At 67.2% G+C, this 220,716-nt stretch carries 214 protein-coding genes and 1 pseudogene (2 of these 215 running past the window's edge); 74 read left to right on the forward strand and 141 right to left on the reverse strand.

What is annotated here, in order from left to right:
* The 4 genes in view from ACSQ86_RS27860 to def are tightly spaced (at most 7 nt apart) and all read right to left on the reverse strand, a layout consistent with a single transcriptional unit that may run on beyond the window.
* A protein-coding gene (locus ACSQ86_RS27860; RefSeq protein WP_436310043.1) for an AzlC family ABC transporter permease crosses the window boundary here: on the reverse strand, positions 1 to 215 show its start. Its footprint begins 526 nt before the window's first position; 215 of the gene's 741 nt are visible here — the first part of the coding sequence; it begins with the start codon at positions 213 to 215; its stop codon lies beyond the left edge, outside the window.
* Positions 215 to 1,165, reverse strand: coding sequence for a methionyl-tRNA formyltransferase (gene fmt, locus ACSQ86_RS27865; protein WP_436310044.1), 951 nt, complete (start codon positions 1,163 to 1,165; stop codon positions 215 to 217). Before fmt ends, ACSQ86_RS27860 begins: the two co-directional genes overlap by 1 nt.
* Positions 1,166 to 1,172: 7 nt before the next feature.
* Complete coding sequence (locus tag ACSQ86_RS27870) at positions 1,173 to 1,682, reverse strand: hypothetical protein (RefSeq protein ID WP_436310045.1); 510 nt, start codon at positions 1,680 to 1,682, stop codon at positions 1,173 to 1,175.
* A complete protein-coding gene (gene def, locus ACSQ86_RS27875; RefSeq protein ID WP_436305954.1) occupies positions 1,679 to 2,212 on the reverse strand; it encodes a peptide deformylase in 534 nt (177 codons plus the stop codon). The genes ACSQ86_RS27870 and def overlap by 4 nt, the downstream gene beginning before the upstream one ends.
* 162 nt (positions 2,213 to 2,374) lie before the next feature.
* Here def and ACSQ86_RS27880 point away from each other — a divergent pair, with 162 nt between their 5' ends.
* The 3 genes and pseudogenes from ACSQ86_RS27880 (at position 2,375) to ACSQ86_RS27890 (ending at position 5,332) form a co-directional block, all read left to right on the forward strand.
* Entirely contained in the window at positions 2,375 to 3,592 is a 1,218-nt protein-coding gene (locus ACSQ86_RS27880; RefSeq protein WP_436305955.1) for a LysM peptidoglycan-binding domain-containing protein, read from the forward strand.
* A gap of 21 nt (positions 3,593 to 3,613) precedes the next feature.
* Positions 3,614 to 4,757, forward strand: a pseudogene (dprA, locus tag ACSQ86_RS27885) (DNA-processing protein DprA).
* A gap of 59 nt (positions 4,758 to 4,816) precedes the next feature.
* Positions 4,817 to 5,332, forward strand: coding sequence for a DUF494 family protein (locus tag ACSQ86_RS27890; RefSeq protein WP_436305956.1), 516 nt, complete (start codon positions 4,817 to 4,819; stop codon positions 5,330 to 5,332).
* Positions 5,333 to 5,338: 6 nt separating this feature from the next.
* Here the strand turns inward: ACSQ86_RS27890 and ACSQ86_RS27895 are convergent, their stop codons facing one another.
* The 5 genes from ACSQ86_RS27895 to ACSQ86_RS27915 form a co-directional block, all read right to left on the reverse strand.
* The gene (locus ACSQ86_RS27895) at positions 5,339 to 7,753 is read right to left on the reverse strand and encodes a DUF1631 family protein (RefSeq protein ID WP_436310046.1); all 2,415 of its coding nucleotides are present in this window, start codon (positions 7,751 to 7,753) and stop codon (positions 5,339 to 5,341) included.
* 128 nt (positions 7,754 to 7,881) lie between these two features.
* Entirely contained in the window at positions 7,882 to 8,835 is a 954-nt protein-coding gene (secF, locus tag ACSQ86_RS27900) for a protein translocase subunit SecF (RefSeq protein ID WP_214695092.1), read from the reverse strand.
* Positions 8,836 to 8,847: 12 nt separating this feature from the next.
* Positions 8,848 to 10,728 carry a protein translocase subunit SecD gene (secD, locus tag ACSQ86_RS27905; RefSeq protein WP_436305958.1) on the reverse strand — a complete coding sequence of 627 codons (1,881 nt, stop codon included), beginning with the start codon at positions 10,726 to 10,728 and terminating at the stop codon, positions 8,848 to 8,850.
* Between the two features lie 92 nt (positions 10,729 to 10,820).
* Positions 10,821 to 11,156 carry a preprotein translocase subunit YajC gene (yajC, locus tag ACSQ86_RS27910; RefSeq protein WP_436310047.1) on the reverse strand — a complete coding sequence of 112 codons (336 nt, stop codon included), beginning with the start codon at positions 11,154 to 11,156 and terminating at the stop codon, positions 10,821 to 10,823.
* A gap of 207 nt (positions 11,157 to 11,363) precedes the next feature.
* On the reverse strand, positions 11,364 to 14,969 hold the full coding sequence (locus ACSQ86_RS27915; RefSeq protein WP_436310048.1) for an indolepyruvate ferredoxin oxidoreductase family protein: 3,606 nt from the start codon (positions 14,967 to 14,969) through the stop codon (positions 11,364 to 11,366).
* A gap of 178 nt (positions 14,970 to 15,147) precedes the next feature.
* Here ACSQ86_RS27915 and ACSQ86_RS27920 point away from each other — a divergent pair, with 178 nt between their 5' ends.
* Both ACSQ86_RS27920 and ACSQ86_RS27925 read left to right on the forward strand, forming a co-directional pair.
* The gene (locus tag ACSQ86_RS27920; protein ID WP_093108646.1) at positions 15,148 to 15,660 is read left to right on the forward strand and encodes an Lrp/AsnC family transcriptional regulator; all 513 of its coding nucleotides are present in this window, start codon (positions 15,148 to 15,150) and stop codon (positions 15,658 to 15,660) included.
* A gap of 6 nt (positions 15,661 to 15,666) precedes the next feature.
* Entirely contained in the window at positions 15,667 to 17,298 is a 1,632-nt protein-coding gene (locus ACSQ86_RS27925; protein WP_436310049.1) for an MFS transporter, read from the forward strand.
* 10 nt (positions 17,299 to 17,308) lie between these two features.
* Here ACSQ86_RS27925 and ACSQ86_RS27930 read toward each other — a convergent pair whose 3' ends face one another.
* The 7 genes from ACSQ86_RS27930 to ACSQ86_RS27960 form a co-directional block, all read right to left on the reverse strand.
* The gene (locus ACSQ86_RS27930) at positions 17,309 to 17,623 is read right to left on the reverse strand and encodes a cytochrome C oxidase subunit IV family protein (protein WP_093108644.1); all 315 of its coding nucleotides are present in this window, start codon (positions 17,621 to 17,623) and stop codon (positions 17,309 to 17,311) included.
* Positions 17,624 to 17,634: 11 nt separating this feature from the next.
* On the reverse strand, positions 17,635 to 18,354 hold the full coding sequence (locus ACSQ86_RS27935) for a heme-copper oxidase subunit III family protein (RefSeq protein ID WP_436310050.1): 720 nt from the start codon (positions 18,352 to 18,354) through the stop codon (positions 17,635 to 17,637).
* Between the two features lie 19 nt (positions 18,355 to 18,373).
* Entirely contained in the window at positions 18,374 to 18,988 is a 615-nt protein-coding gene (locus tag ACSQ86_RS27940) for a cytochrome c oxidase subunit 3 (RefSeq protein WP_436310051.1), read from the reverse strand.
* Positions 18,985 to 20,781, reverse strand: a complete 1,797-nt coding sequence (gene ctaD, locus ACSQ86_RS27945; protein ID WP_436305963.1) for a cytochrome c oxidase subunit I — start codon at positions 20,779 to 20,781, stop codon at positions 18,985 to 18,987. Before ctaD ends, ACSQ86_RS27940 begins: the two co-directional genes overlap by 4 nt.
* Complete coding sequence (locus tag ACSQ86_RS27950) at positions 20,778 to 21,932, reverse strand: cytochrome c oxidase subunit II (RefSeq protein WP_436305964.1); 1,155 nt, start codon at positions 21,930 to 21,932, stop codon at positions 20,778 to 20,780. Before ACSQ86_RS27950 ends, ctaD begins: the two co-directional genes overlap by 4 nt.
* 45 nt (positions 21,933 to 21,977) lie before the next feature.
* Entirely contained in the window at positions 21,978 to 22,493 is a 516-nt protein-coding gene (locus ACSQ86_RS27955; RefSeq protein ID WP_436310052.1) for a DUF1269 domain-containing protein, read from the reverse strand.
* A gap of 111 nt (positions 22,494 to 22,604) precedes the next feature.
* Complete coding sequence (locus ACSQ86_RS27960) at positions 22,605 to 23,837, reverse strand: NAD(P)/FAD-dependent oxidoreductase (RefSeq protein WP_436310053.1); 1,233 nt, start codon at positions 23,835 to 23,837, stop codon at positions 22,605 to 22,607.
* Between the two features lie 19 nt (positions 23,838 to 23,856).
* Here ACSQ86_RS27960 and ACSQ86_RS27965 point away from each other — a divergent pair, with 19 nt between their 5' ends.
* Positions 23,857 to 24,402 carry an SRPBCC family protein gene (locus ACSQ86_RS27965; protein WP_436305967.1) on the forward strand — a complete coding sequence of 182 codons (546 nt, stop codon included), beginning with the start codon at positions 23,857 to 23,859 and terminating at the stop codon, positions 24,400 to 24,402.
* Between the two features lie 6 nt (positions 24,403 to 24,408).
* Here the strand turns inward: ACSQ86_RS27965 and ACSQ86_RS27970 are convergent, their stop codons facing one another.
* Positions 24,409 to 25,398, reverse strand: coding sequence for an AraC family transcriptional regulator (locus ACSQ86_RS27970; protein ID WP_436305968.1), 990 nt, complete (start codon positions 25,396 to 25,398; stop codon positions 24,409 to 24,411).
* On the reverse strand, positions 25,398 to 25,931 hold the full coding sequence (locus ACSQ86_RS27975; protein WP_436305969.1) for an OsmC family protein: 534 nt from the start codon (positions 25,929 to 25,931) through the stop codon (positions 25,398 to 25,400). The genes ACSQ86_RS27970 and ACSQ86_RS27975 overlap by 1 nt, the downstream gene beginning before the upstream one ends.
* Before the next feature lie 242 nt (positions 25,932 to 26,173).
* On the opposite strand from ACSQ86_RS27975, the gene ACSQ86_RS27980 reads away from it, so the two are divergent.
* Both ACSQ86_RS27980 and ACSQ86_RS27985 read left to right on the forward strand, forming a co-directional pair.
* Positions 26,174 to 26,986: a class I SAM-dependent methyltransferase gene (locus tag ACSQ86_RS27980; RefSeq protein ID WP_436305970.1), complete on the forward strand. Its 813-nt coding sequence runs from the start codon at positions 26,174 to 26,176 to the stop codon at positions 26,984 to 26,986.
* Positions 26,987 to 26,989: 3 nt separating this feature from the next.
* Positions 26,990 to 27,820: a class I SAM-dependent methyltransferase gene (locus ACSQ86_RS27985; RefSeq protein ID WP_436310054.1), complete on the forward strand. Its 831-nt coding sequence runs from the start codon at positions 26,990 to 26,992 to the stop codon at positions 27,818 to 27,820.
* Between the two features lie 249 nt (positions 27,821 to 28,069).
* Here the strand turns inward: ACSQ86_RS27985 and ACSQ86_RS27990 are convergent, their stop codons facing one another.
* The 9 genes from ACSQ86_RS27990 to ltnD form a co-directional block, all read right to left on the reverse strand.
* Positions 28,070 to 29,275 carry a glycerophosphodiester phosphodiesterase gene (locus ACSQ86_RS27990; protein WP_436310314.1) on the reverse strand — a complete coding sequence of 402 codons (1,206 nt, stop codon included), beginning with the start codon at positions 29,273 to 29,275 and terminating at the stop codon, positions 28,070 to 28,072.
* 101 nt (positions 29,276 to 29,376) lie between these two features.
* Complete coding sequence (locus tag ACSQ86_RS27995; RefSeq protein ID WP_436310055.1) at positions 29,377 to 29,988, reverse strand: HAD family hydrolase; 612 nt, start codon at positions 29,986 to 29,988, stop codon at positions 29,377 to 29,379.
* A gap of 44 nt (positions 29,989 to 30,032) precedes the next feature.
* Positions 30,033 to 30,251, reverse strand: coding sequence for a hypothetical protein (locus ACSQ86_RS28000; protein ID WP_093108629.1), 219 nt, complete (start codon positions 30,249 to 30,251; stop codon positions 30,033 to 30,035).
* 211 nt (positions 30,252 to 30,462) lie between these two features.
* Positions 30,463 to 30,921: a RidA family protein gene (locus tag ACSQ86_RS28005; protein ID WP_093108628.1), complete on the reverse strand. Its 459-nt coding sequence runs from the start codon at positions 30,919 to 30,921 to the stop codon at positions 30,463 to 30,465.
* A complete protein-coding gene (locus ACSQ86_RS28010) occupies positions 30,918 to 32,108 on the reverse strand; it encodes an amidohydrolase family protein (RefSeq protein ID WP_436310056.1) in 1,191 nt (396 codons plus the stop codon). The genes ACSQ86_RS28005 and ACSQ86_RS28010 overlap by 4 nt, the downstream gene beginning before the upstream one ends.
* On the reverse strand, positions 32,105 to 32,929 hold the full coding sequence (gene otnI / locus ACSQ86_RS28015; protein WP_436310057.1) for a 2-oxo-tetronate isomerase: 825 nt from the start codon (positions 32,927 to 32,929) through the stop codon (positions 32,105 to 32,107). The genes ACSQ86_RS28010 and otnI overlap by 4 nt, the downstream gene beginning before the upstream one ends.
* Before the next feature lie 12 nt (positions 32,930 to 32,941).
* A complete protein-coding gene (locus tag ACSQ86_RS28020) occupies positions 32,942 to 33,619 on the reverse strand; it encodes a class II aldolase/adducin family protein (protein ID WP_436310058.1) in 678 nt (225 codons plus the stop codon).
* Positions 33,616 to 34,884, reverse strand: coding sequence for a 3-oxo-tetronate kinase (gene otnK, locus ACSQ86_RS28025; RefSeq protein ID WP_436310059.1), 1,269 nt, complete (start codon positions 34,882 to 34,884; stop codon positions 33,616 to 33,618). Before otnK ends, ACSQ86_RS28020 begins: the two co-directional genes overlap by 4 nt.
* Positions 34,881 to 35,837, reverse strand: a complete 957-nt coding sequence (gene ltnD, locus ACSQ86_RS28030; RefSeq protein WP_093108623.1) for an L-threonate dehydrogenase — start codon at positions 35,835 to 35,837, stop codon at positions 34,881 to 34,883. The genes otnK and ltnD overlap by 4 nt, the downstream gene beginning before the upstream one ends.
* Positions 35,838 to 35,892: 55 nt before the next feature.
* Between ltnD and ACSQ86_RS28035 the strand changes: the two genes are divergently transcribed.
* Positions 35,893 to 36,168, forward strand: a complete 276-nt coding sequence (locus ACSQ86_RS28035; protein ID WP_436310060.1) for a hypothetical protein — start codon at positions 35,893 to 35,895, stop codon at positions 36,166 to 36,168.
* 16 nt (positions 36,169 to 36,184) lie between these two features.
* Here ACSQ86_RS28035 and ACSQ86_RS28040 read toward each other — a convergent pair whose 3' ends face one another.
* Genes ACSQ86_RS28040 through ACSQ86_RS28060 form a run of 5 tightly spaced genes read right to left on the reverse strand, consistent with a single transcriptional unit; the run spans position 36,185 to position 42,255 of the window.
* Positions 36,185 to 36,436, reverse strand: coding sequence for a formate dehydrogenase subunit delta (locus tag ACSQ86_RS28040; RefSeq protein ID WP_436305977.1), 252 nt, complete (start codon positions 36,434 to 36,436; stop codon positions 36,185 to 36,187).
* Between the two features lie 20 nt (positions 36,437 to 36,456).
* Entirely contained in the window at positions 36,457 to 37,308 is an 852-nt protein-coding gene (gene fdhD, locus ACSQ86_RS28045; protein WP_436310061.1) for a formate dehydrogenase accessory sulfurtransferase FdhD, read from the reverse strand.
* Positions 37,305 to 40,169 carry a formate dehydrogenase subunit alpha gene (gene fdhF, locus ACSQ86_RS28050; RefSeq protein WP_436310062.1) on the reverse strand — a complete coding sequence of 955 codons (2,865 nt, stop codon included), beginning with the start codon at positions 40,167 to 40,169 and terminating at the stop codon, positions 37,305 to 37,307. The genes fdhD and fdhF overlap by 4 nt, the downstream gene beginning before the upstream one ends.
* A 20-nt stretch (positions 40,170 to 40,189) precedes the next feature.
* Positions 40,190 to 41,746 carry a formate dehydrogenase beta subunit gene (locus ACSQ86_RS28055; RefSeq protein ID WP_436310063.1) on the reverse strand — a complete coding sequence of 519 codons (1,557 nt, stop codon included), beginning with the start codon at positions 41,744 to 41,746 and terminating at the stop codon, positions 40,190 to 40,192.
* Positions 41,743 to 42,255: a formate dehydrogenase subunit gamma gene (locus tag ACSQ86_RS28060; protein ID WP_436310064.1), complete on the reverse strand. Its 513-nt coding sequence runs from the start codon at positions 42,253 to 42,255 to the stop codon at positions 41,743 to 41,745. Before ACSQ86_RS28060 ends, ACSQ86_RS28055 begins: the two co-directional genes overlap by 4 nt.
* A 142-nt stretch (positions 42,256 to 42,397) precedes the next feature.
* Between ACSQ86_RS28060 and ACSQ86_RS28065 the strand changes: the two genes are divergently transcribed.
* The gene (locus tag ACSQ86_RS28065; protein ID WP_093108702.1) at positions 42,398 to 43,327 is read left to right on the forward strand and encodes a LysR family transcriptional regulator; all 930 of its coding nucleotides are present in this window, start codon (positions 42,398 to 42,400) and stop codon (positions 43,325 to 43,327) included.
* On the opposite strand, the gene ACSQ86_RS28070 is transcribed toward ACSQ86_RS28065, so the two are convergent.
* Positions 43,324 to 43,464: a hypothetical protein gene (locus tag ACSQ86_RS28070; RefSeq protein ID WP_436310065.1), complete on the reverse strand. Its 141-nt coding sequence runs from the start codon at positions 43,462 to 43,464 to the stop codon at positions 43,324 to 43,326. The two genes, ACSQ86_RS28065 and ACSQ86_RS28070, sit on opposite strands and share 4 nt — an antisense overlap.
* Before the next feature lie 175 nt (positions 43,465 to 43,639).
* Between ACSQ86_RS28070 and oxlT the strand changes: the two genes are divergently transcribed.
* On the forward strand, positions 43,640 to 44,965 hold the full coding sequence (gene oxlT, locus ACSQ86_RS28075) for an oxalate/formate MFS antiporter (RefSeq protein WP_436305984.1): 1,326 nt from the start codon (positions 43,640 to 43,642) through the stop codon (positions 44,963 to 44,965).
* A 14-nt stretch (positions 44,966 to 44,979) separates the two neighbouring features.
* Here the strand turns inward: oxlT and ACSQ86_RS28080 are convergent, their stop codons facing one another.
* Positions 44,980 to 45,216: a hypothetical protein gene (locus ACSQ86_RS28080; RefSeq protein WP_093108617.1), complete on the reverse strand. Its 237-nt coding sequence runs from the start codon at positions 45,214 to 45,216 to the stop codon at positions 44,980 to 44,982.
* Positions 45,217 to 45,337: 121 nt separating this feature from the next.
* Here ACSQ86_RS28080 and ACSQ86_RS28085 point away from each other — a divergent pair, with 121 nt between their 5' ends.
* Entirely contained in the window at positions 45,338 to 46,195 is an 858-nt protein-coding gene (locus tag ACSQ86_RS28085; protein WP_436292046.1) for a LysR family transcriptional regulator, read from the forward strand.
* A 5-nt stretch (positions 46,196 to 46,200) separates the two neighbouring features.
* Here ACSQ86_RS28085 and pyk read toward each other — a convergent pair whose 3' ends face one another.
* The 10 genes from pyk to oxc form a co-directional block, all read right to left on the reverse strand.
* Entirely contained in the window at positions 46,201 to 47,619 is a 1,419-nt protein-coding gene (gene pyk, locus ACSQ86_RS28090) for a pyruvate kinase (RefSeq protein ID WP_436310066.1), read from the reverse strand.
* Positions 47,620 to 47,629: 10 nt separating this feature from the next.
* Positions 47,630 to 48,640, reverse strand: a complete 1,011-nt coding sequence (locus tag ACSQ86_RS28095; RefSeq protein ID WP_436310067.1) for a 2-dehydropantoate 2-reductase — start codon at positions 48,638 to 48,640, stop codon at positions 47,630 to 47,632.
* A 39-nt stretch (positions 48,641 to 48,679) separates the two neighbouring features.
* Positions 48,680 to 49,450, reverse strand: a complete 771-nt coding sequence (locus ACSQ86_RS28100; protein WP_436305986.1) for a fumarylacetoacetate hydrolase family protein — start codon at positions 49,448 to 49,450, stop codon at positions 48,680 to 48,682.
* Positions 49,451 to 49,457: 7 nt separating this feature from the next.
* The gene (gene sucD / locus ACSQ86_RS28105) at positions 49,458 to 50,357 is read right to left on the reverse strand and encodes a succinate--CoA ligase subunit alpha (RefSeq protein ID WP_436305987.1); all 900 of its coding nucleotides are present in this window, start codon (positions 50,355 to 50,357) and stop codon (positions 49,458 to 49,460) included.
* Between the two features lie 7 nt (positions 50,358 to 50,364).
* A complete protein-coding gene (sucC, locus tag ACSQ86_RS28110) occupies positions 50,365 to 51,528 on the reverse strand; it encodes an ADP-forming succinate--CoA ligase subunit beta (protein ID WP_436310068.1) in 1,164 nt (387 codons plus the stop codon).
* A gap of 33 nt (positions 51,529 to 51,561) precedes the next feature.
* A complete protein-coding gene (locus ACSQ86_RS28115; RefSeq protein ID WP_436305989.1) occupies positions 51,562 to 51,891 on the reverse strand; it encodes a hypothetical protein in 330 nt (109 codons plus the stop codon).
* 174 nt (positions 51,892 to 52,065) lie between these two features.
* The gene (gene frc, locus ACSQ86_RS28120) at positions 52,066 to 53,313 is read right to left on the reverse strand and encodes a formyl-CoA transferase (RefSeq protein WP_093108609.1); all 1,248 of its coding nucleotides are present in this window, start codon (positions 53,311 to 53,313) and stop codon (positions 52,066 to 52,068) included.
* Entirely contained in the window at positions 53,310 to 53,747 is a 438-nt protein-coding gene (locus ACSQ86_RS28125) for a PAS domain-containing protein (RefSeq protein WP_436310069.1), read from the reverse strand. The genes frc (ACSQ86_RS28120) and ACSQ86_RS28125 overlap by 4 nt, the downstream gene beginning before the upstream one ends.
* 23 nt (positions 53,748 to 53,770) lie before the next feature.
* On the reverse strand, positions 53,771 to 55,033 hold the full coding sequence (gene frc / locus ACSQ86_RS28130) for a formyl-CoA transferase (protein ID WP_093108607.1): 1,263 nt from the start codon (positions 55,031 to 55,033) through the stop codon (positions 53,771 to 53,773).
* Positions 55,034 to 55,058: 25 nt separating this feature from the next.
* A complete protein-coding gene (oxc, locus tag ACSQ86_RS28135; RefSeq protein ID WP_436305991.1) occupies positions 55,059 to 56,846 on the reverse strand; it encodes an oxalyl-CoA decarboxylase in 1,788 nt (595 codons plus the stop codon).
* A 154-nt stretch (positions 56,847 to 57,000) separates the two neighbouring features.
* Here oxc and ACSQ86_RS28140 point away from each other — a divergent pair, with 154 nt between their 5' ends.
* Positions 57,001 to 57,609, forward strand: a complete 609-nt coding sequence (locus ACSQ86_RS28140) for a Crp/Fnr family transcriptional regulator (protein ID WP_436292204.1) — start codon at positions 57,001 to 57,003, stop codon at positions 57,607 to 57,609.
* A gap of 1 nt (position 57,610) precedes the next feature.
* Here the strand turns inward: ACSQ86_RS28140 and ACSQ86_RS28145 are convergent, their stop codons facing one another.
* The 4 genes from ACSQ86_RS28145 to ACSQ86_RS28160 all read right to left on the reverse strand — a co-directional run bounded on the left by ACSQ86_RS28145 (position 57,611) and on the right by ACSQ86_RS28160 (position 61,672).
* Positions 57,611 to 58,447, reverse strand: coding sequence for a cytidylate kinase family protein (locus tag ACSQ86_RS28145; RefSeq protein ID WP_436310070.1), 837 nt, complete (start codon positions 58,445 to 58,447; stop codon positions 57,611 to 57,613).
* An 18-nt stretch (positions 58,448 to 58,465) separates the two neighbouring features.
* Positions 58,466 to 59,995: a tripartite tricarboxylate transporter permease gene (locus ACSQ86_RS28150; RefSeq protein ID WP_436305993.1), complete on the reverse strand. Its 1,530-nt coding sequence runs from the start codon at positions 59,993 to 59,995 to the stop codon at positions 58,466 to 58,468.
* 21 nt (positions 59,996 to 60,016) lie between these two features.
* On the reverse strand, positions 60,017 to 60,541 hold the full coding sequence (locus tag ACSQ86_RS28155) for a tripartite tricarboxylate transporter TctB family protein (protein ID WP_436305994.1): 525 nt from the start codon (positions 60,539 to 60,541) through the stop codon (positions 60,017 to 60,019).
* Between the two features lie 99 nt (positions 60,542 to 60,640).
* The gene (locus ACSQ86_RS28160; RefSeq protein ID WP_436292035.1) at positions 60,641 to 61,672 is read right to left on the reverse strand and encodes a Bug family tripartite tricarboxylate transporter substrate binding protein; all 1,032 of its coding nucleotides are present in this window, start codon (positions 61,670 to 61,672) and stop codon (positions 60,641 to 60,643) included.
* 242 nt (positions 61,673 to 61,914) lie between these two features.
* Between ACSQ86_RS28160 and ACSQ86_RS28165 the strand changes: the two genes are divergently transcribed.
* Positions 61,915 to 62,151, forward strand: a complete 237-nt coding sequence (locus ACSQ86_RS28165; protein WP_093108600.1) for a hypothetical protein — start codon at positions 61,915 to 61,917, stop codon at positions 62,149 to 62,151.
* 32 nt (positions 62,152 to 62,183) lie between these two features.
* Here the strand turns inward: ACSQ86_RS28165 and ACSQ86_RS28170 are convergent, their stop codons facing one another.
* From ACSQ86_RS28170 to mdeB, 3 genes are read right to left on the reverse strand one after another with little or no spacing between them, the layout of a single operon-like run.
* Positions 62,184 to 62,888, reverse strand: a complete 705-nt coding sequence (locus ACSQ86_RS28170; protein ID WP_436305995.1) for a nucleotidyl transferase AbiEii/AbiGii toxin family protein — start codon at positions 62,886 to 62,888, stop codon at positions 62,184 to 62,186.
* Complete coding sequence (locus ACSQ86_RS28175; RefSeq protein ID WP_436310071.1) at positions 62,881 to 63,366, reverse strand: helix-turn-helix domain-containing protein; 486 nt, start codon at positions 63,364 to 63,366, stop codon at positions 62,881 to 62,883. The genes ACSQ86_RS28170 and ACSQ86_RS28175 overlap by 8 nt, the downstream gene beginning before the upstream one ends.
* Positions 63,367 to 63,419: 53 nt before the next feature.
* Positions 63,420 to 66,044: an alpha-ketoglutarate dehydrogenase gene (gene mdeB, locus ACSQ86_RS28180; RefSeq protein ID WP_436310072.1), complete on the reverse strand. Its 2,625-nt coding sequence runs from the start codon at positions 66,042 to 66,044 to the stop codon at positions 63,420 to 63,422.
* A gap of 106 nt (positions 66,045 to 66,150) precedes the next feature.
* On the opposite strand from mdeB, the gene ACSQ86_RS28185 reads away from it, so the two are divergent.
* A complete protein-coding gene (locus tag ACSQ86_RS28185; protein WP_093108597.1) occupies positions 66,151 to 66,624 on the forward strand; it encodes an Lrp/AsnC family transcriptional regulator in 474 nt (157 codons plus the stop codon).
* 12 nt (positions 66,625 to 66,636) lie between these two features.
* Here the strand turns inward: ACSQ86_RS28185 and ACSQ86_RS28190 are convergent, their stop codons facing one another.
* The 5 genes from ACSQ86_RS28190 to mltA form a co-directional block, all read right to left on the reverse strand.
* Positions 66,637 to 68,883: a PhoX family protein gene (locus tag ACSQ86_RS28190; RefSeq protein ID WP_436310073.1), complete on the reverse strand. Its 2,247-nt coding sequence runs from the start codon at positions 68,881 to 68,883 to the stop codon at positions 66,637 to 66,639.
* Between the two features lie 134 nt (positions 68,884 to 69,017).
* Positions 69,018 to 70,241: a hypothetical protein gene (locus tag ACSQ86_RS28195; RefSeq protein ID WP_436310074.1), complete on the reverse strand. Its 1,224-nt coding sequence runs from the start codon at positions 70,239 to 70,241 to the stop codon at positions 69,018 to 69,020.
* Between the two features lie 2 nt (positions 70,242 to 70,243).
* On the reverse strand, positions 70,244 to 71,677 hold the full coding sequence (locus tag ACSQ86_RS28200; protein WP_436306000.1) for a UbiA family prenyltransferase: 1,434 nt from the start codon (positions 71,675 to 71,677) through the stop codon (positions 70,244 to 70,246).
* Between the two features lie 7 nt (positions 71,678 to 71,684).
* The gene (locus tag ACSQ86_RS28205) at positions 71,685 to 72,059 is read right to left on the reverse strand and encodes an SMR family transporter (RefSeq protein ID WP_093108594.1); all 375 of its coding nucleotides are present in this window, start codon (positions 72,057 to 72,059) and stop codon (positions 71,685 to 71,687) included.
* A gap of 45 nt (positions 72,060 to 72,104) precedes the next feature.
* Positions 72,105 to 73,253, reverse strand: a complete 1,149-nt coding sequence (gene mltA / locus ACSQ86_RS28210) for a murein transglycosylase A (RefSeq protein WP_436310075.1) — start codon at positions 73,251 to 73,253, stop codon at positions 72,105 to 72,107.
* Between mltA and ACSQ86_RS28215 the strand changes: the two genes are divergently transcribed.
* Positions 73,252 to 73,413, forward strand: coding sequence for a hypothetical protein (locus ACSQ86_RS28215; protein WP_185878812.1), 162 nt, complete (start codon positions 73,252 to 73,254; stop codon positions 73,411 to 73,413). The genes mltA and ACSQ86_RS28215 overlap by 2 nt on opposite strands.
* 38 nt (positions 73,414 to 73,451) lie before the next feature.
* On the forward strand, positions 73,452 to 74,105 hold the full coding sequence (locus ACSQ86_RS28220; RefSeq protein WP_093108592.1) for an OmpA family protein: 654 nt from the start codon (positions 73,452 to 73,454) through the stop codon (positions 74,103 to 74,105).
* On the opposite strand, the gene ACSQ86_RS28225 is transcribed toward ACSQ86_RS28220, so the two are convergent.
* The 4 genes from ACSQ86_RS28225 to ACSQ86_RS28240 are packed head-to-tail and all read right to left on the reverse strand — an operon-like array spanning position 74,102 to position 81,784.
* Positions 74,102 to 74,725: a response regulator transcription factor gene (locus ACSQ86_RS28225; protein ID WP_436292027.1), complete on the reverse strand. Its 624-nt coding sequence runs from the start codon at positions 74,723 to 74,725 to the stop codon at positions 74,102 to 74,104. The genes ACSQ86_RS28220 and ACSQ86_RS28225 overlap by 4 nt on opposite strands.
* Before the next feature lie 22 nt (positions 74,726 to 74,747).
* A complete protein-coding gene (locus ACSQ86_RS28230) occupies positions 74,748 to 76,799 on the reverse strand; it encodes a two-component system sensor histidine kinase NtrB (protein WP_436292203.1) in 2,052 nt (683 codons plus the stop codon).
* A 26-nt stretch (positions 76,800 to 76,825) separates the two neighbouring features.
* A complete protein-coding gene (locus ACSQ86_RS28235; protein WP_436306002.1) occupies positions 76,826 to 77,641 on the reverse strand; it encodes a carbon-nitrogen hydrolase family protein in 816 nt (271 codons plus the stop codon).
* Between the two features lie 27 nt (positions 77,642 to 77,668).
* On the reverse strand, positions 77,669 to 81,784 hold the full coding sequence (locus ACSQ86_RS28240) for a YhdP family protein (RefSeq protein ID WP_436310076.1): 4,116 nt from the start codon (positions 81,782 to 81,784) through the stop codon (positions 77,669 to 77,671).
* Between the two features lie 25 nt (positions 81,785 to 81,809).
* Between ACSQ86_RS28240 and glnE the strand changes: the two genes are divergently transcribed.
* Both glnE and ACSQ86_RS28250 read left to right on the forward strand, forming a co-directional pair.
* Positions 81,810 to 84,569 (forward strand): bifunctional [glutamate--ammonia ligase]-adenylyl-L-tyrosine phosphorylase/[glutamate--ammonia-ligase] adenylyltransferase, encoded by a 2,760-nt coding sequence (gene glnE / locus ACSQ86_RS28245; RefSeq protein WP_436310077.1) that lies wholly within the window; start codon positions 81,810 to 81,812, stop codon positions 84,567 to 84,569.
* On the forward strand, positions 84,562 to 85,590 hold the full coding sequence (locus tag ACSQ86_RS28250; protein ID WP_436310078.1) for a septal ring lytic transglycosylase RlpA family protein: 1,029 nt from the start codon (positions 84,562 to 84,564) through the stop codon (positions 85,588 to 85,590). The genes glnE and ACSQ86_RS28250 overlap by 8 nt, the downstream gene beginning before the upstream one ends.
* A gap of 4 nt (positions 85,591 to 85,594) precedes the next feature.
* Here the strand turns inward: ACSQ86_RS28250 and ACSQ86_RS28255 are convergent, their stop codons facing one another.
* Together ACSQ86_RS28255 and ACSQ86_RS28260 are read right to left on the reverse strand one after the other, a co-directional pair.
* A complete protein-coding gene (locus ACSQ86_RS28255; RefSeq protein WP_436310079.1) occupies positions 85,595 to 86,521 on the reverse strand; it encodes an RNA polymerase sigma-70 factor in 927 nt (308 codons plus the stop codon).
* A 53-nt stretch (positions 86,522 to 86,574) separates the two neighbouring features.
* Complete coding sequence (locus ACSQ86_RS28260) at positions 86,575 to 87,432, reverse strand: ferritin (protein WP_093108585.1); 858 nt, start codon at positions 87,430 to 87,432, stop codon at positions 86,575 to 86,577.
* 129 nt (positions 87,433 to 87,561) lie between these two features.
* Here ACSQ86_RS28260 and ACSQ86_RS28265 point away from each other — a divergent pair, with 129 nt between their 5' ends.
* Complete coding sequence (locus tag ACSQ86_RS28265; RefSeq protein WP_436310080.1) at positions 87,562 to 88,149, forward strand: glutathione peroxidase; 588 nt, start codon at positions 87,562 to 87,564, stop codon at positions 88,147 to 88,149.
* A 278-nt stretch (positions 88,150 to 88,427) separates the two neighbouring features.
* Here ACSQ86_RS28265 and ACSQ86_RS28270 read toward each other — a convergent pair whose 3' ends face one another.
* The gene (locus tag ACSQ86_RS28270) at positions 88,428 to 89,039 is read right to left on the reverse strand and encodes a glutathione S-transferase N-terminal domain-containing protein (protein WP_436306008.1); all 612 of its coding nucleotides are present in this window, start codon (positions 89,037 to 89,039) and stop codon (positions 88,428 to 88,430) included.
* A gap of 106 nt (positions 89,040 to 89,145) precedes the next feature.
* On the opposite strand from ACSQ86_RS28270, the gene ACSQ86_RS28275 reads away from it, so the two are divergent.
* The 4 genes from ACSQ86_RS28275 to ACSQ86_RS28290 are packed head-to-tail and all read left to right on the forward strand — an operon-like array spanning position 89,146 to position 93,331.
* Positions 89,146 to 90,300 carry a YjgN family protein gene (locus tag ACSQ86_RS28275; RefSeq protein WP_436310081.1) on the forward strand — a complete coding sequence of 385 codons (1,155 nt, stop codon included), beginning with the start codon at positions 89,146 to 89,148 and terminating at the stop codon, positions 90,298 to 90,300.
* Positions 90,297 to 91,355, forward strand: a complete 1,059-nt coding sequence (locus ACSQ86_RS28280) for a M48 family metallopeptidase (RefSeq protein ID WP_436310082.1) — start codon at positions 90,297 to 90,299, stop codon at positions 91,353 to 91,355. The genes ACSQ86_RS28275 and ACSQ86_RS28280 overlap by 4 nt, the downstream gene beginning before the upstream one ends.
* A 36-nt stretch (positions 91,356 to 91,391) precedes the next feature.
* Positions 91,392 to 92,771: an adenylosuccinate lyase gene (purB, locus tag ACSQ86_RS28285; RefSeq protein ID WP_436306011.1), complete on the forward strand. Its 1,380-nt coding sequence runs from the start codon at positions 91,392 to 91,394 to the stop codon at positions 92,769 to 92,771.
* Complete coding sequence (locus ACSQ86_RS28290; RefSeq protein ID WP_436310083.1) at positions 92,771 to 93,331, forward strand: YaeQ family protein; 561 nt, start codon at positions 92,771 to 92,773, stop codon at positions 93,329 to 93,331. Before purB ends, ACSQ86_RS28290 begins: the two co-directional genes overlap by 1 nt.
* A 12-nt stretch (positions 93,332 to 93,343) precedes the next feature.
* Here the strand turns inward: ACSQ86_RS28290 and ACSQ86_RS28295 are convergent, their stop codons facing one another.
* Positions 93,344 to 93,649 carry a DUF2007 domain-containing protein gene (locus ACSQ86_RS28295; RefSeq protein WP_436306013.1) on the reverse strand — a complete coding sequence of 102 codons (306 nt, stop codon included), beginning with the start codon at positions 93,647 to 93,649 and terminating at the stop codon, positions 93,344 to 93,346.
* Positions 93,650 to 93,659: 10 nt separating this feature from the next.
* Positions 93,660 to 94,112: a DUF3717 domain-containing protein gene (locus ACSQ86_RS28300; protein WP_436310084.1), complete on the reverse strand. Its 453-nt coding sequence runs from the start codon at positions 94,110 to 94,112 to the stop codon at positions 93,660 to 93,662.
* 420 nt (positions 94,113 to 94,532) lie between these two features.
* Here ACSQ86_RS28300 and ACSQ86_RS28305 point away from each other — a divergent pair, with 420 nt between their 5' ends.
* From ACSQ86_RS28305 to ACSQ86_RS28315, 3 genes are read left to right on the forward strand one after another with little or no spacing between them, the layout of a single operon-like run.
* The gene (locus tag ACSQ86_RS28305) at positions 94,533 to 95,270 is read left to right on the forward strand and encodes a TerC family protein (protein WP_093108576.1); all 738 of its coding nucleotides are present in this window, start codon (positions 94,533 to 94,535) and stop codon (positions 95,268 to 95,270) included.
* 24 nt (positions 95,271 to 95,294) lie between these two features.
* Entirely contained in the window at positions 95,295 to 95,759 is a 465-nt protein-coding gene (locus ACSQ86_RS28310; RefSeq protein ID WP_093108575.1) for a hypothetical protein, read from the forward strand.
* A 24-nt stretch (positions 95,760 to 95,783) separates the two neighbouring features.
* Complete coding sequence (locus ACSQ86_RS28315; protein ID WP_093108574.1) at positions 95,784 to 96,143, forward strand: phage holin family protein; 360 nt, start codon at positions 95,784 to 95,786, stop codon at positions 96,141 to 96,143.
* Here ACSQ86_RS28315 and ACSQ86_RS28320 read toward each other — a convergent pair.
* On the reverse strand, positions 96,136 to 97,710 hold the full coding sequence (locus tag ACSQ86_RS28320) for a M48 family metalloprotease (RefSeq protein WP_436310085.1): 1,575 nt from the start codon (positions 97,708 to 97,710) through the stop codon (positions 96,136 to 96,138). The two genes, ACSQ86_RS28315 and ACSQ86_RS28320, sit on opposite strands and share 8 nt — an antisense overlap.
* 54 nt (positions 97,711 to 97,764) lie before the next feature.
* Here ACSQ86_RS28320 and moaC point away from each other — a divergent pair, with 54 nt between their 5' ends.
* Complete coding sequence (gene moaC / locus ACSQ86_RS28325; RefSeq protein ID WP_436310086.1) at positions 97,765 to 98,256, forward strand: cyclic pyranopterin monophosphate synthase MoaC; 492 nt, start codon at positions 97,765 to 97,767, stop codon at positions 98,254 to 98,256.
* Positions 98,257 to 98,274: 18 nt separating this feature from the next.
* Positions 98,275 to 98,991: a glycosyltransferase gene (locus ACSQ86_RS28330; RefSeq protein WP_436310087.1), complete on the forward strand. Its 717-nt coding sequence runs from the start codon at positions 98,275 to 98,277 to the stop codon at positions 98,989 to 98,991.
* 34 nt (positions 98,992 to 99,025) lie between these two features.
* Here the strand turns inward: ACSQ86_RS28330 and ACSQ86_RS28335 are convergent, their stop codons facing one another.
* The 25 genes from ACSQ86_RS28335 to sucC (ACSQ86_RS28455) form a co-directional block, all read right to left on the reverse strand.
* Positions 99,026 to 100,723 (reverse strand): PglL family O-oligosaccharyltransferase, encoded by a 1,698-nt coding sequence (locus ACSQ86_RS28335; RefSeq protein ID WP_436310088.1) that lies wholly within the window; start codon positions 100,721 to 100,723, stop codon positions 99,026 to 99,028.
* 48 nt (positions 100,724 to 100,771) lie between these two features.
* Entirely contained in the window at positions 100,772 to 101,209 is a 438-nt protein-coding gene (locus ACSQ86_RS28340; protein WP_436310089.1) for a type IV pilin protein, read from the reverse strand.
* Between the two features lie 19 nt (positions 101,210 to 101,228).
* Positions 101,229 to 105,869: a pilus assembly protein gene (locus tag ACSQ86_RS28345; protein WP_436310090.1), complete on the reverse strand. Its 4,641-nt coding sequence runs from the start codon at positions 105,867 to 105,869 to the stop codon at positions 101,229 to 101,231.
* Positions 105,866 to 106,420 (reverse strand): pilus assembly PilX family protein, encoded by a 555-nt coding sequence (locus ACSQ86_RS28350; protein ID WP_436310091.1) that lies wholly within the window; start codon positions 106,418 to 106,420, stop codon positions 105,866 to 105,868. Before ACSQ86_RS28350 ends, ACSQ86_RS28345 begins: the two co-directional genes overlap by 4 nt.
* Before the next feature lie 2 nt (positions 106,421 to 106,422).
* The gene (locus ACSQ86_RS28355; protein WP_436310092.1) at positions 106,423 to 107,343 is read right to left on the reverse strand and encodes a PilW family protein; all 921 of its coding nucleotides are present in this window, start codon (positions 107,341 to 107,343) and stop codon (positions 106,423 to 106,425) included.
* Positions 107,340 to 107,921: a type IV pilus modification protein PilV gene (gene pilV / locus ACSQ86_RS28360; protein ID WP_436310093.1), complete on the reverse strand. Its 582-nt coding sequence runs from the start codon at positions 107,919 to 107,921 to the stop codon at positions 107,340 to 107,342. The genes ACSQ86_RS28355 and pilV overlap by 4 nt, the downstream gene beginning before the upstream one ends.
* A 10-nt stretch (positions 107,922 to 107,931) precedes the next feature.
* Entirely contained in the window at positions 107,932 to 108,516 is a 585-nt protein-coding gene (locus tag ACSQ86_RS28365) for a GspH/FimT family pseudopilin (RefSeq protein WP_436310094.1), read from the reverse strand.
* A 108-nt stretch (positions 108,517 to 108,624) separates the two neighbouring features.
* Positions 108,625 to 109,230: a sugar transferase gene (locus ACSQ86_RS28370; RefSeq protein WP_436310095.1), complete on the reverse strand. Its 606-nt coding sequence runs from the start codon at positions 109,228 to 109,230 to the stop codon at positions 108,625 to 108,627.
* Entirely contained in the window at positions 109,230 to 110,393 is a 1,164-nt protein-coding gene (locus ACSQ86_RS28375; RefSeq protein ID WP_436310096.1) for a DegT/DnrJ/EryC1/StrS family aminotransferase, read from the reverse strand. Before ACSQ86_RS28375 ends, ACSQ86_RS28370 begins: the two co-directional genes overlap by 1 nt.
* 4 nt (positions 110,394 to 110,397) lie before the next feature.
* Positions 110,398 to 111,108, reverse strand: a complete 711-nt coding sequence (locus ACSQ86_RS28380; RefSeq protein WP_436310097.1) for a class I SAM-dependent methyltransferase — start codon at positions 111,106 to 111,108, stop codon at positions 110,398 to 110,400.
* A 5-nt stretch (positions 111,109 to 111,113) separates the two neighbouring features.
* Positions 111,114 to 112,154: a glycosyltransferase family 2 protein gene (locus ACSQ86_RS28385; protein WP_436310098.1), complete on the reverse strand. Its 1,041-nt coding sequence runs from the start codon at positions 112,152 to 112,154 to the stop codon at positions 111,114 to 111,116.
* A gap of 11 nt (positions 112,155 to 112,165) precedes the next feature.
* The gene (locus tag ACSQ86_RS28390) at positions 112,166 to 112,897 is read right to left on the reverse strand and encodes a methyltransferase domain-containing protein (RefSeq protein ID WP_436310099.1); all 732 of its coding nucleotides are present in this window, start codon (positions 112,895 to 112,897) and stop codon (positions 112,166 to 112,168) included.
* Positions 112,898 to 112,985: 88 nt separating this feature from the next.
* Positions 112,986 to 114,104 (reverse strand): glycosyltransferase, encoded by a 1,119-nt coding sequence (locus ACSQ86_RS28395; protein ID WP_436310100.1) that lies wholly within the window; start codon positions 114,102 to 114,104, stop codon positions 112,986 to 112,988.
* Entirely contained in the window at positions 114,101 to 115,237 is a 1,137-nt protein-coding gene (locus ACSQ86_RS28400; RefSeq protein ID WP_436310101.1) for a hypothetical protein, read from the reverse strand. The genes ACSQ86_RS28395 and ACSQ86_RS28400 overlap by 4 nt, the downstream gene beginning before the upstream one ends.
* A gap of 56 nt (positions 115,238 to 115,293) precedes the next feature.
* Entirely contained in the window at positions 115,294 to 116,100 is an 807-nt protein-coding gene (locus ACSQ86_RS28405; protein WP_436310102.1) for a class I SAM-dependent methyltransferase, read from the reverse strand.
* Between the two features lie 75 nt (positions 116,101 to 116,175).
* Entirely contained in the window at positions 116,176 to 118,089 is a 1,914-nt protein-coding gene (locus ACSQ86_RS28410; protein WP_436310103.1) for a polysaccharide biosynthesis protein, read from the reverse strand.
* Positions 118,090 to 118,099: 10 nt separating this feature from the next.
* Positions 118,100 to 119,827, reverse strand: coding sequence for a Wzy polymerase domain-containing protein (locus ACSQ86_RS28415; RefSeq protein ID WP_436310104.1), 1,728 nt, complete (start codon positions 119,825 to 119,827; stop codon positions 118,100 to 118,102).
* Between the two features lie 50 nt (positions 119,828 to 119,877).
* Positions 119,878 to 121,257: an O-antigen ligase family protein gene (locus ACSQ86_RS28420; RefSeq protein WP_436310105.1), complete on the reverse strand. Its 1,380-nt coding sequence runs from the start codon at positions 121,255 to 121,257 to the stop codon at positions 119,878 to 119,880.
* A 58-nt stretch (positions 121,258 to 121,315) separates the two neighbouring features.
* Positions 121,316 to 121,765 (reverse strand): pilin, encoded by a 450-nt coding sequence (locus ACSQ86_RS28425; RefSeq protein WP_436310315.1) that lies wholly within the window; start codon positions 121,763 to 121,765, stop codon positions 121,316 to 121,318.
* Between the two features lie 202 nt (positions 121,766 to 121,967).
* Positions 121,968 to 122,774, reverse strand: a complete 807-nt coding sequence (locus ACSQ86_RS28430; protein WP_436310106.1) for a 3',5'-cyclic-nucleotide phosphodiesterase — start codon at positions 122,772 to 122,774, stop codon at positions 121,968 to 121,970.
* Between the two features lie 185 nt (positions 122,775 to 122,959).
* Positions 122,960 to 123,610: an FHA domain-containing protein gene (locus ACSQ86_RS28435; RefSeq protein WP_093108549.1), complete on the reverse strand. Its 651-nt coding sequence runs from the start codon at positions 123,608 to 123,610 to the stop codon at positions 122,960 to 122,962.
* 29 nt (positions 123,611 to 123,639) lie between these two features.
* Entirely contained in the window at positions 123,640 to 124,449 is an 810-nt protein-coding gene (locus tag ACSQ86_RS28440; protein WP_436310107.1) for a Stp1/IreP family PP2C-type Ser/Thr phosphatase, read from the reverse strand.
* 29 nt (positions 124,450 to 124,478) lie between these two features.
* Positions 124,479 to 125,162, reverse strand: a complete 684-nt coding sequence (locus ACSQ86_RS28445; RefSeq protein ID WP_436310108.1) for a TerC family protein — start codon at positions 125,160 to 125,162, stop codon at positions 124,479 to 124,481.
* Between the two features lie 90 nt (positions 125,163 to 125,252).
* Positions 125,253 to 126,146: a succinate--CoA ligase subunit alpha gene (gene sucD / locus ACSQ86_RS28450; RefSeq protein ID WP_214694940.1), complete on the reverse strand. Its 894-nt coding sequence runs from the start codon at positions 126,144 to 126,146 to the stop codon at positions 125,253 to 125,255.
* A gap of 9 nt (positions 126,147 to 126,155) precedes the next feature.
* On the reverse strand, positions 126,156 to 127,322 hold the full coding sequence (sucC, locus tag ACSQ86_RS28455) for an ADP-forming succinate--CoA ligase subunit beta (RefSeq protein WP_214694938.1): 1,167 nt from the start codon (positions 127,320 to 127,322) through the stop codon (positions 126,156 to 126,158).
* Positions 127,323 to 127,513: 191 nt separating this feature from the next.
* On the opposite strand from sucC (ACSQ86_RS28455), the gene argC reads away from it, so the two are divergent.
* Positions 127,514 to 128,443, forward strand: a complete 930-nt coding sequence (gene argC, locus ACSQ86_RS28460) for an N-acetyl-gamma-glutamyl-phosphate reductase (protein ID WP_436310109.1) — start codon at positions 127,514 to 127,516, stop codon at positions 128,441 to 128,443.
* A 30-nt stretch (positions 128,444 to 128,473) separates the two neighbouring features.
* Here the strand turns inward: argC and recX are convergent, their stop codons facing one another.
* The gene (gene recX / locus ACSQ86_RS28465) at positions 128,474 to 128,923 is read right to left on the reverse strand and encodes a recombination regulator RecX (RefSeq protein ID WP_436310110.1); all 450 of its coding nucleotides are present in this window, start codon (positions 128,921 to 128,923) and stop codon (positions 128,474 to 128,476) included.
* A gap of 10 nt (positions 128,924 to 128,933) precedes the next feature.
* Positions 128,934 to 130,001: a recombinase RecA gene (gene recA / locus ACSQ86_RS28470; RefSeq protein WP_436306043.1), complete on the reverse strand. Its 1,068-nt coding sequence runs from the start codon at positions 129,999 to 130,001 to the stop codon at positions 128,934 to 128,936.
* A 147-nt stretch (positions 130,002 to 130,148) separates the two neighbouring features.
* On the opposite strand from recA, the gene ACSQ86_RS28475 reads away from it, so the two are divergent.
* Genes ACSQ86_RS28475 through ACSQ86_RS28485 form a run of 3 tightly spaced genes read left to right on the forward strand, consistent with a single transcriptional unit; the run spans position 130,149 to position 132,795 of the window.
* Positions 130,149 to 130,634, forward strand: a complete 486-nt coding sequence (locus ACSQ86_RS28475) for a MarR family winged helix-turn-helix transcriptional regulator (protein ID WP_436306044.1) — start codon at positions 130,149 to 130,151, stop codon at positions 130,632 to 130,634.
* A gap of 24 nt (positions 130,635 to 130,658) precedes the next feature.
* The gene (locus tag ACSQ86_RS28480; protein WP_086920396.1) at positions 130,659 to 131,330 is read left to right on the forward strand and encodes a response regulator; all 672 of its coding nucleotides are present in this window, start codon (positions 130,659 to 130,661) and stop codon (positions 131,328 to 131,330) included.
* Between the two features lie 16 nt (positions 131,331 to 131,346).
* On the forward strand, positions 131,347 to 132,795 hold the full coding sequence (locus ACSQ86_RS28485) for a sensor histidine kinase N-terminal domain-containing protein (RefSeq protein WP_436310111.1): 1,449 nt from the start codon (positions 131,347 to 131,349) through the stop codon (positions 132,793 to 132,795).
* Here ACSQ86_RS28485 and ACSQ86_RS28490 read toward each other — a convergent pair.
* From ACSQ86_RS28490 to ACSQ86_RS28500, 3 genes are read right to left on the reverse strand one after another with little or no spacing between them, the layout of a single operon-like run.
* Complete coding sequence (locus tag ACSQ86_RS28490; RefSeq protein ID WP_093108540.1) at positions 132,792 to 132,989, reverse strand: sporulation protein; 198 nt, start codon at positions 132,987 to 132,989, stop codon at positions 132,792 to 132,794. The genes ACSQ86_RS28485 and ACSQ86_RS28490 overlap by 4 nt on opposite strands.
* A 2-nt stretch (positions 132,990 to 132,991) precedes the next feature.
* Positions 132,992 to 133,780, reverse strand: coding sequence for a biotin--[acetyl-CoA-carboxylase] ligase (locus ACSQ86_RS28495; RefSeq protein ID WP_436310112.1), 789 nt, complete (start codon positions 133,778 to 133,780; stop codon positions 132,992 to 132,994).
* A 2-nt stretch (positions 133,781 to 133,782) separates the two neighbouring features.
* Positions 133,783 to 134,328: an SET domain-containing protein gene (locus ACSQ86_RS28500; RefSeq protein WP_436306047.1), complete on the reverse strand. Its 546-nt coding sequence runs from the start codon at positions 134,326 to 134,328 to the stop codon at positions 133,783 to 133,785.
* 85 nt (positions 134,329 to 134,413) lie between these two features.
* Here ACSQ86_RS28500 and ACSQ86_RS28505 point away from each other — a divergent pair, with 85 nt between their 5' ends.
* The gene (locus tag ACSQ86_RS28505) at positions 134,414 to 137,353 is read left to right on the forward strand and encodes a DNA topoisomerase III (protein ID WP_436310113.1); all 2,940 of its coding nucleotides are present in this window, start codon (positions 134,414 to 134,416) and stop codon (positions 137,351 to 137,353) included.
* 17 nt (positions 137,354 to 137,370) lie between these two features.
* A complete protein-coding gene (locus ACSQ86_RS28510; RefSeq protein ID WP_436310114.1) occupies positions 137,371 to 137,538 on the forward strand; it encodes a hypothetical protein in 168 nt (55 codons plus the stop codon).
* A 7-nt stretch (positions 137,539 to 137,545) separates the two neighbouring features.
* Here ACSQ86_RS28510 and ACSQ86_RS28515 read toward each other — a convergent pair whose 3' ends face one another.
* Positions 137,546 to 138,427, reverse strand: a complete 882-nt coding sequence (locus tag ACSQ86_RS28515) for a gamma-glutamyl-gamma-aminobutyrate hydrolase family protein (protein WP_436306049.1) — start codon at positions 138,425 to 138,427, stop codon at positions 137,546 to 137,548.
* A gap of 164 nt (positions 138,428 to 138,591) precedes the next feature.
* On the opposite strand from ACSQ86_RS28515, the gene ACSQ86_RS28520 reads away from it, so the two are divergent.
* Positions 138,592 to 139,650, forward strand: coding sequence for a sugar phosphate isomerase/epimerase family protein (locus ACSQ86_RS28520; RefSeq protein WP_436306050.1), 1,059 nt, complete (start codon positions 138,592 to 138,594; stop codon positions 139,648 to 139,650).
* A 4-nt stretch (positions 139,651 to 139,654) separates the two neighbouring features.
* Here ACSQ86_RS28520 and ACSQ86_RS28525 read toward each other — a convergent pair whose 3' ends face one another.
* Both ACSQ86_RS28525 and ACSQ86_RS28530 read right to left on the reverse strand, forming a co-directional pair.
* A complete protein-coding gene (locus ACSQ86_RS28525; RefSeq protein ID WP_093108534.1) occupies positions 139,655 to 140,716 on the reverse strand; it encodes a S1C family serine protease in 1,062 nt (353 codons plus the stop codon).
* Positions 140,717 to 140,784: 68 nt separating this feature from the next.
* Positions 140,785 to 142,236: a PLP-dependent aminotransferase family protein gene (locus ACSQ86_RS28530; RefSeq protein ID WP_436310115.1), complete on the reverse strand. Its 1,452-nt coding sequence runs from the start codon at positions 142,234 to 142,236 to the stop codon at positions 140,785 to 140,787.
* A gap of 82 nt (positions 142,237 to 142,318) precedes the next feature.
* Here ACSQ86_RS28530 and ACSQ86_RS28535 point away from each other — a divergent pair, with 82 nt between their 5' ends.
* The 5 genes from ACSQ86_RS28535 to ACSQ86_RS28555 all read left to right on the forward strand — a co-directional run bounded on the left by ACSQ86_RS28535 (position 142,319) and on the right by ACSQ86_RS28555 (position 146,217).
* Positions 142,319 to 143,545, forward strand: coding sequence for an MFS transporter (locus ACSQ86_RS28535; RefSeq protein ID WP_436310116.1), 1,227 nt, complete (start codon positions 142,319 to 142,321; stop codon positions 143,543 to 143,545).
* Between the two features lie 401 nt (positions 143,546 to 143,946).
* Positions 143,947 to 144,216: a translation initiation factor IF-1 gene (gene infA / locus ACSQ86_RS28540; RefSeq protein WP_028249914.1), complete on the forward strand. Its 270-nt coding sequence runs from the start codon at positions 143,947 to 143,949 to the stop codon at positions 144,214 to 144,216.
* A gap of 10 nt (positions 144,217 to 144,226) precedes the next feature.
* Positions 144,227 to 145,624: an ATP-dependent RNA helicase DbpA gene (gene dbpA, locus ACSQ86_RS28545; RefSeq protein ID WP_436310117.1), complete on the forward strand. Its 1,398-nt coding sequence runs from the start codon at positions 144,227 to 144,229 to the stop codon at positions 145,622 to 145,624.
* A 34-nt stretch (positions 145,625 to 145,658) separates the two neighbouring features.
* The gene (locus ACSQ86_RS28550; protein ID WP_170855639.1) at positions 145,659 to 145,829 is read left to right on the forward strand and encodes a hypothetical protein; all 171 of its coding nucleotides are present in this window, start codon (positions 145,659 to 145,661) and stop codon (positions 145,827 to 145,829) included.
* Positions 145,830 to 145,887: 58 nt separating this feature from the next.
* Entirely contained in the window at positions 145,888 to 146,217 is a 330-nt protein-coding gene (locus tag ACSQ86_RS28555; protein WP_436306055.1) for a hypothetical protein, read from the forward strand.
* 49 nt (positions 146,218 to 146,266) lie between these two features.
* Here the strand turns inward: ACSQ86_RS28555 and ACSQ86_RS28560 are convergent, their stop codons facing one another.
* Positions 146,267 to 146,989 (reverse strand): TetR/AcrR family transcriptional regulator, encoded by a 723-nt coding sequence (locus tag ACSQ86_RS28560; protein WP_436310118.1) that lies wholly within the window; start codon positions 146,987 to 146,989, stop codon positions 146,267 to 146,269.
* Positions 146,990 to 147,043: 54 nt separating this feature from the next.
* Between ACSQ86_RS28560 and ACSQ86_RS28565 the strand changes: the two genes are divergently transcribed.
* From ACSQ86_RS28565 to ACSQ86_RS28575, 3 genes are all read left to right on the forward strand, one after another.
* Positions 147,044 to 148,000: a VOC family protein gene (locus ACSQ86_RS28565; protein WP_436310119.1), complete on the forward strand. Its 957-nt coding sequence runs from the start codon at positions 147,044 to 147,046 to the stop codon at positions 147,998 to 148,000.
* Positions 147,997 to 148,905 carry a c-type cytochrome gene (locus tag ACSQ86_RS28570; protein WP_436310120.1) on the forward strand — a complete coding sequence of 303 codons (909 nt, stop codon included), beginning with the start codon at positions 147,997 to 147,999 and terminating at the stop codon, positions 148,903 to 148,905. The genes ACSQ86_RS28565 and ACSQ86_RS28570 overlap by 4 nt, the downstream gene beginning before the upstream one ends.
* Positions 148,906 to 149,109: 204 nt before the next feature.
* Positions 149,110 to 149,427, forward strand: a complete 318-nt coding sequence (locus tag ACSQ86_RS28575) for a hypothetical protein (protein ID WP_436306057.1) — start codon at positions 149,110 to 149,112, stop codon at positions 149,425 to 149,427.
* On the opposite strand, the gene ACSQ86_RS28580 is transcribed toward ACSQ86_RS28575, so the two are convergent.
* A complete protein-coding gene (locus tag ACSQ86_RS28580) occupies positions 149,424 to 150,419 on the reverse strand; it encodes a tripartite tricarboxylate transporter substrate-binding protein (RefSeq protein ID WP_436310121.1) in 996 nt (331 codons plus the stop codon). The genes ACSQ86_RS28575 and ACSQ86_RS28580 overlap by 4 nt on opposite strands.
* 15 nt (positions 150,420 to 150,434) lie before the next feature.
* Entirely contained in the window at positions 150,435 to 151,634 is a 1,200-nt protein-coding gene (locus ACSQ86_RS28585) for a M20 aminoacylase family protein (protein ID WP_436310122.1), read from the reverse strand.
* Between the two features lie 100 nt (positions 151,635 to 151,734).
* Here ACSQ86_RS28585 and ACSQ86_RS28590 point away from each other — a divergent pair, with 100 nt between their 5' ends.
* Positions 151,735 to 151,923 carry a hypothetical protein gene (locus ACSQ86_RS28590; RefSeq protein ID WP_436306060.1) on the forward strand — a complete coding sequence of 63 codons (189 nt, stop codon included), beginning with the start codon at positions 151,735 to 151,737 and terminating at the stop codon, positions 151,921 to 151,923.
* A gap of 9 nt (positions 151,924 to 151,932) precedes the next feature.
* Here the strand turns inward: ACSQ86_RS28590 and ACSQ86_RS28595 are convergent, their stop codons facing one another.
* The 3 genes from ACSQ86_RS28595 to ACSQ86_RS28605 form a co-directional block, all read right to left on the reverse strand.
* The gene (locus ACSQ86_RS28595) at positions 151,933 to 152,241 is read right to left on the reverse strand and encodes a plasmid stabilization protein (protein ID WP_436310123.1); all 309 of its coding nucleotides are present in this window, start codon (positions 152,239 to 152,241) and stop codon (positions 151,933 to 151,935) included.
* A gap of 71 nt (positions 152,242 to 152,312) precedes the next feature.
* Entirely contained in the window at positions 152,313 to 154,637 is a 2,325-nt protein-coding gene (locus ACSQ86_RS28600; RefSeq protein ID WP_436310124.1) for a helicase C-terminal domain-containing protein, read from the reverse strand.
* Between the two features lie 325 nt (positions 154,638 to 154,962).
* Positions 154,963 to 155,358, reverse strand: a complete 396-nt coding sequence (locus tag ACSQ86_RS28605; RefSeq protein ID WP_436310125.1) for a c-type cytochrome — start codon at positions 155,356 to 155,358, stop codon at positions 154,963 to 154,965.
* 217 nt (positions 155,359 to 155,575) lie between these two features.
* On the opposite strand from ACSQ86_RS28605, the gene ACSQ86_RS28610 reads away from it, so the two are divergent.
* Together ACSQ86_RS28610 and ACSQ86_RS28615 are read left to right on the forward strand one after the other, a co-directional pair.
* The gene (locus ACSQ86_RS28610; RefSeq protein ID WP_093108520.1) at positions 155,576 to 155,998 is read left to right on the forward strand and encodes a CopG family transcriptional regulator; all 423 of its coding nucleotides are present in this window, start codon (positions 155,576 to 155,578) and stop codon (positions 155,996 to 155,998) included.
* Positions 155,999 to 156,023: 25 nt separating this feature from the next.
* Complete coding sequence (locus ACSQ86_RS28615) at positions 156,024 to 157,100, forward strand: extracellular catalytic domain type 1 short-chain-length polyhydroxyalkanoate depolymerase (protein ID WP_436310126.1); 1,077 nt, start codon at positions 156,024 to 156,026, stop codon at positions 157,098 to 157,100.
* Between the two features lie 11 nt (positions 157,101 to 157,111).
* On the opposite strand, the gene ACSQ86_RS28620 is transcribed toward ACSQ86_RS28615, so the two are convergent.
* On the reverse strand, positions 157,112 to 157,744 hold the full coding sequence (locus tag ACSQ86_RS28620) for a response regulator (RefSeq protein WP_093108518.1): 633 nt from the start codon (positions 157,742 to 157,744) through the stop codon (positions 157,112 to 157,114).
* A gap of 226 nt (positions 157,745 to 157,970) precedes the next feature.
* On the opposite strand from ACSQ86_RS28620, the gene ACSQ86_RS28625 reads away from it, so the two are divergent.
* From ACSQ86_RS28625 to ACSQ86_RS28635, 3 genes are all read left to right on the forward strand, one after another.
* Positions 157,971 to 158,789, forward strand: a complete 819-nt coding sequence (locus tag ACSQ86_RS28625) for an SDR family NAD(P)-dependent oxidoreductase (RefSeq protein ID WP_436310127.1) — start codon at positions 157,971 to 157,973, stop codon at positions 158,787 to 158,789.
* Positions 158,776 to 159,279: a CinA family protein gene (locus tag ACSQ86_RS28630; protein WP_436310128.1), complete on the forward strand. Its 504-nt coding sequence runs from the start codon at positions 158,776 to 158,778 to the stop codon at positions 159,277 to 159,279. Before ACSQ86_RS28625 ends, ACSQ86_RS28630 begins: the two co-directional genes overlap by 14 nt.
* A gap of 231 nt (positions 159,280 to 159,510) precedes the next feature.
* Positions 159,511 to 160,494, forward strand: a complete 984-nt coding sequence (locus ACSQ86_RS28635; protein WP_436310129.1) for an SDR family oxidoreductase — start codon at positions 159,511 to 159,513, stop codon at positions 160,492 to 160,494.
* Here ACSQ86_RS28635 and ACSQ86_RS28640 read toward each other — a convergent pair.
* The gene (locus ACSQ86_RS28640) at positions 160,469 to 161,611 is read right to left on the reverse strand and encodes a YihY/virulence factor BrkB family protein (protein WP_436310130.1); all 1,143 of its coding nucleotides are present in this window, start codon (positions 161,609 to 161,611) and stop codon (positions 160,469 to 160,471) included. The genes ACSQ86_RS28635 and ACSQ86_RS28640 overlap by 26 nt on opposite strands.
* A 109-nt stretch (positions 161,612 to 161,720) precedes the next feature.
* Complete coding sequence (locus ACSQ86_RS28645; protein ID WP_436310131.1) at positions 161,721 to 162,623, reverse strand: LysR family transcriptional regulator; 903 nt, start codon at positions 162,621 to 162,623, stop codon at positions 161,721 to 161,723.
* 111 nt (positions 162,624 to 162,734) lie between these two features.
* Here ACSQ86_RS28645 and ACSQ86_RS28650 point away from each other — a divergent pair, with 111 nt between their 5' ends.
* The gene (locus tag ACSQ86_RS28650; RefSeq protein ID WP_436310132.1) at positions 162,735 to 163,493 is read left to right on the forward strand and encodes an SDR family oxidoreductase; all 759 of its coding nucleotides are present in this window, start codon (positions 162,735 to 162,737) and stop codon (positions 163,491 to 163,493) included.
* 68 nt (positions 163,494 to 163,561) lie between these two features.
* Here the strand turns inward: ACSQ86_RS28650 and ACSQ86_RS28655 are convergent, their stop codons facing one another.
* Both ACSQ86_RS28655 and ACSQ86_RS28660 read right to left on the reverse strand, forming a co-directional pair.
* Positions 163,562 to 164,920: a hypothetical protein gene (locus ACSQ86_RS28655; RefSeq protein WP_436310133.1), complete on the reverse strand. Its 1,359-nt coding sequence runs from the start codon at positions 164,918 to 164,920 to the stop codon at positions 163,562 to 163,564.
* A 154-nt stretch (positions 164,921 to 165,074) separates the two neighbouring features.
* A complete protein-coding gene (locus ACSQ86_RS28660) occupies positions 165,075 to 165,464 on the reverse strand; it encodes a hypothetical protein (RefSeq protein WP_436310134.1) in 390 nt (129 codons plus the stop codon).
* Positions 165,465 to 165,821: 357 nt separating this feature from the next.
* Here ACSQ86_RS28660 and ACSQ86_RS28665 point away from each other — a divergent pair, with 357 nt between their 5' ends.
* Positions 165,822 to 166,301, forward strand: coding sequence for an FKBP-type peptidyl-prolyl cis-trans isomerase (locus tag ACSQ86_RS28665; protein WP_436306070.1), 480 nt, complete (start codon positions 165,822 to 165,824; stop codon positions 166,299 to 166,301).
* Positions 166,302 to 166,347: 46 nt separating this feature from the next.
* On the opposite strand, the gene ACSQ86_RS28670 is transcribed toward ACSQ86_RS28665, so the two are convergent.
* From ACSQ86_RS28670 to ACSQ86_RS28680, 3 genes are all read right to left on the reverse strand, one after another.
* Positions 166,348 to 166,548 (reverse strand): hypothetical protein, encoded by a 201-nt coding sequence (locus tag ACSQ86_RS28670; protein ID WP_436306071.1) that lies wholly within the window; start codon positions 166,546 to 166,548, stop codon positions 166,348 to 166,350.
* Between the two features lie 162 nt (positions 166,549 to 166,710).
* Entirely contained in the window at positions 166,711 to 168,354 is a 1,644-nt protein-coding gene (locus ACSQ86_RS28675; protein ID WP_436310135.1) for an autotransporter domain-containing protein, read from the reverse strand.
* Positions 168,355 to 168,745: 391 nt separating this feature from the next.
* Positions 168,746 to 169,072 carry a hypothetical protein gene (locus tag ACSQ86_RS28680; RefSeq protein WP_436306072.1) on the reverse strand — a complete coding sequence of 109 codons (327 nt, stop codon included), beginning with the start codon at positions 169,070 to 169,072 and terminating at the stop codon, positions 168,746 to 168,748.
* 230 nt (positions 169,073 to 169,302) lie between these two features.
* Between ACSQ86_RS28680 and ACSQ86_RS28685 the strand changes: the two genes are divergently transcribed.
* Positions 169,303 to 170,376 carry a pirin family protein gene (locus ACSQ86_RS28685; protein WP_436310316.1) on the forward strand — a complete coding sequence of 358 codons (1,074 nt, stop codon included), beginning with the start codon at positions 169,303 to 169,305 and terminating at the stop codon, positions 170,374 to 170,376.
* On the opposite strand, the gene ACSQ86_RS28690 is transcribed toward ACSQ86_RS28685, so the two are convergent.
* From ACSQ86_RS28690 to ACSQ86_RS28715, 6 genes are all read right to left on the reverse strand, one after another.
* Positions 170,373 to 171,629 carry an extracellular catalytic domain type 1 short-chain-length polyhydroxyalkanoate depolymerase gene (locus ACSQ86_RS28690; protein WP_436310136.1) on the reverse strand — a complete coding sequence of 419 codons (1,257 nt, stop codon included), beginning with the start codon at positions 171,627 to 171,629 and terminating at the stop codon, positions 170,373 to 170,375. The genes ACSQ86_RS28685 and ACSQ86_RS28690 overlap by 4 nt on opposite strands.
* A gap of 2 nt (positions 171,630 to 171,631) precedes the next feature.
* A complete protein-coding gene (locus ACSQ86_RS28695) occupies positions 171,632 to 172,069 on the reverse strand; it encodes a CBS domain-containing protein (protein WP_093107334.1) in 438 nt (145 codons plus the stop codon).
* Between the two features lie 45 nt (positions 172,070 to 172,114).
* Positions 172,115 to 173,170, reverse strand: a complete 1,056-nt coding sequence (locus ACSQ86_RS28700; RefSeq protein ID WP_436294239.1) for a 2-oxoacid:ferredoxin oxidoreductase subunit beta — start codon at positions 173,168 to 173,170, stop codon at positions 172,115 to 172,117.
* Positions 173,167 to 174,984, reverse strand: a complete 1,818-nt coding sequence (locus ACSQ86_RS28705) for a 2-oxoacid:acceptor oxidoreductase subunit alpha (RefSeq protein WP_436310317.1) — start codon at positions 174,982 to 174,984, stop codon at positions 173,167 to 173,169. The genes ACSQ86_RS28700 and ACSQ86_RS28705 overlap by 4 nt, the downstream gene beginning before the upstream one ends.
* Before the next feature lie 86 nt (positions 174,985 to 175,070).
* On the reverse strand, positions 175,071 to 176,870 hold the full coding sequence (locus tag ACSQ86_RS28710) for an FAD-dependent oxidoreductase (RefSeq protein ID WP_093107330.1): 1,800 nt from the start codon (positions 176,868 to 176,870) through the stop codon (positions 175,071 to 175,073).
* Between the two features lie 129 nt (positions 176,871 to 176,999).
* Positions 177,000 to 178,583: an FAD-dependent monooxygenase gene (locus tag ACSQ86_RS28715; protein ID WP_436310137.1), complete on the reverse strand. Its 1,584-nt coding sequence runs from the start codon at positions 178,581 to 178,583 to the stop codon at positions 177,000 to 177,002.
* Positions 178,584 to 178,716: 133 nt separating this feature from the next.
* On the opposite strand from ACSQ86_RS28715, the gene ACSQ86_RS28720 reads away from it, so the two are divergent.
* The 3 genes from ACSQ86_RS28720 to ACSQ86_RS28730 all read left to right on the forward strand — a co-directional run bounded on the left by ACSQ86_RS28720 (position 178,717) and on the right by ACSQ86_RS28730 (position 180,316).
* A complete protein-coding gene (locus ACSQ86_RS28720; protein WP_436310138.1) occupies positions 178,717 to 179,166 on the forward strand; it encodes a hypothetical protein in 450 nt (149 codons plus the stop codon).
* A 317-nt stretch (positions 179,167 to 179,483) separates the two neighbouring features.
* Entirely contained in the window at positions 179,484 to 179,882 is a 399-nt protein-coding gene (locus ACSQ86_RS28725; RefSeq protein WP_436310318.1) for a VOC family protein, read from the forward strand.
* Positions 179,883 to 179,896: 14 nt separating this feature from the next.
* Entirely contained in the window at positions 179,897 to 180,316 is a 420-nt protein-coding gene (locus ACSQ86_RS28730; protein WP_436310139.1) for a DUF4189 domain-containing protein, read from the forward strand.
* Between the two features lie 46 nt (positions 180,317 to 180,362).
* On the opposite strand, the gene ACSQ86_RS28735 is transcribed toward ACSQ86_RS28730, so the two are convergent.
* Positions 180,363 to 181,310, reverse strand: a complete 948-nt coding sequence (locus ACSQ86_RS28735; protein WP_436310140.1) for an alpha/beta fold hydrolase — start codon at positions 181,308 to 181,310, stop codon at positions 180,363 to 180,365.
* 65 nt (positions 181,311 to 181,375) lie between these two features.
* Positions 181,376 to 181,762 carry a hypothetical protein gene (locus tag ACSQ86_RS28740; protein WP_436310141.1) on the reverse strand — a complete coding sequence of 129 codons (387 nt, stop codon included), beginning with the start codon at positions 181,760 to 181,762 and terminating at the stop codon, positions 181,376 to 181,378.
* Positions 181,763 to 182,085: 323 nt separating this feature from the next.
* Between ACSQ86_RS28740 and ACSQ86_RS28745 the strand changes: the two genes are divergently transcribed.
* The 3 genes from ACSQ86_RS28745 (at position 182,086) to ACSQ86_RS28755 (ending at position 183,984) form a co-directional block, all read left to right on the forward strand.
* A complete protein-coding gene (locus ACSQ86_RS28745; RefSeq protein WP_139191690.1) occupies positions 182,086 to 182,358 on the forward strand; it encodes a DNA-directed RNA polymerase subunit alpha C-terminal domain-containing protein in 273 nt (90 codons plus the stop codon).
* 156 nt (positions 182,359 to 182,514) lie between these two features.
* Positions 182,515 to 183,003, forward strand: coding sequence for a RidA family protein (locus ACSQ86_RS28750; protein ID WP_436310142.1), 489 nt, complete (start codon positions 182,515 to 182,517; stop codon positions 183,001 to 183,003).
* Positions 183,004 to 183,039: 36 nt separating this feature from the next.
* Positions 183,040 to 183,984, forward strand: coding sequence for a 3-hydroxyacyl-CoA dehydrogenase family protein (locus ACSQ86_RS28755; protein WP_436310143.1), 945 nt, complete (start codon positions 183,040 to 183,042; stop codon positions 183,982 to 183,984).
* Here ACSQ86_RS28755 and ACSQ86_RS28760 read toward each other — a convergent pair.
* Together ACSQ86_RS28760 and ACSQ86_RS28765 are read right to left on the reverse strand one after the other, a co-directional pair.
* Complete coding sequence (locus tag ACSQ86_RS28760; RefSeq protein WP_436310144.1) at positions 183,965 to 184,288, reverse strand: hypothetical protein; 324 nt, start codon at positions 184,286 to 184,288, stop codon at positions 183,965 to 183,967. The genes ACSQ86_RS28755 and ACSQ86_RS28760 overlap by 20 nt on opposite strands.
* Before the next feature lie 112 nt (positions 184,289 to 184,400).
* Positions 184,401 to 185,684: a LysR family transcriptional regulator gene (locus ACSQ86_RS28765; RefSeq protein WP_436310145.1), complete on the reverse strand. Its 1,284-nt coding sequence runs from the start codon at positions 185,682 to 185,684 to the stop codon at positions 184,401 to 184,403.
* A gap of 154 nt (positions 185,685 to 185,838) precedes the next feature.
* On the opposite strand from ACSQ86_RS28765, the gene ACSQ86_RS28770 reads away from it, so the two are divergent.
* From ACSQ86_RS28770 to ACSQ86_RS28790, 5 genes are all read left to right on the forward strand, one after another.
* Positions 185,839 to 186,867 carry an amidohydrolase family protein gene (locus ACSQ86_RS28770; RefSeq protein ID WP_436310146.1) on the forward strand — a complete coding sequence of 343 codons (1,029 nt, stop codon included), beginning with the start codon at positions 185,839 to 185,841 and terminating at the stop codon, positions 186,865 to 186,867.
* 2 nt (positions 186,868 to 186,869) lie between these two features.
* Positions 186,870 to 187,562 carry a 4-carboxy-4-hydroxy-2-oxoadipate aldolase/oxaloacetate decarboxylase gene (ligK, locus tag ACSQ86_RS28775; RefSeq protein ID WP_436310147.1) on the forward strand — a complete coding sequence of 231 codons (693 nt, stop codon included), beginning with the start codon at positions 186,870 to 186,872 and terminating at the stop codon, positions 187,560 to 187,562.
* 10 nt (positions 187,563 to 187,572) lie between these two features.
* Entirely contained in the window at positions 187,573 to 188,859 is a 1,287-nt protein-coding gene (locus ACSQ86_RS28780; protein WP_436310148.1) for a gallate dioxygenase, read from the forward strand.
* Positions 188,856 to 189,836, forward strand: a complete 981-nt coding sequence (locus tag ACSQ86_RS28785) for a Bug family tripartite tricarboxylate transporter substrate binding protein (RefSeq protein ID WP_436310149.1) — start codon at positions 188,856 to 188,858, stop codon at positions 189,834 to 189,836. Before ACSQ86_RS28780 ends, ACSQ86_RS28785 begins: the two co-directional genes overlap by 4 nt.
* Before the next feature lie 69 nt (positions 189,837 to 189,905).
* A complete protein-coding gene (locus tag ACSQ86_RS28790) occupies positions 189,906 to 190,565 on the forward strand; it encodes a substrate-binding domain-containing protein (protein WP_436310150.1) in 660 nt (219 codons plus the stop codon).
* A 6-nt stretch (positions 190,566 to 190,571) separates the two neighbouring features.
* Here the strand turns inward: ACSQ86_RS28790 and ACSQ86_RS28795 are convergent, their stop codons facing one another.
* From ACSQ86_RS28795 to phnC, 6 genes are all read right to left on the reverse strand, one after another.
* The gene (locus ACSQ86_RS28795; protein ID WP_436310151.1) at positions 190,572 to 193,007 is read right to left on the reverse strand and encodes a PepSY domain-containing protein; all 2,436 of its coding nucleotides are present in this window, start codon (positions 193,005 to 193,007) and stop codon (positions 190,572 to 190,574) included.
* Positions 193,008 to 193,027: 20 nt separating this feature from the next.
* Positions 193,028 to 195,142 carry a TonB-dependent siderophore receptor gene (locus ACSQ86_RS28800; protein WP_436310152.1) on the reverse strand — a complete coding sequence of 705 codons (2,115 nt, stop codon included), beginning with the start codon at positions 195,140 to 195,142 and terminating at the stop codon, positions 193,028 to 193,030.
* Positions 195,143 to 195,286: 144 nt separating this feature from the next.
* On the reverse strand, positions 195,287 to 195,877 hold the full coding sequence (locus ACSQ86_RS28805; RefSeq protein WP_436310153.1) for a phosphonate degradation HD-domain oxygenase: 591 nt from the start codon (positions 195,875 to 195,877) through the stop codon (positions 195,287 to 195,289).
* Positions 195,878 to 195,884: 7 nt separating this feature from the next.
* The gene (gene phnE / locus ACSQ86_RS28810; protein WP_436310154.1) at positions 195,885 to 196,691 is read right to left on the reverse strand and encodes a phosphonate ABC transporter, permease protein PhnE; all 807 of its coding nucleotides are present in this window, start codon (positions 196,689 to 196,691) and stop codon (positions 195,885 to 195,887) included.
* Between the two features lie 19 nt (positions 196,692 to 196,710).
* Complete coding sequence (gene phnD / locus ACSQ86_RS28815) at positions 196,711 to 197,658, reverse strand: phosphonate ABC transporter substrate-binding protein (protein ID WP_436310155.1); 948 nt, start codon at positions 197,656 to 197,658, stop codon at positions 196,711 to 196,713.
* 31 nt (positions 197,659 to 197,689) lie between these two features.
* On the reverse strand, positions 197,690 to 198,541 hold the full coding sequence (gene phnC / locus ACSQ86_RS28820; protein ID WP_436310156.1) for a phosphonate ABC transporter ATP-binding protein: 852 nt from the start codon (positions 198,539 to 198,541) through the stop codon (positions 197,690 to 197,692).
* Between the two features lie 155 nt (positions 198,542 to 198,696).
* Here phnC and ACSQ86_RS28825 point away from each other — a divergent pair, with 155 nt between their 5' ends.
* The 3 genes from ACSQ86_RS28825 (at position 198,697) to ACSQ86_RS28835 (ending at position 201,982) form a co-directional block, all read left to right on the forward strand.
* Complete coding sequence (locus ACSQ86_RS28825; protein ID WP_436310157.1) at positions 198,697 to 199,680, forward strand: GNAT family N-acetyltransferase; 984 nt, start codon at positions 198,697 to 198,699, stop codon at positions 199,678 to 199,680.
* Positions 199,681 to 200,521: 841 nt separating this feature from the next.
* Positions 200,522 to 201,154 (forward strand): DUF1326 domain-containing protein, encoded by a 633-nt coding sequence (locus tag ACSQ86_RS28830; RefSeq protein WP_436310158.1) that lies wholly within the window; start codon positions 200,522 to 200,524, stop codon positions 201,152 to 201,154.
* A gap of 48 nt (positions 201,155 to 201,202) precedes the next feature.
* Complete coding sequence (locus ACSQ86_RS28835; RefSeq protein WP_436310159.1) at positions 201,203 to 201,982, forward strand: DUF2182 domain-containing protein; 780 nt, start codon at positions 201,203 to 201,205, stop codon at positions 201,980 to 201,982.
* A gap of 125 nt (positions 201,983 to 202,107) precedes the next feature.
* Here ACSQ86_RS28835 and ACSQ86_RS28840 read toward each other — a convergent pair whose 3' ends face one another.
* On the reverse strand, positions 202,108 to 203,343 hold the full coding sequence (locus ACSQ86_RS28840) for an SMP-30/gluconolactonase/LRE family protein (protein ID WP_436310160.1): 1,236 nt from the start codon (positions 203,341 to 203,343) through the stop codon (positions 202,108 to 202,110).
* 264 nt (positions 203,344 to 203,607) lie between these two features.
* Here ACSQ86_RS28840 and ACSQ86_RS28845 point away from each other — a divergent pair, with 264 nt between their 5' ends.
* Complete coding sequence (locus ACSQ86_RS28845) at positions 203,608 to 203,895, forward strand: hypothetical protein (protein WP_093107283.1); 288 nt, start codon at positions 203,608 to 203,610, stop codon at positions 203,893 to 203,895.
* 93 nt (positions 203,896 to 203,988) lie between these two features.
* Here the strand turns inward: ACSQ86_RS28845 and ACSQ86_RS28850 are convergent, their stop codons facing one another.
* The 5 genes from ACSQ86_RS28850 to paoA are packed head-to-tail and all read right to left on the reverse strand — an operon-like array spanning position 203,989 to position 208,726.
* Positions 203,989 to 204,408: a carboxymuconolactone decarboxylase family protein gene (locus ACSQ86_RS28850; RefSeq protein ID WP_436310161.1), complete on the reverse strand. Its 420-nt coding sequence runs from the start codon at positions 204,406 to 204,408 to the stop codon at positions 203,989 to 203,991.
* A gap of 23 nt (positions 204,409 to 204,431) precedes the next feature.
* Complete coding sequence (locus ACSQ86_RS28855) at positions 204,432 to 204,905, reverse strand: (R)-mandelonitrile lyase (protein ID WP_436310162.1); 474 nt, start codon at positions 204,903 to 204,905, stop codon at positions 204,432 to 204,434.
* 21 nt (positions 204,906 to 204,926) lie between these two features.
* The gene (gene paoC / locus ACSQ86_RS28860) at positions 204,927 to 207,137 is read right to left on the reverse strand and encodes an aldehyde oxidoreductase molybdenum-binding subunit PaoC (RefSeq protein ID WP_436310163.1); all 2,211 of its coding nucleotides are present in this window, start codon (positions 207,135 to 207,137) and stop codon (positions 204,927 to 204,929) included.
* 3 nt (positions 207,138 to 207,140) lie between these two features.
* Positions 207,141 to 208,091, reverse strand: coding sequence for an FAD binding domain-containing protein (locus ACSQ86_RS28865; RefSeq protein WP_436310164.1), 951 nt, complete (start codon positions 208,089 to 208,091; stop codon positions 207,141 to 207,143).
* Positions 208,088 to 208,726, reverse strand: coding sequence for an aldehyde dehydrogenase iron-sulfur subunit PaoA (paoA, locus tag ACSQ86_RS28870; protein WP_436310165.1), 639 nt, complete (start codon positions 208,724 to 208,726; stop codon positions 208,088 to 208,090). Before paoA ends, ACSQ86_RS28865 begins: the two co-directional genes overlap by 4 nt.
* A 117-nt stretch (positions 208,727 to 208,843) precedes the next feature.
* Between paoA and ACSQ86_RS28875 the strand changes: the two genes are divergently transcribed.
* Positions 208,844 to 209,812, forward strand: coding sequence for a LysR family transcriptional regulator (locus tag ACSQ86_RS28875; protein ID WP_436310166.1), 969 nt, complete (start codon positions 208,844 to 208,846; stop codon positions 209,810 to 209,812).
* Between the two features lie 6 nt (positions 209,813 to 209,818).
* Here the strand turns inward: ACSQ86_RS28875 and ACSQ86_RS28880 are convergent, their stop codons facing one another.
* Genes ACSQ86_RS28880 through ACSQ86_RS28900 form a run of 5 tightly spaced genes read right to left on the reverse strand, consistent with a single transcriptional unit; the run spans position 209,819 to position 214,574 of the window.
* Positions 209,819 to 210,496 (reverse strand): GntR family transcriptional regulator, encoded by a 678-nt coding sequence (locus ACSQ86_RS28880; protein ID WP_436294204.1) that lies wholly within the window; start codon positions 210,494 to 210,496, stop codon positions 209,819 to 209,821.
* Between the two features lie 50 nt (positions 210,497 to 210,546).
* Positions 210,547 to 211,518: a Bug family tripartite tricarboxylate transporter substrate binding protein gene (locus tag ACSQ86_RS28885; protein WP_436310167.1), complete on the reverse strand. Its 972-nt coding sequence runs from the start codon at positions 211,516 to 211,518 to the stop codon at positions 210,547 to 210,549.
* A 28-nt stretch (positions 211,519 to 211,546) separates the two neighbouring features.
* Complete coding sequence (locus tag ACSQ86_RS28890; RefSeq protein WP_436306108.1) at positions 211,547 to 212,533, reverse strand: zinc-binding dehydrogenase; 987 nt, start codon at positions 212,531 to 212,533, stop codon at positions 211,547 to 211,549.
* Between the two features lie 41 nt (positions 212,534 to 212,574).
* Positions 212,575 to 213,384, reverse strand: coding sequence for an enoyl-CoA hydratase (locus ACSQ86_RS28895; RefSeq protein ID WP_436310168.1), 810 nt, complete (start codon positions 213,382 to 213,384; stop codon positions 212,575 to 212,577).
* Entirely contained in the window at positions 213,384 to 214,574 is a 1,191-nt protein-coding gene (locus ACSQ86_RS28900; protein WP_436310169.1) for a CaiB/BaiF CoA transferase family protein, read from the reverse strand. Before ACSQ86_RS28900 ends, ACSQ86_RS28895 begins: the two co-directional genes overlap by 1 nt.
* A 133-nt stretch (positions 214,575 to 214,707) precedes the next feature.
* On the opposite strand from ACSQ86_RS28900, the gene ACSQ86_RS28905 reads away from it, so the two are divergent.
* From ACSQ86_RS28905 to ACSQ86_RS28925, 5 genes are read left to right on the forward strand one after another with little or no spacing between them, the layout of a single operon-like run.
* The gene (locus tag ACSQ86_RS28905; protein ID WP_436310170.1) at positions 214,708 to 215,400 is read left to right on the forward strand and encodes a GntR family transcriptional regulator; all 693 of its coding nucleotides are present in this window, start codon (positions 214,708 to 214,710) and stop codon (positions 215,398 to 215,400) included.
* A 42-nt stretch (positions 215,401 to 215,442) separates the two neighbouring features.
* Positions 215,443 to 216,414: a Bug family tripartite tricarboxylate transporter substrate binding protein gene (locus ACSQ86_RS28910; protein ID WP_436306112.1), complete on the forward strand. Its 972-nt coding sequence runs from the start codon at positions 215,443 to 215,445 to the stop codon at positions 216,412 to 216,414.
* 49 nt (positions 216,415 to 216,463) lie between these two features.
* On the forward strand, positions 216,464 to 217,834 hold the full coding sequence (locus ACSQ86_RS28915; RefSeq protein ID WP_436310171.1) for an MmgE/PrpD family protein: 1,371 nt from the start codon (positions 216,464 to 216,466) through the stop codon (positions 217,832 to 217,834).
* Between the two features lie 58 nt (positions 217,835 to 217,892).
* Entirely contained in the window at positions 217,893 to 218,768 is an 876-nt protein-coding gene (locus tag ACSQ86_RS28920; protein ID WP_436306114.1) for a metal-dependent hydrolase, read from the forward strand.
* On the forward strand, positions 218,768 to 219,583 hold the full coding sequence (locus ACSQ86_RS28925) for an ABC transporter substrate-binding protein (protein WP_436310172.1): 816 nt from the start codon (positions 218,768 to 218,770) through the stop codon (positions 219,581 to 219,583). Before ACSQ86_RS28920 ends, ACSQ86_RS28925 begins: the two co-directional genes overlap by 1 nt.
* On the opposite strand, the gene ACSQ86_RS28930 is transcribed toward ACSQ86_RS28925, so the two are convergent.
* Positions 219,580 to 220,716, reverse strand: the 3' portion of a protein-coding gene (locus ACSQ86_RS28930; protein ID WP_436310173.1) for an alpha-D-ribose 1-methylphosphonate 5-triphosphate diphosphatase. It continues 12 nt past the right edge of the window; only the last 1,137 of its 1,149 coding nucleotides appear in the window; the start codon falls outside the window, past its right edge; it ends in the stop codon at positions 219,580 to 219,582. The genes ACSQ86_RS28925 and ACSQ86_RS28930 overlap by 4 nt on opposite strands.

Raw genomic sequence — 220,716 nt, forward strand, 5'->3', positions numbered from 1 at the left:
GCGCCCGCGATCAACAGCGGAATGGCGGCCAGCTGCGAACTGCCGGCATAGACCAGCAAGGTCATCGCGACCGACTCGAAGACACTCATGCCCGACTTGACCATGGCCACACCGGTCATCAGGCCCCAGGCGCCGATGCCGACGGCGACCGAGGACATTTCGGTCGCGCCTTGGCGGAACTCCGGCTGGCTGCGGATGGAAGGAGAAAAAAACATCAGCCGAAGACCTGCCCCGGCTTGATGTCGAAGCCGCGCAGGAAGTCGGCCGCGGCCAGGCGCTTGCCGCCGGGCCGCTGCAGCTCGGTGATCACGACGACGCCATCCCTGGCAGCGACGGCGATGCCCGGCGCGCCGGCTGCCAGCACCGTGCCCGCTGCATCCGCAGGCGTCCCGGGCTGAACCCGCGCCGCCCAGAGCTTGATGGTTTCGCCGTCGAGCGCGCTGCTCGCGCCGGGAAAGGGATCGAAGGCGCGGATGCGGCGCACGATGGTGGCGGCATCCTGCGTCCAGTCCACCTGCGCCTCGTGCTTCTCGACCTTGTGCGCATAGGTCACGCCTTCGCCCGGCTGCGGCTCGGGGTGCAGCGCTCCAGCCTCGGCCTGCTTCAGGGCGTCGACGATCAGCCGGCCGCCGAGCGCGGCGAGCCGGTCGTGCAGTTGCGCGGTGCTGTCCTCGCCGATGGCGAGCGATTCGGCGAGCAGCATGTCGCCGGTGTCGAGCCCGGCATCCATCTGCATGATGGTGACGCCGGTCTCGACATCGCCGGCCTCGATCGCCCGATGGATCGGCGCTGCGCCGCGCCAGCGCGGCAAGAGGCTCGCATGGATGTTGAGGCAGCCGAGCCGCGGCGCATCGAGCACCCACTGCGGCAGGATCAGGCCATACGCGGCGACCACCATCACGTCGGGCTTGGCCTCGAGGATGGCGGCGCGCGCCGCGGCCGCATCCTCGGGGTACTTGCCGTCCAGGCGCAGGCTGCGCGGCTGCGCCACCGGCCAGCCGTGCGCTGTGGCGAACTGCTTGACCGGCGAGGCCTGCAGCTTCATGCCCCGGCCGGCGGGGCGGTCGGGCTGGGTCAGCACCAGCACGATCTCGAAGCCCGCGGCGGCGATCGCCTCCAGCGCGACGCGGGCGAACTCGGGCGTGCCCGCAAACGCAACCCTCATGCGACCCTCACATCCGGTCGAAGAGATCGCGCATCAGGTCGTCGCCCGTGTGGTAGCGCTGCACCACACCGGCAGGGTCGACATAGATGTAGAGCAGGCGGGGCGCGTTCATCATCTTGTAGCGCCAGCTCCAGATCACGCCGTCGAAGGAGCTCACGCGCGTGATCTCGAACGGGCGGCCGTAGATGCGCAGCACGTCGGCCTCGCGCCAGACGCCGACGCCGGGCTGGATGGTGCGGTCGAACAGGCGATCGTCGAGTTCCTGACGGATCGAGACCACGCGGCCGCCGGCGTCGAGATCGACGTTGTTCACCTCGAAGCCTGCCGGCGCACGGGAATACTGCAGCCGCTCGCCGCCCCCCGACAGCGGGTACGCGGCGGTGGGCGCACCGAGCTGCTGCAGCGCGTCGGCCTTGGAGGTGCCCGGCGCGATCCGCGTCGGCTCGCCCGCACAGCCCACCAACCCCAGCACCGCAGCAAGCAGCGCGGCGGGCCAGGCGCGGGCGACGACGCTCACCGCCGTCCTTCCCGTTGTTCGAGCTTCTGGTCTTCGCGCTGCTGCTTGAGCAGCTTGCTCTTGATGCGATTGCGCTTGAGGGGGGAGAGGTACTCGACGAACACCTTGCCGAGCAGGTGGTCGAGCTCGTGCTGGATGCAGACTGCCAGCAGGCCCTCGGCCTCGATGGTCTGGGGCTCGCCGTTGGCGTCGAGGGCGGTCACGCGCACCGCGGTTGCACGCTCGACGCCGTCGTAGATGCCGGGCACCGAGAGGCACCCCTCCTCGTTGAGTACTTTCTCCTCACTCGCCCAGACGATCTCGGGATTGATCAGCACCAGCGGCTCGTTGCGCTCCTCGGAGATGTCGATCACGACCAGCCGTTCGTGCACGTCGACCTGCGTGGCGGCCAGGCCGATGCCGTTCGCCTCGTACATGGTTTCGATCATGTCGGCGACCAGCGTCTTGATGCGCGCGTCGACGCCCTGCACCGGCTTGGCGACCGTGTGCAGGCGCTTGTCGGGATAGCTCAGGATGGTTCTTTTGGCCATGAATGCGAGGAAAAATTGTCGTTATTTTCGCCATTTCCGCGACGGTACGACGCGCTGCGACCTGATAAACGTTGCCCCTTCAAGGGCTTCAGCGCAAAATTCGTTGCAAATTGTGAGGATTCGTACGTCCCCCTGGGCGTAGTGCGTGCACACCATCAAACCATGAAACAACTCCGAATCAACGACTGCCTGCGTCCGAACATCTTCGCCACGCTGGCGATGATCGCCATGGTGGGCAGCGGCACGACGGCCCTCGCGCAGAACTACCCCGTCACGCCGCAGCAGCGCGCCACGGCCCAGCAGACGGCGCAGACCGGCGTGCCGCTCAGCGAGCTGGCGCCGAACGCGCCCGACGAATACACGATCAAGCCCCGCGACACGCTGTGGGCCGTTTCCCGCCTTTACCTGCGCAGCCCCTGGCGCTGGCCCGAGCTCTGGGGCATGAACATGGGCGAGATCCGCAATCCGCACCTCATCTATCCAGGCCAGGTGCTCTATCTCGACAAGACCGGCGGCCGCGCCCGCCTGAGCACCCGCCGCGGCGGCTCGAGCGTGGCCGATGGCGGCACCATCAAGCTGACGCCCCGCACACGTTTCGAATCGCTGTCGGGCATGGCACTGCCGACGCTCAACCCCAGCCTGATCGAACCCTTCCTGAGCGAGCCGATCGTGGTCGACCAGGAGACCCTGCTCACGGCGCCGCGCATCGTGGCGGGCAACGACAGCCGCGTGCTGCTCGCGCGCGGCGACCGCGCCTATGCGCGGGGCGAGGTCAACTCGCCGCTGGTGGAAACCGCCGGCCCGATCAAGACCTTCCGCATCTTCCGCAACGCGACGCCGCTGAAGGACCCCGGCACCGGCGAGATCCTCGGCTACGAGGCGCAGTACCTCGGCAAGGCCCAGCTGCAGCGCGGCGAGTCGAGCGTCACCGAGATGGTGGAAGGCAAGGAGCTCAAGAGCGTGGTGCCCGCGACCGTCGACATCGTGGCGGCGCGCGAGGAAATGCGCGCCGGCGACCGCCTGCTGCCCGAACCGCCCCGCCAGCTGCTGAGCTACGTGCCGCGCGCGCCCCAGCAGCCCATCGAGGAAGGCCGCATCGTCTCGGTCTACGGCAACGCGGTGCAGTTCGCGGCCCAGAACCAGGTGGTCGCGATCAACAAGGGCACCCTCGACGGCATCGAGAACGGCCACGTGCTGGCCATCCTCAAGAACGGCGAAACCATCATCGACAAGACCGGATCGGGCAAGGAGACGCTGAAGCTGCCCAACGAGCGCATCGGCCTGCTGATGGTGTTCCGTCCGTTCGAGCGGGTCTCGTACGCGCTGGTGCTCGAAATCAACGACGCCCCGCGCATCGGCGATCTGCTGGTCAATCCCTGACGCCTCCTCTTCCTCCTTCGCATGGAACGTGAAGAAGTCGCGGGCTGGCTGCGGCTCACGCTGACGCCGGGCATCGGCAACACGGCAGCGCGCAAGCTGCTCGCGGCCTTCGGGCTGCCTGCGGGCGTTTTCGTGCAGTCGCCGGCGGCGCTGCAGCAGCTCGTGACGGACTCGCAGGCGCAGGCCCTGCTTCGCGCACCGGACGAACTCCCGGCACTGCTTGACCAGACCCTCGAATGGCTGCAAGGCACCGAAGAAGGCGCCACGCGGCGCATCCTGACCTTGGGCGATCCCGGCTACCCGGTCTCGCTGCTCGAGATGGCGGACCCGCCGCTGATGCTCTACCTGCTGGGCGCGCCGGCGCTGGATCTCACGCAGCTCGGGCACAACATCGCCATGGTGGGCAGCCGCAATCCGGCGCCGCAGGGTGCGTCGAATGCGCGCGCCTTCGCCCGGGCCTTCGGCGAGGCCGGCATTCCGGTGGTGTCGGGGCTTGCTTGCCCTCGGCGTCGACGGCGCGGCCCACGAGGGCGCGCTCGATGCACCCGATGACCCGGGCCGCCCGGCGACGGTGGCCGTGGTCGGCACGGGACTGGACCGCGTCTACCCGGCCAGGCACCGAGAGCTGGCGCACCGCATCGCAGCCCGCGGCCTGATCTTGAGCGAGTTCCCGCTCGGCACGCCGCCGCTCAACCAGAATTTCCCCAAGCGCAACCGCATTATTGCCGGCCTCTCGCGCGGCACGCTGGTGGTGGAGGCCGCGCTGCAGTCGGGCTCGCTGATCACCGCCAGGCTCGCGACCGAGCAGGGCAAGGAGGTGTTCGCCATTCCCGGCTCGATCCACTCGCCGCAGTCGCGCGGCTGCCATGCCTTGATCCGCCAAGGTGCGAAGCTGGTCGAGACGGTGGGCGACGTGCTCGAAGAGCTGCGCCTGGACGGCGCCACGGCTTCTGCTGCTGCGAATCCGACGGCGCAGGACGCCGATGCCGACGCGGCACACGGGCTCTTGCACGACATGGGCTACGACCCGGTGAACCTCGATGCGCTGTGCGCACGCACCGGCTTCAGCGCCGCCGAGCTGCAGGCGCAACTGCTCGAGCTCGAACTCGCCGGTAGCGTCGCCCGCCTGCCCGGCGGCCTGTTCCAGCGCGTTGCGCAGGGCTGACGGCGTCGCGTTCGAACAACGCAGCGGGCCAGGCGCGCCGAGTGGGCTATATTGGCCCCATGTTCGAAGTGCTCGTGTATGTCTACGAAAACTACTGGCGCGGCGATGCGTGTCCCGAGCCCGAGCAACTGGGCCGCAAGCTCAGCGCGCAGGGCTTCGATGCGGAAGAGATCCGCGACGCACTGCGCTGGCTCGACGGCCTGAGCCTCGCCACCCAGGGCGTGCAACTGACCCGGCACGCCGACGGGAGCAGCGCCACGGTGAGCGCGCGCAGCCCGAACGATGCCGCCTTGCCCGAATCGCCGGGTTCGATGCGCGTCTATTCGACCGCCGAGCAGGAACACCTGGGCGCCGAATGCCTGGGCTTCATCAGCTTCCTCGAGTCCGCGCGCGTGCTGCCCCCCGGCATGCGCGAGATCGTGATCGATCGCGCCATGGCCACATCGGGCGACCCGCTGGCGCTTGACGAGCTCAAGATCATCGTGCTGATGGTGCACTGGAGCACCGGCGTCGAGCCCGATGCGCTGGTGCTCGACGAGCTTTGCGACGACACGACAGGCCGCGTCGCGCACTGAAGCCGGCTAGTTCAGCAGCCGCTCCGGATTGGCATCCAGCTTGGCCAGCGCCTCGCGCGTGGCCCGCACCGTGAGCGTTTCCTCCTCGGCCGGCACCAGAAGACCCGCCTGCAGATAGGACGCCAAGCGCCCGACCTGGACCAGAAAGCTGCGCCCGTCGCTCGACGCGAACAGGTGCAATTGCTTGCGCTCGCTGCGCCAGACGAACTGGACCTGGCTCACGCGGTCGTTGTGGTCGAGCATGAACCAGGTGCCGACCTGGAGTTCGCGCGCCCACGCGAGCATGTCCTCGCCGACCTTGGTGCCTGTGTCGGGCACGATCTCGAGCGAAGCCGCGTCGACCCCGAGCAGCAGCTCGATGCTCGCGGCGTCCAGCGGCAGGTCGGTTGCACCGTCGTCGTCGGAAACGAAATCCTCGAGGTTGGCCAGGCGCTTGGCCATGGCCTCGATCTTGGCCGGCGGAATGGCCTCGGTCTTCGACAGGAAGGCATCGGACAAGGTGGCGCCGATGGTCTTGATGTGCGCCTCCTGCGGATCGCCGACGATGCCCAGCAGGCTCATGCCCTGGCGCAGGCGCTGCAGCAGCTGGGGCAGGTCCTGGATCACGCGGGCGCGGTCGTTGCGGTTGGGCTTGGCGCTCGCAGCCCACACCAGGTCGGAAGCGGCGCGCTTGAGCGTCACCGTCTGCTCGTCCTGGGCGCCGTGGCGCAGCGCCGCGATCGCGAGCACCTCGGCCCAGACCTTGAACAGGAACTCGCGGATCTCCTCGCGCACCGGCATGTCGTTGAGCATCTTGCGCAACTCGATGGTGTACTGGATCGCCATCGTCTCCTTCTGCTCGACCTGCTGCGCCACGCTCATCAGGCGCTGGGTGGCGTCGCTCTGCGTCAGGTACTTGTTGAGGAAGGCGACGAATTCGTCGAACACCAGCTTGAACACGCGCTGGCCGGTTTCGGGGTACTGCTCGATCACCTGGACCACGCGCCGGATCTCGCCCTCCAGTGCGCTGCCCGAAATGGCGGCGGCGTCGAAGCCCATCACGCAGGAACCCATGCGGTCGATCAGCATGCGCGCGGGGTGCTGCAGCGTGCCGAAGAATTCCGGCTCGGCGATCGCGACGCGCAGCACCGGCATCTGCAGCCGCGCGAACCACACGCGCGCCGAGAACGGGATGCGCTCCTCGGCAAGAATGGCCTGGAACATCAGCGCCACGATCTCGACCGTGGCCTTGTCGGCGGTGGTCGGCGCCTTTTTCTTGAGTTCGCTGGTGCGCCGGCGCATTTCGGCCGCGGTCTGGTGAATCGCCGTGGCCTCGTTGCCGACCACGTACTGCGAGGACATCATCTGGTAGGCCGCTTCCGCATCGGCGATCGCGGCGGCGAAGGCTGGTGCGCCGAGGCCCACACCGCCACCACCGCCACCACCGCCACCACCGTGACCCCCGTGACCACCGTGACCGCCGCCTGCAGCCATGCTGCCCGCCGCCGCTGCGCGCTGCTGGGAGAGATCGCCGCCGATGCGCGCGGTCACGAAGCGCTTGAGATTGAGCAGCACGCCCTGCGCCCGCTGGCGTGCAAGGACCAGCGGCGAACCGCCGGTCGCGACCAGCGTGTCGCCGCCGGCAGTGCCCGGTCCGCGGCCGACGCCGATCGCCGCCGGCGCGAAGCTGCCCGGGGGCGCCCCGAAGGCAACGGGCGGGCCGCCCACGCCCATCGGCGCGCTGCCGGCATGGGCAAAACTGGTCCCGAGCGTCGCCGTGCCGGAATTGACGCTGCCCGTGCGCTTGACGAAGCTCTTGAGATCGATCTCGGGCATCACGCCCTTCTCGATCAGGAAGGCATTGGATTCCTTGTAGGCCTTGAAGATCACGTCGACCAGCTGGTGCTGCACCACGTCCTGCACCTTGGTCCAGAGGCTGCGGCTCAGGCCGGCGGCCAGCCACTGGTCGACCAGCACTTTGGCCAGCGCTTCGGGCTTGAGGATGTCCTTGGCGTTGAGCTCGGCCGTGCCTTCGAGATGCTGGATGCGCAGCCGCAGGTCGTTGAGCTCGAAGCTGGCCTTGTCCTGGATCGCCTGGGCCAGGCGGGAGTACAGGATGCCGGTCTCCACCACCTCGTCGCCGATCAGTTCGAGGCGCGACAGCGAGTTGACCGAAGGCCCGCTGCCGGTACTGCCGATCAACGCCTTGCGCCATGCAGTCTGCGACAGCGGCACCCAGCTCGACCCCTGGGCCTGGAAAGCGATGTAGTCGTCGCGGTTCTCCTGCATCTGGCGCACGTTGCCGGTCATTCCGGCGAGGGCGGCCAGCCGCTCGCGGATCGCGTGGGCGACCGGCGGGATCGCACCTTCGGTGGCGGCGACGAAGCGTTCGCGCGTCTCGCGAGCGAGTTGCTGGGAGGAAGCTGGAGACCGCGAGATCATGGACAGTAGCGACGGCTAATTAAAAACGTTTCAGGCGCGAGCTTGCCTCGGGAAGCGTAACCGCACAAGAGCAGGCCCCGCTCGGCAGCAACCCCAACAGACGAAAGTCGGGGCCGAGGGCGCGCCGTTCACACGGTGGCGCCTGCGTTCGGATCGTCCGGATCGCCCTCGCGCTTGACCGGCCCCTTGACCAGGTCCTCCCGCTTGACGCCCAGCCACATCGCGATCGCCGCCGCCACGAAAGCCGACGAGTAGATGCCGAACAGGATGCCGATGGTCAGCGCCAGCGCGAAATAGTGCAGCGTCGGGCCGCCGAAGAAGAACATCGAAAGCACCACCAGCTGGGTGCAACCGTGCGTGATGATGGTGCGGCTGATGGTCGAGGTGATCGCGTTGTCGATGACTTCGCGCGTCGTCATCTTGCGGTAGCGCCGGAAGTTCTCGCGCACCCGGTCGAAGATGACCACCGACTCGTTGACCGAATATCCCAGCACCGCCAGCACCGCCGCCAGCACCGCCAGCGAGAACTCCCACTGGAAGAAGGCGAAGAAGCCCAGGATGATCACCACGTCGTGCAGGTTGGCCAGCACGGTGGCGAGCGCGAACTTCCATTCGAAGCGGAAGGCCAGGTAGATCATGATGCCGACCACCACCATGCCCAGCGCCTTGAGGCCGTTGGTGGTGAGCTCCTCGCCCACCTGCGGGCCGACGAATTCGTTGCCGCGCAGGGTGGCCGATGGGTCGACCGCCTTGAGCGCGGCCATCACCTGCTCGCTCTGCTGGGCCGAGGTCTGGCCTTTCTGCACCGGCAGGCGGATCTGCACGTCGCGCGAGGTGCCGAAGTTCTGCACCTGCACGTCGGGGTAGCCGAGCTTGCCGATGGTTTCGCGCACCTTGCCGACGTCGACCGACTGCTGGTAGGCGACCTCCATCACGGTGCCGCCGGTGAACTCGACCGACAAGTGCAGCCCGCGATGGAACAGGAAGAACACCGCCAGCAGGAAGGTGATGACGGAGATCGCGTTCAGCACCAGCGCATGGCGCATGAACGGGATGGTCCGGTGGATTCGGAAGAACTCCATTTTTCTGTTCCCTTACTTGGCGTCGGCCGTGGCCTTGCTGGCGTCCGGCTTCCAGACCGTACCGATCGACAGGCTCTTGAGCTTCTTCTTGCTGCCGTACCAGAAGTTCACCAGGCCGCGCGAGAAGAACACCGCCGAGAACATGGAGGTGACGATGCCGATGCAGTGCACCACGGCGAAGCCGCGCACCGGGCCCGAGCCGAAGGCCAGCAGCGCGATGCCCGCGATCAGGGTGGTCACGTTGGAATCGAGAATCGTGCCCCAGGCGCGGTCGTAGCCCGCATGGATGGCCGCCTGCGGCGAGGCGCCGCCGCGCAGCTCCTCGCGCACGCGCTCGTTGATCAGCACGTTGGAGTCGATGGCCACGCCGATCGCGAGCGCCATGGCCGCGATGCCGGGCAGCGTGAGCGTGGCCTGCAGCATCGACAGCACCGCCACCAGGAGCAGCAGGTTGACCGCCAGCGCGATCGACGAGAACACGCCGAACAGCGCGTAGTAGAGGCACATGAACACCATGATCGCGGCGAAGCCGTACATCACGCTGTCGAAGCCCTTCTGGATGTTGTCGGCGCCCAGGCTCGGGCCGATGGTGCGTTCCTGGATGATTTCCATCGGCGCGGCCAGCGAGCCGGCACGCAGCAGCAGCGCGAGGTCGTTGGCCTCGACCACGGTCATCGAACCCGAGATCTGGAAGCGGTTGCCGAGCTCGCCGTTGATCGACGGTGCGGTCAGGACTTCGCCCTTGCCCTTTTCGAAGATCAGCATCGCCATGCGCTTGCGGAAGTTCTCGCGGCTCACATCGCGCATGATGCGGCCGCCCTTGGCGTCCATGGTCAGGTCGACCTTGGGCTGTTGGGTCTGCGAATCGAAGCCGGGTTGCGCATCGGTAAGGTTCTCGCCGGTCACCAGCACCTGCTTCTTGACGATGACGGGGCGGCCTTCGCGGTCGAGGAATTTCTCGGAGCCGAAGGGCACCGGGCCGCTGCCGGTTTCGGCCGCGCGGCCTTCGGCGGACTCGTCCACCAGGCGCATCTCGAGCGTGGCGGTGCGGCCCAGGATGTCCTTGGCCTTGGCCGTGTCCTGCACGCCCGGCAGCTGCACCACGATGCGGTCCAGGCCCTGCTGCTGGATCACCGGCTCGGCCACGCCGAGCTCGTTGATCCGGTTGTGCAGGGTCGTGATGTTCTGCTTGAGCGCCGCGTCCTGCAGCCGGCGCGCGGCCTCGGGCTTGATGGTGGCGACGAGCTTCCACTCGCTGCCTTCCTGGCTGTCGGTCGTCGCGAGGTCGGCGAACTGGTCCTGGATCAGCGCCTTGGCCGCTTCCAGCCCGGCGGCATCGCGGAAGCGCACTTCGATGGTCTGGCCGTTGCGGGTGACCGAGGTGCCGCGGACGTTCTTGTCGCGCAGGCCGGAGCGCAGGTCGTTGGCGAAGGACTCGGCCCGCTTATCGATGGCGCCCTTCATGTCGACCTGCAGGAGAAAGTCGACGCCGCCGCGCAGGTCCAGGCCCAGGTACATCGGATAGGCATGCAGCGCGGCGAGCCAGGCCGGCGAGCGCGACACCAGGTTGAGCGCCACGATGTAGGGCGGGTCGCTCGGATCCGGCACCAGCGCGCGCTGCAGCACGTCGCGCGCCTTCAGCTGGTCGTCGGTGCTGGCGAAGCGCGCGCGCATCGAGGTGGCGTCCAGCGTCAACAGATCGGGCGTGAGGCCGGCGGCCTTCAGCGCCTCGGCCACGCGGGCCTGGGTGCCGGCATCGACCTTGACGGTCGACTTGCCCGCGGACACCTGCACCGCAGGCGCCTCGCCGAAGAAATTGGGCAGGGCGTAGATCAGCCCCACGAGCAGCACGATCACGATGATCGCGTACTTCCAGACCGGGTAACGGTTCATGATCGCGCTTGGAAATTGAGCCGAACCGTTCGGGCTGAGCTTGTCGAAGCCGGGAGAGGCCCTTCGACAAGCTCAGGGCGAACGGGGATGGATTACTTGATGGCGCCTTTGGGCAGCACTTGCACGACCGCCGAGCGCTGCAGCTGCACTTCGACGCCCTTGGCGATCTCGACCGTCAGGTACTGGTCGCCGAGCTGGGTGATCTTGCCGAGCAGGCCACCGGCGGTCGCCACCTCGTCGCCCTTGGCCAGGGCGTCGATCATGGCGCGGGATTCCTTCTGGCGCTTCATCTGCGGGCGGATCATCACGAAATACAGCACCACGAACATCAGCACCAGCGGCAGCATGCTGCCGAGCGAGGACATCATGTCGCCGCCGCCGGCAGCAGCAGCAGGCGCGGTCTGGGCGAAAGCAGAGGAAATGAACAAGGAAGTCTCCAGCAGAGGGAAGTGATAAGAGCGTGAACCCCAGCCGGGGTTCACGCTTCCGCGGCCGCATGACGCAGCCGCGCAGCGCGGGGCCTGGCCGCGCACAGCATCGAACATTGTATTCGGCGGCGTTCACCCCGGCGGGGCTAACCCGGCGGGGCGTTCGGGGCTTTCAGGGCAAGGCCCGGCGACCTGCCGGCGCCGGCCTCAGGCCGCGGCGCGCTGCGACCGCGGGTCGCGCCACTTGGCCACGAGCTCGGCCCAGCGCGTGCGCGCCGCGGCCAGGTTGCGTTCCTTGACATGGCCGTAGCCGCGGATCTGCTCGGGCAGGCTGGCGATCTCCAGGGCAAGCGCGTGGTTGCCGCCGTTCAGCCCGGCCAGCACTTCGTCGATGCTGGCGCGGTATTCGGCGATCAGCGCGCGCTCGGTCTTGCGTTCCTCGGTACGGCCGAAGACGTCGAGCGCCGTGCCGCGCAGACCCTTGAGCTTGGCGAGCAGCCGGAAGCCGGTCAGCATCGCGGGGCCGAACTTCTGCTTCTGCAGTTCGCCCTTGGCGTTGCGCCTGGCGATGATCGGCGGGGCCAGGTGGTAGTTGAGCTTGAAGTCGCCCTCGAACATGCCCTCGACGCGGTCGAGGAAGCTGCGGTCGGTGTGCAGGCGCGCCACTTCGTACTCGTCCTTGTAGGCCATGAGCTTGAACAGGTAGCGCGCCACCGCTTCGGTCAGGCTGGTCTTGCCCAGCGCCGACTCTGCCTGCTGCACTTTGGCGACGAAGGCCTTGTATTGCCCGGCATAGGCCGAGTTCTGGTAACCGGTGAGGAACTCGGCGCGGCGCTCGACCAGGCTCTCGACCGTGTCGCGCTTCTTGAACTCGATGATCTGGCCGGGCGAGACGCGCTTCTGCACCGCCTCGGGGCGCTGCGCGGCCTGGCGGCCCCATTCGAAAGCGGCCTTGTTGTTCTCGATCGCCACCGCGTTGAGCTCGATCGCGCGCATCAGCGAGGCATGCTCGAGCGGGATCCAGCCCTTCTGCCAGGCATAGCCCAGGATCATCGGGTTGACGTAGATGGTGTCGCCCATCAGCGAAGTCGCGGCCGCATCCGCGTCGAAGGCGCCGACGCCTTCGGCTCCCACCGCGCGCGCGATCTCGGCGGCGCAGGCTTCCTGCGGGTTCTGCCAGTTGGCGTTGCGCACGAAGGCGGCCGTCGGCGTGCTGTGGCTGTTGAGCGCGACATGGGTGCGCCCTTCGCGCATGCGCGCCATGGTTTCGGCATTGACGCTGACCAGCGGGTCGCAGGCCAGCACCAGGTCGGCCGCCGCGGTGCCCACGCGCGTGGTGCGGATGTCGTCCTGCGTGTCACCGATCAGCACATGGCTCCAGGTGGCGCCGCCCTTCTGCGCCAGGCCGGCCGCGTCCTGCGTGACGATGCCCTTGCCCTCGATGTGCGCCGCCATGCCCAGCAGCTGGCCGATGGTGATGACGCCGGTGCCGCCGACGCCCGCCACCACCACGCCCCAGACCTTGCCCCCGGCGAGCAAAGGCAGTGCCGGCTCGGTCAGCGCGCCCAGCTCGGCGGGCGTGGCGGACCTGTCCTTCGCCTTCTTCTTGAGCTGGCCGCCTTCGACGGTGACGAAGCTCGGGCAGAAGCCCTTCAGGCAGCTCATGTCCTTGTTGCAGGTGCTCTGGTTGATGGTGCGCTTGCGGCCGAACTCGGTCTCCAGCGGCTCCACCGACAGGCAGTTGCTCTGCACGCTGCAGTCGCCGCAGCCTTCGCAGACCAGCTCGTTGATGACCACGCGCTTGGCCGGATCGACGGCCGTGCCGCGCTTGCGGCGGCGGCGCTTCTCGGTGGCGCAGGTCTGGTCGTAGATGATGGCCGTGGTGCCCTTGATCTCCCGGAACTCGCGCTGGATCTCGTCCAGCTCGTCGCGATGCCGCACCTTCACGTCCTGGCCGGGCACGTTCACGCCTTCATACTTCTCCGGCTCGTCGGTGACCACGACCACCTTGACCGCGCCTTCGGCATGCAGGCTCTCCGCGATCTGCAGCACCGAATGGCCCTCGGGCCGCTCGCCGACCTGCTGGCCGCCGGTCATGGCGACCGCGTCGTTGTAGAGGATCTTGTAGGTGATGTTGACGCCGGCCGCGATGCTCTGGCGGATGGCGAGCAGGCCGCTGTGGAAGTAGGTGCCGTCGCCGAGGTTGGCGAAGATGTGCTGGTCGGTCGTGAAGGGCTGCTGGCCGACCCATGGCACGCCCTCGCCGCCCATCTGCGTGAAGCCGATGGTGGAACGGTCCATCCAGGTCGCCATGAAGTGGCAGCCGATGCCGCCCATCGCGCGGGAGCCCTCGGGCACCACGGTGCTGGTGTTGTGCGGGCAACCCGAGCAGAACCAGGGCTGGCGGCCCGCGTCCGAGACGCCGGTGGCCTGTGGCGCGGCCATGGCGCGCTCCTTGGCCTCCAGGATGGCCAGTTGCGCATCGATGCGCGCGGCCATGTCGGCGCCGGCGGCAGCCAGGAGGCCGCTCTTCTTCAGGCGCTGGGCGATCGCCTTGGCGATCAGTGCCGGGTTCAGGTCGGCGTTGGAGCGCAAGAGCGTGTGCGAAGTCGGATTGGGCATCGACCATTCGCCGCCGGAGTAGCCCTCGGCCTCGTACACCTCGCCCTCGTCGAACTTGCCGACCACGTTGGGCCGGACGTCGGCGCGCCAGTTGTAGAGCTCTTCCTTGAGCTGGTATTCGATGACCTGGCGCTTCTCCTCGACCACCAGGATCTCCTGCAGGCCGGTCGCGAAGGCGCGCGTGAGCTGCGCCTCCAGCGGCCACACCACCGCGACCTTGTGCAGCCGGATGCCGAGCTGGCGGCAGGCCGCGTCGTCCAGGCCCAGGTCGATCAGCGCCTGGCGCGTGTCGTTGAAGGCCTTGCCGCTGGCCATGATGCCGAAGCGGTCGTTCGGGCCTTCGATCACGTTGTGGTTGAGCCGGTTGGCGCGGATGTAGGCCAGCGCGGCATACCACTTGTAGTGCATGAGCCGCGCTTCCTGCTCCAGCGCATGGTCGGGCCAGCGGATGTGCAGGCCGCCGGGCGGCATCTGGAAGTCGGTGGGCATCACGATCTCGACGCGCTCCGGGTCGATCATCGCGGTGGCGCTCGACTCGACGATCTCCTGGATCGTCTTCATGCCCGACCAGATGCCGGCGAAGCGGCTCATCGCAAAGGCATGGATGCCGAGGTCCAGGATCTCCTGCACGTTGGTCGGGAAGAACACCGGCGTGCCGCAGGCCTTGAAGATGTGGTCGCTCTGGTGCGCCGCGGTCGAGCTCTTGGAGATGTGGTCGTCGCCGGCCACCGCGATCACGCCGCCCCAGGGCGTGGTGCCGGCCATGTTGGCGTGCTTGAAGACGTCGGAGCAGCGGTCCACGCCCGGGCCCTTGCCGTACCAGATGCCGAACACGCCGTCGTACTTGTTGGTGCCCGCGGGCGAGAAGCCGAGCTGCTGGGTGCCCCAGAGCGCGGTGGCCGCAAGCTCTTCGTTCACGCCCGGCTGGAACACGATGTGCTGTTCCTTCAGGTACTTGCTGGCCTTCCAGAGCGCCTGGTCGTAGCCGCCGAGCGGCGAGCCGCGGTAGCCGCTGATGAAGCCGGCCGTGTTCTTGCCGGCCTGCTTGTCGCGCAGGCGCTGCAGCATCGGCAGCTTGACCAGGGCCTGCACGCCGCTCATGAAAGCGCGTCCGTAGTCCAGGCTGTATTTGTCGTCGAGCGTGACCGTTTCTAGGGCCTTGCGGATGTGCTCCGGCAGCGGTGCGTTCATCGTTGTCTCCGTGGCTGTGCCTTGTGGGCGTGGCGATTGGGTGGGCGAGGCGTCCGGGTAGAACATTTCCCGCAGCCATCATGCTCGCAAAGTGTATGCCTGCCGCCTTGATAGGTGTTTGCGTTCTTTGCCCGTTCAAGCAGGCTTTTTGGAAGGATCTTGCTTAAACTAGGCCTTCATGGAAAGCATTGACAAGTTCGACCTCGCGATCCTGCAAGAACTGCAGGCCGATGCCCGGCTCACCAACGCCGAGCTGGCGCAGCGCGTGGGGCTCTCGGCGGCGCCCTGCTGGCGCCGCGTGCGCGCGCTGGAAACGGCCGGCTACATCCGCGGCTACCACGCCGAGATCGACCGCCACAAGATCGGCCTGGGCGTGCTCGCCTTCGTGCGCCTGGACACCGACCGCGCCACCGGCGAGGTCACGCGCAAGATCGAGGAGGCGATCCGCAAGCTGCCCGAGGTGGTGGCCTGCCACTACATCAGCGGCACCGGCATGTTCGAGCTGCAGGTGGTGGCGGAAGACCTGGACGGCTTCTCGCGCTTCGCGCTCAACAGCCTGATGCACCTGCCCAACGTGAAAGACCTGCACACCAGCTTCTCTCTCGGCGAGGTCAAGGCCAGCCGCGCGCTGCCGCTGGGCCACCTGGCGAAGAAGCCGGCGAAGTCCGGGAAGCCGGGCGCGGGACAATAGCGGCTCATGCCACCGATCTCGACCGAGGAAACCCCCATCGCCCCGACGCGCGCGCAGCCGCCGCGCATCGGCCCCTTCGAACCACTCATCAAGCAGCCGGTGTTCCGCATGCTGTGGAGCACCTGGCTGGTCGCCAACATCTGCATGTGGATGAACGACGTGGCGGCGGCCTGGATGATGACCTCGCTGACCACTTCGCCGATCTGGGTTGCGCTGGTGCAATCGGCCTCCACGCTGCCGGTGTTCCTGCTCGGGCTGCCGAGCGGCGCGCTGGCCGACATCCTGGACCGGCGGCGCTGGCTGGTCGCGACCCAGTTCTGGCTCGCCGGCGCCGCCATCGTGCTGTGCGGCGCCGTGGTGCTGGACCTCATGAGCGCGCCGCTGCTGCTGGCTCTGACCTTCGCCAACGGCATCGGCCTGGCGCTGCGCTGGCCGGTGTTCTCCGCCATCGTGCCCGAGCTGGTGCCGCGCACCCACCTGCCGGCCGCGCTCGGGCTCAACGGGCTGGCGATGAACGCCTCGCGCATCGTCGGGCCGCTGCTGGCCGGCACGCTGATCGCGAGCGCCGGCAGCGTCTGGGTGTTCGGGCTCAACGCCGTGCTGTGCGTGGCCTCGGGCTTCATCGTGCTGCGCTGGCGGCGCGAGCACAAGCCCAATCCGCTGGGCCGCGAACGGTTGATCAGCGCGATGCGCGTCGGCGTGCAGTTCGTGCGCCAGTCGCAGCGCATGCGCGCGGTGCTCACGCGCATCTCGATCTTCTTCCTGCACTCGACCGCGCTGCTCGCGCTGCTGCCGCTTCTGGCGCGCAACCTGCAAGGCGGCGGGGCCGGCACCTTCACGCTGCTGCTGGCGGCCATGGGCTCGGGCGCGATCGTGGCGGTGCTGTTCCTGCCGCGGCTGCGCCAGGCGCTCGCGCGCGACCAGCTGGTGATCCGCGGCGCCATGCTGCAGTCCGGCGCCACGGCCGTGATGGCGGTGGCGCCCAACGCCTGGATCGCGGTACCGGCGATGTTCCTCGGCGGCATGGCCTGGATCACGGTCGCCAATTCGCTCTCGGTCTCGGCCCAGCTCGCGCTGCCCGACTGGGTGCGTGCGCGCGGCATGTCGATGTACCAGATGGCCATCATGGGCGCGAGCGCCTTCGGTGCCGCGCTCTGGGGCCAGGTGGCCGAGCTCTCCTCGCTCTACATCAGCCTCGGGATCGCGGCCGTGAGCGGCACGGCGTGCATGCTGGTCGCGCTGCGCTACGTGACCGACGGCGTCGGCGAGGAAGACGACACCAGCCCCGCGCGCAAGGGCTGGGCCGCGGGCCCGCCGGCGGAGGCACCGGGCGAGGAAGGGCGGGTGGTGATCACCGTCGAATACATGATCGACCCCGCGCGCGCCGCCGCCTTCCACATCGTGATGCAGCAGACGCGCCGCGCGCGCCTCGGCCAGGGCGCGATCGGCTGGGAGCTCTTGCACGACATCGCCGAGCCAGGCCGCTACGTCGAGGAGATCGTCGACGAATCGTGGACCGAGCATCTGCGCCGCTTCCACCGCGCGACCGCGGCCGACATGGCGCTGCGCGAGCGGCGCCTGGCCTTCCACCAGGGTGAAACGGTGCCGGTGGTGACGCGCTACGTGGTGCGGCGCTGAGCGCAAGCCGTCAATTGAAGAAGAGCAGCCGCGCCAGCAAGGTGTGGCCGGCCTCCGCCGCCATCAGGCCGACCAGCACCAGCAGGGCCAGCGGCGGCAGCAGGATGGCGTAGACCAGCGACAGCCGTTCCCAGGCCATGTGCATGAAAACCGCGACGATCAGGCCTGCCTTCAGCAGCATGAAGGTGAGGATCAGGCCCCAGCGCAGATAGCCCTGCACATGGAGGTAGTCCACCAGGTAGGACATCGTGCTGAGCACGAACAGGAGCCCCCAGATCTTGAGGTAGAGGCTGATCGGATGTTGCTGGCCGGTGCCGGGGTTCATGGTCGAAGTCCTCACCAGAGATAGAAGAGCGCAAAAATAAACACCCACACCAGATCGACGAAGTGCCAGTACAGGCCGACGATCTCGACGATCTGGTAGTTGCCGCCGCGGTCGTAGTCGCCGCGCAGCAGCTTGAAGGCGATGATGAACAGGAACACCACGCCGCCCGACACGTGCAGTCCGTGGAAGCCGGTGATCATGAAGAAGGCCGAGCCGAACTGCGCCGCGCCCATCGGGTTGCCCCAGGGCCGCACGCCCTCTTCCATGATCAGCTTCGACCATTCGAAGGCCTGCATGCCGACGAAGATCTCGCCGCAGGTGGCGGTCACCAGCATCAGCGTGGCGGCGTTCACCTTGTCGCCGCGGTAGGCGCAATTGACGGCCATCGCCATCGTGCCGCTGCTGCTGATGAGCACGAAGGTCATGATCGCGATCAGGAGCAGCGGGACGTCGGCACCGGCGACGTGCAGCGCGAACACCTCGCTCGGATTGGGCCAGGGCACGACGGTCGAGACGCGCACCGTCATGTAGCCGACGAGAAAGCAGCTGAAGATGAAGGTGTCGCTCAAGAGGAAGATCCACATCATCGCCTTGCCCCACGAGACGTGGAAGGCTTCGCGGTCGGAGGACCAGTCGGCGATCAGCCCGCGCAGGCCTTCGGCTGTGGCGGCCGGGGCCACGGGCACAACGGGCACAACGGGCATTTGCGCGATCGATGCGGCAGTGTTCATGGCAAGCTTCCTCTATCGATCAGGCGGTGCCGCAGATGAAGCGTGCCACCTCCGGCGTCAGCCAGCCCAGCATGGCGAACAACAATAGCCACACCGCCAGCATGAAGTGCCAGTAGCGCGCGACGAGCCCGATGCGCCATGCGAGATCGGCAAGGCGCGCCGCCGGCCGCCATGCGGCGCGTGCCGTCCACGCCCAGCCGGCGAGGCCGCCCGCCACGTGCAGCCCGTGCATGGCGGTCAGCAGATAGAAGAAGCTGCCGCCCGGATTGCCGGCCGGCATCACCTGCGCGGCGAGCAGCGCCTGCCAGGCCCACAGTTGCACCGCCAGGAAGGCCAGCGCGCAGAGGCCGCCGGCGAGCAGCAGGCGGCGCGTCCGCGCCAGGCCGTGGCCGCCACGCGCCGTCGCGCCGGCCTTCGAAAGCGCCACGCCGCCCGCGAACAACAGCGCGGTGCTGAGCCACAGCTGCCACGGCAGCGCGAGCGCGACGGCATCGCTGGCGCTCATGCGCATCACATAGGCCGTGGCGAAGAGCGAGAACAGCGCGGTGGCCACGCCCATGAACACCCACAGGCCGATGCTCGCGGCGGCCGCGTGATCACGTTCTGCAAAAGGCAGCGCGGCGATCGCGTTCATGTCGGTGCCCCCCGAACCTCGTCGTCCTTGCCCTTGTAGGCCTCGGGTTCCATGCCGCCCGCCTCGGGCGGCTCGTTCTGCGCGACGTAGTCCTTCGGACCGTCCGGCACGCCGTAGCCATAAGCCCAGCGGTAGACCACCGGCAGCTCCGGCCCCCAGTTGCCGTGCACCGGCGGCGTCTGCGGCGTCTGCCATTCCAGCGAGGCGGCGCGCCAGGGGTTGGCATCGGCGCGCCGGCCGTAGCGCAGGCTCCAGACGAGGTTGAAGATGAACAGCAGCTGCGCCGCGCCGACGACGAGCGCCACCACGGTGATGAAGGTGTTCAGGCTGTACGCGGACGGCGGGATGAACGCGTAGTTGTCGAAGTTGTAGTAGCGCCGCGGCATGCCCTGCACGCCGAGGTAGTGCATCGGGAAATAGATCAGGTAGGTGCCGATGAAGGTGATCCAGAAATGCAGCTGCCCGAGCCAGTCGTTGAGCATGCGGCCGGTCACCTTGGGATACCAGTGATAGATGCCGCCGAAGACCACCAAGAGCGGCGCCACGCCCATCACCATGTGGAAGTGCGCCACCACGAAGTAGGTGCCCGAGAGCGGGATGTCGACGCTCACGTTGCCGAGGAAGAGGCCGGTCAGCCCGCCGATGACGAAGGTGCAGATGAAGGCCAGCGAGAACAGCATCGGCACCGACAGGTGTATGTCGCCGCGCCACAGCGTGAGCAGCCAGTTGTAGACCTTGATGGCAGTCGGCACCGCGATGACCAGCGTGGTGGTCGCGAAGAAGAAGGCGAAGTACGGGTTCATGCCGGCGACGAACATGTGGTGCGCCCACACCACGAGGCTCAAGCCCCCGATGGCGACGATGGCCCAGACCATCATGCGGTAGCCGAAGATGCTCTTGCGCGCATGCACGCTGATCAGGTCGGAGACGATGCCGAAGGCCGGCAGCGCCACGATGTAGACCTCGGGATGGCCGAAGAACCAGAACAGGTGCTGGAACAGCAGCGGACTGCCGCCCTTGTACTGGGTCGCCTTCCCCATCGAGAGCAGCGCCGGCATGAAGAAGCTGGTGCCCGCCACGCGGTCGAGCAGCAGCATCACGCCGCTGACGAACAGCGCCGGAAAACCGAGCAGCGCGAGGATGGTGGCGACGAAGATGCCCCATACCGTCAGCGGCATGCGCAGCAGCGTCATGCCCTTGCAGCGCGCCTGCAGCACGGTGGTCACGTAGTTGAGGCCTCCCATCGTCGTGGCGACGATGAAGATCACGAGCGAGATCAGCATCAGGATGATGCCGCCGTCGTGCCCCGGCGTGCCGGGCAGGATCGACTGCGGCGGGTACAGCGTCCACCCCGCGCCGGTGGGTCCGCCGGCAACGAAGAAGCTCGCCATCAGCACGATCACCGACAGCAGGTAGACCCAGAAGCTCAGCATGTTGAGATACGGGAACACCATGTCGCGCGCGCCCACCATCAACGGGATCAGGTAGTTGCCGAAGCCGCCGAGGAAGAGCGCGGTGAGCAGGTAGATCACCATGATCATCCCGTGCATGGTGACGAACTGGTAGTAGCGCTCGGGCGTGATGAACTCGAACACGCCGGGGAAGCCCAGCTGCAGGCGCATCAGGTTGGACAGCACCACGCCGATCACGCCCACCGTGATGGCCGTGCAGGCGTACTGGATCGCGATCACCTTGTGGTCCTGGCTCCAGACGTAGCGCGTCAGGAAAGTCTGCGGCGCGTGGTGGCCGGCAGTGTCGGCGATATCGCCGGTGGGGGTGGGAATCGCGCTCATCTTTGCGCCTTCTGTTCACCGGCAGCCTGCGCCGGCGGGCCGCCGAGGGTCTGGATGTAGGCCACCAGCGCGGCCAGCTCTTCGTCGCTCAGCTCGATCTTCGGCATCACCGGCGCGAAGCCCTTGATGCCGCGCGCCTGCGGATCGCGGACGAAGTCGCGCAGGAATTTTTCATCGACCTTCGCGGTGGAGCCGTCGCGCAGGCTTTCGGTCTTGCCGTACAGGCCTTTCCATGTCGGCCCCACGCGCGGGCTGCCGTCGATCGTGTGGCAGGCCACGCAGCCCTTGGCATCCGCCAGCGCGCGGCCCCGCTCGGCCAGCGAACCGGCGCCGGCCCCCGCTGCGGCAGCGGCGCGCACGTTGGCCTGCATCGCGGCGAAGGTCGGCAGCGCGTCGCGCCAGGCCTGGAAGCTCGCCGCGTCCTCCACCACCACGTGGGCGCGCATGTTGGGATGGCCGACGCCGCACAGCTGCGAGCACAGCGCCTCGTAGCGGCCGGTCACGGTCGGCGTGAACCAGAAGGTGCTGACCTGCCCCGGCACCGTGTTCATGCGGGCACGGAAGGGCGGCACGTAGAAGTCGTGCAGCACGTCGTGCGAACGCAGCAGCACGTTCACCGGCTTGCCCAGCGGCAGGTGCACCTCGTCCGCCGCGATCAGGATGTCGTCCTGCCCGGCCGCGTCGGCGGGGTCGAGGCCGAAGGGATTGGTCGCGCTGACGAAGCGCGTCTCGGTCAGCCCCAGCTTGCCGTCCGCGCCGGCGAAGCGGAAGCGCCACTGCCACTGCTGGCCCAGCACTTCCAGCGTGAGGGCGTCATGCGGCGTCTTGACGTAGTTCGCGTACACCACCAGGCCGGGCGCCAGGAGCGCGATGATGCCCACGGTGGTGACGCCGATCAGCCAGCGCTCCAGCGACTTGCTCTCGGGCTGCCGGACCGCGCGCACGCCCTCGCGGTGGCGAAAGCGCACCAGCGTGTAGACGACGAAGAGGTTGATGACGACGAAGAACAGGCCCGTGATCACCAGCGTGATGGTCAGGGTGTCGTCCATCGGCTTCCAGTTGGATGCCAGGGGAGTGATCCACCACGGATTGACAATGTGAAAAAGCACCGATGCGACGACGATGATTGCGAGCGCGATGGCCATGATCATGTGTGGCACCTCGACTCGTCATCGGCGATTCGCAGTCCACGCGCTTCAGGGCAGCGCGGGGACCAGCCGCTCCTCGCCCTCGAAACGGGCCTCCGGATGGGCGGTTCGCAACAGCGCATCGATGGCCTGCACGCGCGACGGCGCCAGGTCCACCATCAGAAGAATCTGCCCGCGCCCGATCGCGCCTTCGAAGCGCGCAAGCCGCGGACTGGGAATGGAGATGCCGATCATGCTGGCCGACCAGGCACCGATCAGGCCTCCGAGCACGGCCAGCAGCGCAGCCGTTTCCCATTCGGGTGCCTCCCCGACGACGGGGAACAGCAGCGCGGCCACGAGCCCGACCGCGGTACCGACGGCGCCGCCGATCACCAGACCGCTTTCTGCGGCATGAACGACGTCCGAGGTTTGCAGCGCGTTGGCCGCATGGAGCCCGGTCATGTCCATGCCTTCGGCAGCGGCGAAATGAATGTGCGCAGCGTCGACGCGCGCCTGCACAAGATCGTGCATCGCCCGCCTGGCACTCGCCGGATCCGGCATCAGCCAGTAAATGCGTCTCTTCATGGCGCTCTCCTTCCTCGTCTTGCGACGAGACAAAGAAACCATAGATGACTTATAGGCCAGGGGGAGGCCGTTAGCAACCCCACGCCGCCTCTAAAGGCGACGCCGGGGCAATCAGCCGAGCGGAAGGAACAGCCGCGCCAGTCCCTTGGCGCTCACGAGCTTGCCGGGATTGTGTGTCTCCTCGAGCACGCCGGCGAGGCGCCCGACGATGCGCGCGCTGCGGCGCGCACGCCAGATCACGAGATCGGCCAGCCACGGGTGTTCGTTGACGCGATTGGCCTGCGCGTAGGCGGCGAAGCGCGGCTTCAGCGCGGCGAGCGCGGCTTCGTAATGCGAGCGCACCGCCGCATCCTCGCCCGGCCCTGGTTCGCGGCCTTCGACCAGCGCTTCTGTAGCGAGCATGCCGGTCTCCAGCGCCTTGCCGATGCCCTCGCCGGTGAACAGATAGGTGCTGCCCGCCGCCTCCCCCGCCACCAGCAGCCCGGGCCGCGACCAGCGCGCGCCTTCGAGCGAACAGCGCAGCGGCGCGCCCTTCAGCGCGCCGACCTGCGTGCCGCCCTGCAGCAGCTCGTGGGCCGGCGCATGCAGGTGCGCGAAGGCGGCGAAGAGCTCGCGCAGGTTGCGCTCCGGCATCGCTGCCTGATCCTGGCCGTGGGTGATGAGCCCGACACCGACATTGAACATGCCGGCGCCGCAAGGAAAGATCCAGCCGTAGCCGCCGCGCAGCGCGCGGTGCCACACGACTTCGAGCCCGGTGATGCGCGCGGCCATCGCCTCGTTCTTCACGTAGCCGCGCAGCGCGAAGCCGCTCGGCGCGCGCCGCACGCAGACGCCTGCCGCAATCAAAGGATCCGTCGCCGCGCCGGTGGCGAGCACGGTCCAGCGCGCGCGCAGCTCGTGCATGCTGCTGCCGGCCAGCCTGAGCCGTGCTCCGACCACGCGCTGGCCGGCATCGAAGAGCAGTGCATCGAAGCGCGCCGGCGCGAGCCAGCGCGCGCCAGCCGCCAGCGCGGCCCGGCGCACGATGTCGTCGAGTTCGCGGCGCGGCAGCACAGCCAGCTGGGCCGGCACCTCGACCCGTCCGCCGTGCGGCGCGATGCAGCCGACATGCCTTGCGCTGCGTGCGCGTGCCAGCACTTCGTCGAGCACGCCGAGCCGCGCGAGCGCGCGGTGCGCATCGGGAATCAGGCCGTCGCCGCAGACCTTATCGCGCGGGAAGTCGTGCCGGTCGCACAGCACGACATCGAACCCGGCGCGCGCGAGCATCTGCGCGCAGGCGCTGCCGGCCGGCCCGGCGCCGACCACGAGCACCTCGCACGAAGCAGGGACAGAATGCATCGTCATGGCGACATGGAGGTCAACGATGAAACGCTCGACGCATCGTACGTGGAAGCGATGGGCCTTCGCCCTTCTCGTGCTCGCGGTGCTGGTCGCCGCCTTGTTCGTGCCGATGAATGCGGGGCGCACCCGCATCGTCACCGAGGCCGACATCGCGCGGCCGCCGGCGGAAGTTTTCGCCTACGTCACGACGCCGGCCAACTGGCCGCGCTGGCACCCGTCCTCGCTCGCCGTCAGCGGCGATGCCGATCATCCGCTCACGGTCGGCGAGTCGGTCGTGGAGGACTTCCAGGTCGCCGGGCGCCGCGGGCGCGTGACCTGGCGCGTCACGGCGCGCGAGCCCGAACGGCTCTGGCGCATCGCCGGCGAGATCGACGGCCGCGCGGCCGGCGTCGTCAGCTACTCGCTCGCACCCGCGGCGGGCGGCACGCACTTCGTGCGCGAGTTCGAATACCGCGCACCCAATCTGCTGTTCGCGCTGCTGAACCGCTTCAGCCTGCGCGCGCGCATCGATGCCGAGTCGGCGCAGGCCGTGCGGCAACTGAAGGCGACGCTCGAGGGCAAGCATTGAGCATGGTCAAGCTGCGTGTCGGACTTGCGCGACCTGGTCGCGCATCGACCGGCTGCGGCGCCAGGCCGCCGGCGGCGCGCCGTACTCGCGCCGGAAGGCGCGGCTGAAGGCCGTGTCGGTCTGGTAGCCCACGTCCTCCGCGATGCTGGCCAGCGGGGCATTGCTGCGGCACAGCAGATTGGCGGCCAAGAGCATGCGCCACTGCGTCAGGTACTGCATCGGCGAGCTTCCCACCAGCTGCTGGAAGCGCTCGGCCAGCACCGACCTCGAACTGCCGACCGTGCGAGCGAGCTCGTCCAGCGTCCAGGCATGGGCCGGGCTCTTGTGCAGCGCGTTCAGGGCGGCGCCGACGATCCGGTCGCCCACGCCCGCCAGCCAGCCGGTGCGTCCCTCGCCCTGCTCGTTCATGTACAGGCGCAGGACTTCGATGAACAGCACCTCGGACAGCTTGGCCAGCACGCCGGCGCCGCCCGGCCGCGGCGACCGCGCCTCGGCCAGCGCGTAGCGAACGGAGGCCTCCAGCCAGGTGCCGGCATTCGATCCGCGCACATTGACCCGGACCAGCGCAGGCAGCCCCGCCAGCAGCATCCCCGCGAGGCGGGCATCGCAAGCGAGATAGCCGCACACCAGGCGCGTGGTCGCACCGCCGCCGCCGTAGGCCAGCTGGCGCGGCCGGCGCGTCAGCACCTCGGCGAGCCGCCCCCCGGTGGCCGGCGGCAGCCCCGGCTGCGAAGTCATGCGATGCGCATCGCCCTGCGGAAAGATGATGGCGTCGCCCGCCATCAGGTGCACCGGCGGCTCGCCGGCGAGCTCGACATAGCACTCGCCCTCGGTGATCAGGTGGAAGATCACCACGCGCTCGGCGCCGGGCTCCAGGATCGGCGCCACCGTATCGGCGCGCGGCGACTGGTAGCACCAGGGCGCGGTGAACCGGGCGTTGATGAAGATGGCGCCGACCAGCCGCACGACGCGAAGGGTCTCGGACAGGGCGTCCATCAGCTGTCACCCACCTCGATGCGCAGGGTCACCGGCACCGCGAGCTGAATCGCCCAAGACATCGGCGAACAGCGATGACTCTCTTCGACCAGCGTTCGCAAGCGCTGCGGCGCCACGCCGGGTGCGGAGATCCGCACGAACAGTTGCATGTCCAGTGGCCCGGCGATCACCGGCGTGCCGTCGGCCTCCGCCACGTCCAGCATGCCGCGCGCATCCGAATGGCTGTCGACCCGCACCTCGAGTTGCTCCAGTTCGATTCGCTCGGTGGCAGCGCCCATCGCGATGCGGGTGGCGACGCAGGATGCGAATCCGGCGCGCAGCAGCCAGCCCGGCGTGACCCGATCGCCGCCACCGCCGAATTCGCCCGGCATGTCGGTCGCCACCTCGGTCCCGTTCGCATGGCTGGCGATCACCCCCAAAGCGCCTGTCCAACGCGCCACGGCCTGCGAGTCTTCGTGAAGGCCGGCCTCGGGGCGCCGCCGCAGCACCGCCTCCACCCGCTGCAATGCCGCCGCGATGTCTTCTGCTGCCATGGGTTGCTCTCCGCATCGAACTGGATACAGCCATTCTGGGCGCGTCGGCGCGCGGCGCCTAGAGGAGATATGGACTATGCCGCTCGGACGGATGAATGGGCAACCGGCCCGGACGCTCGGCATGCCGACGGCCGCATTGCGGACGATGGGGCAGGCCAGGCCGACGCGCAGGCAGGACGCCGCCGCGGCGGCGCGCGACAGTTCAGGCCTTCCCCCACTTCAACACCCCAAGGACCAGCGCCATGAATGCACCCGTCGATTTCAACGCCATCAAGAGCCGCCAGATGACCGCCTGGGCCAGCGGCGACTACGCCGTGATCGGCACCACGCTGCAGCTGGTGGGCGAGCAGCTGGCCGAGGCCTGCGACCTGCGCTGCGACGAGCGTGTGCTCGACGTCGCGGCCGGCAACGGCAATGTCACGCTGGCCGCAGCGCGGCGCGGCTGCCAGGTGACTTCGACCGACTACGTGGCCGCGCTGCTCGACCGCGGCGCCGAGCGCGCGCGTGCAGAACGCCTGAACGTGGAGTTCCAGACCGCGGACGCCGAGGCGCTGCCCTTCAAGGACGCCAGCTTCGACGCCGTACTGTCGACCTTCGGCGTCATGTTCACGCCCGACCACGCGAAGGCGGCCTCCGAACTGGCGCGCGTGTGCCGCCCCGGCGGCCGCATCGGCCTCGCCAACTGGACGCCCGAGGGCTTCATCGGCCAGCTGTTCAAGGTGCTGGGCCGCCACCTGCCGCCGCCGGCGGGCGTGCAGCCGCCTTCGCTGTGGGGCACCGAGGCGCACCTGAAAGAACTCTTCGGCGAACGCGCCGCGTCGATCGCGATCACGCAGCGGCAGTTCAACTTCCGCTACCGTTCGGCCGCGCATTTCATCGAGGTGTTCCGTACCTGGTACGGGCCGGTCCACAAGGCCTTCGCGGCCCTGCCCGCCGACGGCGCCGCCGCGCTGGAACGCGATCTGACGGAGCTGCTGGACCGCAGCAACCGGGCCGGCCCGGCATCGCTGGTCGTGCCCAGCGACTACCTCGAAATCGTGGTCACGCGGCGCTGAACCATGGATGCCAGGCTGCAGCGGCGCGTCCAGCGTTACGGCTGGGACCTGGCGGCCGGCGACTACGAAGCGCTGTGGCAGGCGCAGCTCGCCGACGCCCGCGCCGGGCTCTTGGCCATGGCGGCGCCGGCAGCGGGCGAGCGCGTGCTCGATGTGGCCTGCGGCACCGGGCTGGTCGCCTTCGAGGCGGCGCGTGCGGTCGGTCCGGATGGCCGGGTGTTCGGCATCGACCTGTCCGGGCAGATGGTCGACGCCGCCCGGCTTCAGTCCTCGAACAAGGCGCTGTCGAACGTGGGCTTTGCGCGCATGGATGCCGAAAGCCTGGCACTGCCGGACGCGAGCTTCGACCTCGCGCTGTGCGCACTCGGCCTGATGTACCTGCCCGATCCCGAACGCGCCTTGCGGGAAATGCGGCGGGTCCTGCGCCCGGGCGGCCGCATGGCGCTTGCCGTGTGGGGAGAACGATCGCGCTGCGGCTGGTCGGCCGTGTTCCCGATCGTCGACGCCGAGGTCGCCAGCGAGGTCTGCCCGCTGTTCTTCCGGCTCGGGCAGCAGGACACGCTGGCACGCCTGTGCGCCGAGGCCGGCTTCGAGGCCGTCGAACAGCGCCGCATCGCGACGACGCTGTGCTATGCCGACGGCGACGAGGCCTGCAACGCGGCCTTTGCCGGCGGACCCGTGGCGCTGGCCTGGTCGCGCTTCGGCGAAGAGGTTCGCACGCGGGTCCGCGCGCGCTACCTCGAAGCGATCGATGCGTGGCGGCAGGGTGCGGGCTACCGGGTGCCGGGAGAGTTCGTGGTGGTCGGCGCTGCCGCGCCGGAGCGAAGGACGTAGTCGGGCCTGCGAGACCCGGAGTCGCGTTCGACCGCGACCGGGCGCCGCGCAGACGCCCATGCCGGCGCAGCAAACGGATTGAAGATCGCGCCGCCCAGACTCTCCGGCTGGGCGGGCGCCGCGGTCGTCGAGGCGCCCGGGCCTTGCCCGACCGCAGCCGGCGAGCCGGGCAACCCGCCCTCGGCATGGGCCGGCTGCGCGAGCGCCACGGCAGCCAGGACCGCGCCCAGGATCCGCGCGAGCACCCGCTCAGTCATTGTTTCTCTCGCACCGGCGTGCATTGACCAGACAGCCGGCGTAGTCGGGATCGTGCTTGAGCAGGAACATCGCGCGCGCAGCGACCGCGGTGTCGGCGAAGTCGCTGAACAAGCCGTCGACGCCGGCCTCGTAGAACGCGAGGTATTCATTGACCGGGTTGCCGCCGAAGCTGCCGGTCAGCCGCTTCTGTTCGCTGCGGAAGGTGTACGGATGGACCAGCAGGCCCAGCCGGTGCGCATTGGCGATCACGTCGGTGGGCGGCAGCAACACGCGGTCGCGCTCGTCGACCGCGCCGTCGCCCGTCACGTCGGCGCAGGCGCCGTTCTGCACCGTCTTGCAGGCGCTCGATATCAGATAAGGCTTCCACGGGCCGATGCCGTCGGCGTAGCCCTTCACCTCCTGCAGGCCGCGCGGCGTCACCAGATCACTGAACAGGCCAGCGCGGTTCGAGACAACCCAGTCGTAGGGCTTGTCGTAGGGCTTGCTCAAGTCGAGCGAGCCGTCGGGCTTGACGTCGTTGGCATCGACCAGCTGGATCAGCCGCACGCTGGTCTTGCTGCGCAGGTAGCGCAGGTTGGCGGTCTCGAAGGACTGGATGAAGACCGGGGCGTTGCGGTGGTTCCAGCCGGCAGCGCTCAGCACGCCCAGCAACCGGTCTTCCAGCGGCAGGCCGATGCCCTGGTGGTAGGTCGGGTGCTTGGTTTCCGGATAGATCCCGATGCGGCGCCCCTCCTCGCGCGACTTGCGCTTGGCCAGTTCGATCACCTCGGCCAGCGTCGGAATCTGGAACTTGCCGTTGAAGCCCTGGTCGCGCTCGGGAAAGGACTGGACGGCGCGCAGCTGCTTGATCTCGGCCAGGGTGAAGTCGCTGGCGAAAAAGCCGTCGGTGGCGATGCCGTCGACCATGACGGTCTTGCGGCGGCTGGCGAACTGCGGCAGGTCCTTGACGTTGGTGGTGTCTATCAGATTGGGCTCGTGGCGCGCGATCAGCTGGCCATCCTTGGTGGCGACCAGATCGGGCTCGATGTAGTCGGCGCCCAGGGCGATGCCGAGGGCATAGGCTTCCAGCGTGTGCTCGGGCAGATAGCCGTTGGCGCCGCCCCGGTGTCCGATCACCAGCGGCGCGTTGTCGGCGCGCCGGCGTGCCTTTTCTTCGTGCGCGGCGGCAGGCGCGGCGGCTGCGAGCAGCATGCCCATGCCCAGCAGCGCAGCCCAGAATTTCTTCGAATGGTTCACGAAAGTTCTCCTCGTTGATGTGGCGAACGGACGGTATGCGCCCTTCGTGACAACCGAGTGAACTAGATCAACCCGCGCGATGCCAGCTCCAGCGCCATGGCCTCGGCGCCGATGAACATGTAGGCATGGAGGCCGGCCTGGATCGCGCCAGCGACATTCGAATCGACGTCGTCGATGAAGAGCGTTCCGGCAGGCATTGCATCCAATTCCTCCAGGCAGCGCAAGTAGGCTTGGGGGGCAGGCTTGGTGGCGCCGTACGACGCCGTGGAAAGGATCGTGCCCTCATCGAAGAGCTCGCCGACCTCGGGACACACGCGATCCATGTGCTCGGTGAGCAGGCGGCTGTTGTTGGTGAGGACCGCGACGCGCCGGCTCGAGGCCACGGCCTTCGCGAGCCGGAGCACTTCGGCCTTCGGCGTCGTCGCGGCACGCCGCGCGGCCAGCCAATCGTCGAGCGTGATGCGATGGCCCAGCAGCAGGCCCAGTTCGCTGAGATAGTCCTTGCCGCTCATGAGGCCCGCATCGGCCCGCGCTTCCAGCCCGGAATCCCAGATCGCACGCCGCACGGCGTCGACGCTCTGCCCGGTCAGCGCGGCCAGGTGGGCGACCCGCGCCGAACGGTCGTAGTCGCAAAGCACGCCGTCGAGGTCGAACAGGACAAGAGAAATGGACATCGCGATGCGCAGCCAATGATCGGCAACACGATGTCAACGCCGGATCAATGACGTTCGCAGGCCTGGACGAAGGGCATCGCGTACTCGCGGCCGATCATGCCTCGAGCGAACAAGTAGTTGTTTCTGGCAGTTTCACTCATGGCGTCGAGGTCGACCAGGCCCGTGCGGTCGCAGGGGAAGGCCAGCGCGCGGCCTTGTTGAAACAGGGACTGGAACCGGATCTCGAACGCGGCTGAAGTCTGCATCGAAGAACTTTGCAACATGATCGTCTCCTGCAATCGGCGAGACATGGAATGTCAAAAAAATGGCGTGAAGCCCGCTCGCCGATGGCCTTGCATCCACCGTGCCAGGCTCTCTACGTAACGACCGACGCCGCTTCTTTTGCAGGAGATACGCAGGGAAATCCGTTCCGGTTGTGCGAAAGATCACAAAAAATCTTCGAGGACCGGCGCTGCGCCGGTCAGAGGCGCGCCCTCAGTGCTGCGGCAAATACATCGTCGCTTCCACCTCGACCAGCACCTCGTCCCCCGGCAGGAAGCGCGACACCTCCACCACCGTGCTGACCGGCGGCTCGCCGGGATAGAACAGGCCGCGCACGCGGTTGTAGAAGGCGTAGTGCGGCAGCTGGCGGAAGTACTGCACCAGCTTGACCACGTCGTCCATCGTGCCGCCGTGCTCGGCCGCGATCTGGCGGATGCGCTCCAGCACGAACCAGCTCTGCGCCACGATGGCCGCCTCGAACACGTCCACCGACATCTGGCCGGTGGCGTAGCCGAGCGTGCGCAAGCCCTGGCGCGCTTCTTCGGGGATGTCGTCGTAGCCGGCCACCGCGCGGCGCGTCGACGGATCGACCGCGACCACGCCGCTCATGAAGACGAAATCACCCACGCGCTTGGCGGCCGCGTAGTTGGCCATCGGTTTGCCCATGCTCATTCGCCGTTCTCCAGGGTCCGACCCGCGCGGATGACGGTGCGCCGCTGTCCGCGCGGGTCCAGAAGTTCGTATTCGTCGGTCGCGGCCAGCAGCACCAGGTCCGCGGGGCAGCCGGACGCGATGCGGCCGTCCCAGCCCAGGCCCAGCGCCGTCGCCGGGCTGACGGTGATCGCGTCGAGCCAGTCGGATGCCGGCGCCAGGTGCGCCATCTGCACGCCGAGGCCGAAGGTTTCCAGCAGGTCGTAGCCGCCGTAGGGATAGAAGGAGTCCTGCACGTTGTCGGTGGCCAGGCTCGCGCGCAGGCCCAGCGCGGCGGCTTCGCGGATGCGCGTGATGCCGCGCGGCACCGGCGTGCGGTCCCAGGCGCCCTGCAGGTAGAGGTTGGTGGTGGGCAGCGCCACGAGGTGCAAGCCGGCCTTCGCGCACAGGCCGAGCGTGTCCCTGGCGGCCGCGTCTTCCTGTACCGACAGCGAGCAAGCATGGCCGCAGAGCACGCGGCCATGCAGCCCGCGCGCGATCACGAGCTGTGCGATGGTGCGCAGGCCGGTCGCCTCCGCGTCCAGCCCTTCGTCGACATGGAAATCGAGCGCGAGCTGGTGGTCCTGCGCGAGGTCGAGCACGCGCCCCAGCTTGGACACGATGCCCTCGTTGCGATAGACGAAGGCGCCGAGCGCGCCGCCCGCGCGCTGCACGGCGCGGGCGATGCGCTCGCCGGCTTCGCGATCGGCGAACAGATCGAGCGGCACGAGCGCGACGAACTGCAGCTCGATGCGGCCGTGCCACTGCGAGCGCAGCTCCTCGAAGACCGCGAGCGAGGCCGGCGCCTCGGCGCTGTTCCAGTCCAGGTGCGTGCGCAGGGCGCGCGTGCCGGCACGCCAGGCTTCGTGCAGTGCGCGTTCCATGCGCGCGCGCAGCGCGTCGCCGGTCCAGTGCGCGCGGTGCGCGGCCATGCGCCCGATGGCCGCGAACAGATTGCCCTCGGCCGCGCCAACCTCGCGCACGGTGTAGTTCTTGTCGATGTGCGCATGCGCATCGACCATGGCGCTGAGCAGGGTGCCGCGCGCCGGCAGTTCGCTCGCTTCGATGGTCGCAACCTGCGCGCCGACCAGCGTGACATCGAAGACCTCTGCATCGCGCGCCGCAAAGCCCCGCAGGCGCGGCGGGATGCGCACGGCTTCGAGCCTCATGCGGCCTGTGTGCGCGGCAGCGCCCGCAGCCAGCCGAGGCCGTCCGATGTGCCGCTCGCCACGGCGCCGCGGCGCGGCCGGTATTCGCAGCCGACCCAGCCTTGCCAGCCGCACTGGGCCGACACCTCGTCGATCACGTCGAAGAGATAGGGATGGTTGAGCTCGCCGATGTCCGGCTCGTGCCGCTCGGGCACGCCCGCAATCTGGAAATGGCCGACGCGGCCGCTCGGCAGGTACTTGCGGATCTTCATCGCCACGTCGCCCTCGACGATCTGGCAGTGGTAGAGGTCCATCTGCACCTGGAGATTGGGCGCGGCGACCATCTCGACGATCTCGTGCGCATGGTCCTGCCGGTTCAGGAAGAAGCGCGGAATGTCGCGCGTGTTGATCGGCTCGATCAGCAGATTGCGCCCGGCCTTGGCCGCCTCGGCGGCGGCCCAGCGCAGGTTCTCGATGTAGACCGGCTGCACGGCCTCGCGCTCCACGCCCTCGGGCACCAGGCCGGCCATCACGTGCACGCGCGAGCAATCGAGCGCCTCGGCATAGTCCAGCGCCTTCAGGAGGCCTTCGCGAAATTCGGCCTCGCGGCCCGGCAGGCAGGCCAGCCCGCGCTCGCCGCGGTCCCAGTCGCCGGGCGGGCCGTTGAACAGCACCTGCTGCAGGCCGTGGGCCGAGAGGCGGGCCGCGAGTTCGCGGCGCTCGTAGGGGTAGGGAAAGAGGTATTCGACGGCTTCGAAGCCGTCCTTGGCGGCGGCCTCGAAGCGGTCGAGGAAATCGAGCTCCGGATAGAGCATCGAGAGGTTGGCGGCGAATCGGGGCATGACAAGAAACCTCTACCAGCGAGCGCCGAAGCTGCGGCGCAGTTCATCGATCTGGGCCGGGCCCAGGGCTTGCGGTCGGCGCTCGATCGCCTGGCCGCTCCATAGCCAGAGCTTCGCGGTCTCCTCGAGTTCCTCGAGCACGGCCATGGCGGCGGCGGGCGTCTCGTGCCACACGTTCGGGCCCAGGCGTTCGAGCATCACGGCGCGGATCGGCGTGCCCTGCGCGCCGTAGCGTTCGATGGCCTGTGCCACCAGTTCGGCCGCTTCGGGCGCGCCCGGGCGCTGATACGGAATCACCGGCACATGGCCGACCTTCATCACGAAATAGGGCGTGAGGGCCGGCAGCAGTTCTTCGCCTGGCTGTTGCAGCGAGAGCGCGACGCAGTGCGTGGAATGGGCGTGGATCACGCAACGCGTGCCGGCATCGAATCGCGTGGCCGCGGCGTGGATGCGCGCATGCAGCGCGATGGTCTTGCTGGCGCGATCGCCGGCGGTCTGGTTCAGGCCGGCATCGAGGCGCGCGAGCTTCGCCGGGTCGAGAAATCCGAGGCAGGCATCGGTGGGCGTGATCAGGAAGCCGTCGTCATCGAGCCGCACGCTGATGTTGCCGGCGGTGGCATGCACATAGCCGCGCTCGAACAGGCTGCGGCCGATCCGGCAGATCTCTTCGCGCGATTCGCTCTCTTTCATCCGATGACTGTAAAGGCTTTCGAAAAGAAATCGTCAGTGCCGAAGTTGCCGGACTTGAGCGCGATATGCAGACTCGCGCCGCCGGCCGCCGCGGCCGGCGCATGGCACCACGGGACGCCGGGGTCGATCTGCGCGCCGATCTGCAGTTGCGCGATGCCGAGCGCCTGCACGCAGGCGCCGGACGTTTCACCGCCCGCCACCACCAGCTGGCGCACGCCTTGCGCGACCAGCCCGCGCGCGATCGCGGCGATGGTGCGCTCCACCATCGCGCCGGCCTCCTCGACGCCGAGCCGGCCCTGCACCGATTTCACGGCGCCGGACTCGGCCGTCGAATAGACCAGCACCGGGCCGGATTCGACGAGCGGTGCAGCCCAGTCCAGCGCCTCGGTCGCCACGTCGACGCCTGCCGCGATGCGCAAGGGATCGATCGCCAGCGCCGGCCGTCCCGATGCGATGAAGTGCTGCACCTGCCGGTTGGTGGCAAGCGAGCAGCTGCCCGACACCACGGCCCTGAGCCCCGAAGCCGCAGGCAGCGCGCTCGCGGCGGACGAAGGCGCGATGCCGAAGTTGCCCGGCAACCCGATCGCGACGCCCGAGCCGGCCGTGACCAGCGGCATCTGCGCCAGCGCCGGGCCGAGGCGCAGCAGGTCGTCGTTCGAGACCGCATCGACGATCGCGATGCCCACGCCCTGCGCGCGCAACTGTGCGATGCGCTCGCCGATCGCGGCCGGTCCCTGCGCCATGGCCACATGATCGATCAGCCCCACCTTGCGCCGCGTCTGCGCCTGCAGCACGCGCACCAGGTTGGCATCGGTCATCGGCGTGAGCGGATGGTTCTGCATGCCGCTCTCGTTGAGCAGCACCTCGCCGGCGAACAGGTAGCCCTTGAAGACGGTGCGCTTGTTGTCGGGGAAGGCCGGCGTGGCGATGGTGAAGTCGGTGTCCAGCGCATCCATCAGCGCCTCGGTCACCGGCCCGATGTTGCCCTCGGGCGTGCTGTCGAAGGTGGAGCAGTACTTGAAATAGATCTGCTGCGCGCCCTGCGCTTGCAGCCAGCGCAGCGCGTCGAGCGATTGCGCTACCGCCTCGGCCGGCGCGATGGTGCGCGACTTGAGCGCCACCACCACCGCATCGACTTCGGCGGCCAGCGGCTCTTGCGGCACGCCGATGGTCTGCACCACGCGCATGCCGGCGCGCACCAGGTTGTTGGCGAGATCGGTCGCGCCGGTGAAGTCGTCGGCGATGCAGCCGAGCAGGATGGTCATGGCTTGTCTTTGTTGGGAGTGGAAGGCAGTTCGATGCCGGGAAAGATCTTGATCACCGCGCTGTCGTCTTCCTTCGCGAAGCCCGCGGTGGAGGCCTGCATGAACATCTGGTGCGCGGTGGATGCAAGCGGCAGCGGAAACTTGCTCGCGCGCGCGGTGTCGAGCACCAGGCCCAGGTCCTTGACGAAGATATCGACCGCCGACAGCGGCGTGTAGTCGCCGGCCAGCACATGGGCCATGCGGTTCTCGAACATCCAGCTGTTGCCGGCGCTGTGCGTGATCACCTCGTACAGCGCCTCGGGCGCCACGCCTTCACGCAGGCCCAGCGCCATGGCCTCGGCGGCGGCGGCGATGTGCACGCCGGCCAAGAGCTGGTTGATGATCTTCACCTTGCTGCCCGCGCCGGCGCGGTCGCCCAGCCGGTAGACCTTGCCGGCCATGGCATCGAGCAGCGCATCGGCCTTGGCATAGGCCTCGGGCTTCGCCGAGCTCATCATCGTCATCTGGCCGCTCGCGGCCTTGGCCGCGCCGCCGGAGATCGGCGCGTCGATGTAGTGGATGCCGGCGGCGCCGAGGCGTTCCTCCAGCGCGATGGACCAGTTGGGATCCACCGTCGAGCACATCACGAACACGCTGCCGGGCTTCATCGCCGCGGCCGCGCCCGCTTCGCCGAACAGCACCGCCTCGGTCTGCTGCGCATTGACCACGACCGAGACGACGCGCTCGCATTCGGCCGCGACCTGCGCCGGCGTGGCCCAGGCGACGCCGCCCTGTTCGGCAAAGGCGAGCGCAGCGCCGGGGCGCGCATCGCACACATGCATCTCGTAGCCCTTGCTGCGCAAGGTGGCCGCGATGCCGGCGCCCATGGCGCCCAGGCCGACGAGTCCTGCTTTTTTCATGGAGATTCCTGAGAGTTGGGATGGTGCAGCGCGCGCACTGCGGGACTTCAGCATTGCCCCGGTCCGGCCCACATGATAAGAAGCGGTAGCGCCTCAACCAAGGAAAACCATGGATCACGATGGAGACAAGGGCGACGACCGGCCCGGCCACTTGCGGGCTGCTTTCATGGGCCGTGCATTGAAGGCGGTGATCGCCATCATTGCCATCGGCGCGGCCGCCGCGTCGATTCCCTACTGGGGCAGCGCCGACTTTCCGGTGATGAGCCTGATCATCTACGTCGCCGGCATGGTGTTCGTCGCCATGCCGCTGTGCATGTACCACGAGTTGCTGCTCAAGGTGCACGAGGAGCGCGTGGCGCACGCCAGGCTGCTCCAGGCCGGCTAGGGCCTGTTAACAGGCCCTAGCCGGCCTCGCCGGGAAGCAGCGTCGTCCGATGGCTGCGCACTGCCGAGGCGACGATCGGCAGCAGGTTGCCGGCACCTCCTTCGTCAAGCTGGAACAGCAGCTGAGCGCGCATGCTGGGCGCCCAGAACGACTTCAGGTGCGAGGCGATCGCCTGCCTGGCCGCGACGGAGTCGGCGGGTGTCTGGGCCTGGAAGAAGGTGCCGATCTGGTTGGCCATCTTGACCAGTTGTGCGCCGGGATCGTGCATGCTGCCTCTCGAATTGGATGTCAGTGCGCGCGGCTTGCGCCGGACGCCGGGTTGGCCGAAGTACGTTCCGGCTGGCAATAGACCACCAGGTCTTCCTTGCGCGCGAAGCCGACCAGCGTGAGGCCGGCCCGCTGCGCGGTCTCGACCGCGAAAGAGGTGGGCGCGGACACCGCGGCGAGCAGCGACACGCCGGCCATGGCGGTCTTCTGCACCATCTCGAAGCTGGCGCGGCTGGTGACGGCGATGAAGCCGGCCGACGCATCGACCCCGCTGGATGCCAGCGCGCCGATCAACTTGTCGAGTGCGTTGTGGCGCCCGACGTCCTCGCGCAAGCACATCACTTCGCCTTTCGCGGTGCACCATGCGGCCGCATGCACGGCGCCGGTGGCCTGCTGCAGCGTCTGCAAGGCGTGGAACTGCGACATGGCGCGGGCGATCGCGCGCCGATCCAGGCGCGCGGCATCGATAAGCACAGGCAGCTGGCGCGAGACCTGCGCCAGGCTTTCGGTGCCGCACAAGCCGCAACCGGTGCGCCCGGCCATCGAACGGCGCCGCTGCTTCAGGCGGGCGAACGCGGCACTGGCCACTTCCAGATGCACGGTAATGCCGAGCGCCGAGGGCTCGGCCTCCACCGCATAGAGCTCGCGCGCATGGTCCAGGATGCCCTCGCTGAGCGAGAAGCCGAGCGCGAAGTCCTCCAGGTCCGCAGGCGTGGCGAGCATCACCGCGTGCGAGATGCCGTTGAACTCGAGCGCGACGGGCACTTCCTCGGCCACCCAGTCCTGCACCGCGAAGTCCAGCCCGCCGCGCACGCCGTTGACCGGCAGCAGGCGGGCGCCTTCGAAAAGCGGGGGTGCGACAACGGCCGTCACTTTGCGGGCACCGTTTCGTTGGCCTGCGCCGCCGTCAGCAAGCCCTGCTGGACTTCGTTGAAGCGGCTGTACTCCTGCTGCCACGCGGAGGGCTGCATCACCGGCATGACCTGCACCGCGGTGACCTTGTATTCGGGGCAGTTGGTGGCCCAGTCGGAGTTGTCGGTGGTGATGACGTTGGCGCCCGACTCGGGGAAGTGGAAGGTCGTGTAGACCACGCCCGGCTGCATGCGCTCCGACACCGTGGCGCGCAGCACCGTCTCGCCCGCGCGGCTCTGGATGCCGACCCAGTCGTCGTCCTTGATGCCCCGCTCCTCGGCATCGTGCGGATGGATCTCCAGCCGGTCCTCGCTGTGCCACTGGTTGTTGTCGGTGCGGCGAGTTTGCGCGCCGACGTTGTACTGCGACAGGATCCGGCCGGTGGTGAGCAGCAACGGGAACTTGCGCGTCACCTTCTCGTCGGTCGCCACGTACTGCGTGACGATGAAGCGGCCCTTGCCACGCACGAAGCTGTCGATGTGCATGGTCGGCGTGCCTTCGGGCGCGGCATCGTTGCAGGGCCACTGGATGCTGCCGAGCTCGTCGAGGCGCTTGTAGCTCACGCCGCGGAAGGTCGGCGTCAGCGTGGCGATCTCGGCCATGATGTCCTCCGGACTCTTGTAGTCCATCGGGTAGCCGAGCGCCTGCGCCAGCTTCACGGTGATCTCCCAGTCCGCATAGCCGGCCTTCGGCGGCATCACCTTGCGCACGCGCGAGATGCGGCGCTCGGCATTGGTGAAGGTGCCGTCCTTCTCCAGGAAGGACGAGCCGGGCAGGAACACGTGCGCGTACTTCGCGGTCTCGTTGAGGAACATGTCCTGCACCACCACGCACTCCATCGCCATCATCGCCGCCGCCACGTGCTGCGTGTTCGGGTCGGACTGCACGATGTCCTCGCCCTCGCAGTAGAGGCCCTTGAAGGCGCCGCCGAGCGCGGCGTCGAACATGTTGGGAATCCGCAGCCCCGGCTCGGGGTTGATCGGAACGCCCCAGGCGGCCTCGAAGCTCGCGCGGGTGGTGCTGTCCGAGACGTGGCGGTAGCCGGGCAGCTCGTGCGGGAAAGAACCCATGTCGCAGGCGCCCTGCACGTTGTTCTGGCCACGCAGCGGATTGACGCCGACGCCCTCGCGCCCCACGTTGCCGGTGACCATGACCAGGTTCGCGATGCCCATCACCGTGGTCGAGCCCTGGCTGTGCTCGGTCACGCCGAGGCCGTAGTAGATGGCGCCGTTGCCGGCCGTGGCGAACAGGCGCGCCGCGGCACGCAGCTGCGCCGCCGGCACGCCGGTCGCCTCCTCCGTGGCCTCGGGCGACTGCTCGGGGCGGGCGACGAAGGCCTTCCATTCGTTGAACGATGCGGTGTCGCAGCGCTCGGCGATGAAGTCCTCCGCCGCCAGGCCTTCGGTGACGATGACGTGCGCGAGCGCAGTGACCACCGCCACGTTGGTGCCGGGCTTGAGCTGCAGGTGGTGCGCGGCCTTCACGTGCGGCGACTTCACGATGTCGATGCGGCGCGGATCGACCACGATCAGCTTCGCACCTTCGCGCAGCCGCCTCTTCATGCGCGAGGCGAACACCGGATGGCCGTCGGTCGGATTGGCGCCGATCACCATGATCACGTCGGCCTTCTCCACCGACTTGAAGGTCTGGGTGCCCGCGGATTCGCCCAGCGTCTGCTTGAGGCCGTAGCCGGTGGGCGAGTGGCACACGCGCGCGCAGGTGTCGACGTTGTTGTTGCCGAAGGCGGCGCGCACGAGCTTCTGCACCAGGTAGGTTTCTTCGTTCGTGCAGCGCGAGGAGGTGATGCCGCCGATCGAATCCTTGCCGTACTTGGCCTGCAGGCGTTTGAACTCGCTCGCGGCATGGTTCAACGCGACCTCCCAGCTCACTTCCTGCCACGGGTCGCTGATCTTCGCGCGGATCATCGGCTTCAGCATGCGGTCCTGGTGCGTCGCGTAGCCCCAGGCGAAGCGGCCCTTGACGCAGGAGTGCCCTTCGTTGGCCTTGCCGTCCTTCCACGGCACCATGCGGACCACCTCGCTGCCCTTCATCTCGGCCTTGAAGGCGCAGCCCACGCCGCAGTAGGCGCAGGTGGTGATGACGCTGTGTTCGGGCTGGCCGAGCCAGATCACCGACTTCTCCTGCAGCGTGGCCGTCGGGCAGGCCTCGACGCAGGCGCCGCAGCTCACGCACTCCGATTCCATGAAGGCCTGGTCCTGGCCCGGCGAGACGCGCGACTCGAAGCCGCGCCCGCTGATCGTGAGCGCGAAGGTGCCTTGCGTTTCTTCACAGGCGCGCACGCAGCGGTTGCAGACGATGCACTTCGACGGGTCGTAGGTGAAGTACGGGTTCGATTCGTCCTTGGCGCTCTTCAGGTGGTTGGCGCCGTCGAAGCCGTAGCGCACGTTGCGCAGGCCGGTGACGCCCGCCATGTCCTGCAGCTCGCAGTTGCCGTTGGCCGAGCAGGTGAGGCAGTCCAGAGGATGGTCGGAGATGTAGAGCTCCATCACGCCCTTGCGCAGCTCCTGGAGCTTCGGCGTCTGCGTGCGCACCTTCATGCCGGCCTCGGCGGGCGTGGTGCACGAGGCCGGAAAGCCCTTGCGGCCATCGATCTCGACCAGGCACAGCCGGCACGAGCCGAAGGGCTCGAGGCTGTCCGTCGCGCACAGCTTGGGCACCTGGATGCCGGCATCGACCGCCGCGCGCATCAGCGAGGTGCCCGCGGGCACGGTCACCGCGTAGCCGTCGATCTCGAGCGTCACCTCGCGCTCGGACTCGCGGCGGGGCGTGCCGTAGTCGGTTTCTTTCAGGTGGTCGAGCATGGCTTGTTCCTCTTCTTTTCTCAGGCTGCTTTGCGATCGGGCACGACCAGCCCGAAGTCTTCGGGGAAATGGTTGAGTGCGGACAGCACCGGGAACGGCGTCATCCCGCCCATCGCGCACAGCGAGCCGTGGACCATGGTGTCGCACAGGTCGCGCAGCAGCATCACCTGCTGCGGCCGGTTCTGGTCGGCCCGGATCTTGTCGATGACCTCGACGCCGCGGGTCGATCCGATGCGGCAGGGCGTGCATTTGCCGCAGGACTCGATGGCGCAGAACTCCATCGCGTAGCGCGCGAGCTTCGAAAGATCGGCGGTGTCGTCATGGGCCACGATGCCGCCATGGCCGACCGTGCCACCGACGGCGGCGTAGGCCTCGTAGTCCAGCGGCAGGTCCCATTGCGATTCGGGCAGGTAGGCGCCCAGCGGCCCGCCCACCTGCACCGCCTTGATCGGCCGGCCGGATGCGGAGCCGCCGCCGTAGTCGTAGAGCAGCTCGCGCAGCGTGACGCCGAAGGCCTTCTCGACCAGGCCGCCGTGCCTGATGTTCCCGGCCAGCTGCATCGGCAAGGTGCCGCGCGAACGCCCGACGCCGAAGTCGCGGTAGAACTCGGCCCCGCGCGCCAGGATGAGCGGCACGCTGGCCAGCGTGATCACGTTGTTGATCAGCGTGGGCTGGCCGAACAGGCCCTCGATGGCCGGCAGCGGCGGCTTGGCGCGCACGATGCCGCGCCTGCCCTCCAGGCTTTCGAGCAGCGCCGTTTCTTCGCCGCAGACGTAGGAGCCGGCGCCCTTGCGCACTTGCAGCCGGAAGCTGCGGCCCGATCGAAGGATGTCGTCGCCGAGGAAGCCCGCCGCCTCGGCGCGGCGGATGGCCTCGTTCATCGCCGCGATCGCATGCGGGTATTCGGAGCGCACGTAGACGTAGCCCATGCTCGCGCCGGTCGCGATGCCTGCGATGGTCATGCCTTCGATCAGCATGAAGGGGTCGCCCTCCATCGTCATGCGGTCGGAGAAGGTGCCCGAATCGCCTTCGTCGGCATTGCAGACGATGTACTTCTGCGCGGCCGCCGTCGCCAGCACCGTCTTCCACTTGATGCCGGCCGGGAAGGCCGCGCCGCCGCGCCCGCGCAGGCCCGAGTCCAGCACCTGCTGCACGATCTGCGCGGGTTCCAGCGCCAGCGCGCGGCGCAGGCCGGCGAAGCCTTCGTGCGCCTGGTAGTCGGTGAGCGACAGCGGATCGGTGATGCCCATGCGCGCGAAAGTGAGGCGCTCCTGCTTCTTCAGGTAGGCGATCTCCTCCGTCGGGCCGAGATGCAGCGCATGGGCCGCGCCCTCGAGGAAACCGGCGTCGAACAGGCTCGCCACGTCCTCGGGCGCGACCGGCCCGTAGGCGATGCGCCCGGCCGGCGTGGCCACCTCGACAAGCGGCTCGAGCCAGAACATGCCGCGCGAGCCGTTGCGCACCAGATGGATGTCCGCACCACGCGCTGCGGCCTCGCCGGCGATGCGCCGCGCCACGCGGTCGGCGCCGGCGGCCAGGGCCGCGGAGTCGCGCGGCACGTAAACGGTGATGCTCATGATTCGCTCCGGGCCTGCGCCATCAGTGCATCGAAGACCCGCGGCGTGATGCGCGCATGCGGCTCGTCGTCCAGCATCATGGCGGGCGAGGAGGCGCACAGCCCGAGGCAGTAGACCGGCTCGAGGGTGAAGGCGCCGTCCTTCGAATCGCCATGCACCGCGCAACCCAGATGCTGCTGCGCATGCGCGAGCAAGGCCTCGGCACCCATCGCCTGGCAGGCCTCGGCGCGGCAGATCTGGACCACGTGGCGTGCGGCCGGCTCGGCGCGGAAGTGGTGGTAGTAGGTGAGGACGCCGTGAACCTCGGCACGCGAGAGATTCAACGCGCCGGCGATCTCCGGCACGGCATCGGCAGGCACATAGCCCAGCGCGTCCTGCACGTCATGCAGGATCGGCAGCAGCGCGCCCGGCTCTTCGGCCCGTTGCGCCAGCACGCCGCGCACGGTCGCCAGCGCATCGACGCTGCTGCTGCGATGCGAGACCGTTCCTTCATCCTGAAGCGCCGACATGCTGTTCTCCTTGTTTGTCGCAACACCGTGTGGGGCGCAGTGTCGACAGCGGGGAAACGGCTGTCCAATTTATCCGGCGAATGGGCCGATGCGATTACTAAATCGAAGTCCGCCGCAAGGCGCACGGTACGATGAGTTCACGATGAAGAACGCGACCCTGCGCCAGTTGAAAGTCTTCGAGGCGGTCGCTCGCCTCCTGAGCTTTTCGCGCGCGGCCGAAGAGCTTCACCTGACCCAGCCGGCCGTCTCGACGCAGGTGCGCAAGCTCGAGGAGCACGCCGGCAACGTGCTGTTCGAGCAGTTCGGCAAGAAGATCTACCTGACCCCGGCCGGCGCGGAGCTGCTGCAGATCAGCCGGGCCATCATCCAGCAGTTCGAGGCGGCCGAGAACGCAATGACGCAGTTCAAGGGCGTCTCGGGCGGCAAGCTCAACGTGGGCGTGATCAGCGCCGGCGACTACTTCTTTCCACGCCTCCTGGTGGAGTTCGCGAGCCGCCATCGCGGCGTGACGCTGAACTTCACGGTCCACAACCGCGAGGGGCTTCTGACCCACATCGCCGAGAACCTCACCGACCTCGCGATCATGGTGCGGCCGCCGACCGACATGGACACGGTCAATCAGCCCTTCGCGCCGCATCCCTACGTGATCGTCGCGGCGCCGAGCCACCCGCTGGTCGGCGAGCGGAAGATCCCGCGGGCCCGGCTGATGCGCGAGCCCTTCGTCGTGCGCGAGAAAGGCACCGACACCTGGAACTCGATGGAGGAAGGCTTCGGCGGCGACCTGCGCGACATCAACATCGCGATGGAGATCCCGAGCACAGAGACGATCAAGCAGGCGGTGATCGCGGGCATGGGCGTGAGCTTCGTGTCGGCGCACACCATCAGTCAGGAGCTGAAGGCCGGCAGCCTCAGCGTGCTCGACGTCGAGGGTTTTCCGCTGATGCTGAACTGGTACGTCGTGCATCGGCGCACCAAGCGCCTGCCGCCGGTGGCGCAGGCCTTCAAGGACTTTCTGCTCAGCGACGGCGCGTCGCTGATTGCGCAGATCGTCCCCTTCGATTCAGCAGCTTAGGGCCGCTGCAGAGCGGCGCGCACCGCCTTGAAGAAGATCACGACGGGCATGGCGGCGATCAGCTCGCGCAGAAGCGCGCCCGCGCCGGATGGCGACTGGGTCTTGATCGAGGTGGAATTCAATGCGGTGTGGTTCATGTTGCGTGGCCGATGCGTGGCGATGAGGAGTTGTCGATTTTAAGGGTTTACCCTTGGTTGATGGGAACTTGACTGCGGTCAAGAGCGTTTGCGCCGCGCCGTCCGACAGTCCTTCACTCCCAAAACGGGTCCGGCGTTCCGATGCCGACGGACCTCTACGACAACAGGAGACTCCATGACTCGGCCAACGACCACGATCGCGGGTTCCAGCCCGGCGATGTATTCCCAGGCGGCAAGCTATGACGCAGCCGCGAACCGATCGCAGACGTACCGATGGGGACAGTTGCTGATCGGCATCGTGTGCATGGCGATGATCGCCAACCTGCAATACGGCTGGACCCTCTTCGTCAATCCGATCGCCGACAAGCATGGCTGGAGCCGCGCCGCAATCCAGGTGGCTTTCACGATCTTCGTGCTCACCGAGACCTGGCTGGTGCCGATCGAAGGCTACCTCGTCGATCGCTTCGGCCCGCGCCCGGTGGTGCTGGTCGGCGGCGTGCTGTGCGGTCTCGGATGGGTGCTCAATTCGGTGGCCTCCTCGCTGCCGGTGCTCTACATCGCGGCGGCGATCGGCGGCATCGGCGCCGGCGCGGTCTACGGCACCTGCGTGGGCAATGCCTTGAAGTGGTTCCCCGACCGGCGCGGCCTCGCCGCGGGCATGACCGCGGCCGGCTTCGGGGCCGGATCGGCCCTCACGATCGTCCCGATCTCCGCGATGATCCACTCGCACGGCTACGAGGCGGCCTTCCTCTACTTCGGCATCGGGCAGGGGCTGATCGTCTTCCTGCTGGCCTGGGCGCTGACCCGGGCACCCGATCATGCGAAGGCGTCGAACAGCCGCAACGTGCAGCAGTCGCGCCGCGACTACGCCCCTTCCGAAGTGCTGAGGTCGCCTGTCTTCTGGGTCATGTACGCGATGTTCGTGATGGTGGCCGCCGGCGGCCTGATGGCCACGGCCCAGCTCGCGCCGATCGCCAAGGACTTCAAGATCATGGACGTGCCGGTCAACATCATGGGCCTGGTGCTGCCCGCGCTGACCTTCGCGCTCGCGATCGATCGCGTGCTCAACGGCCTGACGCGGCCCTTCTTCGGCTGGGTCTCCGACAAGATCGGGCGCGAGCAGACGATGTTCATCGCGTTCGCGCTGGAATCGGTGGGCATCCTGATGCTCTACCACTATGGCCAGAACCCGATCCTCTTCGTCGTGCTGACCGGCATCGTGTTCTTCGCCTGGGGCGAGATCTACAGTCTCTTCCCCTCGACCTGCGCCGACACCTTCGGCTCCAGGTACGCAGCATCCAACGCCGGCATGCTCTACACCGCCAAGGGCACGGCGGCGCTGCTGGTGCCGCTCTCGAGCGTGCTCGCCGCGGCCACCGGCAGCTGGCAGGCCGTCTTCATCGCCGCCAGCGCGGTCAACGCCGCCGCGGCGCTGATGGCGTGGTTCGTGTTGCGTCCGATGCGGCGCAAGCACATCGCGCAGAGCCAGCAGCACTCCTAGGCGGCCATCGCTCATCAGCGCAGGCCGATGCGCGAGGCACGCGACCGCAGCCAGGCGGCGCGCGCCGCGTTGCTGGCCTCGACGCGATTCGCGGCGGCGTGCAAGGCGCGCATCTGCTCGACTTCCTCGATGACCTGGTTCGGATTCAGCAAGGCCTTGACGAGCGCACCGGCCTCGGCGGCCAAGGTCCTGAGCGCACGGGCCCGGGCGCCGGCGGGGCTCGAGACGAATGATCGTTGAAGGATGGACATGGTGAGTTCCTGATTGCAGCGGGTTGCGATGCCTCCATGTTCGGACGGACTTGGCTCCAAGTAAAACGAGATTTATTGCCAATTGAATGCAAAAATACTGCATTCAAAACGAGCTGCCATCGTGGACATCAACCTGGCCCGCACCTTCCTCGAGATCGTCGAGACCCGCAGCTTCCAGCGCGCCGCCGAGCGGCTGCACGTGACGCAAACCTCGGTCAGCGCGCGCGTGCGAACGCTCGAAGAGCTGCTCGGCCGCCGGCTCTTCGTGCGCAACAAGGCCGGCGCCGCGCTCACCGCGGCCGGCGAGCGCTTCCTGCCGCACGCGACCACGCTGGTGCAGGTCTGGGCGCGTGCGCGCGATCAGGTGGCGGTGCCGACCGGCAGCCGCGCCGTGCTCGCGGCCGGCTGCGAGATCAGCCTGTGGGATCCGCTGCTGCTGCGCTGGCTGCTGTGGATGCGCGCCAGGCACCCGCAACTCGCGCTGCGCACGGAAGTCGGCTACCCGCAGGACCTGCTCGACAAGGTGGCCGCGGGCGTGCTCGATGTCGCCATCGCCTATGCGCCGCAGCAGCGGCCCGGGCTGCGCGTGGAGCTCCTGATAGAGGAAAAGCTCGTCATGGTCACGACGGCGAAGCGTCCGCGCGTGCCGCGCCCGGCGGACTATGTGTACGTCGACTGGGGGCCCGAGTTCGCGGCGCAGCACGGGCTGGCTTTTCCCGAACTGTCGAGCGCGGCAGTGATGGCCGGGCTCGGGCCGCTCGGCCGCGAGTACCTGCTGGCCGCCGGCGGCACCGGCTATTTCCGGCTCGACGTGGTGCGCGGCCACCTGGAATCCGGGCATCTGCGCCGCGTGCCCCACACGCCGGAGTTTCTCTATCCGGCCTATGCGGTCTACGCGGTGGGCGCCGATCCCGCGATCATCGATCCCGCGCTGGCGGGCCTGCGGCAGGCCGCGGGCACGGAGGCCAGAAAGATCTGACCGGCTCAGCGCGCGATGCGCGCGACGTGCAGCAGGTTCGTCGTTCCGGACTGTCCGAAGGGCAGGCCCGCGACGACCACCACGTCGTCGCCCGGGTTCGCGAATCCCTCGTCGCGCGCGCTGCGGCAGGCGCACTCGATCATCTCGGCGACATCGTGAACGTCGTCCACCAGCACCGCATGCACGCCCCAGACCATGGCCATGCGGCGCGCGGTGGCGACGGAGGGCGTCAGGCTCAGCACGGGCACGGCGGGCCGCTCGCGCGCGGCGCGCAGGCTGGTGAAGCCCGAGGAGGTGTAGGTCACGGTGGCGGCCGGAGAGAGCAGCCCGGCCACGTTGCGCAGCGACGCGCAGACCGCGTCGGCGGTAGTCGCCTCGGCCGCGGCATGCGTGGCGTCGATGCCGCTGCGGTAGGACGGGTCCGCTTCCACGCGGGCGACGATGCGGTCCATCATCGCAACCGCTTCCAGCGGGTATTGGCCCGACGCGGATTCGGCGGACAGCATCACCGCGTCCACGCCGTCGTAGATCGCGGTCGCCACGTCGGACACCTCGGCACGCGTGGGCACCGGCGACGCGATCATCGACTCGAGCATCTGCGTCGCCACCACCACCGGCTTGCCGCCCTTGCGGCAGGCGCGCACGATGAGGCGCTGCAGTTCCGGCACCTGCTCGGGCGGCAGCTCGACGCCGAGGTCGCCGCGCGCGACCATGATGCCGTCGGACAAGGCGACGATGCCGTCCAGGTGCTCGATCGCGGCCGGCTTCTCGAGCTTGGCCATGATCCAGGCGCGTGTGCCGATGAGGGCGCGCGCCTCCTCGATGTCCTCGGGCCGCTGCACGAAGGAGAGCGCAACCCAGTCCACGCCCATCGCGAGCCCGAAGGCCAGGTCGTCGCGGTCTTTCGCGGTCAGCGGCGAGATCGGCAGCAGCACGCTCGGCACGTTGACGCCCTTGCGGTCCGAGATCGGCCCGCCGACGAGGACGGTGGTCTCGGCGAAATCCGCGCCGTGGCTTTCCACGCGCAGGCGCAGCTTGCCGTCGTCGAGCAGCAGTTCGGTGCCGGTCTGCAGCGCCGCGAAGATCTCCGGATGCAGCAGCGGCGCGCGGCGGGCATCGCCGGGGGTCCTGTCCATGTCGAGGCGCAGTCGCGCACCGGCTTCGAGCTGCGTCCTGCCGCCTTCGAAAGTGCCCAGGCGCAGCTTCGGCCCTTGCAGGTCGAGCAGCACGCCGATCGGCCGGCCGAACTCCTTCTCCAGCGCACGGATGGTCGCGAGCCGCCGCGCATGGTCGGACTGCGTGCCATGGCTGAAGTTGAGCCGGAACACGTCCACGCCGCGCTCGAACAGGGCGCGGATGGCCTGCTCGTCCGAAGTGGACGGGCCGAGCGTGGCGACGATCTTGGCGCTGCGGGCGCGTCTCATGGTGAGGGCCTCAAGCCATCTCGTGAAGGCGGACCCGTCCGCGCTGGTCCTCCATCGTGCGAGCCAGCAGCTTGACCAGCGAGTAGACGGTGTCGATATGCGGCGTCTGCGTGTCGGTCAGCCGGGCCAGCTCGACCACCGCGCCCACCAGCGCATCGATCTCCGGGGCACGCCCGGCCTCCACGTCCTGCAGCATCGAGGTCTTGTGCTTGCCCACCTTCTCGGCGCCGGCGATGCGCTTTTCCAGCGACACGCGGAACTCGATGCCCAGCTTGTGCGCGACGGCCTGGGCTTCCCGCATCATCGCGGCGGCAAGGTCGCGCGAGGGCGGGTACTGGCAGATGTCGACCAGCGTGGAATGCGACAGGCTGCTGATCGGATTGAAGGTCAGGTTGCCCCACAGTTTGAGCCAGATCTCGGCGCGGATGTTGTCGAGCACGGGCGCCTTGAAGCCCGCGTTGGCGAAGCAGGCCGCGACGCGGTTCACGCGCTCGCTCGACGTGCCGTCCAGTTCGCCGACGGGGAAGCGGTCGCCCTCGATGTGCTTCACCACGCCCGGCGCCACCAGCTCGGAGGCGGGATAGACCACGCAGCCGATCACGCGCTCCGCAGGAATCTTCGCGGCCACGACGCCGTACGGATCGACGCTCTTCACCGTGCTTCCTTCGAGCGACCCGCCGTGCTTGTGGAAGTACCAGTAGGGGATGCCGTTCTGCATCGTCACCACCACGGTCGCGGGGCCGAAGAGTTTGGGCACTTCGTTCGCCACCGCTTCGACCTGGTGCGCCTTCATCGCGAGGATGACGATGTCCTGCACGCCGGCCTGGTCGTAGCGATCGGTGGCCTTCACGTTTCGCGCCACCTGCTCCTCGCCGTCGGCCGCGATCAGCTTGAAGCCGTTGGTGGCGATGGCGTCGAGGTTGGCTCCGCGCACGATGAACGTCACGTCCTCGCCGGCCAGCGCGAGCTTTGCTCCGACCAGGCCACCGATGGCGCCTGCGCCGATGACTGCTATCTTCATGTCGATCCTTGAAGTGTTGAATCTCTTGCGCGGCAGGCCCTAGCCGAAGCGATTGCTCAGCTTGCCGATGCCGTTGATCTCGACCTCGACCAGGCTGCCGGGCTTCATCGAGCCGACGCCGACCGATGTGCCGCACAGGATCACGTCGCCCGGATGCAACGTCATGTCGAAGGAGATCAGGCTGACCAGCTGCTGCACCGAGAAGCGCATGTCGCTGATGGGGTAGTGCTGGCGGGCCGCGCCGTCGAGCAGGGTGGTCACGGTGAGCGTCGCGGGGTCGAGGCCGGTGGCGACCACCGGGCCCATCGGGCAGAAGGTGTCGAAGCCCTTGGCGCGCGCCCATTGCGCAAAGGAGGCGTCGCGGTTCAGGATGTCGGCCACCGTCACGTCGTTGGCGCAGGTGTAGCCGAACACATGGTCGAGCGCCGCTTCCTCGGCCACCGCCGTGCAGGTCTTGCCGATGACGATGCCGAGCTCGCCCTCGAACACCACCTTGCCCTCGCACAGCGGCTTGCGAATGGGCTCGCCGGCGGCGAGAAAGGAGTTGGGCGCCTTCAGCAGGTAGAGCGGCTCGGCCGGCACCGGCAGGTTCAGCTTCTCGCCGAGCGCGTGGAAGTTGTTCCACAGCGCGATGACCTTGGTCGGCCGGGTCGGCGTCAGCAGCTTGAGCTCGTCCAGCGCGAAGACGCTACCCGTCGCTTCGGGGCTGCCGAACATGTCGCCCTGGTGTTCGCGCACCTTGTTGCCGTCGAGCGCGCCGAAGCCCGTCTTGCCGGCGCGTTCGAAACGGATCCATCGCTGTTGTTGCATGTCTCTCTCAATCGAAGGGTAGGTAGTCGGGAATGACCAGCGATGCCAGCAGCTTCCCCATCTCTGCCGGATTGCGCGTCACGTGGATGCCGCATTCCTGCATCACCGACAGCTTGGCCTCCGCCGTGCCCTTGCCGCCGGAAATGATGGCGCCCGCGTGGCCCATGCGCTTGCCCGGCGGCGCGGTGGCGCCGGCGATGAAGCCGACCACGGGCTTTCGCATGTGCTCCTTGATCCACCGTGCGCAGATCTCTTCCTCGTTGCCGCCGATCTCGCCGACCATGATCACCGCGTCGGTTTGCGGGTCGTCGTTAAACATCTTCAGCACGTCGATATGCCTGAGCCCGCCGACCGGATCGCCGCCGATGCCGACCACCGTCGACTGCCCGATATCGAAGCTGGCGAGCTGGTGGGCGGCTTCGTAGGTCAGCGTGCCGGAGCGCGACACCACGCCGACGCGGCCCTTCTGGTGGATGTGGCCCGGCATGATGCCGATCTTGATTTCGTCCGGGGTGATCAGGCCCGGGCAATTGGGGCCAAGCAGGATCGTCTTGCGGCCCTGCATGCGGTGGCGGGTGCGGATCATGTCGCGCACGGGGATGCCTTCGGTGATGCAGACGACCAGGTCGAGCTCGGCATCGACCGCCTCGTCGATGGCGGCGGCCGCGAAGGGCGGCGGCACATAGATCACCGAGACGGTCGCGCCGGTCTCGGCCTTGGCGTCCTTGACGCTGCCGAAGATCGGGATGCCGTCGAAGTACTTGCCTGCCTTGCTCGGGTTCACGCCGGCGACGAAGCATTTCCTGCCGTTGCCGTAGTCGCGGCACATCGCGGTGTGGAAGCTCCCGGTCTTGCCGGTGATGCCCTGCGTGATCACGCGGGTGTTCTTGTTGATGAGGATGGACATGGTGGGATCAGCCCCTCGCCGCTGCGACGACGCGCTCGGCCGCATCCGCCATGTCGTCCGCGCTGATGATGGGAAGGCCCGACTGCGCAAGGATGATCCGGCCCAGCTTTTCGTTGGTACCCTTCATGCGCACCACCAGCGGCACCTGGAGCCGCACCTCGCGCGCGGCGGCGATCACGCCCTGGGCGATCAGGTCGCACTTCATGATGCCGCCGAAGATGTTGACCAGGATGGCCGCCAGCTTCGGATTGCGCAGCATCAGCTTGAAGGCCTCCGTCACCTTCCCGGCCGTCGCGCCGCCGCCCACGTCGAGGAAGTTGGCGGGCGATCCGCCGTACAGCTTGATCACGTCCATCGTCGCCATGGCCAGGCCCGCGCCGTTGACCAGGCAGCCGATGTTGCCGTCGAGCGGGATGTAGGAGAGGTCGAACTTCGAGGCCTCGACCTCGGCCGGGTCTTCCTCGTCGAGATCGCGCAGCGCGACGATCTCCGGATGGCGGAAGAGCGCGTTCGGGTCGAAGTCGAACTTGGCGTCGAGCGCGATCACGCGGCCGTCGCTGGTCAGGGCCAGCGGATTGATCTCGGCCAGCGATGCATCGCATTCGTCGAAGGCGCGGTACAGGTTCTGCATGAAGCTGCGCGCCTCTGGAATCGACTTCGCGGGGATGCCGATCCGGCGTGCGGCGTCGTCCGCCTGGCCCACCGTCAGGCCCGCGATCGGATCGATGGCCACCTTGTGGATCTTTTCGGGCGTGCGGGCCGCCACCTCTTCGATGTCCATGCCGCCTTCGCTCGAGGCCATCAGCGCGACGCGCTGGGTGTCGCGGTCCACCGCCAGCGCCAGGTAGAACTCTTTCGCGATGTCGGCGCCTTCCTCGATCAGGAGCCGCTTCACCAGGCGCCCCTCGGGCCCGGTCTGATGCGTTCTCAAGCGCATGCCGAGGATCTGCTCGGCATGCTGGCGCACTTCCGCCATGGATCTCGCCAGTTTCACGCCGCCGCCCTTGCCGCGCCCGCCGGCGTGGATCTGCGCCTTGACGACCCAGCGCGCGCCGCCGAGCCGAGTGGCCGCATCCACCGCCTCCTCAGGCGACATGCAGAGAAAGCCGCGCGGCGTGGCCACGCCGTATTTCCGCAATACCTCTTTGCCCTGGTATTCGTGGATATTCATGGCTTTGGCGGTTTTTTAGGGGACGGGCAGGGCCTAGGCGCCGAGTTCGCAACCGGGCATTTGCGCCCAGTCGAAATACCTGGCCGGCATCGCGCCGGGCGCAATGCCGCGCTGCATGTGCTCGGCCTTCTTTTGCCGGATGACTTCGACGAGGAATTCAGCCTCGTAGGATTTGAGAAGGTGCGACTGGTGAGTCTTCAGGTAATGGCCGATCCGTTCCGCCTCGTTCTGGCTTTGGCTCAGCAATTCGTAATAGGTATGGCTGTCCCAATGCCACCTGAATCCCAATTCATAGAACGCCGCGTTGTAGGCGTTCCGTTCGATTTCGTCGTTCCGGTACTGGATTGGCAAATCGTTGACCATGAGCTTCTCCTTCAAATTTGAATGCCGCGGTGGTGAATCGAATGCGCTCGGCATATTCAAAATGTAGAGTGGTCGATCAATAATTAATAGTGAAAGTATTTTATTGAATGTATTTGCTATGAGTTATGGGTTGAGGGCGCCAGAATCCGTTGTGCGCCCTCGTCCGCGCTCAGCTCAGATCACGCGCTCTTCGCGCAGCATCGCCAGGTCGTCCGCGCTGTAGCCGAGCTGGCGCAGCACTTCCTCGGTGTGTTCGCCGAGCAGCGGTGAACGCGTCACCTCGGTCGGGCTGTCGGACATCTTGATGGGGTTGCCGACCGTCAGGTACTTGCCCCGCGTCGGGTGGTCCACCTCGACGATGGTGCCGCTCTCGCGCAGCGACTCGTCCGCTGCGATCTCCTTCATCGACAGGATCGGCCCGCAGGGAATGTCGTACTTGTTGAGGATCTCCATGGCCTCGAACTTGTCCTTGGTCATGGTCCACTGCTCGATGCGCGCGAAGATCGGCTTCAGGTGCAAGAGGCGTGCGGCCGGCGTGGCATAGGCCTCGTCGTCGATCCAGCCCTCTTCGCCGATGACCTTGCACACCGCCGGCCAGACTGCGCCCTGCGTGATGAAGTAGATGTACGCATTCGGGTCGGTCTCCCAGCCCTTGCAGCGCAGGATCGAGCCCGGCTGGCCGCCGCCGGAGGCGTTGCCGGCGCGCGGCACGGCGTCGCCGAACTTGCCGTCGGGGTACTGCGGGTACTCGTGCATGGTGCCGGTGCGTTCGAGCCGCTGCTGGTCGCGCATCTTCACGCGGCACAGGTTGAGCACCGCGTCCTGCATCGGCGCCAGCACCTGCTGCCCGCGCCCGGTGCTGTTGCGCTGGTATAGAGCGGCGACGATGCCGAGCGCCAGGTGCAGGCCGGTACCGCTGTCGCCGATCTGCGCGCCGGTCACGACCGGCGGGCCGTCGTCGAAGCCGGTCGTCGACGCGGCGCCGCCGGCGCACTGCGCGACGTTCTCGTAGACCTTGCAGTGCTCGTACTTGCCCGGCCCGAAGCCCTTGACCGAGGCCACGATCATGCGCGGGTTCAAGTCCTGGATGTGGCTCCAGGTGATGCCCATGCGGTCCAGCGCACCGGGAGCGAAGTTCTCGACCAGCACGTCACAGGTCTTGATCAGCGTGTCGAGGACCTGCTTGCCCTTGGGCTTCTTGGTGTCCAGCGTGATCGAGCGCTTGTTGTGGTTCAGCATCGTGAAGTAGAGGCTGTCCACGCCGGGAATGTCGCGCAGCTGGCCGCGCGTCGCATCGCCTTCGCCGGCGCGCTCGACCTTGATCACGTCGGCGCCGAACCAGGCCAGCAGCTGGGTGCAGGTGGGGCCGGACTGCACATGGGTGAAATCGAGAATCCGAACGCCCTCGAGTGCCTTGCTCATTGTGTCTCCTTGGATCTGGCCTCGACTTCTACCAGACGGGCGCGCAGTTTGCGCTCCTCGGCGAAGCGGGCGGTCTCGTCGCGCACGATGGCGACAATGCCCATGACCTTCCGATCTTCGGAGAACAGCATCGATACCGTGAAGGCGATCGACAGCGTGTGCCCGTCCTTGTGCAGGGCGGGCACGCGCAGCAGGTCGGCGCCGTACTTGGTGATGCCCGTGTCCATGGTCTTTTGATAGCCGTCCCAGTGCCGGCCGCGCTGGCGTTCCGGGATGATCAGATCGAGCGACTTGCCCAACGCCTCGGCTTCGGCGTAGCCGAAGATGCGCTCGGCTGCCTGGTTCCAGAGCGTGATCGCGCCTTGCGCATCCGCGACCATGATGGCGTCGCCGGCACCGGCGACGAGCTGTTTCAAATCCACGTTCGATTGCAAGGCGCCGCTCCCTCTTTCCAGTCTCAAACCGCTTTGGACTCGCGCAAGTTGATGATCTGTTCCTTGCTGTAGCCCAGCTCGGCCAGCACATCGTCGGTGTGCTCGCCCAAAAGCGGCGAAGGCGTGATCTCGGGCTTCAGGTCGGAGAACTTGATCGGGCTGCCGACGGTGAAGTAGTTGCCGCGCTCCTTGTGGCCCTTCACCTCGACGATCGAGCCGCTCTTGCGCAGCGATTCGTCGTGCAGCAGTTCCTTCATCGTCAGCACCGGCGAGCAGGGAATGTCGAACTTGCGCAGGATGTCGACCGCCTCGAACTTGGTCTTGTCGGCCAGCCAGTCCTCGATGGTTGCGAAGATCGCGGTGATGTGCGGCTGGCGTGCCTTGGCCGTCATGTAGTCGGGGTCGGTCTTCCATTCGGGCTTGCCGATGGCGTCGCAGATCGGGGCCCAGGCGTGGCCCTGCACGGTGAAGTAGATGTACGCGTTGGGGTCGGTTTCCCAGCCCTTGCACTTGAGCACCCAGCCCGGCTGGCCGCCGCCGCCGGCATTGCCGCCGCGCGGAACCACGTCGCTGAAGGTGCCATGCGGGTACTGCGGGTACTCTTCCAGGTAGCCGAGCTTGTCCAGGCGCAGCTGGTCGCGCATCTTCACGCGGCAGAGGTTGAGCACCGCGTCCTGCATCGCGCAGGCCACGCGCTGGCCCTTGCCGGTCTGCTGGCGGCCGATGATGGCGGTCAGGATGCCGATCGCCAGGTGCATGCCGGTGTTGCTGTCGCCCAGGGCGGCGGCGCTGACGGTCGGCGGGCCGTCCCAGAAGCCGGTGGTCGAGGCGGCGCCGCCGGCGCACTGCGCGACGTTCTCGTAGACCTTGAGGTCGTCGTAGTGGTGGCCGTCGCTGAAGCCCTTGACCGAGGCGACGATCATCTTGGGGTTCAGTTCCTGGATGCGCTCCCAGGTGAAGCCCATGCGGTCGAGCGCGCCGGGGCCGAAGTTCTCGACCAGCACGTCGGATTCGCGGATCAGCTTCTCCAGCACCACCTTGCCCTCGGGCTGCTTGGTGTCCAGCGTCAGCGAGCGCTTGTTGCTGTTGAGCATGGTGAAGTAGAGCGCGTCGACGTCGGGGATGTCGCGCAGCTGGGTGCGCGTGACGTCGCCGGAGCCCGGGCGCTCGACCTTGATGACGTCGGCGCCGAACCAGGCCAGCATCTGCGTGCAGGCGGGACCGGCCTGGACATGGGTGAAGTCGATGATCTTGATGCCGTTGAGTGGTTTGTTGCTGCTGCTCATGGGATATCTCCTGTGTTGCCTGGGATTACTTCTTCTTCGCCGTCGCCGGGTTCAGACTGGTGATGCGGCCGCTTTCGGTGCCGGCGGTCTCGTCGATCACGGCGTTGATCAGGGTCGGCCGGCCGGAGGCGACGGCCTCGGCGAGGGCCTTTTCCAGCTCGTCGGCGGTGGTGGCGTTGACGCCGACGCCGCCGAAGGCTTCGATCAGCTTGTCGTAGCGCGCGTTCTTGACGAACACGGTCGGCGCCACGTCGGGCGTGCCGCTCACGTTCACGTCGGTGCCGCGGTAGACGCCGTTGTTGTTGAAGACGACGATGCAGATGGGCAGGTTGTAGCGGCAGATGGTTTCGACTTCCATGCCGCTGAAGCCGAAGGCGCTGTCGCCCTCGATGGCGATCACCGGCTTGCCGGTGACCACGGCCGCGGCGACCGCGAAGCCCATGCCGATGCCCATGATCCCCCAGGTGCCCACGTCGAGGCGCTTGCGCGGCTCGTACATGTCGACGATGCTGCGCGCGAAGTCCAGCGTGTTGGCGCCTTCGTTGACAACGATGGCATCGGGCCGCGCCTTCACCTGATCGCGGATCACGCTGAGCGCGCTGTGGAAGTTCATCGGCGAGGGCCGGGCAGCCAGCGTGGCGGCCATCTTCGACAGGTTCTTGTCCTTGCGCTCGGCGATGGCGCCGGTCCAGTCGGCCGGCGGCTTGGCCCACTTGGCGTCGACGCCGGCCAGGAGCGCCGCCACGCAGGAGCCGATGTCGCCGATCACCGGCGCGGCGATCGCGACGTTGCTGTCGATCTCGGTCGGCGCGATGTCGATCTGGATGAACTGCTTGGCGCCCTTCTCCTGGGCCCAGGTCTTGCCCTTGCCGTGCGACAGCAGCCAGTTGAGGCGCGCGCCGACCAGCATCACGACGTCGGCTTCCTGCAGCACATAGGAACGCGCGGCCGCGGCCGACTGCACATGGGTGTCGGGCAGGAGGCCCTTGGCCATCGACATCGGCAGGTAGGGGATGCCGGTCTTCTCGATCAGCGCCCGAATGTCGGCGTCGGCCTGCGCATAGGCCGCGCCCTTGCCCAGCAGGATCAGCGGTTTCTTGGCACTCTTGAGCAGATCGAGCGCGCGCTTCACCGCGTCGGGTGCCGGAATCTGGCGCGGCGCCGGATCGACCACCTTGATCAGCGATCGCTTGCCGGCAGCCGCGTCCATGGTCTGAGCGAACAGCTTGGCCGGCAGGTCGAGGTACACGCCGCCCGGGCGGCCCGACAGGGCCGAGCGGATCGCCCGCGCGATGCCGACGCCGATGTCCTCGGCATGGAGCACGCGGAAGGCCGCCTTGCACAGCGGCTTGGCGATCGCGAGCTGGTCCATCTCCTCGTAGTCGCCCTGCTGCAGGTCGACGATCTCGCGCTCGCTCGAGCCGCTGATCAGGATCATCGGGAAGCAGTTGGTGGTGGCATTGGCCAGCGCGGTCAGGCCGTTGAGGAAGCCGGGCGCCGACACCGTCAGGCAAATGCCGGGCTTCTGCGTCAGGAAGCCGGCGGCCGCGGCCGCGTTGCCGGCGTGCTGCTCGTGACGGAACGAGATCACGCGCATGCCTTCGGCCTGCGCCATGCGCGTGAGGTCGGTGATCGGGATGCCGGGCAGGCCGAAGATGGTGTCGATGTCGTTCAGCTTCAGCGCGTCGATCACCAGGTGGAAGCCATCGGTCGTTTCGCGGGCCGGCGCGTCGTCGGTCATGTTCTTGAGCGCGCGCTGGAGCGTGTCGTCGGCCGCCAGGGCTGCCTGTTTGTCTGTGCTAACTGAAGACATGTCTCTCCTTTTGCTTTGGATGAATGGCCGGGGGCCGAGCCAAGACTATGATTCGGGCCCAGGCTTTCAGCTGTTGACCGCGGTCAACTTTCCGGAAAACGTTCGCCGTACCGATGAACCGGCGGTTGTTGCGAAATCGAGCAAGACGGGAACCATGACGTTGTTGGAAAACCACCCGGAAAAAAACATCATCCGAGCCCAGCTCCGGCAAAACATCCTTCTCAAGGATCTGAGCGAGAGCGACCGCGCCGAACTGGAAACCCATCTCTCCGTGGTGGACGGCAACAAAGGCGACTTCCTGCTGCACCAGGGCGTGCGCGAGATGGAGCAGTACTTCATCCTCGACGGCATCCTCAAGCGGGTGGTGAGCAATCCGGAGGGCAAGGAAATGATCCTGCGCTTCGCCGACGAGAACGACATGGAGACCAGCTATGCCGCGCTGCGGCTGGGGACGCCCACGCCGTACGGCATCGTGTGCGTGACCAAGGCGCGCGTGGCCAGCCTGCCGCTGAAGGAATGGATCGCGTTCCTGAACCGGCATGCGGAAGCCAAGGAGCTGTTCGAGTTCAGCGTCATGCGCGGGATGAGCGAGATCATGGCGCACACCATCACGCTGCACCTGCTCGACGCGCCCGGCCGCGTGCACCGCTTCATGCGCAAGCATCCGGAGCTGGTGGATCGCATTCCGAGCAAGGAACTGGCCTCCTATCTCAATCTCTCCGCGGAAACCCTGAGCCGCCTGAAAAAGCGCGGAAAGATCTAACTCAGGTCTGCTTGGATGAGGCGAACAGCCGCGAGCTGGTCATCAGCCTCAGCTGGTTGTCGACGCTGTGCACGCCGGCCACCGCCGCCGCAACATCCTCGGTCTGGCTTCGCTCTTCCGTGTCGAGCACGATCCCGCGCAGTGCGACCTGCCCTTGCCTGGCGTTGATCGTGATGTTGATATCGCGCGTCGCCGCATGCTCTTTCAGCGCCGCGCGAACGCGCGCCTCCAGCGCCATGTTGGCGAGCATGGCGCGCGATTCGGCGGTCTCGGCGAACTCCGGTCGGCTCGCCAACAGGCAGATCTGCTCCACGCAGCTCTCGACCGACACGCGGTCCGTGTTGAGCACCAGGTCGTAGAGCACCGGGTCGCCCCAGGTGACGCCGAACTGGTCGTTCATGCGCGAGGCATGCGCCTGGTCACTGCGGCGCAGCTCGGCTTCCGCGAATTCGACATCGTCGGTGCCCAAGTGGCCCATCAGCCATTCGACCCGCTTCTTGAACGAGCGCGTGATGCGCACGCACACCACGTGCGGCACGGGGCGCAGCAGGCAGGTGGCGCCCCAGCCGCGCAGCACGACATTGCCGCGGTCGGCCAGCGCGAACAGTTCTTCCGCGGTGTAGAGGGCGACGCTGCGCCGGTCGGTGGTGAGCCGCTCCACCAGCCCCGCCTTGCCGTCGCGCAGGCGGCCGATCAGGCTGGTGGACACCTGCGCCCGGTCGGCCACGCGCTCGATGGCCTCGTGGCGCATGACGGCCAGGCCGAGCGACTCGGCGAGCCGCAGCGACACATCCTTGGCGAGGGAACCCATCTCCTGGGTCATTGCGATGACGGGCATGTGGCCTCCTCTGCGCTTTCAGTCCACCGGCCGCTCGACGGCGAACTCGTCAGACTTTTTTGGCTTGATCAACGCCATCACTTTCGAGATGAGCGGCCAGAAGAGCATGGTCAGCGCCAGCGTGGTGATGCCGCCGACCAGCGGGTTCGACCACATGATCATGACGTCGCCCTGCGAGACCAGCATGGCCTGGCGGAACGAGTCTTCGGCCTTGTCGCCGAGCACCAGCGCGAGCACCAGCGGCGCCAGCGGGAAGTCGAGCTTCTTGAAGATGTAGCCCACCACGCCGAAGCCGAGCATGAACCAGATGTCGAGCATCGCGTTGTGCACGGTATAGGCGCCGATCGCGCAGATCACGATGATCACCGGCGCGATGATCGAGAACGGAATGCGCAGGATCGAGGCGAACAGCGGCACCGTGCTCAGCACCACGATGAGGCCGACGATGTTGCCGAGGTACATGCTGGCGATCAGGCCCCAGACGAAGTCCTTCTGTTCGACGAAGAGCAGCGGACCCGGCTGCAGCCCCCAGATCAGCAGGCCGCCGAGCAGCACCGCAGCGGTCGGCGAACCGGGAATGCCGAGCGCCAGCATCGGCAGCAGCGCACTGGTGCCGGCGGCGTGCGCAGCGGTCTCGGGCGCCACGACGCCTTCCATTTCGCCGGTGCCGAACTTAGTGCCGTTCTTCGACATCTTCTTGGCCAGGCCATAGCTCATGAACGAGGCCGGCGTGGCGCCGCCGGGCGTGATGCCCATCCAGATGCCGATCAGCGAGCTGCGCAGCGAGGTCACCCAGTACTGCGGCAGTTGCTTCCAGGTCTGCAGCACTACCTTGGGATCGATCTTCGCGCTCTTGCCGGAGAACTTGAGGCCTTCCTCCATCGACAGCAGGATCTCGCCGATGCCGAACAGGCCGATGACCGCGATCAGGAAGTCGAAGCCGCGCATCAGCTCGGGCTGCCCGAAGGTGAGGCGCAGCTGGCCGGTCACGGTGTCCATGCCGACGCTGGCCAGCGCGAAGCCGAGCGCCATCGACGCCAGGATCTTGAAGGGCGAGCCCTTGCCCATGCCGACGAAGCTGCAGAAGGTCAACAGGTACACCGCAAAGAATTCGGGCGAGCCGAACTTGAGCGCGAACTTGGCCACCAGCGGCGCCAGGAAGGTGATCATCACCACCGCCAGGAAGGCACCCACGAAGGACGAGGTGAAGGCGGTGGTCAGCGCCGCACCGGCCTTGCCCTGCTGGGCCATCGGATAGCCGTCGAAGGTGGTGGCCACCGACCACGGCTCGCCCGGGATATTGAACAGCACGGAGGTGATGGCGCCGCCGAACAAGGCACCCCAGTAGATGCACGACAGCATGATGATGGCCGAGGTCGGCGACATCGTGAAGGTGAGGGGCAGCAGAATGGCCACCCCGTTCGCCCCGCCCAGCCCCGGCAGCACGCCGATCAGCACGCCGAGGATGATGCCGACGAACATCAGGCCGATGTTCATCGGCGTCAGGATCACTGCAAAGCCCTGCATCAGGGCACTGATTTCTTCCATTTCGCGTTCGCTCCCAGAGATTCAGTAGCCGAGAAAGCGAAGAGGATCCAGCGCGCCTTTGAAAAGGGGCACCTTGAACCACACTTCGAACATGAAGAAGAAGAGCGTGTTGACGGCCAGCGCGATGAGGACGCTCTTGACCCACGAGTACTTGCCCAGAACGATCATGAACAGCGCGATGTAGAGCGCCGATGCGATGTACAGCCCCAGGAAGGAAACGGCCAGCACATACACCGTCGCCGGAACCAGCACCGACATCACGCGCTTCAGCTGCTCCGAATCGACGAAGACCTCGGTCTTCCTGTTCTTGCCGAGCAGGGCTTGATACAGGATGCCGGCGCCCGAGATGGTGATGATCAGGCCGATGTAGAAGGGAAAGTAGCCCGCCCCGGGGCCGTCGGTGGTCCAGCCGGCGCCCAGCCTGCGGCTTTCGAAGATCACGCCCAGGCCGATGATCAACAGGACCGCCGCAACCACCGCTTCGACCAGGTTGGTGGCAACGCCCGTGCGCGCCGCGGCGTCGCCGGATTTCTCGTCGTGCTCCATGGAGCCCCCATCGTGTGTGTGTGTGATGAAAACCAATGCGGCGCCCTCGCCATCCCCCGCGCGGGGTGATGGCTGTCGCGTTCGCCGCTCGGCGCCCGGTTACTTGCTGCTGGCGGCCAGGAAGCCGGCTTCGGTCATCAGGGTGCGGTGGGTGGCCTCTGCGCCTGCCAGCCATTTCGCGAACGCGTCGCCGGTCATGAAGGTCGGATTGAACGCACCCTTCTCCATGTACTCTTTCCACTCGGGCGTTGCGGCGACCTTGGTCAGCAGGTCCACATAGAACTTGAGCTGGTCGGGCGTCACGCCAGCGGGCATGAAGATGCCGCGCAGCATGGTGTACTTGGTCGGGACGCCGGATTCCTTGCAGGTCGGGATGTCGTTCCACGACTGCGTGTCGGTGACCTTGGCCTTGAAGGGCATGCGCTCGTCGTCGAACACGCACAGCGCGCGCAGCTTGCCGGCGCGCCACTGGGCAACCGCCTCGATCGGATTGTTCACGGTGGAATGCACATGGCCGCCCACCAGCTGCACCGCGACCTCGCCGCCGCCCTTGAAGGGCACGTAGATGAACTTCGTGCCGGTGGCCTTCTCGAGGGCCACGGTGATGATCTGGTCTTCCTGCTTCGAGCCGGTGCCGGCCATCTTGAACTTGCTCGGGCCCGCCGCCTTCGCCGCGGCGATGTATTCGGCGGCGCTCTTGTACGGCTCCTCGGCGTTCGACCACAGCACGAACTGGTCGAGCGCCATCATCGCGACCGGGGTCATGTCCTTCCAGTTGAAGGGCACGCCGGTCGCCATCGGCGTCGTGAACAGGTTCGACAGCGAGATGATGATCTTGTGCGGATCGCCCTTGGCTTCCTTGACCGCGAGGAAGCCCTCGGCGCCGGCGCCGCCCGACTTGTTGACGACGATGAGCGGCTCCTTCATCAGCTTGTGCTTGATGATGATGCCCTGCATCAGCCGCGCCATCTGGTCGGCGCCCCCGCCGGTGCCGGCAGGGATCACGAATTCCACCGGCTTGGTGGGCTCCCATGCGGCGAAGGCAGGTGTCGTGACCGCCAGCGCCATGACGGCCGCGGTGGACAGGCTGGCTCCGCAGGCCCGGGTGCGCGAAATGAGATTCCCGATCATGTTGTCTCCTAGGTAGGCTGTGCTCTTTTTGCTTGGAATCTCAGTCGAAATCCCAGTGAAGCGAATGCTGCGCGCCGTCGCCCAAAGCCGGCTTGACCATGGTCAACTTTTCAGAGATTCCGTATGCGGGTAAGCCCGCGCCCTGCGCCGCCAGCCCTTCGAGACAAATCTAGGGTTTACCCCCTAATCGGGTAAACCCTATAAGATGACCGGAACTCGACTTTGCAATCCAGGAGTTCCCTATGTCCACCCTCGACCAATCGTCCCGTGCGAACGCCTTCGGCGGCCTGGCCGGCGCGTTCAAGGCCTTGGCCGATGAAGCCAGCGTGCTGGTCCATGCCTTGCTGAATCCGGGCAAGATCATCGAAGAAGTCGAGCAGATGCGCGCCTTGCACCTGGACGCGAACAAGGTCGAAGCCAGCAACCCGGCGCGCGCTGCCGCGTTGCGCTGGCAGGCCTCGCGCGTCGGCCTGCGCTGAGCGCGCCCGGCCAAGGCCGGTGGGTATTCAGCTCAGGTGAGCACCCGCCTCAACGCTCGGATCTGTTGCCACACCTGCGCCTGCGTACCGGCGACGCCCATGACCTGCATGCACCGCTCCAGCCAGCCGGTGCGCTCGCGCATGCGTTCGATGGCGCGCTGCAGGTCGCGGCGCACGGCGGCACCGTAGGCGCCTTCGGCCTTGGCAACGGCATCGCGCAGCAGCGCCAGGCTCGGCTTCATCATCGCCAGGTCGATCAGGTCGCGGCTGAATACGCCGTCATCAGCCCAGCAGTCGGAGTTGGCGAGCAACTTGCTCGCGGCCATGTCCAAGGACGTGAGCGTTGGCACGCCGCACAGCTCGTCGGCCTTGCCGGGTACCTGCAGCGCCATGCGGGCCTCGAACACGATCTCGAACTTGATCGGCTGGTCGTCGAGCTGCACGCGCGTGCGGATGCCGTGCTGGTCGGCGCGCAGTTCGCCGGCCTGCGTCAGCGGCACGGCATCGGCCCGCGTCACGGTCGCAAGTCCGTCGATGCCGGTCATCTCCTGCCGAAGCTGACGGTACATCGCAAGGTCCGACACGAGAAAGTCGATGTCCACCGACTCGCGGTACTCGCCGAAGCGCAGCGCGATCGCGGTGCCGCCGCCGAACAGGCAGCCCCGTTCGCGTAGCCGCGGCCCATCGAGCGCCTGGAGCACCCGCGCGACGCGGCGGTGGTGCGGCCGCTCAAACAACAGGGTCGCTCCCGAGTGCCAACCGCAGGGCATCGACGAGGTCCCGCTCGGCCGGAGACAGTGTCGTGGGGTCGAGGTGCCGCCAGTTGCGCTCGTAGATGCCCAAGGCTTCGCGCGGCGTGAGTTCTTGCGGGCCGTGGACCTGCCACGCCAGTTCCTTGAGGCCAGGGTAGTCGGCGATGCGGACGCGCGCGGGAAGCCAGCCTCGGCGATGCGTTTCGGCGGGCGCAGCAGCTTCCTCCTGCGGCCGGATCGCCACAGCCAGACCCAGCGCCACCAGCACCCGCAGGTACGCGGCCATGGTGACCGCAGGTTCGCCCTTTTCGATCCGGTGCAGGGTGACGCGCGAGATGCCGGCAGCTTCGGCCGCGGCCACGGCGCTGATGCCCAAGTCCTTGCGGCGCCAGCGCACCGTGGCGCCGATGGCGGCCAGGGCCTCGGCGGATTGGGGAGTGAGCTCAGGGCCTGGATCGGGCATAAGTGTTTCTCATTCTTGACAAAATCAGTGATTTGTCAAGAATGAGAAACAAATCAGTGCAGTGCGTGGCGCGCTGCGCCTACGATGCTCGCCGCATCCACGCCGAAGAACCGGCGCAGCGCCGCGCGCGTGTCGCTGCGGCCGAAGCCGTCGGTGCCCAGCGTGAGGTAGCGCCGGCCTTCGGGCAGGAATGCACGGATGCTTTCAGGCACCGCGCGCACATAGTCGGTTGCCGCGATCACCGGCCCGCTGCCGCCCGCCAGCTGCTGCGCGATGAAGGGTGTGCCCGGCGCCGCATCGCCGGCCAGCGCACGCTGCTCGCAGGCTCTCCCATCGCGCGCAAGTTCGCTCCAGCTCGTGACGCTGAAGACCTCGGCCTCGATGCCTTCCGCGGCCAGCAGCTGCGCTGCCTTGATCACCTCGGTCAGGATCGCGCCGGAGCCGAGCAGCGTCACTTTGGCTGACGCGCGCTCCGGACCCTCGAAGCGATAGCAGCCGCGCAGCACATCGACCTCCGCGCCTGCCGGCAGGTCGGGCTGGGCATAGTTCTCGTTCATCAGCGTGACGTAGTAGAAAACGTCCTTCTGCTCGACCATCATCTCGCGGATGCCGGCATCGACGATCACCGCCATCTCGCCCGCGAACGCCGGGTCGTAGGCCTTGCAGTTCGGGACGGTGGCGGCGATCAGGTGGCTCGATCCGTCCTGGTGCTGCAGCCCCTCGCCGCCGAGCGTGGTGCGCCCCGAGGTGGCGCCGAGCAGGAAGCCGCGTGAGCGCTGGTCGGCCGCGGCCCAGATCTGGTCGCCCACGCGCTGGAAGCCGAACATCGAGTAGTAGATGTAGAAGGGCAGCATCGCCAGGCCGTGCACGCTGTAGCTGGTGGCCGCCGCGGTCCAGCTCGCGATGGCGCCGGCCTCGCTGATGCCCTCTTCGAGGATCTGGCCGTCGGTCGCCTCGCGGTACGAGAGCACCGAGCCGATGTCCTCCGGCGCGTAGCGCTGGCCCACGCTCGAATAGATGCCGACCTGCTTGAACAGGTTGGCCATGCCGAAGGTGCGCGCCTCGTCGGCCACGATGGGCACGATGCGCGGGCCCAGCGTCTGGTCCTTCATGAGGTTGCCCAGCATGCGCACGAAGGCCATGGTGGTGCTCATCTCCTTGCCGGCGGCGGCGATCGCGAACTGCGCGTAGGCCGCGATTTCCGGCTTGGCGACCGGCTCGCACGCGGTCTCGCGCTTGGGCATGCTGCCGCCGAGCGCGGCGCGCTTCTCGCGCAGATAGCGCATCTCGGGGCTGTCCTCGGCCGGCTTGTAGAAGGCGGCCTGCGCGGCCTGCTCGTCGGTGAGCGGCAGATCGAAGCGGTTGCGGAACTCGAGCAGGTCGTGCTCGTCGAGCTTCTTCTGCGAGTGCGTGGTCATCTTGCCCTGCCCCGCGCTTCCCATGCCGTAGCCCTTCTTGGTGTGGGCCAGGATCACCGTCGGCTGGCCGCGGTGCGCGGCGGCGGCTGCATAGGCGGCATGGATCTTCACCAGGTCGTGGCCGCCGCGCTTGAGACGATCGATCTGCTCGTCGGTCATGCCTTCCGCGAGGCGCGCGAGCTCCTCGTTCTGGCCGAAGAAGGTGTCGCGGTTGTAGCGCCCGTCCTTGGCCGCGAAGGTCTGCATCTGGCCGTCCACCGTGTTGGCGAAGGCGCGCGCCAGCGCACCACCGCTGTCGCGCGCGAACAGGCCGTCCCAGTCGCTGCCCCACACCAGCTTGATCACGTTCCAGCCGGCGCCGGCGAAGAGTTTTTCGAGCTCGTCGATGATGCGGCCATTGCCGCGCACCGGGCCGTCGAGGCGCTGCAGGTTGCAGTTGACCACCCACACGAGGTTGTCGAGCCGCTCGCGCGCAGCGAGCGTGAGCGCGCTCATCGATTCGGGCTCGTCCATCTCGCCGTCGCCGAACACACCCCACACTTTCCGTCCCTCGCAATCGAGCAGGTTGCGGTGCGTGAGGTAGCGCATGAAGCGCGCGTGGTAGATCGAGCTGATCGGACCGATGCCCATCGAGCCGGTCGGGAACTGCCAGAAGTCCGGCATCAGGTACGGGTGCGGATAGCTGGAGAGGCCGCGTGCGCCGTGGGCGGGCGCCGTGAGTTCCTGGCGATAGTGCCGGAGATCCTCCTCGCTCAAGCGCCCTTCGAGAAAGGCACGCGCGTAGACGCCCGGCGCGCTGTGCGGCTGGAAGAACACGAGGTCGCCGCGCTGCTTCTCGTCGCGCGCATGGAAGAAGTGATTGAAGCCGGTCTCGAACAGGTCGGCCGCACTCGCATAGCTCGCGATGTGGCCGCCGAGCTCGCCATAGGCCTGGTTGGCGCGCACCACCATCGCGAGCGCGTTCCATCGCATCAGCGAAGCCAGCCGCTCTTCGATCGCGAGGTCGCCCGGGAACGCCGGTTGCGCCTCGACCGCGATGGTGTTGACGTAGGGCGTCGACAGCTCGGGCTGCCAGCCGATGCGCTGGGTGCGTGCGATGCGCGCGAGTTCGTCGAGCATCCAGCGCGCGCGTTCCGGGCCGTGCGCCTCGGCCAGCGAAGCGAAGGCCTCGCGCCATTCGGCGGTTTCGACCGGGTCGGGATCGTTCAAGGGCATGTCGATCAGTGCGCGCAACTGACCGGAAGAAATCGGGGCGTTCATGAACCGCACTTTAGGCCGCCTCCGATGGAATGGGCTGCCGTTCCAGCGGCTCTTTCAAGGTTATCACGGCATAGAATGCCGCCATTCAGCCACTTTGAAGCATTTCATGCAACTGGACGCGATCGACCTGCGCATCCTGGACGAGCTGCAGCGCGACGGCGCACTCTCGAACGTGGAGCTCGCGCGACGCGTGCACCTCTCGCCCTCGCCTTGCCTCGCGCGCGTGAAGGCGCTCGAAACGGGCGGCGTGATCCAGCGCTACGTGGCGCTGGCCAACGCGGCCGTGCTGGGGCTCGGGCTCAACGTGTTCATTTCGATCAGCCTCAAGACGCAAAGCAAGAAGTCGCTGGCCGACTTCGAACAGCGCATCGCCGAGCACGACGAGGTGATGGAGTGCTACCTGATGACCGGCGACAGCGACTACCTGATCCGCGTGGCGCTGCCCGACATCGGTGCGCTCGAGAAATTCATCCTCGAGCAGCTGACGCCCATTGCGGGCATCGAGAAGATCCGCTCGAGCTTTGCGCTCAAGCAGGTGCGCTACAAAACGGCGCTGCCGCTGCCGGCAGCGCCGTCCTGAATCGCTCGGGCCTTACAAGCCGATCAGACCGCCGTCGTTCTTCGTGATCACGACCGTGGCCGAGCGCGGACGCGCATTGCCGCCTTCGGGCCAGTGGCTGCCGAAGAGCGCCGGGTTGCCGATGTTCGCTGCCGCCGTGGTCTCGCCCGGGTGCTGGATGTTGACGAACAGCGCGCGGCCGTCGCCCGATTCGGCGATGCCGGTGATCTCGCAGTCCTTCGGGCCGACGAGGAAGCGGCGCAGGCCGTCGGTGCCCGGCGCCTTGCCGACGAAGGTGGCCTGCGTGCGCGTGGTCACGCCGTCGACGTTGGTGATGGTCTTGGCAGCGCCGTCGCCCACCTTGCCGGGCACGGCGCCCAGCAGCATGCAGTTGGTGACGTCGGTGTAGGCGCCGTCGTCGGTCTCCAGCCACAGCAGGCCGGCGGTCACGCTGCTGAACCACAGGCCGTCGGGGCTCGAGAAGTCGTTGTCGGCGACCAGGCCCGAGAGGTTGACGTCCGCCGAAGCCGTGGCGCGCGCGCCGAACAGGTACACGTCCCACTTGAAGCTCAGGGCCGCCGGGTCGGCGCCGTCGTCCGCGAAGCGCACGATGTGGCCGTTGGGATTGCCGGTCTGCGCCGTTGCGGCCACGCCCTTGGGGTCGTTGTAGAAGCGCGGGTTGGCCGCATCGGTGGCCGTGATGGGACGCGAGGCGGCGTTGGTGTTGGTGAGGGTCACATAGACCTCGCCGGTCTTCGGATTGACGGCCGTCCACTCGGGGCGGTCCATCTTGGTGGCGCCGGCCGCATCGGCCGCGAGGCGCACGTTGATCACCACGTCGGCCGCGTCGGCGAAGGCGTAGGCGGGATTGCTCGCCGTGATGCCGTTGACGCCGAGCTTGAGCTCCAGCCACACGCCCGTGCCGTCGGCATTGAACTTGGCGACGTAGAGCTTGCCGTCGTCCATGTACTTGTCGCCGGCCGCCAGGCCGCCGTTGATGTCGGCCGCATCCCAGGCCTTGGTCGACACAAACTTGTAGATGTACTCGTTGCGCGAATCGTCGCCCATGTACCAGACCAGGGGCTTGCCGGCCACCACCGGGCCGAGGCAGGCGCCTTCGTGGCCCATGCGGCCGAGCGCGGTGCGCTTCTTCGGCGTGCTGCCGGGCGTGAAGGGATCGATCTCGACCACCCAGCCGTAGGTGTTGGCGCCGTTGCGGTAGTCGTCCGTGGCGGTGGCGCCGGTGACCTGGGCATTCCAGCGGCCGTAGATGTTGTCGGCCGTGTCGGGCGTGACGGTGGACCAGAGTTCGCGACCGGTGCCGGCAACGCCGTAGCGCGTGAAGGCGGCGATCTCCTTGGCGCTGCGGCTGGGGTTGTCGGTCGCGGTGATGCGGCGGAAGTAGCCGGCCCAGTTCTCTTCGCAGGTCAGGTAGGTGCCCCAGGGCGTGGTGCCGTTGGCGCAGTTGTTGAGCGTGCCGCGGGTCTTGCTGCCGTCGGCGCTGAACTTGGTCTTCAGGTAGTCGGCGTTCGCAGCCGGGCCCGAGAAAGTCATCTCGGTCAGCGTGTGGACGCGGCGGTTGAAGCTCGAGTCCTGCTTGTAGCTCCAGCTGCTCGCGCCCTTGTTGACCTCGATCACGCTCACGCCGTGCAGGAAGAACTCGCGCTGCACTTCGTCGGCGACGCTGCGGACGGCGGCGTTGCCGGTGCCGACGATGGTCTGGCCGGTGGGATGCAGGAACAGCGGCGTGATGGCTTCGTGGTTCATCGCGAGCAGGCCGCGCGTGGCATTGGCCGGGTCCCACTTGTTCGAAGCATTGATGCCGAAGAAGGTCATGCCGTCATGGTGGTCGCCGGCGCGCTTGTCGTAGGTGGCCGGCGCATCGGTGCCGTCGTTCGCATAGGCAGGCACGCCGGCCGCGATCGGATCGCCGAGGCGGTACAGCACGGTGGCGGTATAGCCGGGCGGCACGCTGACGACGTCGTCCAGGCTCTTGGCGACGGCCGTGAAGCCCAGCTTGGGTGCGGCCGGCGCCGGTGCGGGCGCAGGGGCCGGAGCGGGTGCCGGCGCAGCCGGCAGCACCGGGAAACCGCCGCCGCTGCCGCCACCGCCGCAGGCTTGCAACAGAGCGGCGCCGGCGGTGCCGACGCCCAGGCCGAACAGATGGCGACGGCTCAGGCGCGACGCGATCAGGTCGTTGAAGGAGGGGTTGGGGCTTGAGTTGTGGCCGATGTCGTCGGGGTCGATCGCAGCGATTTCGTTATGGGTCTTGGCGGTCATTCGCAAAACTTTCAGTGGGGACTGGTTGTAGAAAAACTCAGCCCGGTACGCTAAAAGTTCAATGTGACGCCCGGAAGTCAGGCATGGGTCAGATCCGCGACGCGCGGCCTCCTCCGCCGCCGGCGGTCGTTCTCTCAGCGCGCGTGCTGCAGCAGGCGCGCCGCCGTCTCGTACATCGCGGCGTTGTTGAAGGCCGCGAGCCCGGCCGTCAGCAGCGCGATGCACGCGGCGACAGGGCCCGGCAGCGAACGCGCGGCAAACACCGCGAGCGCCATCAAGAGCGGCAGGAAGTGCGCGGCGTAGAGAAAAGTCTCCTCGCCGTAGATCAGATGCAGCGCAACCTGCGCCGCCAGCGTGAGCCCGAGGACCTTGCCGAAGGCATGCCACTGCGGCGAACGCACGAGCCCGTGCACGCCGGCCGCCAGCAGCAGGGTCCACAGGCCGAGCGCGAGCATGCCGGCCCAGCTGCCCGAACCGGGCGCGCTCAGCTGCACCGTGAGCCAGTTCAGCTTGGGCGCTTCGGAGGCCTTGGCCAGCAGCACTTCGGGCACGCTGATCGGATGCCAGAACATGCCGGCGAGCTTGTGCAGCACGGTGCCCGACTGCTCCAGGTTCACGTAGTCCGCCTCTTCCCGGCTGCCGAGAAAGAAGAACTTGGCGAAGCGGTAGAGGAAGCGCTGCGCCACCGAGACGACGGCGACGACCACGAACGCGATCGCGCTGATGGCGAACGCACGCCGCCAGGGCCGCTGGACCACGGCCAGCGCCAGCCCCGCGACCCAGTTGGTGACCGTGATGCTGAGGCTTGCGATGCTGGCGGCGATCAGCAGGCGGTCGCTCACCGGCCGATGCACCGCAAGCGCCGCGACCAGCAGCACCCACAGCAGGGTCAGCGATCCGATGCCGAAGGTCTCCGGCACCGAGAACCAGAACTGGAAGCCGGCGCTTGCGATGGCCAGCAGGGAAAAGCCGAGCGCAACGAAGCGGCCGGCGCCGAGCAACCGGCACAGCGCATAGAAAGAGACCACCCACAGCGCCGCCACCAGCGCCGCGAAGCGCATCGCCACCTGCAGATCGCTGCCCGGCCACAGCACGCGCAGGCCGGCGACCAGCGGATGGATGAGGATCGAGGCGATCGGATGGACCTTGGTGCGGTAGTGGTTGCTCTGCGAATCCACCATGTTGGCCAGCGCGCGCGGCAGGTCGGCCTGGAACCAAGCGTCGAGGCCCTCGGGCTTGAAGAGCTGCGGCGGCAATTGGCGCGACAGCGCCGCCAGCAGCATCAGGGCCAGCGCCGCGAGCAAGGCGGCGAGCAGCGCATCCCAGGCGAGGCTGCGTGTCGTCGTGGATGGGGTCACATTCAGCCTGCCATCCATAGCGCGACGGCGCCGATCGCCACGGCCAGCCGGCTGACCCAATCGCGCGCGGCGAAGACCACCGGGTCGTCGTGCAGCACGCCGCGGATCGCCTTGAGCCAGATGCGCATGGTCCAGAACAGGAAGACCGGGATCAGCACCCAAAGATATTGGGGGTTCTCGTAGCGCGCCACCATCTGCTGGTCGTGCAGGTAGAGGCCCAGCAGCAGGGCCGCCATCTGCCCGGCTGCGACGCCGGTGCACAGCACGAAAGGCGCATCGGTGGCCACGTAGCCGCGGTTGCGCTTCATCTGGCGCACCTCGGCGGGCGGGCCGGTCAACTCGACATAGCGCTTGGCCAGCGCCAGGCTCAGGAAGATGAAAAGCGAGAACGAGAGGATCCAGAAGGACAGCGGCTGCCCGGTGGCCGCCGTGCCGGCCGCCACCCGGATCGTGTAGAGGGCGGCCAGCGAGAACACGTCGACCACCGCACGGCGCTTGAGGTGCAGCGAGTAGGCGGTGGTCAGCGCCATGTAGAGCAGCAGCACGCCCACGAAGGCATCCGGCAGCAGCGCGAGCGACAGCGCCAGCGAGCTCGCACACAGAAGGCCTGTCATGACCAGGCCCGCCGGCACCGAGATCTCCCCGGCGGCGAAGGGCCGCGTACGCTTGCGGTGATGCCGCCGGTCCGTTTCGAGGTCGAGCAGATCGTTGAGCACGTAGATGCCCGAGGCCATGAGGCCGAAGGCCAGGAAGGCGAGCGCAGCGTTGACGACCAGCGACTGCGTGAGATCGTGCAGCACCGGCATCAGCGGCAGGAAGATCAGCAGGTTCTTGAGCCACTGATGCAAACGGGCGCCGTACAGATAGCGCTTGAAGGAGGTGCGCGGCGGCACGATCCGTGCCTCGATCGTGGTCGCGCCGGCCGCGCGCCGGGCCAGCGATTCGGAGCGGCTGACCACCACCGCGGCCTCGGCGCCGCGCCAGACCGCGAGGTCCACGCTGCGATCGCCTGCATAACTGAAGGCGCGGCCGCCGGCGTCGGCCTCGATCGCCGCCAGCTTGCCCGCGCCGCGCAGGTTGCGCTCGCCGTCGGAGGCGAGCACCGCATCGAAAAGGTCCAGGTGCCGCGCCACCGCGTGCGCGAGCTTGGCGTCGCTTGCCGTGGCCAGCACCGTGCGGCGGCCGGCGGCGCGCGCGCTGCGCACCAACTCGATCACCTCGGGCCGGTAGGGCAGGGTCGTGACATCGACGGTGGCGCGCTGCGCCACCTCGTCCTTGAACGCCGCCTTGCCGCGCAGCAGCCACAGCGGAAGGGAGAGCAGCGAGAGCGGCGAAGCGCGCACCAGCTGCAGCAGGGATTCGTGCAGCAGGTCGGTGGCGATCAGCGTGCCATCGAGATCGACGTAGAGCGGGCGCATGGTATTGAGGCCTGTCATCAGGACCCTAGCTCCGGCCCAGCACCACGACGCCCGCCATGATGATGGCGATGCCCAACACCCGGCCGGCGGTCAGCGGCTCGCCGAACAGCTGCCACGCGAGCAGGGCCGCGATCACGTAGCCCATCGACAGCATGGGATAGGCGACGGTCACGTCCACGCGCGTCAGTGCGAGGATCCACAGCCCTGCGCTGAGGAAATAGCAGACCAGGCCGAGCAGGATCCACGGCTGCGTGGCCGCGTTCCATGCGGCCGCCATCAGCGAGGCGCCGCTGCCCATGGCCACCGTGCCCAGCGTCTTGGCACCGGCCTTGAGCATCAGCTGCGCCGCCGAGTTGAGCAGCACGCCCGCGAAGATGATCGAAAAGGTCTGGAGATTCATGAAGATCCTTGCCCGTCGAAGGCAAGGATCATGCCCTGGCACCCGTTACTTCGGCCACAAGACCCACAAACGCAGAGGCTGATTCACGCGCGCGGCCAGGCGCCCCGCTTCGGCGCCGGTGCCGGCGAAGTAGTCGGCGCGCACTGCGCCGACGATCGCGCTGCCCGTGTCCTGCGCGACCACCAGCTTCGCGAGCGGCACCACCGGCCCGGGCGAGGCAAGCCAGACCGGCGTGCCGTAAGGGATGCTCTCGCGGTCGACCGCGATCGAGCGCCCGGCCGTGAGCGGCACACCCTGCGCACCGACCGGGCCGGAGGCCGCATCGGTCTCGGACAGCGGCTCCTCGCGGAAGAACACGTAGCGCGGATTGCTCCACAGCAGTTGCGACAGGCGCTGCGGGTTCTGCGCCACCCACTGCTTGGTGTCGTCCGGCCACAGACTGACTTTCGTCGCGCCCTGGCTCAGGAGCCATTGCTGAACGCTCTTGTACGGCTGCTCGTTGGTGGCCGCGAAGGCCACGCGCACGGTGCGCTGGGAGCCGTCGGCCTCGGTGATGCGCAGCCGCCCCGAGCCCTGGATGTGCAGCATCAGCACGTCGATCGGATCGGCCAGCCAGGCGATCTCGCGGCCGCGCAGCGCGGCCTGGGCCTGCGGCAGGGTGTCGATCTCCTGCCGCGTGTACCAGGGACGGCGCGCCACCAGACCGGCGGGCGCCTGGTAGAGCGGCACGGTGTGGGTGGCGGTCGGCCGCCGCGAAGCGTCGAACACCGGCTCGTAATAGCTCGTGAGCTTGCCTTCGTTCTGGCCGCCCGCGAGCGATTCGACGCGGTAGGGCTGCAGCCTCTGCTGCATCCATTCGCGCTGTTCATCAGTCTCGGCAAGCGCCAGCTGGCGCACCTCGCGGCACAGCGGCGCGAAGGCCGTGTTGGGGCGCGCGCAATTCGCGATCAGCGCACTCCAGCCTTCATGCAGCGCGTCGTCGCCGAAGCCCGGCAGCTCGGACCAGGACACGGGCACCCAGCGGCTCTTGGGATGCGCGAGCGACCCGGTGAGCGGTCCCAGCTCGCGCTGCGCGCTGGTGCCCGGCACGGCTGCGGGCGTTGTCGCCGCTTCGGGCTGCAAGGTGCCGACCGAACAGCCGGCGAGCGTTGCTACGATCGCGAGCCCGACCAGCCACTGGAGTCCTTTTGTCATGGGTTTGATTTTGCTTGAAGCGCTGGGCGCCGGAATCGTGCTGGTGCTGATCGTCTGGTGGACCATGTTCTCAGGGCGCAAGCGCGGCGAAATGCACGATGCAGGTGATTCTGAAAAAGAGTCTTCGTCCGACGAGCCACCGCCGGGGGGCTCAACATAATTCCTCCTCGCTGAATCCAGCGTCTAAAAGGAATTCATATGAAAAAACTCGTACTCGCCACCACCGCAGCCGCCCTCGTGCTCTCGGGCTGCGCCGGCATGAGCGACACCCAGCGCAATACGGGCATCGGTGCCGGCATCGGCGCCCTTGGCGGCGCGGTCATCGGATCGGCAACCGGTGGCGACAGCCGCGCCATCGGCACGGGCGCTGCGGTCGGTGCGGCCGCAGGCGCGCTGGGCGGCTATCTCTGGTCGCAGCGCATGGAAGCGCAGAAGCGCGAGATGCAGGCCGCCACGCAGGGCACCGGCATCGCCGTCACCCAGACCCCCAACAACGAGCTCAAGCTCGCGATCCCGAGCGACGTCTCTTTCGACACCGGCCGCTCTGCCATCAAGCCGAACTTCGCGCCGATCCTCAACCAGTTCGCCAACGGCCTGCGCAACAACCCGAACGCCGAGGTCCGCATCATCGGCCACACCGACAGCACCGGCACCGACGCGATCAACAACCCGCTGTCGGTCGACCGCGCCGCCAGCACGCGCGACTACCTGATCGCGCGCGGCGTGCCGCAGCAGGCCTTCCGCATCGAAGGCCGCGGCTCGCGCGAACCGGTCGCCGACAACAACAGCGATGCCGGCCGGGCGCAGAACCGGCGCGTTGAGATCTATGTGGGCGAACGCCCGCAAGGCTAAGGGCGCAGGAGGTTGGCCAGCTCCACGGCCGACTTGACTTCCATCTTCTCGAACACGCGCGCACGGTGGACCTCCACCGTGCGCACGCTGATGGAGAGCTGCTCGGCGATCAGCTTGTTGGGCAGGCCCTCGACCACGCGCCGCATCACCTCGCGCTCGCGCTCGGTCAGTTCCTCGACACGGCGCATCAGGAGGCGTCGCGCGCGCTGCGCCTCGATGGCGCGCAGCGAGGCGCCGAGCGCATGCTCGATGCGGTCGACCAGCGCGTTGTCGGAAAAGGGCTTCTCGCAGAAATCGAAGGCGCCGCGCTTCACCGCGTCCACCGCCGTGGGCACGTCGGCATGGCCGGTCAGGAAGATGACTGGCATGACTTCCAGCAGGCCGCGCTCGGCCAGCCGGTCGAACAGCACCAGCCCGCTGGTGCCGGGCATCCGCACGTCGAGCAGCAGGCAGTGCGGCTGATCGGCCAGCGGCTCCTCCATCAAACGCAATTCGAAGGCTTCGGCACTCGCGAAATGTTCGCTCACCAGCCGGCGCGAACGCAGCAGCCAGGCCAGCGCCTCGCGCACGCTGGCGTCGTCGTCGACGATGAAGATGAGGGCATCGATCAAGGGTTGCATCAGGAAAGGTCCATCGACTGATTCAGGCCGCAGGCAAAGTGAATCGGAACACCGTGCCGCGGGGCCGTTGCGGCTCGAACACCAGCGCGCCGCCGTGCTGCTCGACCACCGTGCGGCAAAGGCTGAGGCCCAGGCCCATGCCGTCGGGCCGCGTGGTGAAGAAGGGCGTGAAGAGGTGCTGCGCCACCTCTTCGCTGATGCCGCAGCCGAGGTCGGCCACCGAGAATTCGATCCAGCGCCGCGTGTCGGCCTTGTCGCCGGCATCGCTGGCTTCGCCGACCGCGCGGGCGCGTGCCGCGCGCAGGCGCAGCACGCGGTCGCTGAGCTCCGGCAGGTCCATGGCCTGCATCGCGTTGCGCGCCAGGTTCAGGAGCACCTGCTCGACCAGCGTGCGATCGCACTGCACCCGCGGCAGGCGCTCCTCGAAGCTGACCTCGACGCGCACCGCGAGCTTGCGCGCCTGCAGTCGCACCAGCGGCAGCACCGCATCGAGCAAGGCCTGCGGCGCGACGGCCTCGCGCGTGCGGTCGCGCCGGCGCACGAAGTCGTGCACGCTGCGGATCACCTTGCCGGCGCGGTCGGCCTGCTCGGCGATGCGGCGCACCGCCATCGCGACTTCGCCATGGTCGCTGCCCTGCTGCGCCTGGCCCGCACCGTGCAGCAGGTTGAGCGAGCCGCTCGCATAGCTCGCGATCGCCGCCAGCGGCTGCGTGAGCTCATGGCTCAGCAGCGAGGCCATCTCACCGACGGTGGCCAGCCGCGCGCTGGCCTGCAGGCGCTCCTGGCTGGCGCGCGAGAGTTCCTCGATGCGCCGCTGCTCGCTGAGGTCGATGGAGGCGCTCATCCAGCCGGTCTGGGCGCCCTGCGCGTTGATCAGCGGCGCCTCGAAGATCAGCACCGGGAAGCGGGTGCCGTCCTTGCGCATGAAGACCGATTCGAAACCTTCGCGCGGCGGCGGCCCACCGGTCAGCCGCGCGGCCTGGCGCCGGCGGTACTCGTGCGCCAGCTCGGTCGGCCAGTACGGCGCCTCGCCGGCATGGTTCAGCAGCTCCTCGGCGCTGAAGCCCACCATTTCGCAGAAGGCGGGGTTCACGTAGGTGATCCGCCCCTGCAGGTCACGCGCGCGCAGGCCGGTGATGACCGAGTCTTCCATCGCCTTGCGGAAGGCCAGCGCGTCGGCGAGGTCGCGTTCGGCGCGCTGCCGCCGGCGCGTGTCGCGCGCCAGCAGGACCAGCACCGACACCAGCGCGATCGAGATCGCGGTGACCAGCGCGGTCAGCAGATTGGGAAAGAGATCGGGCGCGGCACGCCAGCCGTCGACGCGCAGCATCAGGGTGGTACCGGGCAGGTCGACGAGCTGCTGCGAAGTGAACACGCGCGTGCCCAGGCGGCGCGCCGCGCCGACGGCCACCAGGCGGGTGCCGTCGGCCTCGGTGAAGGCAACCTCCTGGCCGCGCGTCAGCGTCGGCGCGACCAGTTCGACCAGCGTGTCGCGCAGCGAATAGGTGGCCACCAGGTAGCCGCCGCCGTCGACCGGCAGACACAGCTCCATCACCTCGAGGCCGCCGCTCGGCACGAAGGGGACGTAGTGGCTCGGCGAGTAGGCCGGCGCGCCCAGCTTGCGTGCGGCGGCGCAGGCGAGCGCGACGTCGGACTGGTCCACGCTGCGGCTCGATTCCTCGAACACGCGCCGGCGGTAGGGCGTGTCGACGGCGGCCAGCGGGCGCAGCGCGGCGTCGCGCCACTCGAGCCTGAGCCACTCGCGGTGCTCGCGCAGCAGCGCCGCGGCTTCGATGGGCCAGTGCTCCCGGTCCATGCCGCTGGCCTGGGAGGCGCGCAGGCTTTGCGCGTTGCGCTGCAGGCCGCTGCGCAGGTCGGACACCGCATCGGCGGTGTCGCGATCCAGCGCGGTCTGGACCTGCTCGACTTCGTGGCGACCCGCCAGCCACACCACGGTGACCAGCAGCGCCAGCACCAGAACGGCCAGCAGCACCCAGAGGAACCAGCGCCGCCAGACGGAGCGCAGGAAGCGCAGCCACGCGAAGGCGTGGCGAAGGGTGCGGGCGGCGGGCAGCGTGGTCGACGACACCGTTCGGAAGCTCAGAGCACGCAATGCGAGAGCGCGGGCAGCTGCGCGCGTGCGCGTTCGATCTGCTGCGCGTCGACTTCGAAGAGCACCACGCCTTCGTCGACGGCGCGCTCGGCCACCACCGTGCCCCAGGGGTCCACCACCATCGACTGGCCCCAGGTCTGGCGCCCGTTCTCGTGCGTGCCGCCCTGTGCCGGCGCGACCACCCAGGCCAGGTTCTCGATCGCGCGGGCGCGCAGCAGCACCTCCCAGTGCGCGGCGCCGGTGGTGCGCGTGAAGGCGCTGGGCACCAGCAGCAGTTCGGCGCCCTGGCGCGCGAGCGCGCGGTAGAGCTCGGGAAAGCGCAGGTCGTAGCACACGCTCATGCCGATGCGCCAGCGGTGGCCGTCGCGCGAGGGCAGATCGAAGCAGACGGGTTGCGCGCCGGGCGCGATCACGCGGCGCTCGTCGTAGCGCTCGCGGCCGTTGTCGAAGAAGAACAGGTGGATCTTGTCGTAGCGGGCCACGCGCTCGCCGTCCGGCGCGTAGGCGAGCGAGCTGTTGAACACATGGGTCTCGTCGCCGCTCTCGAGCGGCAGCGTGCCGCCGACGATCCACAGGCCGAACGCGCGCGCCGCGTCCGCCAGGAAGCCCTGCACCGTGCCGGCGCCGGCGGTCTCGCGCAACGCCAGCTTGTCGGTGTCGCGCGCGCCCATCATGCAGAAGTACTCGGGCAATACGGCGAGCTCGGCGCCGGCGGCGGCGGCTTCGCCCAGCAGCGCGTGGGCGCGCGCCAGGTTGGCTTCGCGGGCGATGGCCGACACCATCTGGATGGCTGCGACTTTCATGTGCGGATCTCCGTTGTTCTTCCTCTTTCAGCGCGGCGCGGGCGCCACCGGCGCGCTCAAGGCTTCGGGCAGCGGCCGGCGCGGCACCTTGGTGATTTTCGGGTCGGCCCAGGTGCCGTCGATCTGGAACTCCTGCGTGGCGGCCGCGATCAGCGGCCGGCTCAGCACCATCTGCGCAAGGAAAGTGCCCAGGCCGATCGCGGGGTTGATGGCGGTGGCCACCAGCGCCGCGGTGCCGGCATTGATCTCGGGCACCACCACCACGCGCAGCTTCTGCGTTTCGCGCGCGATGTCGGCCGAGCCGTCCATCAGCACGGCGGCGTTGACCCCCTTCATCTGCAGATTGTTGGTGCTGGCCACGCCCTGGCTGATCTTGGCGTCGCCGCGCACGAAATCGAAAGCGAAGCCCTGGCTGAACACATCGCGGAAGTCGAGCGTAAGGCGCCGTGGCAGCGCCTGCAGGCTCATCACGCCGAGCAGCTTGGCGATGCCCGGATCGGCCTTGAGGAACTGACCCTGTTCGACATCGACCTGCAGCTGCCCGCCCAGGCTCGGGTAGTCGAGCGAGAAGGGCGAGCCGCTCCAGTGGACCTCGCCCTCGAGCCGGCCGCGGCCGCGCCGCACCACGTCTTTCATGCCGAAGCGCCCGAGCAGCTCGCCGGCGTCGGCGATCTCGAGCTTGAAGTCCATGGTGGTGCGGCGCTGCTCGCCGCGTCCGCGTGGGGCCGTGCTGCCCGGCACCGCGGCCCAGCTGCCCTGGGCCGTGAAGGTGGCTTCGGGCATGCTGAAAGCCAGCTTGTTGAGCCGCCATTCGCGGACCGCGCCGCCGCGGTTCACCGCGTCGATCTCGGCGCGGCCGAGGCGCCGGCCCAGGAGCTCGAAGTCGTCGACCACGATGTCGAGCGCCGGCAGCGTGCCGGGCTGCTCGTCGAGCAGCGACTCGACCGCGGTGGCCTCGCTGGGCGCGATCTTGAGACGGGCGAGCCGCGCATGCAGGCGCCCGGCCTGCGCGCTGCGGTACTCCGCATAGCCGCTCAACTCGGTGGCATCGATGTTGGCGCGCCACAGCGCGCCGTCGCGCGTGCCGCCCATCACCACGCTGTGCAGCGTGCGGCCGCCGACCGCGAGCTCCTTCGCGCGCACCGCGAGGATGGTGGGCAAGTAGGCGGACGCGTCGTCGGCAGCGGCGTCGCTGCCGGTCGCCTCGGCCGGCTTGCCGGTGGTTTCGCTGAAGAGCGCCTGCCAGGCCGGCACGTCGATGCGCGCGAGCTGGATGTTCGCAAGCACGCCGCGCTCCGGCGCCGCCGCGGATTCGCCCGCGGCCAGGCCGATGCCGATGCCGCCGCGCAGCACGCGCGGCTCGCTGCCGGAGATGTCGCGCACGTAGGAGGCCGATCCGACGCGGCCCAGTTCGATCGAGAGCCGGTCCTGCAGCAGCGCCGCAGCGCCGGGGCGTGCCTCGCGCAGAACGACCTTCTTCTCGATCGAAAGCGGCATCGCCTCGTCGGCCGGCTTGGCCAGCGGTGAGGGCAGCTGCAGCGCGAGGCCCTGCAGGCTGCTGACGAACGAGAACTCGGAGGCGCCCTCGCGCACCGTGAAGGAGGCCGTGTAGGGCGTGCTGCCGCTGGTGTTTTTCGCCAGGCGCGCGAGCCAGTCGACCTCGCGCGCCGCGCGCAGGCCGTCGGCGGTGGCCGTGCCCTGGGCGCGCAGGCTGAGCTCGTTGGCGGCGCCGGCATAGCGGCCGGCGCCCTCGATGCGCAGCGCCCCGCCCATCGCTCGGGCCTGCACGCCAGCCAGCGAGAAGCCGCTTTCGGTGAAGCTCAGCGTGCCGCGCGCCTGGGTGAGCGGCGGCATTTCGGGGGCGATCTGGATCTCGTTGTCGGCCAGGGCGACGCTGGCCTGCACTTTCGCCTTGTCCATCGCGGCGAGCGGCAGTTCCAGGCGCAGGCGGTAGTCGGCGTTGCCGGTGGCGCGCGCGTGCGCCAGCGTCGGCCCGGCCTCGCCCGCGAGCGGCGATCCGGCGCGCAGCAGTTCGCCGAGCGGGCCCTTGGCCTGGGCGTCGACCTTGAGCAGCGGTGCGTGATGTGCCATGTCCGCGATCTGGGCCTCGGCCTTGGCGATCTCGATGCCGGGCGCGCCGACGACGCGCCCGCGCGCGTTGCGCACCAGCATGCCGGCGCGCTCGAAGACCAGTTCGCCGAACAGGCCGTTGAGCGCGGGCCATACCTTCGCCTCGCCCGCCGCAGGCGGCACGTAGGCGTAAGTGACGTCGGCCACGCGCGCGGCGATGCGGAAGTCGCCGTGCCGCGGGTCGGTGAAGGGCATGTCCCACAGGTCGCCCTTGACCTTGAAATCGACCACGCTGGCGCTGCCCTTGGTGACCGCGTCGCGCACGTAGTCGCGCGTGTGCTTGGGGATGTGCAGCGGCAGGTAGCGGAACACGCGGGTGCCGTCGGCGCGGTTGAGCTTGCCCTGCAGATCGAGCACGCCCGGAAAGCGCGAGCGCCCGCGCGAGACGGCCGGGTCGCTGGTGCGCCAGCTGGCCTGCGCCTCGCCCTCGGCGTCGGCGTTGGCGAACTTCAGGTTGGCGAGCTGCAGCTGGGTCTTCTCGCCGTCGACCTTCCAGGTGAGCAGGGTGGACAGCTGGTCGATCGAAATCATCGGATCCTCGAACACGCCCGGAAACTCGAGCGCGCCGTTCGCGATCGAGAACGCGGCGCTGCCGCCGGCCTGGCTGGCATCGAAGTCGATGGTCGCGCCGCGCAGGCCGGGCGCGCCGACCGGCGGCAGTGGCTGCGTCGGCGCGGCAGCGGCGGAACGCGGTGCCGCGGGAACAGCGGCCCTCGGCGTGCCGGGCTGCGAGGCGACGCCGAAGCCGCTGACCCGGCCGCGCGCCTGGTATTTGTCGGGCGCGCCGAGCGAGCCCTGCCAGTTCGCGTCGATGCGCTCGACCAGGCCGCGCGGCTCCAGGCCGCCGATGAGCTTGTGCGTCGCCTCGCCGAGCGGCAGGCGATCCGCGATCAGCGCCAGCGCCGCGAGATCGAGCCGGTCGGCACGCAAGGCGCCGCGTTCGGACGTGCGGCCCTTCGCCGGCGTGTGCTGGAACCACAGGTTGCCGCCCGGCCAGCGCATGCCATCGGCCGTATCGAACTGCAGATTCGTGGTGGAGAACTCCAGGGTCTCGTCGGTCATGCGGCCGGCCAGGCGCCCGGTGACGGCGCGCAGCACCAGCGGCTGGAGCCCCTTGCCGAGCGAGGTGTCGACGCGCGTCAGCGCCAGGTCGACGGCGCCGCCGATGACCTTGCCCTCGTTGACATCGGCCCAGACCCGTAGGGCGCCGTTGCCCTCGCGGATGCGGGCGTCGAGCGCCACGTACTGGCCGAGGCGCGTGGCGTCGATGTGCGGCAGCTCGGCATAGACCTGGCCGTGCCAGCTCTGCCACTTGCCGCTGCGCACGGACAGGAGCGGCTGGCGGAATTGGCCGCGCAGCGTGAAGCGCTCGCCCCAGCCGGCCGGCGGCGTGGCGTCGAGCCGCATCGCATGGCGGCGGCTGCTGTTGCGGGCCACGAACTGCACGTCGGTCAAAAGCAGCGGCGCGGCGCCGCGGCGCTCGTCGGTCCAGCGCACGGTGCCGCCCTTGATCACGAATTCCCTCTGAGCGAAGAACCAGTCGGCCCCGCGGCCTTCGCCGGTGGTGTCGGTCGACATGTCGAGGCCGGCCACGTGCAGCTTGCCGAGCACGTCCAGCCGCACCTCCAGCTGCGGCTGCTCGATATAGAGCTGCTCGAAGCTCAGGCGCCAGAGCGAGCGCGGCGAGACGCTGGCCACCACGCGCGCGAGGCGCAGCGCCTCGCGCTGGCGCTCGTCGAGCAGCACCACGTCGCGCAGCTCGAAGCTCGGGAACAGGCTGCCGGACTGGGCGGTGATCGAACCGATGCGCACCGGCACGCCCATGGCCTTGCTGGCCTGCGCTTCGAGCGCGCCACGGTAGTCGCCGATTCGCGGCACAATCCAGACGTGTAGGACTACGACTGACAGCGCAAGCAGCAGCCATGCACCGATCAGCAAACCCAACAACCAGTGCGCCGTCACAGCGGTGATCTTGAGAAGCAGACGTGAAGGGGAAGACGTCGTGTCGTTCATTGAGGATCGCGCTGTGTCAGGAATTATGACCGCCAGCTCCCACCCGGGTTCCACCGAAGCCGAAGTCATCGCGGCACCCTCCTTGTCCGACTACTCGCGCTTCGTGCAGCGCCTGCGCCGCCGCTACGCCGCAGAACTCGCGCTGCTGCCGCCCGGCGAGCCGCTGCGCGAGCACGTGGCGCAGGCCTTCCGGGCGCTGCGCGAGCGCGGCGACAACGTGGCCGATGCGCTGCGCACCGTGCGGCAGCTGGTGATGGAGCGGCTCATCACGCTGGACTGCGACCATCATGCGCCGCTGGCCGTGGTCACCACCGCCGTGACCCAGCTGGCCGAGTTCGCGCTCGATGTCGCCTGCCGCGAAGCCTGCGCCGAACTCGACGCCCAGCACGGCGCGCCCCTCGGCCCCGAGGGCCAGCGCGCCCAGCTCTGGGTGGTGGGCATGGGCAAGCTCGGCGCGCGCGAGCTCAACGTGTCGAGCGACATCGACCTGATCTATCTCTACGACCAGGACGGCGAGACCGCGGGCGATGCCGACGGGCGCTCGCGCCTCGCGAACCAGGAGTACTTCGCGCGCGCCGTGAAGCGCATCTATGCGCTGGTGGGCGACACGACCGCGCACGGCTTCGTGTTCCGCGTCGACCTGGCGCTGCGCCCCAACGGCAATTCGGGGCCCAGCGCGGTGTCGCTCGATGCGCTCGAAGAGTATTTCCAGGTGCAGGGCCGCGAGTGGGAGCGCTTCGCCTGGCTCAAGAGCCGCGTGGTGGCGCCGCAGTCTGTGGTCGACGACTGCTCGGCCCGGGCGCTGCGCGGCGTGGTGCTGCCCTTCGTGTTCCGGCGCTATCTGGACTACAACGTGTTCGACTCGCTGCGCACGCTGCACCGGCAGATCCGCGAGCAGGCCGCGCGCCGCAGCGCCGGACGGCCCGAGCGCGCCAACGACGTCAAGCTCTCGCGCGGCGGCATCCGCGAGATCGAGTTCACGGTGCAGCTGCTGCAGGTGGTGCGCGGCGGCAAGTTCCCCGAGCTGCGCACCCGGCCCACGCTCGATGCGCTGCAGCGCCTGGCGCGCGCCAACCTGATGCCGCAGGAAACGGCCGATGCGCTGGCCGCGGCCTACGAATTCCTGCGCCGGGTGGAGCATCGCATCCAGTACCTGGACGACCAGCAGACCCACGTGCTGCCGGTCCACGACGAAGATCTGCGCTGGATCGCGCACACGCTCGGCTATGCCGACTGCTGCCTCTTCCTGTCGCAGCTCGATGCGCACCGCGAATTCGTTGCGCAGGAATTCGACAAGCTGCTGGGCGGCAAGAAGCCTTGCTCGCGCTGCAACGGCGGCAGCGCCAACCCTGCACCGGTCGACCTGAGCGAGCTGATCGACGAGCTGCCGCCGGCCTTTGCCGAACGCATCCGGGACTGGTGCGAAAACCCGCGGGTGACCGCCTTGCGCGACGAAACCCGCGCGCGCCTGCGCCAGCTCGTCCAGCGCACCGGCCAGTGGCTGCGCGAACCCGACAGCGAAGCCCCGGGGCAGATCGGCCACCATGTCGAGGCCGCGCTGCGCTGGGCCGACTGGATCGAACCCTTGCTCCGGCGCGACAACTACATCGCGCTCCTGGTCGAGCGGCCGGCGGTGCAGGAGCGCCTGCTGCGCCTGCTGGGCTCGGCCAAGTGGCCGGCACGCTACCTGATGCAGCATCCCGGGGTGATCGACGAACTGGCCAGCAACGAGATGCTGGCCGGGCGCTTCTCGGCCACCGAGTTCGAGCGCGAGCTGGAAGCCCGCCATCTCTCGCTGCGCCAGACCGGCGAGGCCGACGAGGAGCGCCTGCTGAACCTGCTGCGCCATGCGCACCACGCTGAGGTGTTCCGCACGCTGGCGCGCGACGTCGACGGCCGCATCACGGTCGAGCAGGTGGCCGACGATCTCAGCGCCCTGGCCGATGCGGTGCTGCGCGTGACGGCGCGCTGGTGCTGGCCCCATGTGCGCAACCCGCACCGCGAGGCGCCGCAGTTCGCGATCATCGGCTACGGAAAACTCGGCGGCAAGGAGCTCGGCTACGGCAGCGACCTGGACATCGTGTTCGTCTACGACGACGACGACGAGCGCGCCGGCGAGGTCTACGCGGCCTATGTGCGCAAGCTGATCAACTGGCTCACGGTCAAGACCCGCGAGGGCGACCTGTTCGAGATCGACACCGCGCTGCGGCCCAACGGCAACTCGGGCCTGCTCACGACCAGCTTCGAGGCCTACGAGAAGTACCAGCTCGGCCGCGGCAGCAACACCGCGTGGACCTGGGAGCACCAGGCCATGACGCGCGCGCGATTCGTGCTGGGGGATTCATCGCTGGGAAAACGCTTCGACCGCATCCGCGAGGCGGTGATCACCGCGCCGCGCGACCGCGACGCGCTCAAGGCGCAGATCGTCGCGATGCGCGACAAGGTGCGCGCCGCGCGTCCCGTCAAGGCCGACCGTTTCGACGTCAAGCACAGCGCGGGCGGCATGGTCGATGCCGAGTTCACGGTGCAGTTCCTCGTGCTGTCGGAAGCGAAGGCGCATCCCGAGCTGATTCCCAACGTGGGCAACATCGCGCTGCTGCTGCGCGCCGAGAAAGCCGGCCTGCTGCCCGAAGGGATCGGTGCGAACGCAGCCGCCGCCTACCGCGAGCTGCGGCGCGTACAGCACCGGGCGCGGCTCAACGAAGAGCCGACGCAGGTGCCGATGAGTTCGCTGGTGGCCGAGCGCGAGGCCATGCTGGCCTTGTGGAAGGTGGTGTTTGGCTAGGCCGGCCAGTGCACGCAGCCTCGCGCTGGTCGCCGGCGCGGTGCTGCTGCTGTTGGCCGGTTGCGCCAGTGGGCCGCGTGGCGGCCCCGGCATCGGACGCGACGGTCCCGATGCCAATCCGCCCGCGGGCCTCGGCCAGGTTCCCGATGCAGAGCCGCGCGTGGAAGCGATCCGCGGCAGCGGGGGCACCAGCAAGCCCTATGTGGTGCTGGGCCGGTCCTATGTGCCGATCACCGACGACCGGCCGTGGCGCGAAACCGGCCTCGCCTCCTGGTACGGCCGCAAATTCCACAATCAGTCCACCGCCAGCGGCGAGCCCTACGACATGTACGCGATGACGGCCGCGCACAAGACGCTGCCGCTGCCGAGCTACGTGCGCGTGCGCAACCCGGCCAACGGACGAGAAGCCGTCGTGCGGGTGAACGACCGAGGCCCTTTCCACGACGACCGGATCATCGACCTGAGCTACACCGCGGCCCTCAAGCTCGACCTGCTGCGCGGCGTGGCGCCGGTGGAGATCGAGCGCATCACGAACGAGGACATCCGCGCGGGTACATGGCGGCGTGGCGACACGGGCACTTCGGCGCTGGCGTCGGCCGCCCCCGTGGCGCCACGCCCGCTTGCGCCCGACAGCGTGGCCGTGCCTGCGGCCCTCACCAGCCCAGTGCTCGCCACGCCGCGCGCGGAGGTGCGCGAGCTCGCCGCGCTGCCGCCGCTCACGGCCGAAGCCGCGCCGTTGCCGGCAGCAGCGCCCGAGGCCGCGCTTGCATCGGCCTCATCGCCGAGCTCGGGCTTCTGGGTGCAGCTGGGCGCCTTCAGCCAGCGCGACGGCGTCGATCGCTTCCAGCAGCAGGTGGCGCGTAGCCTGCCCACGCTGGCGCCGGCGCTCAACGTGTTCGCGGAGCGCGGCACCTACCGGCTGCAGCTCGGGCCCTATGCCTCGCGCGAGCTGGCGCGCGACACGGCCGAGCAGGTGCGCAACGGGCTGCAGCTCGCGCCGATGATCGTCGAGCGCCGCTGACCTTTCAGGGCGCGGGCGTCCTCAGCGCCATCAGTTCCTCGCGCGTGATGGCCCGCGACGAGAACTGCGCGGCAATGCGTTGCAGCTTCTCGGGATTGCGCTGCGTGCGGATGCGCAGGATGCGCTCGCCGTCGGTCTCGATGGTCTGCACCGACTCCAGCGCGCCGTTGAAGAAGCGCAGCAGGCCCGGTTCGCCATTGACTTCCACCACCTGCAGGCGCAGGCCGATGCCGAGCAGCCGCACGACCGCGTAGTAGTACTGCGCAATGCGCTGGGCGCCGCGCAGCATCTCGCGAAAGGCGGGCACCTTGCCGCCGCTGTCTCCGATCAGCTCGACGTCTTCGGCCAGCAGCGCCTTCAACCGCCCCATGTCGCCGCTGGCCGCCGCTTGCGCAAACCCCTCCAGCAGGCGCTGGTGAGCCTCGCGCTCCACCGCGAAGCGCGGGCGTTCGTCCTTGATCTGGGTCTTGGCGCGATGCACCAGCTGGCGGCAGGCTGCCTCGCTCTTGCCGAGGGTGCGGGCCACGTCCTCGTAGTCGGCATCGAACACCTCGCGCAGCAGGTAGGCAGCGCGCGCCTCGGGCGCCAGCCGCTCGAGCACGGCCAGGAAAGCCATCGACACGTCGTCCGCGCGCTCCAGCATCTGCTCGGGCGAGGCCGGCGCATCGGTCACGAGCGGCTCGGGCAGCCAGGTGCCGACGTAATGGTCGCGCTGCTGCTTGGCGGCGCGCAGCCGGTCGATCGACAGGCGCGTGACCACCGTGACCAGCCAGGCCTCGGGGTTGTTCAGCGCATCGACGGTGGCATCGTTCCAGCGCAGCCAGGCGTCCTGCACCACGTCTTCGGCATCGGCGGAAGAGCCGAGCATGCGATAGGCGATGCCCAGCAGGCGCCGGCGATGGCGGTCGAAAGTTTGGGTGGAAGCGTCCATATGCAAGCAAGACGGACGAACTGCCCGTCTTGTGACGGGCTCTGCACAAACGCTCAGGCGCCTTGGTACGCGGGCTGTGGCCCCAGCGAGGCCGCCAGTTCCTTGCGGTAGCGGTTGAGCTCCTGCACGGTCTTGAAGCTGCGGTTCATCAAGAGGCTCAGGTTGTGCAGGATGCGCTCGCCGACCTTGTTCTCCCAGACGGCGTCGAACTTGATCTGCTTGTCCAGCCAGTGCTCGAGCCAGTCCGGATCGGGCACGCGGCTCTGGATGGTGTCGCGCGGGAACAGCGCCTTGTTGACGTGCAGGTTGGTCGGATGCAGCGCCTGGGCGGTGCGCCTGGCGCTGGCCATCAGCACGCCGACCTTGGTGAAGGCCGCGCGCGCCTCGTCGCCGAACTTTTCCATCGCGCGCTTCATGTAGCGCAAGTAGGCGCCGCCGTGGCGGGCCTCGTCCTGGCTCAGCGTGGTGTAGATGTGCTTGATGACCGGCTCGGTGTGCCACTCGGCCGCGCGGCGGTACCAGTGGTTCAGGCGGATCTCGCCGCAGAAGTGCAGCATCAGCGTTTCGAGCGGCGGCGCGGGGTCGAAGTCGAAGCGCACGTCGTGCAGCTCCTGCTCGGTGGGCGCATGCTGGGGGCTGAAGCGCTTCAGGTACTCCATCAGCACCAGAGAATGCTTCTGTTCCTCGAAGAACCAGATCGACATGAAAGCCGAGAAGTCGCTGTCATGCCGGTTGTCGCGCAGGAACATCTCGGTGGCCGGCAGCGCCGCCCATTCCGTGATCGCATTCATCTTGATGGTCTGGGCCTGTTCTTCGGACAGGCGGCTTGCATCGAAAGACTGCCACGGAATATCCTTGTCCATGTCCCAGCGGACGGATTCGAGCTGTCTGAAGAGTTCCGGATAAAGCATCAATGTCTTTCTTAAGCCGGCGGATTTTAGTCGGCTGCTTTGGCGCGCTCGTGACAAGCGCGCGATGATGGCGGCTGCGTACCCCCGCCGCGACGCGGATGCCCCCCTTTTTCACACCGGAAACCCGCCATGCGAATCTCGATCCGACGGCCAGCGCTCTTTCTTTCGGCGCTCGCGGCTGCCGCCTTTCTTCTGCCGGCCAGCGCCAGCGCCCAGGCCACGGGCGCCCCGGCCAGCTGCCCACCCATCCTGCAGCACACCTTCCCGCGGCTGCAAGACGAAAAACCCCAGGCGCTGTGCCAGTATGCGGGCAAGGTGGTGCTGGTGGTCAATACGGCGAGCTTTTGCGGCTTCACCCCGCAGTACAAGGGCCTGGAGGCGCTGGACAGCAAGTACCGCTCGCGCGGACTGGTGGTGCTGGGCTTCCCCTCCAACGATTTCTCGCAGGAGTCGGGCACGAACAAGGAGATTGCCGAGTTCTGCGAAAGCACTTTCGGCGTGAAATTTCCGATGTTCGCCAAGTCCTCGGTCCGCGGCGCGGATGCCAATCCGCTGTTCAAGGAGCTGGCACAAGCCTCGGGCACCACGCCGAAATGGAACTTCTACAAGTACCTGATCGGTCGCGACGGCAAGGTGGTCGAGTCCTATTCGAGCATGACCTCGCCGGACGATCGCGGCTTCGTGCGCGACCTGGAAAAGCAGCTCGGGCCCAACTGACGCGCCGCCTTCGGCATTCGTCACAAATGCTTACCACTGCCCCGGGAACCGGCTCCCGCGGGCTGGGCTCATACCGGTCTCGGGCACGGAAAGCCCGACCATTTTCATGTTGCGAGGTCTTCTGGGCGCTTGCCGTTCGGTCGAAATCCCGAGGCGATTCTTCTCCTCCTCCCTCCCTCCCTCCTTCGTTTCGGGGCGCCTCGCAGCATTTTTATATTCCACCTCCGGGTCGAAGAAAAAAGGCGCCTTGCGGCGCCTTTTCTTTGTCAGGGCTGGAGTCAAGGCTGGGTATCGGCGAAGCTGGGCCGAAGCATCAGCTTGTCGTACAAGCGGGCCAGATTGGCGTGCTCGCCGCGCCAGTCGATCTCGGGGAAGCGATAGCCGACCCAGCCGAGCGCGCAGCCGACCGCGATGTCCGACAGGCTCAAGTGGATGCCGCTGCAAAAGGGCTTGTCGGACAGGCCCTTGGCCATCGCCCGGATGCCGCCCTCGACCTTGGCGCGCTGGCGGTCGATCCAGGCCTGGCTGCGCTCACCGTCGGCCCGGCGCGCCCAGGTCGCCTCGAGGCGCCAGAGGATGCCGGCGTCCATCACGCCGTCGGCCAGCGCTTCCCAGGTCTTCACTTCGGCGCGCTCGCGGCTTTGCTGCGGAATCAGCTTGCCGACGGGCGAGAGGGTGTCGAGGTATTCGACGATCACGCGCGAGTCGAACATGGCCTCGCTGGCGTCCATGATCAGGCAGGGAACCTTGCCCAGCGGGTTGGAGCTGGCAATCGTCGTGTCGTCAGACCAGACGTCTTCGATCACGAACTGGTAGTCGAGCCGCTTTTCGGCCATGACCACGCGCACCTTGCGCACATAGGGACTGGCAGCGGATCCGATCAGTTTCATGCAGGCTCTCTCACTTCCGGGGTCGTCGTTATAGCGAATTGATTCTAGGTGAACGCGCGCAGTGCAGAATCCGGCTACATACCAACGAGGGAGAAGGTAGGAAAGCATGGACATCGAAGCGCCTGTCGACGCCACCCTGGAACGCCATCCGATCGAGTTCACGGCCAGCGGCAGCGAGTACTTCCGCATCTGGATCGTGAACCTGCTGCTGATCATCGTCACCCTCGGCATCTACCTGCCCTGGGCCAAGGTCCGCAAGCTCAAGTACTTCTACAGCAACACCTGGGTCGGCGGCGACGCGCTGGACTTCCACGGCGAGCCGGTCAAGATGCTGCGCGGCACGCTGATCGCCGCCGGCTTCCTGATCGCCTATTCGGTGGGCAGCAACTTCTCCGGCTGGGCCGCGCTGGTGGCCGCCCTGGCCTTCGTCGTGCTGTGGCCGGCCCTCTTCCGTGCCGCGATGCGCTTCCGGCTCGCCAACACCAGCTGGCGCGGCCTGCGCTTCCACTTCGCCGGCGACACGGCCGGCGCCTATTCCTGCATGCTGCCGCCGCTCGCGCTGGCGCTGCTGCCGGTGGCGCTCGCCGGTGCGATGGCCGGCACCGGCGGCGAGGCGCCCCAGGCGCTGCCGGCGATCGCGGCCGGCGTGATCGGCATCGGCATGACGGCCTTCATGGTGGGCCTGCCCTACTTCCTCTGGCGCGTGAAGCGCTACCAGCACGGCAACTACGCCATCGGCGGACTGCAGACGCGGCTCAAGGCCGACGTGGGCGTGCTCTACGGCATCTTCATCAAGCTGATCGGGCTGAGCTTCGTGGCCTTCGTGATCGCCATCGTCGTGTTCGGCGGCCTGGCCTTCGCCGGCCGCAAGAGCGGCATGGGCGCAGCCTTCGTGGTGCTGGCCGTGGTGCTGGGCTTCGGCGGCATCCTGCTGTTCAACATCCTGCCCAAGTCCTATCTGCAGGTGCGGCTGCAGAACCTGCTGTGGTCGACCACCGGCAACGAGGTGATGCGTTTCGACAGTCGCCTGCTGCTCAAGAACTACCTGGGTCTGCAGTGCAAGAACTACCTGCTGATCTTCCTGACCCTCGGCCTCTACTGGCCTTTCGCCGTGGTGAACACGCGGCGCGCGCAGATCGAGGCGGTCGAGCTGCAGACCCGCATCGGGCTGGACCAGATCAGCCAGGTGGCCGGGCGCGAAGACCCGGGCGCGACGGGCGACATGGCGGCCGATCTGTTCGGTTTGGACATCGGGATGTGAGCTCAGCCCTGGACGCGCGCTTCTTCGACGGCCGCAGCAGCCGGCCATACGCGGCGCGCCTGCACGTCCAGGGCGACCTGCTGACGATCGCGCCGGCGCCGGGCGAAACCTTCGCGCCGGTCACCGTGCCGCTGGCCCAGGTGCGCTGGCCCGAGCGCACGCGGCACGGCGGGCGCATCGCGCAATTGCCGCAGGGCGCCAGCGTGCAGGCGCTCGACGTCGCAGCCTGGGACGAGTGGGCCGCCCAGCAGGGCCGCGCCGAAAGCTGGGTGGTGCGCGCCCAGCAGAACTGGCGCGGCGTCGCGATCGCCTTCGTGCTGTTGCTGGCCGCCACCGCGGCCATGTACCAGTGGGGCCTGCCCTGGGTGGCGCGCGGCGTCACCGCGGCGGTGCCGCTGAGTGTCGACACCCTGATCGGCGCCGAGGTGCTGGCCTCGATCGACGAGTCGCTGCTGCAGCCCAGCGCCCTGCCGCCTGCCGACCAGGAACGCATCCGCCGCGCCTTCGCGCGGATGGTGCAGACAGCCCACCCGGAGGGCGCCCCGGCCTGGAAGCTCGAGTTCCGGCGCGGCCGCGACAAGAAGCTGGGCCCCAATGCGCTGGCGCTGCCGGGCGGCACCATCATCCTCACCGACGAGCTGGTACAGCTGACGCCCGGCAACGACGAGGCCGTGCTCGGCGTGCTGGGCCACGAGTTCGGCCACGTGCGCCTGCGCCACGCGATGCGGCAGCTGGTGCAGGTCTCGGCGGTCGGCTTCGCGGTGTCGGTCGCCTTCGGCGACTACGGCACGCTGATCGGCAGCGCGCCGGTGCTCCTGGCCGCGCTGGGCTACTCGCGCGATGCCGAACGCGAAGCCGACGCGGAATCGGTGCGCCTGATGCGCGCCGTGGGCATTTCGCCACGCACGATGGTCGGCTTCTTCGAGGCCGTCGAGCGCTGGCGCGGCGAGCAGAAGCGCGCCGGCCTCGACGACGACACCATCGGCCTGGCCTTCTCCTCGCATCCGGCCACGGCCGAGCGGATCGCCTTTTTCAAGGAGGCGGCGGAGAACTGAAATTGATAGCGGCGGGGCGCCACCTAAAATTGGCCCATGAGTTTCTCTACCGTCTCCGCCCTTTCCCCCCTTGACGGCCGCTACGCGGCCAAGCTCTCGGCGCTGCGCCCGCTGATGAGCGAACAGGGTTATATGCACCGGCGCGTGCAGGTCGAGGTGGCGTGGTTCATCGCCCTGTCCGACTGCGGCTTCCCCGAATTCAAGCCGCTCACAGGCGGCGCACGCAAGTACCTGCTGGGCCTGGTCACCAATTTCTCCGAGGCCGACGCGATCGCGATCAAGCAGATCGAGAAGACCACCAACCATGATGTGAAAGCGGTCGAGTACTGGATCAAGTCGAAATTCGAGGCGCGGCCCGAGCTGCTCGCGGCCTCCGAGTTCGTGCATTTCGCCTGCACCAGCGAAGACATCAACAACACCAGCCATGCGCTGCAGATCCAGGCGGCCCGCGAGAAAGTGGTGCTGCCGGCGATCGACGGCCTGATCGCGACCCTGCGCGAGATGGCGACCAAGTTCGCCGCCGTGCCCATGCTCTCTCGCACGCATGGACAGACGGCGAGCCCCACCACCGTCGGCAAGGAGTTCGCGAACGTCGCGGTGCGCCTGGCCAAGGCGCGCGAACGAATCGCCGGCGTGCAGCTGCTGGCCAAGATGAATGGCGCCGTCGGCAACTACAACGCGCACATGGCGGCCTGGCCCGAGTTCGACTGGGAGGCCTTCAGCCGCAAGGTGGTCGAGACGCCGGCACCGCTTGGCTTGGGGCTCAGCTTCCAGCCTTACAGCATCCAGATCGAGCCGCACGACTACATGGCCGAGCTCTTCGATGCGGTGGCGCGCACCAACACCATCCTGGTCGACCTCTCGCGCGACATCTGGGGCTACGTGAGCCTGGGCTACTTCAAGCAGCGCCTCAAGCCAGGCGAGATCGGCTCCTCGACCATGCCGCACAAGGTCAACCCGATCGACTTCGAGAATGCCGAGGGCAACCTCGGCCTCGCGAACGCGGTGCTGCGCCACCTGAGCGAGAAGCTGCCGATCAGCCGCTGGCAGCGCGACCTCACCGACAGCACCGTGCTGCGCAACATCGGCGTGGCCTTCGGCTACGCCGTGCTGGCCTATGCGAGCCTCGCGACCGGCCTGGGCAAGCTCGAACTCAACGAGGAAGCGCTGGCGGAGGACCTCGACGCCTCGTGGGAAGTGCTGGCCGAGCCGATCCAGACCGTGATGCGGCGCTTCGGCGTCCAGGGCGCCTACGAGCAGCTGAAAGAAGTCACGCGCGGCAAGACGGTGACGGCCGAGGCGCTGCACGGCCTGATCCGCTCGCTAGAGATTCCGCAAGCCGAGAAAGAACGCTTGCTGGCGATGACGCCGGGCAGCTACATCGGCAAGGCCGCCGAGCTGGCCCGGCGGATCTGATGGCGCTGAAATCCACGATCTTCAAAGCGAACGTTGCGGTTGCGGACATCGACCACGGCTACTACGCCGACCACGCACTGACGCTCGCGCGCCATCCCAGCGAGACCGACGAGCGGATGATGATCCGGCTGGTGGCGCTGGCGCTCAACGCCTACAAGCTGCAGGACGTGTGCAACGGCGACGGCACGCTGGCCTTCGGCGCCGGCCTGTCGAACCCCGACGAGCCCGACGTCTGGCTGCGCGATTTCACCGGCGAGGTGAAGCTCTGGATCGAGGTCGGGCAGCCCGAGGACAAGCCGATCATCAAGGCCTGCGGCAAGGCCGACGAAGTCATCGTCTACTGCTTCAATCACGCGGCCGAGATCTGGTGGCGCGGCATCGAGAACAAGCTCACGCGGCCGCAGAACCTCAGCGTGTTCCGCGTGCCGACGGCCGCCTCGCAGTCGCTCGCCGCGCTCGCGCAGCGCTCCATGCAGCTGCAGGCCACGATCCAGGAAGGTGCGCTGATGCTGGGCGACGGCACGCACAACATCGACATCGAGCCCGTGCGGCTGAAGTAGGCGGGTCTCGATTCAGGCGGCCGGCATCATCGCGCCGCAGTGCCAGCATTGCTCGAACCCGCCTTCGATGAGTTCGCCGCAGCTGCATTGCCAGCGCCGCTGCGGCCGATGCTGCAACTCGTGGAGCAGGCGTTCGGCCAGCGCGAACTGGGATTCGTCTTCGATCCAGATCTCGGGCAGGCACTGATCGGGCGGCAACTGCCCGGCCGCGGCGCCGAGGTATTCGCGCTGCACCGAGGCCGCGACCCCGTCTTCGCGCAGCGCATGCACCCACAGCGTGGCGATTGCCAGGTTGGGGGCTTGCACGAGGCGGCGCATGGATCCTCTTTCAGCTCGGCGCGTCCGCCGGAACCGGGTCCTCGGGCCAGACATGCTCGGCCTCGCGCGCCCGCTCGGCGTATTTGTTGAAGCGCCAGGCGCTGTCCTGCATCGTGATGCGGCGCCAGGTCGAGCGTTTCTCGCCCGGGGTCATGGCGGGCCAGTGCTGCACCTCGTCGAAGCTGCGTCCGCAGCCCTTGCATTCGTCGTCGCCCTGGCTGGTGGAGCAGATGGCGATGCAGGGTGTGTCGGGCGTGCTGAGGTACCACGCGAGCCAGGCATCCCAGGCTTGTGCGGGGAAGCCGACCTCGTCGACCTCGTCTTCGTGGTGAAACACCATCAGCGCATAGACCTCGGCCAGCGCGCGCAACTCGGGCGCGAGGGTGATGCCATCGGGCGAGGGCTTCTGCTCGCGCCAGAAGTTGATGGCGGCCTCGATGTCGGTGATGTGGATGGCGGCCATGGGGTCGGAAAAAATGCGAGCGGGAATCATAGTCCGGCAAAGTCCCGAAGCGATCGAAGGTTATGCGGCGCTACAAAATCCATAGCACCGGATGGCCGAACAACGGCGCATGCAGACGTTTTTTCTTTGAAGCGCGGGGAAATTCCGGTTGCCACGCCGGGGGTCTCGATGCTTTAATCTGGGCCACGAAGGGGAGTAGCTCCCGTCCGCTTTTCCGAAGGCGGATATCGCCAGGTCGTCAATACGAAGCGCACAACACTTCCGGCCTGACGGGCAGCCATACGCGCTGCCGAGCAAGACCTTCGATTTGAACCCGTGCAGGTTTGATCGAAGCGATTGCAAGTTCCCGGGGCCACCCGGTCCTCATTCAGTCGCTTCATCCGAGCTGCTCGGGATAGAGCAAAACGAACAGAGGACTTTATGGAACAGTTACTGGCCCCCGAATTCTGGGTCGCCGTCGGTCAAATCATCATGATCGACATCCTGCTCGGCGGCGACAACGCCGTCGTGATCGCGCTGGCTTGCCGCAAGCTGCCGCCGGCGCTGCGCACCAAGGGCATTCTCTGGGGCACGGCCGGCGCCATCGTGCTGCGCGTGATCCTGATCTTCTTTGCGCTCACGCTGCTCGCGATCCCCTTCCTGAAGGTGGTCGGCGCCCTGCTGCTGGTGTGGATCGGCGTCAAGCTGCTCGCGCCCGACCACGATGACGCGCACGGCAACATCGCCGCCAGCGACAAGCTGTGGGCCGCCGTCAAGACCGTGATCGTGGCCGACCTGGTGATGAGCGTGGACAACGTGATCGCGATCGCCGGCGCCGCTCAGGGTGCGGGCCAGGGCCACCAGATGCCGCTCGTGATCTTCGGCCTCCTGGTCAGCATCCCGATCATCGTGTGGGGCAGCCAGCTTGTCATCAAGCTGATGGACCGCTTCCCGATCATCATCACGCTGGGCGGCATGCTCCTGGGCTGGATCGCGGGCACGATGGCCGTGACCGACCCGGCCGTCAGCAATCTTGCCGCCTGGACCTGGGTGCCGAAGCTCCCGCAGACCGACACGGTGCGCTACATTGCCGGTATCGGTGGCGCGCTGCTGGTGCTGGCCATCGGAAAGTGGGTTGCCATGCGCAAGCCGAAGCCCGAAAGCACCGCCACCGCCTGATCTCGCAAGAAAGAAGGAGCACCCATGGAAAAGATCATTCTGTATGTCGACGATGCGGCCTATGCGCGCGAGTTTCTCGCCAAGCTGTCGCCGGAAGCGGTCGGCACGGGTGCCCGGCATTGGGTGCTGGTGGCTTGCGCCCCGCGCATGACGCATCGCATCAGCAAATGGGTGAGCCACAGTGCGCGCGAGAACTGGCGCAGCAAATGGTTCGCCAAGGTGCAGGAGCAGCTGCTGCCGGCGCTGCGGCTGGAAGGCGGCGAGGTCACCCCGGTCCTGGCCAAGGGGCCGCTGGCCGAGCTGACCCAGCGGCTGAAGCTGGAGCACGGCGCGGCCCAGGTCGTCGATGCGCGGCGGCCGAAGATCGGCGTCGACCTCGAGCCCGTGGCGCCGGACGTGCCCTCGCCCGGCCAGTCGGGCTGGGCCCTGCCCGGCGCGGTGCTGGGCATGGGCGCGTTGCTGGTGCTGGCCAACGAGCTGTCGGAATAGGGCTCGTCGTCCCGCGTCCGGCGCATGCGACTTCTCCTCAAATGGCTGCTGAGCGCGCTCGCGCTCCTCGCAGTCACCTACGTCTACAGCGGCGTGCAGGTGCCGAACTTCACCTCGGCGCTGATCGCCGCCGCGGTGATCGGCCTGCTCAACATGTTCGTGCGGCCGGTGCTGGTGGTGCTCACGCTGCCGGTCACCATCGTGACGCTGGGGCTTTTTCTGTTCGTGATCAACGCGCTCCTGTTCTGGGCCGCCTCGGGGCTGCTCGGGGGCTTCCATGTCAACGGCTTCGTGGCCGCGCTGATCGGCTCCCTGATCTACTCGCTGCTCGGTATCGTCATCGAGGCGGCATTGGGCGGCCTGTTCTCCAAGCGAATCATTTGAGCGGCGGTTCGGCCGCCTGCTCCTTCACCAGCGCCTCGACCGCCCGCGCGCGCGTGTCGATGATCGACGCCTCGTAGTGATCGATGGGCGCGCCGCCCTGCCCCTCTGCGCTCTTTCGCATCAGTTCCTGTGCAGCCTTGAGCCGGTCGCGCGCGCCCGCGTAGTCGAGCACGGCGACATTGGCCTCGGCATCGGCGCGCACCGCGCGCAGCGTGTCGTTCTGCGCCCCGTAGAGATTGGCCAGCGTGCGCCAGGCGGTCGCATCGCGCGGATGCCCGGCCACCCAGTCGCGCAGCGGCGCGACCATCGGCGCCGGATTGCGGGTGGCGACGGCCGCTTGCGCGGCGAGCAGCATCTCCGGCCGGTCCTTGGCCTTGGTGTCCAGCAGCGCGGCCGCTTTAGGGGCATCGTTCGCGGCGAGCTCGACCTCGGCGGACAGCAGGCGCGCCAGGCGCGAAGCCGCCGCATCCTCCGACGTCCGCGCGACCAGCCGCTGCGCCAGCGCGCGTGCGGCCTTGAAATCGCGCAGCTCGTTGGCCGACAGCGCCGCCGCGTAGAGCGTACCGGCCTGCTGGGCCGGCGAGCTGCGCGCGAATTCGCCGGCCCCGGCGGCGTTGACCCACAGCCGCAGCACGTCGACGCCGGGGCGCGAGAGCACGCGGGCGCGGGCGGCGATCATCGCGTGGTCCATGATGAGCGGCATCGTGTGCTCCGCGCCCGGCTTGAACTGGAAGCGCCCCTGCATGTCCGAGATCCGCTCGCTGTTGAGCGGATGGCTGCGCAGGTAGGGATAAGAGCCGTTGTCGTTGAGGCGCGAGGCGTACTGCAGCTTTTCGAACATCGCGGCCGCGCCCTGCGGCGCGAAGCCGGCCTGCGTCATCACGCCGAAGCCGACGCGGTCGGCCTCGCGCTCCATGTCGCGCGAGAAGCCGAGCTGGCTCTGCACGAAGGCGGCCTGGCTGCCCATCATCACCGCCTGCCCGGCATCCGGATTGCGGCTCTTGCCGGCCGCGATCATGCCGAGGATCATGCCGGCGAGCAGCAGCGGCATCTGCCGGCTCTGCTTGGCCATGATGCGCGAGATGTGGCGCTGCGTGACGTGCGAGAGCTCGTGCCCGAGCACGGTGGCGAGCTCGTCGCGGCTGCCGGTGGCCGAGATCAGCCCCAGGTGCAGCCCGAGATAGCCGCCCGGCAGGGCAAAGGCATTGATGCTGCGGTCGCGTCCCAGCAGCACCGTCCAGGCGAAGCGCTCGTCGAGTTCGGGCGTGAGATCGCCGCGGGTGCGCGCCGCCGCCAGCAGGCGCTGCCAGATGTCCTGCACGTACTCGACCAGGACCGGGTCGTCGATGTAGTCGGGGTCGCGGTACAGCTCGCGCGCGATCTGGTCGCCGAGCCGGCGCTCGGCGCTGGCCGTCATCTCGCCGCCGTCGCCCATCCCCGGCAAGAGCTGGGCCTGCGCCAGGGGCGGCAGGGCGAGCTGGGACGCTATCAAAAGCGTAGCGCACAGGGTTCGCAGCCGAGGCCTCGGCAGTCGAATCGGGTGGAGAAAAAGAGTCAAGCGCGGCATTCCTCGTCAATGGCTCGGCCTCGTATGATGCGTCACTCTACGGAACGTTCATCCATGAGTCCACTCACCCATTTCGACGCCCAAGGCCAGGCCCACATGGTCGACGTGGCGGGCAAGCCCGCCACCCACCGCGTGGCCGTGGCGACCGGCCGCATCGAGATGCAGGCCTCGACCCTCGCGCTGATCGAATCGGGCACCGCGAAGAAGGGCGACGTGCTCGGCATCGCGCGCATCGCCGGCATCCAGGCTGCCAAGAAGACCAGCGACCTGATTCCGCTGTGCCACCCGCTGGCGCTGACCCGCGTGGCGGTGGCTTTCGCCATTGCCGAGGGCGGGGTGCCGCAGGTGGTGTGCACGGCCACGGTCGAGACCGTCGGGCCTACCGGGGTCGAGATGGAGGCGCTGACGGCGGTGCAGGTTGCGCTGCTCACCATCTACGACATGTGCAAGGCGGTGGATCGGGGGATGACGATCAACGACGTGCATGTGCTGGAGAAGCATGGGGGGAAGTCGGGGAGCTATGTGGCAGAAAAGGCAGGTGATTGAATATTGGGAAGGACATGCATGCGCGTCGCCGTCATTTCCGCTTACTGCAAAGAGCCACGCCACGTTCTACGCAGATGTCATGAAAGCGTTCTTGCGCAGTCTGGCGACGTCACCCACTTCATGATCGCTGACGGATTCCCAGACCCTGACGTTGATTGTTGGGATGGTGTGGTCCATATCAAGATTCCCAATCACGCCGACTATGGGGACACACCTCGCGGCGTAGGCGCCGCCTGCGCGGCCGCCGAAGGGTTCGATGCCATCTGCTTCCTCGACGCGGACAATTGGTACGAGCCCAATCATGTTGCAGTGATGAAGATGGTCATTGAGAAGACCGGTGTTCAAGTGGTGACAACGGCGCGAAGGATCGTCACCATCGATGGCCGCGTGCTCGGCACATGCACGGAGTCCAACGGGGTCGATTTCAATGACACCAACTGCTACTTTCTCACCCGTGCCGCGTTTCCGTCCTGCGCCGCGTGGCTGTTCAAGGAACATGCCGAGGCCATCGTCGGCGACCGGCGGTTTTGGAAAGCCGTGCAGGCGGGGGGCTATTCGCGCGCCCACCAGAGCGTGCCGACAATCAACTACGTCAGCACGCTCGCGTTCCATTACCAGATGTTCGGAGAAACCCCGCCCGGCGACTCCAAGGTCATCGTGAGATTGCGTGGCGACTCGGCCTTCCGGATGCTCAGTTACGACGAGTACAAGACGGTGGTTGGCATCAAGGGTTAGTCGAAGCAGATCACTCTCGCGAACGCCTTCGAACCTATTCCGACGGATCGTCCACCGGCTTGTTGTCGAGCCAGCGCGCGTACTCGCGCGGGAACGCTTTTCGGAAGCGCATCGCCTGCGCCAGCGCTTCGTCGTTCAGACCGAGCAGCATGGCGCTGTCGATCAGCTTGGTGATGACGCGCGGCTCCGGCGAGAAGTGAAGGAGGTGCTGCGCCAGTGCGTGTACCTCGGCCGCGTTGGCGGCGCTGACCGGCGTCAGCGTGAGCTCGGCGAACTTCACCTGGTTGGCGAATAGCCAGGAGCCCTGGAGCTTGGCCAACGTGTCGTCGCGCCAGGCCGGCAAGCGATCTTCGCGCGCGAGGTAGATCTGACTTACGCGGGTGTAGTCCCACGCCGCGTAGCCGACGATCCCCATCAGGACCGCCGCCGCAGCCAGTGAAGGCGCTGCACTCCGCTTCACCCGTGCTCTCCGTGATCCAGGCCACAGAAACCCGAGGCAAAGCCCGAAGACAAGCTGGAAGGGCCCGTACCAAAGCGGGTACTCGAGCAGGCTGTGCAGCACGATCGCGCCGAGCAAACCCCACACCATGACCCGCGCCGGCTCCGTCTCGCCCCAGGGCCGCGCTGCCAGCATCAGCCAGCCGAAGCCGCCGCAAATCAGCAGCGCTGCCGGGATGCCGAGTTCGACTGCGAGGTGGAGGGGCAGGTTGTGGGCGTTGTCGAGGATTTCGACGAAGCGCGAGCCGCCGTAGAGCGTGCTGTAGTGCGCAAAGCTCAGTTCACCCCAGCCCCAGCCTGTCCAAGGATGCTGGGCGATCAGGTCGAGGACGTTGCGCCAGAGCACCAGGCGGCTGTGCGCATCGGGCGCCCCTTCGCGCAGGCGGCGCATCATGCTGTCGACCTCGGAATTGGCAAGCAAAGGCAGCAGCCAGGCGGCGGCGAAGTAGACGGGGATCAGGGCCAGCAGCAGCAAGGGGTGCGGCAACCTGTAGTTCGCCGTCCCTTCGTTCGACACATGCCGCCGCTCTTGCCATGCGAGGAAAGCAGCGATGGCAGTGATAAGCAGCAGCTGAAGCAGTCCGGTGCGCGACGTGGAGGCGGCCGCCGCCAAGATCAACAGCAACCCGGCCGGCAGCAGTACAGCGCGCACGCGTCGCCCGCTTATCGCGTGCAACCAAAGCGCTGCGATCAGAGCCAGGCTGATCAGGGTAGCGAACTGGTTGCGCTGGCGCAGGTTGCCGTAGGCTTGGCCGAGATCGGGTGAGGTCGTCCACGGAGCGAGCGGTTCGGCAAGGCCGTAGTACTGGAGCAGGCCGAGGATGGCGCTCAACGCGCCGGCAGTGTGCAGACCCCAGGCGACGGCAGCAAATCGAACATTGCTCGCCGCACGGGAAAGGCCGGCGCCACTGCAAGCAGCTGCAGCAATGACACCCAGCACCGCACAGGCCGGCAACCACGCGCCGGGCTCGCTACCGTGAAACAGGGCAATGGAAACGAAGCCGGCGCCAAGCCATAAGAACAGGAAACATCGAGGCCATTGCGGTTGCGCCCACAGCAGCAGTACTGCCCCGCAGGCCCATGAAACAAGCAGTTGCCAAACGTTGGCAGAAGGGCCCGCGGAGAACGGGCAGAGGAAGGGCGCAGCGACGAGCAAGGCCCCGAACAAAGTCAGGACCGTTGTGCGCGGCACAGCCGCTGCGATGCCGTCAATGGCGGTCTGAGGAACGATCATCTGCCGGCATTCTGCCGGTCGACGCTCAAGCCATCCGTCGCTGTAACCTTACTTGAGGCACCTCGAACCAGTACCGGTGAAGCTCAATGCGCCTGTGTTGGTCTTGGTGTAGGAACCGCATGCATCCCCATTCATTGATCCCGTGGTCGTTGGCGCCGCTGTGATGGTGTAGCCGGCGCCTGCATCCAGTATCGTGAGGGAGATTGTGTAGCGCACCGTCCCACCTGCCGGCACACCCATGAAAATGCCGGAGAACGTCGTATTCGCGTTGTTCGCGGCGTTGTTGCTGAAGCGGTTGTTCTCCGTATAGAAGCGTTCCAGCCAACCCTCCGCCCTCAGCACTTCCGCCCGCGCCTCGGCCCGCTGGGACCGTCGGATGTATTCCTGATACGACGGTATCGCGATCGCCGCGAGCACTCCCACTACGGCCACGACGATCATCAATTCGATCAGCGTGAAGCCTTTCAGCTGTTTCGGAGTATTCATACGCGCTTTCATAGCGACCTCAGCGATTCCGGAAGATTTCGCGCCAGGTCAGGCGACCACTGGTGCAGGCACCGCAACGTTCGACTGTCTTGAGCGTGCCGTCCCCTGCCGAGATGATCGAGCGGAACAGGCACAGCCCTTCACAAAGAGGCGGAGGCACGGGCGGAGAGCCCGGAGGCAGCGGGGACGATACCGGCACCCGGAATTGGCCGCCACCCGAGCCCTCGAAATAGTTCAGATTGCTGCCGCCAATGGCGCCGGGGGTCGTGACGCCGGGCACCGCATTGTCGATCGCCGTTCCGTAGATCGGATTGATCACCATGTCGAAGGATGTGCCGTCGTACCGGCACCCATCGGAAGTGGCCGCGGGCGCGAGCGAACGAACGTTGACCCGTGCAGTGTCTTCCGCAAAGGGGTTGAACACCACACCTTCCGAACTTACCGGAAGGTCCGCATACCAGCCGAGCTTTCCGGTGGCGTAGGGCACCGTGTTGTCCGTGATGTACCGAACGCCCCCCGTGAACGTGATGCTCTGCTGCACCAGGTCCGTCCTGCCCGTCGTCAGCGTCGAGGTCGTGCCGGGCTTGTCGTAGATGCCGTACATCGTGTTGGTGTAGACAGACGACATGGGATAGTCGTTGCTCTCGAGCGACTTGCCTGTCGCAAAGAACAGCTGATAGCCGCCCGACGGATGCGGGAAGGGCACGATCGGCGTCGTGATGGGCTGCGGCACAGTCGTCGTACCGACGACCGTGGTCGCCTTGTAGAGCGGAACGCCGACCCCTGCTGTCGTGTTGAATACTCGCCACTCGGCGGGATCGGTGCTGGTGACATCGAACTTCCAGACATTGCCCTTCAAGTCGCCCGCGTAGATGCGATCGATGGTGCCGTCGTTGTTGGTATCGATGGCCGTAGGCGCTGCCAGGCCGTTGTCGGAACCGTCACCGGCAACGACGGGCGTCAGTATCTTGATGTACTGCGTCCCCGCGGTCCAGGTGGTCGACGAGGGCGAGGTCGGGCCGTTCGCAAAGATGATGAACAGTGCCGCCCTGCCGTTCGTGCTGTTGTAGCCGTTGCCATAGATCGCCGCCCACTTGCCATTGGCCATGTAGCCCGTCTGGAAGGGTTGTCCGTTCGAGCGGCCGTTGGACCGGCCCGTGATGTAGCCCATGTCGCTGTCCGCGGCCTCGGTGAACTCCCACTTGACCACGTCGCTCGGGCTTGCCTCGGACACCGTGTGGGGCTTGGTGACGTCGAGCGCATACACGCCTCGCGCACCACGGCCGAAGGCGCCAAAAAGGTAGGTCGACCAAGTCGTCCCAAGCTTGATGTCCGCAGCCATCACGCTGCCGTCCATGGTCAGGCGATTCGTGCTCTCGCCCAAGTTGAAGTCCTTGGCCGTGATGGCCGCGAGCTTCGAATAGGGCGCTGCCGTGCTGGTCGTATAGAAGGCGCGCGGCACATAGGCAAAGAGCTCACGACCCGTTGCCCCATCGAACGCATGCAGCATGCCGTCGTTGGCGCCCACGAAGACAGCATTCCGGTTGTTGCCGCCGTTGGCCGCAACGATACCCGTCCGGAAGGTTCCGTAGCCACCGCCGTACTGCACGTTGGTGTACCCCGCCGCCGGCGCGCCGACGAACCAGGGCGTGGAGTTGATGATGGCGCCGAGCTTGGTCGTAGGCCGGATTCGCAGGCCTCCCAACGTTGTCTCGTTGCTGCTGTCACCGCGCAGCCAATTGAGTCGATTGGTACCCGCAGCGCCGAGAGGATCCAATGAAACCCCGTTGGACGGGTTCGTGCTCAATGCAGTTTTCTGACCCGCAGAGAGGTTGCCCCATCGGAAGGCAATGGGCGCGGTATCGGAAAGCGAGAGTATCTTGCGATTCGCACTCCAACCGGTGCCGCCGCTGTCCACCGTCAAGCGCGCACCCGCGTCCCAGTCGGATGTGGTATTGACCGTGCCGTCGCTGGCAAAGCTATAGCGCAGGAACTGGCCACTGGCGTCGGCATCGACGTCGCTGCCGACCGCCTTGGCCTTGATGCTGTGCGTGCTGGCGTACACGTAGCCGCCGCTCTGCGTGCGCGATGTGGTTGCGGCCGCAGGTGCCGCGCCCCCTGCGCGAAGGATGGTCGAGAAGATGTTGTTCAGCGAGCGCTCGAGCTCAGCAGGATCGATGGCGTAAAAGTAGTTGTCGGGAACACCGTCGCTGCCGGTCGACCCATCAGCTCTCTTTGCATCCCAAGCAGCGGTCGGCAGCGCCGAGCCGGAGGTGTAGCTGGGCACCACGGTGCGATCGAAACCGCCGTACTTGGCCGCATACCACATCGGATCTTGCAGGGCCTCGCCGGCAACGCCTGTCATCCCATACACGGCCGTGGTCTTGGTCTGCTGGTCGTTGCAGTTGTTGCATCCGCCAGTCGCATTGACGTTGGTAGCGGGTGTGACCAGCCCGCCGATGCTCACCGGGTCGGTGAAGTTGGCGTTGTTGATGCCGGAGTGAAAATGCACGCCGTCCTTGCCGTTGGTGCCGGCGATCGCGTAGCCGAAGCCCATCGCGTACGGAGTCGACTTGAAGGCCGCATAGGTGCTGACGCTGATGTTGCCGCTGGCGCTGACGGAATATTCGAGCGTGCCCCACATGTCTTGGTCGTAGTCGCCGCCTTGCTCCGAGTCTTCCCACTGGACCACAAACTTGCCGGAGGTGGCCGTCTGCGACACGACGCGGAAATCGACCAGCGCCCCGGCGCCGCCTGTGCCCGAGAAGAGTCGCATGGCCGGTTGAATGACGACGAACTTGCCCGCCTGGTTGGGCACCGGAACCTTGATGCGAGGCGTCGAGGTCGCCAGCGCCACGCCATAGGTGTCCACCTTGAAGGCTCGCAAGTTCGCCGTGGGTGCGGTGATGTCCGTCCTGATGCGATTCGTGTGCGCGTACTGTGCCGCACCCGCCATCTTGAAGCCGCCATAGCCAGTTGGCGCTTCAGGGCAGATGCCAACGCTGGTAGCCAGCGCGCTGATGGACTTGTCGTTGCACAGATTGTTGGTGTCCGCCGCCGTCCGTCCGATCGACCATTTCTTTCCCGTGGCGTAGAGTCCTTCTGCAGTACCGATGTCGTTCGTTAGCGAAGTGACGGTCGCTTCCGAAAGCCCGGCGACACCATTCGCGCTGGCCCACTGATCGTTGTCATAAGAGCTAACGCTGGCGTTGAAATTGATCACGCTCGAGCGCCGGCAGGTCCGCTCACCGAATGTGGCAACAGTCGATGCGGCAAAAGGATCGGACCAGGTGGCGACCGTCAGTCCCAGTGCGCCGTCCTTGCCCCCCGTGGTGTTGAAGTCCGACGTCGCGGCGCTCGCCCCCGCCAGGTAGCGAAGTGACTCGAGATACATCTCGCCGATGGGATTGCCCCAGCTTCCGCACTGACCTTCCGTCAGACCGATCAGGCCGAAGTTGCAGTTGTCGACGGAACTGCTGGTGTATGTACCGCCGTTGTAGTCGTAGCCGTAGATGCGAAGCTTGTCCAAGGTCGAGACGATGCCGTCGACGCCGGTGAACTGCCCGTTGTCGGTGTTCACCTCGGGCGCAAAGGATGCAACGTTCTTGCGCAAGACACCACCGGAGATGTTCTTGGTGTAGCTCCCCGTGATCAAGCCGAATGCGGCTTCGTTGCGCTCGCCGTACTTCTGCAGCAGCCCGACCGGCTTGTATGCACCCGACGGATAAAGCTTGCAGCGGCTGCTTTCGTCGCTGGTGAATGAGGCGACGCCCGCTGCGGCTCCGTCCAGGCCGGTCTTGCAGACTTCGACCCTGACCGTGTAGGTGCCCTGCGCCAAGCCCGTTCCGAGGCCGTAGGTCGCACGGGACGGGTTGCTGCCGGACGCACTCAGGCCTGTGATGGTGGAGTTGTTGCCGTTGCTCGCGCCCTTGTCCTCCGACCAGTAGCACTGCCAACGCTCATTGGAGTTCCACAACGAAAAGTTGCCGTTCGCCACCAGCATGGCCGGCGGCCCAACGGCATTGTGCGAGTACTGGTTCGTGCCATTCTTGAAGGTCGCGTTGCAGATCGTGATCTCGTTGGTTCCCGAGAACGGGGTCAACTGGGCGACGTCGGTGTTGTTGTAGTACTTCGCGAATGCATGCGCGTCGGTCGGCAGATGTGCGCGCTGGAGCACCGTCGAAGTGCCACTGTCCGTGCTTCTCATGCCGCCGTAGAGGATGCGTCGAACCACGTCCATCCGGGTCATCGTCGCCCAATTCAGGAAGTTGCCGCTCCACTCGTTGACGATGGCGCCGCCATAGTTGCAGTAGCGCGTTGTGGAATCCACCTTCCGCGAGGGCACGTAGGTGTTGGTCGTGGTGCTATAGGTATAGCAGCGCTCGCTGTCGAAGTATCCGTAGTAGTTGTAGGCGTGGCTGTATTGCGTCTCGATCGTTCCATCGCCATTCAGATCGGAGAACTCGTTGTAGGCCTTGTAGGAAAGCTGGTGATCGCGCGACAGGTTGAGCATCACCATCGGCGAGCCCTTCGTCTCCGTGAGGTAGGGCGGCAGCGGCGTGAGATTGACCGCCTGCGTCGACGTCGCGAGCAGGCCGCTCGCCACAAGCAGGAGAGCGCCGATCCACCGGCTCAACGACTGAAGATTTCGGGCGATCATTTCAATGCTTTCACAGAGGTTTGCAGCATGACTTGGGTTGAGCTGTTGGCTCCGTAGCCGATGGCAGACACGCGATAGACAAAGGCTTCACCGAGCTTGAAGTACTCGATGAGGTACTGGGGCTGTTGCGACACCACAGGCAAAGCCGTGGCCCCGGTATAGGTTCCATAGGTTGCCGCTCGACCGGCGGTCGTCCAGTTGGCCTTGACCTCCCAGACGGGCGTCGTGGCGTCCGGCAGACAGAGACCCAGCGCGCAGGTCACGCCAAAGATGTCGGCGGCTTCCGGCGAGATGGGCGTCGTCCGGCAATTGGCAGCCAGACACGAGCCGCCGATGTCCTTTTCGGCGTCCCGCAGCGCGGACTCCGCGGCCTGAAAAGCCAAGGTGCGGTCGGCCTCATTGCCGGCGATGCGGGCGGAGAAGGTCGAGCTTTGGATGGCGGTCACGCCGAGGATGCTCAGGATGACCAGGAACATCATGACCATGAAAAGCGAGATGCCGCGCTGCCTCTGCAGGCCGCCGACGGACGGGCGAATCGAACGACTTGGCATGTTCATAGCGAGGCGGTGTTTCGCAGCGCGACCGTGGTACGAAGGGTGCGATAGCTTTCCGGCGAGCTGGAGGTGATGTCGTCCCCATAGCAATCGGTGTATTGCGTGCGGGTGTCATTGCCCGATGCCTGCACCGTCCTTGCCAAGACACACAATTCGATCGCCGCGACATCCTTCCATGCAGCGGCCGTCGTGGGCACAGCGTCGAGCAGCTTGCCGGTCGACGAGATATAGCCGACCCGAATCTGCTCGATGCCCGGCACCAATGGTTGAACCTGCAGGGCAACGGTGCCCAGCACGCCGTCGGTGACGGGTGTGCTGTCCGAAACGCAACTGAGTTGCCCCATCGACGTCGTGCCGTAAGGCGTCTGGGCAGTGACCTGCGAAATGAAGAAGTACGAACGGACCTCGTAGGTCTGGACGCCGCTCACCAGCTTGCTGGCCGCCGCCTCGTTGGTGCAACCGTAGCCTTGCTGTTTACCGGCCGACGACGCGAACTGGTCCGTCTCGTAGCGGGAGAAGATGGAAGCGGACCGGCGCTGCCCTGCCGGCGGGGCGGTACGGCAGGCAAGATCACCGAGCGTCGTCGGCGCGGTCGCGTTGACGTAGCCGTAGTCGCAGCCGGCCAGCTTGTCCTCGAGGGGAAGCTGGGGGCCTGGCGCGGTCGGATCCACCATCGCGAACCCGGAGCTCTGGATGTACTTGGTGAGCAGGTCCAGCGCGAAGCGACCGTTCTCCTCCATCTGAGAGTTTTCGGAGACGGCGTTATAGGACTGCTTGGAATAGAGATAGACGGACGAGGCGATGATGACCAGGATCAATCCGATCGTGAGGCCGACCATCAGTTCGACCAGCGTGACACCGCGATTCCGGCTGCGGGGAGAGTGTGGGGTGGACATGAGCTGAAACAGGGCCGTGATCAAGGGAAGATCGTGAAGCGACGGCAGCGCACGCCATCAGGAGCCGCCGCCGTATCGGGGCAGCAGTTGCGCCAAGCCACCCCTGTCGTGGTGGCGGCGCAGGTCACCGAGGTATCCAGAGTGCCATCCGATTTCCGGAAGTCCTTATCGAAGTACATCGCTGTGATCACGAATCCATTGGCGATCGTGCCCGTCACCTGCATCGAGCCCTGAGGCAAGGAGGCTTGCGCCTTCTGCAGAAGATCGGCCAAGTCATCGGCAGCGACCTGCGCAGACGTGCAAGTGCCACTGGTGCGGCAGTTCAGCTTGGTCAGCGTTGCCGCCTTGCCGGTCGTGTAGTTGGCCGTGTACTGGTAGTCGGCGTCGGTCGCCTTGGGGTTGGCTCGAATGCGTTCGCCGAAGTTGCCGGTGAACTCAGACACGCGGTGGGTGGACCACGCCGACTTTTGAAAGGCCATGGCACCGACCTGCAGGCCCGCGAGACCGAGCAGGCCGAGCGACATGATCAGGATGGAAACAAGCGCCTCGATCAGCGTGGCGCCCTGTTGGGATTTGGAGCGGCGGGGGATGCTCATGGCCATGTCCACATTCCTAGAAGTCGGGGCAGCTCGTCACGGTGTAGGCCGCCACGCGAACGCGGCCGGCCTTGCTGATGCAAACCGTTCGGCCAAAGCGGGCCTGGTAGGCGGAATCCGACGATTTGGCGTAGATCTTGAAAGACTGGGCTGTGCGGGCGAATCCTGCGCTGCCGAAGATCAAGGTGCCCGCGGCAGGAGAGCGCTCGAAGCCCGTTTCTGCGTCCGTCGGGTCGACAGCCGCCATGGTCTTGAGCAAGACATCTGTGGCATCGTGTTCGCCATTGCCGTCGAGATCCACAAAAGCCTGAATCTCCAGGGTGTTCCACGTGGAAGCGCACGCGATGGTGCTGGCGTTCTTGGGGCAAACCACGACGTCCTGATTCCTGACGATGGCTTCGCTGCGGGCATAGTTGACCAGTCCGATGAAGCCGTTCACGTTAGACGAGAGCCGATTGCCCACCAGAAAATCGCGCAGGCTTGGCAAGCCCACCGCAAGCAGCACCCCGAGAACGACGATGGTGACGAGCAACTCGATCATGGTCACGCCCCTCGCAGGAGCTGGCGCGTGACTTTGGCCGGACAATGATTCGATGCACATGTGACTAATTGTCACGAAACTGTGTCTGGTGTGAGCAGCCGTTCAACGGCTACACGGGGCCGCTCGTCGGCCAGTTCGAGACTGCCTGCCGCTATAGGCGGTTTTGGCCTAAGGTGATCCGCGGGAAAAGATGGCGGAGACCGTCCGCCAGATGATCAAGACATCGAACCACAAGCTCCGCTTCTGGACGTAGAGCAGCCCGTGTCTCAGCTTGGCCGGCATGATCACCTGGATGTAGAACGCTTCGGGATTCTCGGCGCCGGCCAACAGCGCGCTCTCATCCCGATAAGCGACCGAGGCCAGATCGGTGATGCCGGGGCGCACGCTTAGGATCAGCTGCCGGGCGTCGCTCGGATACATGGCCACATAGCGCGGCACCTCGGGTCTCGGGCCCACCACGCTCATATCGCCGGCCAGCACATTGACGAACTGCGGGAGTTCGTCGAGCTTGTATCGCCGCAGGAATGTGCCCGAGCGCGTGATGCGCGGATCGGCGCCCACGGTGATCTGCGACCCGGCCCCGCTGGCATCTACCTGCATCGTTCTGAACTTATAGATCATGAACAGCCTGCCTTGCAGGCCGACGCGCTGCTGGCGAAACAAGACCGGTCCTCGCGAATCGAACTTGACCCAGAGGGCCACGCCAACCAGCGCGGGGGCCGACACCAGCAACGCGCACAGCGCGAAGCCGAGATCGAATAGCCGCTTGAGCATCAGCCCAGCACCTGGTGCAATGTGGCACTCACGCGGTCTTGATCGCTATCGCTCATCGCCGTGAAGAGTGGAATGCTCACCATTGCCTGGTAGGCCGCATCGGAGTGCGGAAACATCTCCGGCGTGAGCCCGTAGCGGTCGCGCCAATAGGGCTGTCGATGGAGCGGCACATAGTGCACGCTGGTACCGATGCCGCGGTCGGACAGCGCCTGCACCAGTTCGTCTCGTGTCACCTTGGCAGTTGGGGCAAGGCGAATGACATAGAGATGCCAGGCGTGCACCTCGCCCGCTGGAGGATCCGCAGGACAGATCAGCGGCAAAGAGCTCAACGCCTCGTGATAGCGTGCCGCCAGGTATTGCCGGCGCTCGAGAAACCGCGGCAGCTTGGTCAACTGCACCAGCCCGATCGCTGCGGCAATGTCCGTGAGGTTGTACTTGAACCCTGGGGCAATCACCTCGTAGTACCAAGCGGGCGTCTTCGACTGGAAGCGATCGAAGGCGTCGCGATTGATGCCGTGCAGGCGCATGACCTTCATGCGCTCGGCAAGCGCGCTGTCGCGAGTGACAACCATGCCTCCTTCACCGGTGGTGATCGTCTTGTTGGCGTAGAAACTGAAGACGGTGACGTCGGAGCCTAGTGTTCCAACGAGCTGGCCGGCGGATGTGGTGGGCAACGCATGCGCGGCGTCCTCCACCACCTTCAACTTGTGCGCTCGCGCCAACGCCAGCAGCGCCGGCATGTCCGCGGCAAGACCTGCGTAGTGCACCGGCATGATGGCCTTGGTGCGTGGCGTGATCGCCGCTTCAACGAGACGCGGGTCGATGCACAGCGTGACGGGGTCGACATCCACCAGCACCACGTCGGCACCGAGGTATCGAACCACTTCCGCGGTGGCGGTAAAGGTATGCGTGGTGGTGATCACCTCGTCCCCCGGGCCAATACCGAGTGCCTCGAGCGCAAGGTGAAGGCCGGCGGTGGCCGAGTTGACTGCCAGGCAATGCAGCGCCGGGGCACCGAGAAACGCACCAAATGCCTCTTCGAAACGCTTGGTCTTCGGGCCGGTCGTGACCCAGCCCGACTTCAGCGCGCTTGCGATCTCGGCGAGTTCCTCCTCGCCGAGTTCGGGCAACGCGAACGGCAGAAATGGGGTTTTTTCTGGCATGGCTTCAGGATTTGGCGATCCACGCGAGCACATGCGTGCGCAGCAGCGGAATTGTGTTGAACAAGGTGTAAAGGGAAGGATGCACGGCGGTCACGCGCCGAGCAATCGGCGGAGCCAACGTGATGCGCTGTGTGTGCACTTGGCCCTGCGGGAAGAGTGCGCGAATGCGCTTGAGCGGCACTCCACGCACATCGGCATTGCGCGGATTGTCGACCGTGAAGTCGTACCACAGCACGCCTCCGCCGGGCTTGACCCAGCGCCACATAGCATCGGCCAGGCGTTGCTGGAATGCGTCGTCGAGCAGCGAGGAGAACACGGTGGAGACGAAGACGATGTCGCAACTGGCCGGCTCAATCGATGCGACGGCAGCGTCGCCCGATGAGAGTCGGACGGCGGCAGGAAGCCGTGCACGCGCCGCCGCATGACGCTCCGGCAGAAGTTCGATGCCCGAAAGACGATCCGGCGCGCAACCCATCCGCAACAGTTCGAGCAGGTTACTACCATCGCCGCTTCCTACCTCGACAAGATCGATGCGATGGAGCTCGGTCATGCCGATCCGCACGAACAGCCGGACCATCGCGCGCTGGCGCTCCTGATGCATGTGCAGCGCGGCTGGGTTGAGCAAGCTGTAACGGAGGTCGTGGGCCGCCCGTCGGTCGTAACGCTCGCGCACCGACTCAAGCTCGAGATTCGGATCGTCGCCTAGTTTCGTCATCGCGACTACCGAGTTAAGGCCGCGAAACGTTCGTTCGCGCGGCCGCCGCGCAGTACATCCCAGAAGCCCAGCAGCGAACCCAAACCGTAACCGAAGTGATAGGCAGCGATCACCATCGGAACGCGGGACAGCGCGCTGATTCCGACCCCGGCCTTCAGCAAGACGCCGCCCGTCATGGCGCCCACGGCGCCCAGGTAAAGCAACAGGCAGGCGGCAAGCGGCCAGGCCGGCGCGCCAAGCAAAGCGACCAAGCTCAACAAAACAAGTGCGCCCACAAATGCCACTGGCGCCAAGTGACGCAGGGACGCGGCTTGCCGATGCTTCTTCATCACAAACGGCTTCCAGTAGCCATACTGAAAGTACTGCCGAAAAACCTGGGAGAGAGACGCGCGCGGATGGTACGTGCTGCGAATGCGCGAGGACTGCCAGACTCGTCCGCCGCCGCGCACCAGCCGAAGATTGTGCTCGTCGTCCTGGTTGCGCGCCAGCGACTCGTCGAACCCGCCGAAGCGCTCGAACGTGGCGCGCGGCCAGCATCCGAGATAGACGGTGTCGACCCAGCCGTCGTGATCGAGCCGGCGCGAGAGGGCGCCGCCAGCCACCCACCGCGATTGAAATGCCGCAGCCACCGCCTGCTGCATCGGGCCCGCGCCATCGTCGGGAACCGCGCGCCACGCGCCACCGACGTTGTCAGCGCCGGTCTCGGCCAGCACCGAAATGCATTGGGCGATGTAGTCGGTGGCATAGTCCGTGTGCACGTCCATGCGCACGATCACCTCGCCGTCGGCACGTGACAACGCGCGGTTCAGCCCCGCCGACACGATCAGCTTCGGATTGTCGATGCACTGAACGCGCGGGTCAGCTGCGGACAAATGCTTCAGCATTTCGCGCGTTCCGTCGTCGCTCAATCCGTCGGCAATCACAAGCTGCAGCGACCACTTCGCTGGCAACACTTGTGCACAAACGCTACGGCAAAAGGCTTCGATATAACGCCGCTCGTTGCGGCACGGAACGATGGCGCTGACAGTTCGCGAAGAGATGCTCATGTCTCTCGCCTCTAGGGCTTGCGCGCAGCGATCACAAAGTACCCCAGCGGAAAGTGCTGACTCGATATGGCGGCCACCTTCGCTCCCAGTCGTGTCTTGTGGAAGTGCCAAGCTAACGTTTGAATCAGCATAGCTAACGCGCGTCCGATCAGCGGCAACCTCGTGACGATTTTGGCAAACAAATCGGCAATGATTTCAACGATACCGCCAATCGCAGACATTTTTACGAGAGTCATCTCATTCATCTTCACAAACCTTTCGAGTGCAAAGTTCGTGTAGCGGTAGTAGTCGTGAGGGTGCTCGTGCACCAGATAGTAGAACGGGACGTTCATGATGATCTTGCCCGCCGGCGCCAACACTCTTGTCATCTCACTCCACAATAGCTGGGGCTCGGGGATGTGCTCAAGCACGTCCGACAGAATGATCGTATCGAAGCGATTGCTATCAAATGGCAGGGGCTGCGACAGATCACATTGCAAATCGATGTGCTCTCCTGGCGCCCAGTCCACACAAACGATTTCCGATACGTACGGCGCATATGCCGAGTACAACGGCACTTTGCCGCAACCCAGATCCAGCAGGCGGCCGCGCGCGTTGGTCTTTAGATGCGACTGATACTGCGCGGCCACCAAGTCCGCCACCAAACGCGAACCTACGCCGAGTTCGACAGGATCTCTTGCCCCCTTGAGTCGACCGCTTTTCCAGTCGAACTTGGTGGGCTTCCAGTGGTCCCGATTTTTCATAGGCATTCCCAAGGAGGTACGGTCGGCAGCAATGCCATCACCTTGCGCCAGTGCGTCTTGCGCATGCAGAGAGGTCGACGCGGCGGGTTCATGCCGATTCCGCCAGTAGCATTACGCGGGCGTAGCACTGCTCCATGAGATCCAGACAGTGACCCCACTCGTACTCACGCGCAACGAGGACTCGGCCGTCTCGACCTAACTTGCTTCGCAGATCGGGCTCCAGCACAAGCCGCTTGAGCGCGTTCTGCAGCGCAGGCACGTTGTTGCGCGGCACGACCAAGCCAGTCTCGCCGTGACGTACCACCTCCGGGAGACCGCCGGCGTCGCTCACCACTACGGGGAGGCCACAAGCGCTGGCTTCAATCACGGCGACGCCGAAGCTTTCGCTGTCGAGCCGACTTGGCGCGGCATAGATATCCATGCGATTGAGCCAACGAGGCACCTCTGCGTGCGCTACCGCGCCTACGAATTCCGTCAGAGCCGCAATGCCGAGTTGATGTGAAAGCCCCACCAATTCGTCGCGCTGCGGGCCATCACCAACGACGATCAGGCGGCACTGATGTCGGCTGGCACGCACCTCGCCGTCAGCGAGCAAGCCAGCGAAAGCGCGCAACAGCAGATCAACGCCGTACTTCGGAGCGAGCGACTTGACAATCCCCAGCGTCAGCACGCCGGCGTCGCGTGGAGCTGGGGCGGGTGCAAAATATTCGAGGTCAACGCCAAATGGCGTGACTGTCACGTCGAGTTGCTCAGGCGTTAGGCCTTGCACCTGTTGCGCCATCGCGTGGCTGGTTGAAGCAATCGCCGTCGCACTCCGCAGGTTTCGTCGCAGCAGCCAGTTTTTAAGGCCCCCCTCGTTGGGGAAATCGTAGACGTCGCTTCCCCAAACCGAAAGCAGCGTCGGGCTGTAACCAGCCAATGCCGCGGTGGTGCCATAGCCGCTGGCGTAGTGCGCGTTCAGCAAATCAGGGCGCCATCGTCGCAGTTCACGCCGCAGAATCCAAGCATTGGCGAAGTAACCAATCTGCGCTTGGTATGGCAGCCAGACGACCCGCGCGGCATGCGGCAGTAGCGAGGGGTCGCAGCGGTGCTGCGAGATCACACACACAGTGTGACCCCGCCCCGCCAACGCTGCTGCCCAGCGCTGCAGATGGACCGTGTTGGCCGGACCAAGCAGTGCAACACGAAGCGCGCGGCGTTCCTTCATGCGGTGCTCTCGTCAGAAGAAGCAAGGCGGTATGAATGCAGCACAAACACAGCAGCAGCAGCCCACGCACCTGCAGCCCACACGGCGCACATGGACAAGAGCCCCGGTGATGGCAATAGCAACCAGGCACCGCATAGCACGAGCCAGCGAACGATTTCCGCCTTTACGGCTAGCCAGGGCAAACCATTCGCGTAGACATTGACCGTCAACACACGTGAGGCCGCCTCTGCCGCGGCGCCCATCATCAGCACCGCAAATGCCTGCGTCGTTCCCGCATAAGCTGGTCCAAGGCCAAGATGCGGCCACGTCGGCGCTGCTAGCCAAAGCGCGGCTGCGACAAATAGAAGCGCAGCGCATAGCGCAGCGGCCCATCGCTGCGACGAGCGCCCACCAGACTGCTCCATCCAGCGCCGAAACAGCAAAGGTGCGGCATAGCCAATCGGCGCAAGAGGCACTTGAACCAAAGTCATCGCCATCGTGAAGCGGCCTAGCGCGACCGAACCTTGCGCGCTCTCGACCCACTGCTGAACCAACAGAATGGCCGCGGTCGACAATGAGGCCAAAAGCCATGCGGCAATCCCATAGCGGCCCAGTTCACGCCAATCCGCGGGGGAGCCCGCGACTGGCTTTCCCATCTTTTTCACCTGCCAAAGAGCGAAGACCGAACTAGCGCCGTAGGCCATGGCAAAGAGCAACTGCCACGTCGAATTTCCTGTGATCCCGAACCAGAGAACAACAATCACGCCTCCGATCAACAGGACCTGCGGCAACGCGGTCGCGGCGTTGAACCAACCCGTGTGCTTGCCGACCAACAGCAATGCGCGCAAGTGCCCGTGGGCGACGCATAGCGCTATCGCACTGGCGAAAACAGCGGCTTGCACGGAGCTACTTACTTCTTGCTGAACCACGCCGAAGATCATTCCGACGAGCACAGCGACCAGAGCACTCGCCCACGTCCAACGAAGAGCAGCTTGAAGGCTCAGGCGCCCGGACTTGACATAGAAGAACAAGGCCTGCGGAAGGCCGAACATTGCAAACGCAGCAGCAAATTCGATGGCTGCTTTAGTATGACTGAAGTTTCCCTGCTCCTCCGGCCCCACGGCGCTGCCCAGCAACAATGTGGCGATCAGCATCGACGCGGCCCCCGCTCCCTGCACGAGCAGCGACAGGCTCAGTTGACGGCGCAAGTTCACCGCGGTGGCCGTTTGCAGGCCATGGCGAACAGGTTTGACGAGAATATGCGCCTGCCAAGCGGAGGCACTGCGGCAGCCGCCAAGACTATCGTCCGCTTTGCAGCGCGTTCCGGCCAACTTCCTGAGAAAGCACTGCCCAGTCTTTGCTCGCGCAGTGCGCGGCGAGCATGTTCGGCTGCAGTCTCGTGAAACCACACTTGCGTATGAGTCAGCACGTCCAAGCCTGCAAGCTCGAACAGCCTCATTCCGTCCGCAAGCGAATACTTGCGCAAGTGGCCCGACACATCGTTCACGCCGTAGTCACGCCTCCAGTTGAGCCAGTTGTCTTCGAGTGGTAAGTTGACCAGTACCACGTCGCCGAGTTGCGCAGCAGCGCGCAAGAATTCTTGATCGTGAGGCACATGCTCCAGCACGTCACTCATGATCACCGCGTCAAACTCGACCCCCTGCAAAGCGTTGGAGTCTGAACAGTGAAACTCGATGTCAGGATACCTTGCGCTCGCCACAGCGATATTGGCGGCCGATATATCCATGCCAACTTTCCGAGCACCAGGGACAACAGGCAGCGCAGCAATCAACTCGCCGGTGGCACAGCCTATTTCAAGAACGGTCCGCAGTTGGCGAGAGGAAGAGAGCAGCCGCATCAAATTCGGCAGCTTGAAAAGTCGCACCTCAATATCAATTTGCGCCTGCTCCAGCGAGCCTTCTTCACGTCGCGCCACATATTCGGGATGCGTATCGTACAACGTCGAGAAGTCGATTTCTGATGTGGGTGCGCCCCTGCCAGCGCTGTCCAAACTCACTGAGCCTCCATGCCACATCGAAGGCCAACATCGCGCCACGGAGAGGCGACCAATGTCATGCCGTCTTGTCCGACGTTATTGCGCGAGAGCGAGACTTTGTTCATAGCCGGGGACCAGTAATCGCAAGACATCTTTCATCGAACCCAGATTGTCATCGTGTGCCGCACTGAGCAGTGTCTTCAAATGAAGCTTGAGCGCGGGCCACGGCATGAAGTCTTCTCTTGCGCGAATGATTCGAGGGTGATCGGTCGGCATCGGATTCTCCCCGATCAGGAGTTCCTCGAAGCGCTTTTCTCCCGCACGCAGGCCAGTGAAGGTAATGCTGATGTCTCCCGTCGGACGGAACTCGTCGCGCACCGATCGCCCGGACAGGGTGATCATGCGCTTGGCCAGATCCACGATCTTCACGGGCGCGCCCATGTCGAGCACGAAGAGGTCTCCACTGCGAGCCATCGCGCCCGCATACAGGACGAGTTGCACCGCCTCCGGGATCGTCATGAAGTATCGCGTGACTTCCGGGTCCGTCACGGTCACCGGCCCACCGTTAGCGATCTGGGCGCGAAATAGGGGAACCACGCTGCCGCTGGAACCCAGGACATTGCCGAAGCGCACCATCGAGAATCGCGTCATCGTGCCCGACTTCGAGTGCGGGGCGTTCCCCTCGTCGAAGGGATCGGCTTCACAGCCGGCAAGCGACTGCAGGATCTGTTCGGCGATCCGCTTAGTGGCGCCCATCACGTTGGTCGGTCTGACCGCCTTGTCAGTAGACACCAGAACAAAGCTATCGACGCCCCACTTGAGCGCCGCCCGGGCCAGGCTGAGCGTGCCCAGCACGTTGTTGTTCACGGCCTCGCCCGGATTGGATTCGACCATGGGGACATGCTTGTAGGCCGCCGCGTGATAGATCACCTCCGGCCTGTGGGCCTCGCAGATCGAATCCAGGCGCTGCGGGTTGCAGACACTGCCGAGCACGGGCACGAAGGTCATTCCCAAGCCACCGCCGAGCGCCCACTGCTCAAGTTCGTGATGGATCTTGTAGAGCGAATACTCGCTGTGATCGACGAGAAGAAGCGTGCTCGGCGCTTCGCGCGCAATCTGGCGGCACAGTTCGCTGCCGATGCTCCCTCCCGCGCCTGTCACCATGACGACGCGGCCTGCCAGGGCACCGGCGAGAAAATCCGGCCGCGACGCCACGGGTTCGCGTCCTAGCAAGTCGTCGAGGTCGAGGTCGCGGAAATCGTCCACCGTGACCCGCCCACTGGCGAGATCCGCCAACCCTGGCAACGAACGAATCCGCACGGGCAGCGATTGCAGACGCTCGATGAGCTGATTGCGCCGCTGCCGCGTCGCGCTCGGCACCGCAAGGAGAATATCCGTAACCGCATGCCGGACCACGACATCGGCGGCTTCGGCGTAGGCATAGACCTTGACACCATTGATCGTGCGCCCGACCTTCTGGGGATCGTCATCGACGAATCCGACCAGCGAGTAGTCGTGTGTTCCCGAGAGCGCGGCCGCAGTTTGCGCCCCCGCCACGCCGGCGCCATAGATCAGCAAGGGCGTGCCGCGAGCACGGGTGCGGCTGGCAATCCATTGCCAGCCCAGCGCACGGCTCGATGCGACGAGGATCAGAAAGAGGAGCGGCTGCAGCACGATGAGGCTGCGCGGGATGCCTTCCCAATGGAAAAGCAGCCAGACGAGCGGGCACAGCGCGAAGCCATACAGCGCGACGGCACGGCCCGTCGCCAGGATCGATGCCATGCCCGTGTAGCGGAAGATCGCCTTGTACAGACCCAGCTGGAAGAAGATCGGGATGGCCAGCGCGGGCGCCACCGCGTAGGCGACCCATTCAGCGCCCGCGGGCCAGTGCAGCGTGTCGAGCCGCAGCGTGAACGCGAGCCACATCGACACCAGCGCGAGCACGGCGTCGAGCGCCATCACCACCATGCGCTTTCGGGAGCGAGACCAGCTCAGGATCGTGTCTTGCATCGCTTTGCGGTCACTGGACTTCCAGGTCGATACGGGGAAAGGGCACCGGCTCGACACCCTGATGTTCGCTCGCGAATTCGCCCCAGGCGCCTCGAAGCTTGTCGCAATAAGCACGCGAGAAGAGCAGGCACGATTGTCGCAGCGCTTCCTGCGCGGCCAGCGGCCGCCCGTTGAGCGCGGCGGCCTTGGCATATCGCAAGAGCGCGTTCTCTACGGGATAGCGCCTGGCCGTCAAGCGCAAGCGCTCGATCTCGCTCGCCGGCATGCCTTCGCGCGGCTCGATGCGCAGGTTGACAAGCGCGGCCTGCAATCCGTTCAGGACATGAATCTCGAGCGCCGGAGGGGGCGCCCGAACGCCGATGCGGGCGGCTCGCAAGCGCTCGGATTGCACGTCCAACTCAATGGCGCGGTACTCCTTCCACGCGAGCAGCAGGACGCTGCCCAGCGCAACTACGAGGGCCGCAGACACGGCGCGTGGCAGCCGCGCGGGTGCAACGAGCGACGAGCGCGCGTTCAGGATGCCCATCATCAGCGCGACCGGAACCAGGAAGAACGCCTTGCAATGCGGCAGCTCAAGCAAGGCATGCAGCGTGAACGTGCCGATGGCCAGCAGGATCAGGATCTGCTCGGCGCTCGCGGCACGCCGCACCTGCCACCAGAACCAGAGGCACAGCAGTCCCGCGATGGCCAGGCCCAGGGGCACCCCGTTCCACACCATCAGGTCGAGCACGAGGTTGTGGGCGTGCTGGATGCCCAGTTTCAGGTCGGCGTACTGCGGTAGCGCATCGACCTGGACCAAGCGACCTTGATTCCAACCATAACCCAGCCACGGCCGATGCAGGATGCCATCAATCATCAGCGACCATATCTCTGGCCGGCGCCCCGAACTGAGGCGCGAACCCAGGCTGTCGGCACCACCGGCGTCAATCAAGGCTGTGGCGAAAGTCCAACCGAGCGCCAGCACCGCGAACCACAGCCCCAGCCCGAGGAAAGCCGGCCGGTGCCTTGCGGTCCCCAGAGAGGCCGGCGAGATCCACGCGACGGCCAACAGCAGTGCAATGCCGAGCCAGCCGGTGCGGGACTGCGTGCTCGCAATCCCGAGCAGTAAGGTTGCCGCGGCAAGCACCGCAACCGCACCGCCGATGCGCTGTCGGGCGTGGGCCCACCACAGGCCGATGAGCCCCCACATCAGAAGCGTGCTCAACTCGTTGGCTTGGCCGACATTGGCCATGGGACGGCTGCCTGTCGAGATGGGCGCCATCAAGGGCCCCCAGTCCAGCAGGAGCCATTGCGCCAGCGCGAGCGCCGTCGAGATCAGGGCGGCCACGACGAAGCCGGCGAACAGCGCGTCCGGCAGACGGCCCGGGGCCAGCGCCTCGCAGGACCTGGCGATCGCAACCGACACGGCGCAACCCAGAAGGTACACGCTGATCAGAAGCGCCTCGGCAGGAAACGCGAACATGCCGCCGGCGGCCTGCAGCAGGGGAATCAGCGCAGCGGCAGCGAAACCCATCGAGAGCAGGTCGAAATCCATTCGCGCACGCCGCGTCACCGCCCACAGGGCCAGCGGCAGCACGGCCAGACCGGCGGCGACCTCGGTGTAGAGCGTGGACCACGGATAGGAATGCACGGGAATCAGCCACGGCAGGGCGAAGCCGAAAGCCAACAGCGACCAGCCCACCCCTGTCGATGGATTGCGGGTCGAGCGGGCCTTCGGCACCGCCGCCGCGATGCTCAAGGCCTGGGAAGAATTCGACATGGGACAGCCTGTTCCGTCGTCAAAAGCAGCTACTGCCTCGCATCGGGTATGTCGAGATGAAGGACGGCCCCGCGTTGCCAGAAGCGAGGCGGGGACACATTGCCTGAATCATTGGACGATTGGCGAGACAGCACGTCACGGCCATGGACAGCCCACATGCCTGCCAGCAGCATCGCGGACACCAGCACGATCGGCGCGCGCGACCTGAGATTCGCCGCTGGAGGGGCCGCCGCCGCGGCTGCATCGGTTGAGCGCTTCCGGTAACACGCCAGCGCCCATCCAGCCATCCATACGATCAGTAGTTGGCTCAAGGGGTAGACAAAGGCGCCTGAAAACAGACTGTTCATGACGCACGCCAAAAGGCCGCCGAGGCAAAACGGAGGAATCCAGCGATGCCCCCGAATCAACCGGTAGAGAAGCAATCCGACGAGAACGAGGGCGCCCACTCCCAAGAATCCGTACTCGCCGATCCATTGCAGCGCAATATTGTGAGGGTGCATCGCGATCACGAGGCCGTCGTGCCTTCCGAATTGATCGCCGCCTATTCCCACCCACGGCGATCGGGCCCAGGATTCCACGAGGCCGCCCCACAAATCGCTTCGGGAGGAAGTGGTCAGGCGAAATACGGTCTTGGTCGTATGGTCCGAGTCGAAGAGCCAACGCATGCCGTAGAAGAATGCCCCCGCGACGGCGAGCGACGAAATCGGCAGACGAAGCAGGGCTGAATCCTTTCGAAGAAGCGCCACCAGCAACAGCGCGCTCGTCGCGGACAGCAGGACCGAGCGGGCGCCGTCTTGCCAGAGTGCCAGCAGATAGAGCGTCGAAAGCAGCCAGACCAGCGGCGTCATCCGCGCTCGCGCCAATCCGCCGGGCCGATGCCAGAGCAGGAACAGGCACGGAAGCAAGGCATCGTCGAATTCGCGGACCGTCGTGAACACCAGTTGCCAGTCGTGCCATGTGCCGCTCATGCAAAGATCGATGATGCTCAACACCATCAACCAGATATTGAGCGACGGGGCGAGCGCCAGGATCACTGCGCTTCGATCCGGCCTTTGCGGGTCGTCCTCGAAAAGCCTCGCACAAAAAAACACCCCCAGAAACAGCATGCCATACAGCGTGGCGTCGGCGATGGAAAACGGCGACCACCGAGTGCCCTGCAGGCAGATCGCCAGAAGCGCCAGCGAAATCGCCCAGATCCAGTGGCCGGACCACGGCCTTCCATGAATGACCGCGGGCAGGCGAAACACGGAGCAGACGATGAGTGTCGACAGGCAGATGATCTGCGCTTTTCGAGAGAAATCGTACGGATCCGCGATCCCGAAAAAAGTGATGACGCCGGAAAATGCGACGACGGCGAACGCGGGAATCATCCACGCCAGAAAGCCGTCTGCGAAATTTCGATACGTCATGAAAGAGGTCGCGAACAAAAAAGCGGCCCCGAGGGCCGCTTCTATCGCTGGTCAACGATCAGCTGGGACGGCATTCGGAAGGCAGGTACTTCGAAGCAATGGCAGAGGAGCACGTCCAACGCAGCTGACCGGTGTTGGTGCCGACATTCGCCGGAGTCAGCAGGATATCGCCCGTCGCATTGGGAACCGTCGAGGTGATCGTCACGAGGCCCGAGCCATCGTTGGCAACGACCACATTCGACACATACTTTGTTGCGCCGGGGAAGACGTAGCCGCTATTGGACGCGGTGACCGAGGCAAGGAGACCAAGCGACGAGGTGGTTTCAGCGACCGCCAGCTTGGCCGGAGCGCCCATGACGAGCACTTCGGAGATCTTGGCGCGGGTGGTGTAATCCTGATACGCCGGCAGCGCCACAGCAGCCAAGATGCCGATGATCGCCACAACGATCATCAATTCGATAAGGGTGAAACCCTTTTGCACGTTGCGTGCGATGGAACGACGGTTCATTTCAAGAAACTCCAGTTGGTTGAAGGGCCCGAGGAAGGCCCCCGGTGCGTTCAACCTCCGCAGCATCTGTGCCATCCCGGCTGCTCGCCTCTGAAGCAAACCTTGGTGTGCATTTATTCTCGCCGGGGTTACAACAGGTGACACAACCTGTTGCAAACGCCACACGTGAGATGACAAATTTGTCAGTCCACCACCCACAGTGTCAGACCTGCAGCACCCCCGCCGCCTCCAGCCACCGAATGTCCCATCCCTTCGTGCCATGCATCTGCGAACTCGCTGTCAACCCGTCGATCTGGCTCATGATCTCTTCGGTCTCGGCCGGCTTGGTGTGGGTGATGTAGATCGGGTAGTTCTTGCCGGGCGCGATGTTCGCCAGTTCGTCGGCCAAAGTCGCGGGCGACAAGTGCAAGCTGCGCTGGGCCAAGGCCTGTTCCCGGTTACTGAACGCCGTTTCAATAACCAGCATCCCCACATCAAGCTGGTTCACCCGCTGCCAAAAGGCCGGATTACGCTCCGTGTCCCCGCTGAAGACCCAGTTCGGCCCACCCTCAGCACAGCGCACGGCGTACCCGCAAGCCGGCACGGTATGCACAGCCGGCAGCACCTCGATGTTCTTGAGCGCCCGGGTTCCGAGTTCGAACTGCTGCCCGACCACGATGTCATGAAAGCTCACGAACGGCGCCTCGCGACTTGGAATGCTCGCGAAATCCGGCCAGATGACGTTGTTGAACACGTGGGCGCGCAGCGCCTCGATGGTGGGGCGCAGCGCATGCACGCGCAGCGGCTTGCCGCGGCGGCTGGCCACGGCGTCGATCATCAGGGGCAGCGCGGCGATGTGGTCGAGGTGCGAATGGGTGAGCACCACGTCGTCGATGGCGCTCATTTCGTCCAGGCTCAGGTCGCCGACGCCGGTGCCGGCGTCGACCAGCAGGTCGCTGTCGACCAGGAATGACGTCGTGCGGCAGTCCTTGGCGATGGCGCCCGAGCAACCCAACACGCGCACCTGCATATGCGAGGCCTTTTGTTTTCTATTTGGTTTCGAACCGGGTTGCACCATCCCAGTTCTGGTCTTTGGGCTGCAACGCCATTGAGGCTAAACGCTGCGCGTATAGCTGGTAAAGGACTTTTTTGGCATCTACAGCCGGCAGTGGGGTCAAGCCTCCCGTACGAAAGCCTCGGCGCGCCCGCCGGCTCTCAGCCGGCGACGAACTGCATCCGCGTGCCGCCGAGTTCGAGCACGTCGCCGTCCTGCAGGGCGACGGCCTCGTTGCCGAGCGGTTCGCCGTTGAGCTCAGTGCCGCCGTCGATGGGCGCCACCACGTAGCCGTGCAGGCGCCGCGTGACGGCAGCGACGGCCACGCCGGGTTTGCCGATCGTGGTGACGACCTTCTGCAGGGAGAGTTCGCGCCCGGCGCCGCTGCCCGACAGGACGCGCATGACAGCCACGCCGGTGCCGCCGCCGAAGGGCTGGTGCACCGTGGGTGCGGAACTGAGGGGAATCGGGCCTGATGGTGCCGGCGCGATGTGCGGCGCCGGCCCGGCCCCTTCGGAGGCGCCGCTGGCCACCAGGTAGCGGATCTTGTACTTGCCGACCTCGACAACGTCGTTGTGCTCGAGCGCCTGCTTCTTGACGGCACGCCCATTGATGTAGGTGCCGTTGGTGCTGTTGAGATCTTCCAGGTAGACGTCGCCGCCGATCATGTGCAGCACGGCGTGTTCACCGCTGATCGCCAGATTGTCGATCACGATGTCGTTGTACGGCCGCCGTCCCAGCGTGGTGCGGTCCTTGGCGAGCGTCACCTCCTTGATGACGACACCGTCGATCGAAACGATCATTTTCGGCATGGCCGACTCCTGGATCTCATTTTTTTGGGCTATCCGGATGCCTCGAGCGCTTCACCTGAGCCTGCTCTGGCGAGGACAACCGAAATGTTGTCCCTGCCGCCATTGTCATTCGCAGTTGAAACCAAAAGTGTTGCTTTCTCCGAAAGGCCGATATCTTGTAACAAAAGCGTGAAAAGCTGCGCGTCGGGGACCATCTCGCTCAGCCCATCGGAACATAGCAGGAAAAGGTCCCCGGGTTTCACGTTGTGCTCGTGCATTTCGAGTTCGACATGGCGTTCGATGCCGAGCGCCCGCGTCACCAGGTTGCGGTGCGGCGACAGGATGGCCTGCTCGGGCGTGATTGCGCCAGCGTCGAGCTGCTCCTGCAGCAGCGAATGGTCGCGCGTGAGCTGTTCGAGCTTTTCGTTGCGCAGCCGGTAGCAGCGCGAGTCGCCGATGTGGCCGACGATCGCACGCTTGGACCCGAAGGCGGCCAGCACAAGCGTGGTGCCCATGCCCTGCAGCTGCATATTCGCGACGCCGGCCTCGAGGATGGCCGCGTTGGCCTCGTCGGTACCGGCCTGCAGCGCGCGGCGCACGGCCCGCGGGTTGGCGGTCGGCCCGGCGTGGGCCAGCCAGCGGCCGAAGCTGGCTTGCAGCAAGGCGATGGCCATGCCGCTGGCGACCTCGCCGCCGTTGTAGCCGCCCATGCCGTCGGCCAGGAGAACCAGGCCCAGCGAGGCGTCGAAGGCGATCGTGTCTTCGTTGTTGGCGCGCACCCGGCCAGGGTCGGTGAGCGCGGCGAAGTCCCAGGTCAGCGAGCCGGTGTCAAGAGAAGCGGATACGCCCAGGTTCGCCATGAATCAGTTTGGTTGAGGGGGCCGCTCGCTCAGTGCGCGGCTGCGGCCGCGCGCCTTTGCTGCCAGCGGCCGACAGCGACGACGAAGAATGCGCCGGCCGCAGCGCCTGCATAGTGCAGCCAGGGGTTGGCCGCCAGGGCGCCGCGCAAGGCGACGTCGCTCACGATGGTCTCGCCGCCGACCCAGCCGATCAGCGCGGCGCCGAGCATGATGATGATCGGGAAACGTTCCATGAGCTTGATCATGAGGGTACTGCCGAAAATTACCAACGGGATGCTGATGGCCAAGCCCAGCACCAGCAGCACCATGCTGCCCTGCGCCGCGGCGGCGACCGCGATCACGTTGTCCAGGCTCATGACCAGGTCGGCCAGCAGGATGGTCCGCACCGCGGCGAGCATGCTGCCGTATTCCTTTTCCTCGCCGTTGTCGTTTTCCTCATCGCCGAGCAGCTGCACGCCGATCCACAGCAGCAGCGCGCCGCCGAGGATCTGCAAGTAGGGCAGCGCCAGCAGCTTGGCAGCAACCACGGTGAGCGCGATGCGCAGCACCACGGCCGCGCCCGAGCCGAACAGCACGGCCTTCTGCTGCTGATGCGGCGGCAGCGAACGGGCAGCCATCGCGATCACCACCGCGTTGTCTCCCGAAAGAATGATGTTGATCCAGACAATCTTGACGAGCCCGATCCAGAAATCGGCAGTTTGCAAATAATCCATGTCTCATATCCACTGTTATGTATTGAAAAAGCGCCCGCAACGTGAATTGCGAGCGCTTTTGTTCTTGTGTGGTCGAGGAACGCGGAAGTTTTAGAGCAGCGCCTTGAGGCGCTTGGCCAGCTCCGAGAAGTTTCGTGTGACCGTGAAACCGCACTCTTCCATGATGGCGAGCTTGGCATCCGCCGTGTCGGCGCCGCCTGAAATCAAGGCGCCTGCGTGGCCCATGCGCTTGCCCGGAGGGGCCGTCACGCCGGCGATGAAGCCGACGATCGGCTTCTTCATGTGGTCCTTGCACCAGCGCGCGGCGTCGGCTTCGTCGGGGCCGCCGATCTCGCCGATCATGATGACGGCGTCGGTGTCGGGGTCGTCGTTGAAGGCCTTCATCACGTCGATGTGCTTCAGGCCGTTGATCGGGTCGCCGCCGATGCCCACGGCGCTCGACTGGCCGAGGCCGATCTCGGTGAGCTGTGCCACGGCTTCATAGGTCAGCGTGCCGGAGCGGCTGACCACGCCGATGCGGCCCTTCTTGTGGATGTGGCCGGGCATGATGCCGATCTTGATCTCGTCGGGCGTGATCAGGCCGGGGCAGTTCGGGCCGAGGAGCAGGGTCTCTTTGCCGCCTGCGGCGACCTTGGCCTTCATCTTGTTGCGCACTTCGAGCATGTCGCGCACCGGGATGCCTTCGGTGATGCAGATCGCCATGTCCAGATCGGCCTCGACGGCTTCCCAGATCGCGGCGGCAGCGCCGGCCGGCGGCACGTAGATCACCGACACGGTGGCGCCGGTTTGCGTCGCGGCTTCCTTCACCGAGCCGAAGATCGGGATGTTGAAGATCGACTCGCCGGCCTTCTTCGGGTTCACGCCGGCCACGAAGCAGTTCTTGCCGTTCGCGTATTCCTGGCACTTCTCGGTGTGGAACTGACCGGTCTTGCCGGTGATGCCCTGGGTGATGACTTTGGTGTCTTTGTTGATGTAGATCGACATGGCGTTTCCTTAGGCTTTCTTGACCGCCGCGACCACCTTCTGGGCCGCTTCCGCCATGGTGTCGGCGCTGATGATGGGCAGGCCCGAATCGGCCAGCAGCTTCTTGCCTTCAACTTCGTTGGTGCCCTTCATGCGCACCACCAGCGGCACCTGCAGGTTCACGGCCTTGCAAGCTGCGATCACGCCGGTAGCGATGGTGTCGCACTTCATGATGCCGCCGAAGATGTTGACCAGGATGGCCTCGACGTTCTTGTTCTTCAGCATGATCTTGAAGGCTTCGGTCACCTTCTCGGGGGTGGCGCCGCCGCCCACGTCGAGGAAGTTGGCCGGCTCGCCGCCGAACAGCTTGATGGTGTCCATGGTCGCCATGGCCAGGCCGGCGCCGTTCACCAGGCAGCCGATGTTGCCGTCCAGCGAGATGTAGGCGAGGTCGAACTTCGAGGCTTCGACTTCGGCCGCGTCTTCTTCGTCGAGGTCGCGCAGGGCCACGATATCGGGGTGGCGGAACAGCGCGTTGCTGTCGAAGTTGAACTTGGCGTCCAGGGCGATGATGTTGCCCTTGCTGTCACGGTTGAGCGGGTTGATCTCGACCAGCGAGGCATCCGTCTCCATGTAGCAGGTGTAGAGCTTCTTGAAGATGTCCACGGCTTGCGCGGTGGAATCGGCCGGGATGCCGATGCCGTCGGCGATCTGCTTGGCCTGTGCGTCGGTCAGTCCGTCCTTGGGGTCGGCGAAGACGGTGATGATCTTTTCGGGCGACGAATGCGCGACTTCCTCGATGTCCATGCCGCCTTCGCTGGAAGCGATGAAGGCCACCTTCTGCGTCGCGCGGTCGGTGACGGCCGAGACGTAGTATTCCTTCTGGATGTCGGCGCCGTCCTCGATGTAGAGGCGGCGAACCTTCTGGCCTTCGGGGCCGGTCTGGTGGGTCTTGAGCTGCATGCCGAGGATGTCGCCGGCGAGCTTCTTGACGTCGTCGATGCTCTTGGCGACCTTCACGCCGCCGCCCTTGCCGCGGCCGCCCGCGTGGATCTGGGCCTTGACCACCCACACGGGGCCGCCGAGTTTCTGGGCGGCTTCGACCGCCTCCTGCACCGTGTATGCCGGAATGCCTCGCGGCACAGGCACGCCGAACTTGGCAAGAATTTCCTTGCCTTGATACTCGTGAATCTTCATGAGGGTGTCTCTCGGAACGAGGTTGAGAACGGGAGAATTTGGCTGTTGTCCGCGGGCCACGGCGATTGGGGAATCGGGCGGCGGACAGCAGGCGACTGTATCATGGTGCGCCGCACCAACGGCCCGCCGTGGCTGCGGCCAATACGTAATTTCTTCTTACGCGACTTCCCAGGCAATCCGAGGCTTCCACCATGCCCAAGGTCTTCATCGACGGCGAAGCCGGCACCACCGGCCTCCAGATCCGCGAGCGGCTCCAGAAGATGCCGCAGATCGAACTCGTGAGCATCGCGCCGGAGCTGCGAAAGGACGTGGCCGCCAAGCGCGAGCTGATGGCCGGCGTCGACCTGGTGGTGCTCTGCCTGCACGACGATGCCGCGCGCGAGTCGGTGGCGCTCATCGACCAGCTCGAAGGCCAGGGCCGCCGCCCCAAGATCATCGACGCCTCGACCGCGCACCGCACCGCCGCAGGCTGGGTGTTCGGCTTCCCCGAACTGGTGGCCGGCCAGAAGGAGGCCGTGGCCAAGGCCGAGCGCGTGGCCAACCCCGGCTGCTACGCGACCGGCGCGATCGCCATCGTCCGCCCGCTGATCGATGCCGGCCTGCTGCCGGCCGACCATGCGATCGCCCTGCCCTCCGTCAGCGGCTACTCGGGCGGCGGCCGCACCATGATCGAGGCCTACGAGGGCGGAAAGGCACCGCTGTTCGAGACCTACGCGCTGGGCCTCAAGCACAAGCACATCCCCGAGATCATGAAGTACACCGGCCTCACGCGCCGGCCGGTGTTCATCCCCTCGGTCGGCAATTTCAAGCAAGGCATGCTGGTGCAGCTGCCGCTGCACCTGGACGAGCTGCCCGGCCGGCCCAAGGCGGGCGACCTGCAGGAGGCGCTGGCCGCGCACTACGCGAAGAGCAACACGCCCGAAAAGTTCGTGAAGGTGCTGCCGCCCACCGAGGACGGCAAGATCGACGCCCTCGCGCTCAACGACACCAACGAGCTCGAGATCCGCGTGTTCCCGAACGAGGACCACCGCCATGCCGTCGTCATCGCGCGGCTGGACAACCTGGGCAAGGGCGCCAGCGGCGCCGCGGTGCAGAACCTCAAGCTGATGCTGGGGCTGTAAGCCCGCGCAGCTGCATTTCGCGGCTGACCCTCACTCGTTAGGGTCGTACCGCAAGACCTTTGCCACGACGGCGCCGGCAAATCCACGCGCCAGCAAAAAGCGCGTCTGCTTCGCGCGCTCCGCCGCGTCATGCGGCAGCGTGCCGAAGCGCTGCCGCCACACTTCGAGCGCACGGTCGAACTCGCTGCCCGAGAGGCTTGCGAGCGCTTCGGCCACCGCTTCGGGCGCAACGCCCTTGTGCAGCAGCTCCTGGCGCACGCGCGCGGCGCCGTGCCGTGCCGCGCGCTGGTGCAGCACCGACTGCACCACCCTCGCCTCGCTGATGAAGTCTTTGGCGGCCAGCTCGTCGAGCGCGCGCGCCAGCGTGCCGGGCTCTTCTTCGTACCTGGCCAGCTTGCGCTCGAGCTCGCTGCGCGAATGCTCGCGCTGGCTCAGGAGACGCAGGGCGCGGCCTTTGAGAGAAGGAGCGCTGAAAGCCATTGCACGAGGCTTACTTCTCGGCGGGCGTGACGTCTGCCGCTTCGGCCAGAAGCGGAATGCCCAGCGATTCGCGCACCTTGTTCTCGATCTCGCGCGAGAGCGCCGGGTTCTCGCGCAGGAACTCGCGCGCGTTGTCGCGGCCCTGCCCGATCTTCTCGCCGTTGTAGGCGTACCAGGCGCCCGACTTGTCGACGATCTTGGCGTTCACGCCCATGTCGATGATTTCGCCCTCGCGGCTGATGCCTTCGCCGAACAGGATGTCGAACTCGGCCGTCTTGAAGGGCGGCGAAACCTTGTTCTTCACCACCTTGACCTTGGTCTCGTTGCCGATCGCCTCGTCGCCCTTCTTGATGGTGCCGATGCGGCGAATGTCCAGGCGCACCGAGGCGTAGAACTTCAGCGCATTGCCGCCGGTGGTGGTTTCGGGCGAGCCGAACATCACGCCGATCTTCATGCGGATCTGGTTGATGAAGATGACCATGCAGTTGGTCTTCTTGATGGTGGCGGTGAGCTTGCGCAGCGCCTGGCTCATCAGGCGGGCCTGCAGGCCGGGCAGCGAGTCGCCCATTTCGCCTTCGATTTCGGCCTTGGGCGTGAGCGCGGCGACCGAGTCGATCACGATCAGGTCGACCGCGCCGGAGCGCACCAGCGAATCGACGATTTCCAGCGCCTGCTCGCCGGTGTCGGGCTGGCTGATCAGCAGGTCCGACAGGTTCACGCCGAGCTTCTGCGCGTACTGCACGTCGAGCGCGTGCTCGGCATCGACGAAGGCGCAGGTGCCGGCCTGGCGCTGCATCTCGGCGATGACCTGCAGCGTGAGCGTGGTCTTGCCCGAGGATTCCGGACCGTAGATCTCGATCACGCGGCCGCGTGGCAGGCCGCCGACGCCGAGCGCGATGTCGAGGCCGAGCGAGCCGGTGGAAACCACCTGGATGTCTTCCAGCGCCTCGCCCTCGCCCAGCCGCATGATCGTGCCCTTGCCGAACTGCTTTTCGATCTGGGCGAGCGCGGCCTGCAGGGCCTTGGCCTTTTCGCTGCCTGCGACCGAGATGCTGGTGCCTTTGACGAGTGCGTCCATGTGGAAATCTCCTTGAATATCAACGGGTTGTGTTGGGTTCATTCAATCTGCTTTTAATCACAGGCTGGATGCTTGAACAGTAGTGTAGGGGTTGATGGATTCGAGTGAACCCATTTTTTGGTCAGTTTGCTTTACTATCGATGAGCCGTGACGGACCCTGCATTTCCGATCGACCCCGACGCTTGGCGCCAAACCCACCTGGGCCGCCTGCTGGGCCATGCCATGCGCCGCTTCGACGAGCGCGTGCTGGCGCTGATGGCGCACGATGCCGACGTGCCGCTGGCGCTGTCGAACCTCGCGGCGCGCGCGCAGGTGAGCGCGGCGCACATCCACATCACGCGCCATCTGTCGCGCGAAGGCTCGCGCCTGACCGAACTCGCCGAGCGCGCCGGCATGACCAAGCAGGCCATGGGCACGCTGGTCGACCAGTGCGAGGCCTGGGGCCTGGTGACGCGCGGCCCCGACCCGCTCGATGCGCGCGCGCGGCGGGTGCTGTTCACGGCCGACGGCCTCGCCTGGCTGGAAGCCTTCCGCCATGCCGTGGCGCAGGCAGAAAAAGAGTTCCGCGCCAGCGTCGGCGACGAGATCGCCACCGTGGTAACCATCGGTCTCGAAGCCTATGCCGCGGCCTAGAATCCCAGCGTCTGGAGACACGCCATGCGAATACTGATTGCGGAAGACGACCAGGTGCTGGCGGATGCCCTGCTGCGCAGTCTGCGCACCTCGGGCTCGGCCGTCGACCATGTGGCGACCGGTTCGCAGGCCGATGCCGCGCTGATGACCAACAGCGAATTCGATCTGCTGATCCTCGACCTCGGCCTGCCCAACATGCACGGCCTCGAAATCTTGAAGCGGCTGCGCGCCCGCGGCTCGCAGCTGCCGGTGCTGGTGCTGACGGCGGCCGACAGCGTCGAGGAACGCGTCAAGGGCCTGGACTACGGCGCCGACGACTACATGGCCAAGCCCTTCTCGCTGCAGGAACTCGAGGCGCGCGTGCGCGCGCTCACGCGGCGCGGCATGGGCGCCACCAGCAATGCGATCAAGCACGGCCCGCTGGTCTACGACCAGGCCGGCCGCGTGGCGACCATCGATGGCAAGATGATCGAGCTCTCGGCGCGCGAACTCGGCCTGCTCGAGGTGCTGCTGCAGCGCGCCGGCCGGCTGGTGAGCAAGGACCAGCTGGTCGAGCGGCTGTGCGAATGGGGCGAGGAAGTGAGCCTCAACGCGATCGAGGTCTACATCCATCGGCTGCGCAAGAAGATCGAAAAGGGCCCGATCCACATTGCCACCGTGCGCGGCCTTGGCTACTGCCTCGAGAAGATCCCGTGATTCCCCTGAGCCTTCGGTGAAGCTCTTCCAGCGCGCACAGCGCTCCCTTTTCGGCGAGATCCTCGATTGGATGCTCACGCCGCTGCTGCTGCTGGTGCCGGTCAGCATCGGCGTCACCTGGCTGGTCGCGCAGGGCATCGCCAACGCGCCCTTCGACCGCGAACTGCAACACAACCTCCGCACGCTGGCGAAGCTGGTGAACCTGCAGCAGGGCGCGGCGCAGTTCGTGCTGCCGCAGGCGGCGCGCGAGATCCTGCGCGGCGACGACGCCGACCGCGTGTACTACCAGGTGCTGGACGGGCATGGCGAGCTGCTGAGCGGCGAGCGCGACGTCCCATTTCCCCATACCGACGAGCCGCCGGTGACGGGCACCGTGTACCTGCGCGACGGCGAGATGCACGGCAAGCCGGTGCGTGTGGCCTCGCTCTGGGTGGCGGGCGCCACGGCCGACGAACCCCCGGTGCTGCTGCAGATGGCCGAGACGCGCGAGAAGCAGTCGGTGCTCGCCGCCGAGATCATCAGCGGCGTGCTGCTTCCCCAGTTCGCGATCCTGCCGCTCGCGGTGCTGCTGATCTGGCTCGCGCTGGTGCGCGGCATCAAGCCGCTGTCGGTGGTGGAGGCGCGCATCCGCGAGCGCCGGCCCGGCGACCTGAGCCCGCTCGACGAATCCTCGGTGCCGCTCGAGGTGGTGCCGCTGGTGCTGTCGGTCAACGACCTGCTGAGCAAGCTCAACGATTCCATCGGCACGCAGAAGCGCTTCCTGGCCGACGCGGCGCACCAGCTCAAGACGCCGCTCGCAGGGCTGCGCATGCAGGCCGACCTGGCGCAGCGCGAGGGCGCCAATGCGAACGAGCTCAAGCAGTCGCTCAAGCAGATCGGCCGCGCGAGCATGCGCGCCACGCACACGGTGAACCAGCTGCTGTCGCTGGCGCGCGCGGAGGGCAGCGGCGCCAGCATCGCGCGCCAGCCTTGCGACCTGGCGCGCCTCGCCATCGAGGTGGTGCGCGAAGCGGTGCCGCGTGCGATCGAGAAGCGCATCGACCTGGGCTACGACGGCGCCGAGGCGGGCGCGCCGGGCGTCGTGCTCGAGGGCAACCCGACGCTGCTCAAGGAGCTGGTGCGCAACCTGGTCGACAACGCCATCAACTACACGCCCTCGGCGCCCGAGCGGCCGGGCGTGATCACGGCCCGCGTGCTGGGCGATCCCTTCGGCCGCATCATCGTGCTGCAGATCGAGGACAACGGCCCCGGCATCGCCGAGCACGAACGCGAACTGGTGTTCGAGCCCTTCTACCGCGTGCTCGGCAACGAGGCCGACGGCTCGGGGCTGGGCCTGCCGATCGTGCGGGAGATCGCGCGGCAGCACCATGCGACGGTGCAGCTGGAAGACGCCCATCCGGGCCAGCGCCCACCGGGCACGCGCTTCAGCCTGCGCTTCGACGCCGACGGGGGCGACAACGCCTAAGGCTTCAGCGCAGCAGGCGCCTCGTCCTTGCGTATCTGCAGCAGCTGCGGCCGCAGCTGTTGCGCCAGCCGCTCCGGTTCGGTCTCGCTGAAGCGCGCCGGTGTCGTGCCGAACATGGCGAGACCGCCGCGGGTCCACGCGAAGTAGCCCACATTGGCCACCAGCAGCAGAAGAACCAGTGCGCGCAGCAACATGCCTACTGCACCGGCCGCACGCTGACTTCGGCGCTGGTGATCGTCTTCATGCCGGAGGCCGTCTGGACCAGGAGCTCGCCGCCCCAGCCCACGCCCTCGCAGCGGCCCACGATGCCGTCGCTGAGCTGCACCTCGCGGCCGCGCAGGATGTCGCGCGCCGCGAAGCGCTCGGCAAAGGGCACGAAGCCGCGCTCGCCGAACAGCAGCACGTCGTCCACCAGCGGCACCACGATCTCGCGCAGCAGCTCGGGCGCGGTGGCACGCGGGCGCCACTGCCGGATCCATGCCGGCGCGGTGCTAAGGCCCGCGGCCTCGCGCGGCCCGATGTTGAGGCCGATGCCGATCACCAGGTAGCGCTCGGCCGTGCCGTTCTGGGGCAGGGCGGTTTCGATCAGGATGCCGCCGAGCTTGCGGTCCTCGACCCACAGGTCGTTGGGCCACTTGAGCGCAATGCCCCCTGCCTTCGACGAGTCCAGGCTTTCCGCCACGCTGACGCCGACCGCGAGCGAAAGCCCCGACCAGTCCCTGGGCAAGAGCGGCAGGCCGAGCGAAAAAGTCAGCGAGGCAGGTTCGTCTCGATCCTGTGCGCTCTGCCAGAGGCGCCCCATGCGGCCCCGGCCGGCGGTCTGCCGCTCGGCCACCAGCAGCACCGGCGACGAGCGGCCGTCGCGGGCGCGCCGCATCAGCTCGCTGCTGGTCGAATCGATCTCGGCAACGACCTCGACCGAAAGCCCCGGCAGCAGCGGGGCCAGGGCGGCGGCGATCTCGTCTTCGAACCAGGGGGTGGCCATGGTCAGCGCTTGTCGTCCTTGCCGTTCTTCTTGGCCTTCTTCTTGTCCTTCTTTTTCTTCTTGTCTTTTTTCTTGTCGTCGGACTTGGGCGCCAGCAGGGTGCCGCGGCAGCTTTCGGAGCCGCACCAGCAGGGGAAGTCGGCCTTGAGCTTCTTCGTGTAGGGCTCGTCGATGATCAGCCCGTAGTCGTAGTTGAGCTCCTCGCCGGCCGCGATGTTGCGCAGTGCCTTGATGAAGACCCGGCCGTCGGTTTCGTCGGCCTCGCAGTTGGGCTCGCAGGAATGGTTGATCCAGCGCGCGGCATTGCCCTTCACGCCGCCGTCGATCACACGCCCGTCATCGATGTGGAAGTAGAAGGTATGGTTCGGCTGCGCCGGGTCGTGCGGATGGCGGCGCAAGGCCTCCTTCCAGGTGATGAGCTCGCCCTTGTATTCGATCAGCGTCTCGCCCTCGGCGAGGTCCTGCACGGCGAACACGCCGTTGCCGTGAACGCCGGAGCGCCGCGTCTGGATGCGGCGGCCGCCGGAAATAGGGGATTTGGAAGGCATCGCCGAAGTCTGTTAGTTTGAATATGTACGCATGCGCGTGCGCGTACGCACGCGAGAAGCGCCAGATTGTAAGGACGACTTGTCAATGAAGACTTTGGTAATTGCAGAGAAGCCATCGGTGGCCCAGGACATCGTGCGCGCGCTCACGCCGGTGGCCGGCAAGTTCGACAAGCACGAGGAACATTTCGAGAACGAGAAGTACGTCGTCACCAGCGCCGTGGGCCACCTGGTCGAGATCCAGGCGCCGGAGGAGTTCGACGTGAAGCGCGGCAAGTGGAGCTTTGCCAACCTGCCGGTGATCCCGCCGCGCTTCGACCTGAAGCCGGTCGACAAGACCAAGACCCGCCTCAACGCGGTGGTGAAGCAGGCCAAGCGCAAGGACGTGACCCAGCTCATCAACGCCTGCGACGCGGGCCGCGAGGGCGAGTTGATCTTCCGCCTGATCGAACAGTACGCCGGCGGCAAGGCGCCGCTGGGCAAGCCGGTCAAGCGCCTGTGGCTGCAGTCGATGACCCCGCAGGCCATTCGCGACGGCTTCGAGCAGCTGCGCAACGAGCAGCAGATGCAGGGCCTGGCCGATGCGGCGCGTTCGCGCTCCGAGGCCGACTGGCTGGTCGGCATCAACGGCACGCGCGCGATGACCGCGTTCAATTCGCGCGACGGCGGCTTCTTCCTCACCACCGTCGGCCGCGTGCAGACGCCGACGCTGTCGGTGGTGGTCGAGCGCGAAGAAAAAATCCGCAAGTTCGTGAGCCGCGACTACTGGGAGGTGCACGGCAGCTTTGCCGCCGAGGCGGGCGAGTACCCCGGCAAGTGGTTCGATCCGAACTGGAAGAAGCCGCCGCCCGGCCCCGACGGCGCGCCCGATCCCGAGCAGCGCGCCGATCGCGTATGGAACGAACGCGACGCCACGGCCATCGCCGAGGCCGCGCGCGGCAAGCCCGCCAGCGTCACCGAGGAAAGCAAGCCCACCACGCAGGCCTCGCCGCTCTTGTTCGACCTGACCTCACTGCAGCGCGAAGCCAACAGCCGCTTCGGCTTCAGCGCCAAGACCACGCTCGCGCTCGCGCAAAGCCTCTACGAGCGCCACAAGGCATTGACCTATCCGCGGACCGACTCGCGCGCGCTGCCCGAGGACTACCTGCCGGTGGTCAAGCAGACCATGGGCATGCTCGCCAACAGCGGCATGAAGCATCTCGCGCCCTTTGCGAAGCAGGCGCTCGACGACAACTACGTGAAGCCCTCGAAGCGCGTCTTCGACAACGCCAAGGTCAGCGATCACTTTGCGATCATCCCGACGCTGCAGGCGCCCAGCGGCCTGTCGGACGCCGAGCAGCGGCTCTACGACTTCGTGGTGCGGCGCTTCCTCTCGGTCTTCTTCCCGAGCGCCGAGTACCAGGTGACCACGCGCATCAGCACGGTGGAGCAGGGCGGCAGGAAGTACCCGTTCCGCACCGACGGCAAGGTGCTGGTCAAGCCGGGCTGGCTCGCGATCTACGGCAAGGAAGCGCAGGACGACGAGAAGGAAGACGACAAGGACGGCAAGCGGCTGGTGCCGGTCAAGCCCGGCGAGATGGTGCGCGCCGAATCGGTGGAGACCAAGGGACTCAAGACCCGTCCGCCCGCGCGCTATTCCGAAGCCACGCTGCTCGGCGCCATGGAAGGCGCGGGCAAGACCATCGACGACGACGAGCTGCGCGAGGCGATGCAGGAAAAAGGCCTGGGCACGCCGGCCACGCGCGCCGCGATCATCGAAGGGCTCTTGGCCGAGAAGTACATCCACCGCGAAGGCCGCGAACTCATTCCGACCGCCAAGGCCTTCCAGCTCATGACGCTGTTGCGCGGCCTCGGCGTGGAAGAACTCTCCAAGGCCGAGCTCACCGGCGAATGGGAACACAAGCTCGCGCAGATGGAGCACGGCAAGCTCAGCCGCGAAGCCTTCATGCGCGAGATCGCCGAGATGACGGAGCACATCGTCAAGAAGGCCAAGGAGTACGACCGCGACACCGTGCCCGGCGACTACGCGACGCTGGCGACGCCGTGCCCCAACTGCGGCGGCGTGGTGAAGGAGAACTACCGCCGCTATGCCTGCACCGGCAAATTGGGCCAGGAGCCCTGCGGCTTCTCCTTCGGCAAGTCGCCGGCCGGCCGCACCTTCGAAGTGGCCGAGGCCGAGGCGCTGCTGCGCGACAAGCACATCGGCCCCCTCGAAGGCTTTCGCTCCAAGGCCGGCTGGCCCTTCGTCTCGGAGATCGTGCTCAAGTACGACGAGGAGGCGAAGAACTGGAAGCTCGAGTTCGACTTCGGCGACGACAAGAATGCCGAGAGCGGCGAGATCATCGACTTCAGCGGCCAGCAGTCGCTGGGCCCGTGCCCGAAGTGCGGCGCGCGCGTGTTCGAGAACGGCAGCAACTACATCTGCGAGAAGTCGGTGCCGACGACCGAGCAGCCGACGCCGAGCTGCGACTTCAAGACCGGCAAGATCATCCTGCAGCAGCCGGTGGAGCGCGCCCAGGTCGAGAAGCTGCTCGCCACCGGCAAGACCGACCTGCTCGACAAGTTCGTCTCGATGCGCACGCGCCGTCCGTTCAAGGCCTTCCTCGCCTGGAACAAGGACGAAGGCAAGGTGACTTTCGAGTTCGCGCCGCGCGACAGCAAGTTCCCGCCGCGCAAGACCTTTGCCAGGGCGGCGCCGGCGGCCGCAAAAAAGGCGGCTGCCGCGAAGACGAAGACGCCCGCAGCCAAGAAGGCCGCGCCCGCGAAGAAGGCCGCCGCGCCCAAGGCGCCACGCAAGCCGGGCGCCGGACTCAAGCCCAGCGAGGCCCTGGCCGCGGTGATCGGCGCGGAACCCGTGGCGCGCACCGAAGTCATCAAGAAGCTGTGGGACTACATCAAGGCCAACGGCCTGCAGGATGCGGCCAACAAGCGGGCCATCAACGCCGACGCCAAGCTCAAGCCGGTGTTCGGCAAGGACCAGGTGACGATGTTCGAGCTCGCGGGTATCGTGGGCAAGCACCTCGGCTGATCAAGAAGGAGATTCCTGTGAAGAAACTCGGTTCCATGCTCCTCGTCGCGATCGCGCTCGGCACCGTCGCCGGCTGCGCATCGCGAGCTGTTGCCGACGGCGACCGCTCCGCCACCACCGGCGGCAGCGGCATCACAGTGTTCGGCACCATCGACGCGGCCGTCAGCGGAAGCCGCAACCGCTAAGCAGCAATTAGCGCATCAGCAGCGCCTGCCGCAGCAGCCGCGCCGCGCGGTTGCGGATGCGGCCCGGCGCGCTGCGCAGCGGCCCCCGCGGGCTCACCTTTGCCGTCGCGCAGGCCCAGAGAAAGTCCTGCAGGATGGCCGTGTCGTCCACGGTCTCGGTGCTGCCGTACTTGTGGAACTCCGGATGCCACTGGGTGGCGGCGATGTAGCTGCGGCCGCGGTCGACCCGGCGGCGGATGGCTTCAGGCACGTGGTCGGGGATGCTCCAAGCGTCGACCTCGAAGCCGGGCGCGATGTCCTTCACGCCCTGGTGATGGATGCTGTTGACGCGCGCCGTCTCCATGCCCGGATAGAGCTTCGACAGGCGCGAGCCCGGCGTGATGCGGATGTCGTGGAAGTGCTGGTCGTAGGCCACCGGGTCGCGATGCCGGATGCCGCTGGGATGCTGCGCCTCGATATCCTGGTAGAGCGTGCCGCCGAAGGCCACGTTGATGAGCTGCAGGCCGCGGCAGACGCCGAAGATCGGCTTGCCGACTTCCTCGAAGGCCTCGACCAGCGCAAGGTCGTAAAGGTCGCGGACGCGGTCGCCGATCCAGGCGTCCTTCAGCGGCACCTCGCCGTAGCTGCCGGGCCAGACGTCGGCGCCGCCATGCATCACCACGCCGTCGAGCCACTCCGCATAGTGCGAGAGCTTGGTGTCGCCGCGCGCCGTTTCGCCGGTCGGGCAGGGCACCATCACCACCATCGCGCCGGCCGACATCAGCCAGTGCGCGATGGACTGCTCGACATACTGCAGCGTCTTGTTGGTGAACAGCGAACGCTCCGGGTCGGCGTGGGAGAAGCAGGCAGACAGGCCGATCTTGAGGCGTCCGGAAACGGTTTGTGGCATCGCAATCAAGGCTGGCGCCGCGCGGGCCGCGCCGCCCTTGGTGAACAGAAGAGTATTGTGAAACGTTCGAAAGGCCCGCGCAGACGACAGCCACCCCAGCTGCGTCGGACAGCGCCGCGGAGATAGGATCGCCTCTTTTCTGTTCGTGACCCCAGGAGATACCCATGAAGACCATCAAGGGCCCGGCCATCTTCCTGGCCCAGTTCGCGGGTGACAGCGCACCCTTCGATTCGCTCGACACCATTGCCGCCTGGGCGGCGAGCCTCGGCTACAAGGGGGTACAGATCCCGAGCTGGGACGCCCGCCTCTTCGATCTCAAGACGGCCGCGGAAAGCAAGACCTATTGCGACGAAGTGAAGGGCATGCTGGAGCGGCACGGTATCGAGATCACCGAGCTCTCGACCCATCTGCAGGGCCAGCTGGTGGCCGTGCATCCGGCCTACGACGCCGGCTTCGACGGCTTCGCCGCACCCGAGGTGCGCAACAACCCGGCCCGGCGCCAGCAGTGGGCGGTGGAACAACTGCACCTGGCGGCCCGCGCCTCGGCCCATCTCGGACTCACGGCGCATGCGACTTTCTCCGGCGCGCTCGCCTGGCCCTATCTTTATTCGTGGCCGCCGCGCCCGCCGGGACTGATCGAAGAGGCCTTCGACGAACTCGCGCGGCGCTGGCTGCCGATCCTCAATGCCTTCGACGATGCCGGCGTCGACGTCTGCTACGAGATCCATCCGGGCGAGGACCTGCACGACGGCGTGAGCTACGAGATGTTCCTCGAGCGCGTGGGCCAGCACCCGCGCGCCTGCCTGCTGTACGACCCGAGCCACTTCGTGCTGCAGCAACTCGACTACCTGGCCTACATCGACCACTACCACGAGCGCATCAAGATCTTTCACGTGAAGGATGCGGAGTTCAACCGGACCGGCAAGCAGGGCGTCTACGGCGGCTTCCAGTCATGGATCAACAGAGCAGGGCGCTTCCGCTCGCTGGGCGACGGCCAGGTCGACTTCAGGGCGATCTTCTCGAAGATGGCGGCCTCCGACTTCCCGGGCTGGGCGGTGCTCGAATGGGAGTGCTGCATCAAGCACCCCGAGGACGGCGCCCGCGAGGGTGCGAAATTCATCGCCGACCACATCATCCGCGTGGCCGACCGGGCCTTCGACGACTTCGCGGCCGGCGGCGTCGACACAGTGGCCAACAAGGGGATGCTGGGGATCGCGCCTTAAATCCCTAGATACCGGAAGGCTTGCGCAGGGTCTGCATGCGGTCGACCGCCTGGATCCGGATCTTGCGCGTCTCCGAGCCCTGCTGCACCGTGAGCACCACCTCCGCATCGGGTGCCGGCCGTTTCCAGAGCTGCTTGTAGAAGGCCTCGAGCGTGGCGACCTCGATGCCGTCGACCTCCAGCACCACGTCGCCGGGCTGAAGCCCCGCCGCCAGCGCGGGCCCCTGCCGGTCCACGCGCACGATCTGCACATGCCCGTCGCGTTCCGAGGACGACAGGCCGAGCCAGGGCCGGATGCTCGCCCGCGTGCGGCCGGTGGACTGCATCTCCGCCAGCACCGGGCGCAGCAACTCGACCGGCACGAACATGTTGCCCGGCAGCGTGCGATCGGCGCCCGCGGCTTCCAGCACGAACAGGCTGCCGATGCCGACCAGCTCGCCGTTGCGGTTGAAGAGCGGTGCGCCGCTGTGGTTGGCCACCGGCGGGCTGGTGAAGAGCGCCGATTCGATGTGGTATTCCCAATAGCCCGAGAAAGGCCGCGTCGCGATCAGGCGCGTGAAGCCCACTTCGGTGCCGCTGCTGCTGCCGGTGGCGACCAGCAGCGGCTCGCCCGGCGTCAGGCCGGCGACGCCTGCCAGCGGCACCGGCTCGACGCCGCGCAGCGGCACCAACGGGCGCAGCAGGCCGAAGCCGGTCGCGAGGTCGTAGGCGATCTGGCGCGCAGGCAGCGTGCGATCGTCCTGCGTGATGACTTCGATGGTCTCGGCTTCCAGCAGCAGATAGCCGATGGTGAGGATCAGGCCTTCGGGCCCGATCACCACGCCGGAGCCCGATCGCCGCATCCCGAGGGTGTCGGCCGAGGTGGCGCCCTCGGTCGCGGTGATGCGCAGTGCGACGACCGCGTCGCCCGCGCGCTGGAGGGCCTGGACCTGCGGGGACACGGCTTCGGTCTGGCGCGGCGCGCCGGGGGTGGCGGCATGCGCCGCAGAGAGCACGGACAGAGCGAACAACCAGAGGGCGCAGGCGACCAACGCCCACAACCGTCGGGGCGATTCTCGAGTCTTCATGGCCGCGCTCCTTGGAACGAAGTTGAGTGTGATGGTGCGCCGCAAGCGACCAGCTCGCAAGTGGCCGACTACATCAACCCCACCAGGCGCTGGACAGCCTCCTCGATCCGCTGCGCATCGATCAACCCATAGCCGAACGCCAGCCCGTTCGTGCCCGTTCCCGCCAGCGCATAGCGCCCCAGCGAAGACAGCGCGATGCCCGCGCCGGCCGCGCGTTCCACCACCGTCTCGGCACGGCCGCGCCCGCGCAGCCAGGCCGACAGATGCAGCCCGGCCTCCGACGGAATCAGCTCGAGCCGCCCGGCTGCATGCCTGGAAAGCGCCTCCAGCAGGACGGTGCGCCGCTCGCCATAGACGCGGCGCATCTTGCGGATGTGGCGCGCCAGGTGTCCTTCGGCAATGAAGGCGGCCAACGCATCCTGGGCCAGCGCCGGGCTGTGCCAGTCGGCCAGTTCGCGCGCCTGCACCAGTGCCGCGCGCGCCCACGGCGGCGCGACCACGAAGCCCAGGCGCAGCGCCGGGAAGAGGCTTTTCGAAAAGGTGCCGACGTAGAAGACCGAGCCGGCGCGGTCGAGCGTCTGCAGCGCGTCGAGCGGACGGCCGGCAAAGCGGAACTCGCTGTCGTAGTCGTCCTCGATCACCACCGCGCGACGCTCGCGCGCGAAGGCGAGCAGCTCGGCGCGGCGGCGCGGCGACATGACGGTGCCGAGCGGGAACTGGTGCGAAGGCGTCACGCAGATCACGCGCACATCCGACGGCAGCCGATCGACGCGCAAGCCCTCGCCGTCGAGCGGCACCGCCACCAGCCTGGCGCCCGCTGCCGTCATGGCCTGGCCCAGCGGCGGATAGAACAGCTGCTCGACCGCCACCACCGTGCGGCCCGGCACAACCAGGATGCGCGCCAGCAGGTTGAAGGCCTGCTGCGCGCCAGCGGTGACGACCACGTCGGCCGCGGCGCAGGCCACCGCCCGCGTGAAAGACACATGCCGCGCGATCGCCTCGCGCAACGCGGGCTGCCCCTGTGGATCGGCGTAGTCGGCCGGCACGCGGGTGATCGCGCGCAGCGCGCGGTCGGAGAGCCGCCGCCAGATGTCGAAGGGAAAGGCGCCGGCCTCGGGCAGGCCGACGCGGAAGTCGTCGCGCGCCGGCGCGGTGTGCAGCACGGGCTCGCGCGCCATGCGCGGGCTGCGCAGGGGAACCAGCCGCGCATCGGGCCGCTCGGGCCGGCCGGCGACAGCAGCCGGCGCGCGCCGCGGACGCGGCAGCGTGTCGGCCACATAGGTGCCGGCGCCCGGCCGCGCCAGCAGATAGCCCTCGCTCAGCAGCAGATCGTAGGCCGCGACCACGGTGTTGCGCGAGATGCCGAGCGTGGCCGCGAGCGCGCGCGAGGCCGGCAGGCGCAGGCCGGGCTGCAGCCGGCCGTCGAGGATGGCGGCGCGCAGCTGCCGGTGCACCGCGCGCAGCAGATCGCGCGATCCCTCGGGCGGGAAGCCGATGGCCAGTTCGAAAATTGGCTCCATGAAGTTCGTCGATTGTGGATCTTTTTTTGGTCCACTTTCAATCCTATTCTCAAACCATCGAGAACCTCACCAGGAGTACGAGATGACCGAACTCTGCGCCACCCAGCCCCTCGCCGCACCGGCAGCAACGCCCGCCCATCGCCTGCCATGGAGCCTCGCCTGGCTCGCGCTCGGCGCCTTCGCGATCGGCACCGAGAGCTTCATGATCGCGGGCCTGCTGCAGTTGCTGGCCGCCGATCTGCAAGTGAGCGCGGCCCGCGCCGGCCAGCTGGTCCTGCTGTTCGCGCTGAGCTATGCGATCGGCTCGCCGCTGATGGCGGCGCTGTTCGCGCGCGTCGAGCGCCGCCGGCTGCTGATCGCGGGCCTGGCCGCCTTTGCGGCGATCGCGCTCGCGGGCTCGCTGGCGCAGAGCTTCGCGCAGCTGGCGCTGGTGCGCGTTGTGCTCGGGCTCACGGCCGGCGTGTTCCTGCCGACCGCAAGCGCGGTCGCGGCCTCGCTGACCGCTCCGAGCCTGCGCGGCCGCGCACTGGCCGTGGTGACCGGCGGCGGCACCGTCGCCGTCGCGCTCGGCGTGCCGCTCGGCGCCTGGATCGCGGGCTGGGGCGGCTGGCGCATGGCCTATCTGTTGGTCGCCATCCTCGCGGCACTCGGCGCACTGGGCCTCGCCAACGGCCTGCCGAGGCAACTGCCGCGCGAAGCCCAAGACAATGAAGCCCGCTCGCCGGCCCTCGCCGCGGCGCGCCAGCCGGGCCTGCTGCCCGCGCTGCTGACCACGGTGCTGTGGGCCACCGGCGGCTTCAGCTTCTACACCTACATCTCGGTCTTCCTCACGCAGACGCTGGGCTTCGGCGCCGAAGGCGTGGGCGCGGTGCTTTGCGCGATCGGCGTGGCCGCGGCCGTCGGCACCGCTGCCGGCGGCTGGGCCACCGACCGCTTCGACGCCGACCGCGTCGCCCGGGCCTTCGCTCTGATGCTGGTCCTGATCCTCGGCGGCCTCTCCCTGGCGGCGCAGGCCCTGCCGCGCTCGGCCGCCGTGCCGGCGATCGTCATGCTCGCGACGCTCTGGGGTTTTGCCGGCTGGGGTTTCGGCCCGGCGCAGGCGATGCGGCTGATCCGCCTGGCACCCGCGCAGGCGCCGATGACGCTCTCGCTCAATGCCTCGGCGATCTACCTCGGCATCGCGTCCGGCTCCGCGCTCGGCGGGTTGGCGATCGATGCGATCGGCGTCGGCGCGCTCGGCTGGGTCGGCTCGGCTTGCCAGTTCGCGGGCCTGATGCTGCTGATGCGCGCAGCGCGTTCCGCTCGCTGAGCTCGCTACATTTTCGATAGCACTTCACGCAGGAAGGGCGGCATCTGCCGCCCTTCGCCTCGATCCGACGGTGCATTGCCAAGCAACAGTCATACCATCTCGGTTAGAATGCGGAGTTCGTTTCGATACCCGACGAAGTATTTCGTCACTCAGCCGGCTGACCTGGAATACCAGGCCCTTCACTCTCAAGCCGGCTCACACAGTGTGTTGGTGCGCCAGACCGGGCGCCCATGATTGCCACCACTGCCTTCGTACCGTTGAAGCGAACAGCGCGCTGTCCGCTCCGGTGGGCGCCATTTCCGGCCCGGCCTGCGCCCGTTTCACTGTTTGTTCGCGCATTGCGGCGTCGCAATGCGCAGGCGCCCGATTCGAACCATCTACACACACTATTCGGAGTCCTCATGCCCAAGGAAGAACTGATCGAAATGAACGGCGCAGTCACGGAAGTGCTGCCCGATTCCCGCTACCGCGTGACCCTGGACAACGGTCACCAGCTGATCGCCTACAGCGGCGGCAAGATGCGCAAGCACCACATCCGCATCCTGGCCGGCGACAAGGTGTCGCTGGAGCTGTCGCCCTACGACCTGACCAAGGGCCGCATCACCTTCCGCCACCTGGAACGCCGCGGCCCGCCGCCGGTCAACAGCGGCAACAACTCGCAGCGCCGCTGATCCTCTTGCCGTGACGGGTCCCGCCACCGACTTCGCCGCGCTGCCGCTGACGCCGCAGACGCTCGCGAACCTGAAGCAGCTCGGCTATCTGCAGATGACGCCGATCCAGGCGGCCAGCCTGCCGCCGGCGCTGCTCGGCCGTGACCTTATCGCGCAAGCCAAGACCGGCAGCGGCAAGACCGCCGCCTTCGCGCTGGCGCTCCTGGCCAATCTCAATCCGCGCCGCTTCGCGGTGCAGGCCATGGTGCTGTGCCCGACGCGCGAGCTGGCCGACCAGGTGACGACCGAGATCCGCCGCCTGGCGCGCGCCGAAGAGAACATCAAGGTGGTCACGCTCTGCGGCGGCGTCGCATTGCGCGGGCAGCTCGCCAGCCTCGAGCACGGCGCCCACATCGTGGTCGGCACGCCAGGCCGCATCATGGATCACCTCGAGCGCGGCAGCCTCGATCTGGAAGCGCTCAACACGCTGGTGCTCGACGAGGCCGACCGCATGCTCGACATGGGCTTCTTCGACGACATCGCCAAGGTCGCGCGCCTGTGCCCCAAGGAGCGCCAGACCCTGCTGTTCTCCGCCACCTACCCCGAAGGCATCGCCCAGCTCAGCGCGCAGTTCATGAAGAACCCGCAGCAGATCACGGTGCAGGTGCAGCACGAGGAAGGCAAGATTCGCCAGCGCTGGTACGAGGTGAAGGACAGCGAACGGCTGCACGCCGTGAGCCTGCTCCTGAACCACTTCCGCCCGCCGAGCACGCTGGCCTTCTGCAACACCAAGCAGCAGTGCCGCGACCTGGTGCAGGTGCTGCAGGCGCAGGGCTTCAGCGCGCTGGCCCTGTTCGGCGAACTCGAGCAGCGCGAGCGCGACCAGGTGCTGGTGCAGTTCGCCAACCGCAGCTGCTCGGTGCTGGTCGCCACCGACGTGGCCGCGCGCGGGCTCGACATTGCGCAGCTCGAAGCCGTGATCAACGTCGATGTCACGCCCGACCCCGAGATCCACATCCACCGCATCGGCCGCACCGGCCGCGGCGATGCAGAAGGCCTGGCGCTCAGCCTGGCGAGCATGGACGAGATGGGCAGCGTTGGGAAGATCGAGCAGTTGCAGAGCCGCGAATCCGAATGGCATCCGCTGGCCGAGCTCTCGAGTGCGCAGGCCGAACCCCTGCAGCCGGCCATGGCCACGCTGCAGATCGTCGGCGGCCGCAAGGAGAAGATCCGCGCCGGCGACGTGCTGGGCGCGCTCACCGGCGAGGCCGGCTTCACGCGCGACCAGGTCGGCAAGATCAACGTCAACGAGTTTTCCACCTATGTGGCGGTCGATCGGCGCATCGCGCGCGAGGCCGTGCACAAGCTTTCCACCGGCCGCGTCAAGGGCAAGACCGTCAAGGTACGGTTGCTCGACGATGTGGCTTAATTACGCCCTTCGACCTTTTTTATCCGAGCTTTCCATGACCAAGAAAATCCGCACCGAGGCAGATCGCATTGCCACTCCCAAGCCCGTTCCGATGCCCGGCTACAGCCTGCCCAAGATGGGTGGCGGCCAGAAGGTCAGCCTCGAGCGCGGCACCGCGACCCGCAGCAAGAAGAACCCGGGCAAGCGGGCCAAGAAGGGCGGCTGAACGCGCCTCGCGCTTCATTGTCCAAGCTCCGGAATACGCGCCCTCGGGCGCGTTTTTCATGTCCGACGACTACCAGATCCACATCCCGCCTTCCTTCTTCGCGATCTACACCGACGCGAGGCAGCGCCTGCGTGAGCCGCTGGCCACCGTGCGGGCGCGCTACGAAGTGTGCGAGGACCTCGCCAACCACCTGGTGCAGCACGCGCAGCTGCTGCATCACGTCGAGGTGCCGTCGGAAGAAGAAATCCTCCTGCGCATCCATGCCGGGCTGAACTCGCCCGAGGCCGGCGTGTCCGCGGCAGAGGCTGGCTGGATCGTGCAGCGGCTGGCCGAGCTGCTCGGCTGGAACTGTCCGCCGCTCGACCATCACACCCACCGTTCGGGCTGAGCCCGTCGAGGCCTGTCCTGAGCTTGTCGAAGAAAACCCTTCGACAAGCTCAGGGGGAACGGTGGCGCGCAACCGGCGCCTCGCCCATGAGTGGAAAGGGCGGGAGCGGCCGATGCGCCACTTCCTTGGCCACGGCGTGCTCCATGCCCAGTCCGCGCAACACGCAGGTCGCGACCTCGCGGCCATGGTTCGGCGGCGCCAGCCCCAGCACCACGCTGCGCATGGCCTGTGCGACGGTGCCGTTGATCAGGTCCATCGCCGCCGCCTCGTTGGGAATGCGAAAAGCCTTCTGCTTCACGCCCAGGCGCAGGTCGGCCAGCACATAGTCGCGGATCTCGAGCAGCAGCTCGGGCGCCGCGGCCGCCACGTCCAGCATCATCAGCGCCCACTGCGGGCTCTGCTCGGCCAGCCAGATGTAGCGCTGGTTGCCGATCGCCATGCGCTGCGCGCCCTCGGCGATCCCTTGCTGGCTGTCGGCGATGCGGCGGCACAGCGTGTCGGCCAGCAGCAGCGCGACGGCGCTCGCGACTTCCTCCTTGGTCTTGAAGTGGTTGTAGACCGTGCCGGTCGTCATGCCCGCGACTGCCGCCAGTTCCTGCATGGTGGCGCCGGCGAAGCCGCGCGCCGTGAAGACCCGGATCGCCGCCTGCACCAGCTGCACCCGCGTGCGCTCGCGCTTCGCCAGGCCCAGCTGGGGCCGCCACACACTTTCGGCCAGGGCCTCTGGCAAAAGTGGTATGGACGGGTCGCCCAAATTCAGGACATCATTCATTTTTAGACACATCCATCATTTTTGCCCCCAACCTTCATTTATAGAGAGTTTGCCATGCCTCCCGATCTCCGCCTCGGCTATCTGGTCTTCGAAGCGCGCCGTCTTCCTCGATGGGAGGCGTTCTGCCAACACATGCTCGGCCTCGCCGCGCCTGCGGCCAACATCGACGGCAGCCTCGGCTGGCAGATCGACGAAGCCTGCCAGCGGCTGATCGTTCAGGAAGGCCCGACCGACGACCTGGCGGCGCTGGGCCTCGAATGCGCGAACGACGAGGTGCTAGACAGCCTGCTGCAGCGCCTTCGCCAGGGCGGCATCGAAGTGACGGCAGCCGACGCGGCGCTTCGCAGTGCGCGCCGCGTGCAGCGGCTTCATCGCTGCACCGACCCTTGCGGCAACAGCGTCGAGCTGTTCACCGGCCTGGCCGCCGCCGCGCAGCCTTTCGCCTCGCCGGCCTTTCCCGAAGGTTTCCGCACCGGCGAGCTGGGCCTGGGCCATGCCGTGCTGGTGTCGCACGAGCTGGCGGCGATGGAGGCCTTCTACGTCGGCCTGCTGGGCTTCGGCGTGACGGAGCGGCTCGCAACGCGTGTCGGCCCGATGGACATCCGCGGCGTGTTCCTGCACTGCAACCGCAGGCATCACTCGATCGCGCTGTTCGACATGCCGCTGTCCAAGCGCATCCACCACTTCATGCTGCAGGCCGAGCGGCTCAGCGACATCGGCATCGCCTTCGAGCGAGCGCGCCGCCACAAGGTGCCGCTCTCGCTGGAACTCGGCCAGCATCCCGATCCCGACGGCACCTTCTCCTTCTACGGCGCCACGCCCTCGGGCTTCGACTTCGAGATCGGCGCCGGCACGCAGACCATTGACCCCACGGGCTGGGAAACACAGCACACCGATGTCACCAGCGCCTGGGGCCACAAGCCGAAGCTGCGCCTGCAATTGAAGATGGCCGCCGGGCTGATCACGCAGAAGATGTCCGGCGCACCGCGCCAGGCGAAGGAGCTCGCATGACGACAACGACCAAGCGCTGGCTCAAGCGCGGCGCCCTGGCCCTGCTGATCCTCGTCGCCCTCGCCGCCGCCGCCCTGTTCGCCGGCGACCAGCTGGCCCGCCACAAGATGCAGCGCAAGCTCGAGGTCGCGGTGAAGGCCGTGCCCGTCCGCGAAGACGCGGCCGCGCTCGAACGCGGTCGCTATCTCTACGCCTCGCGCGGCTGCGTCGACTGCCACGGCGCCCAGGGCAACGGCAGGATGTTCCTCGACGACGGCAAGGGCATGCGCATCGCCGGGCCCAACATCAGCCCCGGCCCCGGCAGCGTGGTCGCGGGCTACGCGCCGGAAGACTGGGTGCGCGCCATCCGCCACGGCGTCGACCCCAAGGGCCGCGTGCTGATGGTGATGCCGAGCGAGGACTACAACCGCTTCACCGACGAAGACCTCGCCTCCCTGGTCGGCTACATCCGCAAGATGGAGCCCGCCGCGGGCGGTGCGGCGGTACTCGACCTGCCGCTGCCGGTGCGCGCCTTCTACGGCTTCGGACTGATGCACGACGCCGCCTCGAAGATCGATCACACGCTGCCGCCCGCGCAGCCGGTGCCCGACGGCGTGAGCGTGGCGCACGGCGCCTACGTGGCCAACATGTGCCTGGGCTGCCACGGCGTCAAGCTCAACGGCGGCAAGATTCCCGGCGGCCCGCCCGACTGGCCGGCCGCGGCCAACCTGACGCCTGGCGAACGCACGTCCATGACGCACTATGCCGACGCCGATACCTTCGCGCGCATGTTCAAGACCGGCAACCGGCCCGACGGCACGCCGATCAAGGTCATGCCCTTCGGATCGCTCGGCCAGATGAACGACACCGACGTGCGCGCGCTCTTCCTGTACCTGAAGAGCCTGCCGCCCAGTCCGCAGGGTTAGCGTCCCGCGAGCGCCTCGCGAAGCCAGGGACGTGGAAGGCCGCTTGCCTGCAACGCCGTCGCGCCTGTCCTTGATCAAGCTCGCACAGCGCGAGCGCACGGGTCCCGCGGCCCGGCACGAAGTCGTGGCCAGTGTGGACAGCGCGACCGGTCGTCCGAGGGCCTCGCGATCAGTCGCGACGGCCGCCACATCGCGACGGTGAACATGCGCGAAACCGCCTTCGCACCCGATTCGCCGCGCTACACCAAGCAGGCTTCGATCAGCTATTTCAGCTTCGACCCCGGCCGCAGCGCACTCGCCAAGGTGGGCGACTATCCCTTCGAGGGCATGCTGCCGGAGGGCGGCAGCTTCGATGCCGCCGGCCGGCATTTTCTGGCGACGGTCTTCGAATACGCGGACGGCAGCACGCCCGCCGGCGGCATCGAAGTCTGGCGCGTGGGCGATGCCGGCAAGCCGGGCCTGACGCACCTCGGCCGCATCGTGGTGCCGCACTGCGCGCACCACGTCGAGCTCACGCCCTAATCGATCTTCGCGCCCGAGGCCTTGACCACCACGCCCATCGCGTCCCAGTCGGCGCGCAGCAGCTTCTGGAAATCCTCGGCGCCGGAACTGCGCGGCTCGACGCCGAGGCGCGTCAAGCGCTCCTGCATCGCCGGCTCGGCGATCACCTTGTTGAGCGCCGCATTGATCTTGTCGACCTCGGCCTTGGGCGTGCCGGCCGGTGCGAGCAGGCCGATCCACGAATCGAACTCGTAGCCCGGCAGGCCGCTCTCCATCGCGGTCGGCAGCTTGGGCAGGAAGGGGCTGCGGACCCTGCCGGTGGAGGCCAAGAGCGTGATGCGCGCGTCGCCCTGCAGGCCGATCACGCCGATGCTCGACGAAGTCACCGCCTGCACGCGGCCGGCCAGCACCTCGTTCACCGCCTCGCCGGTGGACTTCATCGGGATGTGCGTCATCTGCAGACCGGCCTTGGCGAGGAAGGAGGCCATCGCGAGGTGCGTGGCGCTGCCGTTGCCGGCCGAGGCGTAGTTGTACTTGCCCGGATTCGCCTTCACCTCGCGAATGAACTCCGCCGTGTTCGACACCTTCATGTCGCTCGACACCGCGACCACGTAGCCGGCATTGCCGATGCTGGCCACGCCGACGAAGTCCTTGAGCGGGTCGTAGGGCAGCTTGCTGTAGAGATGGCCCGCGATGTGGTGGCTGGCCGCAGCCAACACCAGCGTGTTGCCGTCGGCCGGCGCCTTGGCGACGATCGCCGCGCCCACCGTACCGCCCGCGCCCGCGCGGTTCTCGACGATCACGCTGGCATTGAGCGCCGTGCCCAGCTCGTTGTTGAAGGCGCGCGCCACCGTGTCCTGCACGGCGCCGGTGCCGAAGGGCACCACGATGCGGATCACGCGCTGCGCATGCGCGGGCGCCGCGGCCGCCAGGGCCAGCAGGCCGGCCGCGGCGAAGGCGGCCAGGGAACGTCGGGTGAACAGGTGGGACATCGCAGCGGCCGCTTTCGTCATGGTTGTTCTGGAAGTTCAGGTGCCGGCCGGAAGCCAGCGCTCCACCAGCTTCACGAAGTAGCTGGCGCCGATCGGAATGATCTCGTCGTTGAAGTCGAAAGACGTGTTGTGGATGATGCAAGGACCGGGCCCGTGGCCTTCGAGCCGGTGGTCGCCATCGCCGTTGCCGAGGAAGGCATAGCAGCCCGGCCGCGCGAGCAGCATGTGGGCGAAGTCCTCGGCGCCCATCACTGCGGGCAAGTCGTCGGTCACCATGTCCTCACCCACCACCTCGCGCATCACGCTCGCCGCGAACTGCGCCTCGGCCTTGTGGTTGACCACCGGCGGCGAGGCGCGCACGAAGCTCACCTCGGCCGTGCACTCGTGCGCCTGCGCGATGCCCTGGGCCAGCGTGCGCAGGCGCTCCTCGATTCGGTCCAGCGCGGGAATCGAGAAGGTGCGCACCGTGCCGCCCAGCGTGGCGACGTCGGGAATCACGTTCGGCGCGTCGGAGCCTTGCAGCTGCGTGACCGCGAGCAGCGCGCGCTCGGTGCTCGCGATGGTCTTCGGCACCAGGGTCTGCAGCGCCTGCGCCAGCGCGACGACGGCACCCACCGGGTCGATGCCCGTGTGCGGCATCGAGGCATGCGTGCCGCGGCCGCGCATCGTGATCTTGTAGGTGTTGCTCGAGGCCATGAGCGCGCCTTCGTTGAGCGCGAAGCGGCCGACCTCGCCCACGGGAAAGTTGTGCAGCGCAAACACCGCGTCGCAGGGGAAGCGGTCGAAGAGCCCGTCCTGGATCATCTTCTTGGCGCCCGCCTTGCCCATCTCTTCGGCCGGCTGGAAGATGAAGTTCACCGTGCCGTCGAAGCGGCTGCCCTTCTGCGCCAGGTGCCATGCGGCCGCCAGCAGCATCGTCGTATGGCCGTCGTGGCCGCAGGCATGCATGCGGCCCGCGTGGGTGGACTTGTGGGCGAACTCGTTGGCCTCGGCAAGCGGCAGCGCATCCATGTCGGCACGCAGGCCGATGCTGCGCGTGCCTGTGCCCTGGCGCAGCACGCCCACCAGCCCGGTGCCGGCGATGCCGCGGTGCACCTCGATGCCCCATTCGGCGAGCAGCTTGGCGACCTTCTCGGAGGTGCGGTGCTCTTCGAAGCCCAGCTCGGGATGCGCGTGGATGTCGCGGCGAATGTCGACGAAGCGGCTGACGTCTGCGAAGGAATCGGCGAGGTTCATGGCGGCGGTCGTGGGGAAGAAGCCACGGATTCTGACGCAGCTTGGCCCGGCGCGCGTCCCGGCCTAGGATGGCGCATCACCGATCCGATGAAGGCCCGCCATGAGCAACGAGCTGCGCAGAAAACTGCACGAGCTGCAGGAGCTGTCGAACAACGCGCCCGACCCCCAGACGCGCGCCATCATCGAGGCCCTGCGGCTTCAGACCGCGATCCTCAACGAGCGCCTGTTCGCCATCGAGCTGCAGCTGGCCGAACTCGGCAAGGGCGGCCTGCCGCAGCCGGAGCCCTGAGCGTCGCGCTCAGGCGCGTGCGGCGTCGCGCTTGCGCGTGGCGGCGGCCTTCTTCGCCGAGGCCGAGCGCTCCGCGGCGCTCCGGCTGGCGGAGGCCGAACCGCCGATGTGGCCGCCCTTGCGCGAGGGCGCATGGCTCTCGGCCTTGCCGCGGCCCGAGCCGCTCTTCTTGCCGCCGCCGGTCTCCGCGTTCACGGTGGCCCATGCGCGCCGCTCGGCTTCACCCTTTGCGACGCCGCGTTTCTCGTAGCCTTCCTCGATGTGCTCGGCCTTGCGTTTCTGCTTGTCCGAATAGGACGACTTGTCACCTCTTGGCATGACGATTCCTTTCGTAAGACCTGGAATACGGCAAGGCTGCGCTTCACGAATCACCGGTAGCGCAGGCCGGCTTACCGCCTCTGCGTCGGCGATGGCTCACCGGGCTCGGCGCGCCCGAACAAGGGCTGCACATGCCACCAGCCCGGCAGCAGCGCGCGGATCTCCTGCTGCGCGAAGCGGTCGTCGAGCAGGTACAGCACGCCCGCGTCCTCTTCGCTTCGAATCACGCGTCCGGCGGCCTGCACCACCTTCTGCAGCCCCGGATAGACATAGGTGTACTCGTAGCCGTCGCCGAACAGCGCCTGCATGCGCTCGCGCATGATCTCGTTGGCCTCGTTGTGCTGCGGCATGCCCAGGCTGGCGACGAAGGCACCGACCAGCCGGTCGCCCGGCAGATCGATGCCCTCGCCGAAAGCGCCGCCGAGCACCGCGAAGCCGATGCCCTGGCCGCCGGGCGCGAAGCGCGCGAGGAAGGCCTCGCGCTCGGGCTCCCGCATGCCGCGCGACTGTGCCCACACGGGCACGCCGGGGTGCCGTGCCGCGAAGGCCTGCAAGGCGCTGTCCAGGTAGTCGAAGCTGCTGAAGAAGGCCAGGTAGTTGCCCGGGCGCTCGGTGAACTGGCCTCCGATGATGTCGATGAGCGCCGCGAGCGAGCGGCCGCGGTCGCGAAAGCGCGTCGAGACGTGCATGGCCACGCGCACCGTCAATTGTTCGCTACGAAAGGGCGAGTCGACGTCCAGCGTGGCCGTGTCCTGCGGCAGGCCCAGCGTGTCGCGGTAGAAGGAAAAAGGCGCGAGCGTGCCCGAGAAGCAGGCAGCCGACGCGCAATCGGCGAAGCGCTGTTCGAGGAAGGGCGCCGGCACCAGGTTGCGGATGGCCAGCGCCGCGGCACCGCCTTCGCCGAGAGTGGATTCGAAGACCGAATGCGTGCCGAAGGAATCGGCCAGGCGCAGGAAGTGCAGCGCATCGAAGAAGAAGCGCTGCAGCGGACCTTCCGCTTCGTCGGGACGGGCGGCGAAGTGCTCGGCCATGGCCGAGACCGCCTCCTGCAAGGCGCGCTCGAAGCGCTCGGCAATGGCCTCGTGCACCTGGTAGGCGACGGCCTGGTCGCGCTGCTGCAGCGTCCACTCGCGCTGCAGCTTGCCCAGCACCGGCTTGAGGCCGGCCGGTGCATGGCGCCGCGCCTCCGCCAAGGCCCCGGTTTCCAGCTCTGCGCTGTACATGCCGCGCGCGCGGCCCAGCAGGTTGTGCGCCTCGTCGACCAGGAGCGCCACGCGCCACTCTTCCTCTTTCGTCAACGCGTAGAGGAAGGCGCTGCTGTCGAAGTAGTAGTTGTAGTCGCCCACGATCACGTCGCTCCAGCGAGTCATCTCCTGGGCCAGGAAGTAGGGACAGACCTGGTGCGACAGCGCGATGCGGCGCGTGGCCTCGCGGTCCAGCCAGCCCGCTTGCGCGGCTTCGGCGCGAGCCGCGGGCAGGCGGTCGTAGAAGCCGCGCGCGAGCGGGCAGGCCTCGCCGTGGCAGGCTCGGCCCGGGTACTCGCAGACCTTCTCGCGCGCCGCGAGTTCGAGCACGCGCAGCGGCGCGTTCTCGCCAGCGAGCAGGCGCAGGCTGTCGAGCGCGAGCGCCCGGCCCGAGGTCTTGGCCGTGAGGAAGAAGATCTTGTCGATGTGCTCCGAAGGGCGCGCCTTGAGCAGCGGGAACAGGGTGGCCACCGTCTTGCCGATGCCGGTGGGCGCCTGCGCCAGCAGGCAGCGCCGCGAGGCGGCCGAGCGGTAGACGGCTTGCGCCAGCTCGCGCTGACCGTGCCGGAACCCGGCGTGCGGAAAGGCCAGCCCGGCGAGCGCTTCGTCGAGTTCCGCGCGATGGCCGGCCTCCTGCTCGGCCCATGCGAGGTAGCGCCCGCACAGCGCCTCGAAGTCCTCGCAAAGCGCCTCGCGCGTCCAGCTCTCGGCCAGCGCAAACTCCTCGCCGGTCGCGAGTTCGAGGTACACCAGCGCGACCTCGATGTCGGGCAGCGAACGCTCTTCGCACAGCATCCAACCGTAGACCCTGGCCTGCGCCCAGTGCAGTGCGCGATGGTTCGAGCGGATGCCCGCGAACTCGCCGCGAAAGGTCTTGATCTCTTCCAGCCTGCAGCGCCCGGCGTCGTAGCCGTCGGCGCGCCCGCGCACCTGCAGCCGGCCGAAGCGCGAGGCGAGCGCCACCTCGCTCTCGTAGTCGGCATCGCGCCGGCCCTGCACCAGGCGATGCCCGGCAATGCCTTCCTGCGCGCTCGGCGCGGGCACGAAGCGCAGATCGAGATCGCCCGCCTTCGCGGCGAAGGCGCACAGCGATTTCACCGAGACCGCAAGGGTCGGCGCAGTGGCAGTGAAAGAAGCGGGTTCGGTGCGCATGCCGTGATCTGTATGAGTATGAGGGGTATCCGCGTAGCTCCAGCAAACGGCCGAGCACTGGATGCGCATCCACGCTTCCGCGCTAGGCGCAAGCGACGACAGTGCAGCGCGAAGGCGGCCTCTGACCCTCGTCGATGTGGCCGCGTAGCTGGGCGCGCGATTGAGCAGTTCTTCGTCGGAGAGGTCCCGGGCACTGTCATGCTTTGAGCGACGCGCCTGAGAAGCGCCAGCCTCTTCGCGCGACGCTCCACCAACTGAGCTACACCGCGAAAAGATGACGCCAGGTAGGTCGGGTATTGGCCGGCCATCTGCGGCCCGCGCCTTGCTAGAGACAGAGATCGCTTCGTTTGTCTTGCCGACGAATGTGCCTGACGATGTCTCGTCGATCCTTCGCGCCCTCGATCTGGCCGGCCGCGGTCATGGAAGTTCCCGGAACGAGCTTGCCTGGGTCACGAATGAACGCGTCGAGGGTGTCGTCAGACCACACGATTCCGGAGTTCTTGAGTTCTTCGGTGTAGTTCTTGTAGTCGGCCACGCTGCCCGCGCGGCGTCCGAAGACGCCTTCAAGTTTTGGGCCGTTCCGATTGCAGGCGATCGAATGACATGCCGCGCACTTGGCACGAAACAGATTCTCCGCGCGCGACACGTCCGTCGCACGCGCAGGTTGAAAGCCGACCATCAGAACAAGGATCGTCAGAGCTTGCAGAGCAATGGCATTCATCTAGCGCTCCGAGTGGTCACCGGCCTGGAGAGCGTATTGAAGCGACAAAGGAGCTATGGCGCAATACAGCAGCTAGGAATGGTGCGTGGTCTTCCTGACCGCCGCTAACTATGGACGTTTATCCAGTAGATTGCCCTCCGCTGGAGCTAAGCAGATATACAGTGGCCTTGGAAGGGAAGATAAAAACCATCCACTTGGATGGTGCTAGGATGGCGCCATGCCACGAAAAAGCGCCACCCTGGCCTCCGCCGCAAAGCCGGTCGACGAAAAGATCACGATCAACGTGGGCTGCGTCGATCTCGGGCAAATCGACCTGCTGGTGCAGGAAGGCTTCTATGCCAACCGCACCGACCTGATCCGCACCGCGATCCGAAACCAGCTGGCCACGCAGATCGACGTCGTGCGGCAGGTCGTCTCGCGCAAAGCCCTGGTGCTTGGCATCCAGCACTACTCCGCTGCCGACCTGCAAGCCGTTCAAGCGGCCGGTGAGACCTTGCAAATCCGCGTGCTGGGACTGGCTGCGATCGCTCTCGACGTCACCCCTGCGCTGGCGCTGGCCACCATCGAGTCCATCACCGTGCTGGGGGCGCTGCACGCGAGTCCGGCCGTGAAGGCTGCGCTCGCCGGACGCATCGGCTGAACCCCAACCCCTCTGAAAGACCAAGATGAACCCTGACTTCAAGCATCTGATGGCGGAAGCGAGCCGGATGACCCGGGCGGGCGACCTTCACGCGGCAACCGCTGCGATCCAGGCCGCGCTGGGCCGCATGGGACTCGCGCAGCCGACGATGAGCGAAATGCCGGACGTGATCGACGTCGAGGCCCGGCGAGTGCCTGAGCGCCGGCCGGCGGGCGTCGATCTGGAGGCGCCGGCCGCGTACGTCGATGTACCCGCTTCGGGCAGTTTTATCGCCGGCAGCTTTGCCGACGCAGCCGGCCGCCGCGACTACAAGCTCTTCGTCCCGCCGCAGGCCGGCGAACGCGCGCTGCCATTGGTCGTGATGCTTCATGGCTGCACCCAGGATCCCGACGATTTCGCCGCCGGCACGGCGATGAACGAGGCTGCGCTGGCGCAGGGCTTCTTCGTGCTGTATCCGGCGCAGTCGCGCCAGGCGAATCCACAGGGTTGCTGGAACTGGTTCAAGCACAGCCATCAGCAACGCGGCCGCGGCGAGCCCGCGCTCTTGGCGGGCATGACACGCGATGTGATGGCGCGTCACGCGATCGACCCCCAGCGCGTCTACGTCGCCGGGCTGTCGGCGGGCGGCGCGATGGCCGCGATCCTGGGTGAAGCGTATCCCGACCTGTTCGCGGCGGTCGGGGTCCACTCCGGCCTGGCAGCGGGTGTCGCATCCGACCTGCCGGCTGCTTTGATGGCGATGAAGGCCGGCGGCGCGATCCAGGGCGATGTGGCCAGCGGCGTGCCGACCATCGTCTTCCACGGCGATGCAGACGCCACCGTCCATGCGAACAACGGCGCTCAGGTCATGGCCGCCAGCGTGGGGAAAACGACCTCCGTCGACGTCGAACATGTGCAGAGCAACGGCGGTCGCGGCGCAACCCGGCATTCGCACCGCTCGGCCGACGGGCGCGTGGTGGCCGAACACTGGGTGGTCCATGGCGGCGCTCACGCGTGGTCGGGGGGCAGCGCCAAGGGTTCCTATACGGATGGCCGGGGCCCCGACGCCAGCGCCGAGATGCTGCGCTTCTTCTTCGAGCATCCGCGGCTGCCGGCGCACTGATCGCCGGGGGCTCAGTCGATCAACCGGTTCTTCAGCGCGTAGTACGTCAGGTCGCTGTTGGAAGAGAGATTCATCTTCTCCATCATGCGCGTGCGATAGGTGCTCACGGTCTTCACCGACAGCGACAGGTGATTCGCGATGTTGCCCGCGGTCTCGCCCTTGGCCAGCTTGAGGAAGACCTGGAACTCGCGTTCCGACAGCTGCTCGTGCGACGCGGCGTCGTTCTTGCGATCGAGCTGGCGCGCCAGCAGTTCGGCCACGCCGGGCGTGATGTAGCGGCGGCCCAGCGAGACGAGGCGAATCGCGTTCACGATCTCCATCGGCTCGCATTCCTTGTTGAGATAGCCGCTCGCGCCCTGGCGGATCAGGTTCATCGCGTAGTGCTCCTCGGGGTAGCCGCTCAGGACGAGGATGCCGACCCCCGGCGCCTTGGCGCGGATCATCGCGATGGCATCGATGCCGCTCTGTCCGGGCATCGAGAGATCCATGACGAGCACGTCGATCTCCGTGGTGCGCACCAGCTCGATCGCCTCGCGCCCGCTGGCGGCTTCGCCGACCACGCGCAGGTCCACGTGCTGGGAAAAAAAGTCGCGCAGCCCCGTACGCACGATGGCGTGGTCGTCCACGATGCCGATCTTGATCATCCGATTGCTCCTCGCGGGCCACGGGAAACGCTCGAGAAGTCAAGCGCGAGGCCCTGACGGAGGATGCGGTCCAGGCTCGGGCGCGCGCGTGAGGGCACCGCCCGCGCATGCGTAGGTCGAAGCGTCGGGTTTCCGGGCATCCCGAACCCGATGCCGTCCGACATCCGCATGCCCAGGCGCTGCGTAGCTTCCGGGACATCGCTCACTTCATCTCGAGGAATACGCCATGGAATCCTCAGACCTTCGCCCCCTCGCGCTCGTGACGGGCGCCTCTTCGGGCATCGGCCTCCATCTGGCCAAGCAGGCGGCGCAGAACGGCTTCGACCTCGTGATCGGTGCCGACGAGCCGCTCGAGCAGGCCGCGGGCGAGCTGCGCATGCTGGGCGCCGAGGTGACCAGCGTGCAGGCGGACTTCGCAATGCGCGAGGGCGTCGACAAGCTGTTGCTCGCCGCCGGGGAGCGCAACATCGATGCGCTCTTCGCCAATGCGGGGCACGGCCTCGGCGGCGCCTTTCTCGACCAGGACTTCGCCGCGGTCCAGCACGTGATCCATACCAACATCACCGGCACCATCTACCTGCTGCAGCGCGTGGCGCGCCACATGAAGGAGCGCGGCCAGGGCCGCATCCTGATCACCGGCTCGATCGCCGGCTTCCAGCCCGGCAGCTTCCAGGCCGTCTACAACGCCACCAAGGCCTTCATCGACTCCTTCTCCTTCGCGCTGCGCAACGAGCTCAAGGACACCGGCGTCACGGTGAGCTGCCTGATGCCGGGCGTGACCGACACGCACTTCTTCGCGCGCGCCCACATGCTCGACACCAAGCTGGCCCAGCAGGAGGACAAGGCCGACCCGGCCGAGGTGGCCAAGGTTGGCTTCGAGGCCATGATGAAAGGCGAGGCCGACGTGATCGCGGGCTGGAAGAACAAGATGCAGGCCGCGCTCGCCCATGTGACGCCGTCCGACACGCTGGCCGAGCAGCACCGCAAGCTGGCCCAACCCGGAAGCGCACGCGAGCCGGAGCGCGCCGGCCATGCCGAACGGTGACGGCACTGCAGCGGCCAAGGCCGCCGCGGAGTACCTCGGAGATCACGGCCTGGTGCTGGTGACGGCCGAGTCCTGCACCGCGGGCCTGATCGCCTCGCGCCTGGCCGAGGTGCCGGGTGCGGGCCAGGTGCTGGAGTCGGCCTTCGTGGTGTACGACCCCAAGGCCAAGCAGCGCTACCTGGGCGTGAGTGCCGGGACCATCGACCGCTACAACCTCACGAGCGAACCGGTGGCGCTGGAGATGGCCCGCGGCGCGCTCAAGCACAGCGACGCGAACCTGGCCATCGCCAACACCGGCGTGGCCGACGATGCCGACCCGGCGTCCAGGCCCGGAACCCAGTGCTTCGCGTGGGCCTTCCGCGAAGGCAAGCGCACGCAGATCTTCACCGAGACGCAGCGCTTCATCGGCCGCCGCAACGAGATCCGCGAGGCTGCTGCGGACTACGCGCTGGAGCGCATCGCGCTCTACCACCGGCGCTTCAAGCACTGAAGAAGAAAGGCCCGCTTCCGCTCAGCCGACCGAAACGACCAGCAGCGCGAGCGAGGCGGGCGCCATCGCGGCCGTGGCGAGCCAGCCCAGCAGCTTCATCGGCCGGTGCCGCGCCGCGCTGTGGGACTTCGTCGAGTCTGCGCGGTGGACGCGGCCTTGGACGACAAGGTGCGGGACGGCTGCTGTCTACGGTGGTTTGCAGCAACCCCTCATCCGCAGGAGCACACAGCCATGACTTCTTCTTCCGATTCCGGCGATGTCGCCGTGCAACAGCGCAAGGTGCAGCGCGAACAGGACGCCAAGGACCGCGCGCCCGACAAGCCCAAGAGCAAGAAGCCGGTGCAGGCCGGCCACCGCCCCGAGCCCGAGAACCCGATGCCGGCGCAGCATCTCAAGAAGCCCGGGCTCGAAGTCGAGATGGACCTGCAGCCGCGCTTCAAGGCCTCGGGCTACCTCGGCAGCGGCAAGCTCGACGGCATGGTGGCGCTGGTGACCGGCGGCGACTCGGGCATCGGCCGCGCGGTGGCGCTGCTGTATGCGCGCGAGGGCGCGGAGGTCGCGATCGTCTACCTCGATGAAGAGCAGGTCGATGCCGAGGAGACCAAGCGCTGCGTCGAGGCCGAGGGCAAGCACTGCGTGCTGATCCCCGGCGACGTGCGCGACCCGGCCTTCTGCAAGCGCGCGGTGGAAGAGACCGTGCAGGCCTTCGGCAAGCTCGACATCCTGGTCAACAACGCGGCCTTCCAGCTGCATGCGGCGAGCATCGAGGACATCACCGACGAACGCCTCGACCTCACCTTCAAGACCAACATCTACGGCTACTTCCAGATGGCGCGCGCCGCGGTCCCGCACCTGCGCAAGGGCGGCTCGATCATCAACTCCGGCTCCGTCACCGGGCTGGAGGGCAGCCCGCAGCTGCTGGACTACGCCACCACCAAGGGCGCGATCCATGCCTTCACCAAGTCGCTCGCGAGCAACCTGCTGGACCGCGGCATCCGCGTCAACGCGATCGCGCCGGGGCCTGTGTGGACGCCGCTGAACCCCTCCGATCGACCGGCCGAGGAGGTGCAGAACTTCGGCAAGCACACCGACATGAAGCGGCCCGCGCAGCCCGAAGAGATGTCGCCCGCCTACGTGTTCCTCGCGGCACCGTGCTGCGCGAGCTACATCACGGGCATCGTGCTGCCGATCACCGGGAGCGTGGGCGCGGTTTAGCGCGGCGCCGGTGCCGGTACCAGCGCGAAGCCAGCACGTTGCCGAGCGTCACGGCGCCGAGCAGCAGCAGCTGGCGGATCAGCACGGCGCTGGCGCGCGCCACGCGCCAGTCGATCTCCGCCTGCGCCGCGGCCGTGCGGCCCAGCCCCGAATAGTCGGGCGGCGGCGGCGGCGTTTCGACCGATGCCACCGCCGCGCTGCCGTCCACACGATCGGTGCCGGCCGCGTCCTCGGCCGCACTCGCCTCGGTGGCCGCCACCGCCTTGACGCCCGAGACGGAACCATGCTCGCTGGCATAGACCTTGGTGAACTCGGCGCCCAGCAGGAAGATCTGCGCCGCGTAGTAGACCCAGGCCACCAGCACCACCAGCGAGCCCGCCGCGGCGAAGGATTCGTTGACGCCGCTCTTGCCGAGATAGAGCCCGATCGCGAGCTTGCCGAGCTCGAACAGCACGGCCGTGACGCCGGCGCCGATCCAGACGTCGCGCCACGCGATGCGTGCCGTGGGCATGAGCTTGAAGATCATCGCGAACAGCACGGTGACGATGCCCAGCGAAATCAGGACGTTGAGCGACTGCAGCATCAGCTCCCAGCCCGGCACCAGGCCGCCGAACCAGCTGCCGAAGGCGGCCAGCGCCGCGCTCACCAGCAGCGACACCATGAGCAGGAAGGCCAGTCCCAGGATCAGGCCGAAGGACAGCAGCCGCGCGCGCAGCACGGCCCACACGCCCGAGGGTTTTTCTCTTTCGGGCACGTGCCAGATGCGGTCCAGCGCGCTCTGCAGTTCGGCGAAGACGGTGGTGGCGCCGATCAGCAGCACGACCATGCTGATCAGGCCGGCGACCAGCCCCTTGCCGGGCTCGTCGACGCTGCGCAGCAGCGACTCCACCGCGACGGCGCCCTCGCGCCCCACCAGCCCCGAGACCTGCGCCACGATCTGGCCCTGCGCCGCCTCGCGCCCGAAGAGCGCGCCGGCGATCGCGATGACGATCACCAGCAAGGGCGCCAGCGAGAAGATCGTGTAGTAGGAGATGGCCGCGCCCATGCTCGGCGCGTAGTCGTCGACCCAGGCCATGACGGCCTTGCGGCACAGGTCGAAGAGCTGCTTGGCTTTCATGGCGGGCGACTGTCGTCGTGGACGCAATGTCTTTCTCCGCACACCGATGCGCCATGCGCCAAGCTTGCGACTTGGAGTAGGCGGCGGCTCACGCCCCACGCCGTCGCTGCTAGTGCTTCGACACGCCGCCCAGCACCCGCACCAGCTCGTCGTACACGAGCCGCACCCGCGCCGGCACCGGCGAACGCTGCACGCGGTAGACGTAGACAGGCCAGGGCTCCGGCGCCTCCGCATCGAGCACCGGCACCAGCGCGCCCGACTGCAGCCCCGGCTCGGCCAGCGGCGCGACGAGTTGGCCGAAGCCCAGGCCGGCCAGCACGGCGGCGCATTCGGCGTCGGTGTCGTCGGTGACGAAGGCGGGCGCCGACACCGTCATTTGCCGCCCCCTGCTGAAGGGCCAGGGCCACGGGCGGCCGGAGCTGCGGTCGATCAGCGCCGTGAGCGGCAGGCGCGCGAGTTCGTCGATGCTTTGCGGCACGCCCGTGCGCGCGATGAGCGAAGGCGCCGCGACCACGCGCAGCGCCATCCTGCCGACCGGCTTGGCGACGAAGCGGCTGTCGCGCAAGGGGCCGGCGCGCACGCCGACGTCGATCTGCTGGCTCACCACGTCGGCCAGCTGCTCCGAGAGACGCAGGTCCAGCGTGAGGCCCGGATGCGCCGCCAGCATCGGCGCCAGTGCCTGCGGAATCAGCCGGCGGCCGAGCACGCTGGGCGCCGCCACGCGCACCGTACCCGCGTGCTGCGACAACGCACGGCGATCGATGCGATGAAAGAGCTGGTCCACGCCGCCGACCGCTGCACGTGCGCGCTCGGCCAGCTGGCGGCCGAAGTCGGTGAGCTGCACGCCGCGCGTGCTGCGGTGGAACAGCGACTCGCCCAGCTCTTCTTCGAGCTCGCGCACCGCGCGCGTCACCACCTGCGGCGAGACCGACAGCCGGATCGCCGCATCGCGGAAGTTCGCGGCATCGGCGGCGGTGCAGAACACGCGCAGGGCTTCGAGACGGTTGGACATGGAGTGTTCCTAATTGGCGAATTCTGAACTCGCCAGAGTTTCATTTACGGGAACGCCCGGATTTTCCACACTGAGGGCGTCTGTTCAACCCACCCACCAAAGGAAAACACCATGACATCCGTTCAAGACAACATCCAAGGCAAGGTCGCCATCGTCACCGGCGCGAGCAGCGGGCTCGGCGAAGCGACGGCGCGCCACCTGGCCGCACGCGGCGCCAAGGTCGTGCTCGCGGCACGCCGCACCGACCGGCTCGAGCAGGTCGTCGCCGAGATCCGCGAAGCCGGCGGCGAGGCCATCGCGGTCGCGACCGACGTCGCCAGGCACGCCGACCTCGAGAAGCTGGCCGCCAAGACCGTCGAAACCTTCGGCCGCATCGACGTGCTGGTCAACAACGCCGGCGTGATGCCGCTGTCGCCGCTGGACAAGCTCAAGGTCGACGAATGGGACCGCACCATCGACGTCAACATCAAGGGCGTGCTCTACGGCATCGCGGCCGTGCTGCCGCGCATGAAGGCGCAGGGCAGCGGTCACATCGTCAACGTCGCCTCGATCGCGGGGCTGAAGGTGTTCACGCCCATCGGCACGGTGTACAGCGCGACCAAGCATGCGGTGCGGGCGATCTCCGAAGGCTTGCGCGTCGAAGTCGGCAACAGCGGCGTGCGCGTGACCATCGTGTCGCCCGGTGCCGTCGAGTCGGAACTCAAGCACGGCAGCAGCGACCCCGAGAGCGCGGCGGGCGTGAAGGCCTTCTACGACGCGAACCAGATTCCGGCGGATTCGGTGGCGCGCGCGGTGGTCTATGCCGTCGAGCAGCCGGCCAACGTGGACATCAACGAGGTGGTGCTGCGGCCGGTGTCGCAGGAGTTCTGAGCTTCTCGCCGGCATCAAAAAAGGCCCCAGGCCGCAAGGACCTGGGGCTTTCGCCAGTGGAGAACCGATTAGTCGAGCAGGTTCAGCTGCAGGTATCCGCCAGTGGTCACGTTGGATGCTCCCACGATCGTGAAGAGCTTCGTGTTGTAGGTCGCGAAGTAGGTGGAACCCGTGCCATCCGGGAACTGGCGCATGCCGGCAGGACCGAAGGCGCCCATGCCGCCATAGGTGTTGGCGTGCGCGGCCGTCGTTCCGTCGGCGTTGATCACGATTCGGGTGTTGCCCGTCGCCGTCATGTTGATGCTGGCCCAGCTTCCCTTGGTCGATCCGCCGTGGCCTGTCGCCGCCGCCCAGACCGGCGTGTCTTGCACGCCAAGCCGCCACACGAGCATGCCGGGCGTCGAGGGCGCCGCGCCCGCCGACAGATAGACCTTCTGGTCGCCGATGCGGGCCATCGCGAAGCGGCCGTTCTCGGCAGGATTGGCGTTGTTGACGATGTGCCAGACGCCCGCAATCTCCGTCGCGCTGACCGTGTAGGTCGCCACCGAGGCCGGCGGGCAGTTCGGGATGCTGTAGATGGTCGAGTCGAAGCAAAGCTTCATGACCGTGCCGCCGGACGAGACCTCCGTCTGCGTGATCTGCGAAGTTTCCGCGGCTGCTGTCCGCTGGATGCCGAGGCGGTTGTACACGCCATCGAGTTGCGCCTGCTCGGTGACCAGGTTGCGCGCGCCGATGAAGGGCTTGACCGCGTAGGTACTGCCTGTGCCGAAAGGATCGACGAACGGAAAGTTGCCGACCACTGCATCCGTCGTCATGCGGAAGCGCGACGTGTTGGCCACCGAAGTGACCCGGCCGGTCTTGAAGAAGTAGGTGCCGGCTTCGGAGCTGTCCGTGTTGAAGGTGTCCGCCACGGGCGCGCTGCCGTCCTGGTTAACGAAGGTGTAGACGTTGGCGTTGAAGTCCAGCGTCAACTGGTACTGGAGCGCGTTCGCCGCATAGACGCGGTAGGTGCCGTTGCGCGCATCACCGGCCGAGACGTTCAGCACGGTGGCCTTGGTCAGGGACTGGTTGGCGCTCGCCTTGGCCGAGACCGTGTAGCTGACGGCGCTGGCCGTGCCATTGAGAATCTGCGCGGCCCACTTGCTGCCCGACACGCTCGGATTGCGCAAGCTGACCGCCGCTTCGCTGGAGGCGCTGGTCGTCCAGTCGGCGCTCTGGCTCGGCGTGATCTCCACGGTGTCGCCGGGCTTCACGGCGAACTGGCCGTTGGCGTCGGCTGTCGCTGCGCTGCCGTTGATCGATACCGTCGCCGTCAAGGCCGCCGGCGCACTGAAACCGCTCCCGCCCCCTCCGCCGCCACCTCCCCCGCAGCCGACCAACCCAGCCGCCAGTGTCGCCGCGCAGGCGAACGAAATCAAAAGCCTCATGTAGTTCCTCGTGTCGTTGTGGTTTGGGCGCGACCGAATGTGGCCCTCCGCGCCGACCGGGAAGATTCATATGGTTTCAGTGGAAAGCAACGATTAATTTAACTTTAGTTTTACTTTCTTGGCGCGGAATTGGAGCGCCCGGTCGGGCGCTCATTCATTCCCCCACGTGGCAGAACGGATGCCAGCGCACGACGGGGTGCTCGCACAGCCCATCGTCGAACACGCGATGGGTCAGGCGCGACGCGAAGTACTCGGAGGTGTCCCAGTCGCGGTCCAGCCATTGCATGGCTTCCATCAATGCTTCGGGGTTCCGCCGGTCGCGGTACTGGTCCAGCAGCGCCGAAGTCAGCCGCCGGCTGGCGTCGGCATCGCCGTTTGCCGCGGCGACGCGAAGTCCGTCGAAATGCGTCGTGGCCACGGGAGCGTGCCGCGGCGGCTCCGCGCGCGGCAAGGCCAGCACCGCCGCGGCCGAAAGGGCCAGCGCAAGACCGACGGCCGCCAAGGTCCTGACAGGACGCGCACGAAGAGCATCCGTTGCGTTCATGACAGCTTTCCTTTCGCTACCGGGTGTTGGCATCGCGCTTTGGAGCGACGCGCGATGAAATGAATTTTTCTCGTCCGCAGGGCGGCTGGGAATCGCGTCTATGCGCTATCGCCAACGATCTCGCGCGCGGCTAACCGTCAGCGGCCCGAGCGGAGAATGGCCTCAGGGGCAGGCCGCGATGCCCCTCGACAGGCTTCCAGAACGCACGGCTCACATGCGCGCAGCAAATATGTACGGCTCAAGTCAGCAACTGCGATCAGACGCCGTGACCACGACTGCCGGCACCAACGAGCATCACCCGATCAAGGTGAACGAAAATCTGCCCACCTTGCACTCAACCCGCAGCACAACCTTCTCATGAAAATCCAGAAAGACTCCGTCGTCACCCTCCGCTACAAGGTAGCCGACGCCGCCACCAACAAGCTCATCGAAGAGAGCAGCGACCCCATGGTCTATCTGCATGGCGGGTACGACAACACCTTTCCCAAGGTCGAGGCTGCGCTGGAGGACAAGGAGGCCGGCTTCCAGACCACGCTGAACCTGCAGCCCGAAGATGCCTTCGGTGTGCGTGACGAATCACTGGTGCGCACCATCTCGAAAGCCGACTTTCCGCCGGGCGTCAAAGTGGGCGGCCAGCTCGAAGGCCGCAACGACAAGGGCGAGCCGCAGGTCTTCACCGTGATGAAGATCAAGGGCCCGCAAGTGATCCTCGACGGCAACCATCCGTTCGCAGGCAAGGCGCTCAAGTTCAGCGTGACGGTGACCGGCGTGCGTGCCGCGACCGAGGAAGAGATTGCCCATCGCCATGTGCATGGCGAGCACGGGCACCATCACTGAAGCGCGTCGCTCCTCGGCGCATCGGCGAAATGCTTCACTCCGGGAGCTAGCGCGCTCTCGGATTCGGATCGATCCAGAGTTTCGACAATCCCGCCGCCACGCTTTCGCGGCTCTGCGGCGTCCCGGCGCTCGCGGCCTCATCCGCTGCTGCCATGCCGTTCTCCATCGTTTCTGCCTCCGTCGGCTGCGTGCTCACGGGCGGCATCACTGTGGGGTCGATGTCGGGGGGTGGGATGGCGATGGGCATGGCGTGACTCCTTTGCATTGATCGCAAAGTAGCTCTCGCCCGCCTGCGCGACCTGTAGGAAGCCGCCGTGGTCAGAACGGGCGGCCGTCCTGGCTTTGTGTCAGACCCACCAGCGCCCGGTTGCCAGCGCAGCTCTTCCGCGTGCTGGACGACAGCCTCGCTCTAAAAGCTCACGCGCAGGCCGATGGTGCCCTGAACCGACGACTTCACCCGGGCGTCGCCGCCGGCGCTGGAGATGCGCCCGACCTCGCCGTACACGGTGGTGGCGGGTGTCAGCGCCAGCGAAAGGCCGGCCGCCACTTCGGTCGCGGTGTAGCCGCTCGCTCCGGAGATGACGGTGCTGCCGGCGGTGCCGACGAAGGTCGCCACGTCGGTGCCTGAACTGGCACGGTAGACGCTGAAGCGCGCATAGGGCTGCAGCCGGCCCGCGCCGGTGGGGATGTCGCCCTTGATGCGCACGCCCAGCCGGCCGATCCAGCCTGCGTTGGTGTCCTGATGGACTTGCGCGCCGGCGATCGACACGTCGTCGAAACGTGTTCTTTGGCGGATGAGCTGTGCCTGCGGCTCGATGCTCCAGCTCTCGGTCAGGGCGAAGGACTTGCCGGTTTCTATCGATGCCGAGAAGCTGCGCGCCTTGCCCGACACCGTGAGACCGCCGTCGGGCCGCACGCTGTAGCGGTGCCTGCCGGCTTGCAGCACGGCATCGACATACCAGCCGCTCGCATCGCGCCAGGTGGCATAGCCGCCGAGGTAGCGCGACTGCAGATCGGTGTTGCCGACTCTGCCGAAGGTGCCGTGCGCGTTGCCGTTCACGTCGACGCCCCCGTCCAGCGAGCCGACGTAGAGGCCGGCGCGCCAGTTGTTGCCGGTCAGGAGGTCGGCGCCTGCCTGCAGGCCGCTCACTTGGCCCCGGCTGTGCGGGGCGACGCTGCCGTGCTGGCGGATGTCGAGGTCGGTGTAGACGGCATGCACCCAGACATCGCGGTTGGGCCCCGAATCGCCGACCCGGCGGTTCAGGTTGCCCAGCATCGCGAGATCCGCTTGGCGAAGTTGCGCCGGGAGGGCGGAGAAGAGCGGCATTTCGTTCCGATAGGCGGGTGCGACAGGGGCAGGCGCGATGGCCTTCTTGTCGGGCTCTGCGGCCGCCGCGGCCGCCGGCTCGCCCTCGGCGGCCGCCGCTGGGGCTTCTGCTGAGGGTGCAGGTGCGGATGCGGGTGCGGGTGCAGGTGCGGGTGCAGGTGCGGGTGCGGGTGCGGGTGCGGGTGCGGGTGCCGGTGCCGGTGCCGGTGCCGGTGCCGGTGCAGGTGCAGGTGCAGGTGCGGGTGCGGGTGCGGGTGCGGGTGCAGGTGCAGGCGCCGGTGCAGGTGCGGGTGCAGGTGCAGGCGCCGGTGCAGGTGCGGGTGCAGGTGCAGGTGCAGGTGCAGGTGCAGGTGCAGGTGCAGGTGCAGGTGCAGGTGCCGGTGCAGGTGCAGGTGCAGGCGCCGGTGCAGGTGCGGGTGCGGGTGCAGGTGCAGGTGCAGGTGCAGGTGCAGGCGCCGGTGCAGGTGCAGGTGTCGAGCACGTGGCGTTGCCGACATCCTTGTCGTTGCCGCAGTTCGCCGCCGACGCGGTACCTGCGAAGGCGAGAAGTGCCACCGCCACACAAGCCTGCAGCCCCTTGGCCCGCGCAAACTCAGGCGCTTGGAGTTGCAGATCGGGAACCGGGGTGCCGGTCGCCGCCGACTTGCCGACGCCTGTTGCCAGCTCCGATGCCACGGCCCAATGACCCTTGGCGGCATTCCAAATGATCCTGAAAACGCGATTCATATCGTCTCCTCCATCCCCCGCCGAAGCGGTAATTGAATACTTTTGACTTTAGTACCTAGGTATTCAATTTCTAAGGAAGGAGTTCACACAATCGGTTACATAACCGTGTCTTGGCGTCGAAAATGCTATGGTTTGGATAGCAGCCAGGGCTGATCCCACGAGCATTCGTGAGATTTTTCACATTGCGGAGGGTGTGGCGCGCGCCCTGGAGGGGCGGCAAGAGCGGCCGGGAAATGAAACCAGGCGCTCGGCCACGCGAGCGCCGCCCAAGGCGCCGGCCTGGGTGCTATGAGATCAGGTGAAAGCCGGCGTCAGACGCGCTTCGCCGGCGCCGGCAAGGGTCAGGATGTCGTCGCGCGGCTGTGTGGAGCCGGGCGCAAACCGGCAGTTGTCAGACCCACCAGCGCCCGGCTGCCAGCGCGGTGGCCAGGGCGATGGGGCTGGTGCTCTCGGTGGCACACCAGGCGAGCTGCGACACCTCGCCGCCGCCGGGCACGCTGGACGCAGCCATCAGCGCGAAGGTGCAGATGCCAAGGGCGTAGTAGCCCATCACGGCGAGGAAGGGGACGGCAAATCCCATCACGGGGCCGCGCGCCTTGCGCTGGGCGGCGGCCAGGCTCGGCAGCGGCACTTCGGCATGCTGCCTGGCAGCGGTCCCCTTTGCGGGCCGCTCGCGCATCTCGAAATAGCTGTGCTGCAGTTGCTGTTCGGTGTTCATGCACGTCGTTGTTGTTTGTGGGGATCGATGGCTCCGCCGCGCGAATTGTGAACGGATCGGCGTGGCGTCCATCCAACGAACAGCCGGGATTTTCCCCTTCTGTTGTTCCGCAGATGGTGCGACTGCGTTCCACCGGCCGCACTTCAGGAACAGGGCGCCACCCCCACATGTGAGGGATCGCTCCTCTCGCATCGAACAGAATGAGCGCCCCGCAAGAAAGCACGCACGCCATGACCGCCACCGCCACTGCCACTGTCACCACCAGCCCCATCGTCCAGATCAAGGCCCTCGGCTTCCCCTGGGAGACCATCGACCCCTTCCTGTTCTGCGCCTACCACGACGACGCCTACCCCAAAGCCAACGCGCAGATGGGGCCCGATGCCTCGCTGGCCGGGCGCGACCTGGGCCAGGACTTCAGCCGCAAGGACGGCTGGAGCATGTACCACGGCAACCCCGTGCCGGGCTTCCCGGGGCATCCGCACCGCGGCTTCGAGACGGTGACCATCGTGCGCAAGGGGCTGATCGATCATTCCGATTCGCTCGGCGCGACCGCGCGCTTCGGCGGCGGCGATGTGCAGTGGCTCACGGCCGGCAAGGGCGTCGTGCATTCGGAGATGTTCCCGCTGCTCGATGCTTCCGCGCCCAACCCGCTGGAGCTGTTCCAGATCTGGCTCAACCTGCCGGCGCGCAACAAGATGGTCGAGCCGCATTTCACGATGTTCTGGGCCGAAGACATCCCGCGCTTCACCGCGATGGATGCCGACGGCCATGCGACCGAGGTCGCGGTCGTCGCGGGCCGTGTCGCGCCGGTGGATGGCGAGCCGGGCGCCGGCGGGCCGCTGGCGCCGCCGCCCGATTCGTGGGCCGCAGAGGCCGATGCGGACATCGCGATCTGGACGATCCGCATGGAACCCCATGCCTGCTGGATGCTGCCTGCCGCGGACGGCGAGGACACGCGGCGCAACCTGTATTTCTTCAAGGGCCGCTCGGTCAGCGTGGCGGGCCGGAAGATCGAGAACCACGCCGCCATCGAGCTGCACGCCGACGCCAGGGTGGAGCTGATCAACGGCGACGAGCCGAGCGAGTTCCTGCTGCTGCAGGGCCGCCCGATCGGCGAGCCGGTGGCGCAGTACGGCCCCTTCGTGATGAACACGCAGACCGAGATTGCGCAAGCCATGGCCGACTACCGCCGCACGCAGTTCGGCGGCTGGCCCTGGCCCGACATGGCGCCGGTGCACGGGCGCGATCCGGCGCGCTTTGCGCGGCATCCGGACGGGCGCGAAGAGAAGCCGCTGGAGTCTTAGCAACCCGCCGGCGGCTGCACGAACCAGCGCCCGCCTGCCCCTTGGTGCAGGTCCACGCGCGTAAAGAAGAAATCCCAGGCGAAGCCGATGTCGCGCATGTCGCCGGTCGAGATCGCACGCAGGCTGAAGAGGCCGCCGGCTGTCGCGCGGCCCGCCGAGACGTGGGCGCCCGGCGCAGCGCTCACGGTGTTGCAGCTCGGGGGCGGAGGCGGTGGGGGTGGCGGCCCGCTGGTATCGGCCGCATGGCGCGAGAAGAAGTCCCAGACGATGTCGGGGTAGCTCGGCCCGCGCTGCAAGGCCCATCGGCCGTCGCGGCCGTTCTGGCCGCCGATCCAGTAGTGGCCGTGGTCGGTGTCGCCGGGGTCGGGCGTGACCGTGGGACCGTTGTAGAACACGGTCTCGACCAGCGAGCGGCTGCCCGGCTGGGCGTCGACGGTGTAGAAGACCTGCTGGCAGTTGTAGTCGGAGCCGTTGACCGGGGTGCAGGCACGCTCCCGCGCCTGTGCTTCGGGCGGGCTGTTGTGCAAGGCGTCGCCGTTGAGCAGCAGCTGCGCATCGCGCATGTTGCGGCCGGCGGGCTGGATCACGGTGCAGTCCTGGTTGTTCTGCAACACCATCAATGGGATCGGGTAGCTCGCATTGCGTTCGCGCTGCATGTCGGCCAGCACCTGGCTTACGGCATGAAAAGTGGCGCTGCCGGGGCAGCCCGAGAAGGACACCGAGGCCGCGTCCTCGCCATAGGGCAGGCCCGAGGCACTGGCCGCGGCCGCGAAGTACTCGTTGTGCGTGACCGAGAGCACCACCGCCATGGCGCCGCCCGATGAGAGCCCGGTGACGTAGCGCCGCTTCGGGTCGATGCCAAAGCGCGATTCGACCTGCCGCGCGATCTGGTGCAGGTCTTCGGGCTCGCCGCGGCCCTGGTGGCGGTGCTGGTCGAGCCAGAAACCCCAGCAGTTGGTGTTGCGCAGCCCGTCGTAGCTGGTGATGAAGGGCGCGACGAGGATGAAGCGGAAGCGGTCCGCGGCCGCCACCAGGCCCCAGTCGCGCAGCACGTCGTCATGCGTCTGCTGGCAGCCGTGCAGCGCCATCACCATCGGCGCCGGGGCCGTGAGGCCGTCCGGCACATAGACCTTGTATTGCCGCTCGCGCGAGCCCGAATAGCTTTGCGGGCTCAGCGTGAACGCGCTGGTGGTGCCGGCCTCGGCCTGCAGCGCGGCGAGCAACAGCAGGAGGGCGGCGGCGACCCAGCGCATTCCTAGCCCAGAACGTCGTTCACCTGCTCGTTGAATTCGGCCTGGCTCAGCGCCGCGCCGATTTCCCGCGGCAGCGCATCGCGCACCGAGAACACGCCGAGGATCTTCGTCCCCGCCACCAGCGGCAGGTGGCGGAAACCCCGCTCGAGCATCATCACGACGGCGTCGGACACCAGCGTTTCCGGCGGCACGCAGATCGGGTTGGGCGTCATGACCTCGCGCGCCGTGGTGCGCTCCGGATCGAGCCCCCGGGCCAGCACCCGTGTCATCAGGTCGCGCTCGGTCAGGATACCCAGCAGGGTCTCCGGCGGCTCGATGATGAGCACGCTGCCGCAGTTGGCGTGCGTCATCACGCCCGCAGCTTCGCGCACGCTGGCCTGCGGGCCCAAGCAGGTCACATGCTTGCGCGAGATGGACTGGAAAACGGTACGTTCATCCATGGTGCACCCTCCTGCGGAACGCGCTATGTTGCGACGGACCTTCGCTTAGCGCAAGGTGGCGTTGAGCCGCTCCAGCGCACCGGCGCCGGGGCACAGCTCGGCGGGCCCCAGCGTGTTGAGCGGCCGCTCGCTGGTGTTGAGCGCCGTGTGCAGATCGGTGGCCAGCGGATCGACGTAGAGCAGGCCCGTCACCACTTCGCCCATTTCCTGGTGCCGCTGCATGTAGGCCATGGCGGCGTAGCGGTCGCCGGGGTTGTAGTCGGGATGCAGGCTGCGCAGCCGCAGCAGCGTGCCGTCGTGCTGGCGCACGTCCATCACTTCGCCCGGCGCCATGTCCACGGTGATTTCCTGGCGCTCATGGATGAAGTCGATGCGGCTCACCGCCTCGTTGTGTTCGCGCACGTAGTCGTAGCTCTTGGTGCTGCCGGGGTGGTTGTTGAAGGCGACGCAGGGGCTGATCACATCGATGAACGCGGCCCCGCCGTGGCTGATCGCACCCTTGATCAGCGGCACCAGCTGCGCCTTGTTGCCCGAAAACCCGCGCCCCACGTAGCTGGCGCCCAGCTGCAGCGCCATGGCCACCAGATCCACCGGGCTGTCGCTGTTGACGACGCCCTTCTTGCTCTTGGAGCCCTGGTCGGCGGTGGCCGAGAACTGGCCCTTGGTCAGGCCGTAGACCCCGTTGTTCTCCACGATGTAGGCCATGCGCACGCCGCGCCGCATGGCGTGGGCGAACTGGCCCAGGCCGATGGAAGCCGAGTCGCCGTCGCCCGAAACGCCCAGGTAGAGCAGATCGCGGTTGGCCAGGTTGGCGCCGGTCAGCACGCTGGGCATGCGGCCGTGCACCGTGTTGAAGCCGTGCGAGGCGCCCAGAAAATAGTCCGGCGTCTTGGAGCTGCAGCCGATGCCCGAGAGCTTGGCCACGCGATGCGGCTCGATGTCCAGCTCCCAGCAGGCCTCGATGATGGCGGCGGAGATTGAGTCGTGGCCGCAGCCGGCGCACAGCGTGGAGATCTTGCCCTCGTAGTCGCGCCGCGTGTAGCCGACCTTGTTGGTGGCCAGCGTCGGGTGGCGCAGCTTGGGCTTGGCGAGGTAGGTCATGCGGGCTCCTTGGCGAGATGGGCGCTGATCGCCTGGACCACGAAACGCGCCGTGATGGGTGTGCCGTCGAAATGCAGCACGGGGACCAGCCTGGCCGGATCGATGCCGAGCTCGTTGACCAGCAGGCTGCGCATCTGGCCGTCGCGGTTCTGCTCGACCACGAACACTTGGCGGTGCCGCGCGAGGAACTGCGCCACGCTGTCCGGGAAGGGAAAGGCGCGCAGCCGCAGCGCGTCCAGGTGGACGCCGCGTTCGGCCAGCTCCTCCAGCGCCTCCTGCATGGCCGGGCTGGTCGAGCCGAAATAGATCACGCCCAGGTCCGTCTTTTCGGCGGCCAGCCGCAGCATCGGCTGCGGCACCAGGGTGGCCGCGGTCGCGAACTTCTTCAAGAGCCGCTCCATGTTGTAGATGTAGTCGGGGCCGCGCTCGGAATACCGCGCGTAGGCGTCGCGCGTCGTGCCGCGGGTGAAGAAGCTGCCCTTGGTCGGGTGCGTGCCCGGCAGCGTGCGCCAGGGGATGCCGTCGCCGTCCACGTCCTTGTAGCGGCCGAAGTCCCGGCCTGCCTCCAGCTCTTCGGCGCTCATGACCTTGCCGCGGTCGTAGGCCCGGCTGTCGTCCCAGGCAAAGGGCGCGCACAGGCGCTGGTTCATGCCGATGTCCAGGTCCGTCATCAGGAACACCGGCGTCTGCAGCCGGTCGGCCAGGTCCAGCGCCGCCGCCGCCTGCTCGAAGCACTCGTGCGGATCCTCGGGGAACAGCAGCACGTGCTTGGTGTCGCCGTGCGAGGCGTAGGCGCAGGACAGGATGTCGGCCTGCTGGGTGCGCGTGGGCATGCCGGTGGAAGGTCCGCCGCGCTGCACGTTGATGAGGGTGACCGGAATCTCGGCAAAGTAGGCCAGGCCGATGAACTCGGCCATCAGGGAAATGCCCGGCCCCGAGGTCGCCGTGAAGGCCCGTGCGCCGTTCCAGCCGGCGCCGACCACCATGCCGATCGAGGCGAGCTCGTCTTCGGCCTGCACGATGGCGAAGCGGTTCTGGCCGTTGGCCGGATCGACGCGGAATTTGGTGCAGTACTTCTGGAAAGCCTCGGCCACCGACGACGAGGGCGTGATCGGATACCAGGCCGCGACCGTGGCGCCGCCATACACGCAGCCCAGGGCCACGGCGCTGTTGCCGTCCACGAAGATCCGGTTGCCCACCCGGTCGGCGCGCCGCACCTGCAGCCCGAGGGGCTCGCCGCGCAGATGCTCCCTGGCGAAGTCGCAGCCCAGGTGCAGCGCCTGGACATTGGAGGCCAGTAGCTTTTCCTTGCCCTTGTACTGCTCGCCGAACAGCTTCTCGACCACCTCCGGCTCGATGCCCAGCAGGATGGCCAGGGCGCCCACGTAGACGATGTTCTTGAACAGCTGGCGCTGGCGCGGATCGTGGTAGACGGCGTTGCAGATCTCGGTCAGCGGCATGCCGATCACGCGGATGTCGTCGCGGAATTTCGACGGCGGCAGCGGCCGCGTGCTGTCGTAGAACAGGTAGCCGCCGGGCTCCAGCTCGGCCACGTCGGCGTCCCAGGTCTGCGGGTTCATCGCCACCATCATGTCGGTGCCGCCGCGCCGCCCCATGTGGCCGCGCTCGGTCACGCGCACCTCATACCAGGTCGGCAGGCCCTGGATGTTGCTGGGGAAGATGTTGCGCGGGCTCACCGGCACGCCCATGCGCAGGATGGCCTTGGCGAACAGCTCGTTGGCCGAGGCCGAACCCGAGCCGTTGACGTTGGCGAACTTGATGACGAAATCGTTGACCGCCTCGATTTGTGGGATGGCCCCCACGCTCGCCACTTCGTGTGCTTCGCTGCCCCCCGAGGGGGCTTTCCCGCCTTCGGGCGGCCGTGCTGCGGGAATGGCGCTCATGCCGTCACCTCCTGCCCTGCGGGCGTCATCTTCAGCAGGAACTTCTGCATGTCCCATGCCCCCGTGGGGCAACGCTCGGCGCACAGGCCGCAGTGCAGGCAGACGTCTTCGTCCTTGACCATCACCCTGCCTGTCTTGAGCCCGCCGGAGACATACAGATCCTGCGCCAGGTTGAGCGCCGGCGCCTTCAGCCGGGCCCGCAGTTCGCTCTCCTCGCCGTTGGCGGTGAAGCTGATGCAGTCCATCGGACAGATGTCCACGCAGGCATCGCATTCGATGCAGGCGGCCTCGGTGAACACGGTCTGCACGTCGCAGTTCAGGCAGCGCTCGGCCTCCTTGAAGGCGGTGGCGGCGTCGAAGCCCAGTTCCACCTCCACCCGGATGCTGGCCAGCGCCTTCTCGGCCTTGGCCCAGGGAACCTTGTAGCGCAGGTCGTTCGAGGTGTCGTTGTCGTAGCTCCACTCGTGGATGCCCATCTTCTGCGACACCAGGTTGGTCATGGGCGGCGGACGGACAGTGACCGGCTGGCCATGCAGCAGCCGGTCGATCGACACCGCGGCCTCGTGCCCATGGGCCACGGCCCAGATGATGTTCTTGGGGCCGAAGGCCGCATCGCCGCCGAAGAACACCTGGGGCACCGTGGACTGGAAGGTGTTCTTGTCCAACGTGGGCAGTCCATGGTTGTCGAAGTCGATGCCGCAGTCGCGCTCGATCCAGGGGAAGGCGTTTTCCTGCCCCACCGCCACCAGCACCTCGTCGCATTCGAAGAAGGCGTCCGGCTCGCCGCTGGGCACCAGCGTGCGACGGCCCTTGTCGTCGTACTCCGCGCGGACGATCTCGAAGCGCATGCCCAGCAGCTTGCCGTTGTCGTGGACGAAGGCCTTTGGTACATGGAAGTTGATGATGGGAATGCCTTCGTGCTGGGCGTCCTCCTTTTCCCAGGGCGAGGCCTTCATCTCCTCGAAGCCGCTGCGCACGATGACCTTCACGTCGGTGCCGCCCAGGCGGCGGGCCGAGCGGCAGCAATCCATCGCCGTGTTGCCGCCGCCCAGCACGATCACGCGCTGGCCGATGCTTGTCACGTGGCCGAAGGAGACGGAGTTCAGCCAGTCGATGCCGATGTGGATGCCGGCCGCCGCCTCCTGGCGCCCGGGAAGTTCGAGGTTGCGCCCGCGCGGCGCGCCGCAGCCGACGAAGATGGCGTCCCACCCCTGCGCCAGCAGGGCCTTCATCGAGTCGATGGGCTCGCCGCCGCGGAACTCCACGCCCAGGTCCAGGATGTAGCCCGTCTCCTCGTCGATCACCGACTCGGGCAGGCGAAAGTGCGGGATCTGCGTGCGCATGAAACCGCCGGCCTTGGCGTCGCTGTCGAACACCGTCACTTCATAGCCCAGCGGCGCCAGGTCGCGCGCGACGGTGAGCGAGGCCGGCCCGGCGCCCACGCAGGCGATGCGCTTGCCGTTCCTGGGCGCCACCGCCGGCATGCGCGAACGCACGTCGTCCTTCATGTCGGCCGCCACGCGCTTGAGCCGGCAGATCGCCACCGGCTCGGGCTTGCTGGCGTTGCTCTCCTCCACCCGCCCACGCCGGCAGGCCGGCTCGCAGGGCCGGTCGCAGGTGCGCCCCAGGATGCCGGGGAAGACGTTGGAGACCCAGTTGATCATGTAGGCGTCGCCGTAGCGGCGCTGCGCGATCATGCGGATGTATTCGGGGACCGGGGTGTGCGCCGGACAGGCGTACTGGCAATCGACGACCTTGTGGAAATAGGCCGGGTTGGCAATGTTGGTTCGCTGCAAAGCGTGTCTCCTGTCTGCCGCCCGGGGCTCCCCGGGGAGGAGCCGGCTCGGGTCTGCCGCCAGTATGCGCCGCTCAGGACGGCGCAAATCCTTGGTGAAATCCCGCACCACGCCAGGGCCGATCGAAGTTCAGTTCGCCGCCATCGCAGGTGTCATGAACTTCAGACGCTCCTTGGCGTAGCGCGCGACGGCCGCAGGCGCAAGCCGCCGCCCGCAGAGCGCGACATGGCCGTCGGGACGCACGAGATAGAAGGAAGGCCGCGCAATCTTCTGGCGCTCCAGTTCTGCATCGTTGACCGGATCGGCCGGGATCACGTGCACCCGCAGCAACTCGCCGAGGCCCGTCGCGCTGCCCGCAGGCAGGTCCTGCCCGAACACGAGCAGATGGAAGTGCGTGTCCGCGAGCTTGTCGAACGAATCCTCGACCGGCCCGTCCGCGGCAAAGCGCAGATACAGCCAGGGGAAGCGATCGCCGGCGCTCGGCGCATCGGACGGCAGCGCGTCCAGCGCTGCCGACAGCGGGCCCGCGCGGTAGTGGATGCCGGTCTGCGAGACGGTGCGGAACGCGAGCTTCTGCACGCGTTCGCGGCCCATCGCGAAGGCGGCGAGCCGGGCCAGCACCCGCGTGCGCAGCAGGCCGGCGAACGGCGCGTCGGAGACCACCACCCTGAAGCCCCGGTCGGTCGTCTCGAGCAGGCGCCGCGCGACGGGGAGGCGCTCGGCCTCGTAGGAGTCGAGCAGCGTCTCGCCGGCTTTGCCCTCGACCACCAGCGCGATCTTCCATGCCAGGTTGTAGGCATCCTGCAGGCCGGTGTTCATGCCCTGGGCGCCCACCGGGCTGTGGATATGGGCCGCATCGCCGAGCAGGAAGCAGCGGCGATCCCGGAAGCGCGACGCGCTGCGGTGGTGGATGCGGTAGGTGGAGAACCAGGTGCACGCCTTGAAGGACAGCCCGGTGCCGGCCTCGGCGTGCAAGAAAGGAATCACGTCCTCGAAGCGCGCGTCGTCCTTGCCGCGCAGCTCGGGCGGCAGGATGCCGACGATGCGCCAGTGGTCCTTGCCGCGCATCGGGAAGAGCAGGTGGAAGCCTTTCCTCCACAAATACACGTTGACCTCGTCGGGGACCATGCCGCCCGTCATCTCCACGTCGGCGACGAAGAACACGTGTTCGTAGGGGGCGCCGGGAAAGCCGATGCGGTTCATCTCGCGCACCGCGCTGCGCGCCCCGTCGCAGCCGGCCATCCAGGTGGCGTCGATGCGGCGGATCGTGCCGCCGGCAACTCGGAGCGTCGCCGTCACATGGCCGGACTCCTGAGCGAGCTCGATCATCTCGGTGTTCCAGTGCACCGCCAGGCCCCAGTCGCTCAACCGGTCGCCCATGATCCGTTCGTTGTCGTCCTGGCCGAGGATCAGGATGTACGGGTACGGGGTCACGCGTGCGCCGGCTTCGCCCAGGGGCACGCGCGCCATCTTCCGCCCTTCGGCCCACATGTTGGCGCCGGTGCCACGCTTGCCGAGTTCGAGCGCGCGCTCGGCGATCCCGAGCTGGGCGTAGATCTCCAGCGTGCGCGCCTGCACGCCGAGCGCCCGGGTCTGCAGCGAGGGCCCGGCGTGCCGGTCGATGATCACGGTGCGAACGCCGCGCCGGCCGAGCTGGTTGGCGAGCATCAGGCCGGTGGGGCCGGCGCCGACGATCAGGACATCGCAATCCATGGCGGTCTCCTTGTTCTTTTGAAAGTCGTCATCGTGCGAGCTAGCCATTGAGCACCCGAAGGTCGTCATCGCGCAACTCGCCGGCGGCGCGCTACGATCCACATCGCGCGACACGCGTTCGGCAGGAGGTGGTATGGCAACGGCAGCAAGGTCGGATGGCAGCGGCACCGCGGACTTCGGCGCGGGGCGTTCCTCGTGGTGGAACTGGCCCCTGCAGCAGTGGCCATGGCCGGCTGTCGCGCCGCAGCAGCTGAGCCAGCCGATCAACTCGGGCTGGTCACTGGTCAGCGTGACCCACAACAACTCGTCAGCACCCGACATCGAGCGCGACGTGCTCCAGCAGCACAGTTATGGCCGCCAGATCGGCCGGCTGATGGACGCGGTCTCGGCGCTGGCCGAAAAGCTGCCGCCCAAGGAGAAATCCGACAAGCGCATCGCCGACTTCCAGACGCTGGCGCGCGAGGTCGAGCGCATCAAGCAGAGCGCGCGGCAGCCGCGCGTCGAGCGGCTGCAGAAAGAACTCGACGCGCTCAGGCGTGAAGACCCGAACGCCTACCGGCAGTTGAAGGCGAAGCTGCCGTAAAGCCTGATCGTCCGGGAGTCCCTAGCTGAGCACGTCGAAGCTGTGCAGGATCCACGACAGCTGGTAGACCAGATTCGCCGCTTGTGGCGCCCAGGATGCTGGACGAAACGGGCCATGCCGCTCAGCACGCTCGCGATTGCCAGGCTGACGACCATGCCGATCGCCACTCTCAGGTGGATGAAGACGGCCGGGTCGGGGTAAGACGGCTGCATCGGCGCACGATAGCAAAGGCAGGTGCGCATGCGTGTGCGGAGAGCATCGCCGCTACGTCAGAATGCAGCTCCCATTTCTCCTCACCCGTGCCGCAGGAGCCTCTGTTGTTTTCACATGTCTTTGTGAGCGTGACCGATTTCGAGCGCGCGTTGACCTTTTACAGCGCCGTCATGGACAGTCTCGGCATCGAGCTTCGGTTCTGCGAGCGCGAGAAGCCATGGGCGGGCTGGCACAGCGCCGGGCGCGCGCGGCCCTTCTTCGTGATCTGCAAACCCTACGACGGCCAGCCGCATGAGGCCGGGAACGGTCAAATGATTGCCTTCGCTGCCGCCGACCGGGCCAAAGTCCACGCTGCACATCAGGCAGCGCTGGAACATGGCGGAAGCTGCGAAGGACCGCCCGGGCTCAGAGCGCAGTACCACCCGAACTACTACGGCGCCTACTTCCGCGACCCGGATGGAAACAAGCTCTGCGTCGCATGCCACGAACCCGCGGGGAGCTAGCGGTCCGCTGCTCCATGAGCCTTCCATCACGCGCAGCCCGCATGTTCGGCGCGCTTGCGCTGCTGTTGTGCTGCGGCATGACAGACATCGCCGTCGCTCCGGCCCATGCCAACCCCGGCCAAGGCCCGAGCTGGGGCGCGATCGCGTCCGTGCACGGGTGGTACGGCTACTCGATCAACCACCCATCCCGCGGCGCTGCGGAGCTTGCGGCACGCGCCCAGTGCGATCGCGCGGCGGGCCGCTCGGGCCCCTGTGTCGTGCGCGCGTACTTCGATCGCTCCTGCGGCGCTCTCGCGACGGGCAACTTTGGCGAATGGGGCACGGCCATCGCTTCCACGGCGGCCGCCGCGGGCAAGGCGGCCGCCGGGCAGTGCGACAGCCATCTGCCGACCGAGCCTTGCAAGGTGGTCGTCAGCGTCTGCTCGTCGCGCTGAGCGCGGCCTCGCGTGAGCCGGGTCGAAGCGTCATTCAGAGCTTTTCTCACCTGCTGCTGAAGGAGGCTTGAATTTCTGCGATTGTTTGTTTTGGATCTTGGAGGTGCGGATAGTGCCCAAGACCAGGAAGAAGAGTAAGCCCTGTATTGGCCTTCTTGGCGAACTCGACGCCCATCTCCTTGTTGATATAGAAATCCTTCTCGCCCCAGATGACCTTGACGGGCGTCCTGAGCCTCGGCAGATGGGACTCGAAATACTCCTGATCCCTGGTGAAGTGTGAGTAGTAGTGATAGAAGGCATCCGCCGAGGTGAGGCCGTCTTGACTCCATCCGCGCAGCATGTCGTCCTTGAGTTCCGGGGACAGGTCGAACTGCTCATTCTTTGGCAAGCCTCTTCTGAAAGCGTTCTCCAGAATCTCGTCGCGATTCCTGTTCATCGAGGCATGAATCAAATCGGACGATGGCTTCGACTTGAGGCCCTGCAGGTTCTCGTGCATGTACTGAGGCCTGTCGAATGGCGCAAAGTCGCCCACGATGATCGTCCTCGCGATATCCGGCTCTTCCAAGGCGAGAAGAAGCGCCGGCAGGGCACCGATGTCCGTGGCGTAGATGACCAGCCTGGATCTATCGATGCCTGCCTTGTCGATGTATGCCTTCAGCACACGCGCATAGTCTTGCGGCGCGTAAGAGAACTTGTCCGCCGGCAGTCTTGATGAAAGACCGTAGCCCGGCCAGTCGAAAGCATGGACTTCGTAGTCCTTGCCGAGCACCAGGGAAATATCCTTCCAGGCATGGAGAGTCTCCGGAAAGCCATGCAGAAAAAGCACGACGCCTTTCGGCCTTGCAGTGTGAACGACCATCCGCCTGAGCTTGATGTCGGAAGTCGCCTCTATGAATCCGATTTCTGCTTTTGAAGCTTGCTCGCGAGCATGTCGGGTGCATCCAACGAGAACTGAAAAGCCAAGCGCAAGAACAGCGATCAGTACTTTCTGCATGGATGCTCGCGACATACGCAAGGTCCTTCTTGAAGCTGGCCTCAACCCGGCGCAGGCGAAGCGCATCAAAGATAGCGCACCTCGGCCACGACCGGCGCATCGGCCTGGTTGGTGTCCGCGTTGGCGTAGGCGCCGCCCTGGCGGAACCAGTAGCGGCATCCGGTGCGGCCCAGCACCTTCACGCAAGTCTGCCCGTCGTCACGGATGCTCCAGGTGCCCGCGGCCCGGCCGAGCCCGCCCACGGCTTCCACCGTTCCGTCTGCGCGGAATTCCCACCGGGAAAGCTTTCCGCTCGCGATGTTCTTCGACACCACCGTCTTGCCGAGCAGGCTGGCCTCGATCTCGGTCTTGCTCAGGTAGGTGCGCTCTTCGGCGAAGGCCGCGCCCGGCAGCAGGATGGCGAATGTCGCGAGTGCGACGAAGGCGAACCGGATGAAGGAGGAACTGCGCATGATGTCGGCCTTTCGTCGATCGGAACCCGTGTCGCAATCGGGTTCGCCATGGCCGCTAATTTTGGGGATTCGCCTCCTTCGGCACGAGTAAGCAGCGCACGCGTGGCATGTGACGCGGTTCACATGGGGTGAGGTTGCACGCGCATGCCTCAGGGACAACCCTGCTCATTCAGCAGACAGTTGTCGATGTTTCAGGCAGTTGATTTGTCCGCATTTCCAACACGGTGCGGCCATGCCTTCGCGAGCCTCCGGGAAAGGAGGGTGCACGAGCGCAGGCACGGCATGTGCACAGTCAAGCGGCATCCGTTGCCACCCGTCCGCCCATGCCACAAGCAGAACCGTCCAGCGAAACCCTTCTCGACGCCGACATCGCGATCCTCGGCCTTTCCTTGCGAGCCTCCAACGTGCTGCGGCGCCACGACCTGAACACAGTCCGCGACGTGACGCGCGTATCGCCCCGGAAGCTGTTTGTCATGACGCGACTGGGACGCCGGTCGGTGGCGCAGATCGCTTCGAGTGTGGAGCGCCGCGGGCTGCGGCTTGCGGACGATGGGAGGAGGGAGCCGGGCGCCGTTACCGGGGCTGCGCAGCGGTGAGCGACGGGGTTCGGTCGCGGCCACCGCCTGCGCGCACTGATCAAGTCGGTCGCACGAGCGAACATCCACCTGTTGCGCATCGACTTCGCACGTTCTGTATCTGTTCTTCCCCGCACTGCGCGACGAAGATGGAACCCCGTTCAAACGAGAGGCTCCATGACAACACTGACCCGCAGCCAGATTGCCGATCAGATCGCGGCCGAACTGGGGCATGGCCTCGACGGTGAGATCCGCATCGGCGGCCACTACGTGTCCGCCGCGCGTGATGGCCGCACGGTCTACATCAGCGGCCAGGTGCCGCGGGTCGGCAGCACGGTGATGGTGACCGGCCGCGTCGGAGAACAGGTCTCGCTCGATGAGGCGCGGAAGGCTGCGCAGATCTGCGCGCTGCGCGCCCTCGCCATCCTGCGCCAGACCCTCGGCTCGCTCGATGCGATCGAGAAGATCCTGCGCATCGGCGTGTTTGTGCAATGCACCGCCGACTTCACGCAGCAAAGCGAGGTGGCCGATGCAGCCTCGGATCTGATGCACCGTGTCTTCGGCGAGGCCGGCGTGCACACCCGCACCTCCGTCGGCGTCTACGCCCTGCCGAAGAATGCGGCCGTGGAACTGGACATGATCGTCGCCGCGCGCGATGCACTCTAGAACGTGATCCGGCCAACGAAGAATCAAGGTGTGTGCATGAATGATCGAAGCGCGGTGGTGATCGGGTACGGAATCATGGGCTGCGATATTGCGGCCATCTTCCTGGCCGGCGGATGGTCGGTGCAGCTCGTGGGGCACAGTCCCTCGAAGTGGGTGGGTGCGCAGGAGCGCATCGCGAAGTCTGTCCAGCAGCTGGGCTCGCAGCAAGAGTCCGGATCACTGGTATTTCACTCCCGGATCGAAGACATCTCATGGGCCAACGTCCATATCGTGCTGGAGTCGGTCACGGAGAATATGGAGATCAAGAAGTCGATTTTTTCGACCTTGGACAGGCTGGCTCCTGCGGGCGTTCCAATGGGGTCGAACAGCTCCAGCATGCGCATCACCGACATCTGTGCGGGCCTGAAAACCGCAGAGCGCATGGCGAACACCCATTTCTTTCAGCCCGCGCATCTGGTCCCCTTGGTGGAAATCGCCAAAGGCGAACGCACCGAAGCATCGACATTGGATGCGCTCCACCAGGTGTTCCGCTCGCTGGGAAGAGCGCCGGTGCGCGTGAATCGCGACGTTCCAGGCTTCCTCGCCAACCGCATCCAGCACGCGCTGATGCGGGAGGCTTTTGCCGTCATCGACGAGGGGCTTGCGACGGCCGAGGACGTCGATGTCGCTGTTCGGTTTGGATTCGGATTCCCCTATGCAGCTGCCGGCCCGATGTTGCTCAAGGAGTTCGCGGGCTTCGATACCCAGCACGCGGCGGCGACCGTCATCTATCCGTCGCTCTGCAATGACAGCGCCCCCGGAAAAACACTGACGGATCTGGTGACGCGCGGGCGCTTCGGCGTCAAGGCGAAGAAAGGCTTCAGGGATTGGACGGACGAAGCCATCGCCGAAGAGCGCCAGCGGTATGAGACCGCACTGATGCAGGCGGCCAACATCCTTGTGCTCAGCAGGCCGCACGCCGTTAGCGGCTCTCGCACTTGACCTCTTCCTTGAACACCTCGCGGCTGGCCTCGAGCTTGACCTTGCACGGGCCATCCCGGAACTCCTCCTTCCAGTCCCCGCGCCACGTGGCTCCGATGCCATCCTTGCACTTGACCTCCCGCTTGAACTCCCCTCGCTTTGACTCCTGCTTGACTTCGCAAGGCCTAGGCCAGCGGTCCTCGCGCCAGTCGCTGCGCCAGTCGTTGCGCCGCCAGCGCTTCTTTGAGTCGTCGTCATCGGCGAGAGCGCACGGGGCGGCGATGGCGGAGAACAGCAAGAATGCTACAGCGGCTCGAATGGACATTTCGTACTCTTTGACTCGATACGGATTGTGCGGGCGGCGGTCGTCGCTTGGCCCAGAACCTTCACCAAACCGAGCGGCGCCTCTCGCCGCATGCAACGATAACGCGCTGACATCAACGCCGAGCGCGGAAATCGGGGGATCGAGCCACCACCGCTCTGATCTCTTGCATCAACGCTCGCGCGCCCGGTGAGGGGAATGCGCCCAGACGCTGCGTGAGACCGATCTCGCGGCGCGTCCGGTCAAGGGGGAAGTTCAGTACGACCAGGCTGCGGTCGCGAATCTCGTAGCGCAGCTGGTGCGCCGAGATCGCGGTCAGCATGTCGCTTTCCAGCAGCAAGCCGCGCAGCACCGCGAGATCGCCGGTCTCGACGGCAGGCATCGGCGGCGCCTGCCGCGCCTCCGAGAAGAAGCGCTCGAGCAACTCGCGCGACGGCGAGCCGTGCCGCGAGAGCGCCCATCTCGCCTGGCGCAACGCATCGAAGTCGATGCGCGCGGCGCGTGCGAGCGGATGGCCGGCGCGTGCGATCACCGAAATGCGATCCTCGAACAGCGCTTCCTGCTGCAGGTCCTTCGCCTCGTCGGCGCTGCGCAGTGCGCCGAGGATGAAGTCGATGTCGCCGCTGCGCAGCGATGCTGCCAACGCGTCGTATGGGCTCTCGACCGTCGCGACGTGCAGTCCCGCGTGACGCACGACCAGCGAAGCGATCGCGAGCGGCAGGATCTGTGTACGGCCGAGCGGAAGCGCGCCGACGTTCACGCTCCCCTGCAGCGTTCCTTCGCTGGCGGCGATGTCCGGGCCGATGTGGCGCAGTTCCGCAAGCACCCGCTTGAAGTGGAACGCGACGATCTCGCCCGCCGGCGTCGGCGACAGCCCGCGCGCCTTGCGATCGAAGAGCGCGACACCGAGCCCGCCTTCGAGGTCCTTCAGCGCGCTGCTGATGGCCGGCTGCGTGATCCCGAACTCGCGCGCGACCGCAGGCATGTTGCGCTTCTCGACGAGACTCGCGACCACCGCGAGACGTCGGCCGTTCAGTATCGACGTGAACAGCGGGTGGAGGTCGGCGGACGCGCCGATGCCGCCGCGTGCGACGAGCCGGGCTCGTGCGTCTTCGAACTCGCGCTCGATGCGGTGCGCACGCGCCAGCACCAGCTCGCCGTACGAATTCAGCGCCATTCCGCGCGGGCGTCGATCGAACAGCGGCCTGCCCAGCCCGCTTTCGAGTTCAGAGATGGAGCGCGTGACGCCCGAGGCCACGCGGTACAGCTCATCCGCGGCCCCGGCGATGCTGCCGGCCGCGGCCACGGCCGAGAACGCGCGCAGGTGCCGCAGGTTGATGCCGAGCGCGCCGCTGTGTGCCCTGTCGATAACTTTGTGTCTCTGATGGTCGGGCTTCACCGGCAAATCTTCTCTCTCCAAAGGAGTTGATGAATCTCGGTGTAAACCCTAGCAGATAAAGAAGTTTGATGGCAAGGCAAGCCGAATTCACGCCACGCAGCGGCGCCGGCAACCACACTTGGCGCAATGACGTAATCAACCGACTGGATTGCAAATGATCATCGACTGCCATGGCCACTACACCACTGCTCCCAAGGCGCTGGAGAACTGGCGCAATCAGCAGATCGCGGGCATCAGGGATTCCGCGCTGAAGCCCCGCGCCTCGGATTTGAAGATCAGCGACGACGAGTTGCGCGAGTCGATCGAGGGCAATCAGTTGCGCCTCATGAAGGAGCGCGGCAGCGATCTGACGATCTTCAGCCCGCGCGCGAGCTTCATGGCGCACCACATCGGCGACTTCGAGATTTCTTCGGCTTGGGCGGCCCTATGCAACGAGCTGTGCTTTCGCGTCAGCCAGTTGTTCCCTGATCACTTCATCGGCGCGGCCATGCTGCCGCAGTCGCCGGGGGTCGATCCGCGCACCTGCATCCCGGAGCTGGAGCGCTGCGCGAAGGAGTACGGCTTCGTCGGCCTCAACCTCAACCCCGACCCTTCGGGTGGCCACTGGACCAGCCCCCCACTGTCCGAGCGCCACTGGTACCCGCTCTACGAAAAGATGGTGGAGCACGACATCCCGGCGATGGTGCACGTGAGCACGAGCTGCAATGCCTGCTTCCATACCACCGGTGCGCACTACCTGAATGCCGATACCACGGCCTTCATGCAATGCCTGACGTCGGACCTCTTCAAGGACTTCCCGACGCTGCGCTTCGTGATCCCGCACGGCGGCGGCGCGGTGCCCTACCACTGGGGCCGGTTCCGCGGCCTGGCGCAGGAAATGAAGAAGCCGCTGCTGAAGGACCACCTGCTGAACAACATCTTCTTCGACACCTGCGTCTACCACCAGCCGGGCATCGATCTGCTGACGCGCGTGATCCCGGTCGACAACATCCTGTTCGCCAGCGAAATGATCGGCGCGGTGCGCGGCATCGATCCGGAAACCGGTTTTCCCTACGACGACACGCGGCGCTACATCGACGCCACGCCCATGCTCGACGACGCGGCGCGCCACCAGATCTACGAAGCCAACGCGCGCCGGGTGTATCCGCGCCTCGACCGCGCCCTCAAAGCCAAGAGCCTTTGACCATGACCACACTCCATCAACTCGGCGTCGTCCACCGCAGCGTCACGCGCGCCGACCCGGCCGCTGTCGAAAAGCTCTCACGCTTCGGCGTCTCGACCGTGCACGAGGCGCTCGGCCGCCTCGGCCTGATGCAACCGCGCATCCGCCCCATCTATCCCGAGGCGCGCTTCTGCGGTCCGGCCGTCACCGTACTGCTGCAGCCCGGCGACAACTGGATGCTGCATGTCGCGGCAGAGCAGATCCAGCCCGGCGACGTGGTGGTCGCGGCCTGCACCAGCGACAGCACCGACGGCTTCTTCGGCGATCTGCTGGCCACCTCCTTCAAGGCGCGTGGCTGCAAGGGCCTGGTGATCGACGGCGGCGTGCGCGACGTGCGCGATCTCACAGGGATGAACTTCCCCGTGTTCAGCCGCGCCATCCATGCGAAGGGCACGATCAAGGCGACGCTGGGCTCGGTCAACGTGCCGGTGGTGTGTGCCGGCGCCCTGGTGCATCCGGGCGACGTGGTGGTGGCCGACATCGACGGCGTGGTGGTGGTGCCGGCTTCGCGCGCGCAGCAGGTGGCCGACGCGGCCGAAGCCCGCGAGTCCAACGAGGGTGCGAAGCGCGCGCGTTTCGCCGCCGGCGAGCTCGGCCTGGACATGTACGCCATGCGCGAGCCGCTGGCCAAGGCCGGCCTGCGCTACATCGACTGAGCGCAGACACATGGCTCGCATCATCGGCGCCGTCGCCTGCTCGCATACGCCCACCATCGGCTTCGCTCTCGACAAGAGCAAGCAGCAGGACCCGGCCTGGGCACCCATCTTCGAGGCCTTCGAGCCCGTGCAACGCTGGCTGGAAGAGCGCCAACCCGACGTGCTGTTCGTCATCTACAACGACCACGTCAGCTCCTTCTTCTTCGACCACTATTCGGCCTTCGCACTCGGCGTCGGCGAGCGGCACGAGGTGGCGGACGAGGGTGGCGGCGCGCGCGATCTGCCTGCTCTGGCCGGCCACCCGGCGCTGGCGCGGCATATCGGCCGCTCGCTGGTGGCCGACGAGTTCGACATGTCCTTCTTCCAGGACCGGCCGCTGGACCATGGCGTGTTCTCGCCGCTGTCGCTGCTGTGCCCCCACGAGCCGGCATGGCCGACACCGGTCGTGCCGCTGCAGGTCGGCGTGCTGCAGTCGCCCGTGCCATCGGCGCGGCGCTGCTGGCGCCTGGGGCAGGCATTGCGGCGCGCGATCGAAAGCTATCCGGAAGACCTGAAGGTGGCCATCGTTGCAACGGGCGGCCTTTCGCATCAGGTGCACGGTGAGCGCGCCGGCTTCAACAACATAGCCTGGGATGCGCAGTTCCTCGACCTGATCGAGAACGACCCGGTCCGGCTCACCGAGATGACCCAGGCCGAGCTGGCGACCCTGGGCGGCCTTGAAGGTGCGGAAGTCATCATGTGGCTGGTCATGCGGGGCGCCCTTTCGTCCAACGTCCGCAAGACGCACCAGAGCTACTACCTGCCTTCGATGACCGGCATCGCCACCGCGATCTACGAGAACCTGGCGAGCCCGCCGGTCGCTGGCGAGGCGAAGCGGCATCGTCGCCGCATCGATGAGCAATTGGCCGGCGTGGAAGCGCTGGAGGGCACCTATCCGTTCACGCTGGAGACCAGCGTGCGCGCCTTGCGTCTCAACAAGTTCCTGCACGGCATGACGCGCCCCGAGCATCGCGCCCGCTTCCTGGCTGACGAAGAGGGCGCGTTCGAAGCGGCCGAGCTGACCCTGCAAGAGCGCGAACTCGTACGCCAGCGCGACTGGCGCGGATTGATCCACTACGGCGTCATCTTCTTCATGCTCGAGAAGCTCGGCGCCGTGCTCGGCGTTTCCAACCTTCACATCTACGCCGCCATGCGCGGCCAATCGCTGGAAGCGTTCCAGCGAACCCGCAACGCGCCTGGCGCACTGTATTCGGTGGCCGGCAAGGACGCGGCGCCCCAAACCTGGAACAAGTCATGAAGATGCTTTCTCGCCGCCACCTGCTCGCCCTGGCCGGCCTGCTGGCGATCGGCGCGCCATTCAGTGCCGGCGCCGCCGATGCCTACCCGACCAAGCCCATCAAGATCATCGTCGGTTACAGCGCCGGCGGCGCGGTCGACCTGATCGCGCGCTCGGTCGGCCAGCGCATGGCCACCATCCTCGGCCAGCCTGTCATCGTCGAGAACAAGCCAGGCGCCGGCACCAACATCGCGGTCAAGGCGCTCATCGCCAGCCCGCCCGATGGCTACACCCTGATGCTGGCAGCCAACGCACTGGCCGTGAACCCCACGCTGTTCCAGCCGGCGCCCTACGACCTGGAGCGCGACGTGACGCCGGTGTCCTTGGTCGCGCGGGTGCCGGTGGTGGCTGCGGTGCGCGAGGACTCGGAGTGGAGGACCCTGCAGCAGCTGGTGACCGCTGCCAAGGCCAAGCCCGGTACCCTCAGCGTCGCCACGCCGGGCAACGGTTCCACGCCGCACCTGGCCATGGAGCTGTTCCAGCACACCGCCGGCGTATCGCTGCGCCACGTGCCTTACAAGGGCGGCGCACCGGCTATCACCGATGTGATCGGCGGGCATGTGGACGTGGTCGCGGTCAATGCGCTCGAAGCCTCGCCGCTGGCGAAGGCCGGCAAGCTGCGCGTGCTGGCACTGATGAGTCCCGAGCGCGCAGCGGTGCTGCCCGGCGTGCCGACGGTCGCCGAGTCGGGCTATCCAGGCTTCGAAGCCAGCGTCTGGTACGGCTTCGTGGCACCGGCAGGCCTTCCCAAGCCGGTGCTGACGAAATTGCATGAAGCCGTGCAGAAGGCGCTCGAGTCGCCGGAAGTACGCGACCAGCTCGCCGCGGCCGGCGGTGTCCCCTTGCCCGGTGCGACCGAGCGTTTCGACAAGCTGCTCAAGAGCGACGCCGTTCGCTACGGGAAGCTCATTCGCGAGGCCGGCATCAAGCCGGATTGACATGCTCTCTCGCCTGCCGGCTCGTTGGCACCCATCACCATGACGACTTCGATCCGAGGCATCTGCTCGATGGCAACGCGAGCTCTGCTGGACGAGCTGGCGGCGATGTATTCACGGCTCACCGGGGTGCCGGTCTCCTTCCTGCCGCTCGGCGGTGTCGAAGCCGTACGGCGCGTGTCCGCCGGCGAGCCCTTCGACGTGGTGGCGCTTGCCTCCGACGCCATCGACAAGCTGGTCGCCGCAGGCAAGGTCGACGCGGCCGGCAAGGTCGACTTGGCCCGCTCGGGCGTCGGCGTGGCGGTGCACGCGAGCGCCGAGCGACCCGACATCTCCACGGAAGATGCGCTGCGCAGCGCTGTGCAGGGCGCCGCGAGCATCGCTTATTCCACCGGCCCGAGCGGCGTCGCATTGATGGCATTGTTCGAGCGCTGGGGCATTGCCGGCGAGATCCGCAGCCGACTGGTGCAGGCGCCGCCTGGCGTGCCGGTCGGTTCGCTGATCGCGCGCGGCGAGGCCGCCCTGGGATTCCAGCAAATGAGCGAGCTGATCGGCATCGAAAGGATCCGATTGATCGGCCCCTTGCCACCGGAGATTCAGATCATCACGATCTTTTCGGCCGCTCCGGGCATCGGCTCCGCGCAGCCCGCCGCCGTGCGCGCGCTGCTCGATTTCATGATCTCGGCGGACAGCGCCGAATCAAAGCGCCGCCATGGCATGGATCCGGCCTGAAGGGGCTCAATACACGTCGCGCCGATAGCGGCCTTGCGCGATCAGCTCGTCGAACCCGGCCGTTCCCAGCACTTCCCCGAGAGCCGCGTCCACGCCGGGCGCCATGCCTTCGAGGCTGCCGCACACGTAGACGAGCGCGCCATCGGCGATCCAGCGCCGCAGTTCGTCCGCCGCTTCGCGCAGGCGGTCCTGCACGTACCTGCGCTCGGGCTGGTCGCGCGAGTAGACGAGGTCGGCGCGCGCCAGCATGCCGAGCGCCTGCCACTGCGCGACCTCCGCGGCGCAGAAGGCGTCGTGCGCGGACTGGCGTTCGCCGTACACCAGCCAGTTGCGCCCGTGGCCGCGCCGCACCCGCTCGCGCAGGTGCGAACGCAGGCCCGCGAAGCCGGAGCCGTTGCCGATGAAGATGCAGGGCAGGTTCTCGTCTGCGAGCGCGAAGCCGGGGTTGGCGACCAACCGCATCTCGATGCCGGCATCGAGCGGCGCGCCGGCGGTCAGCCAGCCGGATGCGACGCCCAGGCCGTTGTCGTGGCGCGCCTGCCGCACCAGCAGTTGCACGCAGCCGTCGGCAGCGATCGAGGCCACCGAATAGCTGCGCGGCGCCAGCGGCGCAAGAGGAGGACGGGCATCGGCAGTGCCGTTCGGATGAGGCGGCAGCACCTCGACCAGCGCGCCCGGCGCCCACGCTGGCGCGCCGGCACGATGCAGCTCGATCTCGAACAGCGGATCGCCCTGGCTGCCATCGTTCTGCAGGCTGCGGCGCACGAGCCGCCAGGCTTCGAAGGGACGCTCGGCAGAAGAGGCCGGATGCGAGGGCCACGCAGCACCCCGCACCTCGAAGGCCTCGGCGATCGACCGCTGCCAGCGCCCGATGGCTTCGGGATTGCCGTTGTCGACCTCGACCATCGGAAACAGCGCCTGCGCCCCCTGGCTGCGCAGGTCGTGATCGAGCTTCCGGCCGAAGCCGCAGAAGGTGGCGTAGTGCCAGTCGCCGAGTGCCAGCACGCCGTAGTGCACGTGCCGCAGCTGCGAGCCCGCCTGCTGCGCGAACTTGCGCGCGAAGGCGCGTGCGCTGTCGGGCGGATCGCCGTCGCCGAAGGTGCTGACTACCCACAGCACCTTGCGGAAGTGCAGCAGCGCATCGACGCTCAGCTCGGCCAGGGTCTTGACCACGGTGCCGACGCCCGCCGACTGCAGCGCGGCCGCGGTCTGCAGGGCGACGCGCTCGGCATGGCCCGTCTGCGTGGCGAAGGCGATCAGCACCTGCTCCGCGCCCTGCGCGGCGCCGCTTCGGCCGAGGCCGAGCCGCGCACGCTCGGCGCGCACCGCTTGGCTTGTGCGACGGCGGCCGAGGTACAGCATCCAGCCGGTGATCGCGAACAGCACCAGGCCCAGGCTGGCGAGCATCATCAGGATGCGGCCCGGCAGGCCCCAGTAGGTGCCCATGTGCAGCGGATAGATGCTGTTCACGAGACGTCCGGCCAGCGGCTTGTCGGCATAGCGCTCGTGCTGGCTCGCCTCGCCGGTGGCGGCGTGCAGGTAGAGCCGGTTGCGCGCGCGCTCGTGCTCGGGCGCGGCGCGCAGGTAGGTCGCCTCGACCTGCGAGGCATTGCGCGCCGGCAGGCGCAGCGTGACCTGGCTCCAGTCGCCGCCGATCGTCTGCTGGAAGGACAGCCACACGCGCTGCAGGTCAAGCCGGACGGGGGCGGCGGCATTGGCGGAACTGCCCTGCATCCGCTGCGTCCGCGCGGCGCGCCCAACGCCTGCCGCGTCGTCGACCAGCGAGCGCACCCCATCGAAGGCCCAGTAGATGCCCGTGAGGCCGGACACCAGATAGGCCAGGAGCGCGATCGTCCCAGCCACGGCATGCAGGTTCCACAGGAAAACACGGCCGCTTTGCGCGAAGTCGATCCGCAGCCAGCTGCGCCACGCGAGCGGCCGACGCGGCCAGCGCAGGTACAGGCCCGACAGCGCGAGCACCAGCAGCGCCGCGGCCAGCGTGCCGGTGACCGGCTTGCCGGTGTCGCGCGGCATCAAGAGCCAGCGATGCAGGCTTTCGACGAACTCGAAGAAGGCATCGCCGCGCGGCTCGGGCAGCAAGGCCGCGCTGAAAGGATCGACCAGGCGCGTTTCGCCGCGGCGTTCGCCGGGCGGGGGTGCGAAGTTCACGCGCGCCGGCCGGCCCGGCTCGGCGTAAAGCGTCAGCGTCAGGACGCGGCGGCCGGGCTCTGCGGCCTGGAGTTGGTCGAGCAGCGCCGCCGGGACCAGCGGCATCGCTGCGGCTTGCGCCGGCACGCGGTGCAGCGCCGGATTGAGCAGGTCGACGATCTCGGCGCGGAACGAAAGCACGGCGCCGCTCAAGCCGATGACGGCCAGCACCGTCCCGGCCGTGATGCCGATGAACCAGTGGATCTGGACCCAGATGCGCCGAAGAAGAGCCATCGCAGAAGCCACCGTCTTCTTCAGAGATCGATCTTGAGCGTCGCCTTGACGCTGCGCGGCGCGCCCACCGCCAGCCGCGTGCCGGCGGCCGCCCAGAAGCGCTTGTCGCCGACGTTGTCGACGTTGAGCTGCCACAGCGTTCGCTTGCCGAAGAGCTGCGTGACGTAGCGCGTGCCGAGGGCGAAGATCGTGTAGCCGCCGATGAAGCCCTGGTTCAGGTCGTCGATCGGGCGCCGGCCCGTGTAGTAGGCGCCGCCGTTGACCGAGAGCCCCGGCACCGCCGCGATGTCGTAGGAGAGGAAGGCGCTGGCCGTGTGCTTGGCCGTGTTCTCGGGCATCTTGCCGTTGTACTGGGCGTTGATGTCGCGGAACTCGGCGTCGAGGGCTTGCGCCGACAGCTGCCAGGCCAGCTGGCGCGTCAGGCGTCCCTGCGCCGAGAGCTCGAGGCCGCGGTAGTTCTGGCGGCCGTCGGCGACGAAGGTGTTGGCGCTGTTGGTGTAGGCGCCGGGCCGCTCGATGTCGAACAGCGCCGCCGACAGCAGCGTGCCCGTGCCGGTCAGCCAGCGCAGGCCGAGCTCCTTCTGCTTGCTCACGCCCGGCGGCATGCGGTTGTTCTGGTTGGCGGTGCCGGCAGGCGCGACCTCGCCTTCCTCGACGCCTTCCGCATACGAAACGTAGGTCACGAGATCGGGCGTGAACTTGTAGCTCAGCGCGGCCAGCGGCGTGGTCTTCTTCACGTCGTAGTCGATCTGCGGCAGCGTCGAACTGGCGAACTGCGTGCTCTCGAAGCGCGTGTGCCGCACGCCCGCCACCAGTTGCCATTCCGGCGAGAAAGTGATGCGGTCGAGCGCGTACAGGCCCAGCTCCGTGCTGTCCTGCGCGCCGGTGGTCGGCTGTGTCGGCAGCGCGGTCAGCGGCAGGAAGCCGATGGCGCGCGGGAAGTACAGGTTCTGCGCGGTGGTGGCGCCGCCGTAGTTGCGCTGGAAGATCGGGTCCTGGGTCTTGTCGCTGCGCGCGACGCCCAGCGTGAGCTCGTGCTGCACGCCGCCGGTCGCGAAGGTGCCGAACAGCTCGCTGCGCAGCAGGTCGGAGCTTTGCTCCAGGTGCTGCGCGTTGCCGGTGATGCGGCCGGCGCCGGTGCGCACGTTGTAGTTGCCGAACATCGCGAGCCGCCGGTCGCGCTCGGCCTCGGAATGCCCGGCTTCCACCATCAGGGCCCAGTTGTCGCTGAGCGAGTAGTCGGCGCGCAGCTGGGTGTTCGTGACTTCGGCTTCGAAGGTGGCCCAGGGCGGACCGATCAGCTTGCGCGGGTCGGGCAGGGCCGGCAGCGCGATCACGCCGTTGACGGCCGCCAGGCGCGTGATGCCGGCCTGCTCGGTGATGCTCTTGCGGTAGTGCTCGAGATCGGCCTTCAGCGTCAGGCGGTTGTTGACGCGCCAGTCGAATGCCGCCGACAGGAACTTGCGGTTGCCGTCGACGCCCTCGATCGGCGAGCCCAGCTGTCCGCCGGCCGCGTTGATGCGCAGGCCGTACTGGTCCTGGTCGCCGAACTGGCGGCCCACGTCGGCGAAGCCCTGCGCCGTGCCGTGGTTGTCGAAAGTCATGCCGAGCGTCGCGACCGGCGTGCTGCCGGCGCGCTTGGTCACGAAGTTGACGACGCCGGCCGGCGAGGTGAAGCCGTAGTAGAGCGCCGACGCGCCCTTCAGCACCTCGACACGCTCCTTGTTCTCCATCGGGATCTCGGACACGTTGGGAATCGCGAGCGAGCCGTTGAGCCGGTAGTTGGTGCGGTTCTCGACCGCGATTCCGCGGATCACGAGCTGGTCGAAGGTGTCGCCGCCGTTCTGCTGGCGCGTGACGCCGGCCGTGTTGCGCAGCACGTCGTAGATGCTGGCCGCGCCCTGCAGCTCGATGACTTCGCGCGTCACCGTGTTGACCGTGGCCGGCACGTCCATGATGCTGGCGCCGCGGAAGGTGCCGGCTTCGACGGTGTTGGCGACGAAGCCGTTGGTGCGGTCGGACTGCACGGTCACGGCGCGGAGTTCGTCGCCGGGATTCGAGGGAGAGGGGGCGGCCTGCGCGCAGGCCAGCTGCGCCGCCAGCGCGAGCGGCATCGAGACGAAAAACTTGTGCATGGGAACGCAAGCCGACGGGCGACGATCCCGGCGACGACATCAGGAAAGAGAGATTGAGACCGGTCGATTGTAGGCGACAGAATGAGAATTATTCTCATATCCGACACTCGAAAGCGCGTCCGGCTCGCTCGATCGGCGAGCCGTCTACAAGGCCGCGAGCTTCTCGCGCGCAGGCTGTGCCTGAGATGCCAGCGCCTGGGCGATGCGCATATAGTGGGCGAGCGGCGGCGTGGCCTGGCCCGGGACCTTGGCCGAGTCGTCGTAGCGCCGCAGGCGCACGGCCTCGGCCGCGAAGGGTTGCGTCATGAAGCGTTGCGCTTCTTCGGGCGTATGGACGCCGCCCTGCAGCTCGAGGCTGCGCTTCGATGCCGGCGACAGCGTGTCCCAATAGCCGGAGTCGATGGCGCACAGACAGCGCTTGGCATCCACGTGCAGGCGGATCGGCTCCAGCACGGCCGGCGCGAACAGGCCGCGCAGGAAGGGCAGCGCGATGTACTGGTGCAGGTCGTCGCGCTGCTGCTGCGCACGAGCCACCTCGTCCGCGCGTTCCGCTGCGAGCAGGTGGCCGAAGTCGTGCAGCAGGGCTGCGACCACGGTCTCGGATGTTTCCTCTGCTTCTTCGGCGAGCTGCGCGCACTGCAGCGCGTGCTCGAGCTGGCTCACGGCCTCGCGCCCGTACTGGCGTTGCCCTTTGGTGCCCAGCAGGCGGGTGATCTCTTCGACGGTCAAAGCCATGGCAGTGCTAAACCAGCATCTTTCGAATGCGCGCCGACACCAGGTCGATCGCGCTGACGCTGACGACAATGATCAGCATCACCGCGCAGGTCTCGGCGTACTTGAAGCCGCGGATGATTTCCCACAGCACAACGCCGATGCCGCCGGCGCCCACCATGCCGACCACCGAGGCCGAGCGCACGTTGGATTCGAAGCGGTAGAGCGCGTAGGAGATCCACAGCGGGATCACCTGCGGGATGACGCCGTAGACGATCTCGTGCAGCGCGCTGGCGCCGGTCGAGCGGATGCCTTCCACCGGCTGAGGATCGATGGACTCGACCGCTTCGGCGAAGAGCTTGGCCAGCACGCCGGTGGTATGGACCCAGAGCGCGAGCACGCCGGCGAAGGGCCCCAGGCCCACGGCCACCACGAAGAGCATGGCGAACACCATCTCGTTGATGGCGCGGCAGCCGTCCATCAGGCGCCGCATCGGCTGGTAGACCCACCACGGCACGATGTTGGCCGAGGCCAAGAGCGCCATCGGCACGGCAGTGAGCACCGCCAGCGCCGTGCCCCACAGCGCGATCTGCAGCGTGATGACCATCTCGTCCACGTACATGCGCCACTGCGTGAAGTCGGGCGGGAAGAACTCGGCCGCGTAGGTGGCCATGTTGCCCGAGTCGCGCAGGAGCTCGAAGGGCCGCATGTCGGCGCCCTTCCATGAGGCCGCGAGCAGGATCAGCAGCAGCGCCCACGCGATTTGCCAGGCGAAGCTGCGCTTCGGCACGGCCACGGTCTGCAAGGGCGGGCGGGGTGTCAGGACCGTCGGTTGCATGAAAGAGTCGGAGAAGAAATCAGTTCAGCGCACCGAGCTTCTTGTCGATCTCGGCCAGGCGGGTCTTCTTGTCCGAATCGCTCAACGCGGCGTCGGCCTCGATCTTGGTGCGCTGGCCGAACAGGTCGAGCTGGCGGATCGGGATCAGCTGCTTGTCGCTCGATTCCCTGAAGCCCGAGAGCTTGGAGATCTTCATGATGATCTCCTTCTCGCGCGCATCGGTCTTGGCGTAGTTGTAGAAGAAGTTCTTGATCTTGGTCTTGGTCGCTTCGGGCAGGTCCTTGCGCATCACCAGCGGGTCGAGCGGGATCAGCGGCGAGGTCCAGACGATCTTGATCTCCTTGAACTTCTCGGGCGAGCGCTCCTTCACCTTGTCCAGGTTCTCGCTGTTGTTGGTGGCCACGTCGACTTGCTTGTTGGCCACGGCCAGCGCGTTGGTTTCGTGATTGGCGCTGCGCGTGAGCTTGAACAGCGACTTGGCGTCCACCTTGTGCTGCGCGAAGGCGTAGTAGCTCGGCACCAGGAAGCCCGAGGTGGAGTTCGGGTCGCCGTTGCCGAAGCTCAGGGATTTGCCGTTCTTCAGCACGTCGTCGAGCGTGTTCAGCGGGCTGTCCTTGTGCACGATCAGGTGCGAGTAGTAGCCCTGGGTGCCGTCGGCGTTGACCATCTGCGCGAAGACTTCGCCGCCGGCGCGGTCGACCGCTTCCATGGCCGACTTGTTGCCGAACCAGCCGAGCTGCACCTTGTTGAAGCGCATGCCTTCGATGATGCCGGCGTAGTCCGGCGCGAAGAAGGCCGTGACCTTGAGGCCGGTCTGGCGGCTCATGTCGTCGATCAGCGGCTGCCAGTCCTGCTTGAGGTTCTGCGTCGCCTCGGTGGAGATGATGCCGAAGTTGATGTCCTGCGCGAAGGCGCCGGTCGTCATGCCGAGGCCAATGGCCAGGGCCGCGCACAATTTGTTGATCATGGTGGGTTCCAGGTTGGAAGGAAGAAGGAAATCAGGCCGCCGCCGCCCACGGCACCAGCGCGGGTTGCGGCAGCACGTGAACGTTGGGGTTGTCGGAAGGGGCGGCGGACAGGAGTTCGTCGGCCTCCACGCCGTAGAGCTCGCGCAGCAGCGGCGCGCTGAGCGCCGAGGAGGGCCCGTCGTAGACCACCTCGCCCTGCTTCAGCGCGATCACGCGCGGGCAGTACTTCATCGCGATCTCGACCTGGTGCAGCGAGACGATCACGGTGGAGCGGTCTTCGCGGTTGATACGCGCGAGGATCTCCATCACCTTGCGCGAGGACTCGGGGTCCAGCGAGGCGATGGGCTCGTCGGCCAGCACCACCTTGGCGCCCTGCACCAGCGTGCGTGCGATCGCGGCGCGCTGCTGCTGGCCGCCGGAAAGCGTGGAGGCCCGCTGCGCATGGCAATCGGCGATGCCCACGCGCGTGAGCGCATCGAGCGCGAGCGCGCGCTCCCTGGCGGTGAAGGCGCGCGTCCAGCTGCGCCACCACGGCATGCGATGCAGCGAGCCCACGAGCACGTTGACCAGCACCGGCAGCCGCGCCACCAGGTTGAACTGCTGGAACACGAAGCCGACCTGCGCGCGCACCTTGCGGATGTCGCGGTGGATGCGCCCGCGCTGCTGCACGCAGCAGCCGTCGATCTCGATCAGCGAGTCGCTGCCGCCGTCGGCCGCCACCAGGCCGGCCACATGGCGCAGCAGCGTGGACTTGCCGGAACCCGAGGCGCCGATCAGCGCCACCATCTCGCCGCGCTGCACGCTGATGTTGATGTCGCGCAGGGCGTGCCGGCCGTTGGCGAAATGCTTGTTGAGCTGGTGGATGCGCAGGGCGGTTTCCATCGTCGGTCCCGAAGTCGTCTAGACAACCGGAGTTTGATCACCGGCTGTGACGGCCTCTTGACGCTTTGACGACGCCCATGTGTCAGCCGATGGCTTTCAGGCGCAGGCCATGTATCGTGAGGTGAGCGCGATCTCTGGCGCTGCTAGGCTGAGACATGAACCTGTCGATCGAACCCGTTTCCGAAGCGCATTTCGCGGGGCTGCGCGCCGCGCTCGACACGGTGGCGCGCGAGAAGCGATTTCTTGCATTCACGCAGGCGCCTCCTGTGGAGCAGGCCTTCGACTTCTACCGCTCCATCATCGCCAACGACGGCTGCCAGATGGTCGCCTTGCTCGACGGACAGGTGGCCGGCTGGTGCGACGTGCTGCCGAGCCATGGCCAGGCCCGGTCGCATGTGGGCATTCTCGGCATCGGCCTGATTCCATCCGCGCGGCATCTGGGCATCGGCGCGAAGCTGATGCAGGCAACCATCGCGGCGGCATGGGCGAAGGGCATGACACGCATCGAACTCACGGTGCGCGACGACAACACGAACGCCAAGGCCCTGTACGAACGGCTCGGCTTCGAAGTCGAAGGGCTCCTGCGCCGCGCTTTCCGGGTCGACGGCGAGTACTTCGACAGCTATTCGATGGCGTTGTTGCGGGGCGCTGCCGGAGCGCCGGTTCCGGCAGCGGAGATCCTTGTTCGCGCCGCCGGCCTTGACGATGCTGTCGCGGCCGCGGCGTGCGTCAATGCCGCTTTCGAGCTGTACATCGAGCGCATGGGCAAGGCGCCGGCGCCCATGCTGGCCGACTATCCTGCGCTCATTGGTGCAGACAAGGTGTGGGTCGCGGTGCGCAGCGGCCAAGTGGCGGGGGTGCTCGTGCAGTACGAGACGGAGGATGGCTTCTATGTCGACACCGTGGCCGTGGCCCCGGCGTGTCAGGGCACGGGAGTCGGACGGGCGCTCTTGCGCTTTGCCGAGAGCGAGGCGCTGCGCCGCGGATTCGAGGCTGTCTACCTGCGCACCAACGCCAGGATGACCGAGAACCAGATCCTCTACCCGAAGATCGGCTACGTCGAATACGACCGCAGAACCGAGGGTGGGTACGAGCGGATTTTCTATCGCAAGTCCCTTGTTCCGGCCGCGTCCTCATGAGAGCGCGGCCAGGAATCAAAGAGGTCAGAGAGGACCGAAGCGCTGGAGCGCGGCCAGCCGAAGTCGCCGGTCTCAGGCGCGAAGGAGCGATCGTCGAGATTCGAGTGGTTGCGAGCAACGATCCAACTGCTGATTGCGCCCGTTTTCGGGCCAGGATCGGAAGTTCGTCACGACCCTCCAACCGCGCAGCTCGGTGCTGTACCTTGCAAAGGTACGCCCACTCAGGTTGTAGCCGACCGCGATGGTTGCCTGTCCGACGGCGGCACCCTGGAAACGATGTACAGGGCGGGAAGCTTGCAATGCTTGCGGCCAACCAAGGACGGTGGGAAAGCCTGCAACGATACCAGCTAGTGCGAGGGACTCTGCAACGCCGACACGTCCGCGGGTGTGAACACATTGCTGAGCGGAAGGTGCTCTGCCATAAAGGGCCCTCAGCCGTGCGACAGAGCGTTGTACAACGCAAAGCTTGCCCCTTGCCCAGTCGAGTCGTAGCACGCCTCAAATGCGGCAGTCGGCCACGAGCAGCCGGTCAGTGCTGGCGCCCCAAAGCGGCCTGCCAACCCCGCTTTCGACCCGAGCCCGACGCCTGAGCGGCACATTTTCTACGTCGAAGCGGTCCGCGGGGAGCTGGCGAGATAGCTATTGATGCCTCGAACAGGTGTTGCGCTCCGCCTGCAATCGGCAGATAGTCAACTGGCCGTACTCAACGTGCGCGGCGCGCCGATCTGCCGCCAGCGTGGAGCTGGAGGTCTCGCTTTCACGCGGGCTGAGAGCGGGAAGGGGCAGGACGGTACGGGGACGCCCGCCGCGATCGTCGCAACCTTTGACAGGAGACAAGATCATGGCACAAGCGAATTGGCGCCTCGAAGGCGAATGGCTCAAGAACTGCACCTGCGCATACGGCTGCCCCTGCGATTTCAACGCGAAGCCGACACAGGGCTACTGCAAGGGCTTCATAGGTATGCGCATCACGAAGGGGCATTTCGACAGCACGACGCTGGATGGACTGTGCTTCTTCGCGGTCGTCTCATTCCCCGGCCCGCTGCATGAAGGGAATGGACAGCTGCAACCCATCATTGAAGAACGCGCCACCGCGGAGCAGCGCGAGGCGCTGTTCAACATCATGTCGGGAAAGAACTCGGCCGAAGGGACGCTTTTTCAGATCTGCAGCCTCATCGTGACCAAGATGCATGACCCCATCTTCGCTCCCATCACGTTCCAGTTTGACAAGTCCGCCCGGACCGCACGCCTCGTCATCCCCGGCGTGCTCGAAACCGAGGTGGAACCTATCAAGAACCCGGTGACCGGTGCCCCCCACCGAGTCCAAATCGTGTGTCCGGAGGGGTTCGAGAACCTCGAGGGCGAGGTGGCTTCTTCCAACATCCGCAGCACCGGGGCCATCAAGTTCGAGACGCAGGGTGGACACAGCACACTTGCCCACGTCGTGCAGACACCGGAAGGTGTGGCAGCGTAGCGAGGGCTCCTCCTGCGCAGAGGTGAAGAGACCGTTGGAGGCGCCCAAGTGAATGGCGGCTCACTGATCCAGGGGGCGCTGCGGCGTGACCGCCTCCTCGTCATTTCCTGCCTGTTGTTCGTTGTCGTCTTGTCGTGGACTTATTTGCTGACCGGCGCCGGGATGATGCAAGAGATGGGCGAAATGCTGATGCCCATGAGTTCAGGGCCATGGACATTCGGCCATGCGGTCATCGTCCTCGTCATGTGGGCTGTGATGATGGCGGCAATGATGTTGCCGAGCGCCGCGCCGATGATCCTGCTCTATGCCACCATCGCACAGCGCCGCAGCGAACGAGGCGAATGCGCGACTGCTTCAGGCATCTTCGCCATCGGGTACCTCGCTGTTTGGGCTGCGTTCAGCTTGGCAGCGGCAGCCCTTCAGTTTGGGCTGGAGAAAGTCGCCATGCTGTCGCCGATGATGCAGACAACCAGCATTGCGCTCTCGGGCGCAGTGCTGATCGGCGCCGGTCTTTACCAATGGACGCCGTTGAAGCACGCCTGCCTTCGGTATTGCCGCTCGCCTCTGGACTTCATGATGACGCATTGGCGCCCTGGCGCGGGCGGCGCGTTCAGGATGGGCTTGCGTCACGGCGCGGTCTGTGTGGGTTGCTGCTGGTTGCTGATGTTGTTGCTCTTCATTGGTGGCGTCATGAACCTCGCCTGGATCGCGGGCATCGCCCTGTTCGTGCTGGTCGAAAAGCTCAGCCCGGGCGGCGACTGGATAGGCCGCGGCGCAGGGGCCCTCTTGGTCGCATGGGGTGTCGCGACATTGCTCGTCTCGTTCTGAAAAGTCCGATTGGCAAAATTGGCCTCGGACCCACGTGCGAACGGCCGCTATGCGCACCTTTGTTTGACTTCCGCTTTTGGTCGTTCAGTGACTTCAGTGAACGTCAGCTTTGGCGCCTTGTCCCTCTAGCCCGGCGCTGAACCCTGCGTGGCCGTGTAGACGGCATACAGCGACTGGCTGGCCGCCATGAACAGGCGGTTGCGCTTGGGGCCGCCGAAGCAGACATTGCCGCAGACCTCGGGCAGCCGGATGCGCCCGATGAGCCGGCCTTGCGGCGTCCAGACGGTGACGCCGCTGTAGCCCACGCTGCGGCCCGCATTGCTGGAGCACCACAGGTTGCCGTCCACGTCGGTCCGCACACCGTCGGGCCCGCACTTCACGCCGTCGACCATGAAGCTGCTGAACAGCTTGCCGTTGCCGAGCTTGTTGTCCGTCCCGACGTCGAACACATACATGTCGCCCTTGCCGCCGGCGATGGCGTCACCCGGTCCCTGCCCGGTGCTGACGACGTAGAGCTTCTTGAAATCGGGCGAGAAGCAGAGACCGTTCGGGTCAGGCACGAGATCTTCACCGGCCACTTGAGTGAGCGTTCCGCTCTTGTCCAGGCGGTAAACCGCGGTCGGCAATTCGCGCTTGTACGCGCCGATCTCAGGCGGCTGGCCGAGCTTCGGGTTCAGCCGCCCGGATTTGTTTGCGGGTCCGCCCGGGGCATCGACCGTGCCCTCGTAGAGCTGGGCGCCATACGGCGGATCGGTGAACCAGTAGCTGCCATCGGGGTGAGGGACAACATCGTTGGGCGAGTTGAGTCGCTTGCCGTTGAAGGTCGAGGCGAGAACGGTCACCGAACCGTCGAGCTCGTAGCGCACGACGCGCCGCGTGAGGTGCTCGCAGGACAGCTGCCTTCCCTGGTAGTCGAAGGTGTTGCCGTTGCTGTTGTTGGAAGGCGTGCGGAACACGCTGACGTGTCCGTCGTCCTCGCTCCAGCGCAGCTGGCGGTTGTTCGGAATGTCGCTCCAGACCAGAAAACGGCCGACCGAATTCCATGCCGGTCCTTCGGCCCACAACGCGCCGGTCCACAGCCGCTGGATCGGGGCATTGGGCTGGCGCAGGCCATCGAAGGCCGGGTCGATCGTGAGCACGTCGGGGTCGGTGAAGTAGGTGGTCGGGGCCCCTCGCCGGCTGAAGTCGCGTGGCGGCTGCGTGATGGTGCTCGGCGGTGCAACCGGTGCAACCGGTGCAGCTTGCGCGTGTGCCCAGCGCGGGACGACCATCGCGGTGCCTACCGCGGCGCCCACGCCGCGAAGAAGCTTGCGACGTAATACCGAACCATTCAATTTCGGATCGAACTCTTCTTGCGCCATGACTCACCTCATGAACAACGATGGAAGAAGCTGGAAAGAACGCGAGATCGGAAAGCCGGTCGGCATGCTACGCGCTTCTCGCCGGCTGCACCAGACGACCGCGATCAACGCGATGGCGCGAGACTTTCCTCACGCGCAGGCCAGGTTTCGGCCATCGGGAGAGGCCAGCCCGGCGGACTTTTCAGCGACGCTTAAGGATCGACGAAGAGACTGATTCCACAGCAAAGGAACAGTCCCGAGCTCCACCGAAAAGGATCAGACGCCATGAAGCCTTCTGTCGCTCCCAAGCCCCTCACCCCATCGCAGATGACGCTCGTGCTCGAGCTGCTCGAGTTGCGCCAGCTGGCGCCTCAGGAGACCGCTGCGAAGTTCAACCGTTTGACCCAGGTCGGCACCTTCTCGGAAGCCCAGCAGGAGGCCATCGAGATCCTCTTCGCGCTCGATGAAGACGAGATCCCGGATGCACTCTTCCAGTTCGCAGACGACGATGCCCGAGACATCGTTCGCGATGAGCTGGCGCACGAGGCGCGGCTCACCTTCGTCACAGCCTAGAAGGCTCAGGCAGCGCGATCACCAGGTAGCTGGCGAGGATGATGGTCAGCACCATGCCCTTGTCGGAGGTGGTGCGGACTGGAGAGATGGCTTTCACTTCTTCTGGAACACTTCCTTGGCCACCGAAATGGCGGTCACCGCGCTCGGCCAGCCGGCATAGAAGGCCAGGTGCGTGATGGATTCGATCAGCTCTTCCTGCGTGACGCCGTTGTCGCGCGCCCTGACGAGGTGAGGGCGAAGCTGGTCGGGACGGTTCATCGCGATCAGCGCGCTGACGGTCACCAGGCTGCGGTCCCGCGGCGAAAGGCCCGGACGCGTCCACACGTCGCCGAACAGCACGTTGTCCGTGAGCTCCGCGAACTTGGGCGAGATGTCGCCGAACATCTGCTGGGCCGGGGTGGCACCGCGCGCGGCCGGAGCCGGCGGGGTCGCTTGTGCCTGGGCGGGCGTGGACACCGCCCCCGCCAACGCCACGGCGACGCCGGCCAGGGAACTGGCAACTGATTTCTTCATGGCTTCTCTTCTTTGGTGATCGCTCATGGCCGGCTCCCGTACTGCGTGTCGCTGACCTTCTCCAGCCAGTCGACGGCCTTGCCATCCAATTGCTCCGTGATGGCGATGTGCGTCATGGCCGTGGTCGGCGACGCGCCATGCCAGTGCTTCTGGCCCGGCGGGATCCAGACCACGTCGCCCGGCCGGATCTCCTGCACCGGGTCGCCCCAGCGCTGCACACGGCCCGTGCCGGCCGTGACGATCAGCGTCTGTCCGATCGGGTGCGTGTGCCAGGCCGTGCGTGCGCCGGGCTCGAAGGTCACGTACGAGCCCGTCGCACGCGAGGGTTCCCTGGGCTTGGGGAACAGCGGGTCGACCCGGACTGTGCCGGTGAAATAGTCGGTCGGGCCCCTGGCAGAAGGCTGGGTGCCGTTGCGCGCGATCTGCAGGCCGGTGTCCTGCGCCAGCGCGGATGCGGCCATGGAAAGGGAGATGGCGGTCATCGCCACGGATTTCATGAGGGTGTTCCTTGCAGGTCGTCAGCTCGCGAGCGAAGGCATCTTGGCGAGCAGCTTGTCCAGCGTGACCGGGTAGTCGCGCACCCGCACGCCGGTCGCGTTGTAGATCGCGTTCGCAATGGCCGCGGCCACCCCGCAGATGCCGAGTTCGGCGACGCCCTTGGCCTTCATCGGCGACGAGATCGGATCGGTCTCATCGAGGAAGATCGCCTCCTGATGGGGAATGTCGGCGTGAACCGGCACTTCATAGCCGGCCAGATCGTGGTTGACGAAGAAGCCGACGCGCTTGTCGATCACGAGCTCTTCCGTCAGTGCCGCGCCGACGCCCATGGTCATCGCGCCGATGACCTGGCTGCGCGCGGTCTTGGGGTTCAGGATGCGGCCGGCGGCGCAGACGGCGAGCATGCGTCGCACGCGCGTCTCTCCCGTTGCAGCGTCCACGGCGACTTCGACGAAGTGCGCGCCGAAGGTCGACTGCCGGTACTTCTTGTCGAGATCGCCGAACTCGATCGTGTCCTCGGCCACGAGGCCCTTCTCGCCGGCCGCCTGCGCCAGCGGCACGCTGCGGCCGCCCGAGCGGACCTGTGCGTCCGCGAACACCGCATCCGCCGCGTCGAGGCCGAGCGCCTGCGCCACCGCTTCGCGAAGCTTCACGCAAGCCGCATACACCCCTGAAGTGGAGCAGTTGGCGCCCCATTGCCCGCCGGAGCCCGCAGACACCGGAAAGGAAGAGTCGCCAAGGCGCACGACCACCTTGTCGAGCGGCACGCCCATCATCTCTGCAGCGGTCTGCGCGATGATCGTGTAGCTGCCCGTGCCGATGTCGGTCATGTCGGTCTCCACCGTCACGACGCCGCGGCGGTCGAGCCGCACGCGCGCGGCCGACTTCGTGACCTGGTTGCCGCGAAACGCCGCGGCGACGCCCATGCCGATCAGCCATTGGCCTTCACGCGTCTTGCCCGGCTGCGGATCTCGCTTGCTCCATCCGAAGCGATCGGCGCCGCTGCGCAGGCACTCGATCAGCCGGCGCTGCGAGAAGGGCCGCTCGGGATTCTCGGGATCGACCTGGGTGTCGTTGCGGATGCGGAACTCGACGGGGTCGAGTCCGAGTTTCTCGGCCATTTCGTCGATCGCGATCTCGAGCGCCATCATGCCCGTGGCCTCGCCCGGCGCGCGCATCGCGTTGCCTTCGGGCAGATCGAGCACCGCGAGGCGCGTGGCCGTCATGCGGTTGGCGCCGGCATAGAGCAGGCGGGTCTGGTGGACCGCGCCGTCGGGCTTGCCGCTCGGCAGATCGCCCGACCAGCTCTCGTGGCCGATGGCGGTGATCCGGCCGTCGCGCGTGGCGCCAATGCGAACGCGCTGGATCGTCGCGGGCCGGTGCGTCGTGTTGTTGAACATCAAGGGCCGCGTCAGCGCAACCTTCACCGGGCGCTTCGCGGCCCGCGCGCCGAGCGCAGCCAGCAGCGCGTCGGCTCGCAGGAACAGCTTGCCGCCGAAGCCGCCGCCGATGAACGGCGAGATGAGGCGGACGTTCGCCTTGTCGATGCCGAGCGTCTTCGCCATCTCGGTCGCGCCCCAGTCGATCATCTGGTTCGAGGTCCAGAGGGTGAGCTTGTCCCCGTTCCAGGCCGCGATCGACGCAGGCGGCTCCATCATCGCGTGGGCCTCATCGGGCGTGGTGTAGCTCTCGTCGAGCTGAACCGGCGCGGCGGCGAATGCGCCCGCGAAGTCGCCCACGGCGGTGTCCGGCGCGCCGGCGGTGATGCGCGGGGGCTTGGCCGCGGCGTCCTTGACGGCCGCGAGCTCGAACGATCCTTGTGCCTTGACGTAGTCGACTCGAACCAGCTGGGCGGCCGCGCGGGCCTGCTCGAAGCTCTCCGCGACCACCAGCGCGATCGCCTGGTGGTAGTGCTCGATCTCGGGCCCGCCGAGCAGCTTGGCGGTGTTGAAGCTGCCCTTGCCGAGCTTCCCGGCGTTGTCTGCGGTGACGATGGCGAGCACGCCGGGCGCTGCCTTGGCGCGGCTCAGGTCGATCGAGGCGATCCGACCCTTGGCAATGGCCGAGCCGACCACATGGCCATAGGCCTGGTTGGGAACGACGTCGTGCCGTTCGTAGGCGTAGGGGGCGGTGCCCGTCGTCTTCAGTCGGCCATCGATCCGGTCGACGGGCTTGCCGACGACCTTGAGTTGGTCGATCGGGTTGGTGGTTGCGGGCGTGTCGAACTTCATCGCTTAAGCCTTTGCTTGTGCCAGCACCGCGCCGAGCGTTCGCTCGGCCAGCATCAGCTTGAATTCGTTGTGGGATGTCGGACTGGCGCCGGCCAACAGCTGCGCCGCGACGGCACGGGCGCCGCGTGGCATCTCCGCCTCGGCCGTCTCGACGCGCCACGGCTTGTGCGCCACGCCGCCCAGGGCCACGCGGCCGGTGCCGTCGCGCTGCACGATGGCGGCGACCGACACCAGCGCGAAGGCATAGGAAGCCCGATCGCGCACCTTGCGATAAATCTGCTGGCCGCCCACCGGCTTGGGCAGCGTGACCGCGGTGATCAGATCGCCGGGCGCGAGCGCCGTCTCGACATGCGGCGTGGCACCGGGAAGCTTGTGGAAGTCCGCGATCGGGATGGTGCGGCGCGACCCGTTCGGGCGCATCGTCTCGACGCTCGCATCGAGCGCCCTCATGGCGACCGCCATGTCGCTGGGATGCGTCGCGATGCATGCGTCGCTCGCGCCCACCACCGCATGCTGCCGGCTGACACCGCCGATCGCCGAGCAGCCGCTGCCGGGCTGGCGCTTGTTGCAGGCCTGGTTCGTGTCGTAGAAGTAAGGGCAGCGCGTTCTCTGCAGCAGGTTGCCCGCGGTGGTCGCCTTGTTTCGCAACTGTGCCGATGCGCCCGCGAGCAGTGCGCGCGACAGCAGGCCGTAGTTGCGCCGCACGCGCAGGTCCGCGGCAAGGTCCGTGTTGCGCACCAGCGCACCGATGCGCAGGCCGCCGTCGGACGTGCTCTCGATCTTGTCGAAGCCGAGGCCGTTGACGTCGATCAGATGGCCGGGCGTCTCGATCTCCAGCTTCATCAGGTCCAGCAGGTTGGTGCCGCCTGCGATGAAGCGCGCGCCGGGTTCGCGCGCAGCCGCCGCCACCGCCTGCGCAGGCGAGCTCGCGCGCTCGTAGCTGAAGGCTCTCATGCCTTCACCCCCGCGACTTCGGAGATCGCTTCGACGATATTGCTGTAGGCGCCGCAGCGGCAGATGTTGCCGCTCATGCGCTCGCGAAACTCGACGGTCGTGAGTTGGGGGCTGGCCGTGAGATCGGCGCTGACATGGCTCGGTATGCCCTGGGCGATCTCGCCCAGCATGCCCACGGCCGAGCAGATCTGCCCCGGCGTGCAGTAGCCGCATTGGTAGCCGTCGTGCTTGACGAAGGCCGCCTGCATCGGGTGCAGCTTGGCGGGCGTGCCGAGGCCTTCGATCGTGGTCACCTTGGCACCTTCGTGCATCACGGCGAGCGTCAGGCACGAATTGATCCGGCGGCCATCGACCATCACCGTGCAGGCGCCGCACTGGCCATGGTCGCAACCCTTCTTGGTTCCGGTCAGATGAATATGCTCACGCAGCGCGTCGAGCAAGGTCGTGCGGGTGTCCAGCACCAGGCGGCGTGTCTTGCCGTTGACGCTCAGCGTCACGGTCGAAGGGCCCGTCCCGCTGGCTGCGCGCGTGGGCGCGGCGGCAACGGCCCCCGCCATCGCGGGGACGGAGGCAGATGCCGCGCCGGCCTTCAGCAGGCCGCGTCGGGAAATCGTGAATTCATCGGGGGCTTTCATATGGCGTACCACTCCTTGATGAAGGCACTTTAGGTCTGCACCTGCTGGCCGAATAGCCCGCGCAACCTTGAAGGACTGACAAGTTGCTGTTGATAATCGATGGAGAAAGGGCGCTCCATGCCGATCAACGAATTGCGTTCCATCGCGACCTTTGCGAAGGCTGCCGAGCTCGGCAGCTTGCGCCAGGCTGCCGCTGCCCAGGGCATGACGCCGCAGGCGGCGAGCCAGGCCTTGGCACAGCTGGAACAGCACCTCGGCGTGCGGCTGTTTCACCGCACGACGCGCAGCCTGTCGCTCACCGACGAGGGCCGGCAGTTCCTCGAGGCCGCGCAGCCGGCGTTGGTCGGCATGCAGCGCGCCCTTCACATGGCGCGTCAGGCCAAGGACGAGATCGCCGGGCCGCTGCGCATCGTCGGCCCGCATTCGGTTTTCGCGCCCGTGCTGTGGCCGGTGCTCGACGAGTTCTGCCGGCTGCATCCGGAAGTGCAGCCCGACGTGCAGTTGGACGACCGCATCGGCAACTGGGTGGAAGACCGCGTCGACGTGGGCTTTCGCGTCGGGCCCTCGCCGGCCGAGGGCGTCATCGCACGCAAGCTGTTTCCGCTGCAGCTCATCATCTGCGGGGCGCCGGCGTACCTGGCCCGCCATGGCGCGCCGGACAACCTCGACGCGCTCGCCGCGCACCGCTGCAGCGTCTTTCGCCGTCCGCGCAACGGCACGCTCATGCCCTGGTACGTCAAGGTGGAAGACAGCATCGTCGAGCACCACGTGGTGCCTGCGTTGTGCGTCAACGACGAGCCGCTGGAGACCGAAGCCGTGCTGGCCGGCCACGTCCTCGGGCTCCTGACCAGCGTCGCCGCTGCGCCGCACATTCGCGCGGGACGCCTGGTGCCGCTCTTGACCAGGCACGTGGCCGATCGCTCCAGCACCTTCATCTACTACGGAAGCCGCACCGCTCAGCCCATGCGCGTCAAGGCCTTCATCGACCTGGCCGTCAAACGCCTGGTCAACAACCCGGCCTACGTGCTGACTGCGAAGGAGCTGCAGGCTGCGGAAGCGAAGGGGCGAAAGACGGCACGTTCCTGAACTGCGTCAGGCGCCCGGCAGCTGCTCCTCGAAGTTCGACAGCAGCCGCGCCCTCCCGGCCAATACGTGACGTTCCGCCGCCGCGCGCGCGCGCGTGCGGTTCGATGCCGCGATCGCCTCGTAGATCGCGCGGTGCTCCACGTTCGAGCGGCGCATGTTGCCCGGCGCATTGAAGTACTTGCGCCGCACCAGGTGCAATTCCTTCACGTAGTCGTCGTAGGCCTGGTAGGCGCGCCGGTTGTTCGAAAGCGTGAGGATCAGCGCGTGGAACTGCAGGTTCAGCTCGTAGTAGAGCGTGCCGTCTTCCGCATCGCAGGCGGCGTCCATCGCCGCGAGCAGGTCCTCGAACTGCTTCTTGTGCTCTTCGGTCAGATGCTCGCAGGCCCGGTCGGCCGCATAGCCGAACACGAGCGCGCGCAGCTCGTAGATCTCGACCATCTCGCGCAGCGACAACTGCCGCACGTACACGCCGCGGTTGGTGACGGCATTGACGATGCCCAGCCCCGCCAGCACCTTGATGGCTTCGCGGATCGGCCCGCGGCTGGTGCCCATGCGCAGGGCCAGGGCCGCTTCGTTCAACCGCTCACCCGGCTTGAACTCGCCGGTGTAGATGAGTTGCTTGAGCTCATTGACGATGGCTTCCGATAGGGCGGAGCCACGGGTGCTTGAAGAGGGCGGGGGCATGCGCAATCCTAACTTCTGACCTGGTCGTGGACGCTTCCCCGCGCGGCCTCTCACTCGACCTTGACGTTCGCGCTCTTGACCAGCTTGACCCAGAACTTGCCGTCCTCGGCGAGGAAGCTGTCGAACTGCTCGGGCGATGCGGAGACGGACACCTCGGTGCCGTCGCGCGCCAACGAGGCCTTGACCGAGGACTGCTGCATCGCGCTGATGGTCGCGTCGTAGATCTTCCGGACGATGGCCGGCGGCGTCGCGGCCGGCACGAACATGCCATACCAGAACTCGAGGTGGTAGTCGGGCAGGCCGGCCTCCTTCATGCCCGGCAGCCCGGGCACCAGCGGCGAACGATCGCGCGTGCTGACGGCCAGCGCGAGCAGCCGGCCGCCGTTGGCCATGGGCAGCACCGAGGGCGAGGTGCCGAAGGTCAGCTGCGTGTCGCCCGCCATCACCGACTGGATCGCCAGGCTGCCGCCGCGGTACGGGATGTGCGTCATTTCCGCGCCGGTCACCTGGCTGAACAGCGCGGCGCCCAGGTGCGGTGCCGAGCCGTTGCCGGAGGTCGAGTAGTTGAGCTTGCCGGGGTCCTTCTTGGCTGCCGCGATGAGGTCGGCGACCGAGCGGATGCCGGTCGCCGGGTGGACCGCCAGCACCAGCGGCGAGGTGGTCATCTTGGTCACGGCCTTGAGGTCGCGTGCCGAGTACGGCAACTTGGGATTGAGCGCCGGATTCACCGAGATGCTGCTGGGGCTCGCGATCAGCAGCGTGTAGCCGTCGGGCGCCGACTTGGCCACCAGGTCCGCCGCGATGCTCGAGCCGTTGCCCGGCTTGTTGTCGACCACCACCGGCTGCCCGAGCGCCTTGCCGAGCGCTTCGCTCATGGCGCGCGCCACGTAGTCGGCCGCACCACCCGGGGCAAAACCGATCACGAGGCGAATCGGCTTGCTCGGATAGTCCGCGGGCTGCGCCCAGGCGGCGCACGCGAACGCGCACAGACCCCATGCCAGGACGAGGTTCTTGGTTCTCATCTGCTTGTCTCCTTTGTGTTCTTGGGAATCAGGCCGCGGCCGGCATGCGCAGGACGATCTTTCCGACATGGCCGCCGGATTCCATGCGTGCCTTGGCTTCTTCCAGGCGGGCGAAGTCGAAGACCCGGTCGATCCGCGGCCTGATCCGGCCGGCTGCGATGTGCGGCAGCACCTCCGCCACGAAGGCGGGCACCGCCGCTGCGCGCTGCGCCTTGCTGCGCAGCTTGTTGGACACGCCGAACACGGTGAGCCGCTTCGCATGCAGGGCGGCGAGGTCGAGCTCGGCGTGCACCACGCCGTCGACATAGCCCACGGTGGCGAGCCGGCCTTCGAAAGCCATGGCGCGAATGTTCTCTGCGAAGACCGTGCCGCCCACCGTGTTGACGACCAGGTCCGCGCCGTGCTGTTGCGTCGCCTCCATCACCGCGGCAGCGAAGTCGGGCGCGCGCGTGCAGATGGCGACATCCAGGCCGAGCGGCTGCAGCGAGGCCAGCTTGTCGGCCGAGCCCGAGGTGCCGATGACCTTCGCGCCCAGCGCCTTGGCCAGCTGGAGGCTTGCCACCCCCACGCCCGAAGACACGCCATTGATCAGGACCCAACCGCCGGCCTGGAGCCGGCCCTGCAGCACCAGCATGTCGTAGGAAACCAGGAAGGTCAGCGCGACGCTGGCGGCCTCGTCCCACGACAGCCCGGATGGCACAGCCATCGCCTCGGCCTCCTCCATGAGCGCGAACTCGGCGAACGCGCCGGCACAGCGGCCCATGACCCGGTCCCCCGGCCTGAAGCGGGTGACTTCCGCCCCGACGGCAACGACCTCGCCGGCGCCTTCCCCGCCGATCGCCTTCCAGCTGCCGGCTGCGCCGTGCAAGCCATGGCCGGCCACGAACTCGCCGCGGTTGAGCGACGCGGCGTGCATGCGCAACAGCAACTGCTGCGGGCCCGGCTGCGGCACGGCAACCTCGCGCAGTTCCAGAAGCGTTGCCGCATCGCTCATCTGCATCCAGTACGACTGCATGGTGTCTCCTTGGTTTTTCGTGAACGGCTAGCGGCCGGTGGCTAGCGGCCGGTGAAGACCGGCTTGCGCTTCTGCATGAAGGCGGTGCGGCCTTCGGTGTAGTCGGCGCTTTCGAAGCAGCCGCGGATCAGCGACGCGCACAGGGCCTCGTCCAACGCCGGCGAGGGCTTGAGGATCTCGCGCGTGATCGCCTTGCCCGCCGCCACGGTCAGCGGCGCGTTCTCGGCGATGGCGCCGGTGTACTCGGCCAGCAGCTTGTCGAGCGCGGCCGGCGCGCTCACGCGCGTCACGAGGCCGAGCGACTTGGCCTCCGCGGCATCGATGCGCCGGGCGGTGAAGAACAGGTCCTTGGCCGCGCCCGGGCCGATCAGATCGACCAGGTTCTTCATCGCGGAGTAGCGGTAGCCCAAGCCCAGCCGCGCCGCCGGAATCGAGAACACCGAGTCCTCGGACGCGATGCGGATGTCGCAACTGATCGCCACGTTCACCCCGCCGCCGATGCAGTAGCCGCGGATGCAGGCCAGCGTCGGCTTGGCGAAGTCGTGGATGCTCATCAGCGCCTCTTCGGCCATCGCCTCGTAGCGCGCCACGGCCTCGCGCGCGGCGCGCATGTCCTCGAACTGCGAGATGTCGGCGCCCGAGACGAAGGCCTTCTCGCCCGCGCCGGAGAAGACGACCAGGCGCACCCGGTCGTCGTCCTGTGCCATGCGAAGCAGCCGCGGCACGGCTTCCCACATGTCGACCGAGAGCGCGTTGTGCCGCGCCGGGTTGTTGAAGCGGACGTGCAGCGTGCTGGCGTCGAGCCAGGTCTGCACGCGTTCGGTGCTGGATTCGTAGGCGGGATTCGACATCAATAGACTCCGGTCGCTTTCATGCGGGCGAGATCGTCCCGGCCGATACCGAGTTCGAGCAGGACTTCCTCCGTGTGTTCTCCGCGCCGCGGGGCAGCGCGGGCAATGGTGCTGGGCGTGCGCTCCAGCTGCATCGGCTGGCCGACCAGCCGCTGGGGCCCAAGCCGGGGCGAGACCACCTCCTTGACCATGCCCAGGTGCCGGACCTGCGGCTCCGCAAAGACTTCGCGCATGTCGCTGATGAGGCCGCAGGCCACGCCGCCGGCATTGAACTCTTCGATCCAGTGGCTGCGGTCGCGCGCGGCGAGGCGCCGGTTGATCTCGACGTTGAGCGCATCGCGGTTGAGCGAACGCCCCGCCTTGTCGTGGTAGCGCTCGTCGCTGATCCATTCGGGCGCGCCGAGGATGTTGCAGAAGCGCTCCCAGATCTTGGAGCCGAACACGGCGATGTTGAGATAACCGTCGCGTGCCTTGTAGACCCCCGTCGGGATGCTGGTCGGATGGAAGTTGCCGGCCTGCACGCCGACTTCGCCGTCGATCAGGTAGCGCGAGGTCTGGAAGTCCAGCATGTAGACCATCGACTCCAACAGCGAGGTGTGAAGCCACTGGCCGCGACCGGAGGATTCGCGCTCGAGCAAGGCCACCAGGATGCCTTGCGCCGCGAAGATCCCGGCGCACAGGTCGGCGATCGGGATGCCGACGCGCACCGGGCCGTCGCCCGGCAGGCCGGTCACCGACATCAGTCCGCCCATGCCCTGCGCGATCTGGTCGAAGCCCGGCCGTTTCGCCAGCGGGCCGGTCTGGCCGAAGCCGGAGATGCTGGCGTAGACCAGGCCCGGGTTGTCCGCCGCGAGCGTCTCGTAGTCGATGCCGAGGCGGAACTTCACATCCGGCCTGAAGTTCTCGACCACCACGTCGGCGCCGGCGATCAGGCGCTTCAAAGTGGCGACGCCTTCTTCTTGCTTGAGGTTGAGCGTGATCGAGCGCTTGTTGCGGTGCGTGTACTGGTAGTCGGAACCGTCCTGCCCGCCCAGGGTGTCATCGCCGCGCATGTGCTCGGGCATCTGCACCTGGATGACGTCGGCGCCCCAGTCGGCGAGCTGCCTGCAGGCGGTGGGGCCGGCGCGAACCTGCGTCAGGTCGATCACGCGGAAGCGTTGCAGGGCGGAGGAGGCAGGCAGGTGTGGCATTCGGCGGGAATTTGATGGCCTTGAATGGGATGGATTGTTTTCATCGATCGATAAAGTGTCAACACTTTTATTGAAAGAGTGGACATATTGAAAGGCACTCGTATACGATATGCCGACCTACGAAGGACTTTGCATGCTGCCCTGGCTCGCCGATCCGGCCCCTGACCGCCTCTCGACCGTGCGCGATATCCCGCTGGCCAAGCTGGCCCGCGACGACATGCTTTCCATGATCCTGCGGGGCGAACTGCTACCGGGTCAGCGCATCAACGAGCCCGACGTCGCCGGCCGGCTCGGCATTTCCCGCGTGCCGGTGCGCGAAGCCCTGCGCGAACTCGAAAGCACCGGCCTGGTGGTGGCGCGCAAGCACGCCGGCGTCTTCGTGCGCGAGCCGAGCGCGGACGAGGTGCGCGACCTCTATGAGATGCGCGGGCTGCTCGATGGTTTTGCAGGGCGGCGCGCGGCGCGACTCGACGCCCTGCCGCGCATCGCGCTGGCCGATGCGCTCGATGCCTCCATCGCTGCCATGAATGCCGCCGCTGCCGCGCAGGACGTTCAGCGCTACTACCGCGAGAACCTGCATTTCCACTGGGCGATCGTGGAGGCCGCGGGCAACCAGGCGCTGGCCAACACCTACCGCGGCGTGGTGCAGAAGCTGCACCTCTCGCGGCTGAAGAACCTTTCGCGGGACACCGGGATGACCGTATCGATCGCCGAGCACGTGGCGATCGCCCGCGCGCTTCGGGAAGGCGATGTCGCGCGCTGCGAAAAGCTCATGGCGCGCCACGTCGGCGATGCCTACGTCCGGCTTCAGGGTGCGGTGCGCTGAACAGCCGAACCCTCTTTCCCAGACAACTCAAGGAGACAAACCATGCAACGACGCACCTTCGTCCTCGCCCTCCCGCCGGCCTTGATCGGGCTGCCGCGGTTGGCGCATGCCCAGGCCTACCCGAACAAGCCCATCCGCTACATCGTGCCGGTGTCCGCGGGCGGCGGCAGCGACATGGTCGGCCGCACCGTGACCGAGCGCTGGGGCAAGGCCCTGAACCAGACCTTCGTGGTGGACAACCAGGCCGGCGGCGGCGGCGTGATCGCATCGCAGAACACCGCGCGCGCGCCGGCCGATGGCTACACCCTGATGCAGGGCTACGTCGCCACCCACGGCACCAGCCCGGCCACGCGCAAGCTGCCCTACGACGCGGTCAAGGACTTCACGCCCATCGGCATGATCGGCGGCACGCCCAACGTGCTGGTGGTCAACGCCGACGTGCCGGCCAAGGATTTCAAGCAGTTCGTTGCCTACGCGAAGGCCAATCCGAGCAAGATCAGCTACGGCTCGGCCGGCGCGGGATCGCTCACCCACCTGACCATGGAGCTCTTCAAGCAGCAGGTCGGCGCGTTCATGCTGCACGTGCCCTACCGCGGCATCGCGCCGGCCTTCACCGACCTGGTGGGCGGCCAGACGCAAGCCATGTTCCCGGGCCTGGCCGCGGCGATGCCGCACATCCGGTCGCAGCGCGTGCGCCCGCTGGCCGTCACTGGTACAACGCGCCACCCGGCGCTGCCGGACGTGCCGACGCTCGAGGAGCTCGGCCTCAAGGGCTTCGATGCCATGCAGTGGTACGGCGTGGTCGGCCCGGCCGGCATGCCTGCCGACATCGTTCGCCAGCTCAACGAATCGCTCAACGCGGTACTGAAGGCGCCGGACCTGCGGGAGAAGCTCTCGGTCGAGGCCGTCGAACCCATGCCCATGAGCGCCCAGCAGTTCGGCGACTACATCCGCGCCGACATCGCGCGCTGGACCAAACTCGCCCGCGATCGCAACATCCAGCTCGACAACTAGCGCGCGCTTACCCCTTTTTCTTTCAACCACTCCGCAAGACATTTCACCCATGGCCCGCAATACCCAGGTCGCCGCCGACCACAACGCCCCGCCCGTCACGCGCATCCTCGCCGAGTACGTGGCCAACCATCCATCGCGCGGCTGGAGCGACGCGGTGGACCACGAGGCGCACCGCACCTTCCTCAACTGGTTCGGCTGCGCCGTCGGCGCGGCGCGCCACGAAGCCGTCGAAGCCGCGCTGGCCGCGGTGCAGATGCTGCAGCCCGCTGCGCAGGCCACCGTGCTCGGCCGCGCCGAGAAGGTCGACATCGCAAGCGCCGCGCTGCTCAACGGCATCAGCTCGCACACCTTCGATTTCGACGACACGCACCTGAAGACCATCATCCACCCGGCCGGCCCGGTGGCCTCTGCGGTGCTGGCGCTTGCCGAGCACACCGGCGCGAGCGGCCGCACGGTGCTCGACGCGCTGGTGCTCGGCATCGACGTCGCCTGCCGCCTGGGCAACACGGTCTACCCCGAGCACTACGACCGCGGCTGGCACATCACCGGCACCACCGGCATGCTGGGCGCTGCGGCGGGCTGTGCTCGTCTGCTGGGCCTCGATGCGGAGAAGACCGCCATGGCACTCGGCATCGCCGCCTCGCAACCGGTCGGCCTGCGCGAGCAGTTCGGCACCATGACCAAGCCCTTCCATCCCGGCGGCGCAGCGCGCGCCGGCCTGATGGCCGCGCTGATGGCGAAGCACGGCTACACGGCGAGCCCGAAGGCGATCGAAGCGCCGCGCGGCTGGGCGCAGGTGGTGTCGACCAAGTGCGCATGGAATGAAGTCACGGACGAACTGGGCGAACGCTTCGAGATCTCCTTCAACAGCTACAAGCCCTTTGCCTGCGGCATCGTGATCCATCCGAGCATCGACGCCTGCGTGCAGCTGCGCGAGCGCGGCATCGCGCCGGAGCAGATCGAGCGCATCGAGCTCAAGGTCCACTCGCTGGTGCTCGAACTCACCTGCAAGAAGGAGCCGGCCGACGGCCTGCAGGGCAAGTTCAGCGTCTATCACGGGTGTGCGGCGGGCCTGCTGTTCGGGCGCGCGGCCGAGGAAGAGTTCGCGGACGCCATCGTGACGCGCCCCGACGTGGTCGCGCTGCGCCGCAAGGTGGTCGCGACGGTGGACGACAAGATCGACGAGGCGAGCGCCGACGTGACCGCGGTGCTCACCGATGGCCGGCGCGAGCACGTGTTCGTCGAACACGCGATCGGCTCGCTGCAGCGGCCGATGAGCGACGAGGACCTGGCGCGCAAGTTCCACGGTCTGGCCGATGCGGTCGTCGGCGCGCAGCGCAGCTCGACGCTGCTGGCCGGATGCTGGGCGCTGGGCGAGGCAGGAGACGTTCGCACGCTCACGGCCCTGGCGCGCCCCTAGGCCGCTCGTGGCGTGGACCGGTAGTTCATTCGTCAAAGAAAGAAAGAGAGAGAAGCACATGAAAAGATTCGTTTCCCTTCTTCTGGCTACCGCGTTCGCAGCCGGCCTCGCCGGGTGCGCGGGCACCTCCACGCAGGCGCCGCCGGCGCTGCAGCCCACGGCACCGGGCAGCATTGCCTCCGGCAAGGCGGAAGTCCTCTGGCTCGGGCAGTCCACCATGCGCATCACCACGCCCGGCGGCAAGGTCCTCGTGGTCGACCCCTGGCTCATCACCAACCCGAAGACACCGCCCCCATACAAGCAGTTGAACGCGCTGGGCAAGGTCGACCTGATTCTCGTGACGCATGCCCACGCCGACCATTTCGCCGATGCCCCCGCGCTGGCCAGGATGCACAACGCGCCCGTCTACAACGCGGGCGGCATGGGCCAGAGCATCATCACCCTCGGCATCTTGCCTGCGGCGCTGGTGCAACGCTTCGGCAAAGGCGGCACCGTCGCGCCATTCGGCGCCACGGGCCCGAAGATCACGGCGGTCCACGCCGAGCACGCCTCCGAGCTGGCGTGGAAGAACCCCGCCACCGACAAGGACGAGACGCACTACGGCGGCGAGCCGGTGGGCTACATCATCGAACTGGAGAACGGCTTCAAGATCTGGCACATGGGCGATACCGGCCTGTTCGGCGACATGCGGCTGATCGGCGAGACCTACAAGCCCGACCTCGTGCTGATCCCGATCGGCGGCCACTTCACCATGGGACCGCAGGATGCCGCCACGGCGGTGCGCGACATGATCAAGCCGAAGTACGCGATCCCCATGCACTACGGCACGTCCCCTTTGCTTCGCGGCACGCCCGCCGAGTTCTCTTCCGCGCTCGGCGCCGCGTCCGCCACCCGCGTGCTGGTGCCGGAGCCGGGCCAGAAGGTCGACTTCTGATGGCCGCCACGCGCCGCGCCTTCTGTGCCGCGAGCGCGCTGGTGCTGGCCGGCTGCGCCGGCACCCGGTCCAACCCGCCGGCGGGCGCCATCGCGCAGCTCGGCGCCACCGGCAAGCTGCGCGCCGCCATCAATTTCGGCAACCCGATCCTGGCCAGCCGCGGCCCGGGCGGCGAGCCGCGCGGCGTGTCGGTGGACCTTGCGCGCGAGGCGGCACGCCGTCTCGGGCTGGCCGTCGAGCTGGTGCAGTTCAACTCCGCCGGCAACGTCGTGGAAGCCATGAAGGCGCAACAGGTCGACCTGGCCTTCGTGGCGATCGACCCGGTGCGCGCAGCGGACATGGAATACACCGCGCCCTACGTGATCATCGAAGGCGCCTACCTGGTGCGCAACGGCTCGCCGCTGCAAGGCAACGCGGAGGTCGACCGCACGGGCACCCGCGTCGTGGTGGGCCGCGGCAGCGCCTACGACCTGTTCCTCACGCGCGAGCTGAAGACCGCCACGCTGGTGCGCGCACCGACCTCGCCAGCAGTCACCGACATGTTCCTGGCGCAGAACCTCGAAGTGGCCGCGGGCGTGAAGCAGCAGCTGGAAGCGGACGCCAAGCGCGTGGGTGGCGTGCGCCTGCTGCCCGGGCGTTTCATGGTCATCGAGCAGGCCATGGGTGTGCCGAAGGGCCGGACCGCCGCCCAGGCCTGGCTCAGCGGCTTCATCGAGGAGATGAAGGCCTCCGGCTTCGTTGCGGACGCGCTGGAGCGGCATGGCATCGAAGGTGCCGCCGTGGCGCCGCGAAGCAGCGCGGCGAATCGCACCTAAAGCACGCGGCGCCCTTCGCGCCACACGCCGCGCACCACCGCGTGCCGCGAGCCATCCGCCAGCTCGGCCATGCGCACCTGCACCAGGTCGGCACGCAGGCCGGGCTCGATCGCGCCGCGGTCGTGCAGGCCGGTGGCCTTGGCCGGTGCGCGGGTGACGGTGGCCACCGCCTGCGGCAGCGTGAGGATCTCGTCCTCCACCAGCCGCATCACGGCACCGAGCAGGCTGCTCGGCACGTAGTCGGAGGAGAGGATGTCGAGCAGGCCGTGGCGCGCCAGCTCGGCCGCCGCCACGTTGCCCGAATGCGAGCCGCCGCGAACGACGTTGGGCCCGCCCATCACGGTGGAGAGCCCGCGCTCGCGCGCCGCGCCCGCGGCGGCCAGCGTGGTCGGAAACTCGGACATGCTCGCGCCTTCGGCATGGGCCTGTTCGACGTGCGCGACGGTGGTGTCGTCGTGGCTCGCGAGCGCGATGCCGTGCGCGCGGCAGTAGTCGACGAAGTGGCGGCGGTGCGGCTCGGCGTACTGGGCCTGCAACGTGGCGGCATGCGCGACCTGGCGCTCGAACTTCTCGGCGCTCCAGCCCTTCTTGCCGGTGTAGTAGATGCGCGCGACCTCGAGGTTTTCCCACTGGCGCTGGCCCGGCGTGTGGTCCATCAGCGAGATCAGCGACACGCGCGGATGGCCATGGAAGGGCTCGAAGAGCTCGATGGTGTTGGGCGCCGGCAGTTCGCAGCGCACGTGCAGGTGGTGGTCGGCGCGCAGCAGGTCCTGGGCGGTGCAGTTGTCGAGCGTTGCCAGCGTCTTGGTCCAGGTGCTGCCGCGCAGGCTTTCGGTGTCGGACTCGCCGACGCCGAGCGCATCGAACACGGTGGTGATGCCTGCGGCCGCCACCTCGGCATCGTGCGCCAGGAGGGCCGGCAGCTCGGCCCATTGCACCTTGGGGCGCGGCATCAGGTGGCGCTCGAAGTTGTCGGTATGGACCTCGACCAGGCCGGGCAGCAGGTAGTCGTCCTCGAGGTCGATGGTGGCCACGCCCGTATCGCCGTTGTGCAGCGCCGCGATGCAGCCGTCCGCGACCGAGAGGCTGCCGCGCACCACCTCGCCGGGCAGGACCATGCGCGCGTTCTTGAA

Source organism: Variovorax sp. LjRoot130, from assembly GCF_964253755.1.
Taxonomy (GTDB): domain Bacteria; phylum Pseudomonadota; class Gammaproteobacteria; order Burkholderiales; family Burkholderiaceae_C; genus Variovorax.

Bases quoted from the DNA above. Each gene is read 5' to 3' on its own strand.
- ACSQ86_RS28295 (WP_436306013.1), bottom strand. From the start codon at position 93,649: ATGCGCCGCCTCGTGCAAGCCCCCAACCTGGCAATCGCCACGCTGTGG.
- pilV (WP_436310093.1), bottom strand. From the start codon at position 107,921: ATGGCCATGAGCATCCCCCGCCGCTCCAAATCCCAACAGGGCGCCACG.
- ACSQ86_RS28380 (WP_436310097.1), bottom strand. From the start codon at position 111,108: ATGACGAAACTAGGCGACGATCCGAATCTCGAGCTTGAGTCGGTGCGC.
- ACSQ86_RS28795 (WP_436310151.1), bottom strand. From the start codon at position 193,007: ATGGCTCTTCTTCGGCGCATCTGGGTCCAGATCCACTGGTTCATCGGC.
- ACSQ86_RS28900 (WP_436310169.1), bottom strand. From the start codon at position 214,574: ATGCCACACCTGCCTGCCTCCTCCGCCCTGCAACGCTTCCGCGTGATC.
- ACSQ86_RS28525 (WP_093108534.1), bottom strand. From the start codon at position 140,716: ATGAAGACTCGAGAATCGCCCCGACGGTTGTGGGCGTTGGTCGCCTGC.
- ACSQ86_RS28320 (WP_436310085.1), bottom strand. From the start codon at position 97,710: ATGCCGCGCTTGACTCTTTTTCTCCACCCGATTCGACTGCCGAGGCCT.
- ACSQ86_RS28020 (WP_436310058.1), bottom strand. From the start codon at position 33,619: ATGAAAGAGAGCGAATCGCGCGAAGAGATCTGCCGGATCGGCCGCAGC.
- ACSQ86_RS28800 (WP_436310152.1), bottom strand. From the start codon at position 195,142: ATGCACAAGTTTTTCGTCTCGATGCCGCTCGCGCTGGCGGCGCAGCTG.
- phnE (WP_436310154.1), bottom strand. From the start codon at position 196,691: ATGCAACCGACGGTCCTGACACCCCGCCCGCCCTTGCAGACCGTGGCC.
- ACSQ86_RS28855 (WP_436310162.1), bottom strand. From the start codon at position 204,905: ATGAAATCCGTGGCGATGACCGCCATCTCCCTTTCCATGGCCGCATCC.
- ACSQ86_RS28910 (WP_436306112.1), top strand. From the start codon at position 215,443: ATGCAACGACGCACCTTCGTCCTCGCCCTCCCGCCGGCCTTGATCGGG.
- ACSQ86_RS28430 (WP_436310106.1), bottom strand. From the start codon at position 122,774: ATGCAGGTGCGCGTGTTGGGTTGCTCGGGCGCCATCGCCAAGGACTGC.
- phnC (WP_436310156.1), bottom strand. From the start codon at position 198,541: ATGGAAACCGCCCTGCGCATCCACCAGCTCAACAAGCATTTCGCCAAC.
- secD (WP_436305958.1), bottom strand. From the start codon at position 10,728: ATGAACCGTTACCCGGTCTGGAAGTACGCGATCATCGTGATCGTGCTG.
- ACSQ86_RS28340 (WP_436310089.1), bottom strand. From the start codon at position 101,209: ATGAATACTCCGAAACAGCTGAAAGGCTTCACGCTGATCGAATTGATG.
- ACSQ86_RS28650 (WP_436310132.1), top strand. From the start codon at position 162,735: ATGACATCCGTTCAAGACAACATCCAAGGCAAGGTCGCCATCGTCACC.
- ACSQ86_RS28645 (WP_436310131.1), bottom strand. From the start codon at position 162,623: ATGTCCAACCGTCTCGAAGCCCTGCGCGTGTTCTGCACCGCCGCCGAT.
- ACSQ86_RS28885 (WP_436310167.1), bottom strand. From the start codon at position 211,518: ATGAGAACCAAGAACCTCGTCCTGGCATGGGGTCTGTGCGCGTTCGCG.
- ACSQ86_RS28100 (WP_436305986.1), bottom strand. From the start codon at position 49,450: ATGCAACAACAGCGATGGATCCGTTTCGAACGCGCCGGCAAGACGGGC.
- ACSQ86_RS28440 (WP_436310107.1), bottom strand. From the start codon at position 124,449: ATGGCGAACCTGGGCGTATCCGCTTCTCTTGACACCGGCTCGCTGACC.
- ACSQ86_RS27980 (WP_436305970.1), top strand. From the start codon at position 26,174: ATGAATGCACCCGTCGATTTCAACGCCATCAAGAGCCGCCAGATGACC.
- ACSQ86_RS28665 (WP_436306070.1), top strand. From the start codon at position 165,822: ATGAAAATCCAGAAAGACTCCGTCGTCACCCTCCGCTACAAGGTAGCC.
- ACSQ86_RS28920 (WP_436306114.1), top strand. From the start codon at position 217,893: ATGAAAAGATTCGTTTCCCTTCTTCTGGCTACCGCGTTCGCAGCCGGC.
- ACSQ86_RS28610 (WP_093108520.1), top strand. From the start codon at position 155,576: ATGCCACGAAAAAGCGCCACCCTGGCCTCCGCCGCAAAGCCGGTCGAC.
- ACSQ86_RS28560 (WP_436310118.1), bottom strand. From the start codon at position 146,989: ATGAATGATGTCCTGAATTTGGGCGACCCGTCCATACCACTTTTGCCA.
- ACSQ86_RS28480 (WP_086920396.1), top strand. From the start codon at position 130,659: ATGCGAATACTGATTGCGGAAGACGACCAGGTGCTGGCGGATGCCCTG.
- sucD (WP_436305987.1), bottom strand. From the start codon at position 50,357: ATGTCCATCCTCATCAACAAGAACACCCGCGTGATCACGCAGGGCATC.
- ACSQ86_RS28620 (WP_093108518.1), bottom strand. From the start codon at position 157,744: ATGATCAAGATCGGCATCGTGGACGACCACGCCATCGTGCGTACGGGG.
- ACSQ86_RS28255 (WP_436310079.1), bottom strand. From the start codon at position 86,521: ATGGACGCTTCCACCCAAACTTTCGACCGCCATCGCCGGCGCCTGCTG.
- phnD (WP_436310155.1), bottom strand. From the start codon at position 197,658: ATGATCAACAAATTGTGCGCGGCCCTGGCCATTGGCCTCGGCATGACG.
- ACSQ86_RS28410 (WP_436310103.1), bottom strand. From the start codon at position 118,089: ATGCAAGACACGATCCTGAGCTGGTCTCGCTCCCGAAAGCGCATGGTG.
- ACSQ86_RS28695 (WP_093107334.1), bottom strand. From the start codon at position 172,069: ATGGATGAACGTACCGTTTTCCAGTCCATCTCGCGCAAGCATGTGACC.
- ACSQ86_RS28730 (WP_436310139.1), top strand. From the start codon at position 179,897: ATGAGCCTTCCATCACGCGCAGCCCGCATGTTCGGCGCGCTTGCGCTG.
- ACSQ86_RS28220 (WP_093108592.1), top strand. From the start codon at position 73,452: ATGAAAAAACTCGTACTCGCCACCACCGCAGCCGCCCTCGTGCTCTCG.
- ACSQ86_RS28890 (WP_436306108.1), bottom strand. From the start codon at position 212,533: ATGCAGTCGTACTGGATGCAGATGAGCGATGCGGCAACGCTTCTGGAA.
- ACSQ86_RS28685 (WP_436310316.1), top strand. From the start codon at position 169,303: ATGACCGCCACCGCCACTGCCACTGTCACCACCAGCCCCATCGTCCAG.
- ACSQ86_RS27925 (WP_436310049.1), top strand. From the start codon at position 15,667: ATGCCACCGATCTCGACCGAGGAAACCCCCATCGCCCCGACGCGCGCG.
- ACSQ86_RS28790 (WP_436310150.1), top strand. From the start codon at position 189,906: ATGGCAACGCGAGCTCTGCTGGACGAGCTGGCGGCGATGTATTCACGG.
- ACSQ86_RS28365 (WP_436310094.1), bottom strand. From the start codon at position 108,516: ATGTGCATCGAATCATTGTCCGGCCAAAGTCACGCGCCAGCTCCTGCG.
- ACSQ86_RS28275 (WP_436310081.1), top strand. From the start codon at position 89,146: ATGGACATCGAAGCGCCTGTCGACGCCACCCTGGAACGCCATCCGATC.
- ACSQ86_RS28080 (WP_093108617.1), bottom strand. From the start codon at position 45,216: ATGTCCATCCTTCAACGATCATTCGTCTCGAGCCCCGCCGGCGCCCGG.
- ACSQ86_RS28395 (WP_436310100.1), bottom strand. From the start codon at position 114,104: ATGAAGGAACGCCGCGCGCTTCGTGTTGCACTGCTTGGTCCGGCCAAC.
- ACSQ86_RS28495 (WP_436310112.1), bottom strand. From the start codon at position 133,780: ATGGCCACCCCCTGGTTCGAAGACGAGATCGCCGCCGCCCTGGCCCCG.
- ACSQ86_RS28875 (WP_436310166.1), top strand. From the start codon at position 208,844: ATGCCGATCAACGAATTGCGTTCCATCGCGACCTTTGCGAAGGCTGCC.
- ACSQ86_RS28575 (WP_436306057.1), top strand. From the start codon at position 149,110: ATGCGCGAAACCGCCTTCGCACCCGATTCGCCGCGCTACACCAAGCAG.
- ACSQ86_RS28000 (WP_093108629.1), bottom strand. From the start codon at position 30,251: ATGTTGCAAAGTTCTTCGATGCAGACTTCAGCCGCGTTCGAGATCCGG.
- ACSQ86_RS28005 (WP_093108628.1), bottom strand. From the start codon at position 30,921: ATGAGCATGGGCAAACCGATGGCCAACTACGCGGCCGCCAAGCGCGTG.
- ACSQ86_RS28635 (WP_436310129.1), top strand. From the start codon at position 159,511: ATGACTTCTTCTTCCGATTCCGGCGATGTCGCCGTGCAACAGCGCAAG.
- ACSQ86_RS28200 (WP_436306000.1), bottom strand. From the start codon at position 71,677: ATGACAGGCCTCAATACCATGCGCCCGCTCTACGTCGATCTCGATGGC.
- pyk (WP_436310066.1), bottom strand. From the start codon at position 47,619: ATGAGACGCGCCCGCAGCGCCAAGATCGTCGCCACGCTCGGCCCGTCC.
- ACSQ86_RS28505 (WP_436310113.1), top strand. From the start codon at position 134,414: ATGAAGACTTTGGTAATTGCAGAGAAGCCATCGGTGGCCCAGGACATC.
- ACSQ86_RS28625 (WP_436310127.1), top strand. From the start codon at position 157,971: ATGGAATCCTCAGACCTTCGCCCCCTCGCGCTCGTGACGGGCGCCTCT.
- ACSQ86_RS28155 (WP_436305994.1), bottom strand. From the start codon at position 60,541: ATGGAGCACGACGAGAAATCCGGCGACGCCGCGGCGCGCACGGGCGTT.
- ACSQ86_RS28185 (WP_093108597.1), top strand. From the start codon at position 66,151: ATGCAACTGGACGCGATCGACCTGCGCATCCTGGACGAGCTGCAGCGC.
- ACSQ86_RS28160 (WP_436292035.1), bottom strand. From the start codon at position 61,672: ATGATCGGGAATCTCATTTCGCGCACCCGGGCCTGCGGAGCCAGCCTG.
- ACSQ86_RS28315 (WP_093108574.1), top strand. From the start codon at position 95,784: ATGCGACTTCTCCTCAAATGGCTGCTGAGCGCGCTCGCGCTCCTCGCA.
- ACSQ86_RS28570 (WP_436310120.1), top strand. From the start codon at position 147,997: ATGACGACAACGACCAAGCGCTGGCTCAAGCGCGGCGCCCTGGCCCTG.
- frc (WP_093108607.1), bottom strand. From the start codon at position 55,033: ATGAGCAGCAGCAACAAACCACTCAACGGCATCAAGATCATCGACTTC.
- mltA (WP_436310075.1), bottom strand. From the start codon at position 73,253: ATGACAAAAGGACTCCAGTGGCTGGTCGGGCTCGCGATCGTAGCAACG.
- ACSQ86_RS28880 (WP_436294204.1), bottom strand. From the start codon at position 210,496: ATGCCCCCGCCCTCTTCAAGCACCCGTGGCTCCGCCCTATCGGAAGCC.
- ACSQ86_RS28565 (WP_436310119.1), top strand. From the start codon at position 147,044: ATGCCTCCCGATCTCCGCCTCGGCTATCTGGTCTTCGAAGCGCGCCGT.
- ACSQ86_RS28785 (WP_436310149.1), top strand. From the start codon at position 188,856: ATGAAGATGCTTTCTCGCCGCCACCTGCTCGCCCTGGCCGGCCTGCTG.
- ACSQ86_RS28825 (WP_436310157.1), top strand. From the start codon at position 198,697: ATGAACCTGTCGATCGAACCCGTTTCCGAAGCGCATTTCGCGGGGCTG.
- ACSQ86_RS28370 (WP_436310095.1), bottom strand. From the start codon at position 109,230: ATGCTCAAGCGGCTATTCGATCTCGGCTTCGCGCTGTGCGCGTTGCTG.
- fmt (WP_436310044.1), bottom strand. From the start codon at position 1,165: ATGAGGGTTGCGTTTGCGGGCACGCCCGAGTTCGCCCGCGTCGCGCTG.
- ACSQ86_RS28755 (WP_436310143.1), top strand. From the start codon at position 183,040: ATGAATGATCGAAGCGCGGTGGTGATCGGGTACGGAATCATGGGCTGC.
- ACSQ86_RS28175 (WP_436310071.1), bottom strand. From the start codon at position 63,366: ATGCCCGATCCAGGCCCTGAGCTCACTCCCCAATCCGCCGAGGCCCTG.
- ACSQ86_RS28670 (WP_436306071.1), bottom strand. From the start codon at position 166,548: ATGCCCATCGCCATCCCACCCCCCGACATCGACCCCACAGTGATGCCG.
- sucC (WP_214694938.1), bottom strand. From the start codon at position 127,322: ATGAAGATTCACGAGTATCAAGGCAAGGAAATTCTTGCCAAGTTCGGC.
- ACSQ86_RS28010 (WP_436310056.1), bottom strand. From the start codon at position 32,108: ATGAGGCTCGAAGCCGTGCGCATCCCGCCGCGCCTGCGGGGCTTTGCG.
- ACSQ86_RS28400 (WP_436310101.1), bottom strand. From the start codon at position 115,237: ATGCTGATCGCCACATTGTTGCTGGGCAGCGCCGTGGGGCCGGAGGAG.
- ACSQ86_RS28745 (WP_139191690.1), top strand. From the start codon at position 182,086: ATGCCACAAGCAGAACCGTCCAGCGAAACCCTTCTCGACGCCGACATC.
- ACSQ86_RS28055 (WP_436310063.1), bottom strand. From the start codon at position 41,746: ATGAGCATCACCGTTTACGTGCCGCGCGACTCCGCGGCCCTGGCCGCC.
- ACSQ86_RS28065 (WP_093108702.1), top strand. From the start codon at position 42,398: ATGAAGAACGCGACCCTGCGCCAGTTGAAAGTCTTCGAGGCGGTCGCT.
- ACSQ86_RS27895 (WP_436310046.1), bottom strand. From the start codon at position 7,753: ATGATCTCGCGGTCTCCAGCTTCCTCCCAGCAACTCGCTCGCGAGACG.
- ACSQ86_RS27975 (WP_436305969.1), bottom strand. From the start codon at position 25,931: ATGGCAGCAGAAGACATCGCGGCGGCATTGCAGCGGGTGGAGGCGGTG.
- ACSQ86_RS28680 (WP_436306072.1), bottom strand. From the start codon at position 169,072: ATGAACACCGAACAGCAACTGCAGCACAGCTATTTCGAGATGCGCGAG.
- frc (WP_093108609.1), bottom strand. From the start codon at position 53,313: ATGAGCAAGGCACTCGAGGGCGTTCGGATTCTCGATTTCACCCATGTG.
- ACSQ86_RS28350 (WP_436310091.1), bottom strand. From the start codon at position 106,420: ATGCCAAGTCGTTCGATTCGCCCGTCCGTCGGCGGCCTGCAGAGGCAG.
- ACSQ86_RS28330 (WP_436310087.1), top strand. From the start codon at position 98,275: ATGCGCGTCGCCGTCATTTCCGCTTACTGCAAAGAGCCACGCCACGTT.
- ACSQ86_RS27960 (WP_436310053.1), bottom strand. From the start codon at position 23,837: ATGACGATGCATTCTGTCCCTGCTTCGTGCGAGGTGCTCGTGGTCGGC.
- ACSQ86_RS27915 (WP_436310048.1), bottom strand. From the start codon at position 14,969: ATGAACGCACCGCTGCCGGAGCACATCCGCAAGGCCCTAGAAACGGTC.
- ACSQ86_RS28850 (WP_436310161.1), bottom strand. From the start codon at position 204,408: ATGAAGAAATCAGTTGCCAGTTCCCTGGCCGGCGTCGCCGTGGCGTTG.
- ACSQ86_RS27930 (WP_093108644.1), bottom strand. From the start codon at position 17,623: ATGAACCCCGGCACCGGCCAGCAACATCCGATCAGCCTCTACCTCAAG.
- oxlT (WP_436305984.1), top strand. From the start codon at position 43,640: ATGACTCGGCCAACGACCACGATCGCGGGTTCCAGCCCGGCGATGTAT.
- ACSQ86_RS27995 (WP_436310055.1), bottom strand. From the start codon at position 29,988: ATGTCCATTTCTCTTGTCCTGTTCGACCTCGACGGCGTGCTTTGCGAC.
- recX (WP_436310110.1), bottom strand. From the start codon at position 128,923: ATGGCTTTCAGCGCTCCTTCTCTCAAAGGCCGCGCCCTGCGTCTCCTG.
- ACSQ86_RS28265 (WP_436310080.1), top strand. From the start codon at position 87,562: ATGCGAATCTCGATCCGACGGCCAGCGCTCTTTCTTTCGGCGCTCGCG.
- ACSQ86_RS28655 (WP_436310133.1), bottom strand. From the start codon at position 164,920: ATGAGGCTTTTGATTTCGTTCGCCTGCGCGGCGACACTGGCGGCTGGG.
- ACSQ86_RS28490 (WP_093108540.1), bottom strand. From the start codon at position 132,989: ATGTTGCTGCGCGCACTGGTTCTTCTGCTGCTGGTGGCCAATGTGGGC.
- ACSQ86_RS28805 (WP_436310153.1), bottom strand. From the start codon at position 195,877: ATGGCTTTGACCGTCGAAGAGATCACCCGCCTGCTGGGCACCAAAGGG.
- ACSQ86_RS28040 (WP_436305977.1), bottom strand. From the start codon at position 36,436: ATGCACGATCCCGGCGCACAACTGGTCAAGATGGCCAACCAGATCGGC.
- ACSQ86_RS28845 (WP_093107283.1), top strand. From the start codon at position 203,608: ATGAAGCCTTCTGTCGCTCCCAAGCCCCTCACCCCATCGCAGATGACG.
- ACSQ86_RS28605 (WP_436310125.1), bottom strand. From the start codon at position 155,358: ATGAATGCCATTGCTCTGCAAGCTCTGACGATCCTTGTTCTGATGGTC.
- purB (WP_436306011.1), top strand. From the start codon at position 91,392: ATGAGTTTCTCTACCGTCTCCGCCCTTTCCCCCCTTGACGGCCGCTAC.
- ctaD (WP_436305963.1), bottom strand. From the start codon at position 20,781: ATGAGCGCGATTCCCACCCCCACCGGCGATATCGCCGACACTGCCGGC.
- ACSQ86_RS28700 (WP_436294239.1), bottom strand. From the start codon at position 173,170: ATGACCTACCTCGCCAAGCCCAAGCTGCGCCACCCGACGCTGGCCACC.
- ACSQ86_RS28905 (WP_436310170.1), top strand. From the start codon at position 214,708: ATGCTGCCCTGGCTCGCCGATCCGGCCCCTGACCGCCTCTCGACCGTG.
- ACSQ86_RS28535 (WP_436310116.1), top strand. From the start codon at position 142,319: ATGACCGAACTCTGCGCCACCCAGCCCCTCGCCGCACCGGCAGCAACG.
- moaC (WP_436310086.1), top strand. From the start codon at position 97,765: ATGAGTCCACTCACCCATTTCGACGCCCAAGGCCAGGCCCACATGGTC.
- paoA (WP_436310165.1), bottom strand. From the start codon at position 208,726: ATGAAAGCCCCCGATGAATTCACGATTTCCCGACGCGGCCTGCTGAAG.
- argC (WP_436310109.1), top strand. From the start codon at position 127,514: ATGCCCAAGGTCTTCATCGACGGCGAAGCCGGCACCACCGGCCTCCAG.
- ACSQ86_RS28435 (WP_093108549.1), bottom strand. From the start codon at position 123,610: ATGCCGAAAATGATCGTTTCGATCGACGGTGTCGTCATCAAGGAGGTG.
- ACSQ86_RS28445 (WP_436310108.1), bottom strand. From the start codon at position 125,162: ATGGATTATTTGCAAACTGCCGATTTCTGGATCGGGCTCGTCAAGATT.
- sucD (WP_214694940.1), bottom strand. From the start codon at position 126,146: ATGTCGATCTACATCAACAAAGACACCAAAGTCATCACCCAGGGCATC.
- ACSQ86_RS28595 (WP_436310123.1), bottom strand. From the start codon at position 152,241: ATGCCAAGAGGTGACAAGTCGTCCTATTCGGACAAGCAGAAACGCAAG.
- oxc (WP_436305991.1), bottom strand. From the start codon at position 56,846: ATGTCTTCAGTTAGCACAGACAAACAGGCAGCCCTGGCGGCCGACGAC.
- ACSQ86_RS28895 (WP_436310168.1), bottom strand. From the start codon at position 213,384: ATGTCGAATCCCGCCTACGAATCCAGCACCGAACGCGTGCAGACCTGG.
- ACSQ86_RS27940 (WP_436310051.1), bottom strand. From the start codon at position 18,988: ATGAACGCGATCGCCGCGCTGCCTTTTGCAGAACGTGATCACGCGGCC.
- ltnD (WP_093108623.1), bottom strand. From the start codon at position 35,837: ATGCTGAAGTCCCGCAGTGCGCGCGCTGCACCATCCCAACTCTCAGGA.
- ACSQ86_RS28740 (WP_436310141.1), bottom strand. From the start codon at position 181,762: ATGCGCAGTTCCTCCTTCATCCGGTTCGCCTTCGTCGCACTCGCGACA.
- ACSQ86_RS28225 (WP_436292027.1), bottom strand. From the start codon at position 74,725: ATGCAACCCTTGATCGATGCCCTCATCTTCATCGTCGACGACGACGCC.
- ACSQ86_RS28190 (WP_436310073.1), bottom strand. From the start codon at position 68,883: ATGACCGCCAAGACCCATAACGAAATCGCTGCGATCGACCCCGACGAC.
- mdeB (WP_436310072.1), bottom strand. From the start codon at position 66,044: ATGAACGCCCCGATTTCTTCCGGTCAGTTGCGCGCACTGATCGACATG.
- ACSQ86_RS27990 (WP_436310314.1), bottom strand. From the start codon at position 29,275: ATGGGCATGCTGCTCGCAGCCGCCGCGCCTGCCGCCGCGCACGAAGAA.
- ACSQ86_RS28580 (WP_436310121.1), bottom strand. From the start codon at position 150,419: ATGACGAAAGCGGCCGCTGCGATGTCCCACCTGTTCACCCGACGTTCC.
- ACSQ86_RS28675 (WP_436310135.1), bottom strand. From the start codon at position 168,354: ATGAATCGCGTTTTCAGGATCATTTGGAATGCCGCCAAGGGTCATTGG.
- ACSQ86_RS28420 (WP_436310105.1), bottom strand. From the start codon at position 121,257: ATGACGTATCGAAATTTCGCAGACGGCTTTCTGGCGTGGATGATTCCC.
- ACSQ86_RS28335 (WP_436310088.1), bottom strand. From the start codon at position 100,723: ATGATCGTTCCTCAGACCGCCATTGACGGCATCGCAGCGGCTGTGCCG.
- ACSQ86_RS28310 (WP_093108575.1), top strand. From the start codon at position 95,295: ATGGAAAAGATCATTCTGTATGTCGACGATGCGGCCTATGCGCGCGAG.
- ACSQ86_RS28660 (WP_436310134.1), bottom strand. From the start codon at position 165,464: ATGAACGCAACGGATGCTCTTCGTGCGCGTCCTGTCAGGACCTTGGCG.
- ACSQ86_RS27965 (WP_436305967.1), top strand. From the start codon at position 23,857: ATGAAACGCTCGACGCATCGTACGTGGAAGCGATGGGCCTTCGCCCTT.
- ACSQ86_RS28640 (WP_436310130.1), bottom strand. From the start codon at position 161,611: ATGAAAGCCAAGCAGCTCTTCGACCTGTGCCGCAAGGCCGTCATGGCC.
- ACSQ86_RS28290 (WP_436310083.1), top strand. From the start codon at position 92,771: ATGGCGCTGAAATCCACGATCTTCAAAGCGAACGTTGCGGTTGCGGAC.
- ACSQ86_RS28550 (WP_170855639.1), top strand. From the start codon at position 145,659: ATGACCAAGAAAATCCGCACCGAGGCAGATCGCATTGCCACTCCCAAG.
- ACSQ86_RS28585 (WP_436310122.1), bottom strand. From the start codon at position 151,634: ATGAACCTCGCCGATTCCTTCGCAGACGTCAGCCGCTTCGTCGACATT.
- ACSQ86_RS28840 (WP_436310160.1), bottom strand. From the start codon at position 203,343: ATGGCGCAAGAAGAGTTCGATCCGAAATTGAATGGTTCGGTATTACGT.
- recA (WP_436306043.1), bottom strand. From the start codon at position 130,001: ATGGACGCACTCGTCAAAGGCACCAGCATCTCGGTCGCAGGCAGCGAA.
- def (WP_436305954.1), bottom strand. From the start codon at position 2,212: ATGGCCAAAAGAACCATCCTGAGCTATCCCGACAAGCGCCTGCACACG.
- ACSQ86_RS27985 (WP_436310054.1), top strand. From the start codon at position 26,990: ATGGATGCCAGGCTGCAGCGGCGCGTCCAGCGTTACGGCTGGGACCTG.
- ACSQ86_RS28235 (WP_436306002.1), bottom strand. From the start codon at position 77,641: ATGAAAGTCGCAGCCATCCAGATGGTGTCGGCCATCGCCCGCGAAGCC.
- ACSQ86_RS28715 (WP_436310137.1), bottom strand. From the start codon at position 178,583: ATGGATTGCGATGTCCTGATCGTCGGCGCCGGCCCCACCGGCCTGATG.
- ACSQ86_RS28720 (WP_436310138.1), top strand. From the start codon at position 178,717: ATGGCAACGGCAGCAAGGTCGGATGGCAGCGGCACCGCGGACTTCGGC.
- ACSQ86_RS28300 (WP_436310084.1), bottom strand. From the start codon at position 94,112: ATGGCCGCCATCCACATCACCGACATCGAGGCCGCCATCAACTTCTGG.
- ACSQ86_RS28590 (WP_436306060.1), top strand. From the start codon at position 151,735: ATGAGCAACGAGCTGCGCAGAAAACTGCACGAGCTGCAGGAGCTGTCG.
- ACSQ86_RS28035 (WP_436310060.1), top strand. From the start codon at position 35,893: ATGGATCACGATGGAGACAAGGGCGACGACCGGCCCGGCCACTTGCGG.
- ACSQ86_RS28830 (WP_436310158.1), top strand. From the start codon at position 200,522: ATGGCACAAGCGAATTGGCGCCTCGAAGGCGAATGGCTCAAGAACTGC.
- ACSQ86_RS28750 (WP_436310142.1), top strand. From the start codon at position 182,515: ATGACAACACTGACCCGCAGCCAGATTGCCGATCAGATCGCGGCCGAA.
- ACSQ86_RS28270 (WP_436306008.1), bottom strand. From the start codon at position 89,039: ATGAAACTGATCGGATCCGCTGCCAGTCCCTATGTGCGCAAGGTGCGC.
- ACSQ86_RS28555 (WP_436306055.1), top strand. From the start codon at position 145,888: ATGTCCGACGACTACCAGATCCACATCCCGCCTTCCTTCTTCGCGATC.
- ACSQ86_RS28515 (WP_436306049.1), bottom strand. From the start codon at position 138,427: ATGCCACAAACCGTTTCCGGACGCCTCAAGATCGGCCTGTCTGCCTGC.
- ACSQ86_RS28520 (WP_436306050.1), top strand. From the start codon at position 138,592: ATGAAGACCATCAAGGGCCCGGCCATCTTCCTGGCCCAGTTCGCGGGT.
- ACSQ86_RS28260 (WP_093108585.1), bottom strand. From the start codon at position 87,432: ATGCTTTATCCGGAACTCTTCAGACAGCTCGAATCCGTCCGCTGGGAC.
- ACSQ86_RS28915 (WP_436310171.1), top strand. From the start codon at position 216,464: ATGGCCCGCAATACCCAGGTCGCCGCCGACCACAACGCCCCGCCCGTC.
- ACSQ86_RS28425 (WP_436310315.1), bottom strand. From the start codon at position 121,765: ATGAACCGTCGTTCCATCGCACGCAACGTGCAAAAGGGTTTCACCCTT.
- ACSQ86_RS27890 (WP_436305956.1), top strand. From the start codon at position 4,817: ATGTTCGAAGTGCTCGTGTATGTCTACGAAAACTACTGGCGCGGCGAT.
- ligK (WP_436310147.1), top strand. From the start codon at position 186,870: ATGACCACACTCCATCAACTCGGCGTCGTCCACCGCAGCGTCACGCGC.
- ACSQ86_RS28070 (WP_436310065.1), bottom strand. From the start codon at position 43,464: ATGAACCACACCGCATTGAATTCCACCTCGATCAAGACCCAGTCGCCA.
- ACSQ86_RS28345 (WP_436310090.1), bottom strand. From the start codon at position 105,869: ATGATCGCCCGAAATCTTCAGTCGTTGAGCCGGTGGATCGGCGCTCTC.
- ACSQ86_RS28770 (WP_436310146.1), top strand. From the start codon at position 185,839: ATGATCATCGACTGCCATGGCCACTACACCACTGCTCCCAAGGCGCTG.
- ACSQ86_RS28385 (WP_436310098.1), bottom strand. From the start codon at position 112,154: ATGAGCATCTCTTCGCGAACTGTCAGCGCCATCGTTCCGTGCCGCAAC.
- ACSQ86_RS28115 (WP_436305989.1), bottom strand. From the start codon at position 51,891: ATGGTCAACGATTTGCCAATCCAGTACCGGAACGACGAAATCGAACGG.
- ACSQ86_RS28530 (WP_436310115.1), bottom strand. From the start codon at position 142,236: ATGGAGCCAATTTTCGAACTGGCCATCGGCTTCCCGCCCGAGGGATCG.
- infA (WP_028249914.1), top strand. From the start codon at position 143,947: ATGCCCAAGGAAGAACTGATCGAAATGAACGGCGCAGTCACGGAAGTG.
- ACSQ86_RS28205 (WP_093108594.1), bottom strand. From the start codon at position 72,059: ATGAATCTCCAGACCTTTTCGATCATCTTCGCGGGCGTGCTGCTCAAC.
- ACSQ86_RS28760 (WP_436310144.1), bottom strand. From the start codon at position 184,288: ATGTCCATTCGAGCCGCTGTAGCATTCTTGCTGTTCTCCGCCATCGCC.
- ACSQ86_RS28865 (WP_436310164.1), bottom strand. From the start codon at position 208,091: ATGAGAGCCTTCAGCTACGAGCGCGCGAGCTCGCCTGCGCAGGCGGTG.
- ACSQ86_RS28215 (WP_185878812.1), top strand. From the start codon at position 73,252: ATGGGTTTGATTTTGCTTGAAGCGCTGGGCGCCGGAATCGTGCTGGTG.
- fdhF (WP_436310062.1), bottom strand. From the start codon at position 40,169: ATGCTCGACCACCTGAAAGAAACCGACTACGGCACGCCCCGCCGCGAG.
- ACSQ86_RS28060 (WP_436310064.1), bottom strand. From the start codon at position 42,255: ATGTCGGCGCTTCAGGATGAAGGAACGGTCTCGCATCGCAGCAGCAGC.
- ACSQ86_RS28145 (WP_436310070.1), bottom strand. From the start codon at position 58,447: ATGCCCGTCATCGCAATGACCCAGGAGATGGGTTCCCTCGCCAAGGAT.
- ACSQ86_RS27970 (WP_436305968.1), bottom strand. From the start codon at position 25,398: ATGGACGCCCTGTCCGAGACCCTTCGCGTCGTGCGGCTGGTCGGCGCC.
- ACSQ86_RS28390 (WP_436310099.1), bottom strand. From the start codon at position 112,897: ATGAAAAATCGGGACCACTGGAAGCCCACCAAGTTCGACTGGAAAAGC.
- ACSQ86_RS28150 (WP_436305993.1), bottom strand. From the start codon at position 59,995: ATGGAAGAAATCAGTGCCCTGATGCAGGGCTTTGCAGTGATCCTGACG.
- ACSQ86_RS28500 (WP_436306047.1), bottom strand. From the start codon at position 134,328: ATGCCTTCCAAATCCCCTATTTCCGGCGGCCGCCGCATCCAGACGCGG.
- glnE (WP_436310077.1), top strand. From the start codon at position 81,810: ATGACCGCCAGCTCCCACCCGGGTTCCACCGAAGCCGAAGTCATCGCG.
- ACSQ86_RS28925 (WP_436310172.1), top strand. From the start codon at position 218,768: ATGGCCGCCACGCGCCGCGCCTTCTGTGCCGCGAGCGCGCTGGTGCTG.
- ACSQ86_RS28240 (WP_436310076.1), bottom strand. From the start codon at position 81,784: ATGAACGACACGACGTCTTCCCCTTCACGTCTGCTTCTCAAGATCACC.
- ACSQ86_RS28140 (WP_436292204.1), top strand. From the start codon at position 57,001: ATGACGTTGTTGGAAAACCACCCGGAAAAAAACATCATCCGAGCCCAG.
- ACSQ86_RS28165 (WP_093108600.1), top strand. From the start codon at position 61,915: ATGTCCACCCTCGACCAATCGTCCCGTGCGAACGCCTTCGGCGGCCTG.
- ACSQ86_RS27935 (WP_436310050.1), bottom strand. From the start codon at position 18,354: ATGAACACTGCCGCATCGATCGCGCAAATGCCCGTTGTGCCCGTTGTG.
- ACSQ86_RS28600 (WP_436310124.1), bottom strand. From the start codon at position 154,637: ATGCGCACCGAACCCGCTTCTTTCACTGCCACTGCGCCGACCCTTGCG.
- sucC (WP_436310068.1), bottom strand. From the start codon at position 51,528: ATGAATATCCACGAATACCAGGGCAAAGAGGTATTGCGGAAATACGGC.
- ACSQ86_RS28690 (WP_436310136.1), bottom strand. From the start codon at position 171,629: ATGCGCTGGGTCGCCGCCGCCCTCCTGCTGTTGCTCGCCGCGCTGCAG.
- otnK (WP_436310059.1), bottom strand. From the start codon at position 34,884: ATGACCATCCTGCTCGGCTGCATCGCCGACGACTTCACCGGCGCGACC.
- ACSQ86_RS28780 (WP_436310148.1), top strand. From the start codon at position 187,573: ATGGCTCGCATCATCGGCGCCGTCGCCTGCTCGCATACGCCCACCATC.
- secF (WP_214695092.1), bottom strand. From the start codon at position 8,835: ATGGAGTTCTTCCGAATCCACCGGACCATCCCGTTCATGCGCCATGCG.
- ACSQ86_RS27955 (WP_436310052.1), bottom strand. From the start codon at position 22,493: ATGAAGAGACGCATTTACTGGCTGATGCCGGATCCGGCGAGTGCCAGG.
- ACSQ86_RS28375 (WP_436310096.1), bottom strand. From the start codon at position 110,393: ATGCCAGAAAAAACCCCATTTCTGCCGTTCGCGTTGCCCGAACTCGGC.
- ACSQ86_RS28735 (WP_436310140.1), bottom strand. From the start codon at position 181,310: ATGCAGAAAGTACTGATCGCTGTTCTTGCGCTTGGCTTTTCAGTTCTC.
- ACSQ86_RS27950 (WP_436305964.1), bottom strand. From the start codon at position 21,932: ATGATCATGGCCATCGCGCTCGCAATCATCGTCGTCGCATCGGTGCTT.
- ACSQ86_RS27880 (WP_436305955.1), top strand. From the start codon at position 2,375: ATGAAACAACTCCGAATCAACGACTGCCTGCGTCCGAACATCTTCGCC.
- ACSQ86_RS28095 (WP_436310067.1), bottom strand. From the start codon at position 48,640: ATGAAGATAGCAGTCATCGGCGCAGGCGCCATCGGTGGCCTGGTCGGA.
- ACSQ86_RS28615 (WP_436310126.1), top strand. From the start codon at position 156,024: ATGAACCCTGACTTCAAGCATCTGATGGCGGAAGCGAGCCGGATGACC.
- otnI (WP_436310057.1), bottom strand. From the start codon at position 32,929: ATGCCCCGATTCGCCGCCAACCTCTCGATGCTCTATCCGGAGCTCGAT.
- paoC (WP_436310163.1), bottom strand. From the start codon at position 207,137: ATGAAGTTCGACACGCCCGCAACCACCAACCCGATCGACCAACTCAAG.
- ACSQ86_RS28630 (WP_436310128.1), top strand. From the start codon at position 158,776: ATGCCGAACGGTGACGGCACTGCAGCGGCCAAGGCCGCCGCGGAGTAC.
- ACSQ86_RS28305 (WP_093108576.1), top strand. From the start codon at position 94,533: ATGGAACAGTTACTGGCCCCCGAATTCTGGGTCGCCGTCGGTCAAATC.
- ACSQ86_RS27920 (WP_093108646.1), top strand. From the start codon at position 15,148: ATGGAAAGCATTGACAAGTTCGACCTCGCGATCCTGCAAGAACTGCAG.